Consider the following 230,686-nt stretch of genomic DNA (forward strand, 5'->3'; position numbering starts at 1 on the left):
GTCGACCACACAGAGGCGCGGGCATGAGGCGGCCAGCGAATGCAGGTTCGCCACTTGCTCGTCGGTCGGGAAATAGGTGACGACGACGGCACCGAACGGGACGGACATCCTCGGCGTCAGCCTGCCGCCGTGGCCGCCACCAGCGAGCGCGGCCGCATGTCCTGCCAGTTCGCCTCGATGTAGGCGCTGCAGGCGTCGCGGTCGGTCGGCGCCAGCGCGACCTGCCAGCCGGCAGGCACGGCGATGAAGGCGGGCCACAGCGAGTGCTGGCCCTCGTCGTTCACCAGCACCTGGAAGCTGGCGTTCTTGTCGTCCAAGGGATTGCTCATTTCGAATTTCCTTGTCGTATGGGGTTCAAGCCATTTCCGCGGATGCGGAGGTTTGCAGCAGTGCTTCGAGCGCACCGGCGATGCCGGTCAGCGCGCGATGGCACGCGAAGTCCTCGCGCAACACAGCCGCGCGCTGGCGATAGCTGGAGTTGCCCAGCACCTTGCGCACCGCATCCCCGACCTGGCGCGCGGTCGGCTGGCCGGTGGCGAGGTTGATGCCCGCGCCCGACCAGGCGACGCGCGCGGCGATCTCGGGCTTTTCTTCGGAGGTGCCGGCGACCACCAGCGGCACACCCAGGCTCAGCGCATGGTTGACCGAACCGTAGCCGCCGTTGGTGACCATCGCGTGCAGCTTGGGCAGCAGCCGGTCGTAGGGCAGGAACGGCACGACGCGGGCGTTGGCGGGCAGGTTCACCGTCAGCGCGGGTGGCACCGGGCCGCCCGTGGTGGCGATGACGAGGATGTTCTTGTCGCCGGCCAGCGTCTGCAGCGTCGGGCCGATCAGTTGCGACGGATTCTGGTTGGCCAGCGTGCCCTGCGTGACGAGCACGACCGAGCGCCCGTCGTCCAGTTCGTGCCACCACTCGGGCGGCGTGAAATCGCGGCTCGCGGGCGAGAGCAACGGGCCGACGAAATGCACCGACGCGGGCAAATCGCTGCGCGGGTATTCGAACGAAGGCGCCGTCAGCTGCAGGTAGAGGTCGGGCAGCTTCACCATCGCATCGACGAAGAAGTCCGGCAGCGCGGGCAGGCCCGAGCGCGCGAGCAGCGTGTCGAAGTAGCGCTGCACCTCGCCGAACATCGCCTGCTTGAGGTTGGCATTCATCGCCTTGTTGCGCACCCGCCCTTCCGGCGTGGCCGATGGCGGCAGCGCAGTGCCGAAGAAGGCGGTGTCGCAACTGGAGAGCGGCAGCGCCGAGATGCCGATGCCGACGATGGCCGGACGGTCTTCGCGCGCCTTGCCCAGCAGCAGCGGAAAGGTGCCGCAGAACATCGTGTCGACCAGGATGGCGTCGGCCTCGAAATCTTCGAGGATCGAACTGAGGCCCGCGTGCTGCGCGGCCATGGCGTCGGCAAAGAAGTGCTTCAGGCCGAAGCACATCTGCGCATGCGCCGAGGCGATGCGCTGGCGCTCGGGGAAGCGCTTGTCGAGGTCGCGGTAGTCGAAATCGATCGCGCGCTCGAAGGGCGTGAAGCTCGCGCCGGTCGCCTCGGCCTGCGCCCTGAACTGGCTCGCGGTGTGCACCCGCACCTCGTGCCCCTGGTTCACCAGATGCTGGGCGATGGCCAGCATCGGCAGGACGTGTCCCGGCAAGGCGGTTGCGGCGATGAGGTAGCGTGCCATTCCGTTTGCTCCTATGAAGTGGTGGTTTCCAAAGCGCGACGCGCCTTGGTGTCGATGCCCAGATCGACGAAGTAGCGCTGCAGCAGGTCGCGGTCCACCGGGCGGATCGGCGCGCCGATGGCCTCGAGCTGCGCATGCGTGGCCGCACCGCTCACCTGCGGCGGCGTGGCCGTGGTGTCGTAGCGGTCGAGGATGGCGAGCACGGCGGCCAGGTCGCGGTCTTGCGCCACTGCCAGCCGTTCATGTGCGCGCTGCAGCCAAGGTTCGAGTCCGACCGGCTCCAGCCGCATGCCCATGCGCTCGAAGACGTGCGGAATGTCGCGCACCCGCAGCGCCGCCTGGCTCATCAGGTGGAACACCTGGCCCCACGAGGCCTCCTGCGCCGCGAGGCCGAGGATGGCGCGCGCCACGTCGTCCACCGGCGTGAGGTTCAGCGGCAGGTCCATGTCGGGAATCGCTTCCAGGTCGGCATAGAGATGCGCCACGCGCCAGATCAGGTCGTCGGCATTGCAGATCGCGTGCGTATGGTCGCCGGTGACGGCCCCGAGCCGGTAGATTGCGACCGGCATGCCGCGCGCCTGCGCCCCGCGGGCCAGCGCATCGCCGACCCACTTGCTCTGGCTGTAGCCATCGACCAGCCCGCTCCACGAAGCCAGCGCCGATTGCTCGGTGATGGTGTCTTCCTTGTTGTTCTGGTCGATCACCGCGAGCGTGGAGACGTAGTGCATGCTCTTCGCGCGGCCTTGCGACGTCCATTCGAGCAGCGTGACCACGCTGTCGACATTCGCGGGCTTGAGGCTCGCATAGGGATGCAAAAAGTCGACCTGCGCGGCACAGTGGTAGATGGCGTCGCAGCCTTCGCGCACCAGTTGCACGGCCGCGTCGTCCAGGCCCAGGCGCGGCTTGCCGAGGTCGCCGGTCACGACCTTGATGCGCGCGTCGTCCCAGATCGCGCCGAGCTGGCGCTGGGCCAACGTGCGCTTCAGGCGCGCTTCGCCGGCTTGCTCGTCGGGGGCGCGCACGTGGCAGACCACGCAGGCCGCGGTGTCGCGCAGCAATGCAGCCAGCAGGTGGCTGCCGACGAAGCCGCTCGCGCCGGTGAGGAACACCCGGCGTGGCGCGAGCTTCGGTGCGGTGGCCTGCGGGCGGATGTGCGCGGGCAAATCGAGTTCGCGCGACAGGTCCAGCGCCTCGGCCACGCCGCCTTCGTTGTCGAGCCACGCCGCCAGGTCGGCGATCGTCGGGCGGTTGTAGACCTCGGCGTGCGGGAAGTCCGCGCGCACCTGCTGACGGATGCGCATGCCCAGCTGGATGGCCATGAGCGAATGCCCGCCGATCTCGAAGAAGTTGTCGTGGATGCCGACGCGCTCCAGGCGCAGCGTCTCGGACCACAGGCCGGCGAGCAGCTTCTCGGTCGGTGTGCGGGGCTCCACATACAGTGCGACGGGCTGTTGGTCGGGCACCGGCAGCGCCTTCTTGTCGAGCTTGCCGCTTTGCGTGAGCGGCAGCGACGGCAGGTGCACGAAGGCCGAGGGCACCATGTAGTCGGGCAGGGCCTGCGCCATGTGGGCGCGCAACTCGGTCGGCTGCGGTTCGGAACCTGCGACGAAGTAGGCGACGAGGCGCTTTTCGCCGGGCACGTCTTCGCGGGCGATCACGGCGGCCTGCGTGACCAGCGGGTGCTTGAGCAGCACCGATTCGATCTCGCCCGGCTCGATGCGGAAGCCGCGGATCTTCACCTGCTGGTCGGCGCGGCCGAGGAAATCGAGCGTGCCGTCGGCGCGCCAGCGTGCAAGGTCGCCGCTGCGGTACATGCGGCTGCCGGGCGCGCCGTGCGGGTCGGCGATGAAGCGTTCCGCACTCAACGCAGGACGGTTGAGATAACCGCGCGCCACGCCGCTGCCGGCAATGTAGAGCTCGCCCGCGACACCCGACGGCACCGGCTGCAGCGCGTTGTCGAGCACGTACATCCGCGTGTTCCAGATCGGCTGGCCGATGGAGGGGAGTTCCTCGGCTGTCATCGGCGCACTCATGCTCGCGCAGATGGTGATCTCGGTCGGGCCGTAGGCGTTGATCATGCGGCGGCCCTCTGACCACTTCGCGGCCAGCGCGGCGGGGCAGGCATCGCCGCCGACCACCAGCGTCCGCAGGTGCGGGAACTCGCCGTGCGGCAAGGTCGCGAGCGCGGCGGGCGGAATCAGCGCGTGGCTCACGGCCTGCTTCTCGAGCAGCTCGGCGAGTTCCGTGCCGAGCAGTTGCTCCGGCCCCGGCACCACCAGCGCGGCGCCGGCGCGGAAGGCCATCAGCTGGTCCATCACGGAGGCGTCGAAACCGCTGGAGGAGAACTGCAGCACGCGCGAGTCGTGGCCGATGACGAGCCGCTCAGCCATCGCGGTGCCGAGGCTGGCGAGGCCCGCATGCGGCACGACCACGCCCTTGGGCACGCCGGTGGAGCCGGAGGTGTAGATGAGGTAGGCGGCATCCTGGGGATTGGCCGTTTGCGCGAGCGGTTTGTCCGACTGGATGGCGAGCGCAGCGACCATGCTGTCGCTGTCGAGGGCGATGCAGCGGGGAACACCGGCCAGTTCGGGCAGCAACGCATCGTGGGTCAGCACCGCGGCGGGTGTGGCTTCCTCGAACACGAAGGCGCTGCGCGCGGCCATGTGGTTGGGGTCGATGGGCAGGTAGGCGGCGCCGGCCTTCACGATGGCCAGGTGCGCCACGAAGAGATCGAGCGAACGCGGCAGCACCGTCGCGACGATGGCGCCGGCCGCGATGCCTTGCGCGCGCAGCAGGTGCGAGAGCCGGTTGGCGCGCGCGTCGAGTTCGGCGTAGCTGATGGTCGCGTCGTCGAGCACCACCGCATCGGCATGCGGGCGCTCGGCGGCGTGCGACGCCACCATGGCGGCGAACGAGAGCGGTGCGAGATCGCGCGTGCGGCCGCTCCAGTCGGAGAGCAGGCGGTCGGTTTCTTCGACGCTCAGGATGGCGAGGCCGCTCACCGCGTCGTCGGGCGCATCGCAGGCCTCTTCGAGCAAACGCACCAGCCGCGCGCCCATGGCTTCGACGGTGCTGCGCTCGAACAGGTCGGTGCTGTACTGGATGCCGCCGGAGATGCCTCCCGGCAGGCCATCGGCGCCGCGCTGCTCGCCGAGGATGAACGACAGGTCGAACTTCGCGGTGTCGATGGCCACCGGCTGCGGCGTGATCGAGAGGCCCGGCAGGCTGAACGACAGGCGGCTGGTGTTCTGGAAGCCGAGCATGACCTGAAACAGCGGCAGGTTGGCGCGCGAGCGGCCGGGGCGCAGCAGCTCGACGAGGCGGTCGTATGGGAACTCCTGGTTCGCGTAGGCCGTGAGGTTGGTGGCGCGCACGCGCGAGACCAGCTCGCGCAGGCCCGGCTGGCCCGAGGTGTCGGTGCGCAACACCAGCGTGTTGACGAAGCAGCCGATGAGCTCGTCCAGTGCATGGTCGCTGCGCCCTGCGACCGGGCTGCCGATGACGATGTCGTCGCCCGCGCCGAGCCGGCTCAAGAGGCCCGCGAGCGCGGCCTGCAGCACCATGAAGACGCTGGCCTGTCCGTCGCGTGCCAGTTGCAGGATGCGTTCGTGTACGTGCGCCGGAATCTGCAGCGGGACCACGTCGCCGCGGTAGGTGGGAATGAGCGGGCGTGCGTGGTCGACGGGCAAAGCCAATTGCTCGGGCAGGTCGCTCAACGAAGAACGCCAAAACTCGCGCTGGCGGCCGGCCATGCTGTCGGCGTCGTCTTCGCTGCCCAGCAGCTCCTGCTGCCACAGCGCGTAGTCGGCGTATTGCAGCGGCAGCGGCTCCCAGCCCGGCGCCTTGCCTTCGCAGCGCGCGGCATAGGCCACGCTCAGGTCGCGCGCCAGCGGCAGCAGCGACGCGCCGTCGCCGGCGATGTGGTGCGTGAGCAGCAGCAGCACGTGCTCGTCGGCCACGAGCTTGAACAGGTAGACGCACAGCGGCGCCGCGCTGCCGAGGTCGAAGGCATGGCCCGCCGCGGCGTGAAGCTGCGCGGCGATTTCTTCTTCGCTGCTGTCGGCTTCGATCACCGCCGGGCGCGCATCGGCGCCGTCGAGGATGTGCTGGTACGGCAGCCCGTCTTCGTTCGGGTAGACCGTGCGCAGGCTTTCATGGCGCTGCACCAGGTCGCCGAGCGCCGCATGCAGCGCGGCGCGGTCGAGCACACCGGACAAGCGCAGCGCGAGCGGCATGTTGTACGCCGGGTTCGCGCCTTCGAGCTGGTTCATCAGCCACAGGCGGCGCTGTGCGAACGAGAGCGGAATGCGCGCGGGGCGCGGCATCGGCGTGAGGCTCGGACGTGTGACCGATTCCTGGTCGAGCAGGTCGGCGAGGCCCGCGATGGTGGAGACCTGGAACAGCGTGTCGACCGGCAGGTCGATCATGAATTGCTGGCGGATCATCGACATCAGCTGCACGATCATCAGCGAGTGCCCGCCGAGTTCGAAGAAGTTGTCATTCACGCCGACGCGCGGCAGATGCAGCGTTTCGGCCCAGAGGCCGGCGAGGATCTTTTCGGTCGGCGTGCGCGGCGCGGCGTAGGGAGTGGCGGCCTGCACCTCCGGCGGCGGCAGCGCCTTGCGGTCGAGCTTGCCGCTCGGGCCGAGCGGCAGCGACGGGAGGCTGACGAAGGCCGACGGAACCATGTACTCGGGCAGCGATTGCGCGAGGTGCGTGCGCAGCTCGGCCGCTTGCGGATCGGTGGCATCGGCGGCCACGAAGTAGGCGACCAGGCGCTTCTCGCCTGGCACGTCTTCGCGCGCCACCACCGCGGCCTGCGCGACCTGCGGGTGCTGCAACAACACCGATTCGATCTCGCCCGGCTCGATGCGCAATCCGCGGATCTTCACTTGCTGATCAGCGCGGCCGAGGAAGTCGAGGCTGCCGTCCTTGCGCCAGCGCGCAAGGTCGCCGGTGCGGTACATGCGGCTGCCGGGCGCGCCGTAAGGATTGGCGATGAAGCGCTCGGCACTGAGCAACGGGCGCTTGAGGTAGCCGCGGGCGAGGCCGACGCCTGCGATGAACAGCTCGCCGGTCACGCCCGCCGGCACGGGCTGCATGCCGCTGTCGAGCACGTGCATCTGCGTGTTCCAGATCGGGCGGCCGATGGGGACGCTCGTGGCCTCCGCATCGTCCGTGCGTTCGCATTCCCACGAAGTGACGTCGACCGCGGCCTCGGTCGGACCGTAGAGGTTGTGCAGCTCGCACGAAAGGCGCTGCTGGAACTGCGATTGCAGCGCGGGCGACAGCGCCTCGCCGCTGCAGATCACACGGCGCAGTGTGGTGCACTCGGCAGCCGTGGGTTCGAGCAGGAAGACCTCGAGCATCGACGGCACGAAGTGAATCGTCGTGATGCCCTCTTCCGCGATCAGCCCAGCGAGGTACGCCGCATCCTTGTGGCCGCCCGGCTTCGCGAGCACCAGCGTGGCGCCGTCGATCAGCGGCCAGAAGAACTCCCACACCGACACGTCGAAGCTGGAAGGCGTCTTCTGCAGCACGCGGTCGGCGGCCTGCAGGCCGTAGCGGTCCTGCATCCAGCAGAGGCGGTTGACGATCGCGCGGTGCGACACGACTGCGCCCTTGGGCATGCCGGTAGAGCCCGAGGTGTAGATCACGTAGGCCGGGTGCGAGGGGTCGATCGCGACGCCGGGGTTGGTGTCGGCGCAACTCTCCAAATCCGCAATCGTTTGCGCTACATCGATCAGCAATGTGGTGGCGGCTGCCGGCAGCGACTCCGCGAGGGATTCGGTCGTGACGAGGCACACGGGCTGCGCATCGCCGAGCATGAAGGCGATGCGGTCTTGCGGGAAGTCCGGATCGACCGGCAAGTACGCCGCGCCGGTCTTCAGCGTGGCGAGCAAAGCGACCATCAGGTCCATCGAACGCGGAATCGCGAGTGCCACGGTGCGCTCCGGGCCCGCGCCGCGTGCGCGCAGCAGGTGCGCGAGACGGTTGGCGCGGCGGTTCAGTTCTTCGTTGGGCATCGCCTCACCGTCGAAGCGCAACGCGATGGCTTGCGGATTGGCGGCGAGTTGCGCTTCGATGAGCGCGGTGAGGTGCATGTCGGGCACGGTATGGGCCGTGTCGTTCCATGTAACCAGCAACTGCTTGCGCTCGTCGGCGCCGAGCAGATCGATCTGTCCGACAGCCTGCAACGGCAGACGGATCACGGCGTCGATGAACGCCAACAAGCGGCGCTGGTGGTCGGCCAGGTCCTCTGCGGTGTGCACCGCGGGGTTGGCGTCGAAATCGATCTGCAGGTCCTGCCCGTTGCCTCGTTCGTACAGGAAGATGCCGAGGTCTTCCGCCGTGCCGTTCGAGAGGTTGCGCGGTTTGGCTGGGTGGCCCGCGAAACGGAAGTCGTAGTCGAAGGGCTCGACGTTGACCACGGTGGTGAAGAGCTGCCGGTTGTTCACCAGCATGTTGAGGTCGCTGCGCAGGTGCTCGTAGCGGTACGACTGGTGCCGCAGGATCTGCCGCATCTGCCGGCCGACTTCGCGGATCAGTTCCGGAATCGGCAGGTCCGCGCGCATCGCGAGGCGCAGCGGCAGCGCGTTGGCCACCATCGCGGGCACGCGGCGCATGCGGTCGTTGTGGCGTGCGGTGACGGGAATGCCGATGGCCATGTCCTCGATGCCGGTCGCGCGATACAGGTAGGCCGCGGTGGTGGCGATCAGTATCTGCGGCAGCGTGGTGCCGAGCTCCTGCGCGATGGTCTGCAGCGCCTGCACGCTGGCCGCGGGCAGGTGCACCGTCTGGCGCAAGAGGCCACCGATGTTGACCGAGCGGCGCGAGGCGAGGCTCAGCGGATCGGGCGCGTCGGCGAAGCGCTCGGTCCAGTACTGGCGGTCGCGCGGAAAGCGGCCGGACTCGCGGTAGGCGTGTTCTTCGTCAGCGAGCTGAGAGATCGGTGCGAGACGCGAGTCTTCGGGCACCGCTGCGTTGTCGTCGGCCATCGCGGTGTAGGTGTCGGCGAAGCGGCGTGCAATGAGGCCGCCGCTGAAGCCGTCGAGCACGATGTGGTGGCTGCGGTGGTACCAGATGTGTCGATCGGGCGCGAGACGGATTAATGCGGAGAGCCACAGTTGTCCGTGCGCGAGGTCGATGTTCCGGGTGTAGTCGGCGCGCATCCAGCGCTCTGCCTCGGCCAGCGGATCGCTGTCGCCGCTGAGGTCGAGGTACGGAATCTCGCCAGCAAAAACAGGTGCGACCACCTGCCGCGGCCCCTGCGGGGTATCGACGAAACCAAGGCGCGTGGCCTCGACTTCGTCGGCCACCTGCCGCATGGCGGCGAGAAAGATGTCGGGGTCGATCTCGCCAGCGATGTCGATGGCTTCGGCGAGATTGAAATTGGTGTCGGGCGAGGCGAACTTTGCGCCGAGCCACATCGCCATCTGCCCCGAGGTAAGGGGGGCGGTGCGGCCCAGCTGATCGACGGTACTCATGCACTTCTCCAGGTCTTGAGTGAAATTGGCAACGATGCATGTGCGCGTGAAATGGACGCGTCGTGCATCGGCCGCTCAAGGAGAAATGCCGGTGCTCCGCGGTAACAATCCGTTCACATTGCCAGTCCACTGTACAAGTGGTTGCAACCATTTCAGTGACGGTTTTTGGGCCGAAAACATTTCATGACCGTCTTTGAGCGCGAAAGATTTCATCCTCGCGTTGCGATGCGAATCGCGGCTTCCGGAATCGAAGGCTTTCATCGTATTTCGGCGGCCATGCACCCCAAAAGCTTGTTGCGATGCAGCAACTTGGCGAGGAAGTTGTAGGGGCATCGCTCGCCGTGTTATTCGCGGCGGCACGCGCGTACGCGCCACGCGGCGCGTACTTTGGTTGTCGAACGCGTTGTCGCTTCAGGCGCGCTCGGAGAACAACGCCGTGATCACCTGCCGCAACCAGCGGTTGGCCGGATCGCCCTCGAAGCGTTTGCTCCAGTGCAGCGACACGCTGAAGTCGCGCAGCGGAAACGGCGGCTCGACGATGGCGTAACCGCCCTCTTCCGCAAAGCCGCGCGCGATGTTGCGCGGCATCACCACCGCGAGGTCGGTGGCGCGCACGATGGCCGGCAGCACCATGAAGTGCTCGGTCGTGAGGCGAAGGCGGTCTTCCAGGTTCAGCAGTTGCAGGATGCGCAGCGTGTCGGCGTGCGTGCGCACCGCCACGTAGTCGAGCTCCTGCAGCGCCTCGAGCAGCGCCTGCCCCTTGCGACGGCGCTTCACGAACGGATGGCCCTTGCGCAGCAGCACGATGTAGCGGTCCTTCAGCAGATGCGTGCGCTGCGTGTCGCGCACGTTCGACAGGAAGCCGAAGGCGAAATCGATGCGGCCGCTGTCGAGCGCGGGCGCGACTTCCGCCGGCAGCAGCGGCAGGGTCTCCAGCCGCACGCCGGGCGCGAGTTCGCCCAGCCGCGCCATCAGCGCGGGCAGGAAGCGGCCCTCGCCGATGTCGCTCATGTGAATACGAAAGCTCTTGCGCGAGACCTGCGGCTCGAAGCGATCGGGCTCATGCAGCGCCGCCTCGATCGTGCTGAGCGCTGCCTGCACCGCAACCGCGAGCCGGTCGGCGCGCGGTGTCGGCGCCACGCCGCCGGGGGTGCGCGTGAAGAGCGCGTCTTTCAGCAATAACCGCAGCCGCCCCAGGCCGTGACTCGCCGCGGGCTGCGTGAGGCCCAGCGACTCCGCCGCGCGGCTCACGCTGCGCTCGCGATAGACCGCATCGAACAAGCGCAGCAGGTTGAGGTCGACCGAGTCGATATGCATGCCATTCATATTGCTTAGCTTGATTATTCTATTGAGCGCGGACCCCATGGCACGCACACTGGCGAGCGGTTCTCAGTCGGCCCCAAAGCCGAATCGATCGAACACCCCACGACAAGAAGGAGACACGACATGGCCCTACGCCGTTCGCACGCGGTCCTCGCCGCCCTGCTCTTCACAGCCACCGCCGCATGGGCCCAGCAGCCCCCGGCCGAGGAACCGGGGTGGGCCAAGGGCCGCCCGAAGAACGAAGCCGCCACGCGCCTGGCACCCGTGCCCTCTTTCCCGATTCCCACCGCGCCCGACCAGTTGCCCACCGCCAAGTTCAAGCTCCCGCCCGGCTTCAAGGTGGAGACCTGGGCCTCGGGCGTGCTCGATGCGCGCGAGTTGCGCCAGGGCGCCAAGGGCACGGTCTTCGTGAGCACGCTCTTCGTGGGCAACAAGGTCTACGCCATTGCCGAAAAGGGCGACCGCAAGCCCAAGACCATCATCGACAAGACCGAGTTCGCCACCGGCATCGAGTTCTACAAGGGCGCGCTCTTCCTGGCCACGCACAAGCAGATCGTGCGTTACGACGGCATCGAGGACAAGCTGGACAACCCCGGTACGCCGGTGGTGCTCAACGACAAGCTGCCCGGCGGCCAGGACCACAGCTGGCGGTACCTGCGCATGCACAAGGACAAGCTCTACTACGCGGTCGGCGCGCCCTGCAACCTGTGCGAGCCCGACGACGCGCATGCGCGCATCTTCCGCATGAACCCCGACGGCAGCGGCATCGAGACGGTGGCGCGCGGCGTGCGCAACACGGTGGGCTTCGACTTCGACCCGAAGACCGGCAACCTCTGGTTCACCGACAACGGCCGCGACTGGCTCAGCGAAGACCTGCCGAACGACGAGCTCAACGTGGTGACCAAGCCCGACCAGCACTTCGGCTATCCGTACTGCCACCAGGGCAACATCCTCGATTCGGAATTCGGCTGGGGCAAGCGCTGCGACGACTACCAGAAGCCCGCAGCCCTGCTCGGCCCGCACGCCGCCGCGCTGGGCCTCGCCTTCTACAACGGCAAGAGCTTCCCAGCCAAGTACCGCGGCGCCATGTTCATCGCGCGCCACGGCCCGTGGAACCGCACCACCAAGTACGCAGACATCGCGGTCGCCTGGCCCGACGGCAAGGGCGGCGCGAAGGTCGAGCCCTTCATGACGGGCTTCGTCGAGAACAACACCTACCTCGGCCGGCCGGTGGACTTCCTCGTGCTGAAAGACGGCTCGATGCTGGTGAGCGACGACCACGCCGGTGCGATCTATCGCATCAGCTACGGTGGCAAATGAAGAGAGCCGGCGTCATTGCGAAAGCGGTAGCGGCGGGCTTGATGGCGGTGGCTCTGTCGTCGGCGGTTGCACAGGGCACGAAGCCGGCTGCCTCAGCGCAGCCTAGCTATGCGCAGCGCTATGGGTCCCTGTGCGCCTCGTGCCACGGCGCGAACGGCCGCAGCGACATGGCGGGCACGCCGGTGCTTGCGGGCCAGCATTCGTTCTATGCGATCACGCAGCTCTTTCTCTTTCGCGAAGGCCGGCGCGACAACCCGGCAATGACCGCAGTCGCCAAGACCATGACCGATGCCGACCTGCGCGGCTTCTCGGACTACATCGCCACGCTGCCCGCGGTGCCCGCACCGCCGGCCGCCACGCCGCCGGATGCCGCACGCATGACGCGCGGCCAAGCTTTGGCACAGGAGCATCGCTGCGTGATCTGCCACGGCGCCGACCTGAGCGGCGGCCAGCAGGTGCCGCGCATCGGGCAGCAGCATGAAGACTACCTGCAGCTCACGCTGCACGGCTTTCGCACGGGCAAGCGCCCGGGCTACACGCAGGCGATGGGCGAGGCGGTGAGCCGCATCGCGCCGGAGGACCTGGACACGCTCGCCTATTACGTCGCGCGCTTTCCCGGCGCACCCGCGAAGCCCCCACCGAAGTAACACCGCCGTACGACATCTGCGAGTGCGCCATGCGGACGCAGCGCACCGCGCACCCGAAATTCCCCAAAACCACGAACATCGGAGCCGAATCTCTTGGAAGTCTCATTCAGCAAGGAAGTGGAAATGCTGCGCCTTGGCGCCGGCGACACCTTCCACGGCGAGGGCATCCTCGCCATCACCAAGGGCCTCCTGCAGTCGGGCGTGGCCTACGTGGGCGGCTACCAGGGCGCGCCCGTGTCGCACCTGCTCGACGTGATGGTCCAGGGCAAGGCCTACATGGACGAACTCGGCGTGCACGTCGAGGCCTGCTCGAACGAAGCCTCGGCCGCAGCGATGCTCGGCGCCTCCATCCACTACCCGCTGCGCGGCGCGGTCACCTGGAAATCCATCGTCGGCACCAACGTGGCGGCCGATGCGCTGTCGAACCTCTCCTCGCCGGGCGTGACCGGCGGCGTGCTGGTCGTGGTGGGCGAGGACTACGGCGAAGGCGCGAGCGTGATCCAGGAACGCACGCATGCCTACGCGCTCAAGTCGAGCATGTGCCTGCTCGATCCACGCCCCGATCTCGGCGTGATGGTGCGCATGGTCGAAGAAGGATTTCGCCTTTCGGAAACCTCGAACATGCCCTGCCTCATGGAGCTGCGCATCCGCACCTGCCATGTGCGCGGCAGCTTCGAGTGCAAGGACAACGTCGCGCCCGCCGTCTCGACGCGCGCGCTCATGACCGAGCCCGCGGGCTTCGACTACATGCGCCTCGCGCACCCGCCCGTCACCTTCCGCCACGAGAAGCTCAAGGGCGACGCGCGCATTCCGGCGGCGCGGCGCTACATCGTCGAACACGGGCTCAACGAGCTGATGCCGGGCCATCGCCATACGGACCTGGGCATCGTGGTGCAGGGCGGTCTCTACAACGCGCTCGTCCGCAGCCTGCAGCAGCAAGGCCTGGCCGATGCGTTCGGCGAGACAGACATTCCGATCCTCGTGCTCAACGTGACCTATCCGCTGGTGCCGGAGCAAGTGGCCGACTTCTGCGTGGGCAAACGCGCGGTGCTGGTGGTGGAAGAAGGCCAGCCGGAGTACATCGAGCAAGACATCGCGACACTGCTGCGCCGGCGCGACATCCAGACACCGCTGCATGGCAAGGACATGCTGCCCGCTGCTGGCGAGTACGGCGTCGAGGTGCTGTCGGGCGGCATCGGCGCCTTCGCCGCGAAGTACATCGAAGCCGGCGAGGCGTTGTCATCGGCACAGGCATGGCTCGCTGGCAACCGCGAACGCCGCGAGGCCGTTGCACGCCAGCTCTCCGCGCCGCTGCCCAACCGCCCGCCGAGCTTCTGCATCGGCTGCCCCGAGCGCCCGGTGTTCTCCGCGCTCAAGCTCGCGCAGCAGGAGACGGGGCCGGTGCACATCGCGGCCGACATCGGCTGCCACGCCTTCGGCACTTTCGAGCCGTTCTCGATGGGCCACTCGATCCTCGGCTACGGCATGAGCCTCGCGAGCCGCGCGGGCGTGGCACCGATGATGAACCGCCGCACGCTCTCGATCATGGGCGACGGCGGGTTCTGGCACAACGGCTTGCTCACCGGCGTGCAGAGCGCGCTGTTCAACGACGACGACGCGGTGCTCCTGATCTTCAAGAACGGCTACACCTCGGCCACCGGCACGCAGGACATCATCTCCACGCCGGACGACGACGTGAAGGAGCGCGCCGTCGACAAGCAGCAGAGCCTGGTCGACAAGAACCAGACCATCGAGGCCACGCTCACCGGCCTGGGCGTGAAGTGGATGCGCACCGTGACCACCTACGACGTGGAGCGCATGCGCAAGACGCTGACCGACGCGCTCACCAGCGACTTCAACGGCCTGAAGGTGGTGATCGCCGAGGGCGAGTGCCAGCTCGAGCGGCAGCGGCGGATCAAGCCGTGGATCGCCGGTCTGCTCAAGAAGGGCGAGCGCGTGGTGCGGGTGAAGTACGGCGTCGATGAAGACGTGTGCAACGGCGACCACGCGTGCATCCGCCTCTCGGGCTGCCCGACGCTCACGCTCAAGGACAACCCCGATCCGCTGAAGGTCGACCCCGTTGCCACCGTGATCGACGGCTGCGTGGGCTGCGGCCTCTGCGGCGAGAACGCGCACGCGGCCACGCTGTGCCCGAGCTTCTATCGGGCCGAGGTGGTGCAGAACCCGAAGTGGCACGAACGCCTCGTGCATTCGCTGCGCGGCGCGGTCGTTCGCGCACTGCAACCCGCATGAGCCACATGAGCCAGATGAGCCGCGCCATGGAAACGAATCGTCCCATCACCCTTCTCGTCTGCGCCCTCGGTGGCGAAGGCGGCGGCGTGCTCACCGAATGGCTCGTGGACATCGCCCGCCATGCCGGCTACGCCGCGCAGAGCACCTCGATTCCCGGTGTCGCGCAGCGCACCGGTGCCACCACCTACTACATCGAGGTGTTCCCCGTGCCGCTCGCACAGCTGGGCGGCAGGCGCCCGGTGTTCAGCCTGAGCCCGGTGCCCGGCGCGCTCGATGCGATCGTTTCGTCGGAGCTGCTGGAGACCGCACGGCAGATCGGCAACGGCATGAGCGCGCCGCTGCGCACGCTGGTCATCAGCTCGTCGGCGCGCATCTTCACCACCGCCGAACGCATGGAGCCCGGCGACGGGCGCGCCGATGCGCAGCGCCTGGTCGACGTGGTGAAAGCCTTCAGCCGCGAGCACCATGTGTTCGACATGAACGCCATCGCACGCGACACCGGCACGGTGGTCAGCGCCGTGATGCTCGGCGCCATAGCGGGCAGCGGCCTCTTCCCGTTTCCGCGCGAAGCCTATGAGCACGTCGTGCGTGGCGGCGACACGAGCGCACCCGAGAAGCTCAACAAGATGGCCGCCGCCAGCCTGCGCGGCTTCGCGGCCGCCTTCGATGCGGTGAGCGCGCCGCGCACGCAGTCCGCCTTCGTGAACAGCGTGATGGCCGGCGACACCGCCGACGCGCCGCCACCCGCGCGCGCCCTGCCCGACGAACTGGCGCGCCGCTTCCCGCCCGCCGTGCACGACCTGCTCGCACTCGGCCATGCACGCGTGCTCGATTACCAGGATGCCGCCTACGCGACGCTGTATGCCGAGCGCCTGGGCAAGGTGCTCGATGCCGAGCGCGCCGCCGATCCGGCCGGCGCCCACGGCTTTGCCCTCACCCGCGAGGCCGCGCGCTGGCTTGCGCTGTGGATGGCCTTCGACGACATCGTGCGCGTGGCCGCGCTCAAGGGCCGCGCGAGCCGCGTCCAGCGCGTGCGGCAGGAAGTGCGCGCGGGCGACGAAGACATCGTGAAGCTCCACGACCACTTCAAGCCCGGCGCCGCCGAGTTCGCCGCGCTGCTGCCACCCGCGCTGTCGCGCCGCGTGACCGCGTGGGACCGCGGCCGGCAGGCGCGCGGCCGCGAGCCCTGGGCGCTGCCGTTGAAGGTGGGCAGCCATTCGGTCTTCGGCATGGCGTCGCTGCGGCTCCTGTCGTCGCTGAAGTGGCTGCGCCGCCGAGGCAGCCGCTTCGCCGAGGAGCAGGCGCTGATCGAGCGCTGGCTCGCGGCCGTGGAAGCCGGCACGCGTGAAGCCTGGGCACTGGGCCACGAGCTTGCGCTGTGCGGCCGGCTCATCAAGGGCTACGGCAGCACCAACGAACGCGGCAAGGAGAACCTGCTGCACGTGACCGACCATCTCGCGGCACAGCCCGGCGTGGCGCCGGCCGTGCGCGCGCAATCCGTGGCGGCGGCACGCACCGCCGCCCTGGCCGACGACGCCGGCCGCGCACTCGATGCCGCGCTGGTCGCGCACGGTGCGCCCGCCCGCGCGGTCAAGGCCCAGCCCATCCGCTGGATGAAGCGCAAGCCGAGCGGCGGCGCCTGAGGCGGGAGGCGACACGATGGCATCGATCAACGTCGAAGACCACCGCCGCCGCACCCCCAGGAAATCCCGCGCGGGAAAGCCTCCATTTACCCGGTCCACGCCGCTGCCTAGGCTGACCGGTCTCGACGATTTCAAACAGACCATAAAGAAGGAGACCATGAAAACCACCGACCGCCATTCCCATCGCCGCAGCGCGCGCCCCTCGCCCGCCGCCCTGCTCGCAGCCTGCGCCGCGCTCGTGCTCGGCACGCCCGCCGTGCATGCGCAGGACAAACCCGTGCAGCTCAAGCTCTCGAGCTGGGTGCCCGCGCAACACCCGCTCAACCCTGCCCTGCAGGCCTGGGCCGACGACATCAAGAAGGCATCGAACGGCAGCATCACCGCGATCCTGTTTCCGTCGGAGCAGCTCGGCAAGGCCTTCGATCACTACGACATGGCGCGCGACGGCATCGCGGACTTCTCGTACGTGAACCCGGGCTACCAGCCGGGCCGTTTCCCGGTGATGGCCGGCGCATCGTTGCCTTTCCTCTTCGCCAATGGCAAGGAAGGCTCGGCCGCCATCGACGATTGGTACCGCAACTACGCGGCCAAGGAAATGAAGGACGTGAAGTACTGCTTCGCGTTCGTGCACGACCCCGGCACCTTCCACTCGCGCAAGAAGATCACGCTGCCCACCGACATCAAGGGCATGAAGGTGCGCCCGGCCACGAGCACCGTGGGCCAGCTCATCACCTCGCTGGGCGGCACCAACGTGCAGGCCTCGGCGCCCGAGTCGCGCGACATGCTGGAACGCGGCGTGGCCGATGCCATCACCTTCCCGTGGGGATCGATCGGCCTCTTCGGCATCGACAAGGTCGTGAAGTACCACATGGATGCGCCGCTCTACGTCACGCCCTTCGTCTGGGTGATGAACAAGGGCAAGTACGACGCGATGTCCGCCGGGCAGAAGAAAGTGATCGACGATCACTGCACCAGCGAATGGGCGCAGAAGGTGGCGGGGCCCTGGGCCGACTTCGAGTTCGGCGGGCGCGCGAAGATCGCCGCGCAATCGGGCCACGAGGTCTACAAGCTCACGCCGGAACAGCTCGACGCATGGCGCAAGGCGGCCGCGCCGTCGGAGGCGCAATGGGCCGAGAGCGTGAAGAAGGTGGGCGAAGACCCGAAGGCGGTGATGGATGCGCTGAAGGGCAGCCTCACGAAATACAAGTCGGCGCTCTAGAAACCCGCCGGATGCGCGACCCCGCCCGTTCACGCTGAGCTTGTCGAAGCGCCGCGCAGGGCTTCGACAAGCTCAGCCTGAACGGTTCCGGAGATCGGTCGGGCATCCCTCTCCTGGCTGTCCTTGCGCCTGCGGCGCGCACATGCTGCGTGAACCTTGACTTCCCATCATCCGACCATGTCCACACGCTCCGCCTCTTACATGGACCGCGCGATCAACACCATTGAATGGCTCGCCGCCATATTCGTGGGGATCGTCGCGCTCAACATCTTCGTGGCCGTGGTGCTGCGCAAGTTCTTCGACACATCGATCCTCGACGCCTACGACTTCGGCCGCATGCTGCTGGGCATCCTGATCTTCTGGGGCATCGCGGCCACCAGCTACCGGGGCGGCCACATCACGGTCGACCTGGTGTGGACGGCGGCGGGGCCGCGCATGAAGCGCGTGATCGACGTGTTCGCCACGCTCGTGCTGCTGTTCGTGGTGGCGGTGCAGACCGCGATGCTGTTCGACAAGGTGCGCGGCACCTACGTGGACAACGTGCTGACCTACGACATGAACATCCCGACGTGGCCGTTCTATGCGGTGGCTTGGTTCGGCGACGTTTGTGCGGTGCTGCTGATCGCCATTCGCACCTACCGTTTGATCTTTCATCCCGAGCAGCTCGAAGAAGTTCACGCTGAACAGAAGGCCGACGAATGAGCCCCGATGCAGTTGCCATCCTGGGCTTTGTCGCCCTCTTCGTCTTGATGCTGTTGCGCGTGCCGGTGGGCATGGCGATGGGCCTTGTCGGCGTTGTCGGCTACAGCTACCTCGTGGGTCCCGGCCCCGCGCTGAAGCTCGTGGGCCAGACCTCCATGCGCACCGTGACCGACTACACCTTCGGCGTGATCCCGATGTTCATGCTGATGGGCGCGCTGGTGTCGGTGTCGGGTGTGAGCCGCGAACTTTTCAAGGCCGCCAACTCGATGATCGGCCACCTGCGCGGCGGCCTCGGCGTTGCGACCGTTGTAGCTTGCGGCGGGTTCGCGGCGATCTGCGGCTCGTCGGTGGCCACGGCGGCCACGTTCTCGGCGGTGGCGTATCCGGAGATGCGGCGCTTCAACTATCCGCAGTCGTTCTCCACCGGCGTGATTGCGGCGGGCGGCACGCTGGGCGCTATCCTGCCGCCGTCGACGGTGCTCGCGGTCTACGCCATCCTCACGCAGCAGGACATCGGCAAGCTCTTCATGGCGGGCATAGTGCCGGGCATTTTGGCGATGGCGATGTACGTGCTGACGATCGCGATCATCGTGAAGCTCAGGCCCGACTGGCTGCCCGGCGGCGAGGTGAAGCCGTGGTCGGAGCGCTTCAAGGACCTGCGCAACGTGTGGGCGCCGCTGGTGTTGTTCGTGTTCGTGATCGGTGGGCTCTACGGCGGCTTCTTCACGCCGACCGAAGCGGGCGGCGTGGGCGCGAGCGGTGCGTTCATCCTCGGGCTCGTGCGGCGCAAGCTCGATGGCCCGAAGATCCGCGAGGCGCTGCTCTCTGCCACGCGCACGGCGGCGGCGGTGTTCACGGTGCTGATCGGCGCACTGCTGTTCGGCTACTTCCTCACCATCACGCAAAGCCCGCAGAAGCTCACCGAATTCCTCACCGGCCTGGGCATCGGCCGCTACGGCGTGCTCGCACTCATCATGGTGATGTACCTCGTGCTCGGCTGCCTGATGGACGCGATGGCGATGATCATCCTCACGGTGCCCATCATCTTTCCAGTGATCGTGCACCTGGGGTTCGACCCGATCTGGTTCGGCGTGATCATCGTGATGACGGTGGAGCTGGGGCTCATCCATCCACCGGTGGGAATGAACGTCTTCGTCATCAAGAGCGTGGTGAAGGACGTGAGCTTCACCACCATCTTCAAGGGCGTGCTGCCGTTCATCGTGACGGACATCGTGCGCCTGGTGATCCTGATCGCGTTCCCGGTCATCGCGCTGTGGCTGCCGACGAGAATGGGCTGATGAGCACACACAAGGAAATCGTCTACACCGCACGCGTCGAGTTCGGCGACTGCGACCCGGCCGGCATCGTCTGGTTTCCCAACTTCTTTCGCTGGATCGATGCGGCATCGCGGCATTTCTTCGCAGGCTGCGGCGTGCCGCGCTGGGAAGAGACCACCCAGACGATCGGTGTGATCGGCACGCCGCTGGTCGACACGCACACGCGCTTCGTGAAGGTCGCGAGCTACGGCGACACGCTGGAGATCGCGGTGCGCATCACCGAGTGGCGCGACAAGAGCTTTGTGCAGACCTACCGCGTGACGCGCGGCGAAGACCTGATCCTCGAATGCGAAGAGGTGCGGATCTTCGCGGCGAAGCGCGAAGGCGGAGGCATCCGTGCGGTGCCGATTCCGCCGAGCATTCGCGCGCTCTGCGAATAGCCGCTCAGCGGGTCTTGGCCTGGAGCTTCGCGAGCAGGCCGTCGACGCCGCGATCGATCAGGTCGAAGGCTTCGACGAAGGCCTGCCGGCCGCCGTACCAGGGGTCGGGCACATCGCCTTCGTCGTCCTCGGAGAACTCCGTGAGAAGGTGCACCTTGTGAGCGGTGCCCGCAGGTGCGAGACGTCGCAGCGCGGCGCAATGCTGCGCCGTCATGCCGACGATCCAGTCGAAGCGCTCGAAGTCGCTGTTACGAACCTGGCGCGCGCAATGCGCGTGCATCTCGATGCCGCGCCGGCGCGCCTCGGCAACCGAGCGCGGATCGGGCGGGTTGCCGCGCTCCTCGTCGGAGATCGCTGCGCTGTCGACGTCGACCGGCACGCCTGCGAGGCGGGCCTTGTGCAACAGGAGCGCGTGCGCGGTGGGAGACCTGCAGATATTGCCGGTACAGATGAACAGAACAGCGGGTTGGATCATCGAATTGAAAGCCTGTTGAAAGGTTGGAACGCAGGCCGAGGCGAAATCGCAACAGCGAGGCGATAACGACCCTGCTGGCATTGCAGGACAAGCCCAAAAAGGTTGACGCTCATTGTGACGCGGTGCAACAATCCTGCATCTTTACTTCGGAGCCCCGTGCGTGGACAGTGCCAGTTGGATCAGTGACAAGAAGACGCGTGCCTCGGCAGGCGTGACACATCCGGCCCTCTAGCGCAGGCTCTCTCGCGCTGTGGCCGCCGTGCACGCAGCGTGACCCGTTCGCCAATCAGGCCAGCGGTTCTCCCCTCCCGAAATCCGTCGTTCTCCGTCACTGACTTGTTCAGTCAGCTTGCGTGTCCGTGCGCGAGGCCCTTCCACACGAAGGAGCCTTGTCATGCGTCAATTTCAAACCCGTCAGCAGCAGCATCAGCAGCCGATGCAGGAACCCGTTCGCCCGTCGGCGCACGTGCCTGCGCGCGCGGTGACGGCGCAGGACGTCGAGAACGAAACGCTGGACCGGGCCGCCGCGCTCTGGACCACGCGGCGCATCCGCAGCTTCTTCCTGCTGCTCGATCAGCCACTGCGCGCAGCGCAGCGCTGAAACCCCGCAGCACACACGAAGGAGGCCTTCCATGGACCCAGCCCCTCATCGGCGCCCTGCGCGCCCCACCGGTTCCTGTCGATCGCAACAACAGCGCAGCGCGCCGTGCTGCGGAGAGACTCGCACGTCTGATTGATTGACGCGTGGGCGTTCTTCTCCTGCCCGGCCCGCGCCGCGAGGAGAAAAAAATGAAGAACGTCCTCAAGTCCTTTTTCGAGAGCTTCCTGCGCAGCCGCCACATGCTGCATCACTTCGAGCGCTGGCAGACGCTGCTGGGCTCCAAGCCGGTCGGTGTGATCTCGGTTGCGATGCCGCCCGACATCGCGAAGGCGCTGGCCACCGCATCGCGCACCGACGCCGGCGAGATGCTCGTCATGCTCGACAGCTCGCCGCGCGGGCTGAGCGAAGGCCACGCGCAGGTGCTGCGCAAGCGCCTGGGCAGCAACGAGGTTCGCCACGAGCAGCCGCTGCCGTGGTGGACGCACCTGTGGCAGTGCTACCGCAACCCCTTCAACCTGCTGCTCACGGTACTGGCGCTGATCTCGTACGTGACCGAGGACATGAAGGCCGCGCTGGTCATCAGCAGCATGGTCGTGCTCTCGACGGTGCTGCGCTTCCTGCAGGAGTCGCGCTCCAACAAGGCCGCCGACCGGCTCAAGGCGATGGTGAGCAACACGGCCACGGTGCTGCGGCCCGCGCCGGGTCGCAAGGCAGGCGCCGCGGGCGACGAGGGCTTCGACGCCACGCACGCGGGCACGGTGCGCGTCGAGGTGCCGATGCGCGACCTCGTGCCGGGCGACGTGATCGCGCTCTCGGCCGGCGACATGATTCCGGCGGACTGCCGGCTGCTCACGGCCAAGGACCTCTTCATCAGCCAATCGGCGCTGACGGGCGAGGCGATGCCGGTCGAGAAATTCGCCATCGACCGCGGCGACCGCGAGGCCGGCGTGCTCGAGCGCGAGAACCTGCTCTTCATGGGCACCAACGTGATCAGCGGCACCGCCACGGCACTCATCGTTCACACCGGCGACCGCACCTTCTTCGGCGCCCTTGCGCAGCGCGTGACCGCCACCGACCGCGGCACCAGCGCCTTCCAGGCCGGCATCAACCGCGTGAGCTGGGTGCTGATCCGCTTCATGCTGGTGATGGCGCCGCTGGTGCTGGTGATCAACGGCGTGGCCAAGGGCGACTGGTGGGAAGCGGCGCTGTTCGCGCTGTCGATCGCGGTGGGCCTCACGCCCGAGATGCTGCCGATGATCGTGACCGCCACGCTCGCCAAGGGCGCGGTCGTGATGTCGCGCCAGAAGGTGATCGTCAAGCGACTCGAAGCGATTCACAACTTCGGCGCGATGGACGTGCTGTGCACCGACAAGACCGGCACGCTCACGCAGGACCGCATCGTGCTGGAGCGCCACACCAACGCATGGGGCGAGGGCTCCAACCACGTGCTGCAGCTCGCCTACCTGAACAGCTTTCACCAGACGGGCCTGAAGAACCTGCTCGACAAGGCGGTGCTGAACCACGCCGAGATGCAGCCCGAGACACGGCTGCAGACGGCCTACCGCAAGATCGACGAAGTGCCCTTCGACTTCTCGCGCCGCCGCATGTCGGTGGTGGTGGAGAACGGCGGCAGCGAGCACCTGCTGATCTGCAAGGGCGCGCTGGAAGAGATCCTGTCGGTGTGCACGTCGGTCGAGCGCGGCGCCGAGGTGTTGGCGCTGGATGCGGAGCTGCTCGCGCGCATCCACAGCGTCGCTTCGGAGCTGAACAAGCAGGGGCTGCGCGTGGTGGCGGTGGCCAGTCGCACGATGGCTGCCGATGCACGCAAGCCCGCGTACAGCGTGGCCGATGAATCGGGCCTCACGCTGCTGGGCTACGTGGCCTTTCTCGATCCGCCGAAGGAATCGACCGCACCCGCGCTGCGCGCGCTGGCCGAGCACGGCGTGGCGGTGAAGGTGCTGACGGGCGACAACGAACTGGTCACGCGCAAGGTCTGCGGCGACGTGGGCATCGAGGCCGGCCACATCGTGCTCGGCCGCGAGATCGAGGACCTGCGCGACGATGAACTGCGCGTGCTGGTCGAAAGGCACCAGGTGTTCGCCAAGCTCACGCCCGCGCACAAGGAGCGCATCGTTCACGCGCTGCATGCCAACGGGCACGTGGTGGGCTTCATGGGTGACGGCATCAACGACGCACCGGCACTGCGCGCGGCGGACATCGGCATCTCGGTGGACGGCGCGGTGGACGTGGCCAAGGAATCGGCCGACATCATCCTGCTGGAGAAGAGCCTGATGGTGCTGGAGCAGGGCGTGGTCGAGGGCCGCCGCACGTTCGCCAACATGCTCAAGTACATCAAGCTCACCGCGAGCTCGAACTTCGGCAACGTGTTCTCGGTGCTGGTGGCAAGCGCGTTCCTGCCTTTCCTGCCGATGCTGCCGCTCCATTTGCTGGTGCAGAACCTGCTGTACGACGTGTCGCAGATCGCGATTCCTTTCGACAACGTGGACGAGGAATTCCTCAAGTCGCCGCAGCAATGGAACCCGGCCGACCTCGGGCGCTTCATGGTGTTCTTCGGGCCACTGAGCTCGGTGTTCGACATCCTGACCTACACGGTGATGTGGTACGCGTTCTCGGCCAACACGGTGGAGCACCAGACGCTGTTCCAGTCGGGCTGGTTCATCGAGGGGCTGCTGTCGCAGACGCTCATCGTCCACCTGATCCGCACCCGCAAGATCCCGTTCCTGCAAAGCCACGCGGCCTGGCCGCTGCTGGCAATGGGTGCGGCAATCGCGGCTGTGGGCATCTGGCTGCCGATGGGGCCGCTCGCGCACTACTTCAAGTTGCAGGCGCTGCCGCTGGCTTACTTCCCGTGGCTTGTGGCGATGCTGGTGGGATATGCGGTGCTGACGCAGACCGTCAAGGGCTGGTATGCGCGGCGGTATGGGTGGCAGTGAGCATCAAGCGCCTTTGTTCAGGGCGAGTGCACAGGCCGCCGGGTACTCCCCTCCGCGAATGTCCCCCGCTTCGCTCCTCCTTTATTTCGCTGCGGGGAGCACCCGACGCCCTGCGCACTTGGGCACGCTGCTGGTGGATCGCTGATCGACCAGTGCTCTGAAAACGAGCACGCCGATGGGTGCCTTGCGCAGCGAAATCAAGGAGGAAGCGAAGCCGGGGGACATTCGCGGAGCAAGGTACCCCGTCGGCGGGATCGACGCCCTGAACAAAGCTACACGCAGATGACACCCAAGCCCCGCACACTGGCGCAACACATCGAAAGACACATCGGATGCAAGCCATTCAAAACTTCAACCTGCCCTCGCTGCTCGACACCTTCGTCAGCGTGGCGGTCGCCTTCACGCTCGGCTCGCTGATCGGCCTGGAGCGCCAGATACGGCAGCGCGCAGCGGGCCTGCGCACCAACACGCTCGTGGCGGTGGGCGCTGCTGTGTTCGTGGACATGGCGAACCGGCTGCATGGCCACGATGGGGCCGTGCATGTGGCGGCCTACGTGGTCTCCGGCATCGGCTTCCTGGGCGCGGGCGCGATCATGAAAGAAGGCACCAACATCACGGGCCTGAACACGGCGGCTACGCTGTGGGGATCGGCGGCGGTGGGCGCCTGCGCGGGCGCGGACCTGATCGGCGAAGCGATGATTGCCGCGATGTTCGTGCTGGCGAGCAACACGCTGCTGCTGCCGGTGGTGAACCGCATCAACCGCCGGCCGATCAATGAAGAATCGAGCGAGGCGACCTACACGGTGCGGGTGATCTGCTCGCGCGCAGCACGGCCCGAGGTGATGGACCAGCTGCTGCTTTTGCTCGAAGCCGCGAACTACCCGGTGCGCGATGTCGACCAGCACGCCTTCGGGCCGGCCGACACGGAGATCGAAGCGACGCTGTATGCCACCGCGGTCGAGCCGTTGGAGCTCGACCAGGTGATCACGGAACTCGAAGCGCTGAATGGCGTCCAGCAAGCCTTCTGGAACGCCAGCGCCGACGATTGATACGGTACGGCGTCGACCCAAGAGCCGTTCGGGCTGAGCCTGTCGAAGCCTCGCGCGGCGCTTCGACAAGCTCAGCGTGAACGGTTTTGTCTTTTCGAACGCAGCTTGGTACGAGTTAAACGCCGAGGATCGACACGGCCTTGGTGTTCAGGTAAGCCTCGAGCGCCTCGGGGCCGCCTTCCGAACCGTAGCCCGAATCCTTCACGCCGCCGAACGGCATTTCCGGCGACGGGGTGGCGGGCTGGTTGATCCACAGCATGCCGAGTTCGAGCTTCTGGCTCAGCAGGTGGGCGCTCTTGATCGACTTGGTGAAGGCGTAGCCGGCCAGGCCGAATGGCAGGCGGTTGGCTTCGGCGATCGCTTCTTCGAGCGTGTCGAAGCCACGGATCGCGGCGATGGGGCCGAAGGGCTCGTTGTTGAACACGTCGGCGTCCAGCGGCACGTCGGTCAGCACGGTGGGCGCGAAAAAGTTGCCCGAGTCGCCGACGCGTTCGCCGCCGGCCGCCACTGTGGCGCCCTTCTTGCGCGCGTCTTCCAGCACGTAGGCCATCGCGGTGAGGCGGCGTGCGTTGGCCAGCGGGCCGATGGTGGTGCCTTCGGCGAGGCCGTCGCCGAGCTTCAGGCCTTCGGTGTACTTGACCAGCGTGCGGGCGAACTCTTCGCGCAGGCTGTTGTGCACCAGGAAGCGGGTCGGCGAAATGCAGACCTGGCCGGCATTGCGGAACTTGGCGGCGCCGGCGGCCTTGACGGCCAGGGCAACGTCGGCGTCTTCGGCCACGATCACCGGGGCGTGGCCGCCCAGCTCCATCGTGACGCGCTTCATGTGCGAGCCGGCCAGCGCGGCCAGCTGCTTGCCGACCGGGGTCGAGCCGGTGAAGGTGACCTTGCGGATGATCGGGTGGGCAATGAGGTAGTTCGAGATTTCAGCGGGGTTGCCGAACACGAGGCCGACGGTGCCGGGCGGAATGCCTGCGTCGACGAAAGCCTGCAGCAGCGCGGCGGGGGACGCCGGGGTTTCTTCGGGCGCCTTCACCAGGAACGAGCAGCCGGTGGCCAGCGCTGCGCCGAGCTTGCGCACGATCTGGTTGATCGGGAAGTTCCACGGCGTGAACGCTGCGACGGGGCCGAGCGGCTCCTTGAGCACGAGCTGCTGCGCGGCCAGGTTCCGCGAGGGCACGATGCGGCCGTAGACGCGGCGGCCTTCGTCGGCGAACCATTCGATGATGTCGGCGGCGGCCAGGGTCTCGCCCTTGGCTTCGGCGAGCGGCTTGCCCTGCTCTTGCGTCAGCAGCTTGGCGATGTCGCCGGCGCGTTCGCGGATGAGGCCGGCTGCGCGGCGCATGACGGCGGCGCGCTCGTTGGCGGGGGTGTTGCGCCATTTGTCGAAGCCGCGCTGGGCGGCGGCCAGGGCGCGGTCCAGGTCGGCGATGCTGGCATGCGCCACCTTGCCGATGACTTTGCCGGTGGCGGGGTTCACGACGTCCAGCGTCTTGCCGCCGGTGGCGTCGACCCATTCGTTGTCGATCAGCAGGCGGGTGTCGGTGTAGGTGGCGGTCATGACGAGCTTTTCCTTCGAGGACTGGATGATGAAAAGGGGAAATCTGGGTGCGCGGCGCGGCACCTTCGGGAGGTGCGCATGCGACAACGGCGGCGAATTGCCGCCGGGTGCGTAGATTAACCCGAGTTCACAGTCTTCGCCGGGGCCCGGAAATCGCCCTCTGTTGCCCCGCTCCGCCCCTTTACAGGATCAAAAGCGCGCGGAAATCGTTGACGTTGGTGTTCGTCGGCCCCGTCACGAACAGGTCGCCTATGGCGTCGAAATAGCCGTAGGCGTCGTTGCGGTCGAGGTGGTCCGACAGCTTTTTGCCCGCCGCCGTGGCGCGCGCCAGGGTGTCGGGCGTGACGAAGGCGCCGGCGTTGTCTTCCACGCCGTCGATGCCGTCGGTGTCGGCGGCCAGCGCCCACACGTCCGGCACGCCCATGAGCGCACCGGCCAGCCCCATGCAGAACTCGCCCGCCCGCCCGCCCCGGCCCTTGGCCTGGCCCGGCTGGCGGGGACGGATCGTGACCGTGGTCTCGCCGCCCGAAAGAATGACGCAGGGCCGCGCGAACGGCTGGCCGCGTTGGGCCGCGGCGCGTGCCAGTGCGGCATGCACCTTGCCGACTTCGCGCGATTCGCCTTCGATCTCGTCGCTGAGGATGTGCGCCTCGATGCCGGCCTCGCGCGCCGCCTGGGCCGCCGCTTCGAGCGACTGCTGGGGCGTGGCGATCATGTGGGTCTCGTGGCCGGCGAAGGCCTTGTCGTTCGGCTTGGGCGTTTCGAGTTCGCCGCTTTGCAGTTGCGCCCGCACGGGTGCGGGCACTTCGATGCCGTAGCGGTCGAGGATGGCGAGCGCCTCGGCGCACGTCGTCGCATCGGGCACCGTGGGGCCGCTCGCGATGACGGCCGGGTCGTCGCCCGGCACGTCGCTGATGGTGAGCGTCACGACGCGCGCCGGCGCGCAGGCCGCCGCGAGCCGGCCGCCCTTGATGCGCGACAAATGCTTGCGCACGCAGTTCATCTCGCCGATGTGCGCGCCGCTGTCGAGCAGTTGCTTGTTGATGCGCTGCTTGTCGGCCAGCGTGAGGCCTTCGGCGGGCAGCACCAGCAGCGACGAGCCGCCGCCCGAAATCAGGCACAGCACGAGGTCGTCGGCCGTGAGCCCCTGCGTGAGCGCGAGGATGCGCTCGGCCGCTTGCTGCCCGGCCGCGTCGGGCACGGGGTGTGCGGCCTCGACGAGTTCGATGCGCTGCGGCACGCCTTCGGGGCGCGGCGGAATGTGGTCGTAGCGCGTGACGACGAGGCCCGAGAGGGGCGCATCCGCCGGCCACAGGGCTTCGAGCGCCTGCACCATCGAGCCGCCCGCCTTGCCGGCGCCCAGCACCACGGTGCGGCCTTTCTTCGGGTCCGGCGGCTTGGGCAGGTGGGCGCCCAGCGTGGACAGCGGCAGCGCGCGGTCCACCGCCACGCGGTACAGGTGTTCGAGGAAGGCGCGGGGTGCTTCGCGCGGATCGGGCGCGGGCCCGAAGGACGGGGTCGATGCGGTCATGGCTTGCTTTGTCTCCATCCGGCAATTGTGCGGGGAGCGGTGGGCCCGCTCTCTTGACCGCGGTCTATCCGATTCGTCTTAGTTCGTCTTTGCGCCCGCCTGGAACCAGCGGCTGATCAATGCGCGTTCTTCGTCGGTGATGCCGGTTGCGTTGTTCATCGGCATGATCTTCGTGACCACCACCTGCTGGTAGATCGCCTGCGCATGCGCCGTCACCTGCTCGGGCGAATCGACCCGTACGTTCTTCATCTGCACGGCCGCGCCGTGGCACATGAAGCAGCGTTGCTCCAGCACCTTCTGCACGTCGGCATACGCGACCGCGGGCGCCGCTGCGGCAGCCACGGGAGCGGCGGCCGGCTCCGGCTTCATCCAGACGATCGTGAGGCCCAGCACCACGATGCCGACCAGCGCATACGGCAGCGGGTTGCCCGCGTTGCCGAGCTTGAAGCGGTGGCGCACCACGAAGAACTGCCGGATGGCCGCGCCGCCGAGCATGATGAGCAGCAGAACGATCCAGTTGTACTTGTGCGTGTAGGTGAAGCTGTAGTGGTTGCTCAGCATCGCGAACAGCACCGGCAGCGTGAAGTAGGTGTTGTGCACGCTGCGCTGCTTGCCGCGCTGGCCGTGCACCGGATCGACCGGCTTGCCTTCGCGCAGCGCCGCCACGTTCTTGCGTTGGCCGGGGATGATCCAGAAGAACACGTTGCCGCTCATCGTGGTGGCCATCATGGCGCCCACGAGCAGGAAGGCCGCGCGGCCCGCGAACCACTGGCAGGCCAGCCAGGTCGCGAAGACGATGAAGATCGCGATCAGCACGCCGACGATGGTGTCGCCGTTCTTGCGGCGGCCGAAGATCTGGCAGATGCCGTCGTAGACCATCCAGAACACGACGAAGAAAGCCAGCGCAACGGCGATGGCGGCGCCGGGCTGCCAGTCCATCTTCGACTTGTCGATGAGGTAGGTGCTGGCGTTCCACAGGTACGACATGGTGAAGAGCGTGAACCCGGTGATCCAGGTGGAGTAGCTCTCCCAGTACGACCAGTGCAGGTGGTCCGGCAGCTTCCTGGGCGCCAGCGCGTACTTCTGCATGTTGTAGAAGCCGCCGCCGTGCACGGCCCACTGCTCGCCGCCCACGCCCTTGTCGAGCGACTCGGGGTCCTGCGGCTTCTCGAGGCTGTTGTCCAGCATCACGAAGTAGAAGGAGGCGCCGATCCAGGCGATGGCGGTAATGACGTGGACCCAGCGCAGCAGCAGGTTGGCCCAGTCGAGGTAGTAGCTTTCCATTGGGTGCTCTCTCAACCCGGTCGGCGCGTGAGGACGCCGAGACGGGGTTTCAGCCTGCTCACCACTGCGGGCGCTGTAAGCAGAGAAAGTGCCGCGAACGCAGGCTCCATGAAATGGGCCTCGCTCCGCTGCGGCTTGTTGTGGACCGAAAGTGTATACAGTTTTGGCAAAGGGCGGGGTGCTTTTTTATGCGAGACCGACGACGGCCGTTCGGGCTGAGCTTGTCGAAGCCGTGCGCGGCGCTTCGACAGGCTCAGCGTGAACGGCTCCGTCATTCCCGAGCGTCCCGCACATCAGCCCAACGATTGCAACAACTGTGCCGCCACCGCGACCGCGATCACCTCGGGCTCCTTGCCGGTGATGCCGGGCACGCCGATCGGGCAGGTGATGCGGGCCAGTTCGTCGGCCGTGAAGCCGCGCGCTTCGAGCCGGTGGCTGAAGGTGGCCCACTTGGTCTTGCTGCCGATGAGGCCGATGTAGGGCAGGTCGTTGCGTGTGCGCAGGCGCTTGAGGCACGCGATGACGATGTCGAGGTCTTCGGCATGGCTGAAGCTCATGATGAGCACGCGGCTGCCCGGGGCGAGCGCGGCGACGGCGTCCTGCACCGGCTCGGAATGCTCGGTGTCGATCTGCGCGGGGAGTTCGTCGGGGAAAACGCCGTCGCGGCTGTCGATCCAGCGCACTGAAAACGGCAGCGCGGCAAGCAGCCGTGCGAGTGCGGCGCCCACGTGGCCGCCGCCGAACAGCGCGACGGGCTTGAGCTGCGCGACCAGCTCGCGCTGCAATGCAGGTGCGTCGGCTGCACTGATGCGCTGGTACGACAGGAACATCACGCCGCCGCAGCACTGCCCCAGGCTGGGGCCGAGCGGATAGCGCTGGATGCCGTCGATGGCGCGCTTGCCCGCGAGCAGTTCGCGCGCTTCCTGCGTGGCCTGGAACTCGAGCTGCCCGCCGCCGATGGTGGCCGTGAGCGCATCGGCCCACACCGCCATCCAGGTGCCGGCCTCGCGCGGCGCCGAGCCCTGCGTGGACTCGACGCGCACCAGCACCGCGTCTTCGGTGCGAAGACGTGCCAGCAATTGATCGACCGCACCGCTCATTGGAATACCTCCGTGCTTCGCACCGCGGTGCGAGCTTGCTTGGGGCGGCCCGGCGCACCGCTCATTGCCGATACCTTCGGTTGCCGGGCCTGCAAGGACTCACGGTATAAACCCGGCGATGAATGTCCAGCTTACGCCGCGCCGCCTTGCACTGGCTGCATCCGTTCTTTCGTGCGCCTTCTGGCTCGCCGGCTGCGGAAGCCCCGGGGCGGTTCCCGGCCAATTGAGCAGCGCCAAAGGCGGTGCGTCCGGCGCCGTGCCGCGCGCATCGAATGCGGCCACCGCGCGCGACTACCGCCGAGATGCGGCGCGCCACGTGTACGACCTCAACCGGTCGCGCATCTACAGCGGGCAACTGCCGCCCATCCTCTATGCCGTCGGCACCTTGCAGGTGAACCTCGATACGGGCGGCAAGGTCGTCTCGATGCACTGGCTGCGCGCGCCGCAGCATGCGCCCGAGGTCATTGCCGAGATCGAACGCGCCGTGCTGCAAGCCGCGCCCTTCCCTGCCGCCACGCGGCTCGGCGCGGTGACGTGGACGGACACCTGGCTCTGGGACAAGAGCGGCCGATTCCAGCTCGACACGCTCACCGAAGGTCAGCAACAAGGCGACTGACCTCAGGAGCCGCGGTACGTGGAGTAGCTCCACGGGCTGACCAAGAGCGGCACGTGGTAGTGCTGGTCGGTGTGCGCCACGCCGAAATCCAGCGACACCTTGTTGAGGAAATTCGGCTCGGGCAGCTTCACGCCGCGCGCCTTGAAGTAACCCGCCACGTCGAACACCAGCCGGTAGGTGCCGACCTTGATCGAGTGGTTGTCGTAGAGCGGACCGTCGCTGCGGCCGTCCGAATTCAGCGTGAAGCGCTTCACCAGCATCGCGGCATCGCCGTCGGTGGTGTACAGCGCCACGTCCATGCCGGCCGCGGGGCCGCCGTGCATCGTGTCCAGTACGTGAGTGCTCAAGCCCATGGGGCGCTCCTTCAAAGATCGAGAAAGATCGAGCGAGGGGCTCGAATCGGGTGCGGGAAATTCCGGTGGACAAAAGTGTATACAGTTACCGGCTTTGGGTCTATCATGAAAAACATGGAGTCCTCCACCACCCGTTCGATCGTCGATGCCCTCACGAAGGCCATCGTCGAGCATCGCCTGCAGCCCGGCACCAAGCTCGCCGAGCAGAAACTGGCCGATCATTTCGGTGTCTCGCGCACGCTGGTGCGGCAGGCGCTGTTCCAGCTCTCGCAGAACAAGCTGATCCGCCTCGAACCGGCGCGCGGCGCCTTCGTGGCCGCACCGGCCGTCGACGAGGCCAAGCAGGTGTTCGCCGTGCGCCGCATGCTCGAAGCCGAGATGACGCGCGAGTTCGTGCGCACCGTCACGCCCGCGAAGATCAAGGCGCTGAAGGAACACGTCGCGCTCGAGAAATCCGCCGTGTCGGGCGAAGACATTTCGGGCCGCACCGAACTGCTCGGCGACTTCCATGTGCGCATGGCCGAGCTCATGGGCAACCAGGTGCTGGCGCAGATCCTCGGCGAGCTGATCTCGCGCTGCGCCCTCATCACGCTCATGTACCAGAGCGCGAGCGCGGCGGAGCACTCCAACGACGAGCACGCCGATATCGTGAAGGCGCTGGCCGCCCGCGACGAAGAGCGCGCCGTGCGCCTCATGACCGAACACCTGGAACACGTCGAGGCCAACCTGACCTTCGACCGCAAGGTTCCGACCAACGACATCGCTCTCGCACTGTCCTGAAAAGCCCTTGACCTCATGACCGTCTACGACACCACCCTGCCCTACCCGCGCGACCTCGTCGGCTACGGCCGCAACCCGCCGCATGCCCAGTGGCCGGGCGGCGCGCGCATCGCGGTGCAGTTCGTCCTCAACTACGAAGAGGGCGGCGAAAACGCCACGCTGCACGGCGACGCGGGCTCCGAGCAGTTCCTCTCCGAGATGTTCAATCCGGCCAGCTTTCCGGACCGCCACATCAGCATGGAAGGCATCTACGAATACGGCTCGCGCGCGGGCGTCTGGCGCATCCTGCGCGAGTTCGAAAAGCGCGGCCTGCCGCTCACCGTGTTCGGCGTGGGCATGGCGCTGGAGCGCTACCCCGAGCTCACCTCCGCCTTCAAAGAACTGGGCCACGAAATCGCCTGCCACGGCTGGCGCTGGATCCACTACCAGAACCTCGACGAAGCCACCGAGCGCGAGCACATGCGCCTGGGCATGGAGGCCATCGAAAAGCTCACCGGCGAGCGCGCCCTCGGCTGGTACACCGGCCGCGACAGCCCGCGCACCCGGCGCCTCGTGGCCGATTACGGCGGCTTCGAATACGACAGCGACTACTACGGCGACGACCTCCCCTTCTGGATGAAGGTGCAGAAGACCGACGGCACCGTCGTTCCGCAGCTCATCGTGCCCTACACGCTCGACGTGAACGACATGCGCTTCGCGCTGCCGCAGGGCTACTCGCACGCCGACCCGTTCTTCAAGTACATGAAGGACACCTTCGATGCGCTCTACGCGGAAGGCGATGCGAACGGCGACAACAGCCCCAAGATGATGAGCATCGGCATGCACTGCCGCCTGCTCGGGCGGCCCGGCCGCATCACCGCGCTGCAGCGCTTTCTCGACCACATCGCGCAGCACGACCGCGTGTGGGTCTGCCGGCGCGTGGACATCGCGCGGCACTGGAAGCAAACGCATCCCTACACATCGGACACATCGGCCGTCACAGGAAGCTGACCATGAGCCTCACCATCGCCCAACTCAACGCGGCCGTGCCCGCCGAAGCCGTCGCCCTGCTCGACGGCATCTACGAGCACTCGCCCTGGATCGCGCAACGCGCGCTGCCCGCCCGCCCCTTCCGTTCGCTCGCGCACCTGAAGCACGCGCTGGTGAAAGCACTGGCCGCATCGTCTACCGATGAACAGATCGGCTTGATCCGCGCCCACCCCGAGCTCGCGGGCAAGGCCATGGTGAGCAAGACGCTCACCGCCGAATCGACCAACGAGCAGAGCAAGGCCGGCCTCACCGACTGCACGCCCGAAGAGTTCGCCAAGATCCAGAAGCTCAACGCCGACTACAACGCGAAGTTCGGCTTCCCGTTCATCCTCGCGGTGCGCGGCCCGCGCGGCACCGGCCTCGCCAAGCGCGAGATCATCGACACCTTCGAGCGGCGTCTTTTCAACCATCCTGAATTCGAACTCGGCGAAGCGCTGCGCAACATCCACCGCATCGCCGAGATTCGCCTCGATGACAAGTTCGCCGCCGACATCACGCTCGGCAACGACGTGTGGGACTGGCAGGAACAGCTCTCGGTGCACACCGACCCCGGCTATGCCGAGAAGGGTCAGCTCACCGTCACGTATCTGACCGACGCGCACCGCGCCTGCGCCGCGCAGATCAGCGCGCTGATGCGCGACGTGGGCTTCGACTCGGTGCACATCGATGCGGTCGGCAACGTGGTCGGCCGCTACGAAGGTGCAACGCCCGACGCGAAGACCCTGCTCACCGGCTCGCACTACGACACCGTGCGCAACGGCGGCAAGTACGACGGGCGCCTGGGCATCTTCGTGCCGATCGCCTGCGTGCGCGAACTCGCACGGCAAGGCAAGCGCCTGCCCTTCGCATTCGAAGTCGTCGGCTTCGCGGAAGAAGAAGGCCAGCGCTACAAGGCGACCTTCCTCGGGTCGGGCGCGCTCATCGGCCACTTCGATGCGCGCTGGCTCGACCAGAAGGACGCCGACGGCATCACCATGCGCGAGGCCATGCAGCACGCGGGCCTGAAGCCGGAAGACATTCCGAAGATCCAGCGCGACCCGGCGCGCTATCTCGGCTTTGTCGAGGTGCACATCGAACAGGGCCCGGTGCTCACCGAGCTCGACCTGCCGCTGGGCATCGTCACCGCCATCAACGGCGGCGTGCGCTTCGTGGGCGAAGTGATCGGCACGGCCAGCCACGCCGGCACGACGCCGATGGACCGCCGCCGCGATGCGGCCGCCGCGGTCGCCGAACTCATCCTCTACACCGAGCAGCGCGCCGCGAAAGACGGCGACTCGGTCGGCACCGTCGGCATGCTCGAAGTGCCCAGCGGCTCCATCAACGTGGTGCCGGGCCGCTGCAAGTTCAGCCTGGACATGCGCGCGCCGAACAACGCGCAGCGCGATGCGCTCACCGACGACGTGCTCGCCGAACTCAAGGCGATCTGCGAACGCCGCGGCGTGCGCTACGAGATCGAGGAAAGCATGCGCGCCTCCGCCGCGCCGAGCGCGCCCGACTGGCAGCAACGCTGGGAGAAGGCGGTCGATGCGCTGGGCATTCCGCTCTTCCGCATGCCCAGCGGCGCCGGCCACGACGCGATGAAGCTGCACGAGGTGATGCCCCAGGCCATGCTCTTCGTGCGCGGCATCAACTCGGGCATCAGCCACAACCCGCTCGAATCGAGCACCAACGACGACATTCAACTGGCCGTGCAAGCCTTCCAGCTTCTGCTCGACAACCTCGCGGCCGAACAAGCTCATTGACTTCCAGAAGAACACCCATGACCGACTACGCCAAGCTCGACGCCTGGATCGACGCCCACTTCGACGAGGAAGTGAAGTTCCTGCAGGAACTCGTGCGCGTGCCCACCGACACGCCTCCGGGCAACAACGCGCCGCACGCCGAGCGCACCGCCGAGCTGCTGAAGGACTTCGGCCTCGACGCCGAGAAGCACGCCGTGCCTGCGCAAGAGGTGAAGGACTACGGCCTCGAATCGATCACCAACCTGATCGTGCGCCGGAAGTACGGCTACGGCGGCCTGACGGTCGCGCTCAATGCCCACGGCGACGTGGTGCCTCCCGGCGAAGGCTGGACGCACGACCCCTACGGCGGCGAGATCGCCGACGGCAGCCTCTACGGCCGCGCCGCCGCGGTGAGCAAGAGCGACTTCGCGAGCTTCACCTTCGCGTTGCGCGCGCTCGAAGCGGTCGCCAAGCCGGCCAAGGGCGGCGTCGAGCTGCACTTCACCTACGACGAAGAATTCGGCGGCATCCTCGGCCCGGGCTGGCTGCTCGAGAAGGGCCTGACCAAGCCCGACCTGATGATCGCGGCCGGCTTCAGCTACGAAGTCGTCACCGCCCACAACGGCTGCCTGCAGATGGAAGTGACGGTGCACGGCAAGATGGCGCATGCCGCCATTCCGACCACCGGCGTCGATGCGCTTCAAGGCGCAGTGAAGATCCTGAACGCGCTCTACGCGCAGAACACGCTCTACCAGCAGGTGACGTCGAAGGTCGAGGGCATCACGCACCCGTACCTCAATGTCGGCCGCATCGAAGGCGGCACCAACACCAACGTCGTGCCCGGCAAGGTCATGTTCAAGCTCGACCGCCGCATGATCCCCGAAGAGAACCCGGTCGAGGTCGAGGCGACGATCCGCAAGGTGATCGCCGATGCGGCCGCCGAAAGCGCGGGCATCACGGTGGACATCAAGCGCCTGCTGCTGGCCAACTCGATGAAGCCGCTCGCGGGCAACAAGCCGCTGGTCGATGCGATCCAGAAGCACGGCGGCGAGCTGTTCGGCGAGCCGGTCAAGGCGATGGGCACGCCGCTCTACACCGACGTGCGCCTGTATGGCGAAGCCGGCATCCCCGGCGTGATCTACGGTGCCGGCCCGCGCACCGTGCTCGAGTCGCATGCCAAGCGCAGCGACGAGCGCGTGGTGCTCGAAGACCTGCGCCGCGCGACCAAGGTGATCGCGCGCACGCTGAGCGACCTGCTGGCCTGAGGGCGCCGAGCGTTCGCGCCAAGGGGGCTGCGCGAACTTTCATCGTCCTTTCATCGCGGCGTCATGCCGGACTTGCAGACTCGGGTTTCTCCATCGAACCCTGGAGCGACGGCCAGCCTTTGCTGGCCGTCGCCGTGTCTGCCGTCATGAAATCCCATCCTCTTTTCTCCCGCTCCCCCGCCGCCCGCTTCTCCACCTTCGCGCTCGCCGCGGCCGCGCTGACCGCTTGCGGCGGCGGCTCCGGCGGCGGCAACCCGTTCGCGGGGCTGCCCATCGTTCCGGCGGCGCCGGCGCCCGCACCGGCCCCTGCTGCATCGCCCCCTCCCGCGCCGCCGGCGCCGCCCTCGGAGCCCACCGGCCGCTGGACCGTCGGCGACCTGCATGTCCACACCATCCAGTCGGACGACACGCAGCAGATCTCCACGCTCGACCAGGTGCTCGCCAAGGCCTTCGACCGCTTCAGCCTCGACTGGGTTGCGATCTCCGACCACCTGCGCATTTCTTCCTACGACAACGACGGCAACAAGCTGGCCAAGCAGATTCCTTTTTCCGAAGGCATGGCGAAGTACCAGGTGCCGCGCATCAAGGCGCTGCAGGCCGGCGGCAAGTACGCCGACAAGACGATCTTCGCGTCCTTCGAATGGGACATGGCCACGCACGACCACGGCAACGTGGGCATCCTCACCGACAGCCCGATGTCCGATGCCGCGCTCAAGGCCGCGAACCAGTTCGAATACCTGTTCACCAACCGCGACCCCGCGCTGTTCCCGGCCGACGACGTGACGGCGTGGAACGCGAAGGACGCGCGCGCTTTCTCCACCCACGCCGACGTGCTCGCAGCCATCGCCTGGCTCAAGAAGAACTACCCCGACACGAGCTACCTGCAGATCAACCATCCCTCGCGCAACCCGGGCAAGTACACGGCCGCGCAACTGCGCGAGATGAACGACACCGCGCCGAACATCGTGTTCTCGCTCGAAGGCATGGTCGGCAACCAGATGGAGCCCGACCGTGGCGGCTACAACAGCGCCTACACGCCGGCCAACCTGCCCTCGCGCACCTATGGCGGCGTGGACTTCCTCGTCGCCAAACTCGGCGGCACCTGGGACGCGCTGCTGTCCGAAGGACGCCACATCTGGAACGTGGCGGATTCGGACTACCACTTCACCGTCTCGCAGGGCCAGTACAGCAGCGGCTACGCCCCGGGCGAATACGCGAAGAACCACCTCTGGGGCGACATCAAGGACCCGAAGTCGCTGCTCGCGGCCTTTCGCGCGGGCAAGCTCTTCGCTGTGAACGGCGGCCTGATCGACGCGCTCGACTTCAAGGTGCAGAGCGCCAAGGCCACGGGCGAGATGGGCGCCGAAGTGGCGGCCGTGCCGGGCGAAGACCTGAAGATCACCATCCGCTTCAAGAGCCCCGAACGAAACAACTACGAGTTCCAGCTGGGCAGCGGCGTGTTCGCCAACGTGAAGCCGGTGGTCGATCACGTCGACCTCATCGCAGGCGACGTGACCGGCCGCGAAACCCCGGGCACGCCGGGCTACGCGCGCGACACCAATCCATCGACCCGCGTGGTCAAGCGCTTCACGCGCAGCGACTGGAAGCTCGATGCCGACGGCTACTTCTCGGTGAGCTACACGGTCAAGGCCGGCAGCAACCAGTATTTCCGCCTGCGCGGCACCAACCTCGGCACCGACGTGCCCAACGAAACCGCGGGCGGCGAACCGCTGTTCGATGCGCAGACGAGCGGCGCGGACAACGTGGCGCGCTTCAACGCCATCAATGCACGCAACTACAGCGACCTGTGGTTCTACTCGAACCCTGTGTTCGTGAAGGTCGCGGCGCAGTAGTTTCTTGCCCGGCACGAAGCGCCATGCCCCTCGCCGGGGCATGGCGCTTCTTTCATGGCCGCTTCAACGCGCCGCCTCGTCGGCAGCCACGAAGCGGCGCTCGCGCATCCACTTCGTCATGACCCATTTGTCGCCCCGGGTCACCGGCGCGCTCGCGTGCAGGGAGCGCGCATCGACGCGGCCGTTGCCGTCGCAGTACTCGAAGTAGCAAGCGTTGCCGCGAATCGGCGACACCGCCAGGCCGAGTTGCGGAAAGACGGTCTGGCCGCCTTCCGGCGCGTCGTTCAGGTAAGTCACCAGCGTGCTCACGCGCTGGCCGCTTCGCGCAATGGATTCACGGTTGGCGGCGTTGGTGGGCGCCAGGTAGTCGTGGTGCGGTTCGCTGCCCGCGCCGGTGGGGTAGTACAGCAGATGCAGCCCTTCTCCGTTTTCCAGCGGGAGGTTCATCAGCGCTGAAAGGCGCCGGTCGAGGCGGGCGACCAGGTCGTTCTCGCAGAGGCGGAAGAACATGCCCCAGCTCGCGCGCTTGTCACTCACCACATCGCGGCCGCTCATGGGATCGACCAGCGTGGAAGGTGCAAGGCGCGGCTTTGCCATCTCGATGAGGGCCTTGCATTCGTGGGCGTCCACGACGTTGCCCAGCGCCGCAAAGACCGGGTCTTCGCCGCGCGAGTGCACGACGATCTCGCGGTCGGCCGCGAGGATTCGCGTGCCCGGCGCGAGCCGCGCCACGGGCCTGGACGGCGCCTCGTCCGGCAGTTCGATGGCGTCGGCCGGCATCGGCCCGCCGCGCTGCCGCGCGTCGAGGTAGGCCGCGACGATGCCTTGCGCGGCCCGCTCGTTCATGCCCTGCTTCCGCATCGTGGCCACCAGCGCCTGCGGCATCTGGCCGGCATTGAGGTTGTGCGTGAGCCAGCGGCCCAGGTCGGGCGAGAAACGGACGACGGTGCTCATGCGCGTTGCCGAATCAGACCGGCCCGGTCTGGGCGACCCAGCCCTTGTCGCCGCGCGTGAAGCCCTGGCGCAGTTGCAGCTTGCCGCCGGCTCCGTTGGCGATGCGCGCGACCATTGGGAACACGCGCTGCGCGTTCGCGTCCTGCATCCAGGGCGCGGTGTCGATCTGGTAGGTGTAGCTCACCACGGCCATCGGATGCTGCGCGTTGGAGGCATCGACCTTGACGTCGACGATCTGCTCGCGCTTGAGATGCGCCACGCAGAAATCGTTGGCCGGTTGTTTTTGCTGTCCGGCGCCCTGCGCTGCGGACGCATGCGGTCTGTAGAACTTGCGGCCCGCGTCGGTCAGCTCGAAGCGCTTGACCGCACCGTCGGGGTTCTCGCTGCTCTTCGGCACGGCGACGATGGTGCTGTGCACCAGGCCCAGTTGCTCCATCACCGGGAACTGGATCGCATGGCGGGCACCGGCGCCCGCCTCGGCTTCGGTCAGGTCGATCGGCCAGTCGGCCATCGCGAGGCAGATGTCGCCGCGCTGGGCCAGGTAGTCGTCCAGCGGCGCCGCGAGGTTCTCGGCAGTGGGTGCATTGGCATCGTGGCTGGTGCTGCATGCGGCCAGCGCAGCAACCAAGGCGATGCCCGCCAAGGTCTTGACGTAGCGGCTCGGGCGAATGGAACGGAAATTCATGCGAAGTCTTGTTGTGGTTTGACGGGGGCGTGTCGTGGATTCGGTCAATGCGCATCGAGCTCGTCGGCAACCCAGCCGCGCTGCGTCAGATGAACGCCCAGGCGCATCTGCATCGTTCCCTCGCGCTGGATGGCACGCGCCAGCAGCGGAAAAGCCTGCTGCGCCTCGGGCGTTGCCGCCCAGGGTTCGAGCGCGATGCGGTAGGTGAAGAGCAGCGAGGTCGCGGTGCGGCCATCGCGCGTTTGCGGCGGGTCCCAGCCGACGAGGCGGTCCAGGCTCAGCGTGGCCGCGCAGAAGTCGGCCGGGTGCGTGATGTTCTCGGTCGTGGTGCGGATCACCACGGGCACCTGCAGGTAGGACTTGCGGCCCGCATCGGTCAGCGCGTATTCGCGGGCCGGCACGGCCGCAGCCGTGTCCTTGGGGGTAACGGCAACGACATCCTTGCCTGTCACCAGCCCCAGCTTCTCGAGCACGGGCATCTGCTGTGCATCGGGTTCGCGCGATCCGGCCAGCACCTTGATCGGCCACTCGTACTTGGCGAGGCACACATGGCCGCGCTGCGCGAGGTAGTCGTTGGTCGTCGAGGTGAAGTTTTCCTGGTTCGGCATGCGTGCCGCTTCGTTGTCGCAGCCAGCGAGTGAGGCGAGCAAGACCGACATCACCAGCAGGGACACCGCACCGCCGATGCACCGAAGGACGGCGTTTGTATTCCTCTTCACTTCACGCACCTGCCGCTGGCCGATGGCGCGGACGAAGGCTGGTAGCCGTCGCTCAGCGTGCCCAGGAAGCAGACCAGGTCGGCGATCTGCTGCGGCGTCATGACCGGGGTGGAGCCGGCCGCGCGCGGCTTCGTGCCGCTGGCACGCGTCTTCTCGCCGCCCTCGCCGGTCCCCATCGGCACTTCCTCGTCGACGTTGCCTTGTTGCACTGGCGGCAGGTCGTTGTACTTGTCGACCGTCGCACCCGGCACGGCGGTGGGCTGCAGCGCCCAGACCGGATTGGCCTGCGGCTTGCCGGTGCCGTCGCCATGCGATGGATACCAGTACTCGGGATTGGTGTCCCGCGTGTTGTAGAAGTTGACGACCTGCTCCAGCGAATGCAGCACGCCGTTGTGAAAGAAGGCGCCGCGCGTCGCCGCGTTGCGCAGCACCGGCACCTTGAACATGCCGCAGTACGGATGGGCCTTGCCCGGGGCCGGCATGTAGTCGGTGCGGAAGGGGCCGCAGAGGCCCATGTCGAAATACGCCGGGTCGTCGTTCGCCGGAATCGGGTCCGGGTTGTTCGGTATCGACCGGTCGTTGCGCGGCGCGCCCAGGGCTTGATAAGTGAAGTCCGTCATCAGGCCGCTATTGCCGTTGAAGTTGGCGCCCGTGTAGTGGCAGCCCGAGCAGTTGGTGACGCCGGTGCTGTGGAACAGCACCTCGCCGCGCCGCTCGGCCGGCGTCAGCACGCCGCCGATCTTGTTGAAGACATAGAGGTCGTACTTGCTGCTGTACGGATGAAAGCTCAGGTCTTCGGTCTCCAGCGCCTGGATCGCGGTGCCCAGGGCGTCGAAGGCGGCATCGGTGTTGTCGAACACGTTGGCGCCGAAGGTTTGCTTGAAGAGGCCTGCATAAGCGCCGTTCTGCACCGCCTTCACGACCGCCTCCTTGGAGGGGTTGTTCATCTCGAGCGGGTTGAGCAGCGGCATCCCGGCCTGTGTCGCCAGCGTGGCCGCGCGACCATCCGCCATGAAGCCGCCACCCGGCGAGTTGGAGGTCACGCCGTCGGGGTTCGGCGCGTCTTCGCTGAAGGCCGGCGTCGATTCCTTGTAGCGCAGCGAAGGCACGGCGCGCGCGCCGGTCTGCTTGAGATCGGAGCCCAGCTGCACCGAGATGCTGTTCGGCGGACCGTAGGCGTATTGCGGGTCGTGGCAGCTCGCGCACGACATGTTTTTGCCGCTCGATAGGTTCTTGTCGAAGAAGGCCAACTGCCCGACCTGCGCCGGCATGCTCAGCACCTGTTTGCGCGGGGCGGGGGCTGTCGCCACCGCATTGCCGTTGCCGTTGCACGCCGTCAAAGCCAACAGCGCTACCGAGAGCGCCATGACGAGCGGGACCAACTTGTCCGTTGCCAGATTCATCAAAAGGGAAATCGCTTCAAGCTTGTGCCGCGGAGGGTGCGGAGGCGAGACGTCTCGCGCCTCGCCTCCGCACCCTCCGCGGCTTTTCTGTCGTCGGTCTTCGGTTGACTTACTTCGTCGCCCAGACGCTGGTCTGGCTCGCATCGGCGCCGACCTGCGGCGTGATCTGGCCTTGCACTTCGTTCGTGTCCGGGTTCCGCACGCCGACGATGTCGTTCGCGTACAGTTTCTGCTTGTAGTTGGCCGGGATCACGTAGGCGTGGTTGATCGGCCGCACCGAGTCGAAGTGCGTGTCCGCGCTGTTCTGGTACTCAGGCAGCGCCAGGATGTTGGCCGTGATGAACGCTTCCGAATACTTGGCGCGGTTCAGGTACGTCGCATCGACCGCCGGGTCGGCGATCTGGAACATGTCCTGCAGCGTGCGCAGGAACGAGAAGTGGCTGTAGGCATCGCTGTCCGCGACCTTCTTCTTCGCCGTGCCCACGTCCTGCTGGTTCGTGAGGATGCCGAAGATCGAATTGCCGTGGCCGAAATTGCCTCCGGCGTAGTTGGCCGGCGGTGCGGTGGCGACGGCCTTGCCGCTCGCGTCCACGGTCACCGGCGCGGCGCCGGAATTCGGGCCGCCCGCGTTCCAGCCGCAGCACGAGCCGTTGCTGCCGCCTTCGCCTTCGTCGAACATCACCACGATCGCCACGCGCTTGTGCGGGTTCTTCCACAGCGCCGAGTTCTGGATCGCCTTGACCGTCATGCCCAGGTAGATGTCGGCACGCTTGATGTTGGGGCCCTGGCCATCGTTGCCGCCCTGGCAGCTCGCGTCGCTGCCCACGCCGTGCATGTCGTCGCATTGGTCCGGCACGATGAAGTTGATGTTGCCCACATCGCCCGCGGCAAGGTCCTTGCTGAACTGGTCGTAGACCCAGCCGCCCGGCACCTTGTAGGCCGTGGTCTTGAGCCAGTCGGCTTCCTGGTACTGCGTGCCGAAGATGGTGCGGTTGGTGGCCGCGAACTCGGGCAGGTTGCGCGCGTCCTGGAAGGCGATCGACGGGCCGTGCTTGACCTTGTAGAGGCCGTTGACCACCGCGAAGTTGGACGTGCCGACGAGGGCGGGAATGGCCGAGCCGTCGAGGTTGGTCACGCCCTTCAGGCGGCTCGTGTCGTACGTGGCGACCACGTTGGCATCGGCGATGCTGTCGCCGCGCACATCTTGGCCGGGGTTCATCGATTCGCTGTAGGTGCGGATGGTGCGGCCCGTCCTGGACATCAGCGTGAACAGGTTGTCGCCGGGGACGTTGTGCACGGTGCCGTTGGTCGGCGTGTCGCTGCAGGTTGCGCCAGCGGTTCCGCTCCAGCCGGCGCGAGTGCCCGTCGGTGGGAGGTCTTTTTGGACGGGCAGGGGTTGGCCGTCGGAGGCCGTGCCGCCGGCGAATGCGACATCCGTGATCTTGTAGTCGCCGACAGCGCCGCAGCCGAACCAGTTGTCGTCGTGAATGCCGAAGTCGTCGCCGCCGCCCAGCGCGGTGTAGTTCGGCTCGGACGGATTGCCGGTCGAGTAGTACGTGCTCAGCTGGTTGTAGTTGTTCAGGATGTGGTTGATGTTCACGGCCCGCGGGTTGCCGACGATCGCATCGGTCGACTTGTTCTCTTCGATGATCACGAAGATGTTGTCGTAAGCCGGCACGCCTTCCACATCGAAGGCCGCCTGCTGCGCCTGGGCGAAGGTGATGGCCGCCTGCTTCTGCGTCGGCGCCGAGGGGGTGGCCTTGGTGCCGTCGGAGTTGGTGAGCGTCACGCCCGCGAGGCCCACGAGGCGGGGGTCGCCGCCCGCGATGGCCAGGTTGTCGGGGAACATGTCCTTGCGGTCGAGCTTGGCGGTCGCATAGGTGTAGCGGTTGGTCAGCTCGTTGTCTTGATACAGCGCCGCGTACTGGGTGGCGCCGCCCAGGGTGTTCACGTCCGCCAGCGGGTCGCTGAACTTCGCATCGCCGAGGTTGAAGGCCGGGCCGTTCATGCGTGCGGCGAGGTTGGCCTTTTCGGTCGCGTAGTCGCTGCCGTTGGCTTCCACCAGGCGCTGCGCTTCGCTCGAGAGCGGGCTGATGACGATCTTGTCCGTGCCCTGGTCGGCGATCTGGGCGGCCGAGGCGCGCAGGATCAGGTGCTTGACCACGACGGCACCGGTGGCGCTGTTCGTCGTGCCGGTGCCGATGTCGGCCACCAGCTGCCCGCTGGCGCTGGCGCTGGCGCTGGTCGTGAGCGTGAACTTGCCGCTGGCATCGGTCACGGTCGAGGTTTCGCCGCTGTCGAGCACGCCGTTCCCGTTGGCATCGACGAAGACCGTGGCCTTCTGGTAGTAGCCCGGCTTCAGCGTCGGGTTGCCGGTGGTGCTGCCCGGCACGTAGCCGCTGGCGGCGACGACGCCGCTGTAGGTGGTGCTGCTCGTGTTGGCTGGCGGAATGATCGGGAAGAAGCCGCTCCCTCCGTCGCTTCCGCCGCCGCAAGCGGCGAGCACGCAGGCCGCAACCGTCGTCAATGACGAGAGCAAAACTCTTTTCTGGAAAATCATCATATATAGGGGCTGTTGGTTATCGATGGTTTTGACCGGCCTGCATGAGGCATGCGGGCATCGTGCGTTTTGAGTACGAAACGCCACATCGAGGAGCAATGTAGAAATAGCGGGTGACATCCATGTGTCAAAAGAGGATTTGACTTTTTGCTAATTCCTGGCTAATTCAATGCATACGTTTGCGTCGCGTCAATTCGCTGCCACAGGTAGCCTGACCATGGGCTGACCTATTGATCGGAAAAGAATTGAGGCGCTGCTGCGGCGGGTCGGGCGCGAGGCTTGCGCGTTGGGGATGGCCGCCCTTCTATAGCTGACCGGCAGGCGTGGAGCGCCTTGCATTCGAATCCTCGGCATCGGGAACAATTCGAATAATCCGACAAATTCGGCTTATGCATTTCCCTCGGAAATTGATGCACGCAATTACTTGGTGCAATTCATTTACCTCAAGCGGAACGCTCCTCCCAACGACCGTCTGATGTGCGGCGCGGCAGCCAAGGGGGCCCGCCTTCGCTCCATATCATTGAGATCGGCAATTAATTTTTGCCAATAGCATTGCAATCAGCGGCCGCGCAAATTGCACGCGGGTCCGTGTGACGACCGCGCGCAATTTCGTGCATGTTGGATTTCGCCGATTCCTGACCCGGCGATGCGATTTCTTACGGCCTTTTTGAACTTTAGGTATCTCAGCAAGCGAAAAAACGATTGGTACTCCCGCGGATGCTTCCCTAGCATCGCCGTCGCCTACTCGCCGGATAAGCGAGGGGCAACGAACCCCGTGGGGCCGTGAACCCGTCCTTTCGACAGGGCTGGGTTGGCGGTCGCGGGATTTGGGCAAGCCTTCAACGCCTTCGCCGGCAAGCGGCGGCGAGCGAACGGGCTGCCTTTATATGGAGACAGGAACCCACTGGTGAAGACTTACTTGAAATCGATCCGTTCGGCTTTTGCCGCCGTCATGCTGGTCGCCGCATGGGGCGGCGCGCAAGCGCAATCGGCGGGCTACCTGCTGGTTCATTTCACGGGCGAATCCGCCCAAGGCGAGCAAACCTACATGACCGTCAGCACCGACGGCATGCACTGGACGGACCTGAACAACAGCCAGCCCGTCCTCACCTCGACCGTGGGCGAGAAGGGTGTGCGCGACCACAGCATCGTGCGCTCGCCCGACGGCTCCAAATACTGGATTCTTGCGACCGACCTGCGCATCGCCAGCGGCAAGGGCTGGGACGCCGCGATGCACCGGGGCAGCACCAAGCTGGTCATCTGGGAATCCACGGACCTCCTGCACTGGTCCGAGCCACGCCTGGTGGACATTGCCGGCGCCATTCCGAATGCGGGTTGCGCATGGGCGCCCGAAGCCATCTGGGACCCGGCGTCGAACGCCTACATCGTGTACTGGACGACCATTTCGCCGCTCAACGGCATCGACAAGCCGCGCATCTACTACGCGAAGACGACCGACTTCCGCAGCTTCACCGCGCCGCAGATGTTCATCGACAGGCCCGGAACGCAACAGATCATCGACACGCAGATCCTCGAAGTCGCGGGCAGCGTGGGCGGCTACAAGTACGTGCGCGCCTCCGGTGACGGCCAGATCACCCTGGAAGGCAGCCAGTCGGTGCTGGGCGCCTGGACGACCATCGGCGACCTGTCGCAGGTCGGCCTCACGGGCGGCATGGTGGAAGGCCCCATCCTCTTCAAGTTCAACGGCGAGAACAAGTGGGGCCTGTGGGTCGACCAATACGCCACGAACAAGGGTTACCTGCCGCTGACGTCGATCAACATGGGCAGTGCGCAGAACTGGCAGATCGCCTCGTCGGGCTCGTACAACCTGGGAGCGGACCGCAAGCGGCACGGCGGCATCCTGAACCTCAGCGCCGAGGAGATGAGCCGACTGAATGCGCAGTGGGGCGGCTCCACGCCCATCAACCGCCTGCAGTCCTCCAACTTCCCGGACCGGTATGTGCGGCACGCCGATTTCACCTCGGTGCGCATCGACCCGAACGTCTCGCCGCTGGACGATTCGAAGTTCCGGGTGGTGAAGGGCCTGGCGAACAACGCGGACAACGTGTCCTTTGCGTCGGTGAACCAGCCGGGCTATTACCTGCGCCACAAGAACTTCGTGTTCGAACTGGCGCCCTATGACGGATCGCCGCAGTTCGCCGCCGACGCCACGTTCAAGCAGGTACCGGGCCTGGCGGACGCGGGCGCCAGTTCCTTCCAGTCGTACAGCCAGCCGGGCTACTACATCCGCCACTACGCCTACCAGCTGCGCCTGGACACGATCGGCAACCCGACGGGTCGCGCCGATGCCACCTTCCGTGTGACCAACTGACCCCGAAATCGCATGCAAGCCCTTGCCGATACGACGGAACCGAGTGCGCCCCGCGTGCTGGACGATCTCCTGCTCCATCGCCTGTGGCGCGCATTGCGCCCGGGCAGCAAACTGGCAGCGTGCATCGTGGAAGAGCGCCATGGCATCACCCACCGCGAGTGGGGATTGGTCGGCATGCTTGCGCAGATCGGGGAGATCAGGCCCTCTGAACTCTCCGAGCGAATGAAGCTGGACCGCGTGCGCACCTCGCGCGCCTTGCGCGGCCTCTTCGACAAGGCATTGGTCGAGAGGCGCCAGGACACCGACGACCGCCGCGAGGTGCACGTGCAGCTGAGCGCCGCCGGCAGGCAGCTTTACGAGGACGTGTTTCCGCGCATCGCCGATCTCAACACCGGCCTGCTCGATGGACTCGACGAGAGGCACCACGACGTGCTTCTCGAATGCCTGCGCCGCGTCGAGTTGCGCAGCCTGGAACTGAATGCGCAGGACGCCGTTCCCGAGAAGGCCGACCGCCGCGCGGGCGGCACGCGCCGTCACTGGCCGAGGAACGCGAACCTCACTTGAGAGGGTGCCTGACGGCAGAGGCATCCGGCGATCCGATGGCGAAACGCGCAATCCGGGCATGTCCGCGGCCCGTTCGATCCAAAGCCGGAATGAAGCCGGACCCTGGCAGTTCAGGGCGACCGAATGTAGTAACAAAGTTACAAATACCGTGAACATGGGAGTGCCGCACTCAGGGGTTCGCTGAAAAATGCTGCACTGCAGTGCATCCGCCGATAAGCCGTCAGAGCTTGGCAAGGGGGTCCATCACATCCAGACCGCCCTCTTCATGCAAAACCTGTTTTCTGCCTGCCGTTGCGGCATCGACCATCTCAAGCGCATGCGCCGAAGCACGTGGATGCGACTCCTGCCGTGGGTGCGCCTTTTTCGCTGCGACAACTGCGGCAAGCACCAGCTCCATTCCGAACGAGAGATCGAGGCGGCCAAGGTCAAAAGAGATACCCGGACCCGTTTCTTGAAGAGGTAGTGGCCGTCCATTGCATGGCCCCGATGCCCCCGCCCTCAGACGTGCAGCAATCACCAACTGGCTTTCGGGTCGAAACAAGGGCATCGAATCGACGCACCTGTTCGCCATTGCCGACTATTTCCGGGTCAATCCGCGATGGCTGGCCACCGGTGCCGGCCCCAAGTGGGCCGAAATCCCGATGGACCTGTCGAAGAATGTGCACCCGACCGTGGGCGAGGTACTGAGCAAGTTCGAGGAAGTGGTCGCCCGGCAAGAGCAGATGAACGAGGCCGAGCGCATCGAGCTCTACATCTGGCTGGTCGGCGAGAGGCTGGGTCTCCAGAAACCGGCTGCTTCGCAAACCGCGGCTTGAAGGCCAGACGGCCCGCGCCCCGCGGCGACTTCGCTCAGTCCACCTTCACGCTGAACAGCACCGCCCCGGTGGCGCCCGGCGCCAGCGACCCGGTGAAGGACCAGCGCAGCCCGCCGGTTCCGCCCGCCGCTTGCGAGGCCGCACAGGCCACAGCCGGCGCAGGCAACGCATTGGCCGGCGTGTTCTTGCTGCAGGCGGTGAGCGAAGCCGGCGTGGTGCCGGCCTGCGCGGCCACGAAGCTGGTGTACTGCGGCGTCGTGTCGTTGACCGTCATGCCGGAGATCGGCGTGGTTCCGTTGTTGGTGTAGGTCACGCGGTATTCCAGGGTCTCGCCCGACTTGGCCTGGTTGTTCACGCCGAAGCCCGCACCCTGCGTGACGTTGCGCACTTCCTTCTTGAGCTCCAGCGCGCTGTTCGACACGGTGGTGGTGTCCAGCACCGTGTAGGTCGCGCTCAGCGCGGGGCCGGCGTTGGTGAAATCGAAGCTCGCCTGCAGCGTGCTCTGGTTGTTGCTGCCGTTGGCCGCGTTGGCCGGAATGAACTCCTGCATCACGATGCAGACGTTCTGCCCCGCCACCACCGTGAGCGGTGCCGACGGCGGATACAGCAGCGCGGCGCCGGGCTGCTGCGCGCCGGTACAGCCGGTGTCGGCAAAGATCTTGCCGCTCCAGCCGCTCACCGCCGGCGTGTCGACCGAATTCGAGATGCCGAAGCGCAGCGTGCCGCCGGTGCGCGCGATGAAGGTGTGGGCGTAGCTCACGGTGCTGCCGGGCATGCCGCTCTTGGCGCCGTCGGCCGCGAAGGTGTTGCGGTCCACGTCGCCGAAGTTCAGGCCGGCGTGGCCGGTGCCGTTCCAGGTGAAGGCGATGCGGTCGGGCGTGCCGGTGCGGGTGTAGGTGTAGCTCGTGCCGCCGCCCGCCACCGCCGAGCCCGAGGGCAGCGCCACGCTGCCGAACGAGGCGCCGGTCGACAGGCGCGATGCGGTGTTGGTCTCTTCCACGCACAGCGGTGCATTGGCGGCAGTGGCAAAGGGCACGTCGAGCGCGTAGTTGCCGGCGCCGTCGGTGGTGGCGGTCGAGAGCACGGTGGCCGCGCAGTTGGTCAGCCGCACGCTCACGCCCGCAATGCCGCCTTCGGTGCCGTTGATGCGCCCGTCGTTCGCCACGCCCGAGCCTGTGCCGTTGTCGAGGAACACGCGGCCCGTCACGCTGAAGCCGAAGCTGTTGACGAAGGTGCAGGTGATGTTGGCGCCGGCCACCATGTTGGCCGCGGGAATCGTGAGCTCGTTGCCCGCGAGCGTGCCGAAGGGCACGGTGGGCGTGGCGCTGGAAGCATCGAGGCAGCTCGCGCTGACCGGGTTGGCGGGCCAGCCGGCGGGCGCGCTTTCCTTGATCTTGGCCAGTTGGCCGGCGGTGCCGGTCAGGTTGGCCGCGCCGTTGGCGGTGCCGGCACCGGTCACGGTGATGCTGTCGGTGGCGGCCGAGAGCCCGCTCAGCGCAAAGCCGAACAGGTTGGCGCCGGTGCCGCCGGTGGTGGTCTTCACGATCTGCACCCGGGGGAACGGCGGCGTGAAGGTGTTGGTGAAGGTGCAGGCGATGTTGCTGCCCGCCGCGGTGGCGGCTGCATCGAGCGTCACCCTGCGGTTGGGCAGGTCGGGGGTGGCGGTGCCGCCTGCGCCGAGGCCGGTGCAGCTCACGCCGGTGAGCGCGTAGTTGGCGGGCAGCGGGTCTTCGGTGATGGTGGTGGCCACGCCGGGTGCGGTCAGCGTCTGGATCGCGCCCGCGACCGCGGTGCCGGCGGTCACGGTGGTGATCGTCTGTGCCGCGAGGCCGTTGGTGCCGGTGAAGCCGAACGGGCCGACGCCGCCGTTGCTCACCTTGCTGACCGTCACCGTGGCCGAGGCGGCGTTGGTGAAGGTGCACACCAGCGGCCGGCCGTACTGCACGCTGGCCGCGGGGATCGTGTAGGTGCGCGCGTCGGCGCCGCTGCCCAGGCTGCCGACGGGCGTGCCGGCATCGGTGCAAGTGGCGCCCGCAAGGTTCCAGCCCGGCACCGCCGGCTCGGCGATGGTGATCGCGGCGCCCTGCGTCGTGGCCGAGAAGGGCTGCGTGCCGGCGGTCGCGGTGCTGCCGTCGACCTGCACCGCCGTGCCCGCTGCCACGGTGCTGACCACGCCGTTGGTCTGGGTGGTGTTGCTCAGCGTGAAGTTGAAGGGGCCGCCGGCGCCGCCGGTGGTGGTCTTCGACAGCACCACGGTCGGCGGCGCGCAGACCGCGGTGGTGGTCGCCTGCGCGAGGAAGCCTTCGGCGTTCGCTCCGCTCTTGATGTGCACCACCACCGTGTTGCTGCCGGCGCGCCAGTTGCTCGCGAGCGTCGCGCTCGCCTGCCGGCCCGGATCGAACCCCCGGAAGTTGTAGGGATCGCCGCCGCCCTGCGGCACGCCGGGCACGGTCTGCAGCACGCCGTTGACGAACACTTCGGCCACCGAGTTGTCGGAATAGAAGTCCAGCTTCAGCGAGAAGGTCGCCGGGTTCACCGAGGCCGCCATGTTGAAGGTGAAGCGGTGGTAGACGTCGACGTTGCCCGTGTGGTTCGGGTTGTAGTTCGAGTTCCAGTTGGCGTTGCCGAACGGCGAGTCGATCCACGCACCGGGCGCCTTGTTGCCCACGTAGGCGCGCTGCCACGAGCTCACGGTGCCGGGGCCGCCGCTGGCAGCGCCCTCGCCCGATTCCCACACCGTGTCGCGGCCGCTGGTGAGCGGCGGTCCGTTCGCGCCGTTGTAGGCGGTGTTGAAGATCGCGGCGTTCGAGAGGCAACTCACCGTTGGTGGAACCGGCGGCGAGGTGGTGCCGGTGGCGCCGGTGTTGGTGAAGGTGCAGACCAGGTTGGTGCCGGGCGCCGTGGCCGCGGCATTGAGCGTGAGCGTGCGGCCCGAGAACGTGGCGGTGCCGCCGTTAGGCAGGCCCGTGCAGGAGGCGGCCGTCAGCGTGTAGCCCGCCGGCGGCACGCTTTCGGTGATGGTGGTGGCGGTGCTCGCGGCGGTGAGCGTCTGCGTCGCCGCGCTGGCGGCGGTGCCGGCCACGGTAGTGGTGATGCTCTGCGCAGCCAGGCCGTTGGTGCCGGTGAAATCGAAAGTGCCGACGCCGTTGGTCGAGATCGCGCGGATGGTCACGGTCGGCAGCGCCAGGAACCGGTACGTCTGCGGGCTCGGCAGATAGCTGCTGCCGCTGGCCGTGAAGGTGCCGCCCAGTGCCGCGCCGCCCAGGGTGACTGCGGTGGTGCTGTAGCTCCCGGCCTCGGTGGTCGTTGCCGTCACCTGGCAGGTGCCGGCGGCGCCGGTGGTGCAACTTCCCGCCGCGCCCTCGGCGCCGCCGTTGAAGGCCACGTCGGGCGTGGCGCCGAAGTTCACGACCACGCCGGCACCGACCGGATTGCCGCTCGCGTCGCGCACGAAAACCTGCAGCACGTCCTGCGCTGTGCCGTTGGCCACCTGGTTGTCGGTGACCACGCGCAGGCCCGACTGGGCGGCGCTCGGCGTGCCGGCCACGAAGCTGTAGCTCGCGGGGCTCGCGCCGTAGCTCTGGCCGTTCGCGGTGAAGACACCTGTCAACACGCCAAGCGGGATTCTTACGACGGTGCTCTTCGTACCCGGCACCGTGCTGGTCGCACTGACCTGGCAGGTGCCGTCGGCGGCGGTGGTGCAAGTGCTTGCCGCGCCCACGGCGCCGCCATTGAAGGCCACGCCTGTGGTGGCGGCGAAGGTCACCACCGTGCCGGCCACCGGGTTGTCGGCCGCGTCGCGCACGATGGCTTCGAGCACGTCCTGCGCGCTGCCGTTGGCCACCTGGTTGTCGGTGACAGTGCGCTCGCCCGAACGCGCCAGCACGGCGGCCCCGGTCACCACGGTGGTGGCGGCGCTGGCGCAGCTCACCGTGGCGCTGGAGACGCACGCCGCGCCCGGCGCCGTGGCCGGCGTTCCGCTGCCCGCCACGTTGGTGTTCGCGTAGTTGGTGAGCACCGTGCCTGCGGCCACCAGCGGCGCCGTGGCATTGAGCGTGAAGCTGCGCACGCCGCCGTTGATCGGAATGCCACCGGAGGACAGCGTCACCGCGCAGTTCAGCAACGCACCGGCTGCGCTCGGCATCGCGCCGCAATTCACAGCATTGACTCCAGTGCCCAGGCTCACCGTGTTGGCGATCACGCCCGGCGGAAGCTGCTCGCGCACGACCATCGACGTGCCGCTGGTGGCGGGGCTGGTGTTGGTCAGGCTCAGGACGTAGGCGATGGCGGCACCCGGCGCCACCGTCGCCGGCGCCGTCTTGCTCAGCGCGATCGACAGCGGCGCATTGAACTGGATCACCACCTGGCCGTTGCCGCCGCTGGCGTCGCCGCCACCGCCCGTGCCGATGCCGGTCGCGTAGTGGATGTCGCCCGTGCCCGCCGCCGCGCCGCCGCCATTGTTGGACGTCGAGATCGATCCCGCCGTCGAGGTCGTGCCGGTGACGCCGCCGATGTAGCCGGAGCCGCCACCGCCCATGCCGTTGGGCGAACTTCCCTGGCACAGCCCGCCGCCGCCGCCGAAGTAGCCGCCGCCGCCACCGCCGCCGCCTTCGTTCTGGTTCTCGTTGGTGGAGCCGCCGTTGCCGCCCTGCAGCGCGGAGCCGGCCGTCGGTGCGCCGAGATTGCAGGTGCCGCCCGAGCCGGCCGCGCCGCCCGCCGCCTGGGTGCCGGGCCGCCCGCTGCCGGCGACGCCGTCGTCGCTTCCGCTCGCGCCCCCGCCGCCGCCGCCGGCAGGCGTGCCCACGTCCCCGCCCGACGACGAGCCACCGCCGCCGCCGGCAATGAGGCGCGCGTTGCCCTGCGTGTAGGTCGTGGTGGCGAACACGCCCGACAGGCCGCCGCCGCTCGAGCCGATCGCCGTGGCCTGCGAGGTGCCGCCCGCGCCGCCGCCGCCGTAGGTCGTCGACGTATCGTTGACGCCGCCGCCCTCGCCCACGCGAACACCGAGCGCGGCGCCCGCCGCCACCGTCAGCGTGCCGGAGGCGAACCCGCCGCCGCCACCGCCGCGCTGCGTGGGGAAGTAGCTGCTGTTGGGTCCGCCGCCGCCGGCGCCCCAGGCCTTGATGAACACCGAGGTCACGCCGGTCGGCACGGTGAAGCTCTGGTCGCCGCCGGAGTAGGTCACCCGCACGCACGAGTTGTAGCCCGATTGGGGCGTGCACGTGGCCTGCGCAGCCCGCGCCGGTGCCGGCGTCAGCAGCAGTGCGAGCAGCGTCCAAAGTGCGGCGAGCGCCAGCACGGCGCGCGCGCGCCTGACGCCCGAAAAAAGGAATTGAGTCATCTGTCCTGCCATGCCGGCCGAATCTTTTCTTGTCATGGGCCGGCCGCCGCGTTCGCGTTCGCAGCGCCTGCCGAGGGGAAGCCGAGCCCCGTCTCGTCGAACTTGAAGCGCAGGCGAATGTACGCGCCCTTGCTGGTGTATTCGTTGGCGGTGAGGTCGCGGTCCTTGAGGCCGACGACGTTGTAGCCCACCGAGACCCACAGGTTCGTCATTGCCTGGTAGCCCACCTCGACGCCCAGCGTCTTCTGCAGCGCGCCGCCCTTGCCGTACAAGAGGCCGGCCTGGATGCCGAAGTCCCAGTCCTTGTCGATGTCCTGCGTGTAGCGCGCCTGCAGCAGATGCGCCCAGTAGGTGCTCTTGAGCCAGCCGTCGTCGGCGCGCGACCACTTGGCCGCGTAGCGCCCGTTGATCACGGTGCCGGGACGCGGGTTGTAGTTGACGTGGGCCGAGACGATGTCGGCGCTCGTGCTGCCCGGCAGGCTCGCATTGCCCGAGCCCGAGCCGAAGACGCTCGCGCCGTCGAGCGCACCGGTCGAACTGCCTGTGCCGACCACGCGCTCGGAACGGCGCTCGTAGCGCATCAGCGCATTCCAGCTGTCGGTGTCGACGGGGCGGTAGGCCAGGCCGATCTGGTGGCGCGCGAGGTGGTGTTCGTTGCCCGCGTTGGTGCCCTGCCCTTCGCTGTCGCTCATCACGCTGCGTGCGAGCAGGCTCCACGCGCGGTCGATCTTGTAGCCGAAGCCGGCGCTGAACAGGCGCGTGTTCGCATCGTCGCCACGCCGGCCTTCGAGCACGCCGCTCGCCTTGATGCGCTCGGTGCCGTATTCGACGCCGCCGGTGATGGCCGTCGATTGGCCGAGGCCGCCCGCGTAGCCCGTGCCGGTGTTGCCGCTGTTGACCGGGCCGCCGAGCTGGCGCGTGTGTTCGATGCCGCCGGTCAGGCGCCACTGGTCGTTGAGCTTGAAGGTGTTGCGCACGCCGGTCGCCGCCTGCGCGGCGCGGCCGTCGATGCTGTCGGCCAGCCGGTATTCGCTGTAGACGCGGCCGCCTTCCATGTAGCTGCTCTCGATGCCCAGGATGCCGACGTTGTTCGAGCCGGTCGTGCCCAGCTCGTCCTGGTTGTAGAGGCTGGAGACCAGCTCGTAGCGGCCGTAGATGCGCGTCTTGTCGGTCACGGCGTAGTTGCCGCCGATGGCCAGCACATGGCGATCGGACTTGCGGATGTCCTGCTCGCCCTCGACGAACACGTTGGCCTGCGGCAGGCCCGGCACCTGGGCCGAGATGCGCGCGCGCACGGTCGTCAGGTCTTCGGCATTCGCATTCGCGGTGGCCGCAGCGCCCAGCGCTGTGACGTTGCCGGCGCCCACGCCGCTGCCGAGGTTGCCGCTGTAGGTCGAGATCTGGCCGTAGTCGAAACCGGAGCTGGTGCCCAGGCCCGCGCCGCTCTGGCCGTGGCGCAGGCCCACTTCGGCGACCAGCTGCTCGCCGACCTTCTTCTGCACGCTGGCAGTGAAGCCGCGGCGGCTGCCGCCGAGCAGCGCGTCCTGGCTGAAGAGCGCCTCGCCGCGCAGCGCGGTGCTGGTGTCGATGCGGTACTCGGCGCGCGCCGACGCTTCGGTGCGCCCGGCCGAGAAACTCGCGCCGGGGTTGTCGAAGCCGGTGCTGGTCTTGCTGGCCAGCGCCACCACGGCGAGGTCCTCGGTCTGATGGCGCAGCTCCACGCGGCCGCCGCTGCCCTTGCCGTTCTTGTCGGACTCGGTGCGCACCCACTCGCCGGCCATGGTGGTGTTCTCGCCCACGCGCGCCACCGCGGTGAGCGCGCCGAGCTTGCGGCGGTTCTCCGGGTTCTCGTCGGTGCTCGCGACCACGCCCAGTTGCAGGTTGTCGGTCACCTTCACCTGCACGTCGGTGCCGGCCACGTTGAACTTCGGCCCGCCGGCGTCGACCTCGTAGGTCACGCGGATCGACTGCGGATTGAGGTTCGCATCGACCGAGGAGATCGCATGCGTGAAGAGGATGCGGCGCGTAAGCGGCTCGATCGTGTAGTCCACGAAGCGCGCGACCGTCGTGCGCTGCAGCACCAGGTCGGGCTGGTTGCGGTCGCGCACCACCACCTCGACCTGCTCGCTGTTGTCGACGAACTCGCCGCCCGTGGCGCTCAGGTAGTACGGGCCCGAGGTGCCGACCGCGCGGAACTCTTCCACCTGCTGCGTCTGCGCAGTGCGCGAGAAGAAGCTGGTGGCGCGCACGTTGCCGTCGTCGTAGACGTGCTTCAGGCCCGTGAGCGCGCGGTTGTTCTGGCTCAGGTTGCGCACCTCGGTGCTGCTGGCGGTGGTGAAGTCGCCGTACAGCAGGTACGAGCGGTTCTTGTCGATGCGCACGTAGAGCTTCTGCGTGCTCTGCGCGTCGAAGCCCTTCACCGACGAGTCGCCGTACACCGGATAGAACTCGTCGGGCCGGATGTCGCGGAACAGGCGGTCGTCGCGCGTCTTGGCCGAGTCGTAGGCGGCCGTGAGCAGGTACTCGCCCTTGACGGTGCCCTTGAAGAAGAAGGCGCTGCGGGCGGCCGCACGGCGGTTGTTGCTTTCGTCGGCCAGGCCGGTGAGCTCGGCCTCGAAGGCGGCGCCGGCAGGCATCGCGCCCAGCGGCACGCCGCCGCGCCTGGTGAGGTCGAGCACGCCTTCGACGATGCCCACGCCGATCATCGGCCGCATCTCGGGCAAGAGCGCGAGGCGCACTTCCTTCACGAAGCTGCCGGCCGTCACGCGCAGGCGCGCATCGCCGGGTTCGCCGGGCGGCAGCAGGCGGAACTCGGCCGCGCCGCCTTCCATGAAGACCTGCGTGCCCGGCTCGGCGGGGTTCAGGTCTTCGTCGAGCCAGCGGCCGCGGTCGGTTTCCAGGGTGAGCTGGGTGCGCGCGGTCACGGGCACGCCGGCGGCGTCGGTCAGGCGCACCTTCACGATCACCGGCGTGCGCAGGTCGGCCTGCGCGGACACGGGCAGCTCGACCTGAATGGCACCGAGCTTGTCGGGCGCGACCACGGTGATGTGCTGCGCGGTGCCGCGCGCGTTGCCGAAGGGGTCCATGCCCTCCAGCAACAGGCGGTTGGCGCCGGGCTGCAGCACCACGCCGATGTATTCCCAGGCGCCGAGCTTCTTCGCATCGAGCTGGGTCTTCTTGCCGACGCGCCGCTCCTCGATGACCTTGCCGTTGACGGTGAGGCGCAGCGCGAGGCCGGCCTCGCCCTTCACGCGCACATTGACCGACTGGGCCGGCAGCGTGTCGCCGTCCTTCAGGTCGATGAAGCCGAGGGCGTTGCCTTCGATCCGCGGCAGCAGTGCTTCGAGTTCGACCGGGCTGGGCACGGCCTGCGGCAGCAGCGGGTTGGCGCGCGGCGCGAGCATCTGGGTGCTGGTGTTGACCGGCCGGCTGGCGAAGGCGCCCACGCCCGCCGCACCGCCACCCGTGGCCGAAGCGCCCTGCGCGTTGGTGGGCAGGCCGTTCAATGCCGCGAACAGGCTGCCGGCGGGCGTGGGTGCCGGCGCGGCGCTGGCGCCGAGCGTGCCGCTCGCCGTGCCCGATGCGCCGTTGACGAAGCTGCTTGCGCCCGACGGTGCCACCGGCATCGCGATGAGCGGTGCCGAGTTGGCGAGCGTGGAACCGGTGCTGCCGGTACTGCCCGTGACCGACGACTGCCCGCTGGCAGGCAGCGAGCGCACGTCGCCCACCGGCACGATGCGGCCTTCGGGGTCGAGCCGCATGCGCACCTGCGCCTCGGCTTCGGTGTCGGGACTGGCGGCAATGGCCGCGCGGCGCGCGATCACGTCCTTCATCACGTCGGGTGCGTCGCAGTTGCCGACGATGAAGTTGGCCTTGTGGAACTCGCCCTTCTTCAGGTCGACGAAACGGCTCTCGGGACGGCCGGCATTGCGGTTGTCGAGCACCGCGAGCTGCGCCCCCGGGGGCAGCGTGGTCTGGTCGACGCGCAGCACGTGCGTGAGGGGCTTCAGGCCGTACAGGCTCCACTTGCCTTCCACGTCGGTGATGACATGGGTGCCGTCTTCCATGTAGAGGCGCACGCCCGGCACGCCGATTTCATCGTCGCCCTCTTGCCGCCCGTCGCGCTTGCAGTCCATGTAGACCTTGCCGAACATGAAGGCGTCGTCGGAGAACACGCCGCCGGTCACGCGCACGGTCCAGCTCGCCAGGTTCGACTGCATCGGGCCCGAGTTCGCGCGCGCGCGGTTGACGGCATCGCCGTTGGTGGGTGCACCCACGCCGATGCGCACGCGGTAGCGCACCGTGGCCGACTGGTCCACGCCCAGCTTCAGCGCCGGGTAGTCGAAGAACAACTGCGGGCCCGCGCCGCCGACCGGATCGACCGCGGCCGAGCCGTTCAGGCGCACGCTCTTCGCCACATAGGCAAAGCCTGGCGGCAGGGTGTCGGACAGCCGCACGCCGGTGACCGGAAAGCCCGTCTTGTTGGTGACGACCAGGGCGTAGTCCATGAAGTCGCCGAACTCGGCCTGGCGCTTGCTGCCTTCCTTGCGCAGCACCAGCCCGAGCACATTGCCCGGATCGAGCGGGATGTGGTTGTGCACCACGTCGCAGGCGGCGCCCGCGGCATCGAGGCCTGCGTTGACCGAGAAGTAATGGGTGGTCGCATCCGCCCCTTGCGGCGCGCCGGCATTCGGCACGATGGCGCCGCAGCGGCTGAAGGTGCCGGCCGTGGCCGGGATGAGCTGCGACGGCGCCACGTAGCCGCTGCCCGCGGGCGGCACCACGCCGATCGCGTAGGTGCAAGAGCCGGTGACCGGCGGCGACTGCAGGTAGAACTGGTAGCCGCCGTCGGCGCCGGTGACCATGGAGATGCTGCCGTTGGCATTGACCGTGTACAGGCCCGACGCGCCGCCGTACAACTGGTCCGCGGTGATCGGCGTGACCGCCCCGCTGCTGCACGACTGGCGCGTGAAGGTGACGACCGCGCCGGCCACCGGCTCGCGCGTGACCGCGTTGTAGACCACGCCCTGCGGATCGACCAGCAGCGACTGCACCGAGCTCGCGCTCGCCACCACCAGCATGGCCGGCGTGACGTTCACCGTGTTCTGGTCGAAGGCCGCGGCCCAGCCCTTGTTGGTGACTGCCACGCGGCCACCGATGGCCGCTGGCTTCTGCGTGATGCGCACGGTGAACGACAGCTCTTCGCTCTGGCCCGGCGCGAGCGCGCGGCTGCCGTCGGTCACGCTCAGCACGGCTTCGGTCGGCAGCCTGAACGGGTCGCTGCTCGCCAGCGACTCGCGGTCGCAGCTCGCGCGGCCCGTGAAGCCGGCCGCCGCGTTGAGCACGCCGTTGCGCGCCTTCGGCGGTGCGATCAGTTCCCAGGCGGCCACGAGGCCGTCGGGCTTGTCCATGTCGAAAGTGCAGTTCAGGTTGTCGATGAGCCGCAGGTTCGGCGCCGCGGCCACGCCGGTGTTGGTCACCTTCAGGTGGTAGTCGAGCTCGTACACGCCCTGCGCCACGCGCCGCGGTGCCGAGGCTGTCTTGACCAGCGAGAGCGTGGGCAACTGCGTGGACACCGGCGTGGGCGAGCTGTCGTTGTTCGGGTTGCCGTCGCCGTCGGCATCGGGGTTGCTGCCGTTGACCGAATCGTCGAAAGCCACGGGCGCGCCGCCCGGCGTGAGCGCACCTTGCGCACGCGCGGTGTTCAGGAGCGTGCCGGCGCGGCCGCCGACATTGAAGCGCACGTCGAAGCGCACGGTGAACTGCGCACCCACCGGCAGCACCGCGCCGGGCGCGAGCAGGCTCTGCGCGCCGGCGGTGCCGTTGAACGCGCTGTTGACGGCGGCCACGGTGCCGCTCACGCCGTTGCCCTGGTTGCTCGCGATGGCCAGCGAGCCCGGCACGATCGTGTACTGGTTCGCGGCCGGCACGGCCGCCGGGGTGAAGGCGCCGAACTGCGTGGTGCCGCTGCCTTCCATGAGGTCGGCCACCTGCACGCCGTAGAGCCACACGGCGCCGTAGTTGCGCACGTTGACGCTGAAGCTCACCGTGGCGGTGCCGTCGAGCTGGCCGTCTGCGCCGTGGTTCATGCGCGGCGTCGAGGCCGCCTTGGCGACGCCGATGCGGTTCTGGCTCGAGGTGATGACCACCGTGTTCGAGGGCGACACCGCCGGCGCCACGCCGTCGTTGTAGTAGCCCTGCGCGGTGTTGCGGATGTCCCCCGTCTGGTCGGCCTTGACCTGCACCGCGAACTGCATCGCGATCGACGCATTGCGTGCCAGCGGCGCCGGCACGCCGATGGCCACTTCGACGGCCGAGGCGTCGTCCACGGTGCGGTAGCTGAAGTCCGCATCGCCCGGCAGGCGGAACAGCCGCACCGCGCCGGCCGCCGTGCTCTGCAGGCTGCCCGCGATGTAGCGCGTGCCCGCGGGCACGAGGTCGCGCACCAGCAACAGGGCGGTGGGCGTGCCGTTCACCAGCACCGGCGTGCCGGCGGGTGCGGCGGTGTTGCCGGGGCGGGCGTCGCGCGCGCCGATGTTCGTGCCGGATACCGTGAAGTCGATGCGCGTGCTGCCAGGAACCACGAGACCCGGATAGCTCGCCGACTTGGTGAGCGAGAGCACCGCCACGTCGCCCGCGGTGACGGTGTCGCGGTTGACCGCGCTGAGCTTCTGCAGCGCGGTGGTGGCGCTGAGCACCACGCAGGCGCTGCCGGTGGCCGTGGCGGGCACGGTGCCCTGCACCAGCAGCGCCGCGGTTTCGCCGGGCTGCAGTGCGATCGCGCCGGCGGTGCCCAGCGGCAGCACCGGATCGGCCGCATCGACCACGCCGTTGTTGTTGCTGTCGCGCACCACGCGCAGCGCCGAGAGATCGAGCGCATCGGCCGGACAGCCCGCACCGTTGTTCGCCAGGCCGATGGTGTAGCTCGACGGCACGTTGCCGGTGTTGGTGAGCAGGTGGCTCAGCGTGACGACGGTGGCCGGCGGACGGTCGACCGACTGGTCGTGCGTGAGCACCAGCGCCTCGACCGGCAGCACGCTGGCGACGACGCTGTTGGAGCTCGAAGTCTCGGTCTGCGCAAGGCCGGCCGGCACGTAGGTGGCGGTGGCGACGTTGCGCAGCACGGTGCCGCCGGCCGGCGCCGCGGCGTGCGCGACAGGTCCGGCGACCGTGCAGCACAGAACCGCCATCGCAGCGACGGCAGCGGCCATGCCGCCTCGCCATTGCTGCGAGCGGGTGCTCAGGTACGCCAGAAGAAATTGCACGCCACGAACCTTCCATTGGCCCCTCGCACGCGGCGCGAGCCGTCAAAACTCGAAAAAAACTTTTTCCTCTGCCGCCTGCAAATACAGGTGCGGTTGCGTGCTGCTTTGTTGGAAGCGGCAAGGGAAAAAGGCGAAGCGAGCCGATGCGGCAGCGCCTCGCGAAAGCCGGCGGACCGCAAGGCCCGCCGGCGACTCAAACCCTTGTCGTTACTGGTTGATCTTCACGGCGAAGGTCAACGTGGCCGTGCCGCTCGGGGCCACGGAATTGCTGGCGCTGCCGCAGCTCACCGCGGTGGCGGTCTGCGCGTAGACGAGTGCCGTACCGGACACGCCGGTCGAGGTGCACTGCGTTGCAGCCGTGGGTTGCGTGGCGCTCAGCAAGGTGTACGCAGGCACTGCATCGTTGATCGCGATGTTGGTGACCGGCGAGGTGCCTTCGTTGGTGGCGACGACCTTGTAGACGATGCACTGGCCCGGCTTGAGCGACAGCGGTGCTGCCGCGAATGCGCCATCCGCCGTGCCATCGCAGGCGACGTCGGCAGCCTGCGTCTTGAGGACGCGGATCTGGCCGGTGATCACGGTGCTGATGTCGGTGGCCGACGGTGCGCCGCAGCTCGCGGGGCCGCTGAAGGTCGCGGTCACGGTCGTGGTGTCGGTCGCGCCGGCGCTGGCGCCGCCCGGTGCGAACACGCGCACCAGCAGCTTCTGCGATGCGCCCACGGCCAGCGGGCCGGCTTGCGGGCCGGTCACCAGCGTGTCGTTCGCGTCGATCTGGCCGTCACCGTTGACGTCCAGGTAGATCGCGGTGGTCCAGCCGAGCGAGGCGTCGGCCGCCGGCACGGTGGCCGTCAGCGTGTACGCACCGCAGCTCTGGTTGCCGGTGTTGGTCAGCGTGTGCGGATACACCACGGTGCCGCCCGGTGCGAGCTGGCCGCTGTTGTTCGGCGTGAGCGTGGCGCTCGACACCAGTGCGGCGGTCACGGTCACGGCGTCGGTCTTCGTGTCGGACACGATCACACCGGTCGAGGCGACGGCGGTGGACTGCACCTGGAAGTAGACCTTCTGCGCGGTGACGGGCGACTGCGTGGCAGGCGGCGTCACGCAGGCAGCGACATCGCCTTGCGCGCCGGCATTGACGGCCACGCTGGTGATCGCTGCCGATGCGCAGGTGCCGCCCGAGGCCACGAACTTCACCGTCCAGCCGGTCGGCAGGGTGCCGGGGAAGCTGGTCGACTGGCTGGCTGCCAGGCTGTAGGTGTTGTTGACCGAGTCGTTGTTCTTGACGAACAGCGCGAACACGGTGCCGGTGCCGGCGGCCGTTGCGTTGGTCGTGGTAGGCAGCGGGCTCGGGCCGGGGCCCAGGTCACCGCCGGCCACCGAGCCGGTGCCCGTGCCTGCCGCGGTGTTGGTCAGGTCGACCAGCGAACCGACGACGATGGTCACGCGATCGAGCGTGGCATCGATCTTGGTCGCGTCGCCCGCGGAGCGACCCGTCACCGTGGCAGCGAACGGACCGGCGCCCACTGCCGTGGCGGAAGGCACGTTGGCCTGCACCACGATGTTGACGCTGCCGCCGGCCGCGATCGGGCCGGTGTCGGGCACGCCGTCGCCGGTGGTGTCCAGCAGCGGCGTGACGCCGTCGGCCGCGAACAGCACGAAGGTCGTGCCTGCCGGGAACGTGCCTGCCGCCACCGTGAGGTTCACGGTGTCGGTGCCGGTGCCCGCGTTGAACACCGACTGCGCGAACTTGACGCTGCCGCCGGCCACGACCGAAGGACGCGTGGTCAAGTCGGCTGCGGTGGCGTTGGGCGTGCCGGGCGTCGTGTCGACGGCGGTGGCAGCGGTCGATGGGTTGGTACCCACCGCGATGCTGTAGCTCGCCACGACCGTGTAGGCCGACGGGTTGGTGCTCGAGCCCGGCGTGCCGATGGCGGCCGCCGTGATCGTCAAGGGAACGTTGGCCGGCTCGAACTTCGCCACGTTGGTGGTGGTCGAAGTGCCGATCGCCGCGTTGCTGTTCACCAGCACCACGAAGCTCACGGTCTGCGTCACGTTCTGGCCCAGCGCGGCAACCACGGTGTTCAGCGTATTGCCGCTCACCTGGAAGTCGATGCCGGCCGGATCGCCGCCCACGCCGTCGCCCAGTGCCGTGCCGGGTGCGCTGCTCCACACCGCGGAACCCGCGACGTAGGTCATGCCGCTCGGCAGCGCGTCGGACATTGCGAACCTGCCTGGTGCGCCGCCCGTGTTGTTGAACGTGAGCGTGTAGACCGTGTACTGGCAGGTCGCGCTGGAAGCGAGGCCGGCCGACCAGGACGTGGCGCATGCCGCCGTCGAGCGCGGACCACCGCTGGTCGCGGTCGGCCAGGCGCCATTGCCCGGACCAGCCACGGACGGAATGCCGATCGACTTGGTGACGTTGAACGCAGCGTCCGTCGTCAGCGTGACCTGATCCTTGTCGGCCGCCGAGGTGTTGGGCGCGGTGTACAGCGCCGTGGTACCCGGAGTGGCGGTGATGGTCGCCGTTTCAAAAGCACCGGCGCCGCTGGCCGTGCCGGGGATCGTGTAGGCCACGACGAAGCGGAACACGCCGTTGTTGCCGGCCACGCTCTGGGCGGGCACGCTGCAGACGCCCGCGGCTGCGGCCGTGCACAGCGGGGTGGTGCCGTCGGGCACGCCGTCGCCGTTGGCATCGGCGTAGACCTCGACCTTGGAGAACTTGTCGGCGTCGGCATCGACCGTCAGCGTGAACGTGTCGGTACCGTTGCCGGTGTTGGTCAGCGTGTGCGGTGCATAGACGATGGAACCCGCGGCGCCGACCTTGGTGTTGACGATGGTCGTCGTGACCTGGTTGACCGAGTCGAGCGTGAACGATCCCACCTGCTGGACCGTCGTCTGGACCAGGTTGGACGTGGCCAGCTGCGTGGTGCCGGCCGAGTCGGAGTAAGTAGCTGAAGCCTGGTTACCGATGACGGTATTGGCAGGCGGTGCCGCGGCCAGGGCGGCTGAGCTTCCGAACAGGAAGCCCAGCGTCAAGGCTGCGGCGCCGGCCCAGGACGCGGTCGGCTTGAAGCCGATGCCGCGCCGGGTTGGCAGGGTGGAAATCACGTGGTTTCTCCTCGGTGGTCAAAAAGGCGGTGGGACATGAAAAAACCCGGTTGCCGTGTTTCGTTGCTCGAAATCGCGGCAGCCGGGCTGCACTCGAAAAAATCGGTCGCTGGGGATACGGTGAAAAAGGCGGAGGCGCCGGATCAGCGCTGTGCCGGCACGGCCGGCGACGTCGGCGTTGCCACCGAGACCTGCGTTGCGGCCGGCGCGACCGTCTCCACCTTGGCGCGCGCGCTCACGGCGGTGCTGCCGTTCGCGGGCAGCTGGCCGAGCGTCCAGCGCAGCGACCGGTAGTCGGCATAGGGCACAGGTTCCGTCTTGTTGCCGGCGGCCTTGCGCACGAGCGGCTCGGCGCCGAACACGGCGTCCTTGGCGGCGGCCTGAACCAGGCCCGCGCCCGGCTTGGCGCTGCGCGGCTGGTACTCCAGACCTTCGGGAATCGGAAGGTCCGCCACCAGGCCGGTGACCGGCTTGCCGGTGTTGTTGGTGTAGACGGCCCGGTACTCGACGATGTCGCCGGGCTTGACCGAGCTGGCATCGACCAGCTGTTCCCGGCCCTGCGCGTCCTTCACCACCTTGGACTGGGTGAGGACGACGGCAACGACCTTCTTCTGGCCGGCCTCCAGGGTGGGCGCGGACTGGGCTGCGGCGGTGGCGGCGAAGCCGCTGAGTCCGGCGAGCAGGAGCGCGCACGCCCCCAGGCTCGAGAGGCGACGACGGGACAGGATTTTTTGAGTCAGTTTTTTAATGGACATGGTTGCTCCAGATTCAAGACACACAGGACTCCACCTCCAGCCAAATGCCGGTGATGAATTGAGCGGCTCGGGCCGCGGGAGAAGGCACCGGCTTTGCAAAGGCCGGTATTCGGAAGAGCGATCGACACCCGCTTTCGAACTGCTTCGAAATGGACGCCACCCTCGGGACTGTCGCGATTTCTCTGTCGCTGTCAGTCCGGTCTCATGTTGTTAACCCATATTTCTTATGGTTACCAAGTGTATTGCAAATGAGTAATTTGGTATCAATATAAGCCGACAATCGTTGATGTGAAACAACAGTCTCGATTCCAACAACCGCTAGATCCCCAACCCGCATGTCCCCGAAAAACGGGTCGCGCGGCAATTGCGACAGGTAGAGGAATTCGGGTCAGCCCCGCGTTTGAATGAGTCTTGGCGGCGCCCGCATCGATCAAGACTGTTTGAAGATATTCAGAACGTAATCAACAAAAGTCTTGATCTTTGGCGAGTGGCGGCGCGACGGTAAATAGACAAGATTGATTTCCTGCGGCGTCAATTTCAATGCCGGGAGCACCGCCGACAAGGCGCCGCTGTCCAGGTGCGATCGGGCCAGCGACAAGGGAACGAGGCCGATGCCTTTGGCGGCCAATGTCAGTTTCAGGATCAATTCCAGGTCGTCCGACTGGAAGACGCTCTCCACGTTCAGCCGATGGGTCTTTCCCGTGATCGAGAGGCTGATCTCCTTCTTGCGTCCTTCGATTTCGCTGACCAGGAAGGCGTGCGGAGCCAGGTCCGACACGCTCTCGATGGCCTGGCGCGGCGCAAGGTAGTCCGATGTGGCGCACAGCACCATCGGCTCGTTCTTCAGATGGCGCGCCACCATCTCGTCGCAACCTTCGCGTCCGCGGCGGATGGCCACGTCGGCCTCGTCGCGAAACAGGTCGGCCCGGTCGTTGCCCGTCTCGACCACGACCTCCAGTTGCGGGTAGGCCGACATGAAGTCAGGCAGATGCACCCCCAGCAGTTCCCTGCCGTAGTAGTGGGGAGCCGCGACGCGCAGCCGCCCCGCCAGCGTGCCTGCGCCTGAAGACAAGCTCAGCATGACGTCGTCCAGGATGGTCAGCACCTGCCCGGCTGCCACCAGGAACTCCCGCCCCTCTTCAGTGAGCGCGAACCGAGTGGAGCCGCGATGCAGCAGCTGGTGCCCGACCATCGCTTCGAGCCGCTGGAGTTGGCGCGAAGCGGACGCCTTGGGCACGCTCAGGGCGTCGGCCGCCGGCGTCAATCCTCCGAGTTGGGCGGCTTTCGTGAAGAGCCGCACATCGGACAAAGAAAAGTCTCGCATCTTCGGCTCGGAGGTCCGTTTGTTTGTTTTTCCGTGAAACATTCCGGCGGCTTGAGAGCATCTGTGCTGCGCCGCGGGGCCAGGGAGTCCAGGGTTTTCCAGGAAACCTTTGGTTCACATTCTCAAACGAAGAGCCTGCAACTGTTAACATTTGTCACATCAAATTCAGGAAGTAGCGGGAATAGTTCACCTTTTTTCGACAAACGTGCATGCGTGCGAAGGGACCCGATGTCCGCCACTGCTGCCGTCTTGCGAACAGGATTACGGCGGCTCCGGTTCCCTGAGCAAGCGGCGGCACCTTCTGTTCGGCCGCCTCGGTCAAAGCGCAGTTTTCAAGGGTCTGCTGCGGCCGATGCCACCCTTTTTTCGACTTGAGAGTTGTGGAGCGATGCAGATGAGCGGCGGTTTCAGCGAACGACTGAACGAGCTCGCGGCGGATGCTGGCCGGGATTGGCAGGCTGATCTGGCTCGGAACTGCGGCGTATCGCATCCCGCGATCTCGAACTGGCTGTCCGGCCGCAACAACGGCATCAACCGGTAGAGGCTGGGCCCTGCGCGCGCAGATGTGCATTCGCGAGATAGCCAGGCGTACAGGCCTGCCTCGCAACCCCGTCAAGAAGTGCCTGAGAGCCGGCGACGAAGAACCGCGCGCAGTGATGCAGCGTCCATAGGCTTTCGCCCGCCTGGCGAAAGTCGGAACCTGACTGCGGCCGTTGGGGGGGGGCGAAATGGCGACGCACTTCATTGACGGCCAGCCGCATCAGGGAATCTACGGATATATGATTCCCCGAATGGTCTTGATTGCGTGCATTTTTTGTATACAAATAACGCACTCGATATGTGGCGCGATATTTGCGTCAAAAGCGGGCTTCATCTTCCCAACACTTGCACGAGGAAAAGACCATGAGCACAGTCGTGAGCCACGCCCCTGCCGGGGCCAGCGAAGCGGGCCTTGCGCCGCACGCGGAATCGAACGCCCTCATCAAGCCCGGCTACGACCCGCGCCTGACCAACGAGGACCTCGCGCCGCTCAAGAAACAGACCTGGGGTCAATACAACATCTTCGCGTTCTGGATGTCCGACGTGCACAGCGTGGGCGGCTACATCACGGCCGGCAGCCTGTTCGCGCTGGGCCTCTCGAGCTGGCAGGTGCTGGTGTCGCTGCTGGTGGGCATCGTCATCGTGCAGTTCTTCTGCAACCTCGTGGCCAAGCCCAGCCAGGTGACTGGCGTGCCCTACCCGGTGGTGTGCCGCGCGTCGTTCGGTGTGCTGGGCGCGAACATCCCGGCCATCATCCGCGGGCTGATCGCGGTGGCCTGGTACGGCGTGCAGACCTATCTTGCGTCGGCCGCCTTCATGGTGCTGGCGCTGCACATGGCGCCCGGCCTCGCGCCGTACGCCGATGTCGCGCAGCACGGTTTCGTCGGCCTCTCCGCCCTCGGCTGGGTCGCCTTCATGGTCATGTGGGTGCTGCAGGCCTTCGTGTTCTGGCACGGCATGGAAGCCATCCGCAAGTTCATCGACTGGGCTGGCCCGGCCGTGTACGTGGTGATGGCCGTGCTGTGCGGCTGGCTGGTGTGGAAGGCCGGCTGGAGCAACATCGACCTGAACCTGGGCGGCATCAAGTTCCAGGGTTGGGACGCGCTGCCGGTGATGCTCTCGGCCATTGCGCTGGTGGTGAGCTACTTCAGCGGCCCGATGCTCAACTTCGGTGACTTCTCGCGCTACGGCAAGAGCTTCGACGCGGTGAAGAAGGGCAACTTCTGGGGCCTGCCGATCAACTTCGTCTTCTTCTCGCTGCTGACGGTGATCACCACCGCCGCGACGCTGCCCGTGTTCGGCGAACTCATCACCGATCCGGTGCACACCGTGGGCAAGATCGACAGCACCACCGCCGTCGTGCTGGGCGCGCTGACCTTCATGATCGCCACCATCGGCATCAACATCGTTGCGAACTTCGTCTCGCCGGCCTTCGACTTCTCGAACGTGGCGCCGCAACACATCAGCTGGCGCACGGGCGGCATGATCGCCGCGGTGGGTTCGGTGTTCCTCACGCCCTGGAACCTCTACAACAGCCCCGAAGTCATTCACTACACGCTCGACGTGCTGGGTTCGTTCATCGGTCCGCTGTTCGGCATCCTGATTGCCGACTACTACATCGTGCGCAAGCAACGCATCGACGTGGACGCGCTCTACACCATGAGCAAGCAGGGCAAGTACTGGTACAGCGGCGGCTACAACCCGAAGGCGATCCAGGCGCTGGTGCCCTCGGCCCTCGTGCCCATCCTGTGCGTGATGGTGCCGGTGCTGCGCGGTGGCGCGAACTATGCATGGTTCATCGGCATGGGCCTGGGCTTCGTGCTCTACGTGCTCCTGAACCGCAACAGCAAGACTTGAAGAAACACCGAAGAGAAAGAAAGGGCCGCGCCGTGCGCATCAAGATCATCAATCCCAACACCACCTGGAGCATGACCGAGAAGATCGGTGCCTGCGCCCGCGCGGTGGCGCACGCCGGCACGGAAATCGTCGCGGTCAGCCCGGCCATGGGGCCGGTCTCCATCGAGAGCCACTACGACGAGGCGCTGGCCGTGCCCGGCCTGCTGCAGGAGATCGCGGCGGGCGAGCGCGACGGCATCGACGGCTACGTGATCGCCTGCTTCGGCGACCCGGGCCTGAAGGCCGCACGCGAACTCGCGCGCGGCCCGGTGGTCGGCATCGCCGAGGCCGCGATGCACCTGGCCAGCATGATCGGCAGCCGCTTCAGCGTGGTCACCACGCTGGGCCGCACGATGGGCCAAGCCTGGCACCTGGCCGAGATCTACGGCATGGAGCGCTTCTGCGCCAACGTGCGTGCGTGCGAGCTGCCGGTGCTCGAGCTCGAAGAGCCGGGTTCCAACGCGCGAGAACGCATCGTCGACGAATGCCGGCGCGCGCTCGAAGAAGACGGCTCCGACTGCATCGTGCTCGGCTGCGCCGGCATGACCGACCTGTGCGAGCACATCGGCGACCTGCTGGGCGTGCCGGTGATCGACGGCGTGGCCGCGGGCACCAAGCTCATCGAATCGCTGGTCACGCTGAAGCTCAAGACCAGCAAGCGCGGCGAACTCGCGCGGCCGCTGCCCAAGACCATGACGGGCGCGCTCGAAGGCTTCACGCTGCGCGGGTGATGCGGGCTGGTGGAGGCGCAGGCATCGAACGCTGAGCCACAATCTCCGCATGCCCCCCGCCAGTTCCAAAACCATCGCCTCCCCCGCCCCGACCGACACCATCGCCACTCCGGCCGAGAACGGTGCAGCCGTTGGCAAGGGAAGCTCCATCGAGCGCATCGCCCAGGACATCGCCACCGCGATCGTCGAGAAGCGCCTGCCGCCCGGCACGTGGCTTCGCGAAGAGGCGCTGGGCCGTGTCTATTCGGTGAGCCGCACCAAGGTGCGCGCGGCGCTCCTGATGCTGTCGAAGGACAAGCTCATCGAGATGATTCCCGACAAGGGCGCCTTCGTCTCGCAACCCACGGTGCAGGAGGCGCGCGAGGTGTTCGCGGTGCGCCGCATCCTGGAGAGCGAAGTGGTGCGCCTCTTCATCGCGAATGCGCGGCCGCGCGACTACCAGGTGCTGGAGCAGCACATCAAGTTCGAGCGCACCGCGCTGCGCCAGAGCCCCGCCATGGGCACGGTGCGCGAGAAGGTGCTGGGCGACTTTCATGTGGCGCTGGCCGAGGCGACGGGCAACCACACGTTGACGGAACTGGTGCGCGAGCTGGTGGCGCGCAGTTCGCTGATCGCGATGCTGTATCACTCGTCGAACGATCCGCACTGCTCGTCGGACGAGCATTCCGATTTCCTTCGCATCTGCCGCAAGGGCGACGTGGAAGGTGCCGTGGTCTGCATGACCGAGCACCTCGAACGCATCGAAGCGAGCCTCGAACTGGGCACCGACAAGCCCGACCGGCAACTGGACCTGGTCAAGGCCCTGCTCGCCTAGGACCACCGGAAACAGCCCGACACCATTGCGCGCTGCGATGCGGGTTTTCCTGCATCCGTATTGCCGCATAAATTGTATACAGTTTCGCGTACACACTTTGTGGACGCCGCGAAACGCCGCGCCGTCCGCGCCTTTTCTCCCCTTGCTGCGCCAGGAGATACACGATGACGGCCGAGACCTCTTCTTCAATTTCCACAGTCCATCCGGTGGACCAGCGCCTGCCCTCCGGCAAGCTCGCGGCCCTCGGCCTGCAGCACGTGCTGGTGATGTACGCGGGCGCCGTCGCGGTGCCGCTCATCGTCGGCCGCGCGCTCAAGCTCTCGCCCGATGAAGTCGCACTGCTCATTTCGGCCGACCTCTTCTGCTGCGGCATCGCCACGCTGATCCAGGCGCTGGGCGCCACGCAGTTCTTCGGCATCAAGCTGCCGGTGATGATGGGCGTGACCTTCGCATCGGTCGCACCGATGGTGGCGATCGCCAATGCCAACCCCGGGCAGAACGGCGCGCAGTTGCTCTTCGGCGCGATCATCGGCGCGGGCGTGGTGTCGATACTCATCGCGCCGCTCGTGAGCCGCATGCTGCGCTTCTTTCCGCCGGTGGTCACGGGCACGATCATCGCGGTCATCGGCATCAGCCTGATGCGCGTGGGCATCAACTGGATCTTCGGCAACCCCGTCGGGCCGACGGCGCCCGCGCTGGTCGACCCGGTGTATGCCAAGTGGCTCGCCGAAGTCACCTCGCCCGGCAGCTCGATTCCCGCGGTGCCCAAAGGCTTCGCGATCATGCCCACTGTACCCAACCCCAAGTACGCGGACCTCTCGGGTTTCGGCGTCGCGGCGCTGGTGCTCGTGTCGATTCTCTTGATCGTCAAGTACGCCAAGGGCTTCGTCGCGAACATCTCCGTGCTGCTGGGCATCGTGATCGGCGCGGTCGTCGCCACGTTCACCGGGCTCATGACCTACGAGAAAGTCGGCAAGGCCGCGTGGGTCGACATCGTGCTGCCCTTTCATTTCGGCATGCCGCAGTTCGACCCGATCCTCATCTTGACGATGACGCTGATCATGATCGTGGTGATGATCGAATCCACCGGCATGTTCCTCGCGCTGGGCGAAATGACCGACCGCAAGATCACGCAGAAGGATCTGGCCAAGGGCCTGCGCACCGACGGCCTGGGCACGCTGATCGGCGGCATCTTCAACACCTTTCCGTACACCAGCTTCTCGCAGAACGTGGGCCTCGTGGCCGTCACCGGCATCAAGAGCCGCTATGTGTGCGTGGCGGGCGGCGTGATCCTCATCGTGCTGGGCCTGCTGCCGAAGATGGCGGCGCTGGTCGAGTCATTGCCCACCGTGGTGCTCGGCGGCGCGGGCCTCGTGATGTTCGGCATGGTCGCGGCCACCGGCATCCGCATTCTCTCGGGCGTGGACTTCAAGAACAATCGCCACAACGCGATGATCGTCGCGGTGTCGATCGGCGTCGGGATGATTCCGCTGATCGCGCCCAACTTCAAGCAGTGGATGCCGCATGCGATCCACTCGCTGATCGAGTCGGGCATCTTGCTGGCGTCGATCGTGGCGGTGCTGTTGAACCTGTTCCTCAACGGCGCGAAGCACGACGAGCAAGCGGTGATCGCCGCGGCCAAGCACGCGGACGCGCACTAAGGGAAATCAGATCATCGCCAGCGGCATCTTGCGCCGCGGCGGCGGGTGCAGGCGATCCAGTTCTGCGAGGGTCGCCGCATCGAGTTTCAGTTCGGCGGCTGCAAGGTTTTCTTTCAGATGCGCACTGCGCACCGCCTTCGGAATCGCGACGACGCCGGGCCGCGCGATCACCGCGGCCAGCGCGAGCTGCGCGGCGGTCACGCCGAGGCGCTCGGCCAATTCACTGAGCCCGTGGTCTTCGGCCAACGCGCCCTGGTCGATCGGGCTGTAGGCCATCAACGGCATGCCGCGTTCGCGCAGCCAGGGCAGCAAGTCGAACTCGGGGCCGCGCTCGCCGAGCGACAGGTACACCTGGTTCGCTGCGCAGCCGGGGCCATCGCCGATGACGCCATCCAGCTCTTCCATGTCATCGGTGTCGAAGTTGCTCACGCCCCAGTGACCGATGCGCCCATTGGCCACAAGCGCATGCATCGCCTCGACCGTCTCGCTCAACGGATGGCTGCCGCGCCAGTGCAGCAAGTAGAGGTCGATGGCATCGAGCCCCAATCGTTTGAGGCTGCGCACGCAGGCCTCGCGCGTGCCGCGTCGGCTCGCGTTGTGCGGATAGACCTTGCTCACGATGAAGAGCTCGTCGCGCCGCACGTCGCCGGCGCGCAGCGACTCGCCGATGGACTGGCCGAGCACGGTCTCGGCACCGCCCTCGCCGTACATCTCGGCGGTGTCGATGAGCCGGTAGCCCAGCACGATGGCTTCGCGCACCGCGGCGACCTCGGCCGCGCGACGAGAAGCCACCTCGCCCATGCGCCAGGTGCCGAGGCCGAGGACCGGCATCTCGCCGCCGGTGGGGAGTGGGAGTGTTCGCATGCGGGCAATGGTACGAGGGCGATGCAGGAGAACGGCATGCATGTCCGCGGCCTGGGTGGGGTGACTTTCGACACTGGCGAGCCAAGCATCGGCCTCCTAGAGTCCACGCGAAACCAGCGCGGCGCGGCGCCCTTCACTGCTTCAGCGCCGCTCCGATATCGGCGGCCACTTGGCGCGAATTCATGATGAGGGTGTGGATGGTCGGCAGCAGCTGCACCTGCATCGATCCCAGCTGAACTTCCTTCACCGAGACGATGCCGTCGTTCGGTTCGTCGCCGAACGGCATCCACTTGCCGCGCGGCCCCTTGGTGCCGGCGTACACGCGCAAGGGAATGTCGGGCACCGGCAAAGCGTCCATGAAGTCCCGGCTGGCCAGCAACTGGCCCATCTCGCCGGTCAACACGCGAAACAACCACCGCCTCGACAGCCTGATCGCCAGGCTGGATGCCGTGCTCGGCGGCGCCAGGAAAACGCCGAGTTCCGGCGCGTGCGCAAGCGTCGGCAGGACGGCCCGGATCAACACGCAGCCCAGCGAGTGCCCGACCACGATGAAGCGCTCGCCATGCGTGCGTGCGGCGATGAATGCGCGAAGCCGTGCCACGCACGCATCCCAGCCTTCGAAGGCGGCGGAATAGCCGAACAGATGGGTCGTGATTCCCTTGGCACGCAGACGCCTCGCGAGCAGCAGCATCGAGACGGGTGTTCGGCCGAGGCCGTGGATGAGGATGGCGTGCATGTCGGTGGCTGATGTTGAAGGTCGGGCGCATCGAGGGTACGAGATGCCTGATCCATCGGCCTCGACAGATCGAAAAAGCATCGATATTCGATACCACTGGGTTGCGCCTTCGGATTCCCGAACGCCCGGGAATACCCTCTGCCGCCCCCGAACCCTTCTTGCCTACATTTCTTGTATGCAAGAAAAAGCGACCCTTGCATGCAAACCTCGACAAGACATAAAGACAGGAGACTCCCATGCCTCGCTTCGCCAAATCGCTCTTCGGTCAGGTGGTCATCGCGCTGGTGCTGGGCGTGCTCGCCGGCCTCTTCTGGCCCGAGTACGCCGTCAAGCTCAAGCCGCTGGGTGACGGCTTCATCAAGCTGATCAAGATGATCATCCCGGTGCTGGTGTTCTGCGTTGTCGTGCACGGCATCGCGGGCGCGGGGGACCTGAAGCGCGTGGGGCGCGTGGGCGTCAAGGCGCTCATCTACTTCGAGGTGCTCACCACCGTCGCGCTCGCCATGGGCCTGGTGCTGGCCTTCGTGTTCCAGCCGGGCGTGGGCATGAACGTGGACCCGGCCAAGCTCGACCCGGCCGCGATGAGCGCCTACGCATCGAACGCCGACAAGCTCACGAGCGGCGGCACGGTCGAGTTCCTGATGAAGCTGATTCCCACCACGGTGGTCAACGCCTTCGCCACGGGCGATGTGCTGCAGGTGCTGCTGTTCGCGGTGCTGTTCGGCTGCGCGCTGTCGCTGCTGGGTGATCGCGGCAAACCGGTGGCGGTGGTGGTGGACGCGCTCTCGCTGGTGCTCTTCAAGATCATGGGGATCATCATCAAGCTGGCGCCGCTGGGCGTGCTGGGCGCCATCGCGTTCACGGTGGGGCAGTACGGCATCGGCTCGCTCAAGCAGTTGGGCATGCTGGTCGCGCTCTTCTACGGCGCGGTGCTGGTCTTCGTGTTCGTGGTGCTGGGGCTGGTGATGCGCTTCTCGGGCTTCAGCCTGTGGAAGCTGCTGCGGTACCTGCGCGAAGAGCTCGCCATCGTGTTCGCCACCACCTCGTCGGACAGCGTGCTGCCGCAGATCATGGCCAAGCTGCGCCGCATGGGCATCCGCGATTCGACAGTGGGCCTGGTAATCCCGACCGGCTACTCGTTCAACCTCGATGCCTTCTCGATCTACATCACGCTCGCGGCGGTGTTCATCGCGCAAGCCACCAACACGCCGATCTCGATGGCGGACCTGCTCACGATCCTGGCGATCGCGCTGGTCACCTCCAAGGGCGCGCATGGCGTGCCGGGCTCGGCCATCGTGGTGCTGGCCGCGACGCTGCACGCGATTCCGGCGATCCCCGCCATCGGCCTGGTGCTGGTGCTGTCGGTGGACTGGTTCATGGGCATCGCCCGCGCGCTGGGCAACCTGATCGGCAACTGCGTGGCCACGGTGGCGATTGCCGCGTGGGAAGGCGACATCGACCGCGAGCGCGCGCATGCGGTGCTCGACGGCACGTACACGCCGGACGACGAGCCGCTCGCCGACGCGCCCGCGACAAACACCGTCGCTGCAGCCACCTCGACCGCTCACTGAAAACAATGGCCAACGACGTCAGCCCCACCGCCATCGCCGAGCGCGTCGTCGAGGCGATCCTTGCCCAGAAGCTCGCGCCGGGCGAGCGGCTGGGCGAGCAGGCCCTGGCCGAGAACTTCGCGGTGAGCCGCACGATGGTGCGCGAGGCGCTCATGCAACTGCAGGCGCGCGGCTTCGTCGAGGTGCAGTCGCGCCGCGGCTGGTACGTGGTGGAGCCTTCGGCCGAGGAAGCGCGCGATGCCTTCTCGGCGCGCCGCATCGTCGAGGCCGGCATCCTGGCCGCGAGCGAAGGCCGGCCGCTGGGCAAGGTGATCCGCAAGCTGCGCGACCACATCGCCGACGAGCAGCGGGCCATCGAAGGCGCCGATGCGGCCACGCGCGCCTTCCTGCTGGCGGACTTTCATGTCTGCCTCGCCGAGCAGATGGGGCACCAGTTGCTGGTCGATGTGCTGCGCGACCTCACGGCGCGCACCACGCTGGCGGCCACGCTCTACCAGTCGAAGCACGAGGCGGGGCAATCGTGCGCGGAGCACGGCGCCATCGTCGCAGCGCTCGAAGAAGGCGACACGAACAAGGCGCGCCGCCTGATGCTCGATCACATCGGCAACGTCGAGCGCGCGCTCGAGGTGGATGCCACCGCCGAGCCCGACGCACCGAGCCGCCTGCGCGCCACGCTGGCGCCCATCGCGCTGCCGCGCGCCAAACGCTGAAGCCGTTCGTGCATTAGTGCCGCGGCCCGCTATCGATGAAATAGCACGCGACGACGGGCCAGCAATGGCTGGAAGCGAATTCGCCCGCCCACGGCGCGGCTGTGCACAAGGGCGTGCCCGCTGACAGGATCGCGCCGCCCTGCTCGGCTACAGTCCGAGACACTTATGAATTCACCCCAACTCCAGCGCGGCGTGTTCATCGCCCTGCTCGCCGCCGTCACCGTTGCCTTCGTCTGGGTGCTCCTGCCGTTCTTCGGTGCGGTGCTGTGGGGCGTGGCGCTGGCGATCCTGTTCACGCCGCTCTACAAGTGGCTGCTGAAAAAGATGCGCGGCAAGCCCAATGCCGCCGCGCTCGCGACGCTGGCGATCTGCCTCTTCATCGTGATCCTGCCGCTGGCGATGGTGGGCGTGTCGCTGGTGCAGGAAATCGCGCTGGTCACGCAGAACATCCGTTCGGGGCAGATCAACTTCGCGGCCTACTTCCAGCAGATCCTCGATGCCTCGCCGCAGTGGCTGCTGAGCCTGGTGGAGCGCTTCAACCTCGGCGACATGGCGGCCTGGCAGGCCCGCATTTCCACAGCCGCCGGGCAGGCCAGCCAGATCATCGCGAGCCAGGCCCTCGCCATCGGCCAGAACACCTTCGATTTCATCGTCAGCTTCTTCGTGATGCTGTACCTCCTGTACTTCCTGGTGCGCGACGGCTCGACGCTCTCCAAGACCATGCGCGACGCCGTGCCGCTCGCCAAGCCGCACACGCATTACCTGCTGAACAAGTTCACCACCGTGATCCGCGCCACCGTGAAGGGCAACGTGGCCGTGGCCATCGCGCAGGGCACCATCGGCGGGCTCGCGTTCTGGTTCCTCGGCGTGCAGGGCGCGCTGCTGTGGGCGGTGCTGATGGCCTTCCTGTCGCTCCTGCCCGCCGTGGGCGCGGCGCTCATCTGGGGGCCGGTGGCCATCTACTTCCTGGCCACGGGGCACTTCTGGCAGGGCGGCGTGCTGATCTTCGTGGGCGTGTTCGTGATCGGCCTGGTCGACAACATCCTGCGTCCCGTGCTCGTGGGCAAGGACACGCAGATGCCCGACTACATCGTGCTGATGTCCACCATCGGCGGCATGGCGATCTTCGGCATCAACGGCTTCGTGATCGGGCCGGTGATCGCGGCGCTGTTCATGGCGGCGTGGAGCCTGTTCGCGGACTCGGGGCACGTGGGCAACGGCCACCAGACGATCGAGCCGCCGCAGGCGCCCGAAGCCGCCGACCCGGCCGCCCTGCCCGAGAACCGCAAGAAGGGCTGAACCCGGCAGGTTGCCGGCGCTTCTCGCGCCGGTCGCGCGCATTCGCTGCATTTGGCGCGCGCATTTCCGCATTTCGTCGCATGCCGCTGGGCACCGCCAGGTGCCTGCGAGATCGTCGGGGCCTCTTCACTGCAACGAGGCCCGCCATGCATCTTTTCGCTCTCCCCTCCCGTCCGGCCGTGCGCGCGATGTGCGCCGCCGCCTTCCTCGCGCCGCTGGGCGCGCTCGCCGCCGACCTGCGCCTGAGCGTGGCCGATGGCCCCGCCGCCGATGCGACGCTGTACGTCGCGCTCTACGACAGCGCCGCCGGCTTCGCGGGCAACGCGCTGGCTTCGCAGATGGTGCCGATGCGCGCCGGTGCGGCGCAGCTCGTGTTCCCGGGCCTGGCGCCGGGGCGCTATGCGGTGCGCGTGTTCGCGGACGAGAACGGCAACGGCAAGCTGGACACCAACCTCTTCGGCATGCCGACCGAACGCTATGGCTTCTCGAACGACGCCAAGGGCAACCGCGGCGCACCAGAGTTCGACGCTGCGGCGATCGGCGTCGATGCCGACCTGCAGACCGTCATCCACCTGCGCTGAGGCCGCCATGCAAAGACGCGAACTCATGCGCCTGCTGGCTTCGGCCGGTGCACTCTCCCTTCTTGCGCCGCTGGCGCGCGCTACCGGTACGGACAACTGGCAGGCCGACTTCGAGGCCTCCGACGTGCCCTGGAAGACCGGCTTCGCCACGCCGCCAGGCGATCTTCCACTGACCCGCGCCACGGTGCGCGGGCGCTTCCCCGACGCCGTCGCCGGCACGCTGTTCCGCATCGGCCCGGCGGGCCACGACATGGGCGGCGAGCGTTACCACCACTGGTTCGACGGCGACGGCATGGTGCATCGCTTCGTGATCGACGGGGCGGATGTGCGCCAGCAGGGCCGCTACGTCGCCACGCCCAAGCGCGTGGCCGAGGTGCGGGCCGGACGCCGGCTGTTCGAGGCCTTCGGCACCATGCCGCCGGGCGTCGAGCCGCCGACCTCGGCCGACAGCATCAACGTCGCGAACACCAGCGTGCTGCCGCTGCGGGGCGAGGTGCTGGCGCTGTGGGAAGGCGGCTCGGCCACACGCATCGACGCGCGCACGCTGGACACGCTGGGCGTGAAGACCTGGCGCCCTGATCTCGCGGGCATGCCCTTCTCGGCCCATCCCAAGGTGGACCCTGACGGCACGGTCTGGAACTTCGGTGTCAGCAGCAGCCAAGGCCTGATGGCGCTGTACGAGATCGGTGCCGACGGGGCGCTTCGCCGCGCGACCGCGCTGCCGGTGCCCGACATCGGGATGGTCCACGACTTCGCCGTGACCGATCGGCACCTGGTGTTCCTGATGCCGCCGCTGGTCTACGACAGCAAGCGCAAGGAAGCCGGTGCGAGCTTTCTGGATGCCCATGTCTGGCGCCCTGAACTGGGCATGCGCGCGCTGGTGGTCGACAAGCAGAACTGGGACAAGCGCCAGATGCTCGCGCTGCCGGCCGGCTTCCTGTTCCACGTGGGCAACGCCTGGGAAGAAGACACGCCGCGTGGCACGCAGATCCACATCGACTATGTGCGCTCCGACAACGCCGATTCGGTGTTCACGACCAACCGCGAACTGATGCGGGCGCGCATCGCGAGAAGCACCCGTCCGCACCTGACCGTCGCCACGCTGAACCTCGGCACCGGCGAGGCCACGCAGAAGGCACTGCCGCTGGAGGCGGAGTTTCCGCGCATCGACCCGCGGCGCGTCGGCCTGCGCCATCGCCAGGTGGTGCACGCGACGCAGCTGCGGCCCGGCCTGCCGGGCTTCGGTGCGGTCGCGCGCACGGATGTCGAAACCGGTCGCAGCCAGCACTTCAGCTACGGGCCACGAGCCATCGTGGAAGAGCATGTCTTCGTGCCGGACGGCGCAAAGCCGGGCTGGGTGTTGGGCACGGTGCTCGACTTCGGCCGGCAGAAAACGGTGCTGTCGTGCTTCGCTGCCGATCACCTGGCAGCAGGTCCGGTGGCACAGGCCGTGCTGCCGTACGCGCTGCCGCTGGGCCTGCACGGGGCGTTCGTTCCGGCCTGAAAAAATCCAACCGTTCACGTTGACCTGTCGAAGCGCCGCGCGAGGCTTCGACAGGCTCAGCCCGAACGGTTGTTTGAACTCGAAGCGAACGACGGTCGGGTTTACCGCCTCTTCCCAATCCGTTCGCACTGAGCTTGTCGAAGTGCCGGTGCAAGGCTTCGACAAGCTCAGCCCGAACGGGCGCGTGGGGCTCAGCCCGAACGGGCGCGTGGGGCTCAGCCCGAACGGGCGCGTGGGGCTCAGCCCGAACGGGCGCGTGGGGCTCAGCCCGAACGGGCGCGTGGGGCTCAGCCCGAACGGGCGCGTGGGGTTCAGCCCGAACGGGCGCGTGGGTTCAGCCCGAGCGGATGTCGATGAATCACAAGTCCGTATCAGGCCGCCCACCAGCCTTCGTCGAACCGCCCCTGCAGGAACGCCACGAAGCCCGACACCTTGCCCGGCACCAGCTTGGGCGACGGGAACACGGCGTGGATCTCCTGCTCGGGCAGCGCATGGTCGCCGAGCACCGCGACCACCTTGCCCGCCGCCATCGACTCGCTCGCCACGTAGCGCGGCATGAGCGCAATGCCCAGCCCGTCGCGCGCGGCCGCCAGCACGGCTGAGAGGTTGTTCGAGCGGAAACGCCCCGAAACCGGAACCGTCACCGGCTCGCCCTTGGGCGTGTGCATGCGCCAGAACTCGTCGCCCACCACGCTGCTGTAGATGAGCGCCACGTGCGCGCCGAGGTCCTGCGCGCGCTTGGGCGTGCCATGCTTCTTCAGGTAGCCCGGCGCCGCCACCATGACCCACGGATTCGCACCCAGGTAGCGCGCGCCCAGCGACGAATCGGCCAGCTTGCCCATGCGGATCGCCACGTCGATGCCCTGCGCGATGAGGTCGACATAACGGTCCTCGAAGCTCAGGTCGAGCTGCACCTGCGGATGCCGGCGCATGTATTCGAGTGCCAGCGGCACCACCACGCGCCGCCCGAAAGCCACCGAGGTGCCCACGCGCAGCAAGCCCTGCGCCTGGTTCTGCCGCAGCTGCACGATGCTGTCGGCCTCCTCGGCATCGCGCACGATGGTCTTGCACTTCTCGTAGTAGAGCGCGCCCGGTTCGGTGAGGCTCACGCCGCGCGTGTTGCGGTTGAGCAGCCGCACCTTCAGCCGCGTTTCCGTCGCCGCGATCTGCTTGGTCACGGTGGGTTGCGTGGTGTTGAATTCGCGCGCCGCTTTCGAGAAGCTGCCGGTCTCGACGACCCGCACGAACATTTCCATTGCCAAGAGTCTGTCCATTGGCGGATGGTAGTCACTTATTCCAATGCGGAATAGGTTTTATGGTCCGCAGCCGTCTTCTTGAAATCCCACCGTGTTCCTAGAGTCGGCTCACCGATCCACGAACACCGAGGAACCGGCTCTGCCGGGCCTCTGGTGTTGCCCCCAGCAAGGGGGTTGGCGAAGCGACACGAAGTGCGCGAAGCCTGGGGGTTTACTTAATTTCTGGAGACAGTCCCATGGCAAAAATGAAAGCAGTCCAGGCCGCCGTGCTTGTGATGGAAAAGGAAGGCGTCACGCAGGCCTTCGGCGTGCCCGGTGCCGCCATCAACCCGATGTATTCGGCGCTGCGCCAGCGCGGCAGCATCTCGCACATCCTCGCGCGCCACGTCGAGGGTGCCTCGCACATGGCCGAGGGCTACACGCGTGCGGTGGCCGGCAACATCGGCGTGTGCATCGGCACCTCGGGGCCCGCGGGCACCGACATGATCACGGGCCTCTACTCGGCCTGGGCCGATTCGATTCCGATCCTCTGCATCACGGGCCAGGCGCCGCGCGCACGCCTGTACAAGGAAGACTTCCAGGCGGTCGACATCGAGTCGATCTCCAAGCCCGTCACCAAGTGGTCGGTCACCGTGCGCGAGCCCGGTCAGGTGCCGCAGGTCTTTCAACAGGCCTTCCACCTGATGCGCTCGGGCCGCCCCGGCCCCGTGCTCGTCGACCTGCCCTTCGACGTGCAGATGGCCGAGATCGAGTTCGACATCGACAGCTACGAGCCGCTCGTCCCCTACAAGCCGGCCGCCACGCGCGCCCAGATCGAGAAGGCCATCGGCATGCTGCAAGCGGCCGAGCGCCCGCTGATCGTGGCCGGCGGCGGCGTCATCAACGCCGATGCGTCCGACCTGCTCGTGCGTTTTGCCGAAACCACCGGCGTGCCGGTGATTCCCACGCTCATGGGCTGGGGCGCGATCCCCGACGACCATCCGCTGATGGCCGGCATGTGCGGCCTGCAAACGAGCCACCGCTACGGCAACGCGACGATGCTCGCGAGCGACTTCGTGCTGGGCATCGGCAACCGCTGGGCCAACCGCCACACGGGCTCGGTAGACGTCTACACCAAGGGCCGCAAGTTCGTGCACGTGGACATCGAGCCCACGCAGATCGGCCGCGTGTTCACGCCCGACTTCGGCATCGTCTCGGACGCCAAGGCTGCGCTGGAGCAGTTCGTCGCCGTCGCCGAGGAAATGAAGGCCGCCGGCAAGCTCACCGACCGCCGCGAGTGGGCCAAGTCGTGCATCGAGCGCAAGAAGACCATGCTGCGCAAGACCAACTTCGACAGCGTGCCGATGAAGCCGCAGCGCGTGTACCAGTGCATGAACAACAACTTCAGCAACGACACCTGCTACGTGAGCACCATCGGGCTCTCGCAGATCGCCGCTGCACAGTTCCTGCACGTGTACAACCCGCGCCACTGGATCAACTGCGGCCAGGCCGGCCCGCTGGGCTGGACCATTCCCGCCGCGCTGGGCGTGCGTGCCGCCGACCCGACGCGCAAGATCGTCGCGCTCTCGGGCGACTACGACTTCCAGTTCATGATCGAGGAGCTGGCCGTGGGCGCGCAGTTCAAGCTGCCGTACATCCACATCGTGGTGAACAACTCCTACCTCGGCCTCATCCGCCAGGCGCAGCGCGGCTTCGAGATGGACTACTGCGTGCAGCTCGCGTTCGACAACATCAACGCGGGTCCGGACGCCGGCATCGAGAGCAGCTACGGCGTCGATCACCTGAAGGTCGTCGAGGGCCTGGGCTGCAAGGCGATCCGCGTGAACAAGCAGGAAGAGATCGCTCCGGCCATCCAGCGCGCCGAAGCGCTCATGGCCGAGTTCAGCGTGCCGGTCGTCATCGAGGTGATGCTGGAGCGCGTGACCAACATCGCAATGGGCACCGAGATCGACAACATCACCGAGTTCGAGCCCCTGGCCGAGCACCCCGCCGATGCGCCCACCGCGGTCGCGGCCGAGATGCTGGACTGAGCGAGCGAACCAAGGAGACACGCACATGCCCAAGTTCGCAGCCAACCTCACGATGCTCTTCACCGAGCTGCCGTTCATGCAACGCTTCGAAGCCGCCGCCAAGGCGGGCTTCAAGGGAGTGGAATACCTCTTCCCGTACCCCTTCGAGAAGAAGGAACTCGCCGCGGCGCTCCGCACCAACGGCCTGCAGCAGGTGCTGCACAACCTGCCGGCCGGCGACTGGGACAAGGGCGAGCGCGGCATCGCGTGCCTGGCCGACCGCACCGGCGAATTCGCCGAAGGCATCGGCATGGCGATCGACTACGCCACCGCGCTCGGCTGCCCGCAAGTCAACTGCCTCATCGGCAAGGTGCCCGAGGGCGCCGACATCAATGTGGTCAATCGCACGGTGATCGACAACCTGCGCCTGGCCGCGCGGGAGCTCGAGGCGGCCGGCATCCGCATGCTGATCGAGCCGATCAACACCTTCGACATTCCGGGCTTCTACCTGAACCGCACCGACAAGGCGCTGGCGCTGATCGAGGCGGTGGGCTCGCCCAACCTGAAGGTGCAGTACGACATCTATCACGCACAGCGCATGGAAGGCGAGCTCGGCAACACGCTGACCAAGCACCTCGCGCAGATCGGCCACATCCAGCTGGCCGACAACCCCGGCCGCGGCGAGCCGGGCACGGGCGAGATCAACTATCCGTGGCTCTTCAAGCACATCGATTCGCTGGGCTACGACGGCTGGATCGGCTGCGAATACAAGCCGCGCAGCGACACGGTCAATGGCCTCGGCTGGCGTGAAGCGCTCACGCAATAAAAGACAACTTCAGATCGGAAAAAGAGACATGACGACAACACCCCAGAAGATCGGATTCATCGGCCTCGGCATCATGGGCGCCCCCATGGCGGGCCACCTGCTCGACGCGGGTCACCAGCTCTTCGTGAACACGCAGGGCAACACGCCCGAGCCCTTCATCTCGAAGGCGAAGATCTGCGCCTCGGCCGCTGAAGTTGCGCGCCAGGCCGACATCATCTTCATCATGGTGCCGGACACGCCCGACGTGGAAAAGGTGCTCTTCGGCGAGCCGGGCACGCCCGGCGTGGCCGAGGGCCTGAAGGACTCGCGCGGCAAGATCGTGGTGGACTGCAGCTCCATCGACCCGATCGCCACCAAGGCCTTCGCCAAGCGCATCGTCGCGCTGGGCTGCGGCTACATCGACGCGCCGGTCTCGGGCGGCGAAGTGGGCGCCAAGGCCGCGAGCCTCACGATCATGTGCGGCGGCGACGAAGGCACCTTCGAGCGCGTGAAGCCGCTGCTCGACAAGATGGGCAAGAACGTCACGCTGGTGGGCGCCGTGGGCGACGGCCAGGTCTGCAAGGTGGCCAACCAGATCATCGTGGCGCTGAACATCGCCGCGGTGGGCGAAGCGCTGCTGTTCGCATCGAAGGCCGGCGCCGATCCGGCCAAGGTGCGCCAGGCGCTGATGGGCGGCTTCGCTAGCTCGCGCATTCTCGAAGTGCATGGCGAACGGATGATCAAGCGCACCTTCGCGCCGGGCTTCCGCATCGCGCTGCACCAGAAGGACCTGAACCTCGCACTGCAGAGCGCGCGTTCGCTGGGCGTGGCGCTGCCGCAGACGGCGGGTGCGGCGCAACTGATGAATGCCTGCGCGGCGCTCGGCCATGGGCAGTCGGATCACTCGGCGCTGGTCAAGGCGCTCGAAGCGCTGGCGCAGCACACGGTCACGCCGGACTGATCGGTCACCACCGTTCGGGCTGAGTCATCACTCCGAACAGGTGGAGTCTTCACCACCGTTCGGGCTGAGCTTGTCGAAGCCTTGCGCAATCAAGCGCCGGCCCTTCGACAGGCTCAGGGAGAACGGTGACGACGTCAGGTCTTTGCGGCTTCCAGTGACTCTTTCAGGTTCCGCCGCCGCCATGCCCAGGTCTTGATGGCCTGCGGCAGGATGCCGATGCACGAGGCGTAGTACGTCACCTTGAAGCCCCAGAAGCGCGGGCCGATGGGCGTGTCGCGGAACAGGTCGCCGGCCAGGATGGACAGGAGCGCCTCCTGCATCCGCCAGATGTTGCGCGGCGCCATGAAGAGCCGGCGGATCGCCGGCGAGGTGATGCGGTAGATGAACCACGAGAACATCTTCGGCCCGCGCTTCATGACCTTCTCGTAGTGGCGGAAGGCCTTCTCGGCCTCCTTCGCCTCGCCTCTGAGCCACAGGTCGGCCGCGTTCGCGGCCTCGAAGCCGCTGTTCATCGCCAGGTACACGCCCGAGGAGAACATCGGATCGACGAAGGCGTAGGCGTCGCCCACCATCATGAAGCGGTCGCCGCGGCAGAACTTCGAGTCGTAGGCGTAGTTGCCGGTGGCGGTGGCGCCTTCCATCAGCGTGGCGTTTTTCAGGCGCGCGGCCAGCTTGGGCGCGAGCGCGATGGTCTCCATCAGGAAGTCTTCGAGCGACGCACCCTGGCGGCGCTTGAAATACGCGGGCGAGGCCACGGCGCCGACGCTCACGGTGCCGTCCTTCAGCGGGATGTACCAGAACCAGCCGTGGTCGAACCAGAAGAGCGAGATGTTGCCCTCGAAGCGGCCCGGGCGGCGCTCGGCATTGGCGAAGTGGCCATAGAGCGCCGCGCTCGCGTGCTTGCGGTTGCGCTGCTTGGCGTCGAACTGGTTCGACAGCAGGGTGTCGCGTCCGCTGGCATCGATCACGAAGCGCGGGCGCCACTGGGTCTCGGTGCCGTCGTCGGCCTTGATCTTCACCAGCGGGCGGTTGTCTGGCGTGCCCTTGCCGGCATCCATGTCCACGCCGGTGACGCGCTGGCCCTCGAAGGTGCGCGCGCCGCGCTTGCCGGCGTGGCGGAACAGCAGTTCGTCGAATTCCGAGCGGCGCACATGCACCGCGTACGGAAAGCTCTTGTCCATCGCCTGGCCGAAATCGAAATGGCTCGTATGGTCGTGCCAGGGCGAGACGAACTCGGCGCCGTGCTTCTTGATGCCGATGGCCTCGACCTCGGTGCGCACGCCCAGCCGGTCGAACAGCGGCATGTTCATCGGCAGCAGCGATTCGCCGATGTGAAAGCGCGGATGCTGCGCCTTCTCGATCAGCACCACGTCGTGGCCCTTGTCCGCCAGCAGCGCGGCCACGGTGGAGCCCGAAGGGCCGCCGCCGATGACCACGACATCGGGGTCGGTGGTGGTGAAAGGTCCGGGTGTCATGCGCTGCCCCTCCGTTGTCTTCGTGTCTGGGTTGACGATGCCGGCCGCCGTCGCGGCAAGGCTCGGCCTTGTTATGGTTAAGTGGTTAACCTTGATTCACCATGGTTAACAGCGCCGGAGTTTAGCGAACCGGCCGACCCGGTTTCGCTCAGGCTATGGGTTCAGGCGTTTTCGGCATTCCCCCCGCGCGAGAGGGCCGCGCTTTTGCGGTAGCCTCATTGCCCGTCAGAAACAAGGAGACATTTCATGGCTGCACCCCTCTCCCCCGCAGAAGAAGCACTTCGCGAGGCAGCGCGCGAATACCATCGCTCGCCCGTCAAGGGCAAGATTTCGATCACCCCCACCAAGCCCCTGCTGAACCAGCGCGACCTGTCGCTGGCCTATTCGCCGGGCGTGGCCTATCCCTGTCTCGACATTGCGGCCGACCCGTCGCTGGCGGTCGAATTCACCGCCCGCGGCAACCTCGTGGGCGTGGTCACCAACGGCACCGCGGTGCTGGGCCTGGGCAACATCGGCCCGCTGGCCGCCAAGCCGGTGATGGAGGGCAAGGGGTGCCTCTTCAAGAAATTCGCCGGCATCGACGTGTTCGACATCGAACTGGCCGAGAACGACCCCGACAAGCTGGTCGACATCATCGCGGCGCTGGAGCCCACGCTGGGGGGCATCAACCTGGAAGACATCAAGGCGCCCGAGTGCTTCTACATCGAGAAGAAGCTGCGCGAGCGCATGAACATCCCGGTGTTCCATGACGACCAGCACGGCACGGCCATCATCTCGGCCGCGGCGCTGATCAACGGCCTGGAACTTGTCGGCAAGAAGATCGAGGACGTGAAGATCGCCGTCTCGGGCGCCGGCGCAGCAGCCATCGCGTGTCTCGACGTCATGGTCGGCCTGGGCGCCAAGCCCGCCAACATCTACGCCTGCGACTCCAAGGGCCTCATCTACATCGGCCGCGCGGGTGGTTTTGACGAATCGAAGTCCCGCTACGCCCAGGAAGACACCGGCGCCCGCACTCTGGCCGACGTGGTGAAGGACGCCGATGTGTTCCTCGGCTGCTCGGCCCCCGGCGTGATGACGGCCGACATGGTCAAGACCATGGGCACGCAGCCCATCATCCTGGCGCTGGCCAACCCCGAGCCCGAGATCCGGCCCGAGCTGGCCAAGGCGGTACGGCCGGACTGCATCATCGCCACGGGCCGTTCGGACTATCCGAACCAGGTCAACAACGTGCTGTGCTTCCCGTACATCTTCCGCGGTGCGCTCGATTGCGGCGCCACCAAGATCACGGAAGAAATGAAGCTCGCCTGCGTGCGCGAGATCGCCGACCTCACCAAAGCCGACATCAGCGAGGAAGTGGCCACGGCGTACGCGGGACAGGAGCTCTCGTTCGGCCCCGACTACATCATTCCGAAGCCCTTCGATTCGCGGCTCATCCTGCGCATCGCGCCGGCCGTGGCCAAGGCGGCTGCCGCTTCGGGCGTGGCCACCCGTCCGATCGAGGACATGGAGGCCTATCGCCAGCACCTCACGCGCTTCGTCTACCAGACCGGCATGTTCATGCGCCCGGTGTTCACCGCAGCCAAGCTTGCCACCGCCAAGCGCGTGGCGTACGCCGAAGGCGAAGACGAGCGCGTGCTGCGTGCCGCGCAACTGGCCGTGGACGAAGGTCTGGCGCACCCGATCCTGGTGGGCCGCCCTGCCGTGATCGAGGCGCGCATCAAGAAGGCGGGCCTGCACATCCGCCCGGGCACCGACTTCGAGATCGTCAATCCTGAAGACGACCCGCGCTTCCGTGTGTACTGGGAGGCCTTCCACAAGCTCATGGGCCGCCGCGGCGTGACGCCCGAGGCCGCCAAGACCATGGTCCGCCGCTCCAACACCACCATCGCCGCGCTGATGCTGCACCTGGGCGATGCCGACGCGATGATCTGCGGCCTGGTCGGACGCTTCGACGTGCACCTTGAGCACATCCGCAACCTGATCGGCCTGAAGCGCGGCGCGCCGGGCTTCGCGACGCTGAACGCGCTCACGCTCGAGAAGCGCACGGTGTTCATTACCGACACCAACGTCAACGAAGACCCGAGCGCAGAAATGCTCGCGAGCATCGCGCTGATGGCCGCCGAGGAAGTGCGCCGCTTCGGCTTGCCGCCCAAGGTGGCTTTTCTCTCGCACTCGAACTACGGCACCTCCAGCCGCGGCTCGGCGCGCAAGATGCGCCTCGCGCGCGACCTGTTCGCGCAGATGGCGCCCGACATCGAATGCGACGGCGAGATGCACGGCGATGCCGCGCTTTCGGAAGAAGTGCGCCGCACCGCACTGCCCGAGACCACGCTCACCGGCGAGGCCAACCTGCTCGTGTGCCCGAATCTCGACTCGGCGCACATCCTCTACAACGTGCTGAAGATGACCGGTGCCAATGGCATCACGGTCGGCCCGATCCTCTTGGGCGGCGCGGGCTCGGCGCATGTGCTGACGCCTTCGTCGACCGTGCGGCGCGTGGTCAACATGACGGCGCTGGCTGTGGCGAATGCGACGACGGCGTTGAAGTAGCCTGGTACGACGCCCTCCGGGGCGGCGTACTAGATCACATAGGGGCGCGCGCTCGTCCTCGCGCGCTGCTCGGCGCTCGGCGGCAAGAGCCCGAAGACCAGGGCGCCGCGCGGGTCGCGCAGGTTGACGACAAGCGCAGGCTCGTTGGTTTCCCAAACCGCGATGCTTGCCAGGCCAATGGCTGCATTCATGCTCGCCGCGCCCAGCTCTCCACCAAGGCACTGCTCCAGCCTGAAACCGCGCCCCGGATCCAACAGTCCGCTTTGCGGTGCGGCCTTGGCCATGCTGCGGGCGAGCAATGCGGCGGCGGTGTCGTCTCGGTCCGATGTGGCGCTGTAGAACACCCGCTTGAGCGGCCGTTCAAGCAAAGAGTCCTCCAACGTGGACTTCAGTGCCGCTTCCAGCGCTCGGGCCCGCTGATCCTCCGACATGTCCGCACCGAAACTCGCGACGCTGGGCTTGAGCAACAGCGCCAACGTCGGCATCTGCGCGTACTGCTCGTACTGCGCCCGACTCCATGGCGACGGCACGTTGGGCGTCGGTTTGAAATCGCCGCGCGATACGCGGTAGTTCATGCCACCGTCGTAGGCCTCGGTGTGCAGGCCGCCAAAGCCATGCGGGCCGCGTCCCACCACGCCGTTGGGGAAGCGACTCTCCTGGCTGGCATCGCGCACGTGCAACGACCACTCACGCAACCATTCGGCCGCCTCGGGACGCGTGAGCAGCAGGCCCGAGAAGATGTCGCGCAACTGCCCGGGACGCTTGGGCCGCGCAAGAATGTCTTCGAGCGATTCGCTGCGCTGCCCTTTCGGGTTCTCCCATCCGCCAAGTTCTGCGCGCACTGCGTAGCCGTCTTCGGCCCATACCAGCAGGCTGTTGAGGTCGCCCTGGGTATCGAAGGCATTGCAAGCCGATCGCCAGAGATCGACACCTGCCACCTCGAAGCTCGGCCGCGTCTTGAAACCCAACTGGTGGAATGCCATGCCCGCCGGACCGTTCTGCAATTGCCAGGGCACCCCGCCCGTGCGCTCGCTGCTCTGGTAGGTGGTGCTCCATTCCGCCAGTGCTGCCCTGTCCGTTTGCGTGGATGGCGGCAATGCCATCTTGGTGGGCAGGGGATAGTTCTCCACGAAACGGCCGCGCTCGTCGTTCCTTGGCCGGTGGGTTAGTGCGGCGCGCAACGCGGCGCTGCGAAACAGACCTGCCATCTCGCGGCATTTGTCCAGCGAGCCCGGCGGAGTGGGCTCTTGTTCGTCGGGTGATGCCCGGCGTTGCACGCGGTCCCACAAGGGACCTGCGGGCACATGGTCCACGCGCAGCCCTACCCCGGAAACATGCAAAAACCTGGCGGGCGATGCGGCAGCGGGCTGATAGCGATAGCGTCTTGTCATCACTGTGCTCCCGTCGGGTTCGCAATTGACTGGGGCGCGGATGCCGGCACGTTGCCGGTCACGATGCCCGGCGGCATCGCCTTGTCGGAGTCGGGCAGCTTGCCTGTTGCGTAGTAGGGGTCGCTCTTCTTCCAGTCGGCCAGATCGAGCAGGTAGTTCCAGTACTTCTCGTCGTGCCAGGCGTAGCCCAGGCCCACGGTGACGTCGTAGCTGAGCACGTTCGCCACGGGTGAGCTGTTGTCCTTGTTGCTAAAGCGCAAGATAGCCGCATGGTTGGTGTGAGCTGGCCCCTTGAATGACAGGACACGGTCTATCGCTTATCTTTAAAGATAGGAGTAGGACTGTGAGTACGACTAGGAATACGGATACCGTCGAAGTGATCATGAGGGACCAGCGCCGCAGGCGCTGGTCCCTTGCAGAGAAGGCCGCACTGGTTCGTCGAAGCTACGAACCTGGCATGAGCGTGTCGCTCGTCGCACGTCAGGAAGGCGTTGCCGCCAGCCTGCTGTTCCAGTGGCGCAAGCTGGAGCGGCAAGGGGCGCTGACGGCTGTATCGGCGGGCGAGGCTGTGGTGCCGGCTTCGGAACTGGCAGCCGCTCGTGCCGAGATCGCCAAGCTACAGCGCGTGCTTGGCAAGAAGACGCTGGAGAACGAGATCCTCAAGGAAGCTGTGGAGTACGCCGCGGAAAAAAAAATGGATTGCGCGCTCGCCCTTGCTGGACGGGGACGGCCAGTGAAGGCCGTCTGCCAGGCCCTTGGGTTGGCGCGCTCGAACATTCATCGCTTGCAAGCTCGCTCCGAGTCCTGGATCGACGCCCGGACACGACGCACGGCGCCTGCAAGCGACGTGGCCTTGCTCGACGAGATCAAGGCCCAGATCACCGAGTTGCCGACCTATGGCTACCGGCGTGCCTGCGCGTTGGTGAACCGGCATCGAGCCACCACCGGTGCGACGCGAGTGAACGCCAAGCGCATCTACCGCGTGATGGCGGCTCATGCATTGCTGCTACCGAAGGCGCCGAGACGGCGCCAGTCCAGCCGGCCCCATGAGGGCAAGGTGGCCGTCGCGCACAGCGACATGCGCTGGTGCTCGGACGGCTTCGAGATCAAGTGTGATTCGGGGCAGACCGTGACCGCGACCTTCACCAAGGACTGCTGCGACCGTGAGATCCTGGCCTATCGGGCATGGGAGGGCAAAGGGCTGCCGGGCGAGCCGGTGCGCGAAATGCTCATCGAGGCCGTGGAGAAGCGCTTCGGCGGCGTCGAGGGTGTTCCCAGTACCCACGTCTTGGAGTTCCTCTCGGACAACGGGGGCGCCTACATCGCTGCCGAGACCCGGCAGATCGCTCGACAACTGGGCCTGAGCCCAGTCAACACGCCCGTGTGCAGCCCCCAGAGCAACGGCATCGCCGAGAGCTTTGTGAACACGTTCAAGCGCGACTACGTCAGCCGCATGGACCTTGCCGATGCGAGAACGGTGATGGCGCAGATGGCCGCAGCCTTCGAGCACTTCAATGAGGTGCATCCGCACTCGGCATTGAAGATGAAATCACCCAGGGAGTTCAGGCAGCATCGCGCTGCCAACCAGGGTCTTGCTCAGATCGAGCAGACGCTACATTGCGAATAGCCCGTGTCCTGAAATACGGGGGCAAGATCAGGTGGGTGACACCGGTGTCTTGCCGACCTCGTTCCTGCGTCGCTCTTCGACTTCTCTCCAGCTCTCGTAGGTCACATGCGTCGGCAGTCCCTTTTCGTCGCGCCGCATGATGGTCTGCCGCTCCTGGTACCTCACGTCGTCCTTGAAGTCTTCCTGTTGCTCGGTGTTTGCTTGCACCGGCGCGCCGCCCGGCGCCGTACCTTCCAGGCCGTCATACCTCACATAGCCGCCGTCGAAGTTTTGAGGCAGATTCAATGGTCGCGGCACCTCCGGTGCGTTGACGATCACGCTCTCCACCTCGTCGCGCTCATTCGACTGGAGGTCTCCCTGTACCGGCACGAGGCCCAGTATCTTTTCTGGCTCGATCTTCCACATGGCATTGGGCTTGCTGCCGTCCAGGTAGCGCGATTCCTCGCGCTTGTACGCAGGTTCGCCATTCGGGCCGGCCGCGACAGGCACGAGTTGTTTGTAGAAGTAGGGCAGCGCCTTGTCGCTGGGCTTCGCGCCGACCGGCGGGTTGTGCTCGCCGTTGGTGCCCCGCGCAAAAAGGCGCTGCTGCACGTTCTTTTCCTGGTTGACCTTCTCCATGTAGTTCGGCGGAATGCCGCGCCAACCCATGCCGGAGACGGCGGATACGCCGATCACGCGGTCGCCGGGGTTGAAGTTGACGAACAGCTTGCCGCGCGTGTCGTTGCGCTCGAACTTGGCATTGCTCCACCACGGCTTGCCTTCTTGCCCGCGAGGGCCTTCGGGGTCTTCAACCTTGCCGCCGATTTCGGCTTGCCACAGCGGGGCGTCCGCGGGCTTGTGGCAATACACGGCGTCGTCGTAGGCGTGTCGCGGCTTGTGTTCGACGGTGCATGCGAACTTCGGTTCCGGCGGCGCGGGGTAGCCTTTGATGGCCTCGGCCACGATCTTGACGGCGTTGACGAAGGTGTCGATGCGCGCCTGCTTTGGCTGCACGCTGCGCTTGCCGTCGGACGCGCTGATGACGTCGGTGATCGCCGTGTCGAAACGGTAGGGCGAGCTGTTGAGAATCACGGTGTCGGGTCCGCGCACCTTGTCCAGGAAGAACAGCGCGCACAGCGCGACGATGGTGCCCTGACTGTGCGAGACGATGTTGATCGGCTCGTTGGGCAGGTTCTTGCGAACGTCCTTGATCAGGTTCGCCAGGCGCCGTGCGGCGTGCGCGTAGTACAGGCGCGGCGGGCAGTCGCACAGCATGCGGCCGACCACGGGGTTGATGGTGTTGACGTCGATCGTGCCGAACAGGACGTCTTTGCGAAATCCCGTGGGCAGCCAGAACGAGGTGAGTGCGGCGCCGCCGTTCTGGAAAGGACCGCCGCCCCAGGCGCCGTCGGTGCGCAGGGGGTTGCCGTATAGGTCGGTCTTGGCGGGGGTCTCGCCGTGCTGGTCTGTGCCCTTGACTATCTTGCGTTCGGTGGGTTGGGTTTGGTAGCCCCACCAGAAGGGGATGACGGGGGATTTGATTCGGTTGCCGGATTCGTCGGTCTTGAGATAACGGTTGGCAGTGACTTTGTCCTTGTTGCCAACTTCGTCTTTGATCAGTCCTTCCAAATCTTCCCGGCCGAGCCTCTGGTTCAATCCTTTTGCGAACTGCCCTGAAGCATCGAAATACCACTCGCCGTCGGAATTGACCCCGTGTACGAAGATGATGGTGCCGGGCATCAGATCTGGCACTCCGACTGTGTGCGTGCGATCTTTCTGATTGTCGTCAATGCCGGTGGACTTGCCCTTGACCCATTGGTACTTGCCGGGGTCGGGTACTACGGGGGTCAGCGAACTCAGGTCTTTGTTTTGGCTCATTTGCTGTTCCCGCTGTCTTGGGCTTTGCACTGCACCTTGATGTCCACCGGGGCGATGTGGGGCTTGAAGACGAAATGCTGGTCATTCAGAACTTTCCAGTCATTACCTTCAGGCTTGGATATGGTGAGTTCCAGTGTGGTCGTGCGCGTGATGCCATACGCGGGGCGGTAGTGGGACTGATACGCCGTTGATCCGCCAACCATCAAGTCGTAGGTGGTCCCAGGCGACCACGCCAGCTTCCAGCTTCGTCCCCCATCTGTCGAATAGGGCATCTTGTCCCCGCATGCCCCTCCTCCCGACGAACAGTTGATACCCCCTCGCGTCACAGGCGCCACCAGATACTGATCGTTGGCGGCGTCGATGATGAGCTTGCCTTGCGTCATCACGTTGTCCCACTGCACCGCCTTTGAGCGAATGCCTTTGGCTGTATCTACGAAATACAACATCTTTTCTGCACATTCACCGTCTGGCCACGGCGTGATCTCGAAGTACCGATGATCGTCAATGCGGTAAGCCACTTGCGGGGGAATGTAGGTCTCAGGTGTGGGTGGTGGCGAAGCTCCACCGGATGCACACGCGCTCAACGCCAAGGCCAATGCTGCCAGCGTCAGTCGCCATGCCGGTTTGAAATCAAGATTGCTCATGAAAATGCTCTCCCTGTCTTTTGTGTGAAACGAGTCAAACAGGCCCGAACTGGCGGGTTGCCGTCGGTTGCGTTGATAAAGTCGGCGAAGGGTTGTGTCGAAGCAATAAGGGGTCGATGGAAATTTGCGCATCGAAAGTCACGCACCGCGCGCGGGTCAGAACGTGGGCGCTGAGCAGCCGGTCAACGACCGGCACACCAGAATTTGTAGCTTGCTGGGGTCAAAAAAATCGCCATCGGGCAGACGAATCAATCCCTGGTCGTCGCTTATGAAATGTGCGATCTTCCCGTCGCTCGTTCTAACGGCGACCTCCCTATTGGGATAGGGAATGCGGAGATTGTTTTGGCCACCCTTGGCTGACTCAATGCCTAATGCTCGCGATGACTCGACGCTTTTTTCTGGCGCAGACTCTGGCGTTTCCTTCGACTTGGGCGCCAGCGAAGAACACCCCAAGAGAAATGACACGAACAAGGTAGCGCCGACACGTGGAATGAGCTTCATGTCATTTCCTGCGCCTGCAGGGCTCCAGCATCTGGAGGCCGGCCATGAGGACAGGCGCAAACCGCTCGTCGTTCAGATTGAAGCTGGTGTTTGGCAACTGTGTGGCCAGTTCGCGGCATTGGCTTTTCGTCGGGGCGCCTTCGTTGCTCATGCATTGACCAACAGCGCCAATGATTCTGGAAGCCTCCGCTTCCTCAAGCCCTGCTGTCGCCAAGGATTGCATGGCTTTGATGACGTCAGTGCGCGTATCCGGATGGGTGTTGGCGCAGGCACCCAAGACCCCCACCAAGAGCTTGGCCACTTGTTCTGCACTGTTTTCGGCCATGGCTTGCGCCTGAGCTCCAGTGATGTCCGCTTTCGGGGCGCCGCAAAGCAATGTGAGGGCCGATATCGCCGCGAGTTGGAGAACCCAACCCTTGCTGAGGAAAGAACCTGGTTTCTTCATCTTCATATTTCCTTGTGCTGTACTTTGACTTTTTCGCGTGCCGGGTGTGATTCAAGTGACATCAAACGGCTTGTCCTTCTCAAGCCTGGAAATCGCATCCCCGCCGGATTGCGCGTTGCTTGCGCCACCACTTGCCTTGACGATGCTGAAGTCCCGGCTCGACAAGCCGTCGCCTTTGTCTCCCATGCGGTGCAGCTTGAGTTGCTGTGCCTGGTCTGTACGCATGAAGCTGGGAAAGTCCACGCCGATGGTGCTGGGGCCATTGATGCGGTAGTTGGCGGTCTGCACGAGGTACTCGCCCGTCATGCCCCATACCACCTTGCCGCCGCCCATGCGCAGGTAGGTGCCGTCGTCCAGGGCCAAGGTGATGCTCTTCTTCGCCTTGATGGTGATGCCGTCCTCCGTGGACTGGAGAGTGACGGCCTTCTCGCCCGTGATCTCCACGCTGTTGTGCTGGGCCTGATGGATGAGCTTTCCCTCGTTGGCGATGACGCGGATGTCTCCGGTGCGCGCGAACTGTTCGATGTCCTTGCCTGCGGTATGCAGGATCGATTGGTCGGCGTAGTGCTGCTGGTTGTGGCCTGCGACGGTGTCGATGTTCAGGCCCGCGTACTGGATGTGATCCTTGGGCGTGACGCTGGCGATGCCGGCTGCGCCACTGAGGGCGAGCACGGGTTGGCCGCCCTGTGCATTGCCACGGGTATTGGCTTCGTTGCTGGCGCCGTGGCCGAGGGCTTGGGCGGCTTCGCTCAAGGCCTGCTGGGGCGCGGTTTCGCGCGCGCCGGCTTCGCATTTCGTGGCCGACCTGGTGAGGTCTTTGGCGATGGCCAATGCCTGCTCCAGGCAGCTGACAAGTTCGTCGCGACTCAAGATGCCGCCTATGGCTTGCGAGCGTCCGTCGGTAGACAGCAGCAGGCCCTTTTCTGCTCGCACCGCACCCCAACCATCGGAACGAAGCTCGAATCCTTCGCCGCGCGCGTCCTTGCGTCCTGCGTTGTCCTCGATGCGCGTGATGTGCCCCAGGCTGAGCTGACTGTGCTGGTGATCGCTCTTGATCTGGACCTGGATCTTGCCCTTCGTGTCGTCCATTGCGATGTGGTTGCTGCGCCCCGCCGAGCTGTTGCCCCCGTCGTCGGTCAGCTCCCGGCTCCTGTAGCCCGACAACGCCTGCTGGTCCGGCAAATTCCATGACGGCTTGTTCGCCTGGTTGTAGGCCTGTCCGATGCAGATGGGCTGGTCGGGATCGCTCCCGATGAAGCCGATGGTCACCTCCTGCCCGATGCGCGGGACATGGATGGTGCCCTGCTGGTTGCCCGCCCCGGGCAAAGTCACGCGTATCCAGCAGGAGCTGTGCTGGTCCTTCTTGCCGAGGCGGTCCCAGGGGAACTGCACCTTGATGCGGGCGTATTCGTCGGTCCAGATGTTCTGGCCCGGGGGGCCGACCACCAGCGCGGTATGCAGGCCATGCGTAAGGGGCCTGGCCTGTGTCGGCGCGGGGCGCAGCGGCTCGACCATCGGGTGCGCGGTGAAGTCGACTTCCACCCTCCATTGCTGCCTGCGACTCGGAGACGCGTCGCCGATCTGGCTGTCCTGCGCGACGTCTTCGATCAGGAAGTGGGTGTCCAGGATCAGGTACTCGGCGTTGGCTTTCCGGCGTGGGTGCTTGGTCAATTCAAAGGAGCAGCCGGGCACCATGCCGCGCAGGTTGCCGCGTGCCCGAGCCCTGGCGCCGTGTGTACGCAGGGCCTCCATGCGAACCAGGGCGATCTGCCGACCTTCGCCATGAGGATCGTTGGCCTCGCCGGAGCCGGCGCGAGGCTGCGCATAGTGGCTGCCGGCCGCGCTGCCTTCGTGCCATTGGTACACCTCGCCATCTGTCTGGCTGCTGTCGCGTGGGTCGCTGCGGCCGACGCTCAGGTCGGCCCGGGGGCGGGTGTAGTCGTAGTCGCGCGTGGCGTACCTGCCGCTCGTCAGTTGGTAGTGCGAAACGAAGCTGCTGATGTATTCCGCGTCCACCTTCCAGCCGGGGGCGTGGTACTCGACCTCTTGATACGCCGCGCTGTCGTTCTTCTTGTATGCGCCCATGTTGTCGATGAGCACAAGGCGGTGCTTGCCATCGCCGTGCTCGAAGAAGTAGCTGATCCCCCATTTCTGGCACAGGCGACTGAAGAACGCGAAGTCGCTCTCATTGAACTGGACCTGATAGTCGCGCGGCGGATAGCTTTCGATGAGGCGCTTGTCGACGGGAAAGTTGTAGTCGGCCAGCAACTCGTCAAGGATCTGGACGACTGTCCTGTTCTGAAAGATCTTGCAGTCGGTGGCGAGGGTGGCGTGGTGCAGCCAGGGACGCAGCGTGAGCTTGTATTGCACGTGGCGGCCTTCTTCGCCCACCACCTCGACGTCGGTGATCTGGGCGTTGATCTGGCGCGCGCCTGCGCCGATGCCATCGACCGATACGCCAGCCGCACCGGGCAAGAACCGGCCTGCGCCATCGAGCTGGATGCTGCAGGAGATGTCGCAACGAATGAACTTCTCGACGTCGAAGTCCATCGCCCCGCTGGCCCCGAGATTCAGGGCATCGGGGGTCTTGAGCAGAAGCTCGTACTCAAAAAGTGAATTCAGGCCTTCATGGCCTGACAAGCGAACCGGCTCCAACGCTGGGCGGCCCAGAATCAGCGGAATCGCGCTGCTGCTGATTTCAAGCGTGCGCGCCTGCGCATTGCTACTGAGTGCGGACATGTGTTCCCCCTGAACCTGCTCCTGTACATCAGGAGTCGTGGGGCGGGATTATGGGAAACACACAGCGGCCATATCCGCAGGAAAAGATGTGGCAATCATCCCGGTGAAAGCAGCGTGACGAACTGCACGTTGCTGATGGCTTCGCTCCCTGCAATTCACCCTGTGAACACCCACGCAGACGAGGGGATTTCGACCCCGGGGTTCGCACCAATCGCGTGCGGGCACCGTTTTTGCTTGAATGCCGAAGCATTCACCTTCACGGATTCCCCGCATGAACAAGCGCCTACTGCTCCAGTCCTTCCTCGCCGCTTCGGCCCTCAGCTTCGGCCTTACCCCAGCCTTTGCCCAAGCCCCGACGCCGATCAAGTTCCAGCTCGACTGGCGCTTCGAAGGGCCGGCGGCGCTGTTCCTGCATCCGGCCGCCAAGGGCTACTTCAAGGCGGCTGGCCTCGACGTGACCATCGACGCGGGCAACGGCTCGGGCGGCACGGTCACGCGCGTGGCCTCGGGCGCCTACGAGATGGGCTTCGCCGACCTCGCGGCATTGATGGAATTCCACGCCAACAACCCCGACAGCCCGAACAAGCCGGTCGCGGTGATGATGGTCTACAACAACACGCCGGCCTCGGTCATGGCGCTCAAGAAGAGCGGCATCACCAAGCCCGCCGACCTCGCCGGCAAGAAGCTAGGCGCCCCGGTGTTCGATGCGGGCCGCCGCGCCTTCCCGATCTTCGCCAAGGCCAACAACATCGGCGCGGTCAACTGGACCGCCATGGACCCGACGCTGCGCGAGACCATGCTGATCCGCGGCGACATCGATGCCATCACCGGCTTCACCTTCACGTCGCTCCTGAACCTGGAGGCGCGCGGCGCCAAGGCGGCCGACGTGGTGATCCTTCCCTACCCCGACTACGGCGTGAAGCTCTACGGCAACGTGATCATCGCGTCGCCCAAGCTCATCAAGGAGAACCCCGAAGCGGTGAAGAAATTCCTCTCGGCCTTCGCCAAGGGCGCCAAGGAAGTCATCGCCAACCCGGCCGTGGCCATCGAGTCGGTGAAGGCGCGCGACGGCATCATCGACAGCAAGCTGGAAACCCGCCGCCTGCAACTGGCCATCGACACGGTGATCAACAGCGCCGATGCGCGCACCGAAGGCTTCGGCGCCGTCAACGCTGGCCGCATGTCGCTGATGGCCTCGCAGGTGTCCGACGCCTTCAACACCAAGACCCGCGTGAGCCCCGATGCCGTGTGGACGGCCGCCCTGATGCCGCCGGCGGCCGAACTCAGCGGAATCCTGCGCAAGTGATGGCAGGCGCACCCAGCGACACCGCCTCCCCCTTCGTCGACTTCCAGGACGTCTGGCTCGCCTACAACGAGGAGCTGCTGCGCGAGAACCACTTCGCCGTCGAGGCGATCGACCTGAAGGTCAAGCGCGGGGAATTCATCGCGATCGTCGGGCCTTCGGGCTGCGGCAAGTCGACCTTCATGAAGCTCACCACGGGGCTGAAGATGCCGTCGATGGGCAAGATCCGCATCGACGGCGCGCCCGTGACCGGGCCGCTCAAGATCTCGGGCATGGCCTTCCAGGCACCCTCGCTGCTGCCATGGCGCACCACGGTCGACAACGTGTTGCTGCCGCTGGAAATCGTCGAGCCCTATCGCTCGAACTTCAAGGCCAAGCGCAAGGAATACGTCGAGCGCGCCCGCAAGCTGCTGCAGAAGGTCGGCCTTGCGGGCTACGAAGACAAGTTCCCGTGGCAGCTCTCGGGCGGCATGCAGCAGCGCGCGAGCATCTGCCGCGCGCTCATCCATGAGCCCAAGATGCTGCTGCTCGACGAGCCCTTCGGCGCGCTCGACGCGTTCACGCGCGAAGAACTCTGGTGCATCCTGCGCGACCTCTGGACCGAGCAGCAGTTCAACGTGATTTTGGTGACGCACGACCTGCGCGAATCGGTGTTCCTGGCCGACACGGTGTATGTGATGAGCAAGAGCCCGGGCCGCTTCGTGGTCAAGCGCGAGATCGAGCTGCCGCGTCCGCGCGAACTCGAACTCACCTACACGAAGGAGTTCACCGACATCGTGCTGGAGCTGCGCGGGCACATCGGCGCCATCCGCAACACGGGCATCAGCGCTGCACAGACCGCCGCCGCAGGAGCCGCCGCATGAAGAACACCAAGCAGATCGAACGCTGGTCGCCCTGGCTGCTGCTGGTCGCCGTCATCCTGCTGTGGCAGATCATCTGCGCGGGCTTCGAAGTCTCGGACTTCATCTTCCCGAGCCCCTGGCGCATCTGGACGCAGTTCTGGGAATTCAAGGAAATCATCGCGGGCCATGCGTGGCGCACCTTCTGGGTCACGATGGCGGGCTTCGGCCTTGCGATCGTGGTGGGCGTGCTGATGGGCTTCGTCATCGGCAGTTCGCGCATCGCGTATGCGGCGATCTATCCGCTGATGACGGCCTTCAACGCGCTGCCCAAGGCGGCCTTCGTGCCGATTCTCGTGGTGTGGTTCGGCATCGGCGCGGGGCCGGCGATTCTCACGGCCTTCCTGATCAGCTTCTTTCCGATCATGGTCAACATCGCGACCGGCCTTGCCACGCTCGAGCCCGAGCTCGAAGACGTGCTGCGCGTGCTCGGCGCCAAGCGCTGGGACGTGCTCATGAAGATCGGCCTGCCGCGCTCCATGCCCTACTTCTTCGGCTCGCTGAAGGTGGCGATCACGCTGGCCTTCGTCGGCACCACGGTGAGCGAGATGACTGCCGCCAACGAAGGCATCGGTTACCTGCTGATCTCCGCGGGCTCGGCCATGCAGATGGGCCTGGCCTTCGCGGGCCTGATGGTGGTGGGTGCGATGGCGATGCTGATGTACGAGCTCTTCAGCGTGATCGAGAAGCACACCACGGGCTGGGCGCACCGCGGTTCGCAAAACCAATAATGCGCACATGAACCAGGATCAGATCATTCGCGCACTGCGGCGTGCCGACGAAGTGGCCCGCCGCGCGATGGCGATGGGCCGCCACCCCTTCGGCGCGGTGCTCGTCGCGCCCGATGGCGAGACTATCCTCGCCGAGCAGGGCAACATCGACACGGTGAATCACGCCGAGGCCACGCTCGCGCGCCACGCGGCGCAGAACTGGCCGGCCGAGTACCTGTGGCAATGCACGCTGGTCACCACCTTCGAGCCCTGCGCGATGTGCGCAGGCACGAGCTACTGGGCGAACATCGGGCGCGTCGTCTACGGCGCCGAGGAATCGGCGCTGCTCGCGCTCACCGGCGACCACCCCGAGAACCCGACGCTGAGCCTGCCCTGCCGCGAGGTGTTCGCGCGCGGACAGAAAAAGGTCGAAGTGATCGGACCGGTGCCTGAAGCGGCCGAGGAAATGATCGCCACGCACCGCGGGTTCTGGGAGACCCGCTAGGGCTTCGGGCGCTAGGCCAGCAGCAGCGAGGCCTCGTCGCGCCAGTAGTTCACCGCGGCGAGCCAGCCCTCCCACACACAGCCGTTGCAGCCGCGCCCGCAGCAGGTGGTGGGCTCGGGCGGCGGTGGGCGCATGGCGAGCCCCTGGGCATCGAGCACCGCCTGCACGCGCGCGATCAACGCCTGCGCGCTGGCGAGATTCGTGGGCTCGGGCAGCCGGTCGATGAGGTTCATGGCGACGAGATTCTCAGGCGCTGAGGTTCAGTTCCAACCGCATCTTCGCGCCGCCCGATTCGCTCGATCCGATGGTCAGTTGCCCGCGATGCAGGCGCGCAACTTCGGCCACGAGGTGAAGCCCCAGCCCCGCACCGCGCCCGCGCGGCACGAGCCGGTGAAACGGCGCCACCACGCGCTCGCGGTCCGCCTCGGGAATGCCGGGCCCTGAATCCAGCACCTCGATGCACGAAGGTTCGCACAGCCGCACCTCGATGTCGCAGCCCTGCCCGCCATGCTCGATGGCGTTCTGGATCAGGTTGCTGAGCGCGCGTTCGAGCGACGGCGCATCGCCGCGCACGGTCAGCGCCTGCGGTGCATCGACCGAGAGCGTGCAGCGGTTCTGGATCGCCAGCGGCGCGATGTCGGCCGCCACGCGCTCGCACAGCGCCTTCAGGTCCACCTGCTGCTCTTGGGGCACGAGGTGGTCGAGCCGTTGCAGGTCGAGCAACTGCTCGGCCAGCATGGCGAGCCGCGCAGAGGCCTGCATCAGCTTCACCTTGAGCGGATCGTTCGGAAGGCCCTCCAGATGGATCTGCAGCGTGGTGATCGGCGTGCGCAGTTCGTGCGCGGCATCGGCCAGAAAGCGCTCCTGCCGGTCGTAGCCTTCGTTGAGCCGGTCGAAGGCGCGGTTGACGGCATTGACCAGCGGTCGGATTTCGCTCGCCACATTGGCCAGCGGCAGGCGCGTGGTGCGCTCGTGCACGTCGATGCCCTCTGCATGCTCGGCGGTGGCAACCACGCCTTTCAGCCCACGCTTCACCACGAAGGGCGTGGCCAGGATCACGCCCAGGCTGGTGAGCAATGCCATCGGTGCCACCAGCCACAGGAACAAGAGGCCCGTGCCCTTGAGCGTGTTCTCCATCGTCAGCGGACCGCCGGTTTGCGCCATCACAGCGACCGGGCCCGCGCGCGTGTCGACGCGCTCGAAGCGGGCCTTGGGCCGGGTGTTGTCGTTTTCCGGATTGAGGGCCACGCGCTCCACGTCGCCGAACGCATTCATGAGCGCCGCATAGACGGACGGCACATCGCCGCTGCGCACCTCGGAGCCGCGCTCGTCGCGCGCGATGAACCAGAGCGGCGGATCGGCTTGCTGCAGCCTGCGCAACTCCCGTGTCGGCTCGATGGCCAGCCGGCCATCGGCACCGCGCACCATCGCACGCCCGATTACCGCGACCGTTTCCTGGCCGTTTTCGTCGACCACGCGCCCCAGCATCCAGGCCAATCCGAGGAAGCCGCCCAGCACCAGAGAGCCGACCACCACCTGCAGCAGGATCAGGCTCCAGATCAGGCGCCAGCGCAGGGAGAACAGGCTCATGCCGCTCACAGCGCCGATGCCGCGCAGATGAGATACCCCACGCCGCGAATCGCATGGATCTCGACCTGCGCACCGGCCTTGTCGAGCTTGGAACGCAGGCGCGAGACGTGCGTGTCGAGCGCATTGGACTGGATGTCGTCCTTGTGGCCGTACACGCGGTCTTGCAGTGCTTCGCGCTGAACCGTGCGGCCGCGGTGCTCGAGCAGGGCTTCGAGCACCAGCAGCTCGCGCCGCGGGAGGGTGAGGCCAACCTCGCCCACATGGACCTGCCGCGTGTGATGCTCGAAGCGCAATTGCCCGAGCGTCATGACGAGGCTGGCGCGCACCGCGGGGCGGCGCGCGAGTGCGCGCACGCGCGCCATGAGCTCGTCCATCGAGAAGGGCTTGGCGAGGTAGTCGTCGGCGCCGCCATCGAGGCTCAGCACGCGCTCGGCCACATCGGACATCGCGGTGAGCACCAGCACCGCGGCGGCAATGTCGTTCTGGCGCAGGAACGCCACGAGCGAGAGGCCGTCGCCGTCGGGGAGGCCGCGGTCGAGCACGATCACGTCGTGCTGCGCACCGAGCGCGGCCTCTTCGGCTTCACGCAGGGAGCTCGCCACATCGACCACCGCCTGGTTCTGACGCAGGGCCGACGCGAGTGCCTGCGCCAGATCGGTTTCGTCTTCGACGAGCAGGATTCTCATGAGAGGTGGGCGGTGCGAACGGATGGGCGGGACATTCTAGGAGAGGCCCCCTGCCGCCCCCTGCCGCCCCGTGTCGGGCTGCGCAATGTTCACGCAATGCGGTTGCATAAGCTGTGGCGCTCCCCCTCCCCGAAAGCCGCATCGGTGATGACATCCCGCTCAAGCCCCGCAGCCCTTCCTTCCGTACCGTGGTACCTGGCACTGGGACAGCGGTTCGCGACGTTCTGGATCGTGAAGATGATCGGCACCACGCTCGGCATCTCGGGCTTCTTCTTCCTGTACTTCTGGGTGATGCACAACCCGCCGTCGACGCCGACGGTGATGCCGCTCACGCCACTCGATCACTGGGTGGACGTGAGCGACGACGCGATGCTGCTCTACGGCTCGCTGTGGTTCTACATCTCGCTCGCCCCCGCCTTCGCGAAAGACAAGGCCGAGCTGTGGGCCTGCGCGCGGGGCGCCGCAACCATGGCGGCCGTCGGCCTCGCGGTGTTCTGGTTCTTTCCGACCACGGTGCCGGTGTTCGCGGTCGATTGGTCGCAGTACCCGGCGCTGCAGTTCCTCAAGGCCACGGACGTCGGCGGCAATGCCTTCCCATCGCTGCACGTGGCCTTCGCGGTGTTCACGGCCATGCTGATGGGCCGCCAATTGCGCAGCGTGGATGCGCCCGCGTGGACGCAATGGGTGAACCTGCTGTGGGCCTTCGGCATCGTCTACTCGACGCTGGCGACGCGGCAGCACGTGCTGCTCGACGTGGTCGGCGGCACGCTGCTGGCCGTGCTCGTCGGCTGGGCACGCACGAAGCGCAAGCGGCTGGTGCTGGCCGAGGCCTGATCCTTCGGGATTACCGAGGAACCGGCCTTGCCGGCTCTCGGGTGTTGCCCCCCAGCAGCGGCAAGGCGAAGCGACACGAAGTGCGCGAAGACTAGGGGTGGTGAGCCCCGTTCACCATTACCAGAAGATCCAGAGCGCCAGACCGCCGAAGATGGACCACTTCACGAGGTAGTACGCCCGCTTGTCCCAGGCCTTCAGGCGCTTGCCGATCACACGGATCTGGTAGATGTACTTGAACGCGCGGTTGATGCCACCGGTCTTGTCGCCCGCGTCGTTGGGCGAGCTCGCGGCGGCCAGCAGGTTCTTGGCGAACCAGCGGTTCACCGCGCTGGCCCAGCGGTACTTCAGCGGGCGCTCGATGTCGCAGAACAGGATCACGCGGTCGTGGTCGGTGGTGTTCTCGGCGTAGTGGATGAAGGTCTCGTCGAACACCACGGCCTCGCCGTCGCGCCAGTGGTAGCGCTGGCCGTCCACGTCGATGTAGCAGCCTTCGACACCCGGCGTCCACAAGCCCAGGTGGTAGCGCAGCGAACCGGCGAAGGGATCGCGGTGACGCACGAGACGGCTGCCAGGTGGCAGCTCGGCGAACATGGCGGCCTTGATGGTGCCGATGCCCTTGAGCAGCTCGGTGGTGCGCGGGCACAGGATGGCGGCCGAAGGATGCGCCTCGTCGTACCACTTGAGATAGAAGCGCTTCCAGCCGCTCTTGAAGAAGGAGTTGAAGCCCACGTCGTTGAACTGGCTCGAGGCCTTGATGCTGCCGCCGTTGCGCATGGCCAGCGCCTCTTCGCGGATCACTTCCCAGTTCTCTTCGAGCACACGCATCTCGGGGAACTGCGCGGGCGACAGGTACGGGGTACCGGGCACCTTCGAGAAAAGGTACATGAACACGTTCAGCGGCGCGAGGAAGGTCGAGTGATCAGAAAGCTGTCTGAAGAAACGATGCCGGACCTGCCCGCGGAAGTGAACGTAGAGCGCGCTGAGCGCGAAGATTGCAAGAATGACCCACTTCATTGGTGAAAGTGTCCTGTAGACGGCGCCGGGGGTAGCCGGGCATTGTAAATCTCCGCCCCAAAATGGACCTGACCAAGCCCTTTGGCCGTGCCCGGAGGGCGGTTTCAGAGGGAAAAGCATGGGCTGGGGCGCCTCGGCCGCCGCCAGCGGCACGCGCACCGTGGCCAGCAGGCCGCCGCCATCGGCCTGTTCGAGCACTACTTCGCTGCGGCGTGCCCACCGGTCAGCGCAGCAGCTTGATCAACGCCGCGATTTCCTCACCGCCGAGCCCCGCCGCATCCGCGCGCTTGAAGAGGCCCGCGGCAAACGCCGGGAACTCGGTGTTGATGCCCGCCTCCTGCGCCGTCTGCCATATGCGCTGCGTCGCCTCGACCGAGATGCGCATCGGGCTCTGCGAGATCTTGAAGTCGCCCGACTGGATCACGGCGCCTTCATGCTGAAGGAAGCCGGCGAAGGTCGGCATGATCCCCGCGACGATGCGGCCGTATTCGGCCACGTCGAACCTTTCGTGCTCGGCGATGCGCGCGCCATGCATGAAGCCGAGCAGCGTGCCGTAGATGGTGGAGAGCGTCGCGAGGTCCATCGCCGCGGCGGCGCTGGCGTTCTCGCCCAGGTACACGGTGCCGCCGCCCAGCACTTTCAGGAGCGGCTCCGCTTCGCGGAAAACAGCCTCCGCACCCGACATGAGGATCGGTGTGTCGGCTTGGCCCATCTGGTCCGGTGCGGCCTGGATGGCGCCTTCGAGGTAAGTGGCGCCGTGCCTGTGTGCCCACATCTCGGCATCGCGCGCATCGCTGGGGCTGCCGGTGGTGAGCTGAACCAGCAGGCGGCCGTCCATGGCGGCCGCAACGCCCTCCATCGCGAGGATGGCTTCAGCAGCGCGGTAGTCGTAGACGCACATCACCGCGACCTTGGCGGCGCGCACCGCCTCGGCCGCGCTGCGGGCGAGCACGGCGCCCTTCGCGATCAGCGCATCGGCCTTGTCAGCCGTGCGGTTCCACACCGTGACCTTGTAGCCCCGCGCGAGATAAAGCCGCGCGATGGTGACGCCCATCGAACCGAGGCCGAGAACCGAAACTTCCTTGTTGCTCATGGCGATTCCAATGCAGATATTGCAAGCTTGTGATGACGGGTGCATCGTAGGAATTCCACTTGCAAACGGTCAAGTACCTACCATAAAGTGTGGTACTTACCAAAACGTATGTATTGAATCGAGGCATGAAAGCAAAGAAGCCCTACAACTGCGGCATCGGGCCCGCATTCGAAGTCATCGGCGGCAAGTGGAAAGCCGTCATCCTGTGGGAGCTGCATGTGCAGCCGCGCCGCTTCGGGGAGCTGAAGCGATTGCTGCCCGACATCAGCGAGAAGATGCTGATCCAGCAGCTGCGCGAGCTGGAGACCGATGGTCTGGTCAACCGCGAGGCCTTTCATGAAGTGCCGCCGCGTGTCGAATACTCGGAAACGAAGCTGGGCGCCACGCTCAATGCGGCGCTCGGGCCGCTGGCCGATTGGGGGGATCGCTATGCGAAGCGCGTGGAGGCCGCGCGCAAAAAGGCCGAAGGCTAGTCGGCCCAGCCGGTCTCGATCTCGGTCTTCACTTCGGTCATGAGCTTGTGCACCGGGCACTTGCCCGCCACGCGCAGCAGCTCGTCGCGCTGCGCTTCGGTGAGATCGCCGGTCAAGCGCAGGCCCGACTTCAACCGGTAGATGCCCTTGCGCTCCTCGCTGTCGTCACGATCGACGACCACCTCGATGTCTTCCACCGGAATGCCCTTGCGGCGCGCGTAGATCAGCACCGTGAGCGCCTTGCAGGCCGCAAGCGAAGCGTCGTAGAGGTCGTGCGGCTCAGGGCCCGCATCGCTGCCGCCGCCGGCCGGCGAAGCATCGACCGGGATTTCGTGGTTGCGGATCTTGAGGATGTGGCGCGTGCCGGTGGTGCCGTCGCGGCGGATCGAAATGCTCATGCCGGTTTCCTTGGGGATGAAAAGAGATTCGTTGGCGCGACCGGATGGTAGTCGCGGCGATCCGTAGTCGTCAGCGGTCCACGGCAAGCACCAGCGTTTCCTTGATCTCCTCCATCACCACGTAGCTGTGCGATTCGGCCGCGACCGGCAGCTTCTTGAGGATGTCGCCCAAGAGGTGCCGGTATTCGCTCATGCCGCTCAGGCGCGCCTTCACGAGGTAGTCGAAGCTGCCCGACACCAGATGGCATTCGAGCACCTCGGGCATGTGCAGCAGTTCCTGCTTGACCTTGTCGAACACATCGCCCGACTTGGCCGAGAGCTTGATTTCGACGAACACCAGCAGCGTCTTGCCCAGCGCCTCGGGCGACACCCGCGCGTGATAGCCGGTGATGACGCCGTCGCGCTCCATGCGCTTGACGCGCTCGGCGCAAGGCGAGGCCGAGAGGCCGATGTGCTCGGCCAATTCAGTCATCGAAACACGGCCCTGGCGCTGCAGCAGGTCGAGGATCTTGCGGTCGATTCGGTCGAGTTCCGGCATTTCACTCCTCGGGCTGCGTTGGGGGATTTTCGACAGCGAATTTCACCGCGAAATCCTGAAAAACAATGGAATCCACTGCATTGTGCACTTTAGATTCCATGTATTCCATCTGAATCTGCGGATACACCATGAAAGTCATCGTTCTGGGCGGCGGCGTGATCGGCACCACCACGGCTTACTACCTCGCGCGCTCCGGCGCCGACGTGACCCTGCTCGACCGGCAGTCCGGCCCCGCGGAGGAAACCAGCTTCGGCAACGCCGGGCAGGTGTCGCCGGGCTACTCCACGCCGTGGGCCGCGCCGGGCATTCCGCTCAAGGCGATCAAGTGGATGTTCAAGAAGCACGCGCCGCTGTCGATCCGCCCCGACGGCACGCTGTTCCAATTGCGCTGGATGGCCGCGATGCTGCGCAACTGCTCGCCCGAGCGCTACGCGGTCAACAAGGAACGCATGATGCGCGTGGCCGAATACAGCCGCGGTTGCCTGCAACAGCTGCGCGCCGATACCGGCCTGCAATACGAGCACCGCACCGGCGGCACGCTGCAGCTGTTCCGCACACAAGCCCAGCTCGACGCGGTGCAGCGGGACATCGCGGTGCTCGAGGAATGCGGCGTGCCCTACGAACTGCTCGACCGCGACGCCCTCGCCGGCGTCGAGCCCGCGCTGGCCGGCGCGCGCGATCGCCTCACCGGCGGCCTGCGCCTGCCCAACGACGAGACCGGCGACTGCCACCTCTTCACCCGCGGCCTCGCCGACATCGCGCGCGGCCTGGGCGTGGACTTCCGTTTCGGTCAGGCTATCGATGGCCTCGAGACCGACGGCGCCCGCATCACCGGCGTTCGCACCACCACCGGCAAGATCTTGACAGCCGACCGCTACGTGATGGCCTTCGGCAGCTACTCGCGCGCCGCCATCGCCTCGCTGGGCCTCGACATTCCCGTGTACCCCGTCAAGGGCTACTCGCTCACCGTGCCGTTGCTCGACGAATCGCTCGCGCCGCAATCGACCGTGCTCGACGAGACCTACAAGGTCGCGGTCACGCGTTTCGACAACCGCATCCGCGTCGGCGGCATGGCCGAGCTCGGCGGCTTCGACCTGCGGCTGAACCCGGCCCGCCGCGCCACGCTCGAGAAAGTGGTGAGCGACCTGTTCCCCGGCGGCGACCTGCCGCGCGCCACCTTCTGGACGGGCCTGCGCCCGATGACGCCCGACAGCACGCCCATCGTCGGCGCCACGCGCTATGCGAACCTGTTCCTCAACACCGGCCACGGCACCCTGGGTTGGACCATGGCCTGCGGCTCGGGCAAGTTGATCTCGGACATGGTGATGGGCCAGCAGCCGGACATCCGCACCGATGGGCTCGGCATGGACCGCTACGAAGAGGCGCCCTCGCGTGGCGCGCGCCCGCAACCGGCTACAGCGCCGGCTTGAGCAGCGCCCTGCCCTCGAACCGTTCACGCTGAGCTTGTCGAAGCGCTGCGCGAGGCTTCGACAAGCTCAGCCCGAACGGTGGTGGTGATGACGGGGCCCGCAGAATTCCCGCGGTGCACTTCCGCCTCCCCATGCTTCGCCAGCAACTGCATCAGGTGCTTGCGGATCAGCATGCCGGGCCGGTCCGACTCCATCGAATACTCGACACCGCGCCGCCGCGTGTCGACCAGCGCATCGGGGTCGGTCGATTCGAGGATGTCCTTGTCCTCGCGCGTGATCTCCGCGTCGAAATCGATCAGCAGCTGCGCCGCGCAGTCGGCCTCGGTGTCGTTGCGGAACAGCCATTGGCACAGCTGCATGCGCCCGTCGTCGATGGGTGTGAAGCAATTGATGATGATGTGCCGCACGCCGCTCGGGTACTCGATGTCGAGGCGGCGCGAGAACGGCAGGAAATAGGCGTTGCGCATGTGGCGCGTGGTGATCGCATCGGTCACGCCGCTGATCGCATGGAACTTCACCGGATTGCTCGCCTCGATGACCGTCTCCGCGTAGAAGCCCGACTCGTTTTCCACCAGCTCGTACTTGCTCGGCTTCGGGCTCGCGGCCACGCCGAAGGTGGCGCGGTGCACGAAGCTGAAGTGCGAGTTGTCGAATGAATTTTCGAGCGCGCGCATCGGGCTCGTCTGCCACTCTTCGTGGAACTGGAAGATCGTGCGGTAGGCCGGGTCGGCGAACTCCGGGATCTCGGGGATGTCGGCAATGGGCTCTTCAAGTGCCACCCACGCGTAGCCGTAATGTGCGGTGCAGCGATAGGCCGTCGTGCGGTACTCGGGCGATATCTTGCGGTCGGCCTCGTACTGCGGAATGCGGATGACCTGGCCGCTGCGGTCGTAGGTCCAGCCGTGGTAGCCGCATTGGATGGCGCCTTGTCCGCAGGCCTTGCCCTGGCCATCGACGCACCAGCCCTTCGAGAGCTTCGCCGTGCGGTGGCAGCAGCGATCGCGCAGCGCGGCCGGCTCGCCGCTGGCGTCGATGAAGAGAACGATGTCTTCGCCCAGCAGCCTGAAAGGCTTGGGGCCATCGGCCAGTTCGGTGAGCGGCATGACGGCATGCCAGAACTTGCGGAAGACGGGTTGTCGGGTAACGAGCATGCGTGGACTCCTTCTGTTGTTGCGCGTGGGTACGAACGAACCTGAAAGAGCAATTTCCTGCCTGGATGCTGCGTGGAACATCGTGCGGCTGAACGCTTCTACTCTGCGCAACCTGCCTTGCAAATTGCGCGCCCGGATTGTGCGCGCGGCCCAGCCGATGCGCCAAGCCATCGTCACAAAGCCCGAGAAAAACCCCTTGGCATGCGTCGTGCATCAGCCATCGCAAGAGTAGAAGCGTTCAGCAGCGCACGCACCACGAACGTGCGCCCGCCCGGAAATTGCTCTTGAAGCGCCTTCTGCTTTGTTCTTGCAGCGGAAGGTTTTTTCAAGACCCGAAGATTCCGAGGCCCCACATGCAACGTCGATTCTTTCTAGCGGCCAGTGCCGCGACACTTGCCGCCCCTTCAGTCATGGCCCAAGGCACCGGCAAGCTCACCCCGATCAAGTTCACGCTCGACTTCCGCATCAACGGCCAGACCGCGCCCTTCTTCCTTGCGCACACCAAGGGCTACTACCGGGACGAAGGGCTCGACGTGAGCATCGACACCGGCGCCGGATCGGTCGCCTCGATCACGCGCATCGCGAGCGGCGTCTACCAGATGGGCTTGGGCGACATCAGCTCGCTGGTCGAGTTCAATGCGCAGAACCCCGGCACACCGATGGTGCAGGCCGTGTACCAGTACTACAACCGCGCACCGTTCGTGATCATCGGCCGCAAGGACCGCGGCGTGACCGGCGAGTTCAAGAGCCTGCAGGGCAAGAAGGTGGCGGCCGCCGCCGTCGAATCGACCCGCCGCGCATGGCCGATGGTCGCGCGCAAGCAGGGCATGCGCAGCGATGCCTTCCAGTGGCAGACCACCGACTTCAGCGCGCGCGACAACGTGATGGTGCGCGGCGACGTCGATGCCGCCACCTACTTCCACGACTCGGCGATCTCGCTCTTCGCGCGCATGAAGCCCGAGGAGCTCTCGGTGTTGAAGTACGCGGATGCGGGCGTCAACCTCTATGGCAACGCGATCCTTGCGAGCAGCAACCTTATCGCGCAGAACCCGAAGGTGGTCGCCGCTTTCCTGCGCGCGACCAACCGCGCGATCGTCAAGACCTTCGCCAACCCGGCGCCCAGCATCGCCGCCATGCGCCAGCGCGAGCCCATCCTCGACGAGAAGATCGAACTTGAACGCTGGGGCGTCACGGCGCAATATGTGGGCGCGGCGGACACGCGCGGCCACGGCCTCGGCGACATCCGAAAGCTCACGCTCGAGCAGCAGGTCGACGAGGTGTCCGACGTCTTCGGACTCAAGGTCAAGCCCGCGGCCGACGCCATCTTCAACACCTCGATGCTCCCATCGCATAACGAACGCATGATCGAACGCACGATTTCCACCAAGGCATGAACTTCAGCAACACAAACAACACGACCTCGCTCCCCGAAGAAACCACGCTCGACGAGCGCGACGGACGGTATCTGCGCAAGGCCATCGGCTGGTCGCACCTCGCGCGCCGCCAGGGCAACCGCCCCTTCGGGTCGGTCATCGTCTCCGCCGACGGCGAGGTGCTGGCCGAGGCCTACAACAACACGGGCGAGACGGGCGACTGCACCGGTCACGCCGAGACGAATGCGATCCGCGCGCTGGCCGGCCGCGGCATCTCGCGCGACACGCTCGCGGGCGCCACCCTCTATGCCTCGGGCGAGCCCTGCGTGATGTGCGCGGGCGCGATCTTCTGGTCGAACATCGGCCGCGTGGTGTTCGGCATCGACGCCGAACGCCTGCGCGTGTTCCGCGGTGAACGGCAGGACCAGCGCGATGCGGAGCTGTCGTGCCGGGACGTGTTCCGCGCCTCGCCGCACCCGATCGAATGCATCGGGCCGGCGTTGCTGGACGAATCCGCCGCGGCGCACGACGGGGCCTGGAAAGTCTGAGCGGCGAGAGCGGCGTCATGGCTCGATAGACTCGCCGCATGCCCTGGCACGCCCGTCTCCACCTCGACTACCAACAAGAATCCGACCGCACCGTCGCCCGTTTCCGTCACGACGGGCCGCTGCGCATCCTGCAGAGCCTGTACCCCGAAGGCGATGCGATCTGCCACAACGTGCTGGTGCATCCGCCGGGTGGCTTGGTCGGGGGGGACACGCTCGACATCGACATCCAAGGGGCGGATGGCAGCCACGGGCTGATCACCACGCCAGGGGCCTCGCGCTTCTATCGCTCTGAAGGCGAGCTTGCGTTGCAACGCACGCGCATTCGACTGGGCAGGGGCGCGCGGCTTGAATGGCTGCCGCTGGAAGCCATTTGCTACAGCGGATGCCAGGCGGAGAACCGGCTGACGATCGAGGTCGAGCCGGGCGCCGAGATGATCGGATGGGATGTGACGGCGCTCGGATTGCCCAACGCCAACCAGCCGTTCGAACGAGGCAGCTATCTGCAGCACATCGAAGTGCCCGGGGTTTGGCTGGAGCGAGGACGTATCGATGCGGCGGATGAGCGGCTGCTGCGAAGCCCGCTGGGTTTTGGCGGGCACAAGTGCATTGCATCGCTGTTCTTCGTGTCGGGCTCGCCGGCGACACGGGCGCGGCGCGAAGCGCTGCTGGCGCATGCGCGCAGATTGCTTGAAGCACACGAGCTGTTCGACAGCGCCGGTGCGACCAGCCCGCATGCGGAAGTTGTTGTGCTGCGTGTGCTGGCGCCTGTGGTGGAGCCTGCGATGCAGTTGCTGAGAGATGTTTGGCAGGCTTGGCGGGCCGAGTTGTGGCAATTGCCAGCAGCTACGCCGCGGATCTGGTCGACCTGAAGAACAGCAGCGCCGGGCGTATGACGCCACGCCCGTTTCGTATGAAATTCACGGGCCACCGTCCGACAAACCGTTCAGCCATTGCCTCCGTATTGGAGTTGGACTCCTTCCAACAACCGACTCCTACCGAGGGTGACAGCAATGAATTTCGTTCGAATTCCCCTGCATGCCTGCGTTCTCGCGGCGTGCACGATGACGGCATCCGGCGCTTTTGCCTCCAGCCACCGTGAGGCGCCATCGATCGCCGGCACGCCGAAGGTGGACGCCACCGACTTCTACATGTTCCGCAGCTACGAGACCGGCCGCCAGGACTACGTCACCCTCATCGCGAACTACCAGCCCGACCAGAGCCCGTACGGCGGCCCGAACTACTTCGCGATGGACCCGAACGCGCTCTACGAGATCCACCTGGACACCGACGGCGATGCGGTCGAGAACATCACCTTCCAGTTCCGCTTCAAGAACACGCTGCGCGACATTCAGCTGCCCATCGCCGGCAAGCAGGTCTCCATTCCGCTGGTGCAAGCCGGTGGCATCACCGGTCCGAACCAGGCCACCAGCAACCTGCGCGAGACCTTCACGCTGAACATCGTGCGCGGCGACCGCCGCACCGGCGTGAGCGAGGCCGTCACCGCGGCCGGTGGCGTCAAGGAATTCGACAAGCCGACCGACAACATCGGCGACAAGACCTTCGGCGGCCCCACGGGCTATGCCGCCTATGCGGCCCAGCATCTCTACAACGTCAACATCCCGGGCTGCGCGGCACCGGGCCGCGTGTTCGTCGGGCAGCGCAAGGACCCGTTCAGCGTGGCTCTGGGCCAGGTCTTCGACCTGATCAACCTGAACCCGCTCGGTACGCCGAACGGCAACCCCGACGCACTCGCCGGCAAGAACGTCACCACCATGGCGCTCGAAGTGCCGATCGCGTGCGTCACCACCGCCGGCAAGCCGATCATCGGCGGCTGGACCACCGCAAGCGTGCGCCAGGGCCAGCTCGTCGCGAGCCCGCCCAAGCGCGGCCACGGCACCACGACGCTGGCGGGTGGCGCATGGGCGCAGGTCTCGCGCCTGGGCATGCCCCTGGTCAACGAGGTCGTCATCGGCCTGAAGGACAAGGACCGCTTCAACAGCTCCAAGCCGAAGGACGACGGGCAGTTCGCCGACTACGTGACCAACCCGACGCTGCCCGCGCTCGTGCAGACGCTGTTCCCCTCGGCGCCAGCGCCGACGAACTTCCCGCGCACCGACCTCGTGGCCGCGTTCCTGACGGGCGTCGAGGGCGTCAACAAGCCCGCGAACGTGACCGCCTCCGAAATGCTGCGCCTGAACACCGGCATCGCCCCGACGCCGAAGGCCACCCAGAACAACCTGGGCGTGCTGGGCAACGACCTGGCCGGCTTCCCGAACGGCCGCCGCCCGGGCGACGACGTGGTCGATGCGGAACTCCGCGTGGCCATGGGCGTGCTGTGCGTGGCCACCGGCGCCTCCGACACGCTGAAGGTCGGCTGCAAGCCGTCCGACGCGCCCGCGGGCTCGGCGGCGATCACCGACGGCGCGATGCAAAGCGCGGCGCAGTTTCCGGAAACCTTCCCCTACCTGAACACGCCGCTGCCTGGCGCTCAATAAAGAGAACGTCATGACAACGAACAAGTTCTATCGCGTCGCCGGCCCGCTCCTGGTCGCCGCGATCCTCGCGGGTTGCGGTGGTGGTGGCGGCGGCGGCGGGGGTTTCAGCTTCTATCCGTTCCCGCCCGCCGGAGGGGGACAACCGCCGACGACGACGCCGCCGCCGCAAGCGGATGCGTACGACACCTTCATTGCCTACGTCAAGGCGCTGGTGACGGGAGGCGGCCTCGACACGGTCGAGCCCGCCGACGTGGCGATGTTCGATCCGCCGCCCACCTCGGAGACCAAGGACCCCGTTTCCACCGAGTGAAGACGATGCGCCGGCGTCCGCCCACACGGCATGCCTTGCAGGCGGGCGCCGTCTCCCTCTTCGTCGCCCTCCTGATGGCCGCGGCGACGACCTGCGTCGGCGCCGCGCCCCGCGTTCCCACCGACGACAACGAGGTCGTGGAATCGCTGCCCGCCGTCGCCGGATGGTCGCGGGAGGCGCGCACGCTGCGCCGCGAACTCCAGCAACGGCCCACGGACGTGACCGTGGCCATCACCGCGGCCACTCGCTACCTCGAGCTCGCTCGCTCGCAGGGCGACGCGCGCTACGCGGGCCATGCCATGGGCGCCCTCGCCCACTGGGCCGCCCTGCCGCCCCGAGAGGCGCCACCGGCCGTGCTGGTGATGCGCGCCACCATCGCGCAGTTCCTGCACGACTTCGATGGCGCCGAGGCGCTGCTGAAAGTCGCGCTTACCCGGCAACCGTCCAATGCACAGGCCTGGATCACGCTGGCCACCATCTACCGCGTGCGCGGCCGCTACGACGAATCGGACGCGGCCTGCCGCGCGCTCGGCCGCGTTGGGCCGGCGCTCTACGCGCTCGCGTGCATCGCGGAAAACGCCGGCCTGCGAGGCAACCACGACGAGGCGCGAAGCACCTTGAAGAAGCTGCTGGACGACCCGCAACTCCAGGCCCACGAACAGGCCGGCACGCGCCAGTGGCTGCTCACGAGCCTGGCCGAGATCGAGGAGCTCGCCGGCCGCCCCGCCGAGGCCGACGCCACCTATCGCCGCGCGCTGCAGGCCGAGCGCTCGGGTTATCTGCTGCTCGCCTACAGCGACTACCTGCAGCGCGCCGGCCGGCCCAAGGAGATCCCCGCGCTGCTGGGGACGGAAGCACGCAGCGATGCAGTGCTGCTGCGCATGGCCATCGCCGCGCGCGGTCTCGACGGCGCACGCGCGGACGCGGACGAACTCAAGGCCCGCTTCGGCGCGGCCGCCGAGCGGCCCGGCACCACCGCGGTTCATGCGCGCGAGGAAGCGATGTTCGCGCTGGATGTCGAAGGCAATGCAAAGCGCGCGCTCGACCTCGCCAGGCTCAACGTGAAGCTGCAACGCGAACCGATCGATCTGCTGCTGTTCGCCCGCGCCGCCGTCGCGGCGAAGGACGAGCCGGCGCGCGCCGAAGTCAAGGCCCTGGTGCGGCAGACCGGCTTGCGCGATGCACGTGTCGATGCGCTGCTTTGAACGCCACGCCATGACCTCGCGCAGCTTTCGTTCCTTGCCGGCCTCGCTGTTTTTCTGGATGCTCGCCTTGCTCACCTTGCTCGCGCTTCCGGCGCATGCGCACAAGGCCAGCGACGCCTACCTTCAGCTCTCGCGCGACGGCGACCGCATCGACCTGCGCTGGGACATCGCGCTGCGCGACCTCGATGCAGTGCTCGACCTGGACGCCAATGCCGACCAGAAACTGTCCTGGGGCGAAGTACGCACCCGCCTGGACGACATCAAGGCCTATGCGCTGGGGCGGCTGCGGCTTCAGGGTGGCCAATGCGCGCCTGCCGAAACCCAGGCGCCTGCCATCGAGAACCGCATCGACGGCGCCTACCTCGTGCTGCAGATGCGCGCACCGTGCGGCGCGGCCGATCCATTGTCCGTCGAGTACCGTCTCTTCCAGGACGTGGACCCGACGCACCGCGGCCTGCTGCGCGCGGAAACCAGAGGCGCCGCCGCGCCGCTGCTGCCGCGCTCGCTGGACCCATCGGCCGGCCCCGTCTCCATCGAATGGGCTGACACCCAAGGTGCCGCACCTCCGGCCAGCTTCTTTCGCGACGGCATCCACCACATCCTGATCGGCTACGACCACATCCTGTTTCTGATCTGCCTCCTGCTGCCCGCCGTGCTCAAGCGTCAGGGCGGCGGCTGGACGCCCGTGCGTGCATGGAAGGACGCCGCGCTGCCCATGCTCGGCATCGTGACGATGTTCACCATCGCGCACTCGATCACGCTGGCGCTCGCGGGGCTGAAGATCGTGACGATCTCGCCGCGCATCATCGAGCCCGCGATCGCGCTCACCATCATCGTGGCGGCGCTCGACAACATCTGGCCCGTGCTGCGCGGGCGCCGCAAGCTCTTCAGCTTCCTGTTCGGCCTGATCCATGGCTTCGGCTTCGCGGGCGCCCTGGGCGAACTCGAACTGCCGACGCGGCAGTTCGTGCTCGCGCTGCTTCAGTTCAACCTGGGGGTGGAAGCCGGCCAACTGGCGGTGGTGGCCGTGGCGCTCGTCGTGCTGCTGGGATTGCGCAACTGGCGGCGGTATCCGCCACTGGTGCTGCACGGCGGTTCAGCCGCCGCGGTGGCCCTCGCCACGGTGTGGCTGTGCGAACGCGTGCTCGACGTGAAGGTGCTGCCGTTCTCCTGAGGAAGCACGCGCGCTGAATCCGGCGGGCGGTAGGTCGCGTACCTGTTGGCATACCGCCGATGAACCGCTTCACCATTTCCCTCGACGAGCAACTCGCAAGGCAGTTCGAGATGCTCATTGCGCAGAAGCGCTACTCGAGCCGTTCCGAGGCTGTGCGCGACCTGATCCGCTACGGGCTCGGTCGCGCGGGGCTCAGGGGCATGCAGTTCGACGCCGTCGTGTCGTCATGCATCGCGAACGTCAGCTATGTGTACGACACACGCGAGCTCGCGCTGGCCGCGCGGCTCCTGGCGCTGCGCCATGCGCACCATGGCATGGCCGTCGCGTGCCATCAGACGCCGCTGGATCACGGCAGCTGCATGGAGTGCGTGGTGCTGCGCGGTCCGGTAGCAGCCGTGCACGATGTGGCGGACCAGCTGATGTCGCTGCGCGGCGTTCGCCATGGCCACGCGAACGTGGTGGCGCTGACGGACGACGCGACACCGCATGCACCGGCACATCCGCATTCGCACCTCACGCCGTTGAACTGACGCCCGACCGCTCAGCGTTCAGAAAGTCCACCGCGCGCTGACGCGCGCGCTGCGCGGCTCCATCGGATGCACATGCCGGCCGTCGATGCCTTCGCCGCAGGCACCGCTGGCGATCTCTCCCGCGGTGCACGAAGCGTAGGCGTATTCGATGTCGTTGCCCTTCTTGCCCGCGACGTTGAAGACGTCCAGGCCCAGCGTGAGCCGCGGGTTGACGGCGTAGCGGACGCCCAGGTTGAGCAGCGTCGCGGCCTTCGAGCGCTCGATGTTGCGCGAGTCGAGCGCGCGCGGGCCCAGGTAGCGCAGCCGCAGCGACGTGGTGAGCGGGCCTTGCGTGTACGTGACCCCGGCGGCAAACACCTTCTCGACCGCGTTGTCGATGTAGTTGCCTTCGCCTTCGGGCGCGAGGCCCTTGAAGCGCGCGCGCGAGACCGCGCCGTCGAGCTCCACGCGCCAGGCGTCGGCCAGCTTCCAGCGCAACGTCGCCTCGATGCCGCGGCGGCTGCTGGCGCGTCCGGGCTCGGTGGTGCCGGCGTCGCCGACGTACACGAGTTCGGAATCCAGCTTGAGCTGCCACAGCGCCACCGTCGCCGTGAAGTTCTCGTCGGGTTGAAAGCGCCAGCCCAGCTCCGCACCGCGTCCCTTGACGAGCGCCGGCACGCGATCGGCGGCCGCGCCGCTCGCAGGGTCGACGGCGATGGTCGCGCCGCGCACGTCGTTGCTGTGAAAGCCGACGCCGGCGTTCAGGTAGAGCTCGTGCTGCGGCGTCAGCGCGAAGGCGAGGCCGGCCTTGGGACTCGCGATCGAATCACGGCCCCTGCCGCTGTTGACCGCGCCGTACACGGGCTCGCGCCCGTCCACGCGGTAGCGCAGCATGTCGCCGCGCACGCCCGCGTAGCCGCGCAGCCGGTCGGTGAAATACACGAGCTGCTGGCCGTACACGGAGAACAGGTCCTGCGAGACCTTGTCGTTGCGCACCGTCGAGAGCCGCTCGCGCGCCTGCGTGTCGTAGAGGCCCACCTCCGAAATCCGGTCGCCGCGCCAGCTCGCACCGAAGCTCAGCACACCGTCCAGCCCGCCGAACTTCGTCGGCATCGTGCGGGCCGCCTGCGCGCCGAAGATGCGCCGGCGGTCGGTTTGCTCGAACTGGTCGCCGTTGACCGGGTTGTTCAGGAAATAGGTGAAGTCGGAGAACAGGCCGAAGCGGTAGGCAATCGCATAGGCGCTGATCGTCGTCTCGCCTTCGGGTCCCTTGTCGAACCATTTGCCAGACAGGCTCACGCGCTCGGTGGTGCCCCCGTCGGTGGGGTTGAGCGAGCCGAAGCGCGAGAGCTGCCCGCTGTCGATCAGGCGCTCGGGCACCTGGTCGGTCGAGGTCCACCGGCTCTTGTAGGCCATGCCGGTGACGCTGAATCCGCGCGTGGGCGAGCCTTGCGAGTAGCGCGCCACGGCGCTCACCTTGCGCAAGTTCTCCGGCACGTCCCAGGGCCCGTTGTTGCCCTCGATCTCGATGGCGCCCAGCCAGGTCTGGTCCTCGCGGGTCTGCGAGCCCGCGGCCAGCAGGCGCTTGAAGTTGTTGGCGCCGAGCGTGAGTTCGGCAAAGGGCGCATCGAGCACGCTGAAGTAGTCGAGCGACGCACTGCCCGCGAGCGAGAAGTCGCCGCTCTCGGCGAAGTACGGCCCCTTGCGGTAGCGCACGCCCGACACGAGTTCGGGAATCAGGAAGTTCAGGTCGGCATAGCCCTGGCCGTGTCCGTGCGTGGGCATGTTCACCGGCATGCCGTCGACCGTGACGGCGAAATCGGTGCCGTGGTCGAGGTTGAAACCGCGCAGGAAGTACTGGTTGGCCTTGCCGTCGCCCGAGTGCTGCGTAGCGACCACGCCCGGCACCGCTTCGACGATGTCGCCGGGCCGCAGCTTGGGCCGCGTCTGGAACGACTCGCGCTCTACCGCGCCTTCGCTGGCGCTGTCCGCCACACCGATGGAGGCATCGCGCGGACCGACGATCTCGATGGCAGGCAGGTGGGTCTGCTGGGCGGACGCTGCGGCGCTGCCCAGGAGCGCGCCAAGCAGCCAGGGCTTCGAACCCAGGCCAGAGGGAAATTTCATGAACACCTTTGTCTCGAAACCGATGGGATTTTTCGCACACCCATCAGTTACGCAAAGAAGGGGCCGGCGGATTCGGCACCGACGCAAACGCCGTCAGGCCGGCATGTCCGTCCGCGGCAACCGCAGGTGTTTCTTCAACGTCTCGAACACCTGCCGCGTGACCGGGTTCACCACATGGCTGCGCACATACAGGTAGTACGCAAGGTCAGGCAGCCGCGGCATCCCGTCACCCGCGCCCAGCACGCGCAATCCCGCATCCAACTGCTCCACGCCTCGCGCCGTCACACCGAGCCCCGCCCGCAGCGCCGCCTTGATGCCGATCAGGCTCGACGACGTGTACCGCGGTGTCCACGCCACGCCCGCGGCATCCAGCGCCTCGTGCCCGATGCGCCGGAAGATGCTCGGCCCGTCCGCCATGATGAGCGGCACCGGCTTCGTGGGGTCGTGCACATAGCCGGCCGCGCACAGCCACACGGTGGGCGAGTTGCGCAGCACCACGCCCTCGAATTGCGACTGCGGATCGGCGCGGTTGGAAATGATCATGTCGACCTCGCCGCTCTTGAGCGAGGTCATGAGGTAGGGACTGCGGCCTATGTGGATGTCCAGCTGCAGCAGCGGCGAGGTGCGCGCCATCTCCGTCAGCAACAGCGGCAGCATGGTCTCGGCCACGTCGTGCGGCGCGCCGATGCGCAGGTTGCCTTCGAGTTGGCCTTGCCGCAGGCTGCGCAATGCCTCGTCGTTGAGCGCGAGCATGTGGTGCGCATAGCTCAGCAGCCGTTCGCCGTGCTCGGTCAGCCGCTTCTGGCGGCCTTGCTTCGCGAAGAGCGGATGGCCGATCTGTTCTTCGAGCCGCTGCATCTGCTGCGTGATCGCCGATTGCGTACGCCCCAGGTGCACGGCGGCCGCCGCAAAGCTGTGATGGCTGACAACGGCCGCGAACGAGCGCAGCAGTTCGAGATCGAGCGTGGGCATACATTAATTTTATTGATGTGTTTCTTCTGCTGCTTGGATTGTTGCGTCACGCCGCCGTCACTACAGTGAATGCACACGAAACAGGCAACCCCACTGGAGAAACCGCATGAGCACCCCATCCGAGCAACGCCGCCAAGCGGTCGAGGCATCGATCGCCGAAATGAAGAAAGCCATCGGCGGCGCTGAACCAACCCGCGAAAAACTCGATGCGGTGCTCGGTTCGCTGCAAAGCCTGGCCGCCCACACCGAGTACTGGGGCGCCGCCGACTTTCCGCCGCCCGAAGCCGGCGAGCACCAGGCCCGCTACCTGATCGCCGAAGACCCGGACCAGAGCTACGCGCTCTACCTGAACGTGATGCGCCCGGGCAAGAAGATCGTGCCGCACAACCACACGACCTGGGCCTGCATCGCGGCCGTCGAAGGCACCGAGCACAACCGCGTATATGTGCGCATCGACGACGGCTCCGTGCCGGGCGTCGGCAAGCTCGAAGAGACGGCGCTGGTCGTCGTCGCGCCTGGCGAACAGGGACGAGGCATCGCACTGATGCCTGAAGACATCCACTCGGTCGAGATCCAGGGCGAGCAGATCATTCGCCACCTGCACATGTACGGCCGCGCGCTCGAGACGCTGAACCAGCGCACCGCGTACGACATGGCTGCAGGCACCTACCAGACGATGGGCATCGGCGTGCAGACACGCCGCTAGGCCTCTTCTTCCTTCTTCGCTTCACCTTCTTTCATGCGAGGCGCTCGCCTTGCAGGACCTCGTTCGTCCCAACGACTTGCCTCATGACTTCTCACATCGACCCGAAGACCCTCAAATCCTGGCTGCACGACGGCGGCGAGATCGCACTGCTCGACGTGCGCGAGCACGGCCAGTACGGCGAGGCGCACCTGTTCTACGGCATCCCGCTGCCCTTCAGCCGGCTCGAGATCGACGCACCGCGCCTCGTGCCGCGCCGCAGCGTGCGGGTGGTCGCATATGACGATGGCGAATCCGATGTGGCCCTGCGCGCGGCCGAACGGCTGGCCACGCTGGGCTACACCGATGTGCATGTGCTGCAAGGCGGCGCGCCCGCGTGGAAGGCCGCGGGCTACGTGCTCTTCGCGGGCGTCAACCTGCCCTCCAAGACCTTCGGCGAACTGGCCGAGGAGACGTACCACACGCCGCGCGTCAGCGCCGACCAGCTGGCCGAGATGCTGGCGCGCAAGGACAAGGTCGTGGTGCTCGACGGCCGCCCCGTCAGCGAGTTCCACAAGATGAACATCCCCGGCGCCACCTGCTGCCCCAACGGCGAACTGCCCTACCGCGTGCGGCAGCTCGTGCCCGACACGACCATACCCATCGTCATCAACTGCGCGGGCCGCACGCGCAGCATCATCGGCGCGCAGACGCTCATCAACCTCGGGCTGCCGAACCCGGTCTACGCGCTGGAGAACGGCACGCAGGGCTGGTACCTGAACGACCACACGCTCGAACACGGCGGCACGCAGCGTTATGCGGCCGACAGCGGCAACACCGACCTGCGCCCCGCCGCGAAGGCGCTGGCCGAGCGCTTCGATGTGCCCACGGTGACGGCGAAGACAGTGCGGCAATGGGCAGCGGAAACGAATCGCACCCTGTTCCTCTGCGACGTGCGCACGCCCGAGGAGTTCGCGGCCGGCAGCCTGCCCGGCGCGCAGCACACGCCCGGCGGCCAGTTGATGCAGGCCGGCGACCAGTACTTCGGCGTGCGCGGTGCGCGGCTTGTGCTGATCGACAACGACGGCGTGCGTGCGCCCACTATCGCGAGCTGGCTGCGGCAGATGGGGCACGACGCGAGCGTGCTCGAAGGCGGGCTCGCGAGCGGGCTCTCGCTCGCGCCCGCAGCCGCGTCGACTGCCCCCGAATTGAAGACGATCGATGCGCAAACGCTGTCTGCGCGGCTCGCGCAAAACGACGTCGCGTTGATCGACTTGCGCGGCAGCATGCAATTTCGCGCGGGTCACATCCCGCAGGCGCGCTGGTCGATTCGTCCGCGCCTTGCCGAAGACGTGCAGGGCGAGACGCGACAGATCGTGCTGGTCGCCGACGACACCGCGCTCGCCGCATGGGCCGCCGCGTCCGAACTCGCCGATCACGCCCCGCTCCTGTTCGAAGGCGGCATGGCCGCATGGCGAGCCGCCGGACTGCCAGTCGAAGCCACGCCCGCGTTGCCCGCCGACAGCGACTGCATCGACTACCTCTTCTTCGTGCACGACCGGCACGACGGCAACAAGGAGGCCGCGCGCCGCTACCTCGCGTGGGAGACAGGCCTTGTCGCGCAGCTCGATGCGCGGGAGCGCGCCGCTTTCAGGCTGCCCTCGGCCGCCTCGCACACCTAGCCACCGCTTTCTCCATTTCCGCTCGTCGTTGTCCGTTCCTATTTCAGGAGTCCTGCCATGTCGTCTGCCTTCCGCGTTCCGCATCTCGCTCGTCTCGCCCTTGCCGCCACGTGGCTCGCGGCGCTGGCCCTGCAGCCCGCATCGGCCGATCCGCTGCCCGCGCGCAACGGCTTCCCGACGCAGACAGTGAAGTTCATCTCGCCCTTCCCGCCCGGCGGCGGCAACGACGCGACCGCGCGGCTGGTCACCACGCGCCTGCCGGAAATCATGGGACAGGCCGCGGTGGTCGACAACCGCGGCGGCGCCGGCGGGAACATCGGCGCCAAGACGGTGGCCGAGTCAAAACCCGACGGCTACACGGTGCTCACCTCGCAGGTGTCGATCATGGCGGTGAACCCCACGCTCTACGCCTCGGCCGGGTTCGATCCGGTGAAGAACTTCATCCCGATCACGCAGATCAACGCAGCGCCGCTCGCGCTCGTGGTCGACGCCAACTCGGCGCTCAAGAGCTTTGCCGACCTCGCCACCAAGGCCAAGGCGAAGCCCGGCAAGGTGACCTACGCGACGCCGGGCAACGGCACGCTCTCGCACCTCGTGGGCGTGGTGCTCGCCAAGGACAACGGCATCGATATGACCCACGTGCCCTACAAGGGCGCCGGCCCCGCGCTGACCGACCTGCTCGGCGGGCAGGTCGATGTGCTCGTGACTTCCACCGCCTCGGTCGCGGGCCTGGTGCAGAACGGCAAGCTGCGCGTGCTCGCCGTGACCAGCCCGCGCCGCATCGGCGTGTTCGCCAAGTCGCCGACCCTCGAAGAGCTGGGCTATGCCGGCGCGCGCTTCGAAGACTGGTACGGCTTCTTCGCACCGGCCGGCACGCCGCCCGAGCGCGTGGCGTATTTGAACGAAGCCATCGTGCGCACGCTGCGCTTGCCCGAGGTGACCAAGCTGGTGAACGATGGCGGCAGCGAAGTGGTGGCCAACTCGTCGGAGGCCTTCGCCGCGCAGCTGAAACTGGACATCGACCGCTGGTCCCGCATCGTCAAGCTCTCCGGTGCGAAGGCGGATTGACGCACCATAGAGGCTTGGCCCACGCTCGATAGAACACCACCATGTCCGACTCGCACAAAGAAGACCCCGCGGCCCAGGCCCTCGATACCCGGCTCACGCGCACCGGCAAATCCCCAGCTTATTTCGGCGGCACGCCCGTCAACACGCCCCTGGTGCGTGCCAGCACCGTGCTGTTCGACAGCGTCGCCGCAATGCGCGACACCCGCGCACGCCGCGATGAAGAGCGCGCCTTCAGCTACGGCGCGCGCGGCACGCCCACCACCTTCGCGCTCGAAGACGCGGTGAGCGAGCTCGAAGGCGCCTACCGCACGCGGCTCTTTCCGACCGGGCTCGCGGCCATCGGCATGGTGCTGCTGTCGTACCTGAAGCCGGGCGACCACGTGCTGATGTCCGACAGCGTGTATGAGCCGACGCGCAACCTCGTGCATTCGTTCCTCGAGCCGTATGGCATTCGCAGCAGCTTCTTCGCGGCGGATGGAAGCGGTATCGAGGACCTCTTCGAGCCCACCACGCGGCTCGTGTATGCCGAGTGCCCCGGCTCGCTGGTCTACGAGATGTGCGACCTGCCCAAGCTCGCCGCGCTCGCGCATGCACGCGGCGCCCTGCTCGCGGCCGACAACACCTGGGGTTCGGGCGTGCAATACCGGCCGCTCGCGCTCGGCGCGGACATTTCCACCATGGCCGCCACCAAGTACCTCTCGGGCCACTCCGACGTGATGATGGGCACCGTCGCCACCACGCGCGAAGCGTGGCAGCCGCTCAACGAACGCTGCGACGCTTTCGGCATGACCGTGAGCCCCGACGACGCCTGGCTGGTGCTGCGCGGCATGCGCACGCTCTCCGCGCGGCTGCAGATGCACGAGCGGCACGCGCTCGAAGTGGCGCACTGGCTCGAAGCGCGGTCCGAGGTCGCGACGGTGTTCTGCCCCGCTCTACCGCAGCACCCGGGCCATGACATCTGGAAGCGCGATTGCAGCGGCACCAACGGACTGATCTCGTTCGAGTTCAAGCCGGGCACGGAGAACGCGGCGGTCGAGCGCTTCGTTGATGCGCTTGAGCTCTTCGGCCGCGGCTCGTCATGGGGCGGCTACGAAAGCCTCGTGGCGTGGACCAACATGCGCGCCGCACGCAGTGTGACCGACTGGAGCCCGCGCGGCGCCGTCGTGCGGCTGCACATCGGCCTGGAAGCGCCAGCCGACCTGACGGCCGACCTGGCACGCGGATTCGCGGCGCTGGCCGGTTCGCGTTGACCCTCTTGCGCCTCATGCCCTAACATCGCCCCCGCGGTGCAAGCCGCGCCCGGGCCCGCGGGAAGGGTTGAACCCACTTGCTTTCGCATGCTGCCGCGCGCTCGCGCGGCGCCATTCACCAGCTCCTTTGTGCAGCCGGATTTGCGGGTCGTCGGCGCTTCATGCACGGAGGTTCATGTGAAACGCATTCCCGCTCGGCCCGATCTCGGGCATCTCAAGAAGCAAGCCAAAGAGCTGCTTGCCAGCTACCGCCGCGGCGACCCCGCCGCCTTCTCCCGGTTCCGCGACGCCCTCCCTGCCGCCGCCCGCAAAGACGACCCCGCCATTGCAGCGCTCGGCCTGCGCCTGCACGATGCGCAGTCGTGCCTCGCGCGCGAGTACGGCTTCATGTCGTGGGTCGATCTGCAGGGCTTCGTGCTTGCCCGCATCGCGCAGGCGAACGACCCGGCGCGCGCAGTGCTGCTCTGGCTGCGCGCCGCGTATGCGGGCGAGATCTCGGGCGGCAACAACCTGGCCCGTCCCGCGGTGGCCGCGCGCCTGCTCGAAGAGAGCCCGGGCCTCCTGGGCGATGACCCGTACCTCGCCTGCGCCATCGGCGATGCCGACGTGCTGCGCCAGGCGATCGCACGCGATCCTGAATGGGTCCGACGCGCAGGCGGTCCGCTGCTGCTGCCGCCGCTCAATGCCGTCGCGTACTCCAGCCTGGTGCAGTTGCCGGCCTTTCGCGAGCGCCTGCGCACCTGCGCGAAGCTGCTGCTCGACGCTGGCGCCGATCCGAACCAGACCATCGGCAGCCGCTGGCCGCCCGCATCGCTCGCTGCGCCGTCCGAAACAGACCGCCTGTCCGCGCTGTACGGCGCAGCGGGACAGAACCGCGATGTGGACATCACGCGGCTGCTGCTGGACGCCGGTGCCGACCCGAACGACGGCGAATCGCTCTATCACTCGGTCGAAGAACCCGCCTGCACGCGCCTGCTGCTGAAGGCCGGTGCGCGTGTCGGCGGCACAAACGCGCTCTACCGCGTACTCGACCTCGACCAGCTCGAATCGCTGCAGCTGCTGCTCGCCCACGGCGGCGATCCGAACGAGGCCGCGCCCGGAGAACCCTCAAGCAGTTGGGGACGGCCGCTGCTGTGGGCCATCCGGCGGCGGCGCTCGGCCGCGCACATCGAGGCGCTGCTGGATGCCGGTGCCGATGCGTCGGCGCGCACGCCCGAGGGCATCGATGCGCACACGCTGGCGTTGCGCTTCGGCCTCACGGACGTGGCGCGATTGCTCGCGCAGCGAATCGGCGGCGATGCGCAGTTGCCGCTCGATGAGGAGTTCGTTGCCGCGTGCGCGCGCGGCGATGAGCCCACCGCACGGCGCCTCCAGCAAGAACATCCAAAGGTGCTTTCCACGTTGTCCCCCGCGCAGCTGCGCCTGCTCCCCGAGCTCGCCGCGCAGCCGGGCTGCGGCGCGGCCGTGCAGCTCATGGTCGAGCTCGGCTGGCCGATCGCCACGACTGGCGGCGACTTGGACGGCTCCGCGCTGAACCAGGCGGTGTTCCGCGGCGATGCGGCGCTCGCACGCTTCCTGCTCGCGCACGGCGCCGCATGGACTGAGCGACACGGCTTCGGCGACAACGTCCGCGGCTCGCTGTCGTGGGCCTCGCTCAACCAGCCCACCGACGACGGCGACTGGGTCGGCTGCGCCGAGGCGCTGGTCGCGCACGGCATGCCCACCGTGCAGCCCGACCCGGGCGGCTCGGACGGCGTGATCGTCGATGGACAACTCACGTGGTTCTCCGACGAGGTGACCGACTACCTGCTCAGCGCGTCAAGAGCGCCCTGAAGCGCAACGAGCGGGCCGCTCGTGCCCGCTCGCTTCACGTCAATCAATCGCAAGCGCTCACGCCCACCGGCGAATTGCGTAAGCGATTGAGAAACGTGAGTTGGACCTTCGCGGTTTCGCTCCCCTGCATCGCGGCCTGGCGCATCCACTGGCGCGCCTCGCAGCGATCGGCCCGCACCGACATGCCATAGAGCACCGGTCCTGTGAGCAACACCATGCCGAGCATTTCCTGCGCTTCGGCATCGCCCTGCGTGGCGGCCTCGCGCAGTTGCACGAGCATCGTGCGGTAGTCGCGGGCGGTCTGGGCTTCGAGCGCAAGCTGGAAGCGCTGCGCCGCATGCAGTTCGAGGCTGCGGTCCGACGGGCCCGCCGCGGCGAACGCCGCCATGAGGCAGAGCACGCCCGAGAGAAAAATGCGCCAGCGCAGCGACCAGCTCGCGAGCTGGCTGAGTTCGGATGCCATCGACGTTCTCCTCATGTCATTGATGAGGAGCCATCGTGGCCTCGCGCGCGCCAAAAGAAAAACTGGAATTCGCGCAGGGCGCCTCAGCCGGCGACTGAGGCTGATCTGTCCGGTGGGTGCCTGGTGCGCGCTCAGTTGGCGCTCAGGTCCATCAGCATGCGCGACAGCAGGTAGACACGCGGCACCACGCTCTCGACCTCGGCGTATTCCTCCGGCGTGTGGATGCCGCCGCCCACGATGCCGAAGCCGTCGAGCACCGGCACGCCCACGCCGGCCACGAGGCTCGCATCGGCCGCGCCGCCGCTGCTCTCGATGGTGAGCTTCTTGCCGATCTCGGCGTAGATGCCTTCGGCCATCTTCACCAGCTTGTCCGATGCGGGCGAACGCGGCATCGGCGGCAGTCCGCGCACGAGGCGCACGCGCACTTCGGTCTCAGGGATCAGCTTGTTCTGCGAGATGCGCACCATGTCCTTCTCGACGCGGTCGAACTCCTCGGGCGTGGCCACGCGCACGTCGCCCTTGGCGCTCGCGCTCGCGGGAATCACGTTGGTCGCGCCATTGGCCGTGAGCACCGTGAAGTTGACCGTGGTCTTCTTCGCAGCGTCCGCCGTCTTGGAGAGCTGCAGCACCTGGTGCGCGACTTCCATCGCCGCGTTGCGGCCGGTTTCGGGCGCAACGCCCGCGTGCGCGGCCAGGCCCTTCACCTCGACGAGCGCGGTGGCCGAGCCCTTGCGCTCCACCACGAGGCCGTCGGCCGGGCGGCCCGGCTCCAGGTTCAGTGCCACGTCGTGCTGCTTGGCCACGCGCTCGATGAGCGCGGTGGTGCCCACCGAACCCATCTCCTCGTTCGTGTCGATGAGGAAGGTGATCTGCCCGTAGTCCTTGAAGCCGATCTTCTGCAGCACCTTGAGCGCCTGCAGACCGGCGACGACGCCGCCCTTGTTGTCCATCACGCCGGGGCCGTAGGCGCGGCCGTCCTTGATATAGAACGGCTTGGCTGCGGCGGTGCCGTCCTTGAACACGGTGTCGATGTGCGCGAGGATCAGGATCTTTTTCTTGCCCTGCCCCGTCAGCGTGGCGACCACGTTGGTGCCGGGGTGCGGGTCGGCCGGAAAGGTCTCGATGCGCGCGCCGAGCTGGCGAAGTTCCTCGACGGCCATCTCTCGCACCTTGTCGAGCCCCTCCGTGACGGTCGAGCCGGAGTCGATGTTGACCATGCGCTCCAGCAGCCTCAGCGCCTCGTCCTTCTGCTGCGTGGCCGCATCGAGCGCGCCCTGATGCGGCTTCTGGGCCATGGCGTTGCCGGCCGCGGCGAGCAATGCGCAGGCAAGCAGCGCGCTCTGGCAGGCGACGCGCATCGGCGCGGGGTTCTTGAAGGGGGATGGGCGCTTGGGAAAAGTCATGAGGTCCGTTTCTGTTGTTCGTTCGATGTGCGGCATCAGCCCGGCACGAAAAAGAAAGCCTGCTCCTTGCAGGCGGAGCAGGCTAGCACCCGCGCTCCGAGCGGGTCAAGCGAACAACAACAGGTGACTGAAGCCGTGTGCAAGGCTTCGACAGGCTCAGCCCGAACGGGGTTTGTGTATCGAGGGCTTGGGATTCAAGAACAGTCCGTTCACACTGAGCTTGTCGAAGTGCTGGCGCAAGGCTTCGACAGGCTCTGCCCGAATGGGGTTTGAATCGCCCCGGCTTTCATGGAGGCCGATTGGTTTAAGTCAAGCCGCCATCTTGGCGGTCTGACTGGCGAGTTGCCGGTAATAGTTTGCCTCAGCTTCTGCAGGCGGGATGTAGCCGATGGGTTCGAGCAGGCGATGGTGGTTGAACCAGGCCACCCACTCGAGCGTCGCGAACTCCACCGCCTCCTTGGTCTTCCACGGTGCTCGGCGATGGATCAACTCGGCCTTATAGAGGCCGTTGATCGTCTCGGCCAGGGCGTTGTCATAGGAGTCGCCTTTGCTTCCCACTGATGGCTCGATGCCAGCCTCTGCAAGCCGTTCGGTGTATCGGATGCTGACGTATTGCGACCCGCGATCGGAGTGACAAATCAAGCTGCCGTCGCGTTCGGGTTGACGGTCGTACAGCGCTTGCTCCAAAGCATCGAGCACGAAGTCCGTGCGCATCGAGTTGCTGACCCGCCAGCCCACGATGCGTCGGGCGAACACATCGATCACGAAGGCGACGTACAGCCAGCCCTGCCATGTCGACACGTACGTGAAATCCGAGACCCATAGCTGGTTCGGGCGCTGTGCTCGGAACTGCCGGTTGACACGATCCAGCGGGCATGGTGCTCTGGCATCGCTGATCGTGGTCTTCACCACCTTGCCGCGCATTACGCCTCTCAGCCCCAGGCGCCGCATCAGACGCTCGACTGTGCAGCGGGCCACAGCCGTGCCTTCGCGTGCCAGTTGCCTCCAGACCTTGTCGGCGCCATAGACCTGCATGTTGGCCTGCCAGACGCGCTGTATCGCCGGCATGAGGACATCGTCGCGGTGTGCTCTGGCGCAGCGCTTGTGCGGCTCACGCAGCAGCGCCGCGTGCCGCCGGTAGCCCGACGGGGCGACCTGCAAGACCTTGCAGATCGGCTCGACCCCGAAGGTGCCGCGATGCTTGTCGATGAAATCCCTCAGGACTTCAGCCGGCGGTCGAGCTCCGCCTGGGCGAAAAACGCGCTCGCCAGCTTCAGGATCTCGTTGGCTCGGCGCAGCTCCTTGACCTCGCGTTCGAGCTCCTTCATCCGCTGGGCCTCGCTGGTCGTCACGCCTTCTCGAACGCCGTTGTCGACCTCGTCGCGCTTGACCCATTCGTTCAGCGTCTGCGGCACACAGCCGATCTTCGGTGCGATCGACTCGACTGCCGCCCACAGCGACGGGTACTCCCCGCGGTGCTCCTGCACCATCCTCACCGCGCGCTCACGCACCTCGGGTGAAAACTTGTTCGACTTCTTCATGGCTCAATCCTCTCAGAGTGTTGAGCCTCCACAAAAGCCGGGGCGATTCAGTTTGTGTATCGAGGGCTTGGGATTCAAGAACAGTCCGTTCACACTGAGCTTGTCGAAGTGCTGGCGCAAGGCTTCGACAGGCTCTGCCCGAATGGGGTTTGTGTATCGAGGGCTTGGGATTCAAGAACAGTCCGTTCACACTGAGCTTGTCGAAGTGCTGGCGCAAGGCTTCGACAGGCTCAGCCCGAACGGGGTTTGTGTATCGAGGGCTTGGGATTCAAGAACAGTCCGTTCACACTGAGCTTGTCGAAGTGCTGGCGCAAGGCTTCGACAAGCTCAGCCCGAATGGGGTTTGTGTATCGAGGGCTTGGGATTCAAGAACAGTCCGTTCACACTGAGCTTGTCGAAGTGCTGGCGCAAGGCTTCGACAGGCTCAGCCCGAACGGGGTTTGTGTATCGAGGGCTTGGGATTCAAGAACAGTCCGTTCACACTGAGCTTGTCGAAGTGCTGGCGCAAGGCTTCGACAAGCTCAGCCCGAACGGATGGGTCGCACAACTGATGCGCCTAGCAGCAACGCCCCTTGCCCGCCCCATAGCGCGCCTCCAGTCGCTCGCGGAAGAAGGCCTCGTAGCTCATCGGCGGCCGGTCCGGATGCGTGGCCGCCATGTGGGTCAGGTAGGCGTCGTAGTCGGGCAAGCCGACCATCAGCCGCAGCGACTGCTTGAGCGAGCGGGCGAAGTAGCGCCCGGCTTCCGGCAATGCGAGGGCCATGGGCGTGCTCAGTGCGCCGCCGCAGCCGATGCGCCGGCCGGCTCGAACGGCGTCTCCTGCGTCGTCGGCCGGTTGGCCGCGCGCGCCGCGAGACAGGCCTTGATGCTGTAGACCAGCACGCTCAGCACCACGAACATGAAGAGCGCGCACAGCGCCGCGTCGAGCCGGTCGTTGAAGACGATGCGCGACATCGCCTCGGGCGTCTTCGCCGGCGCCACGAGCACGCCGTTGGCGAGGCCCTCGGTGTATTTGGCCGCGTGCGAGAGGAAGCCGATCTTCGGGTCGGCCGAGAAGATCTTCTGCCAGCCCGCCGTGAGCGTGCAGGCCAGCAGCCACACGGCCGGCGCGATGGCCACCCACGCATAGCGCTCGCGCTTCATGCGGAACAGCACCACCACGCCGAGCAGCAGCGCGACGGCCGCAAGCATCTGGTTGGAGATGCCGAAGAGCGGCCACAGCGTGTTGATGCCGCCCAGCGGATCGACCACGCCCTGGTAGAGGAAGTAACCCCAGGCCGCGACGCACAGCGCCGTCGCCACGAGGTTGGCCGGCAGCGAATCGGTGCGCTTGAGCGCGGGCACGAAGCTGCCCAGCAAGTCCTGCAGCATGAAGCGGCCAGCGCGCGTGCCGGCGTCCACCGCGGTGAGGATGAAGAGCGCCTCGAACAGAATCGCGAAGTGGTACCAGAAAGCCATCATGGCCTGGCCGCCGATCACCTGGTGAAGGATGTGCGCCATGCCCACGGCCAGCGTCGGCGCGCCGCCTGCACGGCCGAGGATCGTGGTCTCGCCCACGTCCTTGGCGGTCTGCAGCAGCATCTCTGGCGTGACCACGAAGCCCCAACTCGAGATGGTCTGCGCCGCCTGCTGCGCGGTGCTGCCGACCAGCGCTGCCGGGCTGTTCATCGCGAAGTAGATGCCCGGCTCGATGCACGAGGCCGCCACCAGCGCCATCACCGCGACGAACGATTCGGCCAGCATGCCGCCGTAGCCGATGAAGCGCGCATGGCGCTCGTTGTCGAGCATCTTGGGCGTGGTGCCCGAGGAGATGAGCGCATGAAAGCCCGACACCGCACCGCAGGCGATGGTGATGAAGAGGAACGGGAACAAGCTGCCCGACCACACCGGCCCGCCGCCCTGCGCGAACTGCGTGATGGCCGGCATCTGCATTGTCGGCATCACGAAAACGATGCCGATGGCCAGCGCGATGATCGTGCCGATCTTCAGGAAGGTCGAGAGGTAGTCGCGCGGCGCGAGCAGCAGCCACACCGGCAGGCTCGCGGCGATGAAGCCGTAGCCCACGAGCATCCAGGTGAGCGCCTTGCCGTCGAAGGTGAAGAGCGGCGCCCATTCGGCGCTTTGGCTCACGGCCTGCCCGCCGAAGATGGCGAGCATCAGCAGCACGAAGCCGATCAGCGACACCTCGCCGATGCGCCCCGGGCGGATGTAGCGCAGGTAGATGCCCATGAAGAGCGCCACCGGAATCGTCGCGGCCACCGTGAAGGTGCCCCACGGCGATTCGGCCAGTGCTTTCACCACGATCAGCGCCAGCACCGCCAGGATGATGATCATGATCATGAAGGTGCCGAAGAGCGCGATCATCCCGGGCACCACGCCCATCTCCTGCTTGACGAGGTCGCCCAGCGAACGGCCGTCGCGCCGCGTGGAGATGAAGAGAATGATGAAGTCCTGCACCGCGCCGGCGAACACCACGCCCGCCAGCACCCACAGCAATCCGGGCAGGTAGCCCATCTGCGCCGCGAGCACCGGCCCCACCAGCGGGCCCGCGCCCGCGATGGCCGCGAAGTGGTGGCCGAACAGCACGTTCTTGTCGGTCGGCACATAGTCCAGGCCGTCGTTGTGGCGGTGCGAGGGCGTCTTGCGGTTGCCGTCCAGGCCCAGCACCTTGTCGGCGATGAAGAGGCTGTAGTAGCGGTAGGCGATCAGGTAGGTGCAGATCGCGGCCGCCACCACCCAGAGGGCGTTGACGCTTTCACCACGGGTCAGGGCCACGGTGCCGAGCGCGAACGCGCCGACGACGGCCACGACCAGCCACACCAGGTGGCGGCGGAGGGTTTGCATGCGGATGTCTCCTCGATATTGGAACCCGGGAGTCTTGCCGCAAGGGCGCGCGTTGGCATCCGTCGGACCGCGTGGGCGGGCCGCGTGGCACTGCGTAATGGAAAACCCGAGGAAAACCCGAGGTGCGCACGGGCCCGGCCGGATCGCCCGTCCCCGCGGGGCGCGAGAATGCCGCCACGTATCCGGAGAACTCCCTCATGTCCACCGTCACCATCCATCCCCAGATCAACGTTCGCAACGACGGCGCCTTCGTGCTGTTCGGCGGCGTCAACGTCCTCGAGTCACGCGACCTGGCCCTGCGCACCGCGGCCGAATTCGTGCGCGTTGCCGGCAAGCTGGGCATTCCCTATGTCTTCAAGGGCAGCTTCGACAAGGCCAACCGCTCGTCGATCCATTCGTACCGCGGCCCTGGCCTGGACGAAGGCCTGAAGATCCTGCAGGAGGTCAAGACCGAATTCGGCGTGCCGCTGCTGACCGACGTGCACGAGCCCTGGCAGGCGGCCCCGGTCGCCGAGGTGGTCGACGTGCTGCAACTGCCGGCCTTCCTCGCGCGGCAAACCGACCTGGTGGTGGCGCTCGCCAAGACCGGCCGCGTCATCAACATCAAGAAGCCGCAGTTCCTGAGCCCGTCGCAGGTGCTGAACATCGTCGAGAAGTTCAAGGAAGCCGGCAACGAACAGATCATCCTGTGCGACCGCGGCACCTGCTTCGGCTACGACAACCTGGTGGTCGACATGCTGGGCTTCGGCGTCATGAAGAAGGTGACGCAAGACCTGCCGGTGATCTTCGACGTGACCCATGCGCTGCAGCAGCGCGAGGCCGGCGCCGCCGCTTCCGGCGGCCGGCGGGAGCAACTGGTGGACCTGGCGCGTGCCGGCATGGCCGTCGGCCTGGCCGGTCTTTTTCTCGAAGCCCATCCGGACCCGGCCGAGGCCAAGTGTGACGGCCCGAGCGCGCTGCCGCTGGCACAGCTGGAGCCGCTGCTGACGCAGCTCAAGGCACTGGACGATCTGGTGAAGTCGTTCCCGGCGCTGAATATCTAGTTCAGAAGCTCAAGGCCGCCGCGCCTGCGTCGGCTGCCGCGACCAGTACACGCCATCGAGCCGGTCGAGCCGCACCTCGCCGCCGGTCGACGGCGCATGCACGAAGCGCCCGTCGCCGACATAGATGCCCGCGTGCGATGGCGTCGAGTTGCCGAACAGCACCAGGTCGCCGGAACGAATTTCCGACATCGCCACCGGCCGGCCGAACGACGCCATGCGCGAGACCGTGCGGGGCGGCACCTGCCCCAGGCTGCTGCGGTACACATAGCCGATGAGCCCGCTGCAATCGAAGCCGCCCTCGGGCGTGTTGCCGCCATAGCGGTACGGCGTGCCGACGAGGCCGAGCGCATGGATCGTGATGCTGTTCGATTGCTCGGTCGTGAGCGGCGGGATGTTGGAGACCGGCGTCCTCTGCGGCACCGGAGGGCTGGCGCAACCCGCCATCAGCAGGAAGACGCCTATGGAGAGCCAACGCAACGGCGGCACTCGGAAAGGTTGCAGGCGTCGCGGGCGTTCGGCCCGCTGCGGGGGCACGGCGGTATCTGGCATGGAGGAGCGGCAGGTCGGGTGGACGTGGGCCGACTGTAGCGGCCCGGCTGCCGCGCCTCTCAGAAACTGAGGGTCGCGGCGCCTCGCTTGATGAGTTCGTGCATCACGCTCGACCCCGCGATGACGACGCCTTCCATCAGGTTCTCCTGCGTATAGCCGCGGCTTTTCACGCACGGGGTGCAGGCCCACAGCGTGCCGCCGCGCGCGACGAAGTCGCGCAGCATGTCCGCGAGGGGTTCCAGCGGCTTGACGTGCGTGGTGTCGGCGGCGCCGCGCCGGACCAGGTCGACGCCCGAGCTCGTGAGAAAGATGGAGACTTTCAGCCCCGATGTCATGCCGCCCAGTGCGATCACCAGCCCGACGGAGGACAATTCGTGGTCGATGCCATGCGTCACCACAACAACCAGATCGCGTGTCTCGGTGTTCATTGCGGCCTTCCTTTCGGATGAGTGATTGAAGAAAGGCCAGCGTACGCTTCGTGCAGGAGGCAGGCCATGACCGAAATGCCGGAAGTCTTGATCCAAACAACGCCGGGCACGCCGCCTGGCATGGCGCCCGACATGGCCCCGGGGGCAGGCGACCTGCTCTCGGACCTGCTCGAAAGCATGCACGTCACCGGCATGGTGCTGTTCCGCGCCGAGTTTCGCGAGCCCTGGTCGGTCACGAGCGCCGACTCGGGGCAGCTCGCGGCGATGCTCGCGCTCGGTTCGAGCCGCGTGATCCCTTTTCACATCGTCGGAGCAGGCAGCTGCCTGCTGGCGCTGCCCGGCCGCGAACCGGTGCGGCTGGACAGCGGGGACGCGGTGGTGCTGCCATCGGGCGGCGTCCACCGCCTGGGCGGATGCGGCGACAGCGCCGCGCCGGTGCACATCGGCCAACTGCTGCCGCAGTTGCCATGGACCGGCATGCCGGTGGTCGAGCATGGCGGAGGCGGCGCGTCCACCAGCATCGTCTGCGGCTTCATCCGCTGCGACGAACTGCTGTTCCACCCCGTGCTCGGGCACCTGCCGGAGGTGCTGCACATCCGGCCCGACAGCACGCCTTCCGACCAATGGCTGGCGACCACCATCCGGCACACCGTGAACGAAGCCGGCAAGCCGCAACCCGGCTGGCGGACCATGCTCCCGCGCCTGACCGAGCTGATGTTTGTGGAAATCCTGCGCAAGCACATGCAGACCCTGACAGCCGGCGAGGTGGGCTGGCTGGCGGCCTGCAACGATGCGGTGGCCGGACCGGCACTGAAGCTGCTGCACGCGGCGCCGCTCGAAGACTGGACGCTGGAGCGGCTGGCACGCGGCGTGGGCGTCTCGCGCACCGTGCTCGGCGAGCGGTTCAAGCACTTCCTCGACCAGCCGCCGATGCAGTACCTGGGGCATTGGCGCCTGCAACTGGCGGCACGGCACCTCAAGAGCAGCGAATTGCCGATCAAGACCATCGCGGACCACGCGCGCTACGAATCGGAAGCGGCGTTCAGCCGGGCCTTCAAGCGGCGCTTCGGACTGCCGCCCGGGGACTGGCGCCGAAAGCAGGCGCGCACGCAGGGCTGAGCAGCGAGCGGCGGCCTGCCGTATGGCAGCATCGCGGCATGCCCGAGCCGTCACGCCGCATCCCGTATCGCACCTGGCCAGGCGCACTCGCGGTGCTCCTGGCCATCGCCGCCTACGTGGGCGGCCTCACCTTCTGGAACAACCACACGCCCGGCGCGCGGCCCTTGCCCATGGGGCAGACCGTGTCCGTCGGCCATGCGAGGTTCGAGCCCGCCGCCGGATGGGAGATGGACGTGGCCCGCTCCAAGGCCGGCAGGTCGTTGATGCTCTTCAAGGGCGGCCACAAGTTCCTGGTCTCCACCGCTCCCTGGGCGGGCGGGCCCGACGGGCCGCTGGTGCGGCAGCAGCGCCTCATGGAACGCGGCCAGCGCCTGGAGATCGATGGAGACATCTCCGATTTCGTCACGCCATGGGGCCTGCAGGGCAAGACCTTCGCGTACTACGGATCGAAGCTCGCGGGCCGGTTCTGGCAGGTGGTCGACCTTCAGCGAAAGTCGCTCGTGCAGATCGATTTCTACGGCGCCAGCGACGGCCTGAACGAAGCGATGGCCGAGGCCCGCAGCATGCTGGAGTCGATGGACCTGGAGGCTTCGCCATGAGTTCCGAGGGCACAGAGAGACTCGCCGGCCCCGAACAGGATCGCGGCGAATGGCCGGTGGGCACCGACTCCTTCTGGCAGCCCCATCGCGCAGCGTTCTGGCTGCTGGCCGCGATGATCGTCAACGGCCTTTTCTACACGGTCAACATGTTCTCGATGGGCTTTCGCGTGGTGCCCGTCACGGCGTTGCTGGGCCTTCTGGTGTGGGGCATCTACACGCTGCTTTTCCTGCTTGTCTTTCGCACGCTGGACCTGCTCGAGCAGCACCCGCCCGAGGCCTTCGTGCTCGCGTTCGCATGGGGCGGAATGGGCGCGGTGTACTTCGCCGCGCCGGCGAACATCGCCATCCAGGGCCTGTGCGCCAAGCTGGTGTCGCCGGACTTCGTGGCGGCCTGGGGGCCGGCCATCGCAGGTCCGATCACCGAGGAATTCCTGAAGCTCGCGGGCGTCATCCTGCTGGTGCTGGTCGCGCGCAACCAGTTCCAGACGTACCTCTCGGTGCTGATCGTCGGCGCCATGGCGGGCCTGGGTTTCCAGGTGGTGGAGAACCTGAGCTACACCGTCAACGCCTCGATGCACTTTCCGCTCGAGAACCAGGTCTACCCGGTGCTGCTGAACCTGTTCACGCGCGGGCTGCTGAGCGGCCTCTGGAGTCACGCGGCCTACACGACGATCGCGTCCTTCGGCGTTGCCTGGTTCCTGCTGCATCCGGAGCGATCGAAGGTGACGCGGATCGCCGTGGCCGTGCTGTGCTTCGCGCTCGCGTGGGCCATGCACTTCATCTGGAACTCGCCGTGGCTCGAAGACCTCTTCGACGGCAGCTACCGCGAGATGGCTGTGATGCTCGCGGTGAAGGGCATCCCCGCGATGGTCGCGGCGGGGCTCTTCTGGCGCGTTGCCGCGCGCGAGAACGGCGCGTACCTCCATGCGCTCGCGGCGTATTTCGTGCCCGAACGCGAGCTGATCCGCGACGACGAATGGATGCGCCTGGGCGCACCGCTGCAGCGCTACAAGGTGCGCCGCGAGATGGGCTGGACCTTCGGCCTGCGGGCCAGGCGGCTGAAGACGCAACTGCAGCGCGAGCAGCTACGTTTGGTCCGCAAGGCGATGACGTACGGGCGCGGTGCGCAGACGCTGCGGCACGAAGTGGCGATCCGGCGGCTGCGGGTGGAGCTGGAGCCGCTGGTCGAGGCAAAAACCCAATCGTGAAGCCCAGGCAGCCGGGGTCCGCGGAGGCATCGACGTGGCGCGCATGAGCTGATTCGCCATCGAGATGCGAACCTTGGTTCTCACCGCATGCGCGGATGCTGAAAAGAGCCAGGAGACCATGCGGCGGTCTTCGCGCAGAATCCTGCCGGTGTCGGGTTTGCACTCCGCAAGCCGCCCATCGCAAGGACCGTCCATGAAGTTCTCGATCCGCAGCTCTCTCACCACAATCGGTGCAGCACTGTGCCTTGCCGCGGCAGTGGCTTCGTGCGGAGGAGGCGGCGGCGGAGGCGGGGGCGGCGGAGGAATCGGCATCGGTGTCCCGGGCACACCACCGCCCGCGAGCACGGCTGAATTGCCGGCGCGCGAAGCGCTGATCGCCCGCGCGCGCGCCCTCGAACTGAACACGCCCTATGTCCCCCCGCCGGGCAACGTGCTGGAACACAACACCTCGGGGTATGCGAAGTCGATGTGCTCCGCCGTGTTCATCACCGGGCTCGATCCCGATGTCGCCGCCGAAAGCGTCGGCTATTTCGTGGGCCCTTACGACCAGCGCAAGAACGTGGGCAAGCCGGTGGTGGACCTCGTCAAGAAGGAAGTGCGCATCTCGATTCCCAATGGCCCGACGCTGGTGGCGCGGCATTTCGGCTCGCAGGGCTGCATCACGCTGCCGCCGGGCCGGGACGATGTCTTCTTCACGCCCGTACCGGTCACGAGTGCGCTCGCCGACCCCGCAACCCTGCCCTGGCCGATGGGTGACGTGCTGCCGGGCGGACCGCTGCCCGGCGAAGTCGACGCGGCGAAGGTGGCCCAGGCCATCGACGCCGCCTTCGGCACGCCGGACGCATACACGACGGCCTTCGTGGTCACTCACAAGGGCCGCATCATCGCCGAGCGCTACATGAACGGCATCGGCGCGACGACACCGCTCGAATCGTGGTCGATGGGCAAGAGCGTCGTGGCCACGATGATGGGCGTGCTGATCAAGCAGGGCGTCTACACGCTCGACCAGCCGGCGCCAATTCCCGAATGGCAGGGTGCGGGCGATGGGCGGCAGCAAATCCGCATCTCCGACATCCTGCGCATGTCCAGCGGCCTGCGCATCAAGGCCCCGGACGATCCGGACTTCGACCCGAACGGCACCTACCCCGACCACATCTACTACTACACGGGCCGCATCAATTCGTTCAACTATGCAGCCACGCGGCCACAGCAATGGCCCGCGGGTGCGGTGGGCCGCTATCGCAACACCGACCCGGTGCTCGCCAACTACCTCGTGCGCCTTGCGGTCGAGAAGCGCGGCGAAAACTATTTCTCGTTCCCCCAACGCGAGATCTTCGACAAGATCGGCATCCGCTCGATGACGATCGAAACCGATCCCTATGGCAACTTTCTCACCCAAGGCTACGACTTCATGTCGGCACGCGACTGGGCGCGGCTGGGCAATCTCTATCTGCAGGACGGCGTCTGGAATGGCGAGCGCATTCTTCCGGAGGGCTTCGTCAAGTTCGTGAGCAGCGTCGCGCCCGCGTGGGCGGCCGACAAGCGCCCGATCTACGGCGGCTTCTTCTGGATCAATGGCATGGGAACCCTGGCTGCGCCGGCAACGGCCTACTACATGCTCGGCGCCGGTGGGCAGTACGTCGTGGTGATTCCATCGCACAACCTTGTCGTCGTGCGGTTGGGTCACTCCAAGGGGGAGCGGTATTCGACTCCCACCCTGAACGGTGCACTTTCTCTGTTGACGACCGCGGTGCCCAGCGTGCGGTGACCGCGCGGAACTGGCGCCTCGACCATTCCAGACCCTTCGCATGCTGGCTCTGCGCATAGAGCCGATCACGCGTTCGGTGACAGCCGCGGTCTCGGGGTAAGCGCCCGTCGCTTCCTGCATGCTCGCGGGCACCTTGCCGTCTTCGTTGAGCGCGACCACATGGCCGTAGGCCTTGGGCATCGGATCGCACGGTCCGACGCATCCGGGCCGAGCTGAGAAGCCGCTGGTCCAGGAACGGCCGTGGGCGCGGACATGGCGCTGCGCCGCTATTGACGATTGCCGGCAGCGTAGCGCCGACTAATGCTGCCGCGCGAAGCGCCCCGGCGATTGCCCCACATGCCGGCTGAACGCCGTGCTGAATGTGCTCGCCGACCCATAACCCACGCGCTCGGCAACTTCGGCAATGCCGACATCCTCGCGGGCGAGCAGATTCTTCGCGACGGCCATGCGCCAAGCCAGCAAGTACTCCATCGGCGGCAGCCCGACCGCGCGCAGGAAGCGCTCGAAGAACGCCGAACGCGACAGCGCCGCCTTCTTTGCGAGCTCGGCCACCGTCCACGGTTGCGCCGGGTCGCCGTGCAGGTGCCGTAGAACGACGGACAACCGCGGGTCCGCCAACCCGCGCAGCAGCCCCGGCGGCGCGCCTTCGCCGGGCGTGGAGCGCAGTGCCTCGATCAGCAGCAGTTCGACCAACCGCTCGAGCACCAGATCGCGCCCAGCCTTCGCTTCGATCGACTCCTCGCGCACGAGCTGCACCAGCACCGAAAGCCGCCCCACGTCGCGCACGTGCAGCAGCGTCGGAAGCAGCGACGCCAGCAGCGATGCGTCCGGCGAATCGAAGGCGAAGTAGCCGCCGAGCATTCGCACATCCGGCGGACCGTCTTGCCTGCCGTGGCGGATTTCGTCCGTTGGAGCGGGCGCCAGCCTGGGATCGACGAAGACAGGCTCTGCCGCCTCTAGGGCCGACATCGTGAAGCCGGGCGTGGACGGCATCAGCACGAAATCGCCGGCCACGAGCGTGAGCGGCGCCTGCCCGTCCACGGCCAGGGTGCATTCGCCCTCCAGCATCGTGCAGAAGCTGGGTTCTCCGAAGGCCGAATAACGCACCGCCCATGCGCCCGCGCCGCCGATCACCTTCGAATACACCGCGCGCGGACGAAGCAGCGAGACGACCTCTGCGAGCGGATCGATCATTCAGGACTCCTGCAAACAAATGATGGACTTTTGATTATAGAAAGTCCTCCCCATCGCCGATATCGTGACGCACCTTCTACCCAAACCTCCAAGGAAACAAACCCAATGAAGACCGTGCTGATCACCGGCTGCTCCTCAGGCTATGGCCTCGAAACCGCGCGCCACTTTCTCGCCCAGGGCTGGCATGTCGTCGCCACCATGCGCACGCCGCGCACCGAACTCCTGCCCCGCTCGGAACGCCTGCGCGTGCTGCCTCTGGATGTGACGAAGCCCGAGAGCATCGCGGCGGCGCTCGAAGCCGCCGGTCCCATCGACGTGCTGGTGAACAACGCCGGCCTCGGGCTCTTCGGCGCGTTCGAGGCCACGCCGATGGCCACCGTGCGCGAGATCTTCGAGACCAACACCTTCGGCATGATGGCCACGACCCACGCCGTGCTGCCGCAGTTTCGACAGCGCAGGTCGGGGCTGGTCATCAACGTGACTTCGACCGTCACGCTGGCGCCCATGCCGCTCGTGGCGGCGTACACGGCGAGCAAGACTGCGATCAAGGGCTTCACCGAATCGCTCGCGTTCGAACTCGAACCATTCAACGTGCGCGTGAAGCTCGTCGAGCCGGGCTATGGACCGGGCACGCGCTTCACAGCAAACGGGGCGGAGCGCATGCAGGGCCTGATTCCCGAGGCATATGCACCGCTTGCGCAGTCGATCTTCGCTGCGCTGGGAAGACCAGCTGCGGTGACGACCGAAGCGGATGTGGCCGAGGCCGTGTGGCATGCCGCGAACGATGCGAGCACGAAGCTGCGGTATCCGGCGGGTGCCGATGCGATCGCACTCTCTCAGGGTCAGTGAAGTGCCCGCCGCGCAGGTGGGCTGGCATTCAGGGCAAGTCTTCCGTCTTCGAGATCGCCCTGAGCACCGCGACGCCCAGGTAAGCCCGCCAGAGCCCGAACGGCACCAGCAAGGCAGCGAGCAACCGGTGCAGGAGCGGATCGAAGTGCAGCACCGCCCACACCCCCAGCGCAGCGAGCGCAATCCCGCCCACGGCGTTCAGCACGCCGCCGCTGAACCACTGCAGCGAGAGGAATCGGCCGGTCAGCGCCAGGATGCGGTCGGCGATGCCGAGCCCGAAGTAGCTGGCGATCGCGTAGATGCCGAGCAGCAGCAGCGGGCCGACGGCGATGCCGATCAGGAGCCACACCAGAACTTCGATCAAGGAATCCATGTGTTGCGCTTCAGCGGGGAAGTTCTTCGGCCATCAGGTCGATGAACCGCCGCACGCGCGGCTCCAGCAGCCGACGGGTCGGGTACAGCGCGAAGATCTTGACGTCGCCTGCGTCGAACCCGGGCAGCACCTGCCGGAGGCGCCCCGCGGCCAGGTCGTCGGCCACGAGGAAGTCCGGAAGCAGCGCGATGCCGAGCCCGGCGGCGGCGGCATCGCGCAAGGCCTCTCCGCTGTCCAGCCGCAGGCGGCTGCGCCCTTGAGCCTTGATCCAGTCACCGCCCTCGCCTCGTAAGCGCCAGCTCTGTCTTTGGTTGCGGCTGCTGAAGAACAGGCAGTCGTGGCCCGCGAGCGCGTCGATGTCCATCGGCTCACCCCGCTCTGCGAGGTACGCGGGCGACGCGCACAGCAGCGCCTTGTACCTGGCGACCACGCGAGACACCAGCCCCGTGTCGGCGCTCTCCCCGCTCGCACCAATCCGCACGGCCAAGTCGAAACCATCTTCGACGACATCGGCCAGCCGGTCGCTGAAGCTCACCTCGGCCTGCAACTCGGGCCATGCCGCGAGGTACTTCTGCAGCAGCGGCAGCACCACGAGCCGGCCGAACGCATCGGGCACGGTGAGGCGAAGCACCCCACGCGGCGCGCCGCCGGGGCCCGCCACGCTCGCCTCGGCCTCATCGACCGCCGAGAGGATCAGCAGGCCGCGCTCGTAGAACACCCGGCCCTCGTCGGTGAGGCTCAGCGTGCGCGTCGTGCGATTCAAGAGCCGCACGCCGAGCCTGTCTTCGAGCCGGCCCACGGCCTTGCCCGCCGCCGAGCGCGTGAGGCCCATGGCCTGGCCGCCTGCGATGAAGCTGCCTTCGTCGACGACAGCCATGAAGACCAGGATCTCGTTCAGGTTCGTGCGCTGCATGGCTGGGGATGGAGGTGGCCGGGATGGAATGCGCTTCGCGTCTGTGTAGAAGCCGCTTCGCCAATGGCGTGACTACAGTCGTTCATCACTTCATCAGTCACTGTCCGGAAGGAAAGAAAGCACACATGAAACAACAGCCCGTCCTCTACAGCCACGGCGTGCCGTGGGAAGAAGCCTTCGGCGTCGGCCAAGGGTACAGCGTGAATGGCACCCTCTACATCTCGGGGCAGTTCTCGCACGACATGCAGGGCGCGTTCGTCGGCGAAGGCGACATCGCGGCGCAGACAACCCAGACGCTGGAGAACCTCGACCGCGTGCTCGCGGGGTTCAATGCGACGAAGACGAGCCTTGCGGAGCTGGTGATCTACGTGACCGACCCAGAGGCGCATACGGAAGCGCTGGTGCCTGTGTTCAAGGCGTACATGGGAACGCACCGGCCGGCGGTGACGCTGGTTGGCGTGTCGGGGCTTGCGTTTCCGCATCAGTTGATCGAGATCAAGGCGGTGGCGCACACGGATTGACGCGGGCATTGGGGCGAGTCCTTCCTGTGTGAGCCATGGTTTTCTCGATCTGCGGCGTCCGTTCAGAACCCAGCTAGCGCTTCAACCATCCCAGCCCCTTCGCATGCAGGCTCTGCACATAGAGCCGATCACGGGTCTCAGTGACGGCCGTGGTCTCGGGGTACGCACCCGTCGCATCCTGCATGCTCGCAAGCACCTTGCCGTCCTCGCTGAACGCGACCACATGTCCATACGCCTTCGGCACCGGCCACAGCGAACGCGGCAGGCGCATCGTCACGCTGCGCAGGAACGGCTTGTCGGCGAGCTTGTCGATGGTCGGGTTGCGCGGCTTCACCAGGCCCACCCAGATCTTGCCGTCCAGCCCGCGCATCAGGTTGTCGGGGTAGCCGGGGAGGTTGTCGAGCAGCACGGCGGCTTGTGGGTTGGCGGTGCTCTCGCCCACGTCGAGGTTGCTCGCATCGATACCGATCTTCCAGACACGGTACTTTCCGGTCTCGGCAACGAACAGGCTTTTCTCGTCGGCGCTCAATGCGATGCCGTTCGCGAACGCGAGGCCGCGCGCGACGACGCGCGTGGCCTTGGTGGCCGGGTCGTAGGCCAGCACGCGGCCCGTGGCGGACTGCTCGAGGATGTCGAGCACGCTGGCCTCGAAGGTGCCGCCCCACTCGGCCGGTGCGAAGCGGGTCGATGCGTCGGTGAAATACATCGTGCCGCTGCCGCGCGCCACCACCACGCCGTCGGCATAGCGGATCGGCTGGCCGTCGACCTGGTTGGTGAGCACGGTGATCTGCTTCGAAGGGCTGATCGCAAGCAGCCCCTTGATGGCATCGGCCGCGATGAGATTGCCGGCTGAGTCGAAGTCGAAACCGAGCACGCGGCCACCCGTGTTGACGAAGGCCTCCTGCGCACTGCCATCGGGGTTCATGCGAAGGATGTTGCCGCTCAGCACCGTGGTGTAGAGCTTGCCGTCGGGACCGATGGCGATGTGCTCCGGGCCCTCTTCGCGGCCGAGGTCGATCATGTTGAGCTGCGCAAGATGATCGTTGACCGCGAAGGCGCCGGTGTAGCCGGGGTCGGCGGGCGCGGACCAGACGACAGGCCGGACAGGGACGGGCCAGAGGGCGAGGTAGGCGATGACTGCAAGGAGCAGCAGGCCGAATGCGGCAAGGGTTTTCTTCAGCATGTCGGGCCCGTCTCAACGTGAGGAAGATCGCCCGGCTGAATCTGCAGCCACGGCCATCGCGCGCGATACGACGCCGCTTTCTTGTCGAACAACTCGCGATGCGGCATCAGCGGGTTCATCGTCAGCACGCCGTCGTACAACATGGAGAGACCGTTCGGCGCATAGAGCTCGCCCGGCCGGACGCCGACGCATGTCGCCGGAACCAGGAAGCGGTCGATGCCATCGCGCGTGCTGCCGAGCGCCTCGTAGGGGTGGCAGAAATACGATTCGTACCAGAGGTGAACACGCGCCTGGTTCGAGGCTTCGACCGTGATGCCGAGATCGCCCAGCGCCTCATCGGCTCGCGCCTGCACACGACGCTCCCCCGCCTCGCTCGTGTCGTCGGCGTCGAAATAGAACAGGTCGTAGTCCTTGATGCCCGCTTCCGGCGCGGCGCCGGACCGCAGGTTCCACACCGTTTGAAAGAGGCAGCCGGCGACCAGCCATCCGTCGGGAAGGGCCAGCGCATCCCATCGCGCAAGGATTGCCTGGTTGTTTCGGTTCTTGAGGATGTCGGCGATGAAGCGCTCTTGCATGGTGTGAAGAGAAGCAGAGCCGGGTATGGGCGGCGGGGCAGAGAGTTGGATCATGGTTCGCGAGCCTTGATTTCAGCGGCCGAAGACCAGCAGCAAGTTGTTTGACGGCATCGCATGCCGCTCGCGCAACGCAAGGCCCGCGCGGCGCGCCTCTGCCGCGACGTCTTCCAGGCGGCGGATGCCCCAGGCGGGATTGCGCGCACGCAGGTCCTGGTCGAACGCCATGTTGCTCGGGGCCGTTGGGACGCCGTCTTCGAAGTAAGGCCCGTAGGTGATCAGCAACCCGCTGGAACGCAGATGCCGCGCGGCGCCTTGCATCAGGGCGGCGCATGTGGCCCACGGCGCGATGTGCAGCATGTTGGCGCAATAGATCGCATCGAACTTTTCTTCTTCTCCTTCAGCGAATGCGGTGTCCTGCGATGGCCATCGGGGCGACATCACGTCGAGCAGAAGTGGCGCGCGGAGATTGGGCAGTGCGGCTTCCGCGACCCGGCTTGCGAGCGCGGGCAAGGTGCGCGGGTCTGCGTCGGTGGGCTGCCAGATCCATCGGGGCATCGAGGCTGCAAACCACGCGGCGTGTTGGCCCGTGCCGGATGCGATCTCCAGTGCGGTGCCGTGCTCGCCGAGGAGGCGGATCAAGGCATCGAGGATGGGCTGCTTGTTGCGATCGGCGGCGGGGCTGTAGGGGAGTTCGGGCATGCGGATCGAGATCGGATGAAGGCAGGTTGAAGAGTATCGAACGCTATGGGCGTCATAGCCAAAGGATTTGCCCTGCTCGTCGTTACGGATTCAGAATGCAGAGCCCTCAAACAAAGAACTGGAAACCTCGATGACCCAGCCTCAAGCGGAAGCCAAGTGTCCCGTCCACCATGCGGTCGGTCGCAGTACCGGTACCGTCAATCGCGACTGGTGGCCCAACCAGTTGCGGGTGGACCTGCTCCACCAACACTCCTCCAAGTCCGACCCGATGGGCCAGGACTTCGACTACGCAAAGGAGTTCAAGAGCCTCGACTACGCGTCGCTGAAGCAAGACCTGCTTGCGCTGATGACCGACTCGCAGGCCTGGTGGCCGGCAGACTTCGGCCATTACGGACCGCTGTTCATCCGCATGGCCTGGCACAGCGCCGGCACCTACCGCACCGGCGACGGACGTGGGGGCGGCGGCCGTGGGCAGCAGCGCTTTGCGCCGCTCAACAGCTGGCCCGACAACGTCAATCTCGACAAGGCCCGGCGCCTCTTGTGGCCGATCAAGCAGAAGTACGGCCGCAAGATCTCGTGGGCCGACCTGATGATCCTCACCGGCAACGTGGCCCTGGAGTCCATGGGCTTCAAGACCTTCGGTTTCGCCGGCGGGCGCCCCGACACATGGGAGCCCGATCAGGACGTCTACTGGGGCAACGAGACCACCTGGCTCGACGACAAGCGCTACACCGGCGACCGCGACCTGGAGAACCCGCTCGGCGCCGTGCAGATGGGCCTGATCTACGTCAACCCCGAAGGTCCGAACGCCAACGGCGACCCGGTCTCGGCGGCGCGCGACATCCGCGAGACCTTCGCCCGCATGGCGATGAACGACGAGGAAACCGTCGCCCTGATCGCCGGCGGCCACACCTTCGGCAAGACCCACGGCGCGGGTCCGGCGGACCTCGTCGGCTCGTCGCCTGAAGGGGCCGACCTGGAAGAAATGGGCATGGGCTGGAAGAGCACACATGCCAGCGGCATCGCCGGCGACGCCATCGGCAGCGGCCTGGAAGTCACCTGGACCCAGGAGCCGACGAAGTGGACCAACCTCTTCTTCGAGAACCTGTTCAATTTCGAATGGGAGCCGGTCAAGAGCCCGGCCGGCGCCGGACAGTGGCAGGCCAAGGGCGCTGCGGCCGACATTCCGGATGCGCACGACACGTCGAAGAAGCGCGTGCCGACCATGCTGACCACCGATCTCTCGCTGCGCCTGGACCCCGCCTACGAAAAGATCTCGCGGCGGTTCCTCGAGCACCCTGAGCAGTTCGCCGACGCCTTCGCGCGCGCATGGTTCAAGCTGACGCACCGCGACATGGGTCCGCGCTCGCGCTACCTGGGCCCCGAAGTGCCGAAGGAAGAACTGATCTGGCAAGACCCGATCCCCAAGATCGATCACCCCTTGGTCGACGACAAGGATGCTGCTGCGCTCAAGGCCAAGATTCTTGCGTCGGGCCTGTCGGTCTCCGACCTGGTGCTGACGGCCTGGGCGTCGGGCGCCACCTACCGCGGCTCCGACATGCGCGGCGGCACCGATGGCGGCCGCGTCCGCCTCGCGCCGCAGAAGGACTGGGAAGTCAACGAGCCGGCGAAGCTGGCCAAGGTGCTCAACACGCTGGAAGGCATCCAGGCCGAATTCAACAAGGTGCAGTCGGGCGGCAAGAAGATCTCGATGGCCGACCTGATCGTGCTGGCCGGCTGCGCCGGTGTCGAGCAAGGCGCCAGGAACGCAGGCCATGGCGCGACGGTGCCCTTCACGCCCGGCCGCGCGGACGCGTCGCAAGAGCAAACCGACGTCGAGGCCATGAAGGTGCTCGAGCCCGTGGCCGACGGCTTCCGCAACTACCTGAAGAAGGACTATGCGGTTCCCGCCGATGCGCTCCTTGTCGACAAGGCCCAGCTGCTGACGCTGACGGCGCCCGAGATGACGGTGTTGGTGGGCGGCATGCGCGCGCTGGGCGCCAACGTCGGCGCCACCAAGCACGGCATCTTCAGCCAGAAGGAACACGCGCTGACCAACGAGTTCTTCGTTCGCCTGCTCGACCTGAACACGACCTGGAAGGCCGTGCCCGGAGAGAACAACCTGTACGAGGGCGTTGACCGCACGACGAACGAGCGCAGGGGCAGCGCGACGCGCGTGGACCTGGCCTTCGGCAGCAATTCAGTGCTGCGCGCCCTGGCCGAGGTCTACGGCAGTTCGGATGCAGAAGAGAAGTTCGTAAAGGACTTCATCGCGGCGTGGACCAAGGTGATGAACCTGGGCCGGTTCAACGCGGCCTAGCGATCCTCGCGCTGCCATTGCGATATAGCGCCACCGAGCGGTCGCCATAGGGCGAGCGCTCGGTGGCGTTGTCGCATGGCATCCCTCACCCCTGCCCGAACTCCCGCGCGTGCTCCACCGCGTACTTGATGAGTTCCGCCTGCCCCTCGATGCCCAGCCGCCGCTTGATGCTCTGGCGGTGCGCCTCCACCGTGCGCACGCTCAAGCCCAGGTCGCGCGCGATCTGCTTGCTCGATTCGCCCCTGCCGAGCGCGGTGAGGATCTCGCTCTCGCGCGGCGTGAGCAGCGGACGCGGCGCCTGGTTGCGAAAGAGTTTCTTCGACACGGCCGGACTCAGGAAGGTGCCGCCCGCCGACACAGCCTCGATGGCGGCCACGATCTCGGCCGCAGGCGCGTCTTTGAGCACGTAGCCGCGCGCGCCCACTTGCATGGCCTTCTGCACGTACTCGGGGTTGTCGTACATGCTGAGCATCACGATGTGCGGCGCTGGATGTGATGGTTGTTGATCGCGTTGCAGCACCAGCGCGGCGAGGTCGATGCCGTTCATGTCCTTCATGCCAACATCGACCAGCATGAGGTCGCACCGCAACGTGTCGAGCAGCGCGAGCGCCTCGGCGCCGCTGCCGGCCTCCCCGACGATCTCCAGGTTGGGCATGGCACCCAGGCGCGCGCGCAGGCCGTCACGCACCAGCGGGTGGTCGTCCACGAGGAAGAGGCGGATGGGCCTGGGCGGCTGCGGCGCCGTTGTTGCTGGTGCTGCTGTTGTCGTCATTCGGGCCTCGCGCTGCGGGCCGGCACTTCGGCCACGATGGATGTGTGGCCGCGGCCCGAGCGCATCGCCAGGCGCCCGCCGATCGCCTCGATGCGCTCGCGCATGTTGCGAAGGCCGATGCCGTGGCGCGGGTCGAGCTGCATCGCCTCGACGTCGAAGCCCACGCCGTCGTCGCTCACCTCCAACCGCACGGCCTCTTCGTTGAAACCCAGCGAGATGTGCACGCGATGCGCCTCGGCGTGCTTGCGCACGTTGGTGAGCGCCTCCTGCGTCACGCGGAAAAGCGCGGTCTTCACCTCTTGCGACAGCTCGAAAGGTTCGCCTTCGACCATGATGGACGCATCGACGCTGCCTTCCTCCCCGAACTCGTGGCCCAGCCGTTCCAGCGCGGCGGGCAGGCCCAGCGTGTCGAGCAGCGCGGGGCGCAGGCGGTGCGAGATGCGGCGCACTTCGGTGAGCGAATCGTTCAGGCGCTGCAGCGCCTTGCCGAGCGCGGGCGGCGCCGGCTGGTGGTCGCGGCCGAGCGCATCGACGGCCGATTCGATCAACAGCTTGGCCGACACCAGCGTCTGGCTCGTGCCGTCGTGCAGCTCACGCGCAAGGTGGCCGCGCTCTTCTTCCTGCGACTGCACCACGCGCCGCGCGAGCAGCCGCAGCTTGGCTTCGGCCACGCGGTGCTCGCTCAGGTTCAAAAACACGCCGGCCGCGCTCACAACGCCGAGGCACAGCGCAGCAATGCCCGCAATCCACAGCAGCGTGGCGGTGACGTTGGCGTTCATCTGCTTGTCGAGCGCATCCATGGTCGACTCGATGTCGTCCAGGTACAGGCCCGTGCCGACCATCCAGTTCCAGCGCGGTAGCGCCGTCACGTAGCCGAGCTTGGGCGCCATCTGCGCGCTCGATGGCTTGCGCCATTCGTACTCGACGTAGCCGCCGCCGTTTTCCTTCGCGCCCTTGATGAGCTCCTGGATGGTGAAGCGCCCGCGCGAATCGCGCATGCCCCAGAGGTTCTGGCCGACCAGCTCGGGTTGGCGCGAATGCATGAGGGAATTGCCCTCCAGGTCGTAGACGAAGAAGTAGCCGTCGTCGCCGTAGTCGAGCGCGGCCAGACGGCGCAGGGCCTCGTTGCGGGTGGCCTCGTCGTCCAGGCCCGAGTCGTACAGCGGACGCAGGTTGCTCACGGCCAGCTCGACATAGCTGCGCAGTTCGCTGCGGCGCTGGGCCATGTAGCTGCGCTCGATGAGCGCTCGCTCGCGCTGCGCGAGGTCGTGCTCCTGGTGGCGCACCGCGAGCGCCACGAGCACCAGTGCGACGAGCAGCGGGGCGACGGCCAGCGCGACGATCTTGGTGCGGAGGTTCATGGGGTGGGAAGGCTACCACCGGGTGGCAGCGGGACCGTTCTGCGGCGCCGCTGCCCGAGCGCGTCTAGCGTTCGGGGTTCTCGCGCGGCAGAAGACCGCGCTCGCTCAAGGCATCCAGAAGCGCCTCTTGATCAGCCCCGCCTTCCAGCAGGAGATCGAGGCGCTTTCCCGCCTTTGGCCGGATGGCGAGAAAGTCGAATTCGTAGCCGATGCCGCTGGCACGGCGATGACTGACCCGGGCCTGCCGCAAATCGACTTGCCAATCTCCGTCGATGCTGCGCAACTGCGTGTTGTCGAGTTGGAAGGCGCGCACCCGCGAACGCGAAAAGAGGCTGATCCGCGAGAAAGGGATGGTCCAGACCAGCCAGGCGACCATCGGCATGAACACGCAGAGCCCCACCATGGTCTTCAGGAATCCCGCGTCGGATGCATTGAACAGCAGCGCGATACCCGCGGCGCCCGCCAGCGCGTATCCCGTCCAGACCCACGCAAGAAAACATTGCCAGCAAAAAAGCATGGCGCGGCTTTGCACGGTGCCCTTGGGCATCGTCTTGGCATGGGTTCTCAGCGCGAGGTAGTGGTTGATGACCGGCACGAGTTCATCGACAGGCGCCGTCAGCATCAGTTTCCTGAATGGCCGTGTGTGAACGATCAGGTAGTTGTCGCTGTCGGGAATCGCCTCTATGCCCAGTACGTCGATCCATTCGACGCGGCCGAGCCCTTGCACCGAGAAGCCTTCCTCGCCGATGTCGACCTGGGTGTTTTCATTGAACGGTTTCGGTCGGCTTTTCTCAGGGCGCAGCCAATGGGTTTCGACCCAGATCCATGCGCGCACGACGAACACCAGCCCGACCAGCCACGCGGCGAGGAACCCGATCATGCCCACCATGCCCAGCGCGATGTACCAGCCCGTTGCATCCGGGTCCAACAGCCACGCGGCCGCGACACCGATCAATGCGGTGTAGGCCGCGCACAGCGACAGGATGGGCCAGATACCGCTCGCGTCGGGCTGGGTGACCTGGATGCGCCGCGAAAAAACCGGCGAGCTCATCGAATGCCGGCGGCCATGGCCACGGGCTGTCGGCGAAATTCGGTGAGATACAGCAGCAACGCCAGCGACACGAAGCCACCGCCGAGCAGGCACAACCCCGTCCAGCCGTGGAAGGCATACACCGCCGCCGCAATGCCCGACGCCATTGCCGCGCAGATAAAAATGAACGTCATGAAAAGGCCATTGAGCCGACCGCGCAGTTCGGGCGCCAGCATGAAGAGGCTGCGGAAGTTCAGCACCTGGCACAGCTGCACCGCCCCATCGAGCAGGATGCCGGCCGCGACCAGTCCGGCCAGCGAATGGAAGTGCATCGACACGGCGCCGAGCACGAACGACAACAGCGCGACGACGATGGCCGCGCCCGTCGCAGGGCGCGTCAAGCCACGGTCGGCGAGTCGACCAGCCACCGGTGCCAGCAGCGCCCCCGCCGCACCGGCCAGCGCGAACAGGCCGATGCCGCGCTGCCCCATCCCGAACTCATGCACCAGCGCCAGCGGCACGGCCGTCCAGAACGCCTGGAAGGCCGCGAACATCATCCCCTGGTACCAGCCGCGCCGGCGCAGCAGCGGCGTGTTCCACACGATGCCCGGCAGCGACGCCATGGTGCGTGCATAGCCGATCGACGCATGCGGCCGGCGCTCGGGCAGCACGCGCCACAGCACGGCGATGAGCGTGGCCATGAGCACGGCCGAGATCCAGAACAGCGCGCGCCAGCCCAGGCTCGCGGCCACCATGCTGGCGAAGGGGCGCGACAGCATGATCCCGCCCAGCAGGCCCGCCATGATGTTGCCGACCACCTTGCCGCGCGTGGCCTCGGGCGCGAGGTGCGAGGCAAAGGGCAGCAGCACCTGCGCCGCGACCGCGCAGGCGCCGACCATGAAGGACGCCGCAAGAAAGGTCACGGCCGAGTTCGAGAGCGCGATGCCCACCAGCCCGATGACCGCGCCGAACAGCGCGCCGACGATCAGGCGCCGGTTCTCGACCACGTCGGCCAGCGGCACCAGCAGCAACAGGCCTGCACCGTAGCCGAGCTGGGTCAGCGTCATGATCAAGCCGGCCAGGCCCGCATGGAGCTCCAGTGCGTCGGAGATCGGGCCGATCAGCGGCTGCGCGTAGTAGATGTTGGCCACGCACAGGCCGCAGGCCACGGCGAAGACGAAGGTCAGCGCGGGCGTGAGGCCGGCCGCGGGCGGATGGGAAGCATTGGAAGAAGAAGACACGAGGAATCCCGTTCGAGAGAGGGCCGACTTAGGGGTTAACCCGAAGCCGGCTGACCATAGCACGCAGGTTCGGTTTCTGCAGGCGCAAGCCCGATCAGTGCAGGCTGGTCGGACGGCCCGATGCGACCCAGGCGTCGAGCCCGCCGGTGAGCGGCAAGGCGCGCCGCGCACCGCGTGCCAGCAGCACGCGCGCGGCCTGGGCGGCCGACACTTCGTTGGGGCAGTTGCAGTACAGCACCACGTCGCGGTTCGAATCGATCGCAAGGTCGAGATGACGGTGCTGCAACGCCTTCAGCGTGTACGGCAGCGCGCCCGGAATGCGGCGCGGATCGACCTGCACGCCAGCCTTGCCGCGCACGTCAATGATCAACGGCGGCTCCTCGCCGCTCAGGAGTTCGTGCAGTTCCTCGACCGAGATGCGCGGCATGCCGGTGAGCCGCATGAAGGCGCGGCGGCGCCAGTAGCGCACGGCGAGGATCACCAGCAGCAGCACCGCGATCGCGGCGGTGGCGATGCCGCCGGCCTGTGCCAGCACGGCGAGCACTTCCTGAATCTGGTCGCGGAAGACCCAGCCGAGGCCGAGAAAGAGGCCCGTCCAGATGAGCGCGGCGCCCACGTCGAAGCCGACGAAGCGCCGCACCGACATGCCCAGCGCCCCCGCCATCGGCGGCGCGACCACCGAGACGCCGGGCACGAACTTGGCCGCGACGAGCGACAGGCCGCCCCAGTCGGTGATGAGCGATTCGCCGCGCCGCACGCAGGAGTCGGGCGACAGCGAGATGCGGCACAGGAGCCGCATGAAGCGGTAGCCGAAGCGCCGGCCCGCATAGAACCAGGCGCCGTCGCCCAACAGGTTGGCAACGACCGCGGCGAGCACCACGCCGATGACCGACACATCGCCCGCCGCGAGCAGCGCGCCCGTGACCACCAGCACCGCGGCCGCCGGCACCGGCAGTCCGAGGCGGGCAGCGAAACTGGCGACGAACACCACCAGGATCGCGTTCTGCACCAGCAGCGACATCAGCTGTGCCATGCCAGCCTTTCGGTCGATGCGCGAAGCAGTTGCGGGGTGGGAGCGGGGTTCATGCGAGCCCCGATTGTCCGGCATGGTCCAAGAACGTACCGGGCGCAGGCCATTCGAAACCGCCGTTTCAGCCGGTCCGCGAGACGCTGAAAGCGAAGGTGTTCACTCCGCCTTCGCTCGAAGCGCTGACCTGCCCGCCATGCATGCTCGCCACCGCCTTGACGATGGCCAGGCCCAGCCCGTGGCCGTGGTGCTCGCCGCCACCGTCGTTGCGGGCAGCGTCTACGCGGTAGAAGCGGTCGAACAGGTGCTGCAGGTGCGCCTCGTCGATGGCCGCGCCGGGGTTCGACACCGCGATCCATGTCGCCGCAGGTCCTTCGCGCAGCGTGACGGTGATCTGCGCGCCCGGCGTCGAGTGCTCGATGGCGTTCTGCAGCAGGTTCGACATCGCGCGGCGGAACAGCGCGCTCTCCAGCCGCGCCTCGGCCTGCACGTCGCCCGCGATGCCGACCTGCGTGCGGCTTTCGTCCAGCACGAACTCGAAGAAGTCGATGGTCTTGCGCACCTCCAGCGCCACGGGCGTGAGCACCAGCCCGGTGGCCACTTCGCCGCGGTCGGCGCGCGCCAGAAAGAGCATGTCGTTGACGATGGAGCGCAGCCGCTCCAGGTCTTCCAAGTTGGCCTGCAGCACCTCTTCGAAGTCGCCCGCACTGCGCTGGCGCGAGAGCGCCACCTGCGTGCTGCCGATGAGGTTGGCCAGCGGCGTGCGCAGCTCGTGCGCCACGTCGGCATTGAAGGCCTCGAGCTGGCCGTACGCCTCTTCGAGCCGGCTGAGCGCGCCGTTGAAGGCCTCGGCGAGCGCGGAGAGTTCGACCGGCAGCGCCGTCGTCTGCAAGCGCTGGGACAGCGTCTTGGGCCGCAGCGCCTGCGCCTCGCCCGACAGGCGCTCCAGAGGCCGCAGTCCGACCCGTGCGATCCAGTAGCCCGCCAGCACAACCACCAGCACGCCGCCGAGCCCGAGCATCAGCAGCGCGCTCAAGAAGGTCTTGCGGGTGCGCTCGTAGGGCTCCGAGTTGCGCCCCACGATGAGCCGCACCGCCGGCCGACCCTCGAACGGCGGGATGTGGACCGAGAGCGTACGGAACGGCCGCTCCTGCCCCGGCAGCAGGATGCTGCTGCTGCGCCCGTTGGCTTCGCGGGTGAGGCCGTCGAGCTCGGCCAGGCCCTTGCCGTACTGGAAGCGCGGATCGTCGCTCAGCACCCAGAAGCGCACGCTGCCGTCCTCGGGCGTGAGCGCGTCCATGCGGGTCTGCACGCGCGACCAGCGGTCGGCGGTGCCGATGGCGCCGATCCAGTACTGAAGGCTCTTCAGGGTGGTGTCGAGCTCTTCGTACTGGTGACGCTCCAGCTCGCGCACCAGCACGCCGTGCAATGCGGCACCGATGAGCGCAAAGGTGGCGAGCGCCGCCGCCGCGAACATCGCCACCAGCCGCACGGTGATGGAGCCCTTCACGAGCTTCACAGGGCGCCGCCCTCCCCTTGGGCTTCGCTCTCCGTGTCCCTCAACTCCATCACGTAGCCCATGCCGCGGATCGTGTGCAGCAGCTTGGGGCTGAAGGGCGCATCGATCTTGTCGCGCAGCCGCTTGATCGCCACCTCGACCACGTTGGTGTTGCTGTCGAAGTTCATGTCCCACACCAGCTCGGCGATGGCGGTCTTCGAGAGAATTTCGCCCTGACGGCGCGCGAGCACGGCGAGCAGCGCGAACTCCTTGGCCGTGAGGTCGATGCGCGTCGCACCGCGGAAGGCCTTGCGCGCGAGCAGGTCGATCTGCAGGTTGGCGATGCGCAGTTGCACCGGCTCTTGCTTGCGGCCGCGCCGGTTGAGCGCCTGCAGGCGTGCCAGCAGTTCGAGGAACGAGAAAGGCTTGACGAGGTAGTCGTCCGCGCCTTCGTGCAGGCCCTTGATGCGGTCTTCGACGCGGTCACGCGCGGTGAGCATGATGACCGGCGTCTGCTTGACGGCGCGCAATGCGCGCAGCACCGCGAAGCCGTCCTGCCCCGGCAGCATCACGTCGAGCACGATCACGTCGTAGTCGTGGGTGAGCGCGAGGTGCTGGCCGTCGATGCCGTTGTGCGCCGCGTCGACCGTGCAGCCCTGCTCGGTCAGGCCCTTGCTGAGGTAGTCGGCGGTTCTCAGTTCGTCTTCGACAATCAGGATCTTCATGGCGTTGCTGCTCTCTTCTTCGACCGACCGTTCGCACTGACAAACCCGTTTGCGCTGACAAACCCGTTCGTACTGACAAACCCATTTGCGCTGACAAACCCGTTCGCGCTGACAAACCCGTTCGCACTGAGCTTGTCGAAGTGCCAGTTCGGTAACGGCTTCGACAAGCTCAGCCCGAACGGTCTGTGGTGCATCCAGTTCCTCGCATCGATCAATGCGCCTCGGCCACCGGTGGAGTCTCGCCGCCCTCTCCTTTCGCTGCCTTCCTGGCCTTGCGCGCTTCCTTGCGGCGCAGGTACCAGAAGTGGGCGCGGTCCAGGTACAGGTAGACCACCGGCGTGGTGAACAAGGTGAGCGCCTGCGAGAGTATCAGCCCGCCGACCATCGCGTAGCCCAGCGGCCGGCGCAGCTCCGAGCCCGAGCCGTGGCCCAGCATCAATGGCAGGCCCGAGAGCAACGCGCACATCGTGGTCATCATGATCGGGCGGAAGCGCAACAGGCACGCCTGGTAGATCGCCTCCTTGGGTTCCATGCCCTGCTCGCGCTCGGCCTTGAGCGCGAAGTCGATCATCATGATTCCGTTCTTCTTCACGATGCCGATGAGCAGGATGATGCCGATCAGCGCGATCACGCTGAGGTCGTAGCCTCCCGCCATGAGGATCAGCAGCGCGCCCACGCCGGCCGATGGCAGCGTCGAGAGAATCGTGAGCGGGTGGATGTAGCTCTCGTACAGGAGGCCCAGCACGATGTACACCGCCACCAGCGCCGCGGCGATGAGGTAGGGCTGCGACGAGAGCGAATCCTGGAAGGCCTGCGCCGTGCCCTGGAACGCGCCGCTCAGCGACTGCGGAATGCCCATCTCGGCCTGCGCCTTGTTGATGGCGTTGACCGCATCGCCCAGCGCATGGCCCGGCGCGAGGTTGAACGAGATCGTCACCGCCGGGAACTGGCCCTGGTGGCTGATCGAGAGGTATGCGGTCTTGCTCGTGTCCACCTTCACGAAGGTCGAGAGCGGCACTTGCTGGCCCGTGAGCGGCGAGGTGAGGTACAGCTTGCTGAAGAGCGCCGGGTCTTTCTGCAGTTCGGGCGTGACTTCGAGCACCACGTGGTAGCTGTTGAGCTGCGTGAAGTACTGCGCCACCTGGCGCTGGCCGATCGCGTCGTACAGCGTCGCATCGATGACGCTCGGCGAAATGCCGAAGCTCGATGCGCGGTCGCGGTCGATGGTCAGCACGGCCGAGGCGGCGGCGTTCTGCTGGTCGGAGGCCAGGTCGGTGATCTCCGGAATCTGCCGGAAGCGCGCGAGCAGCTTCGGCGCCCAGGTGTTGAGCTCGTCCAGGTTCGAGTCGGTCACCGTGTACTGGTATTGCGTCCGCGACGAGCGGCCGCCCACGCGGATGTCCTGCCCCGCCTGCAGGAACAGGTTCACGCCCTGCACCTTGGCCAGTTGCGGACGCAACCGCGTGATGATCTCGTCGGCGCTCGCGGTGCGGCCCTCGTCCTTGGGCTTCAGGTTGATGTAGAAGTTGCCGGTGTTGAAGGTCGACGAACTGCCGTTCATGCCGAAGGCCGAGACGTCCGGGTCCTTGCGCACCACATCGGCCAGCTCCAGCATGCGTGCGTTCATCGAGGCGAACGAAGCGTCCTGCGCCGACTCGGCAAAGCCCGAGATGAAGCCCGTGTCCTGCTGCGGGAAGAAGCCCTTGGGGATGACCATGAACAGAAAGCCCGTCGCCGCCACCGTGGCGATGAAGACCATCAGCGTGATGAACTGGTGGTCGAGCACCACATGCAGGCCGCGCTTGTAGCCGTTGAGCATCGCGTCGAAGCCGCGCTCGAACAACAAGTAGAGCCGGCCGTGCTTGCGTGCATGCTCGTTCTTCAGGAAGCGCGAGCACAGCATCGGCGTGAGCGTCAGCGAGATGACCACCGACACCACGATGGTCAGCGTGACCGTCACCGCGAACTCGCGGAACAGCCGCCCCACGATGCCGCCCATGAGCAGCAGTGGAATGAACACCGCAATCAGCGACACGGAAATCGAGATGATCGTGAAGCCGATCTCGCCCGCGCCCTTGTACGCGGCTTCCAGCGGCGACATGCCCTCTTCCACGTAGCGGTAGATGTTCTCCAGCATCACGATGGCGTCGTCCACCACGAAGCCGACCGCGATGGTGAGCGCCATGAGCGAGAGGTTGTCCAGGCTGTAGCCCAGCAGGTACATCACCGCGACCGTGCCCAGCAGTGCGAGGGGCACTGTCACGCTCGGGATGAGCGTGGCTGGCACATTGCGCAGGAACACGAAGATCACCGCCACCACGAGCGCGATGGTCAGGAGCAGCGTGAACTCCACGTCGAGCACCGAGGCGCGGATCGTCTGCGTGCGATCGACCAGCGCGTTGACTTCCACCGTCGGCGGAATCGAGGCCTTCAGGCGCGGCATGGCGGCGTTGATGCGGTCCACCGTCTCGATCACATTCGCGCCCGGCTGCTTGGTGATGGCGAGCACGATGGAGCGACCGTTCTGGATGGTGTTGCCTTCGGGTGCCGCCGCGCCCGCGTAGGCCCAGCCGGCAATCTTCGCGTTCTCGGGGCCGTCGATGGCCACGCCCAGGTCGCGCACGCGGATCGGCGCGCCGTTGCGGTAGGCCAGGATCACGTCGTTCCACGGCTGGGCCTTCAGCAACTGGTCATTCGTGTAGACGGTGAAGCTCTGGTTCGGCCCGTCGATGGTGCCCTTGGGCGCGTTCACCGTGGCCGACGAGAGCACCGTGCGCACGTCTTCCAGGCTGAGGCCGAGCGCGGCGAGCTTGGCCGGGTCGAGCTGCACGCGCACCGCGGGCTTCTGCGCGCCACCGATGTTGACCAGGCCCACGCCCGCGATCTGCGAGATCTGCTGCGCGAGGATGTTGTCGGCGTAGTCGTTCACCTCGGTGAGCGGCAGCGTCTTCGATTGCACCGAGAGGATGAGGATGGGCGAATCCGCAGGGTTCACCTTGCGAAAGCTCGGCGGGCTCGGCAGGTTGGCCGGCAGCTGGCCGGTGGAAGCGGTGATGGCCGCCTGCACGTCGAGCGCGGCGGCGTCGATGTTGCGGTCCAGGTCGAACTGCAGTGTGATCTGCGTGGAGCCGAGGCCGCTGGTCGAGGTCATCTGCGAGAGGCCCGCGATGAGCGAGAACTGCCGCTCCAGCGGCTGCGCCACGTTGGAGGCCATCGTCTCCGGGCTCGCGCCCGGCAGGTTGGCCGACACCTGAATCGTCGGAAAGTCGACCTGCGGCAGCGGCGCCACCGGCAGCAGCGGGAACACCGCCGCACCGACCAGCAGGATGGCCAGCGCGAGCAGCGTGGTGCCGATCGGGCGCTTGATGAATCCGGCGGAAATGCTCAATTGCCGCTCCCGGTGCGGGTCGCGACCTGGGCCGCGTTTCCGGTCTTGGTGGCCTTGGCATCCTTTGCAGTGGACGGCGGCTCGACGATGGTGGCGCCCGCGCGCAGCTTGTACTGGCCGTCGACCACCACGCGCTGGTCGGCACTCAAGCCCTTGTCGATCACGGCCACGCCGTCAGCGATCTGCACGACGTGCACGGGCACATTGCTCGCCTTGTTTTCCGCATCGACGACCCAGGCGTAGGTGCCGTCCTGTCCACGCTGGACGGCGGCGGCTGGGATGGTGAGCGCGCCCTGCCGGCGATCAAGCTGCAGTTGCACGTTGACGTACTGGCCGGGCCACAGCGTGTGCTGCGGGTTCGCGAAGCTGCCCTTGAGCTGCACCGTGCCGTTGGTGGTGTCGATCTGGTTGTTCAGCAGGATCAGCTTGCCGGCGCCGAGCATCTGGTTGCCCGCGCGGTCGTAGGCCACCACCGCGAGCGGCTGGTTGCTCTGCTGCTGCACGCGGTTGATGTCCTGCACAGAGTCTTCGGGCAGCGTGAACTGCACGGCGATGGGGTCGATCTGGTTGATGACGACCAGCCCGTTGGTGTCGGCCGCATGCACGATGTTGCCGGGGTCCACCAGCCGCGCGCCGACGCGGCCGTTCATCGGCGAGACGATGCGCGTGAAGCTCAGCTGCACCTGGGCGAACTGCACCTGCGCGGCGTCGGTCTGCACGGTGGCGGCGAGCTGGTTGACCAGCGCCTTCTGCGTGTCGAGCTGCTGCTGCGTGGCGGCGTCCTGCGCGATGAGCGTGGTGTAGCGCTTCAGGTCCGCACGCGCGTTGGCGAGTTGGGCCTCGTCCTTCGCTCGGGTTGCCTGCGCCTGCGCGAGCTGCGCCTGAAGCGTGCGCGGGTCCAGTTGCGCGAGCAGCTGGCCGGCCTTCACGTCCTGCCCTTCGGTGAAGCCGACCTTGTCGAGCTGCCCGTCGATGCGCGCCTTGACGGTGACTGTGGCCATCGAGGCGACGGTGCCGATGCCCGAGCGGTAGACCTGCACGTTCTGCGGCGTGACGCGCGCGGTCGTCACCTGCACGGGCGGTGTCTTGGGTGCTTCGGGCTTGGCGCCGAAAGCCTTGTTGTGGTTGAGCGCCCAGGCGCTGCCACCCAGAACGATCACAAGCGTGGCGGCCGCGACCCAGGTCGAGCGGCGCTGAAGAGGAGCTGAGGTTGTCGTCGTCATGGCATCAATTTCCGGAAGTCGCATCGGTTGCAGTCCAGCCGCCTCCGGTCGCCGCGATCAGCGACACGCTGGCCGCGAGCTGGCGACCGAGCACTTGCGCGGCGGTGCGCTGGTTGGTGAGCGAGAACTGCTGCGCCGTGACCACGCTCAGGTACGTGGCAGTGCCGGCGCGGTATTGGCTGAGCGCCAAGCGCTCGGCCAGTTGCGAGGCCTGCACGGCCTGTGCCTGCAGCGCGGATTCGCGGTCGAGCACACGCAGCATCGCAAGGTTGTCCTCGACCTGCTGGAAGCCGCCGAGCACGGTCTGCTTGTATTGCGCGACCGAGGCGTCGTACGCGGCCACGGCCTGTTCGGTGTGCGCCTTGCGCAAGCCCCCGTCGAACACCGTCTGTGCGAGCGCCGCGCCGAGCGACCACACGCGGCTGGGCGTATTGAAGAGCGAAGCGAGGTTGCCGGCGCTGAAGCCGCCGCTCGCGCTGAGTACGATCTGCGGGTAGTACGCGGCCTTGGCAACGCCGATGTTGGCGTTGGCCGCCTGCACGCGGCGCTCTGCGCCGGCGATGTCGGGACGGCGTTCGAGCAGTTCCGAAGGCAGGCCCGCGGGCGTGACCGGGAGCTGCACGCGCAGTGCGGCGGTGGACGAGAGCGATGCGGCCGTCGTCTCTGCGGACGAGGCGAGCGGCGCCAGCGAGAAGGATGCGGGCGCCTGTCCCGTCAGCACGGCGACGGCGTGTTCGAGCTGGCGGCGCTGCGCTTCGAGATCGACGGCCTGCGCTTCGGCGGTCTTGAGCTGGCTTTCCGCGAGCGCAACGTCGGAGCGCAGCACCGTGCCGGCCGCGTATTGGTGCTGCGTGAGTTCGAGCGCCTTGGCGTAGGCGGCCGTGGTGCTGGCGTACAGGCCGCGCTGCAGATCGATGACGCGGATCTGCAGGTAGTCCTGCGCGAGCGTGGTCTGGATGCTGAGGCGAGCGCCGGCCAGGTCATCGGCGCTGGCCTCCGTATTCGCATTGCCGGCCTCGACGGAGCGGCGCACGGCGCCCCACAGGTCGGGCTCCCAGCTGGCGGCGAGGCCGAGGGTGTCGGTGGTCGCGCGCTTCGTGACGCCGGTGCTGTTGGTCTGCGCGCGGTTGGCGCCTGCATCGAGGCCCACGGTCGGGAAGAAGCCCGCATGCGCGGCGGCGGCGATGGCCTGCGCCTCGCGGTACTGGGCTTCGGCGACGCGGATGTTCTGGTTGGCGGCGTTGGCCTGCACGACCAGCGCGCTCAGCGTGGTGTCGCCGTAGGCCTCCCACCAGGGATGGCTGGCGTCGATGAGCTGCGGCTTTGCGGTCTTCCAGGGGCCGGTTTCCTTGTAGGCGACCGGAACGTCCATCTGCGGGCGGACGTAGTCGGGGCCGACGGCGCAGCCTGCGAGGAGCAGTGCGACGAGGGCTATCGGCGCGAGCGCCCTGCGTGATGGGGAGTTGGCAGGAGAGAGAACCATGGTGGGTTCACTCTAGGAAGCCAGCCCAAACCTCTCGCTGTCGATTAACTGACAGTTCTGACAGTTTCCCGTTTTGCTCCCTCCCCCCGCTGGGAGAGGGCTGGGGTAGGGGCTCGCGGCGTATCAAGCACCAGCGGCTGGTCAAAGGCCGCTCGCCCCCATCCCAACCTTCCCCCAGAGGGGGAAGGAGCAAGACCAGGATCAGCGCGGTGCGTCGCCCTTGCGGTATTCCGCCGTCAGTTCGTCGAGTTTCTGCTTGAGCGCCGGATCGAGCTTGTACTCGGCCGCAGCAATCGTCGCGTCGAGTTGCTCCGGCCGGCTCGCACCGAGCAGCGGCGCGGTGATCAGCGGATTCGCCATCACCCACGCCACCGCCAGCGTCGCGAGCGGCACGCTCGCTTCGTCGGCCAGCTTGTGCAGTTGCGTCACGGTGTTGAAGCTGCGCTCGTTCCAGTAGCGATCCTGGTACATGCCGCCGGCCGTGCCGAGCGTGAAGCGGGTGTTCTCCTCGGGCTTCGCACCAGGCTTGTACTTGCCGGTGAGCAGGCCGCCGGCCAGCGGGTTGTAGGGAATCACGCCCAGCCCCTCTTCGCTCGCAAGCGGCAGCAGCTCGCGCTCGATCTCGCGGAACAGCAGGCTGTAGCGCGGCTGCACCGACACGAAGCGCGTGAACCGGTGCAGGTCGGACTTGCCGAGCGCGCGGGCCAGGCGATACGCCAGGAAGTTCGACACGCCGATGTAGCGCGCGCGGCCCGACTTCACGATGATGTCGAGCGCCTCGAGGGTCTCTTCGAGCGGCGTCTCGCGGTCGTCCATGTGCAACTGGTACAGGTCGACGTGGTCGGTCTTCAGCCGCTTGAGCGAGAGGTCGATCGCGTCCAGCAGGTGCTTGCGCGATGCGCCCTGGTCCCAGGGATTCGGGCCGACCTTGTTGACGGCTTTGGTGGCGACCACGAATCGGCGGCGACCCGCGGGGCCCTGCTTCTCGAGCCAGTTGCCGATGATCTCTTCGGTGCGGCCGGTGGTCTCGACAGTGCCGCCGAGCGGGTACACGTCGGCGGTGTCGAGGAAGTTGATGCCGCCTTCGGCCGCCTTGTCGAGGATCTGGTGCGACACCGTCTCGTCGGTCTGCAGGCCGAAGGTCATGGTGCCGAGGGCGAGGCGGGAGACGGTGAGGCCCGTGCGGCCGAGGCGGGTGGTGGGAATGCTCATGGGGGCGCGCTCCGAGGGAGATGAGGGAGGGATTGGGGGGGGGCGGCGGCCATCATAGGCACGGCCGCGCAATCCTGCAGGCGCCGGAGATTTCAGGCGCGCGAGGTGCGCGCCGGCCGACTATGAAGCGCTCGGCGCGCGCTGAACGGCGCCCAGGCGCGCATCGGCCCGCGCGCTCATCACGCCCCAGCCGAAGATGCCGATGCCCGCGAGCGCGAGCAGCGCGCCGACCCAGCCGGTAGAGGTCCAGCCCAGACCCGCCGAAATGGCAACGCCGCCCAGCCACGCGCCGAGCGCGTTGGCCATGTTGAAGGCCGAGTGGTTGAGCGCGGCGGCGAGCGTCTGCGCATCGCCGGCCACGTCCATCAGGCGGATCTGCAAGGCCGGGCCGATGGCCACGGTGGTGCCGATGAGGAACACGCCGATGGCGGCCGTGACCACGTGCTGCGCCGCGAAGGTGAAGAGCGCAAGCACCACCGCCGCATACACGAGCACGCCGGCGATGGTGCGCATCAGCGACTTGTCCGCAAGGCGCGAGCCCACGATGTTGCCGGTCACCATGCCCAGGCCGAACAGCGCGAGCACGAAGGGCACGTTGTGCACCGACAGGTGGGCTACCTCGGTGAGCGTGGGCTTGATGTAGCTGAACACCGCGAACATGCCGCCGAAGCCGATGGCGCTGATGCCGAGCGTGAACCACACCTGCTTGCGCTTGAACGCGCCGAGTTCGCGCCATGGGCTGGCGCCGGCCGCGGCGGCGATGTCGGGCACGTCGCGGCGCACGAGCACGATGGCCAACAGCGCGATCAAGCCGACGAACACGAAGGCCGCGCGCCAGCCGAAGAACTGCCCGAGCCATGCGGCGATGGGCACGCCGACCAGCGTGGCGCCGGTGAGCCCGAGCATCACGAGTCCCACGGCGCGCGCGCGGCGCCCCGGTGGTGCGAGCGTCGCGGCCACGAGCGCAGCCACGCCGAAGTAGGTGCCGTGCGGCAGGCCCGTGGCAAATCGCAGCAGGTTGAGCGAGAGATACCCGGGCGCCATGGCGCTCGCGAAGTTGCCGGCCGCGAACACGGCCATCAGCGCGATCAGCAAGGCGCGCCGACCCCACCCTGCCGCGAGCACGGCGAGCACTGGGGCGCCGACGACCACGCCGAGCGCATAGGCGCTGATGACGTGGCCGGCCTGCGGAATGCTCACATCGATGTCGTGCGCGACCTCGGGCAGGAGGCCCATGATCACGAATTCGCCCGTGCCGATGGCGAAGCCGCCGACGCCGAGTGCGAGCACGGCCCGCAGAAAATTGACGGGCTTCGACGACGGGGAAGAAGAAATGGGAATGGCGGTGTCCGCGCTGTCCAGCGCGGGTGGGGAGGCGTTCAAGGCCAGGCTCCTGGGAGGGTGCCCGGCGGCGACGGGCAGCCTCGGATTTTAGGGTAAACCCTCAATCGAAGCCGATACGCAGATTCCAAGACCCTGCATCGGCGAGGCCTCGCGAGGCCCTGCCGATGGTCGATCAGATCGCCACGAGCTGGCGCACGCCCTGCGCTTCCATGTCCTTGCCCAGGCCGCGCGCTATGACTTCGCCGCGTTCCATCACAAGGTAGTCGTCGGCCAGCTCCTGCGCGAAGTCGTAGTACTGCTCGCACAGCACGATGGCCATGTCGCCGCGATCCGCCAGCATGCGGATGACGCGGCCGATGTCCTTGATGATGCTCGGCTGGATGCCTTCGGTGGGCTCGTCGAGGATCAGGAGCTTGGGCTTGGGCGCAAGGGCGCGGGCGATGGCCAGCTGCTGCTGCTGCCCGCCCGAAAGATCGCCGCCGCGCCGGTTGATCATTTGCTTCAACACGGGAAACAGCTCGAACAGTTCCGATGGAATCGGCGTGCTGCCGCTCTTGTAGGCCAGGCCCATGCGCAGGTTCTCTTCGACCGTGAGCCTCGCGAAGATCTCACGGCCCTGCGGCACGAAACCGATGCCCGCCCGCGCCCGTTCGTAAGGTGTCGCCTTCTGGATCGGCTTGCCCTCGAGCTCGATGCTCCCGCTCTTGATCGGCACGAGGCCCATCAGCGACTTGAGCAGCGTGGTCTTGCCCACGCCGTTGCGGCCCAGCAGCACGGTGACCTTGCCGAGCGTGGCCTCGAAGCTCACGTCCCGGAGGATGTGCGAGCCGCCGTAGTACTGGTGGATGTTCTTGACTGTCAGCATGGCTTCGGTTCCTCCGTCAGCGGCCCAGGTAGACCTCGATCACGCGCTCGTCGGCCTGCACTTCGTCGAGCGTGCCTTGCGCGAGCACGGAGCCGTCGCACAGCACGGTCACGATCTCGGAGATGGTGCGGATGAAGCTCATGTCGTGCTCCACCACCATCAGCGAATGCTTGCCCTTGAGGGTGAGGAAGAGTTCGGCGGTGCGCGCGGTTTCCTCATCGGTCATGCCGGCCACGGGCTCGTCGAGCAGGAGCAGCTTCGGGTCCTGCATCAGCAGCATGCCGATCTCGAGCCACTGCTTCTGGCCGTGGCTCAGGTTGCCGGCCAGGCGCGACACGCTGTCGGCCAGGTGGATGGTCTCCAGCACTTCGGCGAGCCGGTCGCTCTGCGCGGAGTCGAGCCTGAACAGCATCGAGGCGCGCACGCCCTTGTTGGTCTTGAGCGCGAGTTCGAGGTTCTCGAACACGGTGAGGTGTTCGAACACCGTCGGCTTCTGGAACTTGCGGCCGATGCCCAGCTGCGCGATGTCGGCTTCGCGGTGGCGCAAGAGGTCGATGGTGCTGCCGAAGAACACGGTGCCCGAATCGGGCCGGGTCTTGCCGGTGATGATGTCCATCATCGTGGTCTTGCCCGCGCCGTTGGGGCCGATGATGCAGCGCAGTTCGCCCGGTGCGATGTCCAGCGAGAGCTTGTTGATCGCCTTGAAGCCATCGAAGCTCACGCTCACGTCTTCCAGGTACAGGATGCGGCCGTGCGTGATGTCGACTTCGCCCGGCGTGGCGATGCGGCCGAAGCCGGCCTCGCGGCCGCCCGATTCGGTGCTGCCGGTCACGTAGTGAATGCCGCTTGCGCGGGCGGCGCGCTCGGCGCCGGCTTCCATCAGGTCGGGTGTCATGCGCGGGCTCCCTTCACGTCGGCGGCGAGCGGGGCGTGCAGCGCCTCGGGCTCCATGCCCTGCCCTGCGGCCATGGCGCGTTGCGCCTCTTCACGGCCTGCGCTCGGCGCGGCCGGTGCCGTTGTCTTCTCGCGCGACAACCACTTCTTCACCAGACCCACGATGCCGTTCGGCAGGAACAGCGTGACAGCAATGAACAGCGCGCCGAGGAAGTACAGCCAGTACTCGGGATACGCAACCGTGAGCCAGCTCTTCGCGCCATTGACGATGAAGGCGCCGATGATCGGCCCGATCAAGCTCGCGCGCCCGCCGACGGCCGCCCAGATCGCGATCTCGATGGAGTTGGCCGCGCTCATCTCGCCCGGGTTGATGATGCCGACCTGCGGCACATACAGCGCACCGGCCACGCCGCACATCACGGCCGAGATCACCCAGATCGTGAGCTTGTAGGGCAGCGGGTTGTAGCCCGAGAACATCACGCGCGTTTCCGCATCGCGGATGGCCTGCAGCACACGGCCGAACTTGCTGCCGATGAGCCACTTCGCGAACAGGAAGAAGCCCAGCAGCGTGAGGCCGGTGAGCGCGAAGAGCGTCATGCGCATCTCCTGCGTGGCGATCGGGATGTTCAGGATGCGCTTGAAATCGGTGAAGCCGTTGTTGCCGCCGAAGCCCGTCTCGTTGCGGAAGAACAGCAGCATCGCCGCGAAGGTCATGGCCTGCGTGATGATCGAAAAATACACGCCCTTGATGCGCGAGCGGAAGGCGAAGAAGCCGAACACGAAAGCGATGAGGCCCGGCACCGCGACGATGAGGATCAGTGTGGCGATGAAGCTGTCGCTGAAGGTCCAGTGCCAGGGCAGCGTCTTCCAGTCGAGGAACACCATGAAGTCCGGCAGGTCGCTCTTGTAGTTGCCGTCGCGGCCGATCTGGCGCATGAGGTACATGCCCATCATGTAGCCGCCGAGCGCGAAGAAGAGGCCGTGGCCCAGCGAGAGGATGCCGGTGTAGCCCCAGATCAGGTCCATGGCCAGCGCGCAGATGGCGTAGCACATGATCTTGCCGACGAGCGCCACGGCGTAGTCGCTCATGTGCAGCGGGCTGTCCGCGGGCACCCATATGTTGAGCACCGGCGCCACGGCGCACACGACGATCAGCGCGACGAAGAAGGCCGTCCAGCCCTTGCCGCTCAGCAGCGGGCCTTTGGCCGGCAGTGCGACGCCGACCGTTCGCACCGAAATATCACTACCCGTTCGCACTGAGCTTGTCGAAGTGCTGCGCCCGGCTTCGACAAGCTCAGCCCGAACGGTCGGGGTGGCATCAGCCGCCCGAACGGTAGGGGTGGCATCAGCCGCCCGAACGGTAGGGGTGGCATCAGCCGCCCGAGCGGTGGTGGCGGTATCGGAGGTTCCCTGCGTCGTCATGCTTCTGCGCTCCGGCCCTTCATGGCGAAGATGCCCTGAGGTCTCTTCTGAATGAAGATGATGATGAAGACAAGCACCGCGATCTTCGCGAGCACCGCGCCCGCCCAGCCTTCGATGAACTTGTTGAGAATGCCCAGCCCCAGCGCCGCATACACGGTGCCCGCGAGCTGGCCGACGCCGCCCATCACGACCACCATGAAGCTGTCGACGATGTAGCTTTGGCCGAGGTCAGGACCGACGTTGCCGATCTGGCTCAGCGCGCAGCCCGCGAGCCCCGCGATGCCCGAGCCGAGCGCAAAGGCGTAGGTGTCGATACGCGCGGTGTTCACGCCCATGCACGAGGCGATCGGGCGGTTCTGCGTCACGCCGCGCACGAAGAGGCCGAGGCGCGTCTTGCCGATGAGCCAGCCCATGGCGAGCAGCACGAGCACCGCGAAGACGATGATGCAGATGCGGTTCCACGGCAGCGTGACATTGCTGAGCATGGTGAAGCCGCCGCTCATCCAGCCAGGGTTTTCCACGCCGACGTTCTGCGCGCCGAAGAGCGTGCGCACGAGTTGCTGCAGCATCAGGCTGATGCCCCAGGTGGCCAGCAGCGTCTCGAGCGGCCGGCCGTAGAGGAAGCGGATGACGCCACGCTCCAGCACCGCGCCCACGAGCGCCGATGCGAGGAAGGACACGGGAATAGCCGCGACCAGGTACCAGCCGAACATCGACTCGGGAAAGTACTTCTGGAAGATGCCCTGCATCACGTAGGTGGCGTAGGCGCCGATCATCATCAGCTCGCCGTGCGCCATGTTGATGACGCCCATGAGGCCGTAGGTGATGGCGAGGCCGAGCGCCGCGAGCAGCAGCACCGAGCCCAGGCTGATGCCGCTGAACACGGCGTTGATGCGGTCGCCCCAGACCAGCGCGCCGTCGATGTTGGCGATGGAGGCGGCAATCGCCGTCTTCACGTCGGCCTCGGTCTCGTCGGCCAGCCGCTGGTTCAGCAGCAGCTTGGTGTCGGGGTTGCGGTTGGCGCCTAGTTCCTTGGCGGCCGCGAGGCGCTTGGCCTTGTCGGCGCTGGTGAGCATGCCGGCGGCGCGCACGAGTTCGAGCTGCGCCTTGATCTTCGGGTTGGTCTCGGCGGCCAGCGCCTTCTCGACCATCGGAATACGGGATTCGTCCGGCTCCTTGAAGAGCGCCTGTGCGGCTTCGGCGCGCACCGCGTCGTCTTTGCTCGTGAGCTTGAGCGCGGCCTGCGCGGCATCGAGCGCGCCGCGCATGAGGTTGTTGTTGACGACGTCTTCGGCGGTGTCGGGCACCTTCAGCTCGGCGCCGGTGACGGGGTCGAAACCCTTGTCATCTTTCATCACGAAGACCTTGTCTTCGGTGTACTTCACGGCGTCGTCGGACATGGCCTGGATGAACGCGGCTGTCTTGTCGTCGGCGGTGAGCACGGCCTTGTTGAGCGCGGCGATGCGGGCTTCGGACTCGCCGGAGGCGATGGCCCGAGCTTCGTCGGCGGTCAGCGCGTGGGCGGCCGTTGCCATGAAGAGCATGGCGGCGAAGGCGCAGTGAAGGGTTCGTCGAAGCATCATGAAACTGGAAGTTGGGGTTGGCCCCTTCCCCTTCCGGGGGAAGGTTGGGATGGGGGCACGCGGCGCTTGGACAAGCGCAGTGCTCAAATCGACCGCCGCTTGCCCCCACCCCTGCCCTCCCCCAGAGGGGGAGGGAGAAAGAAACACACTTACATCGACTTGCCAGCTGGGTAATCCGGCTTCTTGTCGTTGCCTTCGATGTACGGGCTCCAAGGCTTCGCCTTCACCGGACCCGGCGTCTTCCACACCACGCTGAACTGCCCGTCGGCCTTGATCTCGCCGATGAACACGCTCTTGTGCAGGTGATGGTTCTTCTCGTCCATCTTCGAGACGATGCCCGAGGGCGCCGTGAAGGTCTGGCCGGCCATGGCCGCGATCACCTTGTCGGTGTCGGTCGACTTGGCCTTCTCCACCGCCTGCTTCCACATGTGGATGCCGATCCAGGTGGCTTCCATCGGGTCGTTGGTGAGCGGCTTGTCCTTGTGGCCGGCGATGTTCTTGGCCTTGGCGTAGTCGCTCCACTGCTTGATGAACGCGGTGTTGGTCGGGTTCTTGATCGACATGAAGTAGTTCCATGCCGCGAGGTGGCCCACCAGCGGCTTGGTGTCCACGCCGCGCAGTTCTTCCTCGCCCACCGAGAAGGCGACGACCGGCACGTCCTTGGCCTTCAGGCCCGCGTTGCCCAGTTCCTTGTAGAAGGGCACGTTGGAGTCGCCGTTGATGGTCGAGACCACAGCCGTCTTGCCACCGGCCGAGAACTTCTTGATGTCGGCGACGATGGTCTGGTAGTCGCTGTGGCCGAAGGGTGTGTACTTCTCGTCGATGTCCTTGTCGGCCACGCCCTTGCTCTTCAAGTAGGCGCGCAGGATCTTGTTGGTCGTGCGGGGGTACACGTAGTCGGTGCCCAACAGCACCCAGCGCTTGGCGCCGCCGCCTTCCTTGCTCATCAGGTAGTCGACCGCCGGAATGGCTTGCTGGTTGGGCGCGGCGCCCGTGTAGAACACGTTCTTGGAGAGCTCTTCGCCCTCGTACTGCACGGGGTAGAACAGCAGGCCGTTCATTTCTTCGACAACCGGCAGCACCGACTTGCGCGACACCGAGGTCCAGCAGCCGAAGATCACCGAGACCTTGTCCTGGCCGAGCAACTGCTTGGTTTTTTCAGCGAATAGCGGCCAGTTGGAGGCCGGATCGACCACCACGGGCTCGAGCTGTTTGCCCAGCACGCCGCCCTTCTTGTTGATGTCGTCGATGGCCATCAGCACCGTGTCTTTCAACACGGTTTCCGAAATGGCCATCGTGCCCGACAGCGAGTGCAGCACGCCGACCTTGATGGTGTCGGCAGCGAATGCGGGCGCAGCAGAAATGCTGGCCAGCGCGACGGCGGCGGTGAGCGCCTTGAGTGTGAAACGACGTTGCATGTGGACTCCTGCTCCGGTTGGGTTGAACCTTGTCGCCGACGCTTGTCTGGCGATGGAGGGGAGTCTGCGGAATGCACCAAGAAGGGGAAATACGCCGGGTGGCGTACACGGAGGTACTCAGGTGGGTGGATCGACGGGAACCGGGTACTTCCGCGCGTTGACGATCATCTTTCGCCGTGCCGCATCGATGAGGTCGATGTCGAGCTTGTCGGCGAGCTGCAGCAGATAGAGGAACACGTCCGCCATCTCGGCGCCGACCTCGGCACGCTTGGCGGGGTCGAGCGACCGGCTCTGCGCTTCGGTGAGCCACTGGAAATGCTCGAGCAGTTCGGCCGCTTCGACCGACAGCGCCGAGGCGAGGTTCTTGGGGGAGTGATAGGGCTCCCAGGCCCGGGCCTGCGCAAAGTCGCGCAGGGCCTGGACCAGCGATTTCAGTTCGGATTCCATGGCGCACCTGATGTTCGGCGAACCGCTCGCGCAGCGGTCGCCTTGGGGGAAAGCCATCCTAGCCGGAGGCAGTGGCGACGGTCCCCGCAACGGTGGAGCCAGGTCGAGGATGTACCGACGCAGGCAGATAAATCTCTATCCGTCCGCTACGCCCCCCGCACGGCCGTCGCGATCGCCTTGTCGAGCAGCTCCAGGCCCAGGTCGATCTCGCTGTCGCTGATCGTCAGCGGCGGTGCGATGCGGAACACGCCGCCCATCGACGGCAGCTTCACGATGTTCATGCTCAGCCCGAGCTTCATGCATTCGCGCGTGACGGCCTCGCCGAGCTCGAAGGCCGGCTCGCGGGTCTCGCGGCTGGCGACGACTTCCAACCCGAGCAGCAGGCCGCGGCCGCGCACGTCGCCGATGCATTCATGGCGCGACTGCAGCGTCTGCAATCCCTTTTGCAGGCGCTCGCCGGCGACGCGCGCGCGTTCGACCAGCCCGTCGCGCTCCACGACCTCCAGCACCTTCAGGCCGACTGCCGCCGGCAGCGGGTCGGAGACGTGCGTCGTATAGAACAGGAAGCCGCGCGCATGGGCCTCCTCCTCGATCGCGGCGGTCGTCACCATCGCCGCGAGCGGCAGGCCTGCGCCCAGCGTCTTGGAGAGCGTGAGGATGTCGGGGGCGACGCCGTCGCGCTCGCACGCGAACATCAGCCCGGTGCGGCCGACGCCGGTCTGCGCCTCGTCGAGGATCAAGAGCATGCCGCGCTCCTCGCACTTCTTCTTGAGCGCCGCCATGTAGCCCGGCGGCAGTTCGAGGATGCCGCCGCTGCTGAGGATGGGCTCGGCGATGAAGGCGGCGAGAGCGCCGGTGGACTGGCGGTCGACCTGCTCGAAGCCGTCGTCGAGTTCGCGGCGCCAATCGAGCGCGCCCTCCACGGTCGTGAAGCGCGGGCGGTAGGCGTTCGGCGCCGGGATGGCGAACGAGCCTGCTGCCGCCGGACCGTAGCCCTTGCGGCCGGCGCTGTAGGTGGCCGCGGCCGCGCTGCCGGTCATGCCATGCCATGACTGCGTGAAGGCCACCACCTCGTGCCGGCCCGTGACGAGCTTGGCCATGCGCAGCGCCGCTTCGTTCGACTCCGCGCCGGTGCTCAGGAGCAGGCAGCGCTCCAGCCCGGGCGGCGCGTGCCGCGCGATTTCGGCGGCGAGCGCCACCACCGGCCGCGACAGCATGCCGCTGAAGAGGTGGTCCAGCGAGCGGATCTGCTCGGTGACCACCGCCACGATGTCGGGGTGCGAGTGGCCCAGCAAAGCACTCATCTGACCGGAGGTGAAATCGAGGATGCCGCGGCCATCGGCGTCGTAGACGAAACAACCCTCGGCGCGCTCGATGATCAGTGGCTCGAAGCTGCCGCCGTAGCGCACCAGATGCTGCTTCGCCTGTTGCCAGAACCTGGGGTCGTCGTTGCTGCTCATATGGATGCGTGCCGATCAAAATGACGCACATTACGCAGCGGCGCACCCGCCGGGAAGCGAATTGTTTTGACATCAGCTATCAGGAGAATTCATGCCGTGAGCCAGTCGCTGGACATCGACCTTCTGCGCAGCTTCGTCGCCATCGCCGAGACGGGCGTGCTGGGCCAGGCGGCGCTGCGCGTCGGGCGCACGCAGTCGGCGCTCAGCATGCAGATGCAGCGGCTCGAAGGCATCGTCGAGCAGCCGCTGCTGCACCGCACCGGCCGTGGCGTCACGCTCACCGCGACCGGCGAGCGGCTCCTCGTTCGCGCGGTCGAACTGCTGCGCAAGCACGACGAAGCGCTGGCCGAACTGCGCGGCGAGCAACTGTCCGGCGTGCTGCGCTTCAGTTGCCCCGACGACTATGCCGTCGTCTTCCTGCCGTACCTGCTGCAGAGCTTTGCGAGCCTGCATCCGCGCGTGCAACTGGAAGTGATGTGCGCGCCGACCCCGCGGCTGCACGAGCTGCTGGCGCGGCATGCGGTCGACCTTGCACTGGTGTCCGTGGCGGCGTCCGTGGCAGGTGATGCCGCCGGCGACGACGTGATCCGCCGCGAGCCGCTGGTGTGGGTGGCGCACCGCGACGGCGCCGCCGCGTCGCTCGACCCGCTGCCGCTGGCGCTGGGCGCACCGGATGCACTGGACCACCGGCTGCCGCGGCAGGCGCTGGAAGCCGCGGGCCGCGCCTACCGCCTCGCCTATGCGAGCAGCAGCCTCTCGGGCCTGGTCGGCATGGCGCGATCGGGACAGGCCGTCATCGTGCTGACGCGCACGGCCGTGCCGGACGACCTGCAGATCCTCACGGCGGAACAGGGATTCCCCGAACTGCCGAGCGTCGGGGTCACGCTGGCGTTCGACCGCGAGGCGCCCACGGCGTTGACGGCGGCGTTCGCGGCGCATGTCAGGAAGTTTCTTCCGGCGGCTTGAAGGTGACGCCGGAGGTCGTGGCCGGCACGGCGATGCATCTCAGGTCTTGAGCGCGTGCTTGAACTGCGTCATCGCAAACGCCCAGGTCATGCGCGTGGCATCGGGCCCGGCCGCATCGCTGAACAGCAGCTTCGACGCGCCGCCGCTCCACGCATGCCCGAGCCCCGCGATCTCGCACAGCGAGACCACCGTGCGGCCCTTGCGCTTGAAGTCGGTCACGCGCATCGGGCGGCGCTTGCCGCGCTGCACGTCGCGCGGCAAACCGGGCCGCGCACCCATCGCCGTAGCCCAGACGGCGGCGCTGTTGACGGCGTTGCTGGGCACGACCACGGCATCGGCATCGCCATGCAGCACGAGCATCGGCGGCAGGGTCGCGAACACGGCCGCCGCGCCCATCGCCTTGCCGACCGCGGTAACAGGCATCGGCGGCACGTTCTGCCCGCGCATCGCGCCGAGCGCGGTGGCCGACGACTTCGCGGCGCCGGGCGCCACGCCCGAGTGCATGACGACGGCGCGAAAGCGCTGCGGGTAGCGCGTGGCCAGCAGCGCCGCCATGCTGGCGCCGGCCGAGAGGCCAGCCAATGCGACGCGCTCGCGGTCCACCGGATAGAGCATGCAGGCCTGGTCGACCGCGGCCATCAAGGTCGCGGCCTCGGCGTCTGCCTTGCCGGAGCGGCGCTCGTACCAGTTCCAGCAGCCTTGGGGATGCGCGAGCCGGTCCTGCTCAGGGTAGAGCACCAGGAAGCGCTGGCGCACCGCCAGCGCGTTCATGCGCGTGCTGGCCGCGAAGTCGCGTCCGCTCTGCCCGCAGCCATGCAGCATGACCATGAGCGGCAGCTTCTCGCCGGGCTTGAGCAGCAGGCCCGCGGGGCGGAACAGGTGATAGCCGCGCGCCCCACCCGCACCGATCGCCATGCCGCTGAGCCAGTCGCCCTTGCCGGGCGGCGGCTTCAGGCGCTTGGCGGTCGCGCGCTGCACCTGGCCCGCCACGCGCTTGCTGTTGCCGAGCGTGATCTTGGTGAGCGCCTTCAGGTTGCGCTCGTAGGCGCGGGCGAAGACGGAAGCGGTGGAACGACGGGCCATGGCGCAGTGTGCAGGCAAAGCGCCGGGCGGCCAAACGGCCGCGAAGCCCTCCTCAATAGATTTCCGGAACGATCATGTTGGCGGGCACAGGCTGACGCAGGTAGTCGTCGTGCCGCACGCGCTCGGGCAGTTCGACCGGCGGATGCGCCACTTCCTGATACGGCAGTTGTCCCAGCAGATGGCTGATGCAATTCAGCCGCGCCTTCTTCTTGTCGACCGCCTGCACCACCCACCACGGCGCCTCGGGAATGTGGGTGCGCTCCAGCATGATTTCCTTCGCCTTGGTGTATTCCTCCCAGCGGCGGCGGCTCTCCAGGTCCATGGGGCTCAGCTTCCATTGCTTGAGCGGATCGTGGATGCGGCCGAGAAAGCGCATGTGCTGCTCGTCGTCGGTGATGGAGAACCAGTACTTGATGAGCTTGATGCCCGAGCGCACGAGCATCTTCTCGAACTCGGGCACGGTGCGAAAGAACTCCTCGTACTCGTCGTCGCTGCAGAAACCCATCACGCGCTCGACGCCGGCGCGGTTGTACCAGCTGCGATCGAACAGCACCATCTCGCCGGCCGCCGGCAGGTGCGCGGCATAGCGCTGGAAGTACCACTGCGTGCGTTCGCGGTCGTTCGGTGCGGGCAGCGCGGCCACGCGGGCCACGCGCGGATTCAACCGCTGCGTGATGCGCTTGATGACGCCGCCCTTGCCCGCCGCATCGCGGCCTTCGAACAGGATGACGACCTTCTGCTTGCTGTGCTGCACCCAGTCCTGCAGCTTGACGAGTTCGCCCTGCAGGCGGAAGAGCTCCCTGAAATAAGCCTGGCGGGCCGCCTTGTCGGTGGGGGTGTTGACGCTGGCGGCGTCGAGCCCGTCGATGTTGCGGTCTTCGATCTCCAGCTCGAGCTCTTCGTCGTAGCTGTCGATCAGGTCGCGGGCGATGCGTTGCATCAGGTCTTCGTGGTCTGGAAGGGCGCTCGTCAGCATGATGAGGAAGGAAGAAGTGGGAGAAGAAAAAAGCATGCTGCACGCCCCATATGACTGCGGCGTGACGGTTTGGCGGCGGGTTTTCGTAGGCCGACACGCCGTTGTCATATGCCGCGAACACCATGGGCAGCCACTCCAACAGCAAAAAAACGCCCATGAACACGCTCGCCGCCCCGACCACGGAGATGCCGGCCGCGCCCGCCGAGGCGCACCGGCCCAAGCTCGACGCCAAGCCCGGTCCGATCACGCTGATCACCTTCGTGGGCCTCCTGGCCGCGGGCCTGCTCTTCACGGCGTGGAGCCTGGTGGGCGACGTCACGGCCTCGGGCGCGCCCATGACGACCTGGGTGCCCTATATCTTGCTGGGCGTGGCGCTCCTGATCGCGCTGGGCTTCGAGTTCGTCAACGGCTTCCACGACACGGCCAATGCGGTGGCCACGGTGATCTATACGCACTCGCTGCCGCCCAACTTCGCGGTGGTGTGGTCGGGCTTCTTCAATTTCCTGGGCGTGCTGGTGTCCAGCGGCGCGGTGGCCTTCGGCATCATCGCGCTGCTGCCGGTGGAGCTGATCTTGCAGGTGGGCTCGGGCGCAGGCTTCGCGATGGTGTTCGCACTGCTGATCGCCGCGATCATCTGGAACCTGGGCACCTGGTGGCTCGGGCTGCCGGCGTCGTCGTCGCACACGCTGATCGGCTCGATCATCGGCGTGGGCATTGCCAACGCGCTCATGCATGGGCGCGACGGCACCAGCGGCGTCGACTGGGCGCAGGCGACCAAGGTGGGCTATTCGCTGCTGCTCTCGCCGATGGTGGGCTTCGGCTGCGCGGCGCTGCTGCTGCTCGCGCTGCGCGCCTTCGTGAAGAACCGCGCGCTGTATGAAGAGCCCAAGGGCAGCGCGCCGCCGCCGTGGTGGATTCGCGGCCTGTTGATCCTGACCTGCACCGGCGTGTCGTTCGCGCACGGCTCCAACGACGGGCAGAAGGGCATGGGCCTGATCATGCTGATCCTGGTCGGCACGGTGCCGATGGCCTACGCGCTGAACCGCACGATGCCCGCCAACGAAACGGTGAAGTTCGTCGCCGTGGCCGAGATGACGCAGAACGCGCTCAACCGCAGCGTGCCGACCTCGCTGCCCGCGCTGGCGCCGGCAGAGGCGCGCGATGCGCTCTCCACTTACGTTCGCACCCGCGAGTTCAACGACAAGGTCGTGCCCGCGCTGGCCGCGACCGCCGGCAGCATCGGCGAGCAGGTGCGCAAGCACGGTTCCCTTGCGGCGGTGCCGGCCGAAGCCGTCGCCAACGTGCGCAACGACATGTACCTGGCCTCCGAAGCCATTCGCCACCTCGACAAGAGCGGCGCCGCGAAGTTCGACGACGAGACCAGGCTGCGCGTCGGCGCGTTTCGCCAGGAGCTGGACGATGCGACGCGCTTCATTCCGCTGTGGGTCAAGATTGCCGTGGCCATCGCGCTTGGCCTGGGCACGATGATCGGCTGGAAGCGCATCGTGGTCACCGTGGGCGAGAAGATCGGCAAGACGCACCTGAGCTACGCGCAGGGCGCATCGGCCGAGGTGGTGGCGATGCTCACCATCGGCGCGGCCGACATGTACGGCCTGCCGGTATCCACCACGCACGTGCTCTCTTCCGGCGTGGCCGGCACCATGACGGCCAGCGGCTCGGGCCTGCAGATGTCCACGCTGCGCAACCTCGCGCTCGCCTGGGTTCTGACGCTGCCCGTGGCCATGCTGCTGTCGGGCTCGCTCTACTGGCTCTTCACCCGTCTTTTCTGATCACGCACCTTGTCGTCGGCATTTCATGATCTCGCCGCCCAGTCGTATGGGGGCGACGAAGCCGGGCTGATCTGCGGCTACCTTTTCGACGCTGCGGCGCCGGAGCCTGCGCGGTCGATCGATTCGGCGCAGGCGGCGGCGTGGCTTGGCGCGCAGCCCGAAGACACCGTTGTCGATGACGGCAATCGTGCGTATGTGTGGCTGCATTTCAACCTGAGCCATGCGCAGGCCGAACGCTGGCTGGTGCGGCACGCGAATCTCTCCGACACCTTCTACGAAACGCTGCACGAAGGCCTGCCCTCCACGCGCATCGAACGTGCGGACGATTCGCTGATCGCGGTCATCAACGACGTGCACTTCGAGTTCAGCTTCGAGCCCTCGGACATCTCCACGCTGTGGATCAGCGTGGGCCCGCGCCTCGTGGTCACGGCGCGCACCAAGCCCCTGCGCTCGGTCGATGCGCTGCGCACCGCGGTGAAGGCGGGCGACGCGCCTCGCTCCAGCACCGAGCTGCTCGAACACCTGCTGCGTGCGCAGGCCGATGTGCTGGTGAAGATCGTGCGCGGCGTCACTTCGCGCATCGACCGCATCGAAGACGAGTTGCTCGCCGGCCGCCTCGATCACAAGCGTGCGCGGCTCGGCGTGCTGCGGCGGTTGCTGGTGCGGCTGCAGCGCCTGCTGGCGCCGGAGCCGGCCGCCCTCTTTCGTCTGCTGCAGGGCCCGCCCACCTGGATGGCCGAGCCCGATGTGCAGGAACTGCGCGGATCGACCGAGGAGTTCTCGGTGGTGCTGCGCGACATGCAGGCGCTGCAGGAGCGCATCAAGTTGCTGCAGGAAGAAATAGCAGCCAACGTCAACGAGGACAACAACCGCAGCCTCTTCGTGCTGACGGTGGTGACGGTGCTGGCGCTGCCGATCAACATCCTCGCGGGCCTGTTCGGCATGAACGTGGGCGGCATTCCGCTCGCGGAGCACAAGCACGGCTTCTGGATCGTGGTGGCAATCGTTGCGAGCTTTACCGCGGTGGCGGCGTGGGCAGCATTCCGCAAGAAGCGCTGAGCCGCGTGCGGCGGCGCGTTAATGCTATTTATTTAGTAGCGTCTTAGGCAGCATCCATGCGCCCGCATCGGTGATCCAGACCCCCTAGAATGGCGGGGTGTCCTCCATTCTCAATGCCGATCTTCACTGCCATTCCGTGGTCTCCGACGGCACATTGACGCCTGAAGCGCTGGCTGCACGCGCAGCCGCCAACGGGGTCGAGCTGTGGGCCCTCACCGACCACGACGAGGTTGGCGGCCAGCACCGCGCAGCCGCTGCGGCGCGCGAAAACGGCATGCGCTATCTCACCGGCACCGAGATCTCGGTGACCTTCGCGAACGAAACCGTGCACATCGTCGGACTGGGTTTCGACCCCGACGACGCCGCGATGACGCAGGGCCTCTACGACACGCGCGGCGGCCGTGGCAAGCGGGCGCAAGAAATGTCGGAGGGTCTGGCCAAGGTCGGCATCCACGGCGCTTATGAAGGCGCGCTCAGGTTCGTCGGCAATCCCGAACTCATTTCACGCACGCACTTCGCGCGCTTCCTCGTCGAGCAAGGCCACTGCCGCGACACGCCCGAGGTATTCCGCAAGTTCCTCACCGAAGGCAAGCCCGGCTACGTGCCGCACCGCTGGGCCTCGCTGAAGGACGCGGTGCACTGGATCACCGCCGCGAAGGGCATGGCCGTGATCGCGCATCCGGGCCGCTACAAGTTCACGGCCAACGAGGAGTACGCGCTGTTCCTCGAATTCAAGGCGCATGGCGGCCGGGCGATCGAGGTCGTCACCGGCAGCCACACCCCGGCCGAATATGTCGAGTACGCCGACAAGGCGCTCGAGTTCGATTTCGCCGCATCCCGCGGCAGCGATTTCCACAGCCCCGACGAGAGCCACTGCGATCTCGGCAAGCTGCCACCGTTGCCTGGCGCCCTCACGCCGGTGTGGGAACTGCTCGGCCACCGCATCCAGCAGTGAGCCAGAGCCCAGGGCCCGGCATCGACAGCGCGGCCGGCGCTGCACTCGCGAATGCACGCGCCGCGCAGCAGACGAGCCGCAGCAAGGAATCCGAACGCATCCTCGCGGGCATCGGCCTGGTGCTCGTCGCGGTAGCCTGCTTCGCCACCCTCGACACGGCCACCAAGGCGTCGACTGCCGGCGTGCCGATCTTGATGGGCGTGTGGTTTCGCTATGCCTTCCAGGCCGTCGCCACCACCGCGGTGCTGCTGCCGCTGCATGGCACGGCGCTGCTGCGCACCCGGCATCCGCGCTACCAGTTGCTGCGCGGCGCGCTGCTGCTGGTGTCGAGCACGCTGGCTTTCCTGAGCCTGCGCTACATGCCGCTGGCCGAGTTCACCTCGATCGTGCTGATCGCGCCGCTGGTCATCACGCTGCTCGCGGCGACCACGCTCAAGGAATATGTCTCGCCGCTGCGCTGGGCGTTGGTGGCGGGCGGCTTCATCGGCACGCTGGTGATCCTCAGGCCCGGCGGCGAAGCCTTCAGCTGGGCGATCCTGCTGCCGATTGGATTGGTGCTGACCAACGCCTGGTTCCAGGTGCTCACCAGCAAGCTCGCGCAGACCGAGAACCCGCTCACGATGCATTTCTATACCGGCTGGGTCGGCGCGCTCATTGCGTCGCTCGCGCTGCCCTTCGTGTGGACCGCCCTGCCCTCATGGGAATGGTGGGCGCTGCTGTGCCTCATGGGATTCATGGGCACAGTGGGTCATTTCATATTGATCCTCGCCTACCAGCGCGCGCCCGCCTCCACGCTCACGCCGTATTTGTATGCACAGATCGCCTTTGCCATGCTGGGCGGCTGGCTTGTTTTTTCGCAAGTGCCCGACCGTTATTCGCTCATCGGCATCTCGATGATCGCGGTCTGCGGCGCCGCCGGTGCGTGGCTCACGGTGCGCGAGCGCCGCGTGCCCATCGAACCGGCGGAATCCTGATCAGGAGATAGTTTCATGGCCCAGTACTTCGAAGTCCATCCCGAGAACCCGCAGCAGCGGCTGCTCAAGCAAGCGGTGACGCTGCTCGCGCGCGGCGAGATCGTGGCAGTGCCCACCGACTCCAGCTACGCGCTGGCTTGCCACCTCGACGACAAGGACGCGGTCGACCAACTGCGCCGCATCCGACAGGTCGACGAGAAGCACCACCTGACGCTCTTGTGCCGCGACCTCAGCGAACTGGCCAATTACGCGCGCGTCGACAACAAGCAATACCGTTTGCTGAAGGCGGCGACGCCCGGCCCCTACACCTTCCTGCTCGAAGCCACGAAGGAAGTGCCGCGCCGCGTGAGCCATCCGCAGCGCAAGACCATCGGCCTGCGCGTGCCCGACCACAAGGTGCTGCTGGAACTGCTCGCGCTGCACGGCGCGCCGCTCTTGGCCACCACGCTGATCGCGCCCGGAGAGACCGAGGCGTTGAACGACGCACAGACCATTCGCGAGCGCTTCGAAAAGCAGATCGGCGCAGTCATCGATGCCGGCGCCTGCCCTTCGCAGCCGACCACCGTGGTTGACCTCACGCCCATGGGCACGGGCGACGATCCGGTCGTGGTGCGGCAGGGACGCGGAGCGCTTGCAGTGCTCGGTCTCTGAAAGAAGTTGGAACCGATAACTAATGCACGTCTGACACAATCGCCCAGTGGATATTTCCAATCTCATACAGACCGTTCTCATCTACGCACTGCCCGTGATCTTCGCGATTACCGTGCACGAAGCGGCCCATGGCTATGTAGCCCGCCACTTCGGAGACAACACCGCCGAGGTGATGGGCCGGGTCACCCTCAATCCCATGAAGCACATCGACCCCATCGGGACCATCCTGATGCCGTTGATGCTGTACTTCGCGACCTCGGGCGCCTTCCTCTTCGGCTATGCCAAGCCGGTGCCTGTGAACTTCGGGCGGCTGCGTCATCCCAAGCGCGACATGATCTGGGTGGCGCTCGCGGGCCCGGTCTCGAACTTCATCCAGGCCATCCTCTGGGCATTGCTGTTCGTGGTGTTGGTTGCGGCCGGTTTCGACAATGAAAACTTTTTCATCCAGATGGCGCGTGGCGGCATCCTGGTCAACCTCGTGATGTGGGCCTTCAACCTGTTTCCGCTGCCTCCGCTCGATGGCGGCCGCGTGCTGGCAGGGCTGCTGCCCAGCGGCCCCGCGCAGAATTTCCTCGCGCGCATCGAGCCTTATGGCTTCTTCATCGTGATGGCCCTGGTCATTGCGGGCGTCGTCAGCACTTTCTGGCTGCGCCCCTTGATGGACGCCGGTTACTTCGTCATCAATCTCATCATCACGCCGCTCAAGGCATTGCTGCTCTAAGTCTGTCGTTCCATGGCCTTGTCTTCTTCCGCTCCGCTGCGCGTCCTGACCGGGATCACCCCGTCGGGCACGCCCCACCTTGGCAACTACGTCGGCTCGATCCGCCACTCGGTGCGGCAGAGCGTCGCGCCCGGTGTCGAGAGCTTCTTCTTCCTGGCTGACTACCACGCGCTCATCAAGGTACAAGACCCGGCCGTGATCCAGCGCTCCACGCTCGAGATCGCAGCAAGCTGGCTCGCGTGCGGGCTCGACCCGGAGCGCGTGACCTTCTACCGCCAGTCGGACATCGCCGCGATTCCCGAGCTCACCTGGTTCCTCACCTGCGTCACCGGCAAGGGCGTGCTCAACCGCGCACATGCCTACAAGGCGCAGCTCGACAAGAACATCGCCAAGGGCGAGGACCCCGACGCCGATGTGACCGCCGGCCTCTTCATGTACCCGGTGCTGATGGGCGCGGACATCCTGATGTTCAACGCCCACAAGGTCCCCGTGGGCCGCGACCAGGTGCAGCACATCGAGATGGCGCGCGACATGGCGCAGCGCTTCAACCACCAGTACGGAGAGCACTTCACGCTGCCCGAAGCCGAGATCGACGATGCCGTCGCCACCCTGCCCGGCCTTGACGGCCGCAAGATGAGCAAGAGCTACGGCAACACGATCCCGCTGTTCGCGTCGCGCGCGTACCTGCAAAAGCAGATCGCCAGCATCGTGACCGACTCGCGCGCGCCCGGCGAGCCCAAGGAAACCGAGGGCTCGGCGCTCTTCCAGATCTACCAGGCCTTTGCCGATGCCGACGAGACCGAGATGCTTCGCAAGGCCTATGCCGACGGCATCGGTTGGGGCGACGCCAAGCAACTGCTGTTCGAGCGGATCGAAGTCGAAGTCGCACCGCTGCGAAAGCGCTACGAAGCGCTGATGAGCGACCCGGCGGAGATCGAGCGCATCCTGCTCATCGGCGCCGAGAAGGCCAGCGCGCTGTCGCAGCCCTTCATGACGCGCCTGCGCCACGCGGTGGGCCTGCGCAACCTCGCGGCGGGCCGCGACAAGGGCAACGCCAAGGCTGCCAAGGTCGCGAAGCCCAGCTTCAAGCAGTACCGCGAACGCGCCGACGGGCTCTTCTATTTCAAGCTGCTCGATGCGCGCGGCGAAACCCTGCTGCAGAGCCGTGGATTTGCTTCGCCGCAGGAAGCCGGCCGTACCATCGCGCTCCTGCAAACCGAGCGCGGTGCGGCACTGGCGACGCTGGCCGAGCAGCTCGAGCCCATCGACACAGAACAATCACGCGCCGTGAACGAGGCGCTGGAGGCATTGGCGGAAGCAACGACCACCACAGATGGAAGTTGAACCGGCAAGGGCCCATCGGCTTATCCGCCGGTGAGCGAAGAGAGAAGACGGTGCGATCACAAAGGAAGAAAACATGAGCATTTATGTCATCGATGACCACCCCCTGATGCGCGACGCGATCGTGATGGTGTTGCGACGCCTGCGACCCGCCGAGAACATCGTCGAGCTCGAGCGGCTCGACAAGCTCGCGAGTTCGGTGCAGCAGCGTGGCGCGCCCACCCTCTTCTGCCTGGACCTGAAGCTTCCGGACACGAATGGCGTCTCGGGCGTGATCGCGGTCAAGCAGGTCTATCCCAACGTGCCGATCGCCGTGTATTCGGCGGCACCGGCCGCGGACATGGAAGACGCCTGCATCGAAGCGGGCGCCGACACCTACATCGAGAAGTCCGCCAGCTCCAATGAATTGGCGGCCGCCCTGCGCGGCCTGCTGATGGCGGGCTCCGAAGAGGCCGACGAGCCGCCGCTCGCGAGCAGCAAGCTCTCCAAGCGCCAGACGCAGCTGATCGCCATGCTCGACAAGGGCATGAGCAATCGCGACATCGCGACCGACCTGGAGATCAGCGAACACACGGTGAAGGTTCACCTGTGGCGCCTGTTCCGCCGGCTCGGTGTGAAGAGCCGCACGCAAGCGCTGCACTACGCCCGCACCAACGGTCTTCTGTCGGGCTGAAAAGGCTCGCCCCCAGGCTGCGCGCACTTCGTGTCGCTACGCCAACCCCCTACCGGGGGCGACACCTGCGGCCCGGCAAAGCCGGTTCCGCGGTGTCTCTCGAAGAAAACCGCGTCTTTGTGCGCGGTTTTTTGATTGCACTTCTCAACCCCCGGAGGCGCTCACGCGCGCCTGTGCCACCGCCTCGTCGGCGTCGTGCAGCGCCACGCGGAACACGCTGCCGCTGCCCAGCCGCGAGCGCACGCTGATCGGGTGCCCCAGCACGTGCGAGAGCCGCGCGACGATGGCCAGGCCGAGGCCGAAGCCGTCGGACGTGCCGGCATGGTCGGCCACCTTGTAGAACTCCAGGAAGACGTCGCGCAGGTGCTCGGGCGCAATGCCGATGCCGGTGTCCCACACCTCCACACGCATGCCGTCGCGCGTCTGCCGCGCGGCCAGCAGCACACCGCCTTCGGTCGTGTACTTGATGGCGTTGGCCAGCAGGTTGCCGATCATGCGGCGCACGCGGATCGGGTCGGTAAGGAAGGAGCCCTCGGTCACGTGCACGCGGAAATCGAGGCCGCGGCTCTCGGCCACCGGGCGGTACTGCAACTCCAGGTCATGCAGCAGCTCGGGCACGTCGACACGCTCGATGTGCAGCCGCACCTGGCCCGAGTCGATGCGCGCCAGGTCGAACATCGAATCGAAAAGCGCATTCACCGCATGCGTGGCGCGCACGATCTTCGGCGCGAGCTCGAGCACCAATTCGGGCTCGTTGCGCAGCCAATCCGCGTACAGCGAAAGTGCCAGCACCGGTTGGCGCATGTCGTGCGCGGCGCTGGCCAGGAAGCGGTTCTTCATCGCCACCGCCGACACCGCTGCCTGCCGCTGCTGCGTGAGCGACTTGATCAGGATGTGGTTGTGGAACAGGAGCTCCAGGCTGTTGCGCGCCGTCTCATGAATGTGGCGCCCCGCGCGCAGCAGCAGGAACCAGTGCAGCATCGGCAGGATCGGCATCAGGTAGCCGTAATGGAACTGCGGCGCGTGCAGATTGACGCTCACAAGCCGGATCACCACCGCCCCCAGCATCGTGATGAAGAGCGTGTTGACGTAGCGCTTGAGCAGCGGCGGATGCAGCGCGAGCCCGTTGAGCGGAAAAGTGGCCACCCCGGCCACGATCAGCCAGCTCATGAACTGGTTCACCTGCGGCGTGCGCTCGAAGAACAGCAGGATCGACGACCCCCACACCACCGCGGTCGTGCTCCAGATGAAGCCGTAGCGCTCGGTGAATTGTTGCTGCGCCGCGGAGCTCCGGCCGGCGTAGCGCACCGTGTAGACATGCGAGCCCCAGGCCCGGCAAATCGTGGCGATGACGCCGGCCATCAGCCACGTGAGCAGCTCCCAGCGCGGCACGTCGACCCAGCTCAGCCCGACCATGGCCGGGATGAGCGCAACAGAAACGATGTAGGAGCTGCGCGAGGAGCGCATCAAGCTGCGGATCAGCTCGCCACGCACCCACGATTCGGCCTCGTCGGCCGAGGCCGGTGCCGGTGTCAAGCTTGCGATCGACGGATTGGCCATATGGCACAGGCCCCTTGTTCTTATCCGGCAATTGAAAATGGGCCCCTGCAAGGGCTCCGAGAGATGGCGATATTAACGGTCTGCCATCCAATGTTTCCCAAGGTAACCCGCAGAAGGTCTGCTCGTGATAATCCGCAGAGATCCGCGGATTCGCCGAACAAGAAGGAACCCAACCGCATGCTGTCCCATGTTTTCGTCGGCGTGACCGACTTCGAGCGCGCCTTCGGTTTCTACACAGCGCTCATGGGCGAACTGCGCCTGAAGCTGCGCTTTCGCGACGACACGAAGCCATGGGCCGGCTGGCAAAGCCCCGATGCACCGCGCCCCTTGTTCCTGGTCGGTGCGCCTTTCGATGGCCAGGAGGCCACGCACGGCAACGGCCAGATGGTGGCGCTGCTGGCCGCCGACCGCGCCACCGTGGAGCGCGCCCACGCCGCAGCGCTGGCCCACGGCGGCAGCTGCGAAGGCCCGCCCGGACTCAGGCCGCACTACCACCCGGACTACTATGGCGCGTACTTCCGCGATCCGGACGGACACAAACTCTGCGTCTGCTGCCACACACCACCGATCACATGCTGAACAACATCACTCCCTTCCTCGTCCACTGGGCCATCACGGCCGTCTCGCTCTGGGTAGCCAGCCTTCTCTTTCGCGGGCTCAAGTTCGACGGCACCGGCGCGCTGGTGATCTCGGCCCTGCTGCTCGGACTGGCCAACGCGGTCGTGAAGCCGCTGCTGATCGTGCTCACGCTGCCGCTGACGCTGGTGACCTTCGGCCTCTTCCTGCTGGTCATCAATGCGTTGATGATCCTGCTGGTGGCCGCACTGGTGAAGGGCTTCAAGGTCTCCGGTTTCTGGACCGCGCTCTTCGCGAGCATCTTCATCTCGCTCCTGAGCATCGTCATCGGCTCGTTCGTCACCAGCGACGATCCGGCCGAGAAGGTGCAGATGCCACAGAGCGGCAACTGGCTCTGAGTTCCGCAAGCTCTTCTCCTGGGGTTTTGATGGAACTGTGTTCCATACAGCCGTCAACGTCGATCAAATCACGGCTGTTTGGCGCCATTTCCCTCTTTTAAGCTCGCAAGCATTGCCGCAGGGGGCCGCTTCGTCCAAGATGAGACGCGCCTTCGCAAGGGAGCGCGTGAAGCAAAGGGACGGAATGCGCATAGCAACACTCGACAACGAGCGGGATCAGTTGCGACTGGTCACCCACACCGCAACGGGCCTCGGCCATGAATGCCACGAATACATGGACGGCGCTTTGCTCCTGCAGGCCGTGGAGGCGCAGCGGTTCGAGCTGCTCATCCTTCACTGGCGCCTGCCCGGCATCGACAGCCCGGCCCTGGTGAAAGCGCTGCGGCGGGCTGCCGGCAACCGTCTTCCAATTCTCTTCACGACGCACAGGGCCGATGCCGCGGACATGGCGATGAGCCTGCATGCCGGTGCCGACGATTTCATGATCTCGCCCATCTCCGGCGCGGAGCTCGAAGCACGCATCTGCGGGCTGCAGCGCCGGTCGGAACCCGCGCTGCACGAGCCCCAACTGGCCTTCGGGCCCTATCAATTCCTTCCGGCATGGCGCACGGTCAAGCTCAACGGGGTGCGGGTCGAGCTGAGAAGCCGCGAGTACGACCTGGCGCTGTTTCTTTTCCAGAACACCGGCCGCCTCCTGTCACGTGAACAGTTGTATCAAGCGATCTGGGGCGCCGATTTCAGGGCGCTTTCGCGATCGCTGGACACGCACCTGTCGCGTGTGAGGGCCAAGCTCGACCTTCGCCCGGCAAATGGCTTTCTGCTGGCGGCCCTGCGCGGATTCGGCTATCGGCTCGAGACGGTTTCTGCGCAGGAGGACGTACAGGCGGGCCCTGCTCCTATATTGCAGGAAAGGCCCATGAAGGCGAATTCAGCCACCACGAAAAGCTACACATTCGTACACGCCCCAGAGAGGGAAATGGGTTGCGGCGCACTTGTGAGGCGTGCTACCCTCGACCTCAAAGACATTTGAGAGGACTTCCATGAAGATGATCAAGCTCGCAGCCGCCCTTGCCTCCCTGGCAATTTCGTCGGCATTTGCCCAGACACCGGCACCCGCCACCAACACGACGCCGGCGCCCGCACCCGCTGGTGCAGCCGGCGCAACCGCCGCAACGACCGGCGGCCTGACCCCCGGCCAATGGGGCGCTGTTGCAGGTAGCACCGCTTTGCTGGTGGCAGTCGCCAGCAGCAACGGCGGCAACGGTGGTGGTGGCTTCGTCATCATCCCCGGCACCGGTACTGGCACAGGCACCACCGGCACGCGTTAAATGCTGCGTGCCCTCCCAATGGGAGGGCATTCGCTGAAAGCTCCGCGCGTTGGTTTCGCCACGCGACTTTTAAAACGTTGCCTTTGGGCAACGTTTTATTTGGGCGTTGGCGGTTGTTCCTCCGGGTCTTCAGCCATGCTGGATGCCGCTCGGCTCGTATACAACGGCCAAACTGCGGCCCAGCCGGATTTCAATCCAGCCTATCGCTATCTGCGGACACAGGTCGGTGACCGCACCCTTTTCATGGTGCTCGGCTATATCGATCAGCGGGCCGAGGGCCCTGTCGAAGTCTGGTACAGCGGCAGCGGTGAAATTGTCAGGCTTCTGAACGGTCAGCTCGTGGGCACCACCGGGCTCAGCACCGACTGGCGAAACGTTCGATTCACTGGACTGCCTGCATGGCCAACTCCCGATGCGACCAGCACCTCAAGCGGTTCGGGCCAAGGCTACACGCGCCTGCGTGATCTCATGCCGGGCTATCGCTTCGGGATTCGCGACGAAATCGTTCGAACTCCCATCTCACCACCACAGAACACCTCCCTCGCAGGCGCTAATCCCGCCTCCTTGCGTTGGTACGAAGAACGCAGCGTGTCGCGGCCATCCACGGCCTCACTGCCTGCAGCCCGCTTCGGGATATCGAACTCGTCGGGAGCACCGCAGGTCGTGTATTCAGAGCAGTGCCTCACCAGCGACTTCTGCATGAGCTTCGAACAATGGACGCCCTCCGCACCGGCGGCCGGTAGATCGGCAAGTTCCGGCACATGAATCCCTGGGTTCGCGGTATTGGCAAACGGCATTGGCCTCGTCGAGCGGCCATCGCGTGCGCGTTGGCGGCAAGTTTCGGCGTCTCGGCGCAACCACTCAGCACGGCCACGAAGACCGAGGCGACGAATGACGCCGACGTGCGCCCCGGCGAGCGCCTGAGCACCTGGCTGTTGCGCCAGCCCGCCGATGCCGCCTCTCCCGGCCTTGCATGGCGCGTGCCGCAGGAACGACTGGCGCAGCAGTTTCTCAAGAACACCCTGCTGGTTCGCATCGAGTCGATCAACCGGCGCTCACCCCGTTCGGAACAAGCCGATCGCCTGAGCCTGATTTCCTGGCTACAGGCCTTGCCGGTCACAGGCCGGGTGGCACTCGGCATCGTGGACCCACGCTGGCTGCAGGCGCATCCTGAAGAAGACCCGGTGCTGGCGGCCGGCCAGCAGCTGGTTGCCGCGCCGCCGAACCTGAAGACCATCGCGGTGGTCCGCCCCAGCGGGGAGCTTTGCCATGTGACGCATGAAGCCGGCCGAACCGCCTGGGACTACGTGGCAGCCTGCGAGCCCCGAGGCCCCTCCGACTGGGCCTGGGTCGCGCAGCCGGATGGCCGCACCGCCCGCGTAGGCGTGGCCCCCTGGAACAGCGAGCCTTCGGACGAACCTGCGCCAGGCGCGTGGATCTGGGCGGCTCCCCGCGAGATGCCCGACCTGGTCGCCGCTTCCGAGGGGATCATCAAGTTTCTCGCCACGCAAGGCCCCTCGCCTCAAGGCGACGTTTCATCGGCGGGTATTTCCGCGCAACCGGGAGCGCAGCAACCTTCGGCTCCCGCGCCGACGATCACGCCGTCGACCACCGTCTCCGTGCGCCCCGAAGCGGCGCCGCAGTACAACGCCATTCGCACCAGCAGCAACGATTGGGGCGAGACCGGCCTGCTCCAGACGCCCACCGCACGCATGGGCCAGGCTGGCGACTTTCGGACATCGATCACCCATGTTTCGCCGTACACCCGGCTGAACGTGATGTTCCAGCCGCTGGACTGGATGGAAGGCGGCTTTCGGTACACGTCGATCAGCAACCGTGCCTACGCCGCGAGCACCACCGGTCAAAGCAACAAGGACAAGAGCATCGACCTGAAGTTGAGGCTCATGCGCGAATCCGCCTATGTGCCCGAACTCGCGCTCGGTTTTCGAGACATCGGCGGCACCGGGTTGTTCTCCGCCGAATACCTGGTTGCGAACAAGCGATATGGCGATTTCGACTTCAGCCTCGGCATCGGCTGGGGTTATCTCGGCAACAGCGGCAACATTCGTAACCCGCTGACGCTCCTGAGCAGCCGCTTCGACACGCGCAGGGTGAGTTCAGCGCAAGGCGGCGAAACCAATTTCGGCGCCTTCTTCCGCGGCCCCGCGGCCCTGTTCGGCGGCGTGGAATGGCGCACCCCCTGGGAGCCGCTGACCGTCAAGCTCGAATACGAAGGCAACAACTACAAGAACGAGCCTCAGGCCAACAATCAGCCGCAGCGCACGCCCTTCAACATCGGCTTCGAGTACCGCTATTCTCCTGGCGTTGCTTTCTCCGCCGGCCTGGAGCGCGGCAACAAGCTGATGGTCGGCGTGACGCTGTCCACCAACGTCGCAACGCTGCGGGCACCCAAGCCGGCCGATCCGCCCCAGCCCCGCTTCACGCCCCAGGCGCCGCAGAACCCGCCGGGCTGGGCGTCGACAGCGGCCGAGATCGAAGCCCGCACCGAATGGACGGTCCAGCGCATCGCACCGCAAGGCAGCGGCGTGCACGTGTGGATCACCGAGAGCAACACCGTCTACCGTCAGGCGCGGGTCGAACAGATCATTGCCGTGCTGCATCGCGATTCGCCCGCGTCGATCAAGAGCTTCATCCTGCACTACAACGAACGCGGCCTCGCGATGCACGCGCAGGTCGTCGATCGGGGCGAATGGGTTGCCGAGCACTACCAGGCGCAGTCGCCCGCCGAAGCACGCGCAGCCAGCCAGCGCGACTACGCGCCGCACCAGGACGCGAGCGAAGACCGGCTGTTCCTGCCACCGGAAAAGATCGCCACCGCCGCCACCACCGATAACGCAGCAACCGCGTCCGCGCAGCAGCAGTACACCGCGGCATTGGCGCCATGGGAACGCCGCACCGAGAAGTTCACCTATGGCGTGACGCCGTACTTCTCGCAGATCATTGGCGGCCCCGATGCCTTCATGCTCTACCAGATCGGTGTTCAGGCCACGGCGGAATACCGCTTCACGCCGAGCACATGGGTGAACGGTGCGCTGAACTGGCGCCTGCTGGATAACTTCGACAAGTTCACCTACACCGCGCCCAGCAATCTTCCACGCGTGCGCACCTTCCAACGCGAATACGTCACCACCTCGCGGGTGACGATGCCGGTGTTCCAACTGACCCATGTGGGCCGGCTGAGCGAAGACCAGTACTACAGCGTTTACGGCGGCGCCCTCGAATCGATGTTCGCCGGCGTGGGTGCCGAATGGCTGTATCGCCCATGGCGCAGCAAGTTCGCCCTGGGCATCGACATCAACCATGTGCGCCAGCGCGACTTCCAGCAAGACTTCGGTCTGCGCGACTACAAGGTCAACACCGGCCATGCCACGCTGTACTGGGACACGGGCTGGAACGGCGTGATGACGAGGATCAGCGCCGGCCAATACCTGGCCGGAGATCGCGGGGTCACGCTCGACATCAGCCGCCGCTTCGACAATGGCGTGATGGTTGGCGTCTACGCGACCAAGACCAATGTGTCGGCGGCGCAATTCGGCGAAGGCAGCTTCGACAAGGGCATCTATATCTCCGTGCCGTTCGATGCATTCCTGCCGAAGTCCAGCAAGTACTCCGCGGGCTTTGCGTGGTCGCCGTTGACGCGCGATGGCGGTGCGAAGCTGGGGCGGATCAACCCGCTCTACGACATGACGTCGGTCCGCGACCCGAAGGCTTTCAGCTTCGCGGCGCCGGAGAACAAACAGCCGAAGGCTGGCGACAACATTCTCAATTTCGAGAATGCACGATAGACGCGACCCAACAGCGTAACGATGTATGGCGAGCGCTGTGCAGAGCGACTTCTCCACTCTCGCAGCCGCATTGGTCATGAATACGGCTGCGTTAAGTGGCGGCATCTGCGCTTCCGCCCTCACCAATTGTTCGGTACTCCTCAGAGCACAAGGAACGCCTCGTGGTCAGGCAAGGACTAGAGTCATCTCAACGGTGCCGCCCCCTCCGAAGAGGACTTTAATTCCGTAAACTTTCCGCCTCCGGATGTATAAGTGGCCGGCAACTGGGCGCGACGGTGACCGTTAGCCATTGCAGCATTGATCTCCACGGGCGCATAACTAGCCATGGCCGCCACCCCTCGCATAGGAGCGCCCTTGGCGTCCCATGAGTACTCGTCAACATACAGTGCTCGCTCGTACTTGCCCTTCGGAATGATTCGCGAATAAACACCGACGGAAACCACAGCTGTCCCCGAACTGGCTCGAGGACTTCCCTCGCCACGGATGCGAACGTGATTCTCATAGGCAGAGTCGGATCGGACGACGCCCGGCCCCGAATAACCGCCCTTCGAATCGACACTCACCGCATTCCGGTATGGAACTGTGTCAGCGTCGAGAGCCCGAAACAGGACAGCGCCCTGCGCCATCTCCGAGTCCGTCACAGTCACCGTGATTTCATTCGATCGACACTTGCCAACTATGTTCACGGCATACGCCGCCGAGGATGAAGTTGGGCGCATGCTCCGAACTGTCGCCGTGATGCGATTGGACTCTACATAGTCCTGATTTGAATAGGCAGCCAGTTGGATAGGTGCCCCACTATTCCCCATCGAGTCGAGCTTCACTTTGTTTCTCTTGGAACCGTTCGAGATGTAGACGCAATGCCGAGGAGTATCGACCGACGTCACCGTGAACTCGCAATCGTCCGCGCCAGCAATTAACAGACCATATCCGTTGCTGTTCGTGCCACCACCAGTCATTCCAGAAAAGCGCAGATCCCCGGTCCATCGCCGCGGCTTGGCAGATTTGCCTCGAGACCAGATCTGGACCCCCACAGTCAGCCTAGATACATCCAAATTAAGTCGCACGTCGCGAACGTCGTCGCCATCGGGACTCACGGCACGCTCAACAGTAGATCCACCAGCGCCGCTGCCAGTAATCTTCCCGTTGACAGAAGATCCACTTCCAACGCGCAACAGGTCAAGGCCGGGGGTGCCACCTATGAAGTTCACATTCCGAGCCTCGACACCAGCTGGAACAATCAATCCCGTATTGATTCTTGCGGGAGCGTGCTCAAAGTCGATCACCTTCTTTCCCGAGTTGAGCGCAGCTTGCGCCGCCTGCGACACATCCGCTACCCCATCCCAGCTTCCGCCATACGATTTCGCTTTCGCCACAGCGTCATCCGCGCGAGCCGTCGAGGTCAGCGACGTACATAGCCCTGCAAGCAAGAAATATCTCCGATTAGCCGTCACGATTATTTTCTGCATCAACGCCTTGATCATCGGTTCATTATGGAAATCGCAAGGGACGCCCGCATAACCTAAAAACTACAAGAAAGAGATTCTTGATGCGAGTAGCGCCTGCATGATCATTGCCACCGACGCGAAGGATCCTCGCGGCTCACGAGGGAGCCCCGATCCTCGCCGTGCGAGTCAGATCACCGCAAGCGTGTCCGAGAATTTTCGTTCTGCGTAGCCAGCCCGACTGGCAACTCAGAGTGCAACGGCCATCGGCAGTTCCGAGTTGGCACTCTCTTCGGTGCAATTCACAACAGTCAACGACCTGCGATTCCGCTCCATGTGCACCCAGTCGACCACTTCCGCGTGAGCGCGGTAGCCGGGCAGCATCTGCTGCAGCGTTCGCTTGAGCGCCGGCACGTCGCTGTTGCGAAGCGCGGCGGTCAATACGTCGAACTGGCGCCAAAGCTCTTCCTCGGGGAGGCAAGGCTCGTGCGCCTTCATCACGCGCGGGTGCGAGGTCTGCAGGGCGTTGTCGCCGATCAGCAGTTCCTCGTACAGCTTCTCGCCGGGCCGCAGGCCGGTGATCTGGAGTTCGATGTCGCCATCGGGCGAGTTCTCGTCTCGCACCGTGCGTCCCGACAGTTCAACCAGGCGGCGCGCGAGGTCGATGATGCGCACCGGCTCGCCCATGTCGAGCACGAACACATCGCCGCCTTCGGCCATTGCGCTGGCCTGGATGACCAATTGCGCCGCCTCTGGAATGGTCATGAAGTAGCGCGTGATGTCCGCATGCGTCAGCGTGATCGGGCCGCCCGCTTCGATTTGCCGGCGGAACAGCGGAACCACCGAGCCGCTGGAGCCCAGCACATTGCCGAAGCGAACCATCGAGAAGCAGGTGCCCGATTTTTGTTGCGCGAGCCCCTGCAGAGTCATCTCGGCCAACCGCTTGCTGGCGCCCATGACGTTGGTCGGGCGCACCGCCTTGTCGGTGCTGATGAGCACGAAGCGGCGCACCTTGCATTCCATGGCGACCCGCGCCGCCGTGAGCGTGCCCAGCGCGTTGTTGCGCACGCCTTCGATCGGGTTGTGCTCGACCAGCGGCACATGCTTGTAGGCGGCGGCGTGATAGACGGTGTCCGGGTGCCAGGCGCGCATCACTTCACGCAAACGCGCCGCGTCGCACACCGACGCCAGCAGAGGAACCACGTGGATGTGGGGCGCCAAGGCTTCGAGCTCCTGATGGATTCCATAGAGCGCGTACTCGTTCATCTCCACCAGCAGCAACGTTTTGGGCGAAAGCTGCACGATCTGCCGGCACAGCTCGCTGCCGATGGAACCGCCCGCTCCCGTGACCAGCACGACTTGATGGCGGATGTTCTTGTGCAGCAAATCGCCTCTCGGCGCGACCGGGTCACGCCCCAAGAGGTCTTCGATGTCGACCTCGAGCAGATCGTGGACCTGCACTCGGCCGTTGGCCAGATCGGCCAGTGCCGGGAGCGTCCGCACATGAAGATGCAGAGGCAGCAACTGGTTCAGGATCTCCGCCCGGCGCCCACGGCTGGACGAAGGCATCGCCATCAGCACATCGGTAATGCCGTGCTTCGCAGCGTTGTGCTCGAGCCAATCGGGCGAATGGATGGGCAGCCCGTGAAGGGTGTTGCCTTGGAGATGCCTGGCGTCGTCGATGAAGGCACGAACCGACATCTCGCGGCTCTGGGCCAATGCGGCAGCCAGTTGCACCCCGGCGCCGCCGGCACCGTAGATCACCACTTGCGGCAATGCCTTCCGGTCGAGCGCGCTCATGTACATGCCGCCCAACCAGTAGCGCGCCAACATGCGCGAGCTGGCCACTGTCAGGAACAGCATCATGGGCATGAGGAACCCGACCGTCCGCGGAACCCCGCTCACGCCGATCACGGAAAACACGAGCCCGTAGCCGATGCCGAAGAACGTGCAGGCACGCACGATGGCCATCAATGCGGCGGGACCGGCGTAACGGAAGATGGCCCTATACAGCCCGAAAACGATGAAGAGGGGTAGCGCGCCGACAATCGCCGCGCCTACCGCCGTCCATTGAACTCCGCGAAGGGTTACCCACTGCTCGTAACGAAGGCTGAACGCCACCCATACGCACAGGACGCAAAGCGCTGCATCGACAGCCAGCGCCAGCAGGCGTTTGGCAGGGCGGGGCAACGCAAGCAAGGGTGCTGCAAGGCGGTTGATGAGGGATCGCACTTAGAGTTAATAGTTGTTTTAGCGAACAACAATTTTCTCCGAAGGTCCCGCCCTTGCCTCCCCTATTCAGGGTATCAACTCTCTCTAAAATGTTAACGTGTGTATCCAATGTCGGATAACGTCACCGCGGCCGGTAGGACACGGCTGACGCGTCAAGCGGCATCTTTGTATTTGTATTCGGTGTACCGGTAACCGCCGTATTTGTAGCCATAGCTACCGTAGTGCCGGCGTGAAAGATCCATGCCGTTGAAGACAACGCCGCTGACCCGCTGGCCTGCATGGGCCAGGCGCTTGACGCTCTCGCTGAGTTCGCCGATCTGCGTGAGGTTGTCGCGCGCCACCAACAGAATCGCGCCGGCGTGTGCCGCCACCGCTGCAGCATCGGCCGCCACCAGCACGGGTGGACTGTCGATCACCACGAGGTCGTAGCGGGCCGACATGGCTTCAAGGAATTCCCTCAACGTAGACGACAGCATCATGCTGGCCGGATTGAACGGGTAGTTGCCCGTGGTGAGAACGTCGAGGTTCGGCGTCACTTGGCTGTGGATCGCCTGCTCGCTGGTCATGTCACCAGAGAGGATGTCGGCCAGCCCGCCCTTGCGCGGCAGGCCGAAGGCTGTGTGCAGGTGGCCCTTCCGCAAGTCGGCGTCGACCAGCAGTACGCGCCGGCCGGCCTCGGCCATGATGGCCGCGAAGTTGCCTGAAACGAAGCTCTTGCCGACACCCGGCGTGGCACCGGTGATGAGCACGCGGTTGTTGTCGGTCTCCATCAACGCCAACTGCAGGGAAATGCGCAGGTTGCGCAAGCTTTCCACGGCAAGGCTTTCCGGCTCGTTGATGGCCAGCACTTGGACGCCGCCGACGCCACCCGCAATGCGTTGCCCGATTCGCTCCTGCTCGATGGCGAGTGGCACGACGGAGTAAACGTTCAGGCCTAGGCGGTCTTCGATTTCTTGCGGATTGTTAATGCCGCTGGCCATTTTGCTGCGCAAGATCGCAAAAGCGACGCCGGCCAGCAGGCCGAGCACGAGCGACAGCGCAACGATCAAAGGCTTTTGTGGCTTCACCGGTTTCTTGGGCTCGGTCGCTTTGTCGAGCAGGCGCACGTTGCCGACCTTACCTTCCTTGACCAAGCGCAACTGCAACGAGCTGTTGAGCAGCGACTTGTAAAGCTCGCCATTGACACGGACATCGCGCTCCAGCCGCAATGCATCGCGCTGAACAACCGGCATGGCACTAACACGGCTGTCGATTTGAGCGAGTTCGCGATTGATGGCTGATATCTGACCATCGATCACGCCGACCTTGGGGTTCGTCGCAGTGAAGCGCGCGCGTAGGTCACGCCGCTGCTGCTCCGACTCGAGCAGTTGCTTTCGCAGTTCGACAGTCTGATTCAGCATGGCCTTGGCCTCCTCGTCGAAGGCGATGGTCCCGTTCTTGTTGCGGAAGCTTGCGTAGGCGTCTTCCGAAACTTCGAGTTGCTTCTTGAATTCGGGTAGTTGGTCGTCGAGGAATTCAAGTGTCTTCTCAGCTTCGGCCGCTTTCCGCTCGATGTTTTGGTGCACGTACTGCGCGCCGATCTCATCGAGGATCCGCCGCAAACGATCGCGATCACTGTCCTCCAGCGACACGCTGATCACGTTCGATTGTTTGCCCTGCTCGCTGAGTTGAACCCGCCTTTGCAGCTCCTCAATCGTCGCCAGCAGGGAAGCATGCGAAACAACGAATTCGGCACCAGGTTTTCCGTCCAGTTTCGACACCATCAGTGCGATGGTGCCTCCGGGTATCACCTGACTAAGCAGCTTGCCAACGGTGCCAGACAATGGGGATGGCAGGTCAGGATGGGCGAGCGTGTACTGCCCATCGGTCTGCGCGGTGATCACGAATGGCTGCTGATCCTCAAGTGCCGCGGGCACGTTAAATTTTTCAATGTCTATCGCCTCAGTACCCGACACATAGCCATCGAAGCCAAAAAGCCCCGGCTCAGACAGATTCTTCGCACGCCGTGCAAGCCATTCTCCAATCACAGGGATACGGCGGGGCTGCGCGTCGATGTAGAGGCGCGTTGCCTCCACTGCTCCACCGATGACCAAGCGCGATCGAAGGATCTGAATTTCGCCTGTTGCCGGCGTCTTTACGTCGAACAGGTTCGCCGTATCACCAAGGAAGTTCTTTGCGTCGGGCGCTGAGTCTTCGACCTGGATTAGCAAATTGGACTGATAAATAGGCGTGGACAATAACGCATAGGCGACACCCAACACGACGGCGACAAAAGTAATGCCGGCCACCAACCACTTGCGATCGATCAGGATGTCGAGGTATTCGGACAGGTGGATGACATCGTCATCATCGCGCGGGGTAACGATAGGAGCCGTCGTGGGCATCGGAGTAGAAGCAAGAGCAGTCATGAGAGTTTCTTGATGCGTTCGACCCACGCACTGGCGCCGTCGTCGATGAGTTTCAGGGCTCGCTCGAAGGCCGGCTGGCCCAGGCGATAAGGATCGGGGATGTCGACGCGTGCGACCTCGCCGAGACGAAACAACTTGCCGCGTGTGAGCGGGTGCTTCTCGTTGATATGCAGTCGTTGCTCTTCGTCCATGACCAGGATCAGGTCGGCTTCCTGGCACATCCGGCTGGTCAGTTGCCGCGCACGATGAGACTCGATGTCGAGGCCGCGCTTGGCCATGAGTTCACGCGCCAATGCGTCAGCGGGCTGGCCCACAAGTGCACCCACGCCGGCGGACGTCACCTTGATGTTTGGCAAAGCAGCGGCGATCAAGGCTTCTCCCATCGGGCTGCGGCAGATGTTTCCGATGCATACGACCAGTACGGACTTCATCGCGTGAGCCGCTCGCTTTGGCCAACGGCATTGAACAGCCGCAAAGGACAATTAATCACGGTTGAAACTCCCTTTTCTTGATGACATTTTAGTTGCTGGTTGTCACGTGGCTGTTACGCCCGCTGGCCGTCAACCGAAAGCCTCTTGGCAAGCCACGGCCACATCAGCCGGGCGAGCATCTCGCCGAACAGAAGTCCAACGCCGTCAGCCAACAGGTCCGCCCACTCGGCAGACCGGTCAGGAGTGGAAGCCTGCAGCGCTTCGATGAGCCCGCCATACGCGAGGAGCCCCAACAGAACGGCGGCGGTGCGCCCCGGATAAGCGCGATGCGCCCAAAAGGCAAGCATTGCAAAAGCCAGCAGATGGTTTGTCTTGTCCCAACCGGTGGATGGCATCGGAGTTGTGGCGGGCGCGAGCGAAAGCACGAGCACCGCGACGGCACACGCCCAGAACACGATGCGGGAGACCCGGCCGAATCGCTGTCCGGTCGTGCTGCTTCTTCCATGAGTAGTGTTGTCAGGCACGCGCCACCACCTCGCCCGGAAGCAACACACGGTCTGCGGCCACCTTGGCCCCTTGGGCGATTGAGGCGCCCACCTGCATCCACGCACGGCGCCCCAAGATGCTGCCACCGGCCATCCCGGCATTCACGCCCAGATGGCCGAACGGCTCCATCGTGCAGTCGTGATCGACAACCGCACCGCAGTTCACGATCACGCCTTCCCCCAGCTCGACGCCAGTGCCCACGACAGCACCGGCCATGACGGCGCTGCCTTGGCCTATCGCAGCCCTGTGCGATACAGCGGCAGCGGGGTGAATCACCGTTGCCAAAGCCAACCCCTCCGCCTGCACGCGCTGGTGCAAAGCTTCGCGCAACGCGTTGTTGCCGATGGCCACGAACACCGCATCGACCTGATTCCTGTATGCGCCCAGCACGGCCGTGGTTCCCCACACCGGCCAGTCCCACAAGCGTTGAGCAGCCTCGGCCGCATCGTCGAGGAACCCCGTCAACACATAGTCGTTTCGGAGCAGGACCGCTTCCGCAACGCTGCGTCCGTGGCCGCCTGTGCCGATGATCAGCAAACGCTTCGTTGCCATCGTCGTCCTTGCAATCAATGCGTCACGCCATCGCGCTTGAGCACTTTGACGAACGTAAGCCACAGGATGCGGATGTCGAATGCCAAGGAACGGCGCTGCAGGTATTCAGCATCGAACTGAACCTTCACCGGAATCGGCAATTCGTCGCGCCCGTTGACTTGAGCCCAACCCGTGAGCCCCGGCACCAACAAGTGCACGCCATGGCCCGTCCGCAAATCGATCAGGTCTGTCTGGTTGAAGAGCGCCGGACGCGGCCCTACAAAGCTCATATCGCCTTTGAGAATGCTCCAAAGCTGCGGTAATTCATCGAGGCTGGATTTTCGTAATAGCGGACCAATCGATGTTAAATGCGACTTCGGATCCGTTAACAGATGCGTGGCGACAGCAGGTGTACCGGTCCGCATGCTGCGGAACTTCGGCATCTTAAAAATTCGATTATTCCTACCAACGCGGTCGGACCAATAAAGTACGGGTCCTCGGGAAGTAAGGCGGACCGCCAAGGCGACCAAGACTAAAGGCACTAACAACACGGCAGCCGCGCAGAGCGCTAAGAGCAGATCAAACAGGCGTTTCACTCAAATATTCCTCTACAGCTAGCCGAAGCCCTTCATTGAGATCCAGCGGGGGCTCCCACCCGAGCATTTGCCTAGCCTTATCTCCGTCCACCTGCAAAGAAGCACAAAGGCTTTGCGCAAGAGTTGCTTTGCCCAGCACACCGGCCCCTACTTTTATCAGACTCACTGGAAACGGAAGAAGACGCGGCGATTTTTTGAGTGCAACACCCATTCGACGTAACAAGTCCACAGTCGAAACATCCTCACCATCGCAAGCTAAAAAAGTCTGAGACGCGGCAGCCGGATGCTCGATGCAAGTGACTATCAAATCGACGAGGTTCTGAATACCAATATAGCTACGTCGATTACTGCTCACGCTTCCGAGCGGCAACGGCCAACCCTTTACCAAAGCGCGCACCAAGCGAGCAAAGTTACCCGGTGCGCCGGGACCATAAACCATTGGTGGTCGCAAAATGACGACCTCAAGCCCTGTGCGGGTAGCTATTTCCTGCAAACCACGTTCAGCTTCCAACTTGGAAATCGCATAGTCCATCATCGGCTGTGGCGTATCGGATTCGGAAAACGGAGCACGACCATCTGTAGTCGATCCCATCACCCCAATAGAACTGAGAAATATCAAGCGCTTTACTCCGGTGGTAGCAGCCTGCTCCGCCAAATTCAACGTCCCGTCTCGATTAATCCTACGAAATTCAGCAAGCGGGTCTGAATTTCTTTCGATCAATACATGGGCTCTGCCGGCACAGTGAACAATGCACTCGACTCCTTCCAACGCATTCTGCCAGTTTGTATCGGAGTCTATATCACCGATCTCAAAGGAATTTGCCCCGCCTGCCGTGTCCCTGCGCACGAGCGACCGCACCGCAACGCCGCGCTTCTCGCAGGCGCGCACCACAGTCGACCCGATAAAGCCGGAAGCACCGGTAACAGCAACTAATTTTTTCATGATTGAAAACCAAGCTCCATCATTAAAAAATAATCAATTTACGCAAAGAAAATAGATGTTTATTGAGAAAAAGCAACGTACTCAAAAAAACCTTCAATACATTCTCATGCGTACGCTACGCTTTGCAGATCACATCAGCCAACTTAGCAGCTAACATTGAATACTCGTGATTTTCCAATACATATCGACGCCCGTTTGCCCCCAATTTTTCGCGATCTATTGACGGCATTTGGTAAAGCTTGAGAATAGCTTGGGCTACCGCTCTCGAGTCCTCGGCTGGAACGGTTAATCCCATTTCAAACTTCTCAACAACATCGCCCGCACCCGAGAATGAGTGCAAGATCGGCTTTCCCGAATACATGTATTCAGGCAATTTATTTGGCGCAATACCAAAATCATACAAAGGATCTTTTTTCCATCCAATATATAAAACATCAAATCGAGCAAGCAAGTTTTGAATTTGATTTTTTGGAATGGCATCCATAAAAATAACATTCTGCAAACCTCGATCTATTGCAAACTTCTTTAATCGTGAACACTCCCTCCCGGCACCGACCAAGACGATCGAAATACCAGGTACATCTTTCAATTCATCGGCGGCTTGGAGCAAAACTTCCATAGCATTCGCAACGCCCAAAGTCCCCGCATAGCCCACTAAAAACTTATCCGCTGGCAAACGTCGCGCTGTGGTGGACGATAACTCCTGTGGATTTTTTACCTCGCCCAAAGAAAATCCGTTTGGGATCCACGCAAATTTGGCTCTGTCCATACCCCGTTGCACCATGTGCTCAACTGCCATCGGCAAATTCGAAATCACGCGCTCGGAGTGACGATATGCAGCGTCCTCGATCCATTGTAGAAATCGGATAAAGGGGTGTCGAATTGAATAGCCTCCTAACTTCACGAATGTTAGCGGCCAAATATCGCGCACCTCAAATATTAGACGAGCCCTGAGCCGCCAAGTCAGATACTTGGCACCCAAAAATGATATCAAAGACGGTGACGAGCACAGAATTGCAACTGGATCATCTTTAATAATCTTGCGCAGGCCACAGAGACGCCATGCAAAGACAAACCAATTCAAAATTCTCTTCTTGCTATGGGCGTGCTCGTACCGCAATCCGCGCAGCCATATGTAGTGGATCCCATCAACAATTTCTAGCATGTGATTTTTTTCGAGTGCGGGAGGCGCACGAAGCAAATGCGTATAGCTCGCAGAAATCAGATAAACTTTAAATCCAAGGCGTACCAGTTCTTGAGCCAGATAGTAATGGCGTCCACCCATTCCCGCGGCCGGCGTGCTCGCATAATGATTTATGATCCAAACGGTTTTTTCAATACGCATATATATTTAAGCCTATCCCAAACCTTCACGAGGGTCGGAGTCTCGTAAATCCGCTGCAATGGCCTTTTCTTTTGATTCATAGACGCCATCCACCCCCATTCAAATGCTCACGCACTTGGCAAGCTATTTTTTTGCCAGCGCCAAGCATCCGTCATCATTTCAGTCAGAGATCGATTCGCTTTCCAATTTAACTCCATTTGAGCCTTAGTTGGATCTGCCCAGCATTCGGCGACATCTCCAAGCCGGCGCCTCTCAATTTCGAAATTGATAGATCTCCCACTCGCAATTTCAAAAGCACGAATAACCTCTAACACGCTGTATCCTCGGCCGGTCCCTAAATTCCATATATGTAGTCCAGCTCTTTTATTAATTGCCTCCAGCGCACTCAAATGACCTTCGGCCAAATCCTGAACGTGTATATAGTCCCGTACACCGGTTCCATCTGGCGTTGGATAATCATCTCCAAAGACCCGAAGAACATCTCTCCAGCCGGCTGCCACTTGACTAATATAAGGAATCAAATTATTGGGGGGGCCATTTGGACTTTCCCCAATAAGGCCGCTCGGGTGCGCTCCTGCGGGATTAAAATATCGAAGTATTGCAATATGCCAAGCAGGTTTCGCGGCAGCAATATCCTGAAGTACTTCTTCGACCATTGATTTAGATCGGCCGTACGGACTACTGAGCTTGCCGGTCAAACACCGTTCGCTTACTGGGTTCTCGACGGGATCGCCATAAACCGTTGCTGATGAGCTGAACACGAGCCGTCGGACATTTGCTTCTTCCATCGCCTCACACAAAAATACGGTGCCAGCGACGTTATTTTCGTAATAGCGCAAAGGATCGCTAACACTTTCCGCAACAGACTTGAGCCCCGCAAAGTGCAATACAGCATAAACTTCATTTTCGGAAAAAATCTGATGCAAGCAGCTTTTGTCTCGTATATCACCCTCAATAAGCCGAAGTCCTCTTTTTGAAATATCTTCGACTCGCCTCACGGTATCGGCTGAACCATTGGAGAAGTTATCAAGAATTACCACGTCATAGCCGGCTTCGAGAAAGGTAACTGCAGCATGAGAGCCGATATATCCCGCTCCACCCGTAATCAGTACTTTTTTGTTCATGAGACTATTATGTTCTTTGATTGAAAACTCAATTACGTTAGTTCAAACCTTATTGCAATCAAAGCATCCAATTTTCTCCAGCAGCATTCTTGCTGAATTTTTCGACGTCCATCCAGCCGTCAAAACCTCTCCCCCGAGTTTGGAAACGCTCGTATAGAACTCCGCATCCTCGGCAAATAATTTTATCTTCTCTGCGATCGCTTCAGCATCTTGTTGAGGCACCGTATTGTTGAATTCATCCGTGAGAAGTTCCTGGATAGATCCAGTTTTTGTCGAGATGCAGGGTATTCCAAATGACATCGCTTCCATCAAAGACACCGGAACCCCCTCATGATTTACCGGATCCAATTCAATGCTTGGCAGCACGAACAGGTCCACCGAGCCGAGTCGATACATTTCCATTAGTTCAGAATGAGCGATCTGCCCTAAAAAATTGACCTCTTCAGCCAAATTTAAATCAACTACCATTTGACGCAAACTCTCGAAAAGGGGGCCAACTCCGGCGATTGACAACCTTACTTTCAATCCATCTTCTTTGAGAATAGAAAGAGCCTTGAGGAGGTATTTATGCCCCTTTACTTCGATTAGATTCGCGGCGCACATAACGCGCAAAAATTCACCCTCAAATGTTCGTACCGGAGGACTTCCCTCAACCGCGACACCCATCGGAATCACACTGATCTTTTCTTCAGCAACGCCGTATTGCAACGAATCTTTCGCACCTCGGCGTGAGATGAATCTTATAAATTTTCCAGCTTTAGATTTAACGGCTAACAAGTTGTTTTCGTAAATATCCCAGCGGTGGCAAGTTAGCGACCACGGAACCCCGGACATAAGACAGGACAGCATCACCATTGACGATGTTGTGCCACCCCAATGGACATGGATGTGAGAAATATCATTTTTGGAAGCCATCCTTGCAAGCCAAGCAGCCTTGGGAATCACAGTTAAATTCTTGATAAACTTTTTGTTTGGTCTGGAGTGCCTTAGCAGAAATGCAATTGCACGCAATACTCGCAACGGCTTCAAAGCAAGATAAGCCAGAAAGCCGGCTAACACATCAGCGGAAAATAATTTTTTCCCCTTGGAGCGGACTGACTCAGTCTCTAGCCAAGTATCTTTTAAGTTACCTCGAGGATGCAGAGGGACCACCAAAAGACTTTCAACAGACTGCGATAGTGCATCAATCTCAGCCGCAAGAAACTCCTCCCCTGCTCCATAGGGGAAGGTAGCGGTGACATAAAAAATCTTCACATCAAACTTTCAATCGAATCCGTCTGCTCACATATAGAAAGGTGAGGGGCAGCAGAACAGCCTTGAAAAAAACCAGAGAAAACGCCAGGAAATCATTTGCAACCAAGTTGAGCATGCTTCCCAGAAACATTAATACGCCGGTTGCAAAAATCGGGTCATTCTTCCGCTTGGCCGCCAGCCGAACAACGAACCGAAGAAAAAAAGCCATGAAAATTCCGAAGATCGGAATGCCCAGCATTCCGAAGTCCATATAAGGGGCGGTCAGGATAAAAAATTGCCGCCCAATGTTCATTTGGGATTCGCCATAAAATATTTGAACATACCAATTTGACAGAGGCAGAGGCCGGCTCTCCCATAAAAAGCTTGGTATGACAAAAAGAATGGCTCGAAAGGAATACGACCCAAATCCCAAAGAAAATCTCTCACCTAATGAACGAATGATTTGCGGAAACGTTTCAAACGGGATCGCAAAATTTCCGTCTGTCAAAGTGTAGAAAATACTAACATCATTCTCTGTGGCAGATTTTTTTCGATCTGCAAGAATTTCAAAAATCTGTCCTATTTCTTGGTAGCTTTCGCCTCTAGTTATTCCAACTAGGTTAAGTGTTAAAAAGCCCAAAAATCCGACCACAAGAAGTACCGGAAACGGGATCTTTTTAATCATTACGTGATAACCGCCAAGAGAAGCAGCTGTTAAAATAACAAGCACCGCACGTCGCCCCATGATTGCAAAAACAACGATCAGGACAGAGACAAAAAAGGCACCGAGCAGTATTAATTTCTTATTTTTTTGCGTGTATCCGGTATATAAAACCACTATTGCGCAAACCACGATCCAGTCGAATCCAATTACATATTGCGAAGCACCGGCAAAGGTCTCAGTTACCTTGTACCCCATCAATATATAATTCATCAGCCCCCCAAATTCGCTCGCGAGTTGCTGAATCATAAGTAAACTGGCCACCAACAGGAGGATTAATGCTGGCCAAGGAACAGTTCGGTACGAAGAAATCGGCAGTTCGACAAATTTATTTTTTCCTTCGGATAGATGCGTGTAAAAGAACGCGAACACCAAATTGAAAATGGCCGCCAATACTGTTGCGAATGGAATGAATTCGACAAACTCCGCATAATATGGGCTCAATCCGGGATCAAAATCAATATTCAAACTTGCACGGATCGCCAATGGAAGCACATAGAGCATCTCCGTGAGTATAAAAATGCTAGGGATAACGTAATAGAACGCATCCAGACGACTTGGTTTTTTTGTCGCAATCAGCATAAGGAAAAATGCGGCGACAGACAGCAAATAGAAGCTGAGCCCTAAGATTTGCATTTTGCTATCCTGTTGCGTTTAATGAATCTTGCCGGAACGCCACCCCAAGTTTCATTTGCAGGAACATCTCGATTAACTACGGCTCCGGCGGCAATTACCGCACGATCGCCGATTTGCACTCCTTGCAATATGACAGCCCGAGCTCCTATCCAAACTCCATCCCCTATCACCGAGGGAACGGCAGGTTTATCTGTCGATCCAATTTCCTCACCTGCATCGCGCGCTTCATAAGGCGAAGTTGTCCAATGATCCAATCGGTGCTCGGTAGGTCCCAGGATCACAGACGGCCCGATCGAGCAATATTTTCCTATGCGAGCACATTGAATTATCCCGCTGCCAAGATAGGTGCCCGCCCCGATGGAGACCTGCCGCCCGATAAGCGCTGCTCCAATTGATCTAACGCCTGCGATCTGCGCTTGGGGGCTCACGCGAGATGCCCAATCTAGATCAACACCCAAAAAAGAAGCACGAATCCAGCCAACACGGTAGTAAATCCATTTTGTCAATGCTAAAAATAGATTTTTGATTATCTTATTCATGAGACAACTTGCTTTTTCAAAACAGCACGCACTTTAAGGCGACAAAATGCAGCCGCAAGTACTTCAGCGAATAACCAACAAAACATTGCCGCTCGAGCGCCGTTCTCTTCCTCTGCCGAAAGGGTGACGGCAAAAAAAGATAGTGCAAAAATTGTGCACTTGGCTATCGTTAGAATGGAGTTAAACCTTAGATTCCCTGTCGCAGAAAGCCTGAGCCCATCCATCCTAAGAGCTAAAGTTGGAATCAAGATAAATACGGCCACCTGCATTGCGGGGGCGGCATGCACGAATTTTCCCGACCCAAAAATCTCAATGGCATAAGGAATTCCAAAGGAAAACAATCCCATAAGAAAAAATAATCCGATCAAAATCAGATTACCCAAACGAGCTCCGCTTACCAAGGCGCGGTTATCTGCATGTTTGCTCCATTTATTTAAAATTATTGGAGAAAGGGCTTGCAAGGGAAACGCAAATGCATTAACCAACATGAGGCACAACGAAAAATATCCGACCTGCTCCAGCCCGAATACCTTCCTCAATAACCATAGGCAAAAAAACATTTGAAAAACGTTGGAAATCGCCTGAAGAAAAACTTCAGTGCCACTGGTTATCAATGGGCCAATTCGTGGAACTGTTCCTTTTGCTTGCGCAAGTTTTTTTCTCGGAAATACAAGATAAGCAGCCGGCACCAGCACAACTGCGGTCACTCCATAAAGGAGTGCCATGTCTTCTTTCAGGCTTGCTCCACCCAATACTCCAATGGAAGCGATGAGCAGGAAGGAAACTGTCGGTAGCACCGTAATCAGATGAAAGTGAAGTCCGTCCTCTAACGTCAGAGCGACTCCTCGCCAAATATTTACCAGTACGGCAGAACTCGCGCCAATCCCCACGCTAAGAGCTAAGGCAGTATTTGGACTCAGGTTTTTCTGGAAAAAATAGGAACACGCACCAAAGAAGGCAATCAAGACGCAGGAGTAAAAGATCGAGGCTCTAAACAGCCAATTTGGTGATGCTCCTTCTCTATTTATTGCCAAGATTGAGCTTTGCGGAAACCCAAAACACCCGAAGGCGACCAGCAGATCAAACCAAGACTTTGCCGCCGCAAATGCGCCTTGGGCATCAACCCCTTGAGAATGCGCGATTACCAAGGAGAAGCCAAGCAACATTAGCGGCGCGAGTGCCTGCAAAAAAATTGCGGCTATGTATTTAGCCTTCACGCCGAACTCAGCCTAGCAATAAGTACTGGCGGAGGGTTTTTGCTCTTGAAGCTTGCATTTGAGTCAAGCATTGGCAAGTTGCTGTGCGATCCAAAGTTGGTCTGTCTTGCTTAGATATGGACTCATAGGAAGACTCAACACCTGCTGCGCAGCCACATCTCCGAGAGGCAACTTAGCTAGGGCGTCTTTTACAGCGGGCTGATGATTCAACGGGACTGGATAATGAACGACAGTAGGGACGCCGGCTTGTTTCATACGTCCCTGCAGTGCTTCTCGATCATTCACACGCACTGTGTATTGAGCCCACGCACTTTGGTTATACGGCTCGACATAAGGGGCGCCAGCAATACCGCCCTCCCCCAACAAGCGCCCATATTCCGCAGCCACCCGCTGACGGCTCGCAATTTCGTCGTCGAATATCTCCAGCTTGGCCAGCAGCACCGCAGCCTGCAACGTATCCAACCGGCTATTCACACCTACCCGAATATGGTGATACCGCCGATCCTGCCCATGCCGAGCAATCTGCCGCATCACCTTCGCCAACTCGTCGTCATTCGTGAAGATCGCCCCGCCATCGCCATAACAACCCAACGGCTTGCTCGGAAAGAAGCTCGCACAAGCAATCGTGCTGAGATTGCAACTCTTGCGCCCCTTATAGGTAGCGCCAAAACTCTGCGCCGCATCCTCAATCACCGGAATTCCGTGCTTCGCGGCAATCGCATTGATCGCGTCGAAATCCGCACACTGCCCATACAGGCTCACCGGAACAATGGCCTTGGTCCGCGGCGTGATCGCCGCCTCCAGCAGCGCCGGGTCCAGGTTGTAGGTACGCGCATCGATGTCCACATACACCGGCTTGGCGCCCAACAGCGCCACCGTCTCGGCAGTGGCGATATACGTAAAGCCCGGCGTAATGACTTCATCGCCCGGCCCGATACCAAGCGCCATCTGCGCGATCTGCAAAGCATCCGTCCCGTTCGCCACGGTGATGCAATGCTTCGCCCCCGTATAGGCAGCCAGCTTCTCCTCCAGCTCGGCCACCTCAGGCCCGAGGATGTATTGACCGTGCGCCAGCACGCGCTGAATCGCCGCGTCGATCTGGTCCTTGATGCGGGCTTGCTGGGTCTTGAGGTCGATGAATTCGATCATGGCGTCTTCTTGGCGTCCAACTTGGTCACGGCATTGCCGTCGAGTACATAGCGCGCGCCGGTGTGCGCGCAAATGGCTTCGGCTGCGCCTTGCAGCGGCAACGGGAGTTGCTCGCCGAATTCGCTCATCCAGCCGATCTGCCTGGCGGGCACGCCGACCATGAGCGCATACGCCGGCACGTTCTTGTTGATCACGGCGCCGGCACCGACAAAGGCGTATTCGCCCACGGTGTTGCCGCAGACGATGGTGCAGTTGGCACCCAGCGTCGCCCCGCGTTTCACGAGGGTGCGGCGGTATTCGTCCTTGCGCGTGACGGCCGAGCGCGGGTTGTAGACATTGGTGAAGACCATGCTCGGCCCGCAGAACACGTCGTCTTCCAGGGTGACTGCGTCATAGACGCTGACGTTGTTCTGGATCTTGACGTTGTGGCCGATGGTCACGTCGTTGCCGACGTAGACGTTCTGCCCGAGCGAGCAGCCCTCGCCGATGGACGCTTGTGCGCTGACATGCACCCAGTGCCAGATGCGGGTGCCGTCGCCGATGCGGGCGCCCTCGTCGACGATCGCGGTGGGATGCGCTTTGTAAGCCATGCCGGTCTCGCGGCGCGTCAGGCGAGCTGCCGCACGAACGGATGCACTTCGCCCTGCTCGCCCTTGACGGGCGTGGCGCTGCGGATCACGTTGACGGTCTCGATGCAGTGGCGCGCATCTTCGAGGCCATAGCCGCGGCCGGCCAGAATTTCCTTGTAGCTCACGGTGTGCAGGTCGGTGAAGCCTTCGGAGAACTCGAGCTTCTCGCCGCTGATGTCGATGTTGCGGAAGGTGGTCTTCTTGCCCTTCACGTCGGACGGCAGATCGTTGGCATCGATGGACAAGAACCAGCGCACGCGCGCGCGTTCGTATTCGAGGTAACCCGCGGCCTTGGCCGTGCCGCTGTAATGCACCACGTTGCGCTGCAGCTTTCCGAAGATGAAATGCAGCATGTCGTAGAAGTGCACGCCGATGTTGGTCGCCACGCCGAACGACTTGCGGTTGTCGCCCTTCCAGCTTTCCATGTACCACTTGCCGCGCGAGGTGATGTAGGTCAGCTCGACGTCGAACTTGGTGTCCGCGGGCGCCGCTGCCACCTTGTCGCGCAGCTTCAGGATGGCGTCGTGATGGCGCAGCTGCAGGATGTTGAAGACGCGCTTGCCGGTTTCCTTTTCAACGCGTTGCAGTTCGTCGACGAGGTCCGGCGTGGGCACGAGCGGCTTCTCGCAGATCACGTCGCAACCCAGGCGCAGGCCCGCCGCGATGTGCGGGTGATGCAGGTAGTTGGGGCTGCAGATCGCCACATAGTCCAGCGCGGTCGCGGGGTTGCGCTTGAGTTGCTGCGCGTGTTCGTAGAAGCGTTCGAACTCGGTGAAGAACTCGCTCTGCGGCGAGATGCTGTCGATGATGCCGACCGAATCGTTGATGTCGTAGGCCACCGCGAGGTGGTTGTCCGTGTCCTTGATGGCACGCATGTGGCGCGGAGCGATGTAGCCGGCGGCGCCGATGAGAGCAAAATTTTTCATGTCGAGGAAGAAACGGAGAAACGGAGAAACAGGAAGTGGGCTTACAGGCGGAACACGGAGAAGCCGCTGTTGCGGGCTTCCTGTGCGTTGAACAGGCTCTTGACGTCGACCAGCACGGGCTGCTCGCCTCGGCACAGGGCGCGCAGCTCGGACATCGCCGCGCCGCGGTATTCGTTGTGGCCCACGGCAACGACCAGCGCATCGACCGGGTGGTCTGCATCGACCTTTCCGAGTTGAAGGCCGTACTCGCGAGCCACTTCTTCAGCTTCCGCCCACGGGTCCACAACCTCCACGGAAGCGCCCCATGCCTCGAACTCGCGCACCATGTCCACGATCTTGCTGTTGCGGATGTCCGGGCAGTTTTCCTTGAAGGTGATGCCCAGCACGCCGATGCGGCAACGCGGCACGTCCATGCCGTTCTTCAACATCAACTTGATGGTGTTGCGGGCCACGTAGCGCGCCATGTTGTCGTTGATGCGGCGGCCGGCCAATATCACCTGCGGGTGATAGCCGACCTGCTCCGCCTTGTGCGTAAGGTAGTAGGGGTCCACGCCGATGCAATGGCCGCCCACGAGGCCCGGACGGAAGGGCAGGAAATTCCATTTGCTGCCCGCGGCCTCCAGCACGTCGAGGGTGTCGATGCCCAGGCGTTCGAAGATCACCGAGAGCTCATTGACCAGCGCGATGTTCAGGTCGCGCTGCGTGTTCTCGATCACCTTCGCGGCCTCGGCCACCTTGAGGCTGGTGGCCTTGTGCGTGCCGGCGGTAATGATCTCGTTGTAGAGCGCATCCACCAGGTCGGCCACTTCGGGCGTGCTTCCGCTGGTGATCTTCTTGATCTTGGTGAGCGTGTTGACCTTGTCCCCCGGATTGATCCGCTCCGGGCTGTACCCGCAGAAGAAGTCGACGTTGAACTTCTTGCCGCTGAATTTTTCCAGCACGGGTACGCAAACCTCTTCCGTCGCGCCCGGGTACACCGTCGATTCGAAGATCACGATGGCACCGGGCTTCATCACCTTGCCGACGGATTCGCTGGCCTTGATCAACGGCGTCAGGTCGGGCCGGTTGGCGTTGTCGATGGGCGTGGGCACGGTCACGATGAAGACACCGCAGTCGCGCAGGTCGTCGAGGTGCGATGTGAAGGCCAGTTGTGCAGCGGCCTTCAGTTCTTCGGGCGTGGTTTCGAGCGTGTGGTCTTGCCCGTTTTGCAGCTCGGCAATTCGCTTGGCATTGATGTCGAAGCCGACCACCTGGCGCTTCTTGCCGAACTCCACGGCCAGAGGAAGGCCCACGTAGCCCAGGCCAATGATCGCGATCGGTTGATTTGAATGAATGGCTGCTGCTTGCATGATGGATGGCTGGAACAAAAAAATTGACGGCCTGGTTCCTGGATAAAGAAGCCCTGCCGCCATGCCGCGCGTGCTCATTCGAGCGCCCACGGCTGATGTCTTTCGATTCAGGTGAGTCCATGCCCCGCCGTTGCGACGGTGGTGAACCCTCTCCGCTCCCCTGACTGACTAGCGATGCCTGACGTAAATCTCGCTGGCGCTGTTGGCCACCGATGCCGACGGCAGGATCAGGCTGACCACGCGGTTCCACTTGACCAGCGGCACAGGGTCGATATAGACCACGTCCTGCGACTGCAGCCGGAACTGGCTCGCGATCGCCATGGCGGCCGGGTTCTTGGCATCGAGATTGAAAACGGCCGGCGCGCCCGTGGCGCCTTGGCGAATGACGTAGATCTGCCCCGCGTTGGCCGTCGCATTCTGGGGACCGCCTGCCTCGCCCAGCGCCTCGCTCAGGCTCAGGCGGCCGTTGCTTCGCATGTTCAAAGCCAGCGGCGCCACGACCTCGCCCATGAGGAAGATCTTGGAGTCTTCGCGGTGCGCCACGCGAACGGTGTCGCCACTCTTCAATGGAATGCTGTTGCCGTCATAGCCGGCCTCGCGCAGCCGGGTCATGTCGATCGGAATCGACCTGCCATTGCGGATGAGCGTCAAGGCAGAGAGGTTGCCGTTGGTGGTGATGCCGCCGGCCCGGTTGATGGCCTCGTTCAGCGTCATCGGCACGTCGGTGATGATTTGCGAGCCAGGGGTGCGCACTTCACCTTCTACGTAAGCACGGCGGCTTCTGAAGGACTGGATGCGCACCGTCACTTGCGGGTTCTCGATGTGCGGCATCAGCAATTTGCGGATCAGATCGGAGGCATCGCCTTCGCTCAAACCGGCGATGCGCACACGGCTGATGTACGGAAAGGCGATCTCGCCTTCGGAATCGACGATGAAACCGGGGGCCACTTGGACGCCAGTCGGGTCGGCGGTCTGCGAGATAACGGCGCCTGCGTTTGGCAGCAGCTCGGGGTGGTCATAAACGATCACGCCCACCACGTCGCCGGGCGCAATGGTGTAGCGCTCGCTCTTGCCGAACAGCGCCTGCACTTCGGGAGGCACGCCCTTGGGCGCGGTCTCGTTCAGCGTGCGCACGAGCGCGAGGGAAATGGGGGTGATTGCGCCTTCGGGGGCCGCGTCGGGCAGGTAGCGGAACTGCGATGGCAACTCTTCCCGACCGTCGTAGGGTTCCACGGTACCCATGCCCGGCACGATTGCGCAACCTTGAAGCACCATCGCACCTGCAAGTGCCAACGCCCACGCCAAGACGTTCGAATTTCTTCTCAATCTGATCCCCCAGAAGTCAATATTTACCAGCAGCGCACGCGAGAGGCCGTGCGCAGTTTCTTCACATAATTTTCAGGCTCAGTGGCTATCGACGAATTTTTGTAAAAAATCGTTTACGCTTCACACTGAAAACTCACAAACAGATGCGTGAGCTGGTGAAAAAGTAGTGACGGCGCCAAAGTCGCCATCAGAGTCTCCTGGCTCTCTCCGAAGAGTCGTTACCAGGTTCATCATTGCTAACTTTCTCCCTGATCGTACCAGCGCCACGCGCCGCTGGTCGCTTCGGCATGCCTGGGGGCCGGTAAAAGTACGTGTGGATGCGCCTCTGTAGGCCGGGCTACGGCTCGATGCGAGCTGATGGCCAGAGGAGCAGTGCAACGGCGATTTTGTTAATAGTTAGCTTCCCTTCAAGAGCGCACATCTGAGGGCACGGATCACTCTTGAAGCTGGGCGCCTTCAGGCCTCGCCGGCCAGCAGCAGTCTGCATGTAGTAGCAAAGATTACAAATACCGCGAACATGGTAGTGGCGTGGTCATAGATGGCTGGAAGAATGCTGCGCTGCAGTACACATCTGCCTATGAGCCGAAGAGCTTGGCAAGGGAGGCCCATGACATCCGGATCGGCCTCGCCATGCACAACCTGTTTTCCGCCTGCCCATGCGGCATCGACCATCTCAAGCGCACGCACCGCAGTACGTGGATGCGAATGCTGCCGTGGCTGCGGCTGTATCGCTGCGATAACTGCGGCAAGCTCCAGCTTCATTCCGAAAGCGAGATCGATGTAGCCAAGGCCAAGAGAGAGGCGCAGGCAGGTGTCGCGACAAAGCCCCGCACCAGAGCGACGGGTTCGCTCAAGCGCTAGCCTGCATTGCGCTCGAATCGCCTGCGATCGATCTGCATTGCTGCATCGACGAGCGAGCCAACTGACAGGATGCGCGGCACCCAAAAAGCAAAAAGCCGCAGTGAAAAATCACTGCGGCTTTTTTAGTAGCTTTGCCAGCGAAGGAGTGACGAGCTGAGAAGCTTCGATCAATCCATTGCTTGCAAGCATGTCTGGAGGAGAGGGAGGGATTCGAACCCTCGGTACTATCGCTAGTACGCCTGATTTCGAGTCAGGTACATTCGACCACTCTGCCACCTCTCCGGTGCTGTCGAGCCCACGATTATAGCGGATAAAAACTGGGCTTTTGAAGCCCTCGCACTCAACCGCGCAACAGTTCCAGTCCGCCGAGGTATGGCCGCAGCGCGACGGGCACGTTGATCGAACCATCCTCGTTCTGGTGGTTTTCAAGCACCGCCACCAGCGCGCGTCCCACCGCCAGGCCAGAGCCGTTCAGCGTGTGCACGAGTTCGTTCTTGCCTTGTGCGTTCTTGAAGCGAGCTTGCAGGCGACGCGCCTGGAAGGCTTCGCAGTTCGAGACCGAGCTGATCTCGCGGTAGGTGTCCTGCGCCGGCAGCCAGACCTCCAGGTCGTAGGTCTTGGTCGCGCCGAAGCCCATGTCGCCGGTGCACAGCAGCACCACGCGGTACGGCAGTTCGAGCGCCTGCAGCACGGCCTCGGCATGGCCGGTCATCTGCTCCAGCGCGTCGTAGCTCTTTTCGGGATGAACGATCTGCACCATCTCGACCTTGTCGAATTGGTGCTGGCGGATCATGCCGCGCGTGTCGCGCCCCGCGCTGCCGGCTTCCGAACGGAAGCACGGCGTGTGCGCCGTGAGCTTGATCGGCAATTGCGACTCGGCCACCACCTCGTCGCGCACGAAGTTGGTCAGCGGCACTTCGCTGGTCGGGATCAGGTACAGCGCCGAATGGTCGGGCGCGGGCTCGCCGTCCTGGCCGCCCTTCTTCGCGGCGAAGAGGTCGCCTTCGAACTTGGGCAACTGGCCGGTGCCGCTCAACGTGGCGGCGTTGACGATGTAGGGCACGTAGCACTCGGCATAGCCGTGCTTCTCGGTCTGGGTGTCGAGCATGAACTGCGCGAGCGCGCGGTGCAGGCGGGCGATCGGCCCCTTCATGACGGTGAAGCGCGAGCCGGCGAGCTTGGCGCCCATCTCGAAGTCGAGGCCCAGCGGTGCGCCGAGGTCCACGTGATCCTTCGCGGCGAAGCCCAGCGGCGTGGCATTGGCGCCGGCACCGCCTTGCGGACTCCAGCGGCGCACTTCGACGTTGCCGGTCTCGTCCTCGCCGACCGGCACGCTGGCGTGCGGCAGGTTGGGCACCGCGAGCAGCAAGGCCTGCAGTTCGGGCTGGATCTCGTCGAGGCGCTTGGACTGCGATTCCTGCTCGGCCTTGAGTGCGTTGACTTCGGCCATCAGCGCATCGGTCGATTCGCCCTTGGCCTTGAGCGGGCCGATCTGCTTGTTCAGGGCGTTGCGGCGCGCCTGGATTTCCTCAGTGCGGGTCTGGACGGTCTTGCGCTCGGCTTCGAGCGCGGTGAACGCCGACACATCGAGGTAGGGCTGGTTCTTCTTGCGTTTTTCGAGGCCGGCCACAGCGGAGGCCAGGTCTTTTCGGAGCAGGGTGATGTCGAGCATCCGCCGATTTTAGGTGGGGCGCGGTGTCGCGCCGCCCCCACCCCATGCGCGGCCTCAGGCGACGGTGGCCGGATCCACGTTCGCCCCGCAGACGATCAGGCACACCTTCTCGCCCTCGCGCGGCACGTAGGCGCCGGTCTGCAGCGCAGCGAGCGGCAGCGCGGCGGCCGGCTCCACGGCGAACTTCATTTCCTTCCACAGCCACTGCTGGGCCGCGCGGATGGATTCATCGGACAGCAGCAGCGCGTCCTGCACCTGCTGCTGCGTGATCTCCCACGAGATCGCACCGATGCGGCGTGCGCCGAGCGAGTCTGCCGCGATGCCACCGACCTCGACATCGACCGGCTCGCCGGCTTCACGCGCGCGAAAGAGCGTCGGCGCCTTCTCGGGTTCTAGCGCCACCACACGAGCGCGCTGCTCGAACCAGCCGGCGAGACCACCGATGAGGCCGCCACCGCCCACGCTCACGAGCACCGAATCGGGCAGGCCGCCCTGCGCTTCGATCTCGTGGCCCAGCGTGCCGGCACCGGCCACGACTTCGGGCTGGTCATAGGCATGGGTCAGCAAGGCGCCGGTTTCCTTCTGCCGCGTGAGGCAGGCGGCCAGCGCATCGGGATAAAGCTCGCCGACCACGACCACTTCGGCACCCAGCGCACGCAGGCGCGCGCGCTTGGCTTCGGGCGACACGCCGGGCAGGAACACCTGGCAGCGCACGCCCAGCGCCTTGGCGGCGGCTGCGGTGGCGATGCCGGCATTGCCGCCCGAGGCCACAACCACGCCGCTCTCGGGAATGTCGTTGGCGAGCAGCCGGTTCATCATGCCGCGGGCCTTGAAGCTGCCGCTGACCTGCATGTGTTCGAGCTTGAGCCAGACCTCCACGCCGGGGACCTCGATGCCGAAGGCCGATGCGGGCAGCTTCCAGAGCGGCGTCTCGCGCAGGAAGCCGGCGGCGCCTTCGCGCAGCCTGCGGGAGGCGCTTTCTATTTCAGAGCGCCAGTTTGTCGTTTGCTTGTTCAAGAGATATGTCCCGGAGGCGGAATGTCGTCGAGCTTGAGGCCCTTGGGGAGCGGAAACTTGATGGTCTCCTCGATGCCGTCCATCTTGCGGACCGACACCGCGCCGAAGGCCCGCACGCGATCGATCACCTCGCGCACCAGCACCTCGGGGGCCGAAGCGCCGGCCGTGATGCCGACGCGGCTCTTGCCCTCGAACCATTCGGGCTTGAGCTCGTCGGCCGAATCGACCATGTAGCTCTCGGTGCCCAGGCGTTGCGCGAGTTCGCGCAGCCGGTTGCTGTTGGAGCTGGTGGGGCTGCCGACCACGATCACGAGGTCGACCTGCGGGCTCATGATCTTCACCGCGTCCTGGCGGTTCTGGGTGGCGTAGCAGATGTCCTGCTGCTTGGGCTCGCGCACGTTGGGAAAGCGCGCGCGCACCGCGGCGGCGATCTCGGCGGCGTCGTCCACGCTGAGCGTGGTCTGCGTGACGACCGCGAGCTTGTCGGTCTGCCCCGGCGAGACCTTCGCGACATCGGCCACGTCTTCCACGAGATGGATGCCACTGGAGAGCTGCCCCATCGTGCCCTCGACCTCGGGGTGTCCCTTGTGGCCGATCATGATGAATTCGTAGCCCTCTTTCGCGAGCTTGGCCACCTCGACGTGCACCTTGGTCACCAGCGGGCAGGTGGCGTCGAAGATCTCGAAGCCGCGGTCGCGCGCCTCCTGCTCCACCGCCTTGCTCACGCCGTGCGCGCTGAACACCAGCGTGGCGCCGGGCGGCACGTCGGACAGCTCCTCGATGAAGATCGCGCCCTTGGCCTTGAGCTCGTTCACCACGTAGGTGTTGTGCACGATCTCGTGGCGCACATAGATCGGCGCGCCGAACTTGGCGATGGCGCGCTCGACGATCTCGATGGCGCGGTCCACGCCCGCGCAGAAGCCGCGCGGCTCGGCGAGGAGGACTTCCTCGATATTGGGATTCATAGCACTCCGATCAGCTTCACTTCGAACGTCACGGGTTGGCCAGCCAATGGGTGATTGAAGTCGAAGCGCACCGCGGTCTCGCTAGATTCGATCACCGCGCCGGCATAGCTGCCGCTGCCATCGGGCGTGGGGAACTGCACCACATCGCCGACTGCGTATTTCTCGTCGGGGTCGCCCATCTGCGCGAGCAGCTTCTTCGCGACCCACTGCTGCATCTCGGGATTGCGATCGCCAAAAGCCTCGCCAGCGGGCAGTTCGAAGGTCGCGTGCGTGCCCTCTTCGAGGCCCATCAGGCGCTGCTCCATCGCAGGCGAAAGTTCGCCGGTGCCGAGCGACAGGGTCGCGGGCTTGTCGGCGAAGGTGTTGATGATGTCGCCCGCCGGGCCGGCCAGCCGGTAGTGCAGGGTGAGGAACGAGCCGGAAGTCACGACGTGGGACATGGAGGAAGCGGAGGTGGGCAAAGACAAGGGAGGTGTCCCGATAAACTGGACTGCATTTTAAGGACGGGGGCCTTCCACCCGTTCCATTCAAGGTTTCCCAAGGTTTCGATGGCTTTCAAGGATCTCCCTGTCGACGCTCGCCCGCGCGAAAAGCTCATCGCACGGGGCGTCACTGCGCTGGCCGACGCCGAGCTTCTGGCGCTGCTGCTGCGCACCGGCGTCGCGGGCAAGAACGTGCTGCAGATGGCGCAGGAACTGCTCGAACGCTTCGGCGGCCTCTCGGGTCTCTTGCACACCGGTCCCGAGGAACTGAAGCTCGTCAAGGGCATGGGCGGCGATGCCAAGCGCGCCGAGCTGATCGCGGTGCTCGAACTGGCCCGCCGCGCCATGGCCGAGCAACTCAAGGAGCGCACGGTGTTCGACTCGCCCGACGCGGTCAAGCAGTACGTGCAATTGCACATCGGCTCACGGCCGCACGAGGTGTTCGCGGTGCTGTTCCTCGACGCGCAGCACCGGCTGATCGTGCTGGAAGAACTGTTTCGCGGAACGCTCACGCAGGCGAGCGTCTATCCGCGAGAAATCGTCATGCGTGCGCTGCACCACCAGGCCGCGGCCGTGGTGCTGGCGCACAACCACCCGAGCGGCAGCATCGAGCCTTCGCGCGCCGACGAATCGCTCACGCAAACGCTCAGGGCCGCGCTCTCGCTGGTGGATGTGCGCGTGATCGACCATGTCATCGTGAGCCCGGGACAGAGCTTCTCGATGGCCGAAAAAGGAGTGCTCTGATGGCCTCGCGTCCCCCCCCTCCCTCCCACTCCTCCGCGCCGAAAACGCTGAAGAACCTCGCCGACCTCAAGCAGGTGCAGCGTGCGCTGGCCGAAACGCGCGAGCGCGAAGCGGCCGAAGCGGCGGCCAAGGCCGCTGCAGAACGCAAGCGCGCGGCCGAGAAAGACCTGTTCGCGCGCGCCATCGGCGCCACCGAACCGCTGCGCCGCAAGGCCTCCGTGCCGCTCGCGCCCGAGCCGCCCGCGCCGATCCCGGTGCAGCACCAGCTCGACGAGCAGCGCGTGCTGCGCGAATCGCTCTCCGACGAGTTCGACGTGACCACGCTGCTGGACGTGGACGACGCCATGAGCTTCCGCCGTCCCGGCATCGGCACCGACGTGACGGCGCGGCTGCGCAAGGGCGACTGGTCGATTCAGGCGCAGGTCGACCTGCACGGCCTGCGCAGCGACGAGGCGCGCGAGGCGCTGGGCGGTTTCATTCGCACCTCGCACAAGCAGGGGCTGCGCTGCGTGCGCGTGGTGCACGGCAAAGGCCTCGGCTCGCCCGGCAAGCAGCCGGTGCTCAAGACCAAGACGCAGCGCTGGCTGATCCAGAAGAACGAGGTGATTGCCTTCGTGCAGGCGAAGCCGGCCGAAGGTGGCGCGGGCGCTCTCGTGGTGTTGTTGGCGCCGGTGCGGCGCTGACTTGCACCTTCCCCTTCCGGGGGAAGGCTGGGATGGGGGCAAGCGCCCAACGAGCGCTGTGCAGGAATTGAAGCCGTCGTGCCCCCACCCCAACCCTCCGCCGACAGGGGAGGGAGCCATGCGCTATGCCAGGTGATTCTTCAGCGGCACCGCCGCATCCGCAATCGCCACCGGATCTGGGCTGCGCCCCGCTTCGATCAGCTTGCGGCTCATCATGTGATCGACCGGCGCGTTGACCGACTCGACGCACACGAGCTGCCCATCGACGTAATGGAACAGCGAGAACGCCTCGGGCTTGGGGCCCGGTCGGCGCACGCTGACGAGACCCGGCGTGCCTTCGGCCGGCATCAGCCCCACCATCTGCAAACGCATGCTGCCCTGGTCGGACCAGAACCACGCGACGGCATCGTGCGGTCGCGGCGCGCCAGTCAGCGTGGCAACTGCGGTGCGCGCCTGGTCGTTCGCGTTCTGCACGGATTCGAGCCGCAGCGCGCGGCCCGCGCGGCGATCGGGAAAGCGCGTGCAGTCGCCCACGGCGAGCACATCGGCCGCGCTGGTCTGCATGTGGTCATCGACCACGATGCCGTCGGCGCACTCGATGCCCGCGGCTTGCGCGAGTGCGGTCTCGGGCACGGCGCCGATGCCGAGCAGCAGCAGGTCGACCGGCTGCTTCGCGCCGTTGACCTGTATCGATACCAGGCGGTCGCCCTCGACCTCGAACGCGCCGGTCTGCGCGCCTAGCACGATGTCGATGCCCGTTGCGCGATGCGTCGCCAGCACGTGCGCCGACAGCTCGGGTGACACGGCGCGGCCCAGCAGGCGCGGCGCGCTTTCGATCACCTGCACGCTCTTGCCGAGCGCCTTGGCAGTGGCCGCCACTTCGAGGCCGATGAAGCCGCCGCCGAGCACCGTGACGTGCCGTGCACCCGCGAGCCGTTCGCGGAGGCGATGCGCCTCGTCGGCGGCGCGCAGGCTCGCGACGTTTTCGAGCCCCGGCTTCAGGTCGGGCATCTGGCGTGCGCGCGTGCCGGTGGCGAGCACCAGGCGTTCCCACGGCAGCACCGCGCCCGAGCGCAGCGTGACGGTATGCGCCTCGCGGTCGATGGCCACGGCCGCATCGCCCAGGTGCAGCGTGATGCCCGCCTCGCGATACCAGTCGGCGGCCTTGTGCGGCTGCGTGGTTTCTTCGGCGCTCTTGAGGAAGGCCTTCGACAGCGGCGGCCGGTGGTACGGCTCGCAGGCTTCTTCGCAGACCAGGTGCACGCGCGCGCCCTGCCCGGCTTCGGCAAGGCCAGCGCAAAGCTGGGCCGCGGCGTGGCCGCCGCCGATGATGACGATGGAATTCATGAGGGAAAGTCTTTCGGAATCGGTGTCTGTTTTGTTCGCCGCAATTCGCAGCTACTCGCCGCGGTTGCGCATCCAGTCGGCGGTCTGGAAGAACGAGGTGCGCAGCCTTGCGCGCAAGTCATCGGGCACGCCCGTCTCGCCCATCGCCTGGTCCATGCAGGCGAGCCACTGGTCGCGCTCCTTGATGCCGATGCTGTGACCGCCGATGCTCTGGGGCAGGTGCCGCGCGCGCAGCATCGGATGGCCGAAGCGGTCCGTGTAGTGCTGCGGGCCGCCGAGCCAGCCGCACAGGAACCAGAAGAGGCGCTGGCGTGCGTTGTCCAGGTTCGTACCGTGCACCGCGCGCAGTTGCGCGTACGCGGGCTCGAGGTCCATCAGGTCGTAGAAGCGCTCGACCAGCGCCTCCACTTTCGGCTCGCCGCCGATCCACTCGAAGGGCGTGCCGGCGGGCGGCTTTTCTTGAATCTGCATGGGCGGGAGTATCCCTCTGAGCGTTTCTAGGCTTGGACGAGGTTCGGAATGCCCACATCGGGGTTCACGTCGGCCTCGTAGTCCACGCCTTCGACCGCGAAGCCGAAGAGGCGCAGGAACTCGGTCTTGTAGCCCGCGAAGTCGGTGAGTTCGTGGATGTTCTCGCTCGTCACCTGCGGCCAGAGTTCGACCACGCGCGCCTGCACGTCGGGCGCCAGTTCCTTGTAGTCCGCGCGCAGGCGCCCTTCGGCGTCCAGGTGCGGTGTGCTGCCGTAGAGGCTCTCGGCGAAGAGGCCCTGCACCTGCTCGATGCAGCCCTCGTGCGTGCCCTTCTCCTTCATCACCTTGAAGAGCAGCGACAGGTACAGCGGCATCATCGGAATGGCCGAACTCGCCTGCGTGACGACGGCCTTCAGCACCGACACGCGCGCATCGCCGCCCTTCGCGGCCAGGCCGGCGCGGATGCCGAGCACCTTGTGGTCGAGGTCTTTCTTGGCGGCGCCGATGGAGCCGTTCCAGTAGATGTCGTGCGTGATCTGCTCGCCGAGGTAGGTGAAGGCGGTGGTCTTCGCGCCTTCGGCCAGCACTCCGGCGGACTGCAGCGCGTCGATCCACATCTGCCAGTCCTCGCCGCCCATCACGGCGACGGTGTTGTCGATTTCTTCCTGCGTGGCCGGCTCCAGCACGGTTTCCTTGACGACTTCGTTGTCGGTGTCCAGGCCCCGCAGGGTCACAGCCTTGCCGATGGGCTTGAGCGTCGAGTTGAAGACCTGGCCGGTCTTCGGATGCGTGCGCCGCGGCGCGGCGAGGCTGTAGACGACGAGGTCTACCTGGCCCATGTCGGCGCGGATCGCGTCGATGGTCTTCTGCTTCACGTCGTCGGAGAAGCCGTCGCCGTTGATGCTCTTCGCGTAGAGGCCTTCTTCGGCCGCCGCGCGATGGAAGGCCGCGGTGTTGTACCAGCCGGGCGAAGCGGGCTTCGTCTCGCTGCCGGGCCGCTCGAAGAACACGCCCAGCGTGTCGGCGCCGCTGCCGAAGGCCGCGGTGATGCGCGCGGCGAGCCCGTAACCGGTCGATGCGCCGATCACGAGCACCTTCTTCGGCCCGCCGGCGATGCGGCCCTGGGCCAGCACGTAATCGATCTGCTGCCTCACATTGGCTTCGCAGCCCGTGGGGTGGGTCGTGACGCAGATGAAGCCGCGCACGCGCGGTTTGATGATCATGAAGACCTCGCTGGATGTGATGCCGGGGAAGCCCGCGAATTTAACCCAGCCGGTCGCAAAGGCATCCCATGCGAGCCATATGCATATGTCGATTGACGATTTAATAATCTGCGGTTTTATTGATATGGTTCGGCCCTGAATTTCCAACCGGAGAGAGAACAACCATGCGCCACACCTTGCTCGCCGCGGCCCTCGCCGCCTCCACCTTCCTGCTGGGCACCGTCGCCCACGCGGACCAGCTCGCCGACATCAAGAAGAAGGGCGAACTCGTGGTCGGCGTGCTCGGCACCGACGAGCCCGCCACCTTCGTCGACCCGAAGACGCGCCAGATCGTCGGCTACGAAGTCGACCTGGTGAACGCCATCGCCAAGAAGATCGGCGTGAAGCCGGTGTTGAAGCAGATCGCCGTGGCCGCGCGCATTCCCGAGCTGCAACAGGGCCACGTGGACCTGGTGGCCGCGGGCCTCACGCACAACAAGGAGCGCGAGGCGCAGATCGACTTTTCGCTCACCACCTTCGTGACCGGCCAGAAGGCCATCGTGAAGAAGGACAGCGGCATCGCCGACATCCCGCAACTGGGCGGCAAGAAGGTGCTGACCATCCGCGGCGGCACGCAGGAGCCCAACATCCGCAAGGCCGTGCCCACCGCCGAGGTCGTGACCTTCGACACGAGCCAGCAGGCCTTCCAGGCGCTGCAGCAAGGCAAGGGCGTCGGCTACGTGGACGACGAAGCCGCGCTGCTGCGCAGCTACGCCAAGCTCGGCCCGGCCAAGGCGCAGTACGTGGTGCTCAAGCAGAACCTGAGCACCGAGGCGCTGGCCATCGGCATCAAGAAGGGCGAGAGCGGCCTGAAGGCGGTGGTGGACGACACGCTGCGCGAACTCGAGAAGTCGGGCGAGGCGCAGAAGATCTTCGTGAAGTGGTACGGCCCGACGACGGCATCGGGCTTCGAGACGCGCGACTTCAAGTTCGACAGCGACAAGATCGACTGAGCCGCCTTCGGACTTTCTCCTTCCCCTCCCGGGGGAAGGCCGGGATGGGGGCCTGCGGCCTCTGAACACGCCGCGGCGCATCGATCGCCGTCGTGCCCCCACCCCACCCCTCCCCCAGCGGGGAAGGGAGCCAGGCAAACTCCCTCGCGACGGTGATACTGTCGCCCCCCATGCCCCTGTTCGACTACTCGTTGCTGCTGACCGGCAAGTACCACGACATGCTCGTCGCGGGCCTCGTGCTCTCACTGCAGTTGCTCGCGGCCTCGCTCATGCTGGCGCTGCCGATCGCGCTGGTGGTGGCGCTGCTTCGCCTCTCGCCGATCGCGCCGCTGCGCTGGCTGGGCTTCGCGTACGTGGAGTCGATCCGCAACATCCCGCTGCTCGCGCACATGCTCTTCTGGTATTTCGGCGCGCCCGAGCTGCTGCCCGATGGCATCAAGCAGTGGCTCTACGCAGGCCACATCGAGGCCTACAGCGCCATCGTCGCGCTCGCGCTCTACACGGCCGCCTTCATGGCGGAAGACATCCGCAGCGGCATCCGCGCGATCCCGACCGTGCAGTTCGAGGCCGGACGCGCGCTGGGCTTCGGCTTCCTGGACACCATGCGCCGCGTGGTCTTGCCGCAGGCGCTGCGCATCACGGTGCCGCCGCTCATCTCGCAGACGCTGAGCCTCTGGAAGAACACCTCCATCGCCACCGTGATCGGCGTGGCCGAGCTGATGTACCAGGCCGGGCAGGTGGAGAGCGCGACCTTCCGCAGCTTCGAGTCGTTCGCGTTCGCGAGCGCGGCGTACCTGACGGTGTCCTTAGCCATCACGGGCCTTGCGACCTGGTACCACCACCGCTTCCCGGTGCGAACAATATGAACGCGTTCGAGCGGCGCCGGGCCGCCCCAAGGCGCGAGCGGCCCCCTCGGGGGGCAGCGAGGACACGCAGTGCCGAGCGTGGGGGCCATTGCTGATGCTTCAGATCATCAACGACTACTGGGTCTACTTCCTCATCGGGCAGTACCCGAACGGCCCGCTCGGCGGGCTGGTGCTCACGTTGCTGCTGGCCTCGTGCGGCCTCGTGCTCGCGCTGCCGCTGGGCATCGTGCTGGGCCTCGCGCGCGTGAGCCCGTGGCGGTGGCTGCGCTGGCCGGTGACGGGCTTCGTGTTCGTGGTGCGGGGCCTGCCACTGCTCATGGTGATCTTCTGGGCCTACTTCTTCCTACCCAGCTTGACGGGCGTGAAGACCGACCAGTTCACCACGATGCTGATCGCACTCGTGATCTTCGATGCCGCCTACCTCGCCGAGATCGTGCGCGCCGGCATCCAGGGCCTGCCGCGCGGGCAGATGGAAACCGCCCGCGCACTCGGCTTGAGCTACTTCCGCGCGATGCGCCTGGTGGTCCTGCCGCAGGCGTTGCGCAGCATGCTGCCTTCGCTCGTGAACCAGTTCGTCTCGACCATCAAGGAGACCTCGCTCGGCTACATCATTGGCCTGGCCGAGGTGTCGTTCATCGCGACACAGATCAACACGCAGGTGTTCACCAAGCCGGCGCAGATCTACCTGATATTGGGCGGCACGTATTTCATTCTTTGCTTCGGCCTGTCGCGCTTCGCCTACTGGCTGGAGCGGCGGCTCGCGCGCCGAGGCATGTCCAGCATTACCTCTTCGGCCTCGGCCCCCAAGGTGTCCGCATGATCGAACTGCAGAACGTCAACAAGTGGTACGGCAGCTACCAGGCCCTGGTCGACATCAACGAGACCATCCACAAGGGCGAGGTCGTCGTGGTGTGCGGGCCTTCAGGCTCGGGCAAGTCGACGCTGATCCGCACCTTCAACCGGCTGGAGCCGATCCAGTCGGGCCGCATTCTTTTCGAGGGCCAGGACATCCACGCACCCGGCACCGATGTGAATGCGTTCCGCTCGCGCATCGGCTTCGTGTTCCAGCAGTTCAACCTGTTCCCGCACCTCACCGTTCTGCAGAACTGCACGATGGCGCCGATGCAGTTGCGCGGCCTTTCCCGCAAGGACGCGGAGGAGCGCGCAATGGCGCTGCTGCAACGCGTGGGCCTCGCGAACAAGGCCAATGCGTGGCCGAGCGAACTCTCGGGCGGCCAGCAGCAGCGCGTGGCGATTGCGCGCGCGCTCGCCATGCAGCCGCCGCTGATGCTGTTCGACGAACCCACCAGCGCGCTCGATCCCGAGATGGTCGGCGAGGTGCTGCTGGTGATGCGCGACCTCACGCGCGACGGCATGACCATGGTCTGCGTGACGCACGAGATGGGCTTCGCGCGCGAAGTGGCCGACCGCGTGATCTTCATGGACGAAGGCAAGGTGCTCGAGCGCGCGACGCCCGACGACTTCTTCAACCGGCCGCAGCATCCGCGTGCGCAGCAGTTTCTTTCGGACATCCGCTCGCCGTTCGCGCGCGACGCGTGACATGCTCTCTTCGACCATGACCACCACCGCCCCTTTTCTTTCGCTGCCCGTGATCGACGTCGCGCCGCTCGTGGCCGGCGCGCCCGAACGCAGCGACGTGGCGGCGCAGATCGGCGCCGCCTGCCGCGCGCACGGCTTCTTCTACGTCACTGGCCATGGCGTCGATGCGGCACTGGTGCAGCGGCTCGAAGACCTGAGCCACCAGTTCTTCGACCTGCCCGAAGAAACCAAGATGCAGTGGCGCATGGCCCTCGGCGGGCGCGCGTGGCGCGGCTTCTTCCCGCTCGGCGGCGAACTGACTTCGGGCCGGCCCGACTGGAAGGAAGGCCTGTACCTCGGCACCGAGCTGCCCGCCACGCATCCGCTGGTGCTGGCGAAGACGCCGGTGCACGGGCCGAACCTCTTCCCCGACGTGCCGGGGTTCCGCGAGACCATCCTCGACTACATGGCCGCGGTGACGCAGCTCGGTCATCGGCTGATGGAAGGCATCGCGCTGAGCCTCGGCCTTTCGGCCGCGTATTTCGCCGAGCGCTACACCGCCGATCCGCTGATCCTGTTCCGCCTCTTCAACTACCCCTCGCAGCCCGTGCCCGATGGGCTCGACGTGCAATGGGGTGTCGGCGAGCACACCGACTACGGCCTGCTCACCATCCTTCACCAGGACAGCGTCGGCGGCCTCGCGGTGCACACGCCGGGCGGCTGGATCGATGCGCCGCCGATTGCGGGCTCCTTCGTCTGCAACATCGGCGACATGCTCGACCGCATGACCGGCGGGCTCTACAAGTCGACACCGCACCGCGTGAAGCGCAACACCTCGGGGCGCGACCGGCTGTCGTTTCCACTGTTCTTCGATCCGAACTTCGAGGCGCGCGTGCAGCGCATCGAGGGCCTCGCGGGCGCCGAGGCGCTCGACGACAGCGCCGAGCGCTGGGACCGCGCCAACGTGCACGCCTTCAGCGGCCGCTACGGCGACTACCTGCTCGCGAAGGTGTCGAAGGTATTCCCGCAGCTGCGCGACGAAGTGCTCTGAGCCGGGCTCGCGAAGCGAAGCTGCGAGCTTGCGCAGATCGCTGGATTTCTTGCCTGTTCCTCTGAGCACGAGCCCCTTTCGCGATTCGCGCCGGGCCTGGCGAGTAGAGTGCTTTCGCGCGAGGCACCTCCGACATGACACCCAGACCCCACGACACGGTCGCTCCAGGCAGATCGCCGCACGAAGCGATGGCGCACGCCATCGGTGCGCGCACGCCGGGCGTGGGCGACTACGCCACACCGATCGCCGGCCTGAGCTTCTTTCGGCGCGATGCGCCCGCACCGCCCGTCGTCTGCATGGTCGAGCCGAGCATCGTCCTCGTTGCCCAAGGCGCCAAGCAGTTGTGGGTGGGCGGCGCGGCCTACCCTTACGACACCTCGCAGTTCCTCGTCACCTCGCTGGACATGCCCGCCAATTCGGAAGTGAAGGCGGCCAGCGCGGCGCGGCCCTGCCTCGGCCTGGTGCTGAAACTCGACGTGCGCACGCTGGCCGAACTGGCGGCCCAGGGCGGCCTGCCGCCGCATCGCGACCGCCGCGGCAGTTCGGGCGTGGGTGTGGGCATCGGCACGGCCACGGCCGCCCTGCTCGCGCCCATCGGGCGCCTGCTGGAGCTGCTGGAAGAACCCGACGCCATTCCTGTGCTCGCACCGCTGATCCACCGGGAAATTCACTACCGCCTGCTGATGAGCGACCAGGCCGACAAGCTGCGGCAGATCGCCTCGGTGGACGGTCAGGGCCACCGGATCGCCCGGGCCATCGACTGGCTGAAGCTGAACTACACCTCGCCGCTTCGTGTCGATGAACTCGCGGCGCGCGTGCAGATGAGCGCGCCCACGTTTCACCATCACTTTCGCCAGCTCACCGCGATGAGTCCGCTGCAGTACCAGAAATGGCTGCGCTTGAACGAAGCGAAACGGCTGATGCTGAACGAGCACTGCGACGCCGCCAGCGCGGCGTTCAAGGTCGGCTACGAAAGTCCGTCCCAGTTCAGCCGCGAATACAGCCGGTTGTTCGGCGCACCACCGCGAAGAGACATCGAGGTGCTGCGAGGCGGTGCCCGCAACGTCGAAGCACTTGCAGCCGGCGCGGCGAGCACGGCGACGACGACTGCAGACCTCGAGCTGCAAGCGGCTGCGAGTTCATCGGATTAGGCAAGAAACGGAGCGAAATGCGCTATCGGTCGGCGCGCCGCTCCAGAAAAATGGCCAGTCAAACCCCGCGTTCAGCGGGGCTCCACGATGTCGGGAAATCGACCGGAAATAACAGCCGGTCTCCTATTGCCATCGCAGCAGGCTCGCGATATCAGCAGTGATTGCCGACGCACACCCGAACCCCGAACAACAGGAGCCGACATGGACAGTCCCACGATCCCATTGACTTTGATCTCGCGGCGCAACGCCCTCATCGTCAGCGCCGCGACCGCCACCGCCGCGGCGGTGTCGTCGCCCGCGCCCGCCACTGCGGCGCCGGCCGCGGCTGCGACAGGCGCCGGGCCGATACCCCAGGCGAAGCTGTCGCTGAACGTCAACGGAACAGCGCACGCGCTCGAACTCGACACCCGCACCACGCTGCTCGACGCACTGCGCGAACACCTGCACCTGAGCGGTACGAAGAAAGGCTGCGACCACGGCCAATGCGGCGCCTGCACGGTGATCGTGGACGGAAGGCGCATCAACTCGTGCCTGACGCTCGCCGTCATGCACGACGGCGCGCGGGTCACCACCATCGAGGGCCTGGGCACGCCGCAGAACATGCACCCGCTGCAAGCCGCCTTCGTCAAGCATGACGGCTACCAGTGCGGCTACTGCACGCCGGGCCAGATCTGCTCGGCGGTGGGAGTGATCGACGAGGTCAAGCGCGGCATTCCGAGCCATGTGAGCGCCGATCTCACGGCAAAACCCATCCTCTCGGCGGAGGAACTTCGCGAGCGCATGAGCGGCAACATCTGCCGCTGCGGCGCCTACTCCAACATCGTCGAAGCCATCACCGAAGTGGCCGGGAGCAGGGCATGAAACCTTTTACCTACGAGCGCGCGCAGTCCGCGACAGAAGCCGCGGCGGCAGTCGCCGCCAACCCCGGCGCCAAGTTCATCGCAGGCGGCACCAACCTGCTCGACCTGATGAAGCTGCAGATCGAAGCCCCGGTGCACCTGGTCGACGTGAATCGCCTGGCGCTGGACAGGATCGAGCCCACACCCGAAGGCGGCCTTCGCATCGGCGCCATGGTGCGCAACACCGACCTGGCGGCCGACGAGCGCGTGCGGCGCGACTACGGCGTGCTGTCCCGCGCGCTCCTGGCCGGTGCGTCGGGCCAGTTGCGCAACAAGGCGACGACCGCGGGCAACCTGCTGCAGCGCACGCGCTGCCCCTACTTCTACGACACCGACCAGCCCTGCAACAAGCGCCGGCCCGGCAGCGGCTGCAGCGCCATCGGCGGCGTGACGCGCCAGCTTGCGATCGTCGGCGGCAGCAAGGCGTGCATCGCGACGAACCCGAGCGACATGGCCGTGGCCATGCGCGTGCTGGACGCATCCGTGGAAACCATCCGCCCCGACGGACGCGCCCGCGTGATCCCGATCGCCGATTTCCATCGCCTGCCCGGCGACACGCCGCACATCGAGACGACGCTGGCGCGAGATGAACTCATCACCGGCGTGACGCTGCCCAAGCCCATCGGTGGCACGCACATCTACCGCAAGGTGCGCGACCGCGCCTCCTACGCCTTCGCGCTGGTTTCGGTTGCTGCCATCGTGCAGCGCGACGGATCGGGCCGGGTGGCGCTCGGCGGCGTCGCGCACAAGCCGTGGCGAATCGAGGCCGCGGAAGCCGCGATGCCGCAGGGCGCCAAAGCGGTGACGGCCCGGCTGCTGGCCGATGCGCAGCCGACCCACGAGAACGCATTCAAGTTGCCGTTGGCCGAGCGCGCATTGGCCGCCGCCCTGGTGCAGGCGAGGAGCTGAGCATGAAATTCGACACACCCGCCACGACCAATCCCATCGACCAGTTGAAGGTCATCGGAAAACCGACCGACCGCATCGACGGCCCGGTCAAGACGACCGGCACCGCCCGCTACGCCTACGAACGCAACGCCGAAGTGCCGCGTGCGGCCTACGGGTACGTCGTGGGCGCAGGCATCGCCAAGGGCCGCATCGCGTCGATGGATCTGGGCGCCGCGCAGGCCGCACCCGGCGTGCTGGCCGTCGTGACCGCGCGCAATGCCGGCAAGCTGGCCAAGGGCGACTTCAATACCGCCAAGCTGCTGGGCGGCCCCGAGATCGACCACTACCACCAGGCGGTGGCCGTCGTCGTGGCGAACACCTTCGAGCAGGCGCGCGCCGCGGCGCAGCTGGTGCGCATCACGTACGAACGCGGCTCCGGGCGCTTCGATCTCGCCGCCGAAAAGGATGCGGCGCAGATGCCCAAGCCCAATCCGTTTTCGGGCGAGCCGCAAACCAAGACGGGCGACTTCCCGGGCGCGTTCGCCGCGGCGCCGGTCCAGCTCGACGCCACCTACACGACGCCCGACGAGTCGCACGCCATGATGGAGCCGCATGCCTCCATCGCGCAGTGGCAGGGCGACAGGCTGACGATCTGGACCTCCAACCAGA

General features: G+C 65.7%; 194 protein-coding genes, 1 tRNA gene and 1 other annotated feature (2 of these 196 cut by a window edge). Of the genes, 89 read left to right on the plus strand and 106 right to left on the minus strand.

What is annotated here, in order from left to right; genetic code table 11:
- The 5 genes from VARPA_RS22540 to VARPA_RS22560 form a co-directional block, all read right to left on the minus strand.
- Positions 1-108, minus strand: partial view of a rhamnosyltransferase gene (locus VARPA_RS22540; protein WP_013542893.1) — the beginning only. It extends 864 nt beyond the left edge of the window; 108 of the gene's 972 nt are visible here — the first part of the coding sequence; its start codon is at positions 106-108; its stop codon lies beyond the left edge, outside the window.
- Between the two features lie 8 nt (positions 109-116).
- A complete protein-coding gene (locus VARPA_RS22545) occupies positions 117-329 on the minus strand; it encodes an MbtH family protein (protein ID WP_013542894.1) in 213 nt (70 codons plus the stop codon).
- Between the two features lie 25 nt (positions 330-354).
- Positions 355-1,674: a glycosyltransferase gene (locus VARPA_RS22550; RefSeq protein WP_013542895.1), complete on the minus strand. Its 1,320-nt coding sequence runs from the start codon at positions 1,672-1,674 to the stop codon at positions 355-357.
- 11 nt (positions 1,675-1,685) lie between these two features.
- Entirely contained in the window at positions 1,686-9,161 is a 7,476-nt protein-coding gene (locus VARPA_RS22555) for a non-ribosomal peptide synthetase (protein WP_013542896.1), read from the minus strand.
- A 411-nt stretch (positions 9,162-9,572) separates the two neighbouring features.
- The gene (locus VARPA_RS22560; protein WP_041943002.1) at positions 9,573-10,487 is read right to left on the minus strand and encodes a LysR family transcriptional regulator; all 915 of its coding nucleotides are present in this window, start codon (positions 10,485-10,487) and stop codon (positions 9,573-9,575) included.
- A gap of 120 nt (positions 10,488-10,607) precedes the next feature.
- On the opposite strand from VARPA_RS22560, the gene VARPA_RS22565 reads away from it, so the two are divergent.
- The 8 genes from VARPA_RS22565 to VARPA_RS22600 all read left to right on the plus strand — a co-directional run bounded on the left by VARPA_RS22565 (position 10,608) and on the right by VARPA_RS22600 (position 19,985).
- A complete protein-coding gene (locus VARPA_RS22565) occupies positions 10,608-11,804 on the plus strand; it encodes a PQQ-dependent sugar dehydrogenase (protein WP_013542898.1) in 1,197 nt (398 codons plus the stop codon).
- Positions 11,801-12,451, plus strand: coding sequence for a c-type cytochrome (locus VARPA_RS22570; protein ID WP_013542899.1), 651 nt, complete (start codon positions 11,801-11,803; stop codon positions 12,449-12,451). Before VARPA_RS22565 ends, VARPA_RS22570 begins: the two co-directional genes overlap by 4 nt.
- Before the next feature lie 93 nt (positions 12,452-12,544).
- Complete coding sequence (locus VARPA_RS22575) at positions 12,545-14,704, plus strand: indolepyruvate ferredoxin oxidoreductase subunit alpha (protein ID WP_013542900.1); 2,160 nt, start codon at positions 12,545-12,547, stop codon at positions 14,702-14,704.
- Between the two features lie 26 nt (positions 14,705-14,730).
- On the plus strand, positions 14,731-16,347 hold the full coding sequence (locus tag VARPA_RS22580; RefSeq protein WP_041943933.1) for an indolepyruvate oxidoreductase subunit beta family protein: 1,617 nt from the start codon (positions 14,731-14,733) through the stop codon (positions 16,345-16,347).
- Positions 16,348-16,504: 157 nt separating this feature from the next.
- The gene (locus VARPA_RS22585) at positions 16,505-17,566 is read left to right on the plus strand and encodes a TRAP transporter substrate-binding protein (RefSeq protein ID WP_049794457.1); all 1,062 of its coding nucleotides are present in this window, start codon (positions 16,505-16,507) and stop codon (positions 17,564-17,566) included.
- 177 nt (positions 17,567-17,743) lie between these two features.
- Positions 17,744-18,268: a TRAP transporter small permease gene (locus VARPA_RS22590; protein WP_234974813.1), complete on the plus strand. Its 525-nt coding sequence runs from the start codon at positions 17,744-17,746 to the stop codon at positions 18,266-18,268.
- Positions 18,265-19,566, plus strand: coding sequence for a TRAP transporter large permease (locus VARPA_RS22595; protein ID WP_013542904.1), 1,302 nt, complete (start codon positions 18,265-18,267; stop codon positions 19,564-19,566). The genes VARPA_RS22590 and VARPA_RS22595 overlap by 4 nt, the downstream gene beginning before the upstream one ends.
- Positions 19,566-19,985, plus strand: coding sequence for an acyl-CoA thioesterase (locus tag VARPA_RS22600; RefSeq protein WP_013542905.1), 420 nt, complete (start codon positions 19,566-19,568; stop codon positions 19,983-19,985). Before VARPA_RS22595 ends, VARPA_RS22600 begins: the two co-directional genes overlap by 1 nt.
- A gap of 4 nt (positions 19,986-19,989) precedes the next feature.
- On the opposite strand, the gene VARPA_RS22605 is transcribed toward VARPA_RS22600, so the two are convergent.
- The gene (locus VARPA_RS22605; RefSeq protein WP_013542906.1) at positions 19,990-20,460 is read right to left on the minus strand and encodes a low molecular weight protein-tyrosine-phosphatase; all 471 of its coding nucleotides are present in this window, start codon (positions 20,458-20,460) and stop codon (positions 19,990-19,992) included.
- A gap of 394 nt (positions 20,461-20,854) precedes the next feature.
- Between VARPA_RS22605 and VARPA_RS22610 the strand changes: the two genes are divergently transcribed.
- From VARPA_RS22610 to VARPA_RS22620, 3 genes are all read left to right on the plus strand, one after another.
- The gene (locus VARPA_RS22610) at positions 20,855-21,061 is read left to right on the plus strand and encodes a hypothetical protein (RefSeq protein ID WP_013542907.1); all 207 of its coding nucleotides are present in this window, start codon (positions 20,855-20,857) and stop codon (positions 21,059-21,061) included.
- A 188-nt stretch (positions 21,062-21,249) separates the two neighbouring features.
- Positions 21,250-24,015 carry a magnesium-translocating P-type ATPase gene (gene mgtA / locus VARPA_RS22615; RefSeq protein ID WP_013542908.1) on the plus strand — a complete coding sequence of 922 codons (2,766 nt, stop codon included), beginning with the start codon at positions 21,250-21,252 and terminating at the stop codon, positions 24,013-24,015.
- 332 nt (positions 24,016-24,347) lie between these two features.
- A complete protein-coding gene (locus VARPA_RS22620; RefSeq protein ID WP_013542909.1) occupies positions 24,348-25,064 on the plus strand; it encodes an MgtC/SapB family protein in 717 nt (238 codons plus the stop codon).
- Between the two features lie 115 nt (positions 25,065-25,179).
- On the opposite strand, the gene VARPA_RS22625 is transcribed toward VARPA_RS22620, so the two are convergent.
- From VARPA_RS22625 to xdhC, 4 genes are all read right to left on the minus strand, one after another.
- Positions 25,180-26,622 (minus strand): NAD-dependent succinate-semialdehyde dehydrogenase, encoded by a 1,443-nt coding sequence (locus VARPA_RS22625; RefSeq protein WP_013542910.1) that lies wholly within the window; start codon positions 26,620-26,622, stop codon positions 25,180-25,182.
- A 181-nt stretch (positions 26,623-26,803) separates the two neighbouring features.
- The gene (locus tag VARPA_RS22630) at positions 26,804-28,153 is read right to left on the minus strand and encodes a glycerate kinase type-2 family protein (RefSeq protein ID WP_013542911.1); all 1,350 of its coding nucleotides are present in this window, start codon (positions 28,151-28,153) and stop codon (positions 26,804-26,806) included.
- Positions 28,154-28,231: 78 nt separating this feature from the next.
- Complete coding sequence (locus VARPA_RS22635; protein ID WP_013542912.1) at positions 28,232-29,437, minus strand: urate hydroxylase PuuD; 1,206 nt, start codon at positions 29,435-29,437, stop codon at positions 28,232-28,234.
- A 293-nt stretch (positions 29,438-29,730) separates the two neighbouring features.
- Complete coding sequence (gene xdhC, locus VARPA_RS22640) at positions 29,731-30,537, minus strand: xanthine dehydrogenase accessory protein XdhC (protein ID WP_013542913.1); 807 nt, start codon at positions 30,535-30,537, stop codon at positions 29,731-29,733.
- A gap of 118 nt (positions 30,538-30,655) precedes the next feature.
- Here xdhC and VARPA_RS22645 point away from each other — a divergent pair, with 118 nt between their 5' ends.
- Positions 30,656-31,153 carry a hypothetical protein gene (locus tag VARPA_RS22645; RefSeq protein WP_013542914.1) on the plus strand — a complete coding sequence of 166 codons (498 nt, stop codon included), beginning with the start codon at positions 30,656-30,658 and terminating at the stop codon, positions 31,151-31,153.
- A 2-nt stretch (positions 31,154-31,155) separates the two neighbouring features.
- On the opposite strand, the gene uraH is transcribed toward VARPA_RS22645, so the two are convergent.
- A complete protein-coding gene (uraH, locus tag VARPA_RS22650) occupies positions 31,156-31,506 on the minus strand; it encodes a hydroxyisourate hydrolase (RefSeq protein WP_013542915.1) in 351 nt (116 codons plus the stop codon).
- Positions 31,507-31,611: 105 nt separating this feature from the next.
- On the opposite strand from uraH, the gene VARPA_RS22655 reads away from it, so the two are divergent.
- The 5 genes from VARPA_RS22655 to VARPA_RS22675 all read left to right on the plus strand — a co-directional run bounded on the left by VARPA_RS22655 (position 31,612) and on the right by VARPA_RS22675 (position 38,154).
- Entirely contained in the window at positions 31,612-32,286 is a 675-nt protein-coding gene (locus VARPA_RS22655) for a GntR family transcriptional regulator (protein WP_013542916.1), read from the plus strand.
- Positions 32,287-32,301: 15 nt separating this feature from the next.
- A complete protein-coding gene (puuE, locus tag VARPA_RS22660) occupies positions 32,302-33,276 on the plus strand; it encodes an allantoinase PuuE (RefSeq protein WP_013542917.1) in 975 nt (324 codons plus the stop codon).
- Between the two features lie 2 nt (positions 33,277-33,278).
- Positions 33,279-35,057 carry a 2-oxo-4-hydroxy-4-carboxy-5-ureidoimidazoline decarboxylase gene (gene uraD, locus VARPA_RS22665; RefSeq protein WP_013542918.1) on the plus strand — a complete coding sequence of 593 codons (1,779 nt, stop codon included), beginning with the start codon at positions 33,279-33,281 and terminating at the stop codon, positions 35,055-35,057.
- Positions 35,058-35,074: 17 nt separating this feature from the next.
- Positions 35,075-36,301 (plus strand): M20 family metallopeptidase, encoded by a 1,227-nt coding sequence (locus VARPA_RS22670; protein WP_013542919.1) that lies wholly within the window; start codon positions 35,075-35,077, stop codon positions 36,299-36,301.
- A 146-nt stretch (positions 36,302-36,447) separates the two neighbouring features.
- Complete coding sequence (locus VARPA_RS22675) at positions 36,448-38,154, plus strand: S-layer protein (protein WP_013542920.1); 1,707 nt, start codon at positions 36,448-36,450, stop codon at positions 38,152-38,154.
- Positions 38,155-38,217: 63 nt separating this feature from the next.
- Here VARPA_RS22675 and VARPA_RS22680 read toward each other — a convergent pair whose 3' ends face one another.
- The 5 genes from VARPA_RS22680 to VARPA_RS22700 form a co-directional block, all read right to left on the minus strand.
- Positions 38,218-39,108 carry a 2OG-Fe(II) oxygenase gene (locus VARPA_RS22680; protein WP_013542921.1) on the minus strand — a complete coding sequence of 297 codons (891 nt, stop codon included), beginning with the start codon at positions 39,106-39,108 and terminating at the stop codon, positions 38,218-38,220.
- A 13-nt stretch (positions 39,109-39,121) separates the two neighbouring features.
- Complete coding sequence (locus VARPA_RS22685; protein ID WP_013542922.1) at positions 39,122-39,793, minus strand: hypothetical protein; 672 nt, start codon at positions 39,791-39,793, stop codon at positions 39,122-39,124.
- Positions 39,794-39,837: 44 nt separating this feature from the next.
- The gene (locus VARPA_RS22690) at positions 39,838-40,401 is read right to left on the minus strand and encodes a hypothetical protein (RefSeq protein WP_013542923.1); all 564 of its coding nucleotides are present in this window, start codon (positions 40,399-40,401) and stop codon (positions 39,838-39,840) included.
- A 107-nt stretch (positions 40,402-40,508) separates the two neighbouring features.
- Positions 40,509-41,915: a cytochrome-c peroxidase gene (locus tag VARPA_RS22695; protein WP_013542924.1), complete on the minus strand. Its 1,407-nt coding sequence runs from the start codon at positions 41,913-41,915 to the stop codon at positions 40,509-40,511.
- Positions 41,916-42,024: 109 nt separating this feature from the next.
- Positions 42,025-44,475 carry an alkaline phosphatase family protein gene (locus tag VARPA_RS22700; protein ID WP_013542925.1) on the minus strand — a complete coding sequence of 817 codons (2,451 nt, stop codon included), beginning with the start codon at positions 44,473-44,475 and terminating at the stop codon, positions 42,025-42,027.
- Between the two features lie 907 nt (positions 44,476-45,382).
- Between VARPA_RS22700 and VARPA_RS22705 the strand changes: the two genes are divergently transcribed.
- Positions 45,383-46,807, plus strand: coding sequence for a glycoside hydrolase family 43 protein (locus VARPA_RS22705; protein WP_041943004.1), 1,425 nt, complete (start codon positions 45,383-45,385; stop codon positions 46,805-46,807).
- A gap of 12 nt (positions 46,808-46,819) precedes the next feature.
- Entirely contained in the window at positions 46,820-47,371 is a 552-nt protein-coding gene (locus VARPA_RS22710; protein ID WP_013542927.1) for a MarR family winged helix-turn-helix transcriptional regulator, read from the plus strand.
- 220 nt (positions 47,372-47,591) lie between these two features.
- On the opposite strand, the gene VARPA_RS31440 is transcribed toward VARPA_RS22710, so the two are convergent.
- On the minus strand, positions 47,592-47,768 hold the full coding sequence (locus VARPA_RS31440) for a hypothetical protein (protein WP_167330554.1): 177 nt from the start codon (positions 47,766-47,768) through the stop codon (positions 47,592-47,594).
- A gap of 76 nt (positions 47,769-47,844) precedes the next feature.
- On the opposite strand from VARPA_RS31440, the gene VARPA_RS22720 reads away from it, so the two are divergent.
- Complete coding sequence (locus VARPA_RS22720) at positions 47,845-48,186, plus strand: hypothetical protein (RefSeq protein ID WP_041943006.1); 342 nt, start codon at positions 47,845-47,847, stop codon at positions 48,184-48,186.
- Positions 48,187-48,220: 34 nt separating this feature from the next.
- Here the strand turns inward: VARPA_RS22720 and VARPA_RS22725 are convergent, their stop codons facing one another.
- The 6 genes from VARPA_RS22725 to VARPA_RS31190 all read right to left on the minus strand — a co-directional run bounded on the left by VARPA_RS22725 (position 48,221) and on the right by VARPA_RS31190 (position 66,469).
- Positions 48,221-53,527 carry a beta strand repeat-containing protein gene (locus VARPA_RS22725; protein WP_049794458.1) on the minus strand — a complete coding sequence of 1,769 codons (5,307 nt, stop codon included), beginning with the start codon at positions 53,525-53,527 and terminating at the stop codon, positions 48,221-48,223.
- A 32-nt stretch (positions 53,528-53,559) separates the two neighbouring features.
- Positions 53,560-60,792, minus strand: a complete 7,233-nt coding sequence (locus VARPA_RS22735; RefSeq protein WP_234974814.1) for a DUF11 domain-containing protein — start codon at positions 60,790-60,792, stop codon at positions 53,560-53,562.
- Between the two features lie 207 nt (positions 60,793-60,999).
- Positions 61,000-63,900, minus strand: coding sequence for a beta strand repeat-containing protein (locus VARPA_RS22740; RefSeq protein ID WP_013542930.1), 2,901 nt, complete (start codon positions 63,898-63,900; stop codon positions 61,000-61,002).
- A 143-nt stretch (positions 63,901-64,043) separates the two neighbouring features.
- On the minus strand, positions 64,044-64,655 hold the full coding sequence (locus VARPA_RS22745; RefSeq protein WP_013542931.1) for a DUF11 domain-containing protein: 612 nt from the start codon (positions 64,653-64,655) through the stop codon (positions 64,044-64,046).
- A gap of 430 nt (positions 64,656-65,085) precedes the next feature.
- Positions 65,086-66,021: a LysR family transcriptional regulator gene (locus VARPA_RS22750; protein WP_234974815.1), complete on the minus strand. Its 936-nt coding sequence runs from the start codon at positions 66,019-66,021 to the stop codon at positions 65,086-65,088.
- Between the two features lie 112 nt (positions 66,022-66,133).
- Entirely contained in the window at positions 66,134-66,469 is a 336-nt protein-coding gene (locus tag VARPA_RS31190; protein WP_144299022.1) for a hypothetical protein, read from the minus strand.
- 413 nt (positions 66,470-66,882) lie between these two features.
- On the opposite strand from VARPA_RS31190, the gene VARPA_RS22755 reads away from it, so the two are divergent.
- From VARPA_RS22755 to VARPA_RS22770, 4 genes are all read left to right on the plus strand, one after another.
- Positions 66,883-68,376, plus strand: coding sequence for an NCS1 family nucleobase:cation symporter-1 (locus VARPA_RS22755; RefSeq protein ID WP_013542934.1), 1,494 nt, complete (start codon positions 66,883-66,885; stop codon positions 68,374-68,376).
- A 32-nt stretch (positions 68,377-68,408) separates the two neighbouring features.
- Positions 68,409-69,146: an aspartate/glutamate racemase family protein gene (locus tag VARPA_RS22760; RefSeq protein WP_013542935.1), complete on the plus strand. Its 738-nt coding sequence runs from the start codon at positions 68,409-68,411 to the stop codon at positions 69,144-69,146.
- Positions 69,147-69,195: 49 nt separating this feature from the next.
- A complete protein-coding gene (locus VARPA_RS22765; protein WP_013542936.1) occupies positions 69,196-69,960 on the plus strand; it encodes a GntR family transcriptional regulator in 765 nt (254 codons plus the stop codon).
- A 164-nt stretch (positions 69,961-70,124) separates the two neighbouring features.
- Positions 70,125-71,621: a nucleobase:cation symporter-2 family protein gene (locus VARPA_RS22770; protein ID WP_013542937.1), complete on the plus strand. Its 1,497-nt coding sequence runs from the start codon at positions 70,125-70,127 to the stop codon at positions 71,619-71,621.
- A gap of 6 nt (positions 71,622-71,627) precedes the next feature.
- Here the strand turns inward: VARPA_RS22770 and VARPA_RS22775 are convergent, their stop codons facing one another.
- Both VARPA_RS22775 and VARPA_RS22780 read right to left on the minus strand, forming a co-directional pair.
- Entirely contained in the window at positions 71,628-72,485 is an 858-nt protein-coding gene (locus VARPA_RS22775) for an aldo/keto reductase (protein ID WP_041943007.1), read from the minus strand.
- A gap of 133 nt (positions 72,486-72,618) precedes the next feature.
- Positions 72,619-73,221, minus strand: coding sequence for an esterase/lipase family protein (locus VARPA_RS22780; RefSeq protein ID WP_013542939.1), 603 nt, complete (start codon positions 73,219-73,221; stop codon positions 72,619-72,621).
- A gap of 236 nt (positions 73,222-73,457) precedes the next feature.
- On the opposite strand from VARPA_RS22780, the gene VARPA_RS22785 reads away from it, so the two are divergent.
- From VARPA_RS22785 to VARPA_RS22805, 5 genes are all read left to right on the plus strand, one after another.
- Entirely contained in the window at positions 73,458-74,792 is a 1,335-nt protein-coding gene (locus VARPA_RS22785) for a C4-dicarboxylate transporter DctA (RefSeq protein WP_013542940.1), read from the plus strand.
- 5 nt (positions 74,793-74,797) lie between these two features.
- Positions 74,798-75,502: a GntR family transcriptional regulator gene (locus tag VARPA_RS22790; protein ID WP_013542941.1), complete on the plus strand. Its 705-nt coding sequence runs from the start codon at positions 74,798-74,800 to the stop codon at positions 75,500-75,502.
- Positions 75,503-75,667: 165 nt separating this feature from the next.
- Entirely contained in the window at positions 75,668-76,801 is a 1,134-nt protein-coding gene (locus VARPA_RS22795; protein ID WP_013542942.1) for an AI-2E family transporter, read from the plus strand.
- Positions 76,802-76,947: 146 nt separating this feature from the next.
- A complete protein-coding gene (locus tag VARPA_RS22800) occupies positions 76,948-77,382 on the plus strand; it encodes a DUF2141 domain-containing protein (protein ID WP_013542943.1) in 435 nt (144 codons plus the stop codon).
- 7 nt (positions 77,383-77,389) lie between these two features.
- Positions 77,390-78,886, plus strand: coding sequence for a carotenoid oxygenase family protein (locus tag VARPA_RS22805; protein ID WP_013542944.1), 1,497 nt, complete (start codon positions 77,390-77,392; stop codon positions 78,884-78,886).
- Between the two features lie 371 nt (positions 78,887-79,257).
- Here the strand turns inward: VARPA_RS22805 and VARPA_RS22810 are convergent, their stop codons facing one another.
- Complete coding sequence (locus tag VARPA_RS22810; protein ID WP_013542945.1) at positions 79,258-80,160, minus strand: LysR family transcriptional regulator; 903 nt, start codon at positions 80,158-80,160, stop codon at positions 79,258-79,260.
- Between the two features lie 218 nt (positions 80,161-80,378).
- Here VARPA_RS22810 and gcl point away from each other — a divergent pair, with 218 nt between their 5' ends.
- From gcl to VARPA_RS22825, 3 genes are read left to right on the plus strand one after another with little or no spacing between them, the layout of a single operon-like run.
- Positions 80,379-82,172, plus strand: a complete 1,794-nt coding sequence (gene gcl, locus VARPA_RS22815) for a glyoxylate carboligase (RefSeq protein WP_013542946.1) — start codon at positions 80,379-80,381, stop codon at positions 82,170-82,172.
- A gap of 25 nt (positions 82,173-82,197) precedes the next feature.
- The gene (hyi, locus tag VARPA_RS22820; RefSeq protein ID WP_013542947.1) at positions 82,198-82,977 is read left to right on the plus strand and encodes a hydroxypyruvate isomerase; all 780 of its coding nucleotides are present in this window, start codon (positions 82,198-82,200) and stop codon (positions 82,975-82,977) included.
- A 28-nt stretch (positions 82,978-83,005) separates the two neighbouring features.
- Positions 83,006-83,917, plus strand: a complete 912-nt coding sequence (locus VARPA_RS22825; protein WP_013542948.1) for a 2-hydroxy-3-oxopropionate reductase — start codon at positions 83,006-83,008, stop codon at positions 83,915-83,917.
- A 134-nt stretch (positions 83,918-84,051) separates the two neighbouring features.
- On the opposite strand, the gene VARPA_RS22830 is transcribed toward VARPA_RS22825, so the two are convergent.
- Positions 84,052-85,392 carry an NAD(P)/FAD-dependent oxidoreductase gene (locus tag VARPA_RS22830; protein ID WP_013542949.1) on the minus strand — a complete coding sequence of 447 codons (1,341 nt, stop codon included), beginning with the start codon at positions 85,390-85,392 and terminating at the stop codon, positions 84,052-84,054.
- A gap of 246 nt (positions 85,393-85,638) precedes the next feature.
- On the opposite strand from VARPA_RS22830, the gene VARPA_RS22835 reads away from it, so the two are divergent.
- On the plus strand, positions 85,639-87,942 hold the full coding sequence (locus VARPA_RS22835; protein WP_013542950.1) for an NADP-dependent malic enzyme: 2,304 nt from the start codon (positions 85,639-85,641) through the stop codon (positions 87,940-87,942).
- Positions 87,943-87,971: 29 nt separating this feature from the next.
- Here VARPA_RS22835 and VARPA_RS22840 read toward each other — a convergent pair whose 3' ends face one another.
- Together VARPA_RS22840 and VARPA_RS22845 are read right to left on the minus strand one after the other, a co-directional pair.
- A complete protein-coding gene (locus VARPA_RS22840; protein ID WP_013542951.1) occupies positions 87,972-89,333 on the minus strand; it encodes a DUF2875 family protein in 1,362 nt (453 codons plus the stop codon).
- Positions 89,333-89,560, minus strand: coding sequence for a hypothetical protein (locus VARPA_RS22845; RefSeq protein WP_144299024.1), 228 nt, complete (start codon positions 89,558-89,560; stop codon positions 89,333-89,335). Before VARPA_RS22845 ends, VARPA_RS22840 begins: the two co-directional genes overlap by 1 nt.
- 155 nt (positions 89,561-89,715) lie before the next feature.
- Between VARPA_RS22845 and VARPA_RS22850 the strand changes: the two genes are divergently transcribed.
- Positions 89,716-90,960 carry an IS3 family transposase gene (locus VARPA_RS22850; protein ID WP_080559453.1) on the plus strand — a complete coding sequence of 415 codons (1,245 nt, stop codon included), beginning with the start codon at positions 89,716-89,718 and terminating at the stop codon, positions 90,958-90,960.
- Between the two features lie 27 nt (positions 90,961-90,987).
- On the opposite strand, the gene VARPA_RS22855 is transcribed toward VARPA_RS22850, so the two are convergent.
- The 5 genes from VARPA_RS22855 to VARPA_RS22875 form a co-directional block, all read right to left on the minus strand.
- A complete protein-coding gene (locus VARPA_RS22855) occupies positions 90,988-92,817 on the minus strand; it encodes a hypothetical protein (protein ID WP_013542953.1) in 1,830 nt (609 codons plus the stop codon).
- Positions 92,814-93,461, minus strand: coding sequence for a hypothetical protein (locus tag VARPA_RS22860; RefSeq protein ID WP_013542954.1), 648 nt, complete (start codon positions 93,459-93,461; stop codon positions 92,814-92,816). The genes VARPA_RS22855 and VARPA_RS22860 overlap by 4 nt, the downstream gene beginning before the upstream one ends.
- 156 nt (positions 93,462-93,617) lie before the next feature.
- Positions 93,618-93,962 (minus strand): hypothetical protein, encoded by a 345-nt coding sequence (locus tag VARPA_RS22865; protein WP_041943011.1) that lies wholly within the window; start codon positions 93,960-93,962, stop codon positions 93,618-93,620.
- A gap of 1 nt (position 93,963) precedes the next feature.
- Positions 93,964-94,413, minus strand: coding sequence for a hypothetical protein (locus VARPA_RS22870; protein ID WP_041943012.1), 450 nt, complete (start codon positions 94,411-94,413; stop codon positions 93,964-93,966).
- A gap of 45 nt (positions 94,414-94,458) precedes the next feature.
- Positions 94,459-97,146: a type VI secretion system Vgr family protein gene (locus tag VARPA_RS22875; protein ID WP_013542956.1), complete on the minus strand. Its 2,688-nt coding sequence runs from the start codon at positions 97,144-97,146 to the stop codon at positions 94,459-94,461.
- A 271-nt stretch (positions 97,147-97,417) separates the two neighbouring features.
- On the opposite strand from VARPA_RS22875, the gene VARPA_RS22880 reads away from it, so the two are divergent.
- Genes VARPA_RS22880 through VARPA_RS22895 form a run of 4 tightly spaced genes read left to right on the plus strand, consistent with a single transcriptional unit; the run spans position 97,418 to position 100,563 of the window.
- A complete protein-coding gene (locus VARPA_RS22880) occupies positions 97,418-98,452 on the plus strand; it encodes an ABC transporter substrate-binding protein (RefSeq protein ID WP_013542957.1) in 1,035 nt (344 codons plus the stop codon).
- Complete coding sequence (locus VARPA_RS22885) at positions 98,452-99,312, plus strand: ABC transporter ATP-binding protein (RefSeq protein ID WP_013542958.1); 861 nt, start codon at positions 98,452-98,454, stop codon at positions 99,310-99,312. The genes VARPA_RS22880 and VARPA_RS22885 overlap by 1 nt, the downstream gene beginning before the upstream one ends.
- Positions 99,309-100,079 carry an ABC transporter permease gene (locus tag VARPA_RS22890; RefSeq protein ID WP_013542959.1) on the plus strand — a complete coding sequence of 257 codons (771 nt, stop codon included), beginning with the start codon at positions 99,309-99,311 and terminating at the stop codon, positions 100,077-100,079. Before VARPA_RS22885 ends, VARPA_RS22890 begins: the two co-directional genes overlap by 4 nt.
- A gap of 7 nt (positions 100,080-100,086) precedes the next feature.
- Entirely contained in the window at positions 100,087-100,563 is a 477-nt protein-coding gene (locus VARPA_RS22895; protein WP_013542960.1) for a nucleoside deaminase, read from the plus strand.
- A gap of 11 nt (positions 100,564-100,574) precedes the next feature.
- On the opposite strand, the gene VARPA_RS22900 is transcribed toward VARPA_RS22895, so the two are convergent.
- The 3 genes from VARPA_RS22900 to VARPA_RS22910 are packed head-to-tail and all read right to left on the minus strand — an operon-like array spanning position 100,575 to position 102,839.
- On the minus strand, positions 100,575-100,796 hold the full coding sequence (locus VARPA_RS22900) for an oxidoreductase-like domain-containing protein (RefSeq protein WP_013542961.1): 222 nt from the start codon (positions 100,794-100,796) through the stop codon (positions 100,575-100,577).
- A 13-nt stretch (positions 100,797-100,809) separates the two neighbouring features.
- Positions 100,810-102,153, minus strand: coding sequence for a sensor histidine kinase (locus VARPA_RS22905; RefSeq protein WP_013542962.1), 1,344 nt, complete (start codon positions 102,151-102,153; stop codon positions 100,810-100,812).
- A 5-nt stretch (positions 102,154-102,158) separates the two neighbouring features.
- Positions 102,159-102,839, minus strand: a complete 681-nt coding sequence (locus VARPA_RS22910) for a response regulator transcription factor (RefSeq protein ID WP_013542963.1) — start codon at positions 102,837-102,839, stop codon at positions 102,159-102,161.
- A gap of 147 nt (positions 102,840-102,986) precedes the next feature.
- Between VARPA_RS22910 and VARPA_RS22915 the strand changes: the two genes are divergently transcribed.
- Complete coding sequence (locus VARPA_RS22915) at positions 102,987-103,673, plus strand: phosphatase PAP2 family protein (RefSeq protein ID WP_041943013.1); 687 nt, start codon at positions 102,987-102,989, stop codon at positions 103,671-103,673.
- Positions 103,674-103,790: 117 nt separating this feature from the next.
- Here VARPA_RS22915 and lpxO read toward each other — a convergent pair whose 3' ends face one another.
- Together lpxO and VARPA_RS22925 are read right to left on the minus strand one after the other, a co-directional pair.
- Entirely contained in the window at positions 103,791-104,687 is an 897-nt protein-coding gene (gene lpxO, locus VARPA_RS22920; RefSeq protein WP_013542965.1) for a lipid A hydroxylase LpxO, read from the minus strand.
- Between the two features lie 223 nt (positions 104,688-104,910).
- On the minus strand, positions 104,911-105,780 hold the full coding sequence (locus VARPA_RS22925) for an NAD(P)-dependent oxidoreductase (RefSeq protein ID WP_013542966.1): 870 nt from the start codon (positions 105,778-105,780) through the stop codon (positions 104,911-104,913).
- A 125-nt stretch (positions 105,781-105,905) separates the two neighbouring features.
- On the opposite strand from VARPA_RS22925, the gene VARPA_RS22930 reads away from it, so the two are divergent.
- On the plus strand, positions 105,906-106,253 hold the full coding sequence (locus tag VARPA_RS22930; RefSeq protein WP_013542967.1) for a winged helix-turn-helix transcriptional regulator: 348 nt from the start codon (positions 105,906-105,908) through the stop codon (positions 106,251-106,253).
- Here the strand turns inward: VARPA_RS22930 and VARPA_RS22935 are convergent.
- The gene (locus VARPA_RS22935; RefSeq protein WP_013542968.1) at positions 106,250-106,651 is read right to left on the minus strand and encodes an OsmC family protein; all 402 of its coding nucleotides are present in this window, start codon (positions 106,649-106,651) and stop codon (positions 106,250-106,252) included. The genes VARPA_RS22930 and VARPA_RS22935 overlap by 4 nt on opposite strands.
- A 70-nt stretch (positions 106,652-106,721) precedes the next feature.
- Positions 106,722-107,189, minus strand: coding sequence for a winged helix-turn-helix transcriptional regulator (locus VARPA_RS22940; protein ID WP_013542969.1), 468 nt, complete (start codon positions 107,187-107,189; stop codon positions 106,722-106,724).
- 128 nt (positions 107,190-107,317) lie between these two features.
- Between VARPA_RS22940 and VARPA_RS22945 the strand changes: the two genes are divergently transcribed.
- A complete protein-coding gene (locus tag VARPA_RS22945) occupies positions 107,318-108,619 on the plus strand; it encodes a D-amino acid dehydrogenase (RefSeq protein WP_013542970.1) in 1,302 nt (433 codons plus the stop codon).
- A 23-nt stretch (positions 108,620-108,642) separates the two neighbouring features.
- On the opposite strand, the gene VARPA_RS22950 is transcribed toward VARPA_RS22945, so the two are convergent.
- Positions 108,643-109,770, minus strand: coding sequence for an aromatic ring-hydroxylating oxygenase subunit alpha (locus VARPA_RS22950; RefSeq protein WP_013542971.1), 1,128 nt, complete (start codon positions 109,768-109,770; stop codon positions 108,643-108,645).
- A gap of 353 nt (positions 109,771-110,123) precedes the next feature.
- Here VARPA_RS22950 and VARPA_RS22955 point away from each other — a divergent pair, with 353 nt between their 5' ends.
- From VARPA_RS22955 to nikR, 8 genes are all read left to right on the plus strand, one after another.
- The gene (locus tag VARPA_RS22955) at positions 110,124-111,164 is read left to right on the plus strand and encodes an ABC transporter substrate-binding protein (protein ID WP_013542972.1); all 1,041 of its coding nucleotides are present in this window, start codon (positions 110,124-110,126) and stop codon (positions 111,162-111,164) included.
- Positions 111,161-111,691 (plus strand): nucleoside deaminase, encoded by a 531-nt coding sequence (locus tag VARPA_RS22960; RefSeq protein WP_013542973.1) that lies wholly within the window; start codon positions 111,161-111,163, stop codon positions 111,689-111,691. Before VARPA_RS22955 ends, VARPA_RS22960 begins: the two co-directional genes overlap by 4 nt.
- A gap of 38 nt (positions 111,692-111,729) precedes the next feature.
- On the plus strand, positions 111,730-112,560 hold the full coding sequence (locus VARPA_RS22965) for an urease accessory protein UreD (RefSeq protein ID WP_013542974.1): 831 nt from the start codon (positions 111,730-111,732) through the stop codon (positions 112,558-112,560).
- A gap of 141 nt (positions 112,561-112,701) precedes the next feature.
- The gene (locus VARPA_RS22970; protein ID WP_013542975.1) at positions 112,702-114,186 is read left to right on the plus strand and encodes a DUF4331 domain-containing protein; all 1,485 of its coding nucleotides are present in this window, start codon (positions 112,702-112,704) and stop codon (positions 114,184-114,186) included.
- Positions 114,187-114,196: 10 nt separating this feature from the next.
- Positions 114,197-114,496, plus strand: coding sequence for a hypothetical protein (locus VARPA_RS22975; protein WP_013542976.1), 300 nt, complete (start codon positions 114,197-114,199; stop codon positions 114,494-114,496).
- A gap of 5 nt (positions 114,497-114,501) precedes the next feature.
- Entirely contained in the window at positions 114,502-115,701 is a 1,200-nt protein-coding gene (locus VARPA_RS22980; RefSeq protein WP_013542977.1) for a tetratricopeptide repeat protein, read from the plus strand.
- 10 nt (positions 115,702-115,711) lie between these two features.
- Positions 115,712-116,875, plus strand: a complete 1,164-nt coding sequence (locus VARPA_RS22985; protein WP_013542978.1) for a HupE/UreJ family protein — start codon at positions 115,712-115,714, stop codon at positions 116,873-116,875.
- A gap of 59 nt (positions 116,876-116,934) precedes the next feature.
- Entirely contained in the window at positions 116,935-117,405 is a 471-nt protein-coding gene (nikR, locus tag VARPA_RS22990; protein WP_013542979.1) for a nickel-responsive transcriptional regulator NikR, read from the plus strand.
- 18 nt (positions 117,406-117,423) lie between these two features.
- On the opposite strand, the gene VARPA_RS22995 is transcribed toward nikR, so the two are convergent.
- Together VARPA_RS22995 and VARPA_RS23000 are read right to left on the minus strand one after the other, a co-directional pair.
- On the minus strand, positions 117,424-119,511 hold the full coding sequence (locus tag VARPA_RS22995; protein WP_013542980.1) for a TonB-dependent receptor: 2,088 nt from the start codon (positions 119,509-119,511) through the stop codon (positions 117,424-117,426).
- 93 nt (positions 119,512-119,604) lie between these two features.
- On the minus strand, positions 119,605-120,483 hold the full coding sequence (locus VARPA_RS23000) for a LysR substrate-binding domain-containing protein (protein WP_013542981.1): 879 nt from the start codon (positions 120,481-120,483) through the stop codon (positions 119,605-119,607).
- Positions 120,484-120,589: 106 nt separating this feature from the next.
- Here VARPA_RS23000 and VARPA_RS23005 point away from each other — a divergent pair, with 106 nt between their 5' ends.
- The 5 genes from VARPA_RS23005 (at position 120,590) to VARPA_RS23025 (ending at position 126,998) form a co-directional block, all read left to right on the plus strand.
- Entirely contained in the window at positions 120,590-121,189 is a 600-nt protein-coding gene (locus VARPA_RS23005; RefSeq protein ID WP_013542982.1) for a cysteine dioxygenase family protein, read from the plus strand.
- Between the two features lie 83 nt (positions 121,190-121,272).
- Positions 121,273-122,847 (plus strand): rhodanese-like domain-containing protein, encoded by a 1,575-nt coding sequence (locus tag VARPA_RS23010; protein WP_013542983.1) that lies wholly within the window; start codon positions 121,273-121,275, stop codon positions 122,845-122,847.
- Between the two features lie 57 nt (positions 122,848-122,904).
- Positions 122,905-123,915 carry a Bug family tripartite tricarboxylate transporter substrate binding protein gene (locus VARPA_RS23015; RefSeq protein ID WP_013542984.1) on the plus strand — a complete coding sequence of 337 codons (1,011 nt, stop codon included), beginning with the start codon at positions 122,905-122,907 and terminating at the stop codon, positions 123,913-123,915.
- Positions 123,916-123,956: 41 nt separating this feature from the next.
- The gene (gene metC / locus VARPA_RS23020) at positions 123,957-125,165 is read left to right on the plus strand and encodes a cystathionine beta-lyase (protein WP_013542985.1); all 1,209 of its coding nucleotides are present in this window, start codon (positions 123,957-123,959) and stop codon (positions 125,163-125,165) included.
- 177 nt (positions 125,166-125,342) lie between these two features.
- Entirely contained in the window at positions 125,343-126,998 is a 1,656-nt protein-coding gene (locus VARPA_RS23025; RefSeq protein ID WP_013542986.1) for an ankyrin repeat domain-containing protein, read from the plus strand.
- Positions 126,999-127,041: 43 nt separating this feature from the next.
- Here VARPA_RS23025 and VARPA_RS23030 read toward each other — a convergent pair whose 3' ends face one another.
- The 5 genes from VARPA_RS23030 to VARPA_RS23055 all read right to left on the minus strand — a co-directional run bounded on the left by VARPA_RS23030 (position 127,042) and on the right by VARPA_RS23055 (position 133,249).
- Positions 127,042-127,461 (minus strand): sel1 repeat family protein, encoded by a 420-nt coding sequence (locus VARPA_RS23030; RefSeq protein ID WP_013542987.1) that lies wholly within the window; start codon positions 127,459-127,461, stop codon positions 127,042-127,044.
- A 131-nt stretch (positions 127,462-127,592) separates the two neighbouring features.
- A complete protein-coding gene (locus tag VARPA_RS23035) occupies positions 127,593-128,864 on the minus strand; it encodes a glutamate carboxypeptidase (RefSeq protein ID WP_013542988.1) in 1,272 nt (423 codons plus the stop codon).
- Between the two features lie 309 nt (positions 128,865-129,173).
- A protein-coding gene (locus VARPA_RS23040) for an IS3 family transposase (RefSeq protein WP_416367497.1) occupies positions 129,174-130,405 on the minus strand; the annotation gives its coding sequence in 2 pieces (ribosomal slippage) (positions 129,174-130,114 and positions 130,114-130,405; 1,233 coding nt in all).
- Positions 130,011-130,127, minus strand: a sequence feature (AL1L pseudoknot). It overlaps the preceding gene by 117 nt.
- Before the next feature lie 556 nt (positions 130,406-130,961).
- Positions 130,962-131,168, minus strand: coding sequence for a YbdD/YjiX family protein (locus tag VARPA_RS23050; RefSeq protein ID WP_013542989.1), 207 nt, complete (start codon positions 131,166-131,168; stop codon positions 130,962-130,964).
- A gap of 8 nt (positions 131,169-131,176) precedes the next feature.
- Positions 131,177-133,249, minus strand: a complete 2,073-nt coding sequence (locus VARPA_RS23055) for a carbon starvation CstA family protein (protein WP_013542990.1) — start codon at positions 133,247-133,249, stop codon at positions 131,177-131,179.
- Between the two features lie 197 nt (positions 133,250-133,446).
- Between VARPA_RS23055 and kdsA the strand changes: the two genes are divergently transcribed.
- Positions 133,447-134,292 (plus strand): 3-deoxy-8-phosphooctulonate synthase, encoded by an 846-nt coding sequence (gene kdsA, locus VARPA_RS23060; protein WP_041943014.1) that lies wholly within the window; start codon positions 133,447-133,449, stop codon positions 134,290-134,292.
- A gap of 9 nt (positions 134,293-134,301) precedes the next feature.
- On the opposite strand, the gene VARPA_RS23065 is transcribed toward kdsA, so the two are convergent.
- Both VARPA_RS23065 and VARPA_RS23070 read right to left on the minus strand, forming a co-directional pair.
- A complete protein-coding gene (locus VARPA_RS23065; RefSeq protein ID WP_049794459.1) occupies positions 134,302-134,736 on the minus strand; it encodes a C40 family peptidase in 435 nt (144 codons plus the stop codon).
- 164 nt (positions 134,737-134,900) lie between these two features.
- Positions 134,901-135,269, minus strand: coding sequence for a DsrE family protein (locus VARPA_RS23070; protein WP_013542993.1), 369 nt, complete (start codon positions 135,267-135,269; stop codon positions 134,901-134,903).
- Between the two features lie 66 nt (positions 135,270-135,335).
- Between VARPA_RS23070 and VARPA_RS23075 the strand changes: the two genes are divergently transcribed.
- From VARPA_RS23075 to VARPA_RS23090, 4 genes are all read left to right on the plus strand, one after another.
- Entirely contained in the window at positions 135,336-136,388 is a 1,053-nt protein-coding gene (locus VARPA_RS23075) for an AraC family transcriptional regulator (RefSeq protein WP_013542994.1), read from the plus strand.
- Between the two features lie 38 nt (positions 136,389-136,426).
- Complete coding sequence (locus VARPA_RS23080; protein ID WP_013542995.1) at positions 136,427-136,987, plus strand: hypothetical protein; 561 nt, start codon at positions 136,427-136,429, stop codon at positions 136,985-136,987.
- The gene (locus tag VARPA_RS23085) at positions 136,984-138,195 is read left to right on the plus strand and encodes a PrsW family intramembrane metalloprotease (protein WP_013542996.1); all 1,212 of its coding nucleotides are present in this window, start codon (positions 136,984-136,986) and stop codon (positions 138,193-138,195) included. The genes VARPA_RS23080 and VARPA_RS23085 overlap by 4 nt, the downstream gene beginning before the upstream one ends.
- 193 nt (positions 138,196-138,388) lie before the next feature.
- A complete protein-coding gene (locus VARPA_RS23090) occupies positions 138,389-139,963 on the plus strand; it encodes a serine hydrolase domain-containing protein (RefSeq protein ID WP_013542997.1) in 1,575 nt (524 codons plus the stop codon).
- Positions 139,964-140,260: 297 nt separating this feature from the next.
- Here the strand turns inward: VARPA_RS23090 and VARPA_RS23095 are convergent, their stop codons facing one another.
- Positions 140,261-141,157: an AraC family transcriptional regulator gene (locus VARPA_RS23095; RefSeq protein ID WP_013542998.1), complete on the minus strand. Its 897-nt coding sequence runs from the start codon at positions 141,155-141,157 to the stop codon at positions 140,261-140,263.
- Between the two features lie 105 nt (positions 141,158-141,262).
- On the opposite strand from VARPA_RS23095, the gene VARPA_RS23100 reads away from it, so the two are divergent.
- Positions 141,263-142,006, plus strand: coding sequence for an SDR family oxidoreductase (locus VARPA_RS23100; RefSeq protein ID WP_013542999.1), 744 nt, complete (start codon positions 141,263-141,265; stop codon positions 142,004-142,006).
- 28 nt (positions 142,007-142,034) lie between these two features.
- On the opposite strand, the gene VARPA_RS23105 is transcribed toward VARPA_RS23100, so the two are convergent.
- Together VARPA_RS23105 and VARPA_RS23110 are read right to left on the minus strand one after the other, a co-directional pair.
- Positions 142,035-142,379, minus strand: coding sequence for a hypothetical protein (locus tag VARPA_RS23105; protein ID WP_013543000.1), 345 nt, complete (start codon positions 142,377-142,379; stop codon positions 142,035-142,037).
- Between the two features lie 10 nt (positions 142,380-142,389).
- Positions 142,390-143,292: a LysR family transcriptional regulator gene (locus VARPA_RS23110; RefSeq protein WP_013543001.1), complete on the minus strand. Its 903-nt coding sequence runs from the start codon at positions 143,290-143,292 to the stop codon at positions 142,390-142,392.
- Positions 143,293-143,417: 125 nt separating this feature from the next.
- Between VARPA_RS23110 and VARPA_RS23115 the strand changes: the two genes are divergently transcribed.
- Positions 143,418-143,813, plus strand: a complete 396-nt coding sequence (locus tag VARPA_RS23115) for a RidA family protein (RefSeq protein WP_013543002.1) — start codon at positions 143,418-143,420, stop codon at positions 143,811-143,813.
- Positions 143,814-143,886: 73 nt separating this feature from the next.
- Here VARPA_RS23115 and VARPA_RS23120 read toward each other — a convergent pair whose 3' ends face one another.
- From VARPA_RS23120 to VARPA_RS23130, 3 genes are all read right to left on the minus strand, one after another.
- Complete coding sequence (locus VARPA_RS23120) at positions 143,887-144,996, minus strand: SMP-30/gluconolactonase/LRE family protein (RefSeq protein WP_013543003.1); 1,110 nt, start codon at positions 144,994-144,996, stop codon at positions 143,887-143,889.
- Positions 144,990-145,571: a nucleotidyltransferase family protein gene (locus VARPA_RS23125; RefSeq protein WP_041943016.1), complete on the minus strand. Its 582-nt coding sequence runs from the start codon at positions 145,569-145,571 to the stop codon at positions 144,990-144,992. Before VARPA_RS23125 ends, VARPA_RS23120 begins: the two co-directional genes overlap by 7 nt.
- Positions 145,572-145,643: 72 nt before the next feature.
- A complete protein-coding gene (locus VARPA_RS23130; protein ID WP_013543005.1) occupies positions 145,644-146,270 on the minus strand; it encodes a DUF938 domain-containing protein in 627 nt (208 codons plus the stop codon).
- Between the two features lie 130 nt (positions 146,271-146,400).
- Between VARPA_RS23130 and katG the strand changes: the two genes are divergently transcribed.
- Entirely contained in the window at positions 146,401-148,590 is a 2,190-nt protein-coding gene (gene katG, locus VARPA_RS23135) for a catalase/peroxidase HPI (protein ID WP_013543006.1), read from the plus strand.
- A gap of 85 nt (positions 148,591-148,675) precedes the next feature.
- Here katG and VARPA_RS23140 read toward each other — a convergent pair whose 3' ends face one another.
- The 19 genes from VARPA_RS23140 to VARPA_RS23230 all read right to left on the minus strand — a co-directional run bounded on the left by VARPA_RS23140 (position 148,676) and on the right by VARPA_RS23230 (position 172,983).
- Positions 148,676-149,362, minus strand: a complete 687-nt coding sequence (locus VARPA_RS23140) for a response regulator transcription factor (RefSeq protein WP_013543007.1) — start codon at positions 149,360-149,362, stop codon at positions 148,676-148,678.
- Positions 149,359-150,723: a cache domain-containing protein gene (locus VARPA_RS23145; RefSeq protein WP_013543008.1), complete on the minus strand. Its 1,365-nt coding sequence runs from the start codon at positions 150,721-150,723 to the stop codon at positions 149,359-149,361. Before VARPA_RS23145 ends, VARPA_RS23140 begins: the two co-directional genes overlap by 4 nt.
- A 64-nt stretch (positions 150,724-150,787) precedes the next feature.
- Entirely contained in the window at positions 150,788-151,774 is a 987-nt protein-coding gene (locus tag VARPA_RS23150; protein ID WP_013543009.1) for a hypothetical protein, read from the minus strand.
- Positions 151,771-152,994, minus strand: coding sequence for an MFS transporter (locus VARPA_RS23155; protein ID WP_013543010.1), 1,224 nt, complete (start codon positions 152,992-152,994; stop codon positions 151,771-151,773). Before VARPA_RS23155 ends, VARPA_RS23150 begins: the two co-directional genes overlap by 4 nt.
- Before the next feature lie 94 nt (positions 152,995-153,088).
- Positions 153,089-154,027 carry a DedA family protein/thiosulfate sulfurtransferase GlpE gene (locus VARPA_RS23160; RefSeq protein ID WP_013543011.1) on the minus strand — a complete coding sequence of 313 codons (939 nt, stop codon included), beginning with the start codon at positions 154,025-154,027 and terminating at the stop codon, positions 153,089-153,091.
- Between the two features lie 118 nt (positions 154,028-154,145).
- Complete coding sequence (locus VARPA_RS23165; protein WP_041943947.1) at positions 154,146-155,531, minus strand: heavy metal sensor histidine kinase; 1,386 nt, start codon at positions 155,529-155,531, stop codon at positions 154,146-154,148.
- Between the two features lie 5 nt (positions 155,532-155,536).
- Complete coding sequence (locus tag VARPA_RS23170) at positions 155,537-156,244, minus strand: heavy metal response regulator transcription factor (protein WP_013543013.1); 708 nt, start codon at positions 156,242-156,244, stop codon at positions 155,537-155,539.
- Between the two features lie 211 nt (positions 156,245-156,455).
- Entirely contained in the window at positions 156,456-159,632 is a 3,177-nt protein-coding gene (locus tag VARPA_RS23175) for an efflux RND transporter permease subunit (protein ID WP_013543014.1), read from the minus strand.
- Entirely contained in the window at positions 159,629-160,855 is a 1,227-nt protein-coding gene (locus VARPA_RS23180) for an efflux RND transporter periplasmic adaptor subunit (RefSeq protein ID WP_013543015.1), read from the minus strand. Before VARPA_RS23180 ends, VARPA_RS23175 begins: the two co-directional genes overlap by 4 nt.
- Positions 160,856-160,859: 4 nt before the next feature.
- On the minus strand, positions 160,860-162,338 hold the full coding sequence (locus VARPA_RS23185; RefSeq protein WP_013543016.1) for an efflux transporter outer membrane subunit: 1,479 nt from the start codon (positions 162,336-162,338) through the stop codon (positions 160,860-160,862).
- Between the two features lie 201 nt (positions 162,339-162,539).
- The gene (locus tag VARPA_RS23190; protein ID WP_013543017.1) at positions 162,540-163,550 is read right to left on the minus strand and encodes an aldo/keto reductase; all 1,011 of its coding nucleotides are present in this window, start codon (positions 163,548-163,550) and stop codon (positions 162,540-162,542) included.
- 120 nt (positions 163,551-163,670) lie between these two features.
- Positions 163,671-164,933, minus strand: coding sequence for an MFS transporter (locus VARPA_RS23195; protein WP_013543018.1), 1,263 nt, complete (start codon positions 164,931-164,933; stop codon positions 163,671-163,673).
- 133 nt (positions 164,934-165,066) lie between these two features.
- Complete coding sequence (gene urtE / locus VARPA_RS23200) at positions 165,067-165,759, minus strand: urea ABC transporter ATP-binding subunit UrtE (RefSeq protein ID WP_013543019.1); 693 nt, start codon at positions 165,757-165,759, stop codon at positions 165,067-165,069.
- 16 nt (positions 165,760-165,775) lie between these two features.
- Positions 165,776-166,654, minus strand: a complete 879-nt coding sequence (gene urtD / locus VARPA_RS23205) for an urea ABC transporter ATP-binding protein UrtD (protein ID WP_013543020.1) — start codon at positions 166,652-166,654, stop codon at positions 165,776-165,778.
- Positions 166,651-167,892, minus strand: a complete 1,242-nt coding sequence (gene urtC, locus VARPA_RS23210) for an urea ABC transporter permease subunit UrtC (RefSeq protein WP_080559454.1) — start codon at positions 167,890-167,892, stop codon at positions 166,651-166,653. The genes urtD and urtC overlap by 4 nt, the downstream gene beginning before the upstream one ends.
- Positions 167,893-168,071: 179 nt before the next feature.
- Complete coding sequence (urtB, locus tag VARPA_RS23215; protein WP_013543022.1) at positions 168,072-169,619, minus strand: urea ABC transporter permease subunit UrtB; 1,548 nt, start codon at positions 169,617-169,619, stop codon at positions 168,072-168,074.
- 188 nt (positions 169,620-169,807) lie between these two features.
- Entirely contained in the window at positions 169,808-171,076 is a 1,269-nt protein-coding gene (gene urtA / locus VARPA_RS23220; protein ID WP_013543023.1) for an urea ABC transporter substrate-binding protein, read from the minus strand.
- 117 nt (positions 171,077-171,193) lie between these two features.
- Positions 171,194-171,523: a nucleotide pyrophosphohydrolase gene (locus VARPA_RS23225; RefSeq protein ID WP_013543024.1), complete on the minus strand. Its 330-nt coding sequence runs from the start codon at positions 171,521-171,523 to the stop codon at positions 171,194-171,196.
- Between the two features lie 146 nt (positions 171,524-171,669).
- Positions 171,670-172,983, minus strand: a complete 1,314-nt coding sequence (locus VARPA_RS23230) for an aspartate aminotransferase family protein (RefSeq protein ID WP_013543025.1) — start codon at positions 172,981-172,983, stop codon at positions 171,670-171,672.
- A gap of 96 nt (positions 172,984-173,079) precedes the next feature.
- Between VARPA_RS23230 and VARPA_RS23235 the strand changes: the two genes are divergently transcribed.
- A complete protein-coding gene (locus VARPA_RS23235; protein ID WP_013543026.1) occupies positions 173,080-173,949 on the plus strand; it encodes a LysR family transcriptional regulator in 870 nt (289 codons plus the stop codon).
- A 39-nt stretch (positions 173,950-173,988) separates the two neighbouring features.
- Here the strand turns inward: VARPA_RS23235 and VARPA_RS23240 are convergent, their stop codons facing one another.
- Together VARPA_RS23240 and ppk2 are read right to left on the minus strand one after the other, a co-directional pair.
- Complete coding sequence (locus VARPA_RS23240; protein ID WP_013543027.1) at positions 173,989-175,032, minus strand: alpha/beta hydrolase family esterase; 1,044 nt, start codon at positions 175,030-175,032, stop codon at positions 173,989-173,991.
- Positions 175,033-175,084: 52 nt separating this feature from the next.
- On the minus strand, positions 175,085-176,008 hold the full coding sequence (ppk2, locus tag VARPA_RS23245) for a polyphosphate kinase 2 (RefSeq protein WP_013543028.1): 924 nt from the start codon (positions 176,006-176,008) through the stop codon (positions 175,085-175,087).
- Between the two features lie 155 nt (positions 176,009-176,163).
- Here ppk2 and VARPA_RS23250 point away from each other — a divergent pair, with 155 nt between their 5' ends.
- The 8 genes from VARPA_RS23250 to VARPA_RS23285 all read left to right on the plus strand — a co-directional run bounded on the left by VARPA_RS23250 (position 176,164) and on the right by VARPA_RS23285 (position 184,172).
- A complete protein-coding gene (locus tag VARPA_RS23250; protein WP_041943017.1) occupies positions 176,164-177,798 on the plus strand; it encodes an inorganic phosphate transporter in 1,635 nt (544 codons plus the stop codon).
- A gap of 9 nt (positions 177,799-177,807) precedes the next feature.
- A complete protein-coding gene (locus tag VARPA_RS23255) occupies positions 177,808-178,857 on the plus strand; it encodes a transporter (protein ID WP_013543030.1) in 1,050 nt (349 codons plus the stop codon).
- A 97-nt stretch (positions 178,858-178,954) separates the two neighbouring features.
- A complete protein-coding gene (locus VARPA_RS23260) occupies positions 178,955-179,812 on the plus strand; it encodes a 3',5'-nucleoside bisphosphate phosphatase (protein WP_013543031.1) in 858 nt (285 codons plus the stop codon).
- Positions 179,809-180,786, plus strand: a complete 978-nt coding sequence (locus VARPA_RS23265; RefSeq protein WP_013543032.1) for a DMT family transporter — start codon at positions 179,809-179,811, stop codon at positions 180,784-180,786. Before VARPA_RS23260 ends, VARPA_RS23265 begins: the two co-directional genes overlap by 4 nt.
- Before the next feature lie 15 nt (positions 180,787-180,801).
- A complete protein-coding gene (locus tag VARPA_RS23270; protein ID WP_013543033.1) occupies positions 180,802-181,437 on the plus strand; it encodes an L-threonylcarbamoyladenylate synthase in 636 nt (211 codons plus the stop codon).
- A 46-nt stretch (positions 181,438-181,483) separates the two neighbouring features.
- Positions 181,484-182,158 (plus strand): site-2 protease family protein, encoded by a 675-nt coding sequence (locus VARPA_RS23275; protein ID WP_013543034.1) that lies wholly within the window; start codon positions 181,484-181,486, stop codon positions 182,156-182,158.
- 12 nt (positions 182,159-182,170) lie between these two features.
- Positions 182,171-183,502 (plus strand): tryptophan--tRNA ligase, encoded by a 1,332-nt coding sequence (locus tag VARPA_RS23280; protein ID WP_013543035.1) that lies wholly within the window; start codon positions 182,171-182,173, stop codon positions 183,500-183,502.
- A gap of 73 nt (positions 183,503-183,575) precedes the next feature.
- Complete coding sequence (locus VARPA_RS23285) at positions 183,576-184,172, plus strand: LuxR C-terminal-related transcriptional regulator (RefSeq protein ID WP_013543036.1); 597 nt, start codon at positions 183,576-183,578, stop codon at positions 184,170-184,172.
- Positions 184,173-184,316: 144 nt separating this feature from the next.
- On the opposite strand, the gene shkS is transcribed toward VARPA_RS23285, so the two are convergent.
- Entirely contained in the window at positions 184,317-185,732 is a 1,416-nt protein-coding gene (gene shkS, locus VARPA_RS23290) for a surface-behavior sensor histidine kinase ShkS (RefSeq protein WP_013543037.1), read from the minus strand.
- Between the two features lie 177 nt (positions 185,733-185,909).
- Between shkS and VARPA_RS23295 the strand changes: the two genes are divergently transcribed.
- The 6 genes from VARPA_RS23295 to VARPA_RS23315 all read left to right on the plus strand — a co-directional run bounded on the left by VARPA_RS23295 (position 185,910) and on the right by VARPA_RS23315 (position 191,840).
- Complete coding sequence (locus VARPA_RS23295) at positions 185,910-186,311, plus strand: VOC family protein (RefSeq protein WP_013543038.1); 402 nt, start codon at positions 185,910-185,912, stop codon at positions 186,309-186,311.
- Positions 186,305-186,706: a phage holin family protein gene (locus tag VARPA_RS23300; protein WP_013543039.1), complete on the plus strand. Its 402-nt coding sequence runs from the start codon at positions 186,305-186,307 to the stop codon at positions 186,704-186,706. The genes VARPA_RS23295 and VARPA_RS23300 overlap by 7 nt, the downstream gene beginning before the upstream one ends.
- A gap of 184 nt (positions 186,707-186,890) precedes the next feature.
- Positions 186,891-187,736, plus strand: a complete 846-nt coding sequence (locus VARPA_RS23305) for a response regulator transcription factor (protein ID WP_013543040.1) — start codon at positions 186,891-186,893, stop codon at positions 187,734-187,736.
- A gap of 10 nt (positions 187,737-187,746) precedes the next feature.
- Positions 187,747-188,034: a hypothetical protein gene (locus VARPA_RS23310; RefSeq protein ID WP_013543041.1), complete on the plus strand. Its 288-nt coding sequence runs from the start codon at positions 187,747-187,749 to the stop codon at positions 188,032-188,034.
- Between the two features lie 135 nt (positions 188,035-188,169).
- The gene (locus tag VARPA_RS30760; protein WP_167330555.1) at positions 188,170-188,799 is read left to right on the plus strand and encodes a YjbF family lipoprotein; all 630 of its coding nucleotides are present in this window, start codon (positions 188,170-188,172) and stop codon (positions 188,797-188,799) included.
- Complete coding sequence (locus VARPA_RS23315; RefSeq protein ID WP_013543043.1) at positions 188,796-191,840, plus strand: YjbH domain-containing protein; 3,045 nt, start codon at positions 188,796-188,798, stop codon at positions 191,838-191,840. Before VARPA_RS30760 ends, VARPA_RS23315 begins: the two co-directional genes overlap by 4 nt.
- A gap of 182 nt (positions 191,841-192,022) precedes the next feature.
- On the opposite strand, the gene VARPA_RS31200 is transcribed toward VARPA_RS23315, so the two are convergent.
- The 19 genes from VARPA_RS31200 to VARPA_RS23375 form a co-directional block, all read right to left on the minus strand.
- Positions 192,023-193,324: a hypothetical protein gene (locus VARPA_RS31200; RefSeq protein WP_144299025.1), complete on the minus strand. Its 1,302-nt coding sequence runs from the start codon at positions 193,322-193,324 to the stop codon at positions 192,023-192,025.
- Positions 193,325-193,534: 210 nt separating this feature from the next.
- Positions 193,535-195,256 (minus strand): polysaccharide biosynthesis protein, encoded by a 1,722-nt coding sequence (locus VARPA_RS23320; RefSeq protein ID WP_234974820.1) that lies wholly within the window; start codon positions 195,254-195,256, stop codon positions 193,535-193,537.
- A gap of 413 nt (positions 195,257-195,669) precedes the next feature.
- Positions 195,670-197,925 (minus strand): polysaccharide biosynthesis tyrosine autokinase, encoded by a 2,256-nt coding sequence (locus tag VARPA_RS23325; RefSeq protein ID WP_144299027.1) that lies wholly within the window; start codon positions 197,923-197,925, stop codon positions 195,670-195,672.
- Complete coding sequence (locus VARPA_RS23330; protein ID WP_013543047.1) at positions 197,922-198,356, minus strand: low molecular weight protein-tyrosine-phosphatase; 435 nt, start codon at positions 198,354-198,356, stop codon at positions 197,922-197,924. Before VARPA_RS23330 ends, VARPA_RS23325 begins: the two co-directional genes overlap by 4 nt.
- Before the next feature lie 113 nt (positions 198,357-198,469).
- Positions 198,470-198,880 carry a VanZ family protein gene (locus tag VARPA_RS31205; protein WP_167330531.1) on the minus strand — a complete coding sequence of 137 codons (411 nt, stop codon included), beginning with the start codon at positions 198,878-198,880 and terminating at the stop codon, positions 198,470-198,472.
- Positions 198,873-199,454, minus strand: coding sequence for an acetyltransferase (locus VARPA_RS23340; protein ID WP_013543049.1), 582 nt, complete (start codon positions 199,452-199,454; stop codon positions 198,873-198,875). Before VARPA_RS23340 ends, VARPA_RS31205 begins: the two co-directional genes overlap by 8 nt.
- A 14-nt stretch (positions 199,455-199,468) precedes the next feature.
- Complete coding sequence (locus tag VARPA_RS23345) at positions 199,469-200,029, minus strand: sugar transferase (RefSeq protein WP_013543050.1); 561 nt, start codon at positions 200,027-200,029, stop codon at positions 199,469-199,471.
- Positions 200,013-200,972, minus strand: coding sequence for a UDP-glucose 4-epimerase family protein (locus tag VARPA_RS30765; RefSeq protein WP_013543051.1), 960 nt, complete (start codon positions 200,970-200,972; stop codon positions 200,013-200,015). The genes VARPA_RS23345 and VARPA_RS30765 overlap by 17 nt, the downstream gene beginning before the upstream one ends.
- 115 nt (positions 200,973-201,087) lie before the next feature.
- Positions 201,088-202,317 (minus strand): glycosyltransferase family 4 protein, encoded by a 1,230-nt coding sequence (locus tag VARPA_RS30770; protein WP_013543052.1) that lies wholly within the window; start codon positions 202,315-202,317, stop codon positions 201,088-201,090.
- A 107-nt stretch (positions 202,318-202,424) separates the two neighbouring features.
- Positions 202,425-203,441: a UDP-glucose 4-epimerase GalE gene (gene galE, locus VARPA_RS30775; protein WP_013543053.1), complete on the minus strand. Its 1,017-nt coding sequence runs from the start codon at positions 203,439-203,441 to the stop codon at positions 202,425-202,427.
- Between the two features lie 42 nt (positions 203,442-203,483).
- Positions 203,484-204,695: a glycosyltransferase gene (locus VARPA_RS30780; RefSeq protein WP_013543054.1), complete on the minus strand. Its 1,212-nt coding sequence runs from the start codon at positions 204,693-204,695 to the stop codon at positions 203,484-203,486.
- Position 204,696: 1 nt separating this feature from the next.
- Positions 204,697-206,031: an O-antigen polymerase gene (locus VARPA_RS23350; RefSeq protein ID WP_013543055.1), complete on the minus strand. Its 1,335-nt coding sequence runs from the start codon at positions 206,029-206,031 to the stop codon at positions 204,697-204,699.
- A complete protein-coding gene (locus VARPA_RS31910) occupies positions 206,019-206,570 on the minus strand; it encodes a DapH/DapD/GlmU-related protein (protein WP_080559410.1) in 552 nt (183 codons plus the stop codon). The genes VARPA_RS23350 and VARPA_RS31910 overlap by 13 nt, the downstream gene beginning before the upstream one ends.
- Positions 206,567-207,787, minus strand: a complete 1,221-nt coding sequence (locus VARPA_RS31210) for a hypothetical protein (protein WP_013543057.1) — start codon at positions 207,785-207,787, stop codon at positions 206,567-206,569. Before VARPA_RS31210 ends, VARPA_RS31910 begins: the two co-directional genes overlap by 4 nt.
- Before the next feature lie 63 nt (positions 207,788-207,850).
- Positions 207,851-208,936 (minus strand): DegT/DnrJ/EryC1/StrS family aminotransferase, encoded by a 1,086-nt coding sequence (locus VARPA_RS23355; protein WP_013543058.1) that lies wholly within the window; start codon positions 208,934-208,936, stop codon positions 207,851-207,853.
- The gene (locus VARPA_RS23360) at positions 208,933-209,526 is read right to left on the minus strand and encodes an acyltransferase (RefSeq protein ID WP_013543059.1); all 594 of its coding nucleotides are present in this window, start codon (positions 209,524-209,526) and stop codon (positions 208,933-208,935) included. Before VARPA_RS23360 ends, VARPA_RS23355 begins: the two co-directional genes overlap by 4 nt.
- A 17-nt stretch (positions 209,527-209,543) precedes the next feature.
- Complete coding sequence (locus tag VARPA_RS23365; protein WP_013543060.1) at positions 209,544-210,491, minus strand: Gfo/Idh/MocA family protein; 948 nt, start codon at positions 210,489-210,491, stop codon at positions 209,544-209,546.
- 41 nt (positions 210,492-210,532) lie between these two features.
- Positions 210,533-211,840, minus strand: coding sequence for a Vi polysaccharide biosynthesis UDP-N-acetylglucosamine C-6 dehydrogenase TviB (gene tviB / locus VARPA_RS23370; RefSeq protein WP_013543061.1), 1,308 nt, complete (start codon positions 211,838-211,840; stop codon positions 210,533-210,535).
- 168 nt (positions 211,841-212,008) lie between these two features.
- Complete coding sequence (locus tag VARPA_RS23375) at positions 212,009-213,082, minus strand: polysaccharide biosynthesis/export family protein (protein WP_013543062.1); 1,074 nt, start codon at positions 213,080-213,082, stop codon at positions 212,009-212,011.
- Between the two features lie 612 nt (positions 213,083-213,694).
- On the opposite strand from VARPA_RS23375, the gene VARPA_RS23380 reads away from it, so the two are divergent.
- On the plus strand, positions 213,695-214,027 hold the full coding sequence (locus VARPA_RS23380; protein ID WP_041943020.1) for a hypothetical protein: 333 nt from the start codon (positions 213,695-213,697) through the stop codon (positions 214,025-214,027).
- 192 nt (positions 214,028-214,219) lie between these two features.
- Here the strand turns inward: VARPA_RS23380 and VARPA_RS23385 are convergent.
- The 5 genes from VARPA_RS23385 to VARPA_RS23405 all read right to left on the minus strand — a co-directional run bounded on the left by VARPA_RS23385 (position 214,220) and on the right by VARPA_RS23405 (position 218,121).
- Positions 214,220-214,309 (minus strand) — tRNA-Ser (locus tag VARPA_RS23385).
- Positions 214,310-214,367: 58 nt separating this feature from the next.
- Positions 214,368-215,699 (minus strand): serine--tRNA ligase, encoded by a 1,332-nt coding sequence (gene serS, locus VARPA_RS23390; RefSeq protein ID WP_013543063.1) that lies wholly within the window; start codon positions 215,697-215,699, stop codon positions 214,368-214,370.
- A gap of 54 nt (positions 215,700-215,753) precedes the next feature.
- Positions 215,754-216,716: a threonine/serine dehydratase gene (locus tag VARPA_RS23395; RefSeq protein WP_013543064.1), complete on the minus strand. Its 963-nt coding sequence runs from the start codon at positions 216,714-216,716 to the stop codon at positions 215,754-215,756.
- Positions 216,713-217,681 (minus strand): 4-hydroxy-3-methylbut-2-enyl diphosphate reductase, encoded by a 969-nt coding sequence (ispH, locus tag VARPA_RS23400; protein ID WP_013543065.1) that lies wholly within the window; start codon positions 217,679-217,681, stop codon positions 216,713-216,715. Before ispH ends, VARPA_RS23395 begins: the two co-directional genes overlap by 4 nt.
- Positions 217,678-218,121 carry an FKBP-type peptidyl-prolyl cis-trans isomerase gene (locus tag VARPA_RS23405; RefSeq protein WP_013543066.1) on the minus strand — a complete coding sequence of 148 codons (444 nt, stop codon included), beginning with the start codon at positions 218,119-218,121 and terminating at the stop codon, positions 217,678-217,680. Before VARPA_RS23405 ends, ispH begins: the two co-directional genes overlap by 4 nt.
- Before the next feature lie 108 nt (positions 218,122-218,229).
- Between VARPA_RS23405 and radC the strand changes: the two genes are divergently transcribed.
- A complete protein-coding gene (gene radC / locus VARPA_RS23410; RefSeq protein ID WP_013543067.1) occupies positions 218,230-218,907 on the plus strand; it encodes a RadC family protein in 678 nt (225 codons plus the stop codon).
- Positions 218,907-219,590, plus strand: a complete 684-nt coding sequence (locus VARPA_RS23415) for a Smr/MutS family protein (protein ID WP_013543068.1) — start codon at positions 218,907-218,909, stop codon at positions 219,588-219,590. Before radC ends, VARPA_RS23415 begins: the two co-directional genes overlap by 1 nt.
- Positions 219,591-219,713: 123 nt before the next feature.
- On the opposite strand, the gene VARPA_RS23420 is transcribed toward VARPA_RS23415, so the two are convergent.
- From VARPA_RS23420 to fabV, 3 genes are read right to left on the minus strand one after another with little or no spacing between them, the layout of a single operon-like run.
- On the minus strand, positions 219,714-220,937 hold the full coding sequence (locus tag VARPA_RS23420; protein ID WP_013543069.1) for an NAD(P)/FAD-dependent oxidoreductase: 1,224 nt from the start codon (positions 220,935-220,937) through the stop codon (positions 219,714-219,716).
- Between the two features lie 51 nt (positions 220,938-220,988).
- A complete protein-coding gene (locus VARPA_RS23425; RefSeq protein WP_013543070.1) occupies positions 220,989-221,408 on the minus strand; it encodes a group II truncated hemoglobin in 420 nt (139 codons plus the stop codon).
- 26 nt (positions 221,409-221,434) lie between these two features.
- A complete protein-coding gene (fabV, locus tag VARPA_RS23430) occupies positions 221,435-222,631 on the minus strand; it encodes an enoyl-ACP reductase FabV (protein ID WP_013543071.1) in 1,197 nt (398 codons plus the stop codon).
- Positions 222,632-222,795: 164 nt separating this feature from the next.
- On the opposite strand from fabV, the gene VARPA_RS23435 reads away from it, so the two are divergent.
- The 9 genes from VARPA_RS23435 to paoC all read left to right on the plus strand — a co-directional run.
- A complete protein-coding gene (locus VARPA_RS23435; RefSeq protein WP_013543072.1) occupies positions 222,796-223,623 on the plus strand; it encodes an ABC transporter substrate-binding protein in 828 nt (275 codons plus the stop codon).
- 170 nt (positions 223,624-223,793) lie between these two features.
- The gene (locus VARPA_RS23440) at positions 223,794-224,489 is read left to right on the plus strand and encodes an amino acid ABC transporter permease (RefSeq protein ID WP_013543073.1); all 696 of its coding nucleotides are present in this window, start codon (positions 223,794-223,796) and stop codon (positions 224,487-224,489) included.
- A 94-nt stretch (positions 224,490-224,583) separates the two neighbouring features.
- On the plus strand, positions 224,584-225,309 hold the full coding sequence (locus VARPA_RS23445; protein WP_013543074.1) for an amino acid ABC transporter permease: 726 nt from the start codon (positions 224,584-224,586) through the stop codon (positions 225,307-225,309).
- Positions 225,306-226,049 (plus strand): amino acid ABC transporter ATP-binding protein, encoded by a 744-nt coding sequence (locus VARPA_RS23450; RefSeq protein WP_013543075.1) that lies wholly within the window; start codon positions 225,306-225,308, stop codon positions 226,047-226,049. The genes VARPA_RS23445 and VARPA_RS23450 overlap by 4 nt, the downstream gene beginning before the upstream one ends.
- A 16-nt stretch (positions 226,050-226,065) precedes the next feature.
- A complete protein-coding gene (locus tag VARPA_RS23455) occupies positions 226,066-227,079 on the plus strand; it encodes an isopenicillin N synthase family dioxygenase (RefSeq protein ID WP_041943951.1) in 1,014 nt (337 codons plus the stop codon).
- 134 nt (positions 227,080-227,213) lie between these two features.
- On the plus strand, positions 227,214-228,230 hold the full coding sequence (locus VARPA_RS23460) for an AraC family transcriptional regulator (RefSeq protein ID WP_013543077.1): 1,017 nt from the start codon (positions 227,214-227,216) through the stop codon (positions 228,228-228,230).
- Between the two features lie 201 nt (positions 228,231-228,431).
- Positions 228,432-229,091 (plus strand): aldehyde dehydrogenase iron-sulfur subunit PaoA, encoded by a 660-nt coding sequence (paoA, locus tag VARPA_RS23465; protein ID WP_013543078.1) that lies wholly within the window; start codon positions 228,432-228,434, stop codon positions 229,089-229,091.
- Positions 229,088-230,038, plus strand: coding sequence for an FAD binding domain-containing protein (locus tag VARPA_RS23470; RefSeq protein ID WP_013543079.1), 951 nt, complete (start codon positions 229,088-229,090; stop codon positions 230,036-230,038). Before paoA ends, VARPA_RS23470 begins: the two co-directional genes overlap by 4 nt.
- A 2-nt stretch (positions 230,039-230,040) precedes the next feature.
- Positions 230,041-230,686, plus strand: the 5' portion of a protein-coding gene (paoC, locus tag VARPA_RS23475) for an aldehyde oxidoreductase molybdenum-binding subunit PaoC (RefSeq protein WP_013543080.1). The gene runs 1,565 nt beyond the window's last position; only the first 646 of its 2,211 coding nucleotides appear in the window; the start codon lies at positions 230,041-230,043; the stop codon falls past the right edge of the window.

Source organism: Variovorax paradoxus EPS, from assembly GCF_000184745.1.
Lineage (GTDB): Bacteria > Pseudomonadota > Gammaproteobacteria > Burkholderiales > Burkholderiaceae_C > Variovorax > Variovorax paradoxus_C.

Bases quoted from the DNA above. Each gene is read 5' to 3' on its own strand.
- VARPA_RS22545 (WP_013542894.1), bottom strand. From the start codon at position 329: ATGAGCAATCCCTTGGACGACAAGAACGCCAGCTTCCAGGTGCTGGTG.
- VARPA_RS22550 (WP_013542895.1), bottom strand. From the start codon at position 1,674: ATGGCACGCTACCTCATCGCCGCAACCGCCTTGCCGGGACACGTCCTG.
- VARPA_RS22555 (WP_013542896.1), bottom strand. From the start codon at position 9,161: ATGAGTACCGTCGATCAGCTGGGCCGCACCGCCCCCCTTACCTCGGGG.
- VARPA_RS22560 (WP_041943002.1), bottom strand. From the start codon at position 10,487: ATGAATGGCATGCATATCGACTCGGTCGACCTCAACCTGCTGCGCTTG.
- VARPA_RS22565 (WP_013542898.1), top strand. From the start codon at position 10,608: ATGGCCCTACGCCGTTCGCACGCGGTCCTCGCCGCCCTGCTCTTCACA.
- VARPA_RS22570 (WP_013542899.1), top strand. From the start codon at position 11,801: ATGAAGAGAGCCGGCGTCATTGCGAAAGCGGTAGCGGCGGGCTTGATG.
- VARPA_RS22580 (WP_041943933.1), top strand. From the start codon at position 14,731: ATGGAAACGAATCGTCCCATCACCCTTCTCGTCTGCGCCCTCGGTGGC.
- VARPA_RS22585 (WP_049794457.1), top strand. From the start codon at position 16,505: ATGAAAACCACCGACCGCCATTCCCATCGCCGCAGCGCGCGCCCCTCG.
- VARPA_RS22590 (WP_234974813.1), top strand. From the start codon at position 17,744: ATGTCCACACGCTCCGCCTCTTACATGGACCGCGCGATCAACACCATT.
- VARPA_RS22595 (WP_013542904.1), top strand. From the start codon at position 18,265: ATGAGCCCCGATGCAGTTGCCATCCTGGGCTTTGTCGCCCTCTTCGTC.
- VARPA_RS22600 (WP_013542905.1), top strand. From the start codon at position 19,566: ATGAGCACACACAAGGAAATCGTCTACACCGCACGCGTCGAGTTCGGC.
- VARPA_RS22605 (WP_013542906.1), bottom strand. From the start codon at position 20,460: ATGATCCAACCCGCTGTTCTGTTCATCTGTACCGGCAATATCTGCAGG.
- VARPA_RS22610 (WP_013542907.1), top strand. From the start codon at position 20,855: ATGCGTCAATTTCAAACCCGTCAGCAGCAGCATCAGCAGCCGATGCAG.
- mgtA (WP_013542908.1), top strand. From the start codon at position 21,250: ATGAAGAACGTCCTCAAGTCCTTTTTCGAGAGCTTCCTGCGCAGCCGC.
- VARPA_RS22620 (WP_013542909.1), top strand. From the start codon at position 24,348: ATGCAAGCCATTCAAAACTTCAACCTGCCCTCGCTGCTCGACACCTTC.
- VARPA_RS22625 (WP_013542910.1), bottom strand. From the start codon at position 26,622: ATGACCGCCACCTACACCGACACCCGCCTGCTGATCGACAACGAATGG.
- VARPA_RS22630 (WP_013542911.1), bottom strand. From the start codon at position 28,153: ATGACCGCATCGACCCCGTCCTTCGGGCCCGCGCCCGATCCGCGCGAA.
- VARPA_RS22635 (WP_013542912.1), bottom strand. From the start codon at position 29,437: ATGGAAAGCTACTACCTCGACTGGGCCAACCTGCTGCTGCGCTGGGTC.
- xdhC (WP_013542913.1), bottom strand. From the start codon at position 30,537: ATGAGCGGTGCGGTCGATCAATTGCTGGCACGTCTTCGCACCGAAGAC.
- VARPA_RS22645 (WP_013542914.1), top strand. From the start codon at position 30,656: ATGAATGTCCAGCTTACGCCGCGCCGCCTTGCACTGGCTGCATCCGTT.
- uraH (WP_013542915.1), bottom strand. From the start codon at position 31,506: ATGGGCTTGAGCACTCACGTACTGGACACGATGCACGGCGGCCCCGCG.
- VARPA_RS22655 (WP_013542916.1), top strand. From the start codon at position 31,612: ATGAAAAACATGGAGTCCTCCACCACCCGTTCGATCGTCGATGCCCTC.
- puuE (WP_013542917.1), top strand. From the start codon at position 32,302: ATGACCGTCTACGACACCACCCTGCCCTACCCGCGCGACCTCGTCGGC.
- uraD (WP_013542918.1), top strand. From the start codon at position 33,279: ATGAGCCTCACCATCGCCCAACTCAACGCGGCCGTGCCCGCCGAAGCC.
- VARPA_RS22670 (WP_013542919.1), top strand. From the start codon at position 35,075: ATGACCGACTACGCCAAGCTCGACGCCTGGATCGACGCCCACTTCGAC.
- VARPA_RS22675 (WP_013542920.1), top strand. From the start codon at position 36,448: ATGAAATCCCATCCTCTTTTCTCCCGCTCCCCCGCCGCCCGCTTCTCC.
- VARPA_RS22680 (WP_013542921.1), bottom strand. From the start codon at position 39,108: ATGAGCACCGTCGTCCGTTTCTCGCCCGACCTGGGCCGCTGGCTCACG.
- VARPA_RS22685 (WP_013542922.1), bottom strand. From the start codon at position 39,793: ATGAATTTCCGTTCCATTCGCCCGAGCCGCTACGTCAAGACCTTGGCG.
- VARPA_RS22690 (WP_013542923.1), bottom strand. From the start codon at position 40,401: ATGCCGAACCAGGAAAACTTCACCTCGACGACCAACGACTACCTCGCG.
- VARPA_RS22695 (WP_013542924.1), bottom strand. From the start codon at position 41,915: ATGAATCTGGCAACGGACAAGTTGGTCCCGCTCGTCATGGCGCTCTCG.
- VARPA_RS22700 (WP_013542925.1), bottom strand. From the start codon at position 44,475: ATGATTTTCCAGAAAAGAGTTTTGCTCTCGTCATTGACGACGGTTGCG.
- VARPA_RS22710 (WP_013542927.1), top strand. From the start codon at position 46,820: ATGCAAGCCCTTGCCGATACGACGGAACCGAGTGCGCCCCGCGTGCTG.
- VARPA_RS31440 (WP_167330554.1), bottom strand. From the start codon at position 47,768: ATGGAGCTGGTGCTTGCCGCAGTTGTCGCAGCGAAAAAGGCGCACCCA.
- VARPA_RS22725 (WP_049794458.1), bottom strand. From the start codon at position 53,527: ATGACTCAATTCCTTTTTTCGGGCGTCAGGCGCGCGCGCGCCGTGCTG.
- VARPA_RS22745 (WP_013542931.1), bottom strand. From the start codon at position 64,655: ATGTCCATTAAAAAACTGACTCAAAAAATCCTGTCCCGTCGTCGCCTC.
- VARPA_RS22750 (WP_234974815.1), bottom strand. From the start codon at position 66,021: ATGTTTCACGGAAAAACAAACAAACGGACCTCCGAGCCGAAGATGCGA.
- VARPA_RS31190 (WP_144299022.1), bottom strand. From the start codon at position 66,469: ATGCGATACGCCGCAGTTCCGAGCCAGATCAGCCTGCCAATCCCGGCC.
- VARPA_RS22755 (WP_013542934.1), top strand. From the start codon at position 66,883: ATGAGCACAGTCGTGAGCCACGCCCCTGCCGGGGCCAGCGAAGCGGGC.
- VARPA_RS22765 (WP_013542936.1), top strand. From the start codon at position 69,196: ATGCCCCCCGCCAGTTCCAAAACCATCGCCTCCCCCGCCCCGACCGAC.
- VARPA_RS22770 (WP_013542937.1), top strand. From the start codon at position 70,125: ATGACGGCCGAGACCTCTTCTTCAATTTCCACAGTCCATCCGGTGGAC.
- VARPA_RS22775 (WP_041943007.1), bottom strand. From the start codon at position 72,485: ATGCGAACACTCCCACTCCCCACCGGCGGCGAGATGCCGGTCCTCGGC.
- VARPA_RS22780 (WP_013542939.1), bottom strand. From the start codon at position 73,221: ATGCACGCCATCCTCATCCACGGCCTCGGCCGAACACCCGTCTCGATG.
- VARPA_RS22785 (WP_013542940.1), top strand. From the start codon at position 73,458: ATGCCTCGCTTCGCCAAATCGCTCTTCGGTCAGGTGGTCATCGCGCTG.
- VARPA_RS22790 (WP_013542941.1), top strand. From the start codon at position 74,798: ATGGCCAACGACGTCAGCCCCACCGCCATCGCCGAGCGCGTCGTCGAG.
- VARPA_RS22795 (WP_013542942.1), top strand. From the start codon at position 75,668: ATGAATTCACCCCAACTCCAGCGCGGCGTGTTCATCGCCCTGCTCGCC.
- VARPA_RS22800 (WP_013542943.1), top strand. From the start codon at position 76,948: ATGCATCTTTTCGCTCTCCCCTCCCGTCCGGCCGTGCGCGCGATGTGC.
- VARPA_RS22805 (WP_013542944.1), top strand. From the start codon at position 77,390: ATGCAAAGACGCGAACTCATGCGCCTGCTGGCTTCGGCCGGTGCACTC.
- VARPA_RS22810 (WP_013542945.1), bottom strand. From the start codon at position 80,160: ATGGACAGACTCTTGGCAATGGAAATGTTCGTGCGGGTCGTCGAGACC.
- gcl (WP_013542946.1), top strand. From the start codon at position 80,379: ATGGCAAAAATGAAAGCAGTCCAGGCCGCCGTGCTTGTGATGGAAAAG.
- hyi (WP_013542947.1), top strand. From the start codon at position 82,198: ATGCCCAAGTTCGCAGCCAACCTCACGATGCTCTTCACCGAGCTGCCG.
- VARPA_RS22825 (WP_013542948.1), top strand. From the start codon at position 83,006: ATGACGACAACACCCCAGAAGATCGGATTCATCGGCCTCGGCATCATG.
- VARPA_RS22830 (WP_013542949.1), bottom strand. From the start codon at position 85,392: ATGACACCCGGACCTTTCACCACCACCGACCCCGATGTCGTGGTCATC.
- VARPA_RS22835 (WP_013542950.1), top strand. From the start codon at position 85,639: ATGGCTGCACCCCTCTCCCCCGCAGAAGAAGCACTTCGCGAGGCAGCG.
- VARPA_RS22840 (WP_013542951.1), bottom strand. From the start codon at position 89,333: ATGACAAGACGCTATCGCTATCAGCCCGCTGCCGCATCGCCCGCCAGG.
- VARPA_RS22850 (WP_080559453.1), top strand. From the start codon at position 89,716: ATGAGGGACCAGCGCCGCAGGCGCTGGTCCCTTGCAGAGAAGGCCGCA.
- VARPA_RS22855 (WP_013542953.1), bottom strand. From the start codon at position 92,817: ATGAGCCAAAACAAAGACCTGAGTTCGCTGACCCCCGTAGTACCCGAC.
- VARPA_RS22860 (WP_013542954.1), bottom strand. From the start codon at position 93,461: ATGAGCAATCTTGATTTCAAACCGGCATGGCGACTGACGCTGGCAGCA.
- VARPA_RS22865 (WP_041943011.1), bottom strand. From the start codon at position 93,962: ATGAAGCTCATTCCACGTGTCGGCGCTACCTTGTTCGTGTCATTTCTC.
- VARPA_RS22870 (WP_041943012.1), bottom strand. From the start codon at position 94,413: ATGAAGATGAAGAAACCAGGTTCTTTCCTCAGCAAGGGTTGGGTTCTC.
- VARPA_RS22875 (WP_013542956.1), bottom strand. From the start codon at position 97,146: ATGTCCGCACTCAGTAGCAATGCGCAGGCGCGCACGCTTGAAATCAGC.
- VARPA_RS22880 (WP_013542957.1), top strand. From the start codon at position 97,418: ATGAACAAGCGCCTACTGCTCCAGTCCTTCCTCGCCGCTTCGGCCCTC.
- VARPA_RS22885 (WP_013542958.1), top strand. From the start codon at position 98,452: ATGGCAGGCGCACCCAGCGACACCGCCTCCCCCTTCGTCGACTTCCAG.
- VARPA_RS22890 (WP_013542959.1), top strand. From the start codon at position 99,309: ATGAAGAACACCAAGCAGATCGAACGCTGGTCGCCCTGGCTGCTGCTG.
- VARPA_RS22895 (WP_013542960.1), top strand. From the start codon at position 100,087: ATGAACCAGGATCAGATCATTCGCGCACTGCGGCGTGCCGACGAAGTG.
- VARPA_RS22900 (WP_013542961.1), bottom strand. From the start codon at position 100,796: ATGAACCTCATCGACCGGCTGCCCGAGCCCACGAATCTCGCCAGCGCG.
- VARPA_RS22905 (WP_013542962.1), bottom strand. From the start codon at position 102,153: ATGAGCCTGTTCTCCCTGCGCTGGCGCCTGATCTGGAGCCTGATCCTG.
- VARPA_RS22910 (WP_013542963.1), bottom strand. From the start codon at position 102,839: ATGAGAATCCTGCTCGTCGAAGACGAAACCGATCTGGCGCAGGCACTC.
- VARPA_RS22915 (WP_041943013.1), top strand. From the start codon at position 102,987: ATGACATCCCGCTCAAGCCCCGCAGCCCTTCCTTCCGTACCGTGGTAC.
- lpxO (WP_013542965.1), bottom strand. From the start codon at position 104,687: ATGAAGTGGGTCATTCTTGCAATCTTCGCGCTCAGCGCGCTCTACGTT.
- VARPA_RS22925 (WP_013542966.1), bottom strand. From the start codon at position 105,780: ATGAGCAACAAGGAAGTTTCGGTTCTCGGCCTCGGTTCGATGGGCGTC.
- VARPA_RS22930 (WP_013542967.1), top strand. From the start codon at position 105,906: ATGAAAGCAAAGAAGCCCTACAACTGCGGCATCGGGCCCGCATTCGAA.
- VARPA_RS22935 (WP_013542968.1), bottom strand. From the start codon at position 106,651: ATGAGCATTTCGATCCGCCGCGACGGCACCACCGGCACGCGCCACATC.
- VARPA_RS22940 (WP_013542969.1), bottom strand. From the start codon at position 107,189: ATGCCGGAACTCGACCGAATCGACCGCAAGATCCTCGACCTGCTGCAG.
- VARPA_RS22945 (WP_013542970.1), top strand. From the start codon at position 107,318: ATGAAAGTCATCGTTCTGGGCGGCGGCGTGATCGGCACCACCACGGCT.
- VARPA_RS22950 (WP_013542971.1), bottom strand. From the start codon at position 109,770: ATGCTCGTTACCCGACAACCCGTCTTCCGCAAGTTCTGGCATGCCGTC.
- VARPA_RS22955 (WP_013542972.1), top strand. From the start codon at position 110,124: ATGCAACGTCGATTCTTTCTAGCGGCCAGTGCCGCGACACTTGCCGCC.
- VARPA_RS22960 (WP_013542973.1), top strand. From the start codon at position 111,161: ATGAACTTCAGCAACACAAACAACACGACCTCGCTCCCCGAAGAAACC.
- VARPA_RS22965 (WP_013542974.1), top strand. From the start codon at position 111,730: ATGCCCTGGCACGCCCGTCTCCACCTCGACTACCAACAAGAATCCGAC.
- VARPA_RS22970 (WP_013542975.1), top strand. From the start codon at position 112,702: ATGAATTTCGTTCGAATTCCCCTGCATGCCTGCGTTCTCGCGGCGTGC.
- VARPA_RS22975 (WP_013542976.1), top strand. From the start codon at position 114,197: ATGACAACGAACAAGTTCTATCGCGTCGCCGGCCCGCTCCTGGTCGCC.
- VARPA_RS22980 (WP_013542977.1), top strand. From the start codon at position 114,502: ATGCGCCGGCGTCCGCCCACACGGCATGCCTTGCAGGCGGGCGCCGTC.
- VARPA_RS22985 (WP_013542978.1), top strand. From the start codon at position 115,712: ATGACCTCGCGCAGCTTTCGTTCCTTGCCGGCCTCGCTGTTTTTCTGG.
- nikR (WP_013542979.1), top strand. From the start codon at position 116,935: ATGAACCGCTTCACCATTTCCCTCGACGAGCAACTCGCAAGGCAGTTC.
- VARPA_RS22995 (WP_013542980.1), bottom strand. From the start codon at position 119,511: ATGAAATTTCCCTCTGGCCTGGGTTCGAAGCCCTGGCTGCTTGGCGCG.
- VARPA_RS23000 (WP_013542981.1), bottom strand. From the start codon at position 120,483: ATGCCCACGCTCGATCTCGAACTGCTGCGCTCGTTCGCGGCCGTTGTC.
- VARPA_RS23005 (WP_013542982.1), top strand. From the start codon at position 120,590: ATGAGCACCCCATCCGAGCAACGCCGCCAAGCGGTCGAGGCATCGATC.
- VARPA_RS23010 (WP_013542983.1), top strand. From the start codon at position 121,273: ATGACTTCTCACATCGACCCGAAGACCCTCAAATCCTGGCTGCACGAC.
- VARPA_RS23015 (WP_013542984.1), top strand. From the start codon at position 122,905: ATGTCGTCTGCCTTCCGCGTTCCGCATCTCGCTCGTCTCGCCCTTGCC.
- metC (WP_013542985.1), top strand. From the start codon at position 123,957: ATGTCCGACTCGCACAAAGAAGACCCCGCGGCCCAGGCCCTCGATACC.
- VARPA_RS23030 (WP_013542987.1), bottom strand. From the start codon at position 127,461: ATGGCATCCGAACTCAGCCAGCTCGCGAGCTGGTCGCTGCGCTGGCGC.
- VARPA_RS23035 (WP_013542988.1), bottom strand. From the start codon at position 128,864: ATGACTTTTCCCAAGCGCCCATCCCCCTTCAAGAACCCCGCGCCGATG.
- VARPA_RS23050 (WP_013542989.1), bottom strand. From the start codon at position 131,168: ATGGCCCTCGCATTGCCGGAAGCCGGGCGCTACTTCGCCCGCTCGCTC.
- VARPA_RS23055 (WP_013542990.1), bottom strand. From the start codon at position 133,249: ATGCAAACCCTCCGCCGCCACCTGGTGTGGCTGGTCGTGGCCGTCGTC.
- kdsA (WP_041943014.1), top strand. From the start codon at position 133,447: ATGTCCACCGTCACCATCCATCCCCAGATCAACGTTCGCAACGACGGC.
- VARPA_RS23065 (WP_049794459.1), bottom strand. From the start codon at position 134,736: ATGGCGGGTTGCGCCAGCCCTCCGGTGCCGCAGAGGACGCCGGTCTCC.
- VARPA_RS23070 (WP_013542993.1), bottom strand. From the start codon at position 135,269: ATGAACACCGAGACACGCGATCTGGTTGTTGTGGTGACGCATGGCATC.
- VARPA_RS23075 (WP_013542994.1), top strand. From the start codon at position 135,336: ATGACCGAAATGCCGGAAGTCTTGATCCAAACAACGCCGGGCACGCCG.
- VARPA_RS23080 (WP_013542995.1), top strand. From the start codon at position 136,427: ATGCCCGAGCCGTCACGCCGCATCCCGTATCGCACCTGGCCAGGCGCA.
- VARPA_RS23085 (WP_013542996.1), top strand. From the start codon at position 136,984: ATGAGTTCCGAGGGCACAGAGAGACTCGCCGGCCCCGAACAGGATCGC.
- VARPA_RS23090 (WP_013542997.1), top strand. From the start codon at position 138,389: ATGAAGTTCTCGATCCGCAGCTCTCTCACCACAATCGGTGCAGCACTG.
- VARPA_RS23095 (WP_013542998.1), bottom strand. From the start codon at position 141,157: ATGATCGATCCGCTCGCAGAGGTCGTCTCGCTGCTTCGTCCGCGCGCG.
- VARPA_RS23100 (WP_013542999.1), top strand. From the start codon at position 141,263: ATGAAGACCGTGCTGATCACCGGCTGCTCCTCAGGCTATGGCCTCGAA.
- VARPA_RS23105 (WP_013543000.1), bottom strand. From the start codon at position 142,379: ATGGATTCCTTGATCGAAGTTCTGGTGTGGCTCCTGATCGGCATCGCC.
- VARPA_RS23110 (WP_013543001.1), bottom strand. From the start codon at position 143,292: ATGCAGCGCACGAACCTGAACGAGATCCTGGTCTTCATGGCTGTCGTC.
- VARPA_RS23115 (WP_013543002.1), top strand. From the start codon at position 143,418: ATGAAACAACAGCCCGTCCTCTACAGCCACGGCGTGCCGTGGGAAGAA.
- VARPA_RS23120 (WP_013543003.1), bottom strand. From the start codon at position 144,996: ATGCTGAAGAAAACCCTTGCCGCATTCGGCCTGCTGCTCCTTGCAGTC.
- VARPA_RS23125 (WP_041943016.1), bottom strand. From the start codon at position 145,571: ATGCAAGAGCGCTTCATCGCCGACATCCTCAAGAACCGAAACAACCAG.
- VARPA_RS23130 (WP_013543005.1), bottom strand. From the start codon at position 146,270: ATGCCCGAACTCCCCTACAGCCCCGCCGCCGATCGCAACAAGCAGCCC.
- katG (WP_013543006.1), top strand. From the start codon at position 146,401: ATGACCCAGCCTCAAGCGGAAGCCAAGTGTCCCGTCCACCATGCGGTC.
- VARPA_RS23140 (WP_013543007.1), bottom strand. From the start codon at position 149,362: ATGACGACAACAGCAGCACCAGCAACAACGGCGCCGCAGCCGCCCAGG.
- VARPA_RS23145 (WP_013543008.1), bottom strand. From the start codon at position 150,723: ATGAACCTCCGCACCAAGATCGTCGCGCTGGCCGTCGCCCCGCTGCTC.
- VARPA_RS23150 (WP_013543009.1), bottom strand. From the start codon at position 151,774: ATGAGCTCGCCGGTTTTTTCGCGGCGCATCCAGGTCACCCAGCCCGAC.
- VARPA_RS23160 (WP_013543011.1), bottom strand. From the start codon at position 154,027: ATGGCACAGCTGATGTCGCTGCTGGTGCAGAACGCGATCCTGGTGGTG.
- VARPA_RS23170 (WP_013543013.1), bottom strand. From the start codon at position 156,244: ATGAAGATCCTGATTGTCGAAGACGAACTGAGAACCGCCGACTACCTC.
- VARPA_RS23180 (WP_013543015.1), bottom strand. From the start codon at position 160,855: ATGACGACGACAACCTCAGCTCCTCTTCAGCGCCGCTCGACCTGGGTC.
- VARPA_RS23185 (WP_013543016.1), bottom strand. From the start codon at position 162,338: ATGGTTCTCTCTCCTGCCAACTCCCCATCACGCAGGGCGCTCGCGCCG.
- VARPA_RS23190 (WP_013543017.1), bottom strand. From the start codon at position 163,550: ATGAGCATTCCCACCACCCGCCTCGGCCGCACGGGCCTCACCGTCTCC.
- urtE (WP_013543019.1), bottom strand. From the start codon at position 165,759: ATGCTGACAGTCAAGAACATCCACCAGTACTACGGCGGCTCGCACATC.
- urtD (WP_013543020.1), bottom strand. From the start codon at position 166,654: ATGACACCCGACCTGATGGAAGCCGGCGCCGAGCGCGCCGCCCGCGCA.
- urtB (WP_013543022.1), bottom strand. From the start codon at position 169,619: ATGCTCTTCATGGCAACGGCCGCCCACGCGCTGACCGCCGACGAAGCT.
- urtA (WP_013543023.1), bottom strand. From the start codon at position 171,076: ATGCAACGTCGTTTCACACTCAAGGCGCTCACCGCCGCCGTCGCGCTG.
- VARPA_RS23225 (WP_013543024.1), bottom strand. From the start codon at position 171,523: ATGGAATCCGAACTGAAATCGCTGGTCCAGGCCCTGCGCGACTTTGCG.
- VARPA_RS23230 (WP_013543025.1), bottom strand. From the start codon at position 172,983: ATGAGCAGCAACGACGACCCCAGGTTCTGGCAACAGGCGAAGCAGCAT.
- VARPA_RS23240 (WP_013543027.1), bottom strand. From the start codon at position 175,032: ATGGCCCGTCGTTCCACCGCTTCCGTCTTCGCCCGCGCCTACGAGCGC.
- ppk2 (WP_013543028.1), bottom strand. From the start codon at position 176,008: ATGCTGACGAGCGCCCTTCCAGACCACGAAGACCTGATGCAACGCATC.
- VARPA_RS23250 (WP_041943017.1), top strand. From the start codon at position 176,164: ATGAACACGCTCGCCGCCCCGACCACGGAGATGCCGGCCGCGCCCGCC.
- VARPA_RS23270 (WP_013543033.1), top strand. From the start codon at position 180,802: ATGGCCCAGTACTTCGAAGTCCATCCCGAGAACCCGCAGCAGCGGCTG.
- VARPA_RS23280 (WP_013543035.1), top strand. From the start codon at position 182,171: ATGGCCTTGTCTTCTTCCGCTCCGCTGCGCGTCCTGACCGGGATCACC.
- VARPA_RS23285 (WP_013543036.1), top strand. From the start codon at position 183,576: ATGAGCATTTATGTCATCGATGACCACCCCCTGATGCGCGACGCGATC.
- shkS (WP_013543037.1), bottom strand. From the start codon at position 185,732: ATGGCCAATCCGTCGATCGCAAGCTTGACACCGGCACCGGCCTCGGCC.
- VARPA_RS23295 (WP_013543038.1), top strand. From the start codon at position 185,910: ATGCTGTCCCATGTTTTCGTCGGCGTGACCGACTTCGAGCGCGCCTTC.
- VARPA_RS23300 (WP_013543039.1), top strand. From the start codon at position 186,305: ATGCTGAACAACATCACTCCCTTCCTCGTCCACTGGGCCATCACGGCC.
- VARPA_RS23305 (WP_013543040.1), top strand. From the start codon at position 186,891: ATGCGCATAGCAACACTCGACAACGAGCGGGATCAGTTGCGACTGGTC.
- VARPA_RS23310 (WP_013543041.1), top strand. From the start codon at position 187,747: ATGAAGATGATCAAGCTCGCAGCCGCCCTTGCCTCCCTGGCAATTTCG.
- VARPA_RS30760 (WP_167330555.1), top strand. From the start codon at position 188,170: ATGCTGGATGCCGCTCGGCTCGTATACAACGGCCAAACTGCGGCCCAG.
- VARPA_RS23315 (WP_013543043.1), top strand. From the start codon at position 188,796: ATGAATCCCTGGGTTCGCGGTATTGGCAAACGGCATTGGCCTCGTCGA.
- VARPA_RS31200 (WP_144299025.1), bottom strand. From the start codon at position 193,324: ATGATCAAGGCGTTGATGCAGAAAATAATCGTGACGGCTAATCGGAGA.
- VARPA_RS23320 (WP_234974820.1), bottom strand. From the start codon at position 195,256: ATGGCCATCGTGCGTGCCTGCACGTTCTTCGGCATCGGCTACGGGCTC.
- VARPA_RS23325 (WP_144299027.1), bottom strand. From the start codon at position 197,925: ATGACTGCTCTTGCTTCTACTCCGATGCCCACGACGGCTCCTATCGTT.
- VARPA_RS23330 (WP_013543047.1), bottom strand. From the start codon at position 198,356: ATGAAGTCCGTACTGGTCGTATGCATCGGAAACATCTGCCGCAGCCCG.
- VARPA_RS23340 (WP_013543049.1), bottom strand. From the start codon at position 199,454: ATGGCAACGAAGCGTTTGCTGATCATCGGCACAGGCGGCCACGGACGC.
- VARPA_RS30765 (WP_013543051.1), bottom strand. From the start codon at position 200,972: ATGAAAAAATTAGTTGCTGTTACCGGTGCTTCCGGCTTTATCGGGTCG.
- VARPA_RS30770 (WP_013543052.1), bottom strand. From the start codon at position 202,317: ATGCGTATTGAAAAAACCGTTTGGATCATAAATCATTATGCGAGCACG.
- galE (WP_013543053.1), bottom strand. From the start codon at position 203,441: ATGAACAAAAAAGTACTGATTACGGGTGGAGCGGGATATATCGGCTCT.
- VARPA_RS23350 (WP_013543055.1), bottom strand. From the start codon at position 206,031: ATGCAAATCTTAGGGCTCAGCTTCTATTTGCTGTCTGTCGCCGCATTT.
- VARPA_RS31910 (WP_080559410.1), bottom strand. From the start codon at position 206,570: ATGAATAAGATAATCAAAAATCTATTTTTAGCATTGACAAAATGGATT.
- VARPA_RS23355 (WP_013543058.1), bottom strand. From the start codon at position 208,936: ATGATCGAATTCATCGACCTCAAGACCCAGCAAGCCCGCATCAAGGAC.
- VARPA_RS23360 (WP_013543059.1), bottom strand. From the start codon at position 209,526: ATGGCTTACAAAGCGCATCCCACCGCGATCGTCGACGAGGGCGCCCGC.
- VARPA_RS23365 (WP_013543060.1), bottom strand. From the start codon at position 210,491: ATGAAAAATTTTGCTCTCATCGGCGCCGCCGGCTACATCGCTCCGCGC.
- tviB (WP_013543061.1), bottom strand. From the start codon at position 211,840: ATGCAAGCAGCAGCCATTCATTCAAATCAACCGATCGCGATCATTGGC.
- VARPA_RS23375 (WP_013543062.1), bottom strand. From the start codon at position 213,082: ATGGGTACCGTGGAACCCTACGACGGTCGGGAAGAGTTGCCATCGCAG.
- serS (WP_013543063.1), bottom strand. From the start codon at position 215,699: ATGCTCGACATCACCCTGCTCCGAAAAGACCTGGCCTCCGCTGTGGCC.
- ispH (WP_013543065.1), bottom strand. From the start codon at position 217,681: ATGAATCCCAATATCGAGGAAGTCCTCCTCGCCGAGCCGCGCGGCTTC.
- VARPA_RS23405 (WP_013543066.1), bottom strand. From the start codon at position 218,121: ATGTCCCACGTCGTGACTTCCGGCTCGTTCCTCACCCTGCACTACCGG.
- radC (WP_013543067.1), top strand. From the start codon at position 218,230: ATGGCTTTCAAGGATCTCCCTGTCGACGCTCGCCCGCGCGAAAAGCTC.
- VARPA_RS23415 (WP_013543068.1), top strand. From the start codon at position 218,907: ATGGCCTCGCGTCCCCCCCCTCCCTCCCACTCCTCCGCGCCGAAAACG.
- VARPA_RS23420 (WP_013543069.1), bottom strand. From the start codon at position 220,937: ATGAATTCCATCGTCATCATCGGCGGCGGCCACGCCGCGGCCCAGCTT.
- VARPA_RS23425 (WP_013543070.1), bottom strand. From the start codon at position 221,408: ATGCAGATTCAAGAAAAGCCGCCCGCCGGCACGCCCTTCGAGTGGATC.
- fabV (WP_013543071.1), bottom strand. From the start codon at position 222,631: ATGATCATCAAACCGCGCGTGCGCGGCTTCATCTGCGTCACGACCCAC.
- VARPA_RS23435 (WP_013543072.1), top strand. From the start codon at position 222,796: ATGCGCCACACCTTGCTCGCCGCGGCCCTCGCCGCCTCCACCTTCCTG.
- VARPA_RS23440 (WP_013543073.1), top strand. From the start codon at position 223,794: ATGCCCCTGTTCGACTACTCGTTGCTGCTGACCGGCAAGTACCACGAC.
- VARPA_RS23445 (WP_013543074.1), top strand. From the start codon at position 224,584: ATGCTTCAGATCATCAACGACTACTGGGTCTACTTCCTCATCGGGCAG.
- VARPA_RS23450 (WP_013543075.1), top strand. From the start codon at position 225,306: ATGATCGAACTGCAGAACGTCAACAAGTGGTACGGCAGCTACCAGGCC.
- VARPA_RS23455 (WP_041943951.1), top strand. From the start codon at position 226,066: ATGACCACCACCGCCCCTTTTCTTTCGCTGCCCGTGATCGACGTCGCG.
- VARPA_RS23460 (WP_013543077.1), top strand. From the start codon at position 227,214: ATGACACCCAGACCCCACGACACGGTCGCTCCAGGCAGATCGCCGCAC.
- paoA (WP_013543078.1), top strand. From the start codon at position 228,432: ATGGACAGTCCCACGATCCCATTGACTTTGATCTCGCGGCGCAACGCC.
- VARPA_RS23470 (WP_013543079.1), top strand. From the start codon at position 229,088: ATGAAACCTTTTACCTACGAGCGCGCGCAGTCCGCGACAGAAGCCGCG.